The 227233-nt window shown below is 68.6% G+C and carries 208 protein-coding genes, 2 tRNA genes, 1 pseudogene and 1 riboswitch (2 of these 212 running past the window's edge); of the genes and pseudogenes, 114 read left to right on the plus strand and 97 right to left on the minus strand.

Translation table 11 applies throughout. The annotated features are described in order from the left end of the window. The 3 genes in view from ACQ260_RS11085 to ACQ260_RS11095 are tightly spaced (each overlapping or abutting the next) and all read left to right on the plus strand, a layout consistent with a single transcriptional unit that may run on beyond the window. Positions 1-737, plus strand: partial view of a hypothetical protein gene (locus tag ACQ260_RS11085; protein ID WP_432559492.1) — the 3' portion only. 487 nt of this gene lie to the left of the window's left edge; only the last 737 of its 1224 coding nucleotides appear in the window; its start codon lies beyond the left edge, outside the window; it ends in the stop codon at positions 735-737. Then, positions 734-1531: a serine/threonine-protein kinase gene (locus tag ACQ260_RS11090; protein WP_432559493.1), complete on the plus strand. Its 798-nt coding sequence runs from the start codon at positions 734-736 to the stop codon at positions 1529-1531. The genes ACQ260_RS11085 and ACQ260_RS11090 overlap by 4 nt, the downstream gene beginning before the upstream one ends. Further along, positions 1528-2628, plus strand: coding sequence for an FHA domain-containing protein (locus ACQ260_RS11095; RefSeq protein ID WP_432559494.1), 1101 nt, complete (start codon positions 1528-1530; stop codon positions 2626-2628). The genes ACQ260_RS11090 and ACQ260_RS11095 overlap by 4 nt, the downstream gene beginning before the upstream one ends. A 50-nt stretch (positions 2629-2678) precedes the next feature. On the opposite strand, the gene ACQ260_RS11100 is transcribed toward ACQ260_RS11095, so the two are convergent. The 7 genes from ACQ260_RS11100 to ACQ260_RS11130 all read right to left on the minus strand — a co-directional run bounded on the left by ACQ260_RS11100 (position 2679) and on the right by ACQ260_RS11130 (position 8721). Then, positions 2679-3617: a serine hydrolase gene (locus ACQ260_RS11100; RefSeq protein WP_432559495.1), complete on the minus strand. Its 939-nt coding sequence runs from the start codon at positions 3615-3617 to the stop codon at positions 2679-2681. 17 nt (positions 3618-3634) lie between these two features. Beyond that, complete coding sequence (locus ACQ260_RS11105) at positions 3635-4168, minus strand: hypothetical protein (protein WP_432559496.1); 534 nt, start codon at positions 4166-4168, stop codon at positions 3635-3637. An 85-nt stretch (positions 4169-4253) separates the two neighbouring features. Next, a complete protein-coding gene (locus ACQ260_RS11110; RefSeq protein ID WP_432559497.1) occupies positions 4254-5087 on the minus strand; it encodes an aldo/keto reductase in 834 nt (277 codons plus the stop codon). A 55-nt stretch (positions 5088-5142) separates the two neighbouring features. Further along, a complete protein-coding gene (gene ppgK, locus ACQ260_RS11115; RefSeq protein WP_432559498.1) occupies positions 5143-6015 on the minus strand; it encodes a polyphosphate--glucose phosphotransferase in 873 nt (290 codons plus the stop codon). After that, positions 6012-7538, minus strand: a complete 1527-nt coding sequence (locus tag ACQ260_RS11120) for a PH domain-containing protein (RefSeq protein WP_432559499.1) — start codon at positions 7536-7538, stop codon at positions 6012-6014. The genes ppgK and ACQ260_RS11120 overlap by 4 nt, the downstream gene beginning before the upstream one ends. Positions 7539-7594: 56 nt before the next feature. Further along, positions 7595-8086: a PH domain-containing protein gene (locus ACQ260_RS11125; protein ID WP_432559500.1), complete on the minus strand. Its 492-nt coding sequence runs from the start codon at positions 8084-8086 to the stop codon at positions 7595-7597. Beyond that, positions 8083-8721, minus strand: coding sequence for a DUF1707 SHOCT-like domain-containing protein (locus ACQ260_RS11130; protein WP_432559501.1), 639 nt, complete (start codon positions 8719-8721; stop codon positions 8083-8085). Before ACQ260_RS11130 ends, ACQ260_RS11125 begins: the two co-directional genes overlap by 4 nt. Before the next feature lie 129 nt (positions 8722-8850). On the opposite strand from ACQ260_RS11130, the gene ACQ260_RS11135 reads away from it, so the two are divergent. Then, positions 8851-8924: transfer RNA gene (locus ACQ260_RS11135), tRNA-Arg, on the plus strand. A 48-nt stretch (positions 8925-8972) separates the two neighbouring features. On the opposite strand, the gene ACQ260_RS11140 is transcribed toward ACQ260_RS11135, so the two are convergent. Continuing rightward, entirely contained in the window at positions 8973-9380 is a 408-nt protein-coding gene (locus tag ACQ260_RS11140; RefSeq protein ID WP_432559502.1) for a type II toxin-antitoxin system PemK/MazF family toxin, read from the minus strand. Between the two features lie 93 nt (positions 9381-9473). Between ACQ260_RS11140 and ACQ260_RS11145 the strand changes: the two genes are divergently transcribed. Then, positions 9474-9547: transfer RNA gene (locus tag ACQ260_RS11145), tRNA-Gly, on the plus strand. A 37-nt stretch (positions 9548-9584) separates the two neighbouring features. Here ACQ260_RS11145 and ACQ260_RS11150 read toward each other — a convergent pair. Further along, complete coding sequence (locus tag ACQ260_RS11150; protein WP_432559503.1) at positions 9585-10220, minus strand: hypothetical protein; 636 nt, start codon at positions 10218-10220, stop codon at positions 9585-9587. A gap of 122 nt (positions 10221-10342) precedes the next feature. Continuing rightward, positions 10343-11761: a glycosyltransferase gene (locus ACQ260_RS11155; RefSeq protein ID WP_432559504.1), complete on the minus strand. Its 1419-nt coding sequence runs from the start codon at positions 11759-11761 to the stop codon at positions 10343-10345. Positions 11762-11865: 104 nt separating this feature from the next. Between ACQ260_RS11155 and ACQ260_RS11160 the strand changes: the two genes are divergently transcribed. Beyond that, on the plus strand, positions 11866-12537 hold the full coding sequence (locus ACQ260_RS11160; protein ID WP_432559505.1) for an HAD family hydrolase: 672 nt from the start codon (positions 11866-11868) through the stop codon (positions 12535-12537). A gap of 24 nt (positions 12538-12561) precedes the next feature. Here the strand turns inward: ACQ260_RS11160 and ACQ260_RS11165 are convergent, their stop codons facing one another. Genes ACQ260_RS11165 through ACQ260_RS11175 form a run of 3 tightly spaced genes read right to left on the minus strand, consistent with a single transcriptional unit; the run spans position 12562 to position 15170 of the window. Next, positions 12562-13497 carry a ketopantoate reductase family protein gene (locus ACQ260_RS11165; RefSeq protein ID WP_432559506.1) on the minus strand — a complete coding sequence of 312 codons (936 nt, stop codon included), beginning with the start codon at positions 13495-13497 and terminating at the stop codon, positions 12562-12564. A 42-nt stretch (positions 13498-13539) separates the two neighbouring features. Continuing rightward, the gene (locus ACQ260_RS11170; RefSeq protein ID WP_432559507.1) at positions 13540-14712 is read right to left on the minus strand and encodes an MFS transporter; all 1173 of its coding nucleotides are present in this window, start codon (positions 14710-14712) and stop codon (positions 13540-13542) included. A gap of 35 nt (positions 14713-14747) precedes the next feature. Beyond that, the gene (locus ACQ260_RS11175; RefSeq protein WP_432559508.1) at positions 14748-15170 is read right to left on the minus strand and encodes a rhodanese-like domain-containing protein; all 423 of its coding nucleotides are present in this window, start codon (positions 15168-15170) and stop codon (positions 14748-14750) included. A 255-nt stretch (positions 15171-15425) separates the two neighbouring features. Here ACQ260_RS11175 and ACQ260_RS11180 point away from each other — a divergent pair, with 255 nt between their 5' ends. The 6 genes from ACQ260_RS11180 to ACQ260_RS11205 are packed head-to-tail and all read left to right on the plus strand — an operon-like array spanning position 15426 to position 21147. Further along, entirely contained in the window at positions 15426-16064 is a 639-nt protein-coding gene (locus ACQ260_RS11180; RefSeq protein WP_432559509.1) for an acyltransferase, read from the plus strand. After that, on the plus strand, positions 16061-17167 hold the full coding sequence (locus tag ACQ260_RS11185; RefSeq protein WP_432559510.1) for a DegT/DnrJ/EryC1/StrS family aminotransferase: 1107 nt from the start codon (positions 16061-16063) through the stop codon (positions 17165-17167). The genes ACQ260_RS11180 and ACQ260_RS11185 overlap by 4 nt, the downstream gene beginning before the upstream one ends. Further along, the gene (locus ACQ260_RS11190) at positions 17164-18123 is read left to right on the plus strand and encodes a Gfo/Idh/MocA family protein (RefSeq protein ID WP_432559511.1); all 960 of its coding nucleotides are present in this window, start codon (positions 17164-17166) and stop codon (positions 18121-18123) included. Before ACQ260_RS11185 ends, ACQ260_RS11190 begins: the two co-directional genes overlap by 4 nt. A gap of 8 nt (positions 18124-18131) precedes the next feature. Beyond that, positions 18132-19511: a nucleotide sugar dehydrogenase gene (locus tag ACQ260_RS11195; RefSeq protein WP_432559710.1), complete on the plus strand. Its 1380-nt coding sequence runs from the start codon at positions 18132-18134 to the stop codon at positions 19509-19511. Continuing rightward, positions 19508-20017 carry an acyltransferase gene (locus ACQ260_RS11200; RefSeq protein WP_432559512.1) on the plus strand — a complete coding sequence of 170 codons (510 nt, stop codon included), beginning with the start codon at positions 19508-19510 and terminating at the stop codon, positions 20015-20017. Before ACQ260_RS11195 ends, ACQ260_RS11200 begins: the two co-directional genes overlap by 4 nt. Continuing rightward, positions 20014-21147: a glycosyltransferase gene (locus ACQ260_RS11205; protein WP_432559513.1), complete on the plus strand. Its 1134-nt coding sequence runs from the start codon at positions 20014-20016 to the stop codon at positions 21145-21147. Before ACQ260_RS11200 ends, ACQ260_RS11205 begins: the two co-directional genes overlap by 4 nt. Positions 21148-21190: 43 nt before the next feature. Here the strand turns inward: ACQ260_RS11205 and ACQ260_RS11210 are convergent, their stop codons facing one another. Further along, positions 21191-23431 carry a transglycosylase domain-containing protein gene (locus tag ACQ260_RS11210; RefSeq protein ID WP_432559514.1) on the minus strand — a complete coding sequence of 747 codons (2241 nt, stop codon included), beginning with the start codon at positions 23429-23431 and terminating at the stop codon, positions 21191-21193. A 155-nt stretch (positions 23432-23586) separates the two neighbouring features. Between ACQ260_RS11210 and ACQ260_RS11215 the strand changes: the two genes are divergently transcribed. The 7 genes from ACQ260_RS11215 (at position 23587) to ACQ260_RS11245 (ending at position 30220) form a co-directional block, all read left to right on the plus strand. Beyond that, positions 23587-24639, plus strand: a complete 1053-nt coding sequence (locus ACQ260_RS11215) for a sulfate ABC transporter substrate-binding protein (RefSeq protein ID WP_432559515.1) — start codon at positions 23587-23589, stop codon at positions 24637-24639. Continuing rightward, a complete protein-coding gene (gene cysT / locus ACQ260_RS11220; RefSeq protein WP_432559516.1) occupies positions 24636-25571 on the plus strand; it encodes a sulfate ABC transporter permease subunit CysT in 936 nt (311 codons plus the stop codon). Before ACQ260_RS11215 ends, cysT begins: the two co-directional genes overlap by 4 nt. Continuing rightward, positions 25568-26374, plus strand: a complete 807-nt coding sequence (locus ACQ260_RS11225; RefSeq protein WP_432559517.1) for a sulfate ABC transporter permease — start codon at positions 25568-25570, stop codon at positions 26372-26374. Before cysT ends, ACQ260_RS11225 begins: the two co-directional genes overlap by 4 nt. Further along, a complete protein-coding gene (locus ACQ260_RS11230; protein ID WP_432559518.1) occupies positions 26371-27372 on the plus strand; it encodes a sulfate/molybdate ABC transporter ATP-binding protein in 1002 nt (333 codons plus the stop codon). The genes ACQ260_RS11225 and ACQ260_RS11230 overlap by 4 nt, the downstream gene beginning before the upstream one ends. A 121-nt stretch (positions 27373-27493) precedes the next feature. Then, the gene (locus ACQ260_RS11235) at positions 27494-29380 is read left to right on the plus strand and encodes a hypothetical protein (RefSeq protein ID WP_432559519.1); all 1887 of its coding nucleotides are present in this window, start codon (positions 27494-27496) and stop codon (positions 29378-29380) included. 53 nt (positions 29381-29433) lie between these two features. Then, a riboswitch (guanidine-III (ykkC-III) riboswitch) is annotated at positions 29434-29499 on the plus strand. A 15-nt stretch (positions 29500-29514) separates the two neighbouring features. Next, positions 29515-29829 carry a DMT family transporter gene (locus ACQ260_RS11240; RefSeq protein WP_432559520.1) on the plus strand — a complete coding sequence of 105 codons (315 nt, stop codon included), beginning with the start codon at positions 29515-29517 and terminating at the stop codon, positions 29827-29829. 1 nt (position 29830) lies between these two features. Then, positions 29831-30220, plus strand: coding sequence for a DMT family transporter (locus ACQ260_RS11245; RefSeq protein ID WP_432559521.1), 390 nt, complete (start codon positions 29831-29833; stop codon positions 30218-30220). Positions 30221-30384: 164 nt separating this feature from the next. Here ACQ260_RS11245 and lhgD read toward each other — a convergent pair whose 3' ends face one another. After that, complete coding sequence (gene lhgD, locus ACQ260_RS11250; RefSeq protein WP_432559522.1) at positions 30385-31578, minus strand: L-2-hydroxyglutarate dehydrogenase; 1194 nt, start codon at positions 31576-31578, stop codon at positions 30385-30387. Between the two features lie 35 nt (positions 31579-31613). Between lhgD and ACQ260_RS11255 the strand changes: the two genes are divergently transcribed. The 4 genes from ACQ260_RS11255 (at position 31614) to ACQ260_RS11270 (ending at position 35314) form a co-directional block, all read left to right on the plus strand. Further along, entirely contained in the window at positions 31614-32468 is an 855-nt protein-coding gene (locus ACQ260_RS11255; RefSeq protein WP_432559523.1) for a hydroxypyruvate isomerase family protein, read from the plus strand. 61 nt (positions 32469-32529) lie between these two features. Beyond that, positions 32530-33579, plus strand: coding sequence for an alpha/beta hydrolase (locus ACQ260_RS11260; RefSeq protein ID WP_432559524.1), 1050 nt, complete (start codon positions 32530-32532; stop codon positions 33577-33579). Further along, positions 33576-33986 (plus strand): DUF309 domain-containing protein, encoded by a 411-nt coding sequence (locus ACQ260_RS11265; protein ID WP_432559525.1) that lies wholly within the window; start codon positions 33576-33578, stop codon positions 33984-33986. The genes ACQ260_RS11260 and ACQ260_RS11265 overlap by 4 nt, the downstream gene beginning before the upstream one ends. A 62-nt stretch (positions 33987-34048) precedes the next feature. After that, a complete protein-coding gene (locus ACQ260_RS11270; RefSeq protein ID WP_432559526.1) occupies positions 34049-35314 on the plus strand; it encodes a hypothetical protein in 1266 nt (421 codons plus the stop codon). Positions 35315-35318: 4 nt separating this feature from the next. Here the strand turns inward: ACQ260_RS11270 and ACQ260_RS11275 are convergent, their stop codons facing one another. Further along, entirely contained in the window at positions 35319-35780 is a 462-nt protein-coding gene (locus tag ACQ260_RS11275) for a heme-binding beta-barrel domain-containing protein (RefSeq protein WP_432559527.1), read from the minus strand. An 18-nt stretch (positions 35781-35798) separates the two neighbouring features. Next, on the minus strand, positions 35799-36500 hold the full coding sequence (locus ACQ260_RS11280) for a MerR family transcriptional regulator (RefSeq protein WP_432559528.1): 702 nt from the start codon (positions 36498-36500) through the stop codon (positions 35799-35801). Positions 36501-36571: 71 nt separating this feature from the next. Here ACQ260_RS11280 and ACQ260_RS11285 point away from each other — a divergent pair, with 71 nt between their 5' ends. Continuing rightward, positions 36572-37078, plus strand: a complete 507-nt coding sequence (locus tag ACQ260_RS11285; RefSeq protein WP_432559529.1) for a DUF1707 domain-containing protein — start codon at positions 36572-36574, stop codon at positions 37076-37078. Here ACQ260_RS11285 and ACQ260_RS11290 read toward each other — a convergent pair. The 8 genes from ACQ260_RS11290 to ACQ260_RS11325 all read right to left on the minus strand — a co-directional run bounded on the left by ACQ260_RS11290 (position 37059) and on the right by ACQ260_RS11325 (position 45688). Next, positions 37059-38003 carry an EamA family transporter gene (locus ACQ260_RS11290; protein WP_432559530.1) on the minus strand — a complete coding sequence of 315 codons (945 nt, stop codon included), beginning with the start codon at positions 38001-38003 and terminating at the stop codon, positions 37059-37061. The genes ACQ260_RS11285 and ACQ260_RS11290 overlap by 20 nt on opposite strands. Positions 38004-38095: 92 nt before the next feature. Then, positions 38096-38500 carry a hypothetical protein gene (locus ACQ260_RS11295; RefSeq protein ID WP_432559531.1) on the minus strand — a complete coding sequence of 135 codons (405 nt, stop codon included), beginning with the start codon at positions 38498-38500 and terminating at the stop codon, positions 38096-38098. Positions 38501-38581: 81 nt separating this feature from the next. Continuing rightward, positions 38582-39826: a glucose-1-phosphate adenylyltransferase family protein gene (locus tag ACQ260_RS11300; RefSeq protein WP_432559532.1), complete on the minus strand. Its 1245-nt coding sequence runs from the start codon at positions 39824-39826 to the stop codon at positions 38582-38584. 59 nt (positions 39827-39885) lie between these two features. Continuing rightward, entirely contained in the window at positions 39886-41535 is a 1650-nt protein-coding gene (locus ACQ260_RS11305) for a dipeptide ABC transporter ATP-binding protein (RefSeq protein WP_432559533.1), read from the minus strand. Next, positions 41532-42398, minus strand: a complete 867-nt coding sequence (locus tag ACQ260_RS11310) for an ABC transporter permease (protein ID WP_432559534.1) — start codon at positions 42396-42398, stop codon at positions 41532-41534. Before ACQ260_RS11310 ends, ACQ260_RS11305 begins: the two co-directional genes overlap by 4 nt. Positions 42399-42405: 7 nt before the next feature. Continuing rightward, a complete protein-coding gene (locus ACQ260_RS11315) occupies positions 42406-43374 on the minus strand; it encodes an ABC transporter permease (RefSeq protein ID WP_432559535.1) in 969 nt (322 codons plus the stop codon). Next, positions 43374-44924, minus strand: coding sequence for an ABC transporter substrate-binding protein (locus tag ACQ260_RS11320; protein WP_432559536.1), 1551 nt, complete (start codon positions 44922-44924; stop codon positions 43374-43376). Before ACQ260_RS11320 ends, ACQ260_RS11315 begins: the two co-directional genes overlap by 1 nt. Before the next feature lie 278 nt (positions 44925-45202). After that, positions 45203-45688, minus strand: a complete 486-nt coding sequence (locus ACQ260_RS11325) for a MarR family winged helix-turn-helix transcriptional regulator (RefSeq protein ID WP_432559537.1) — start codon at positions 45686-45688, stop codon at positions 45203-45205. A 72-nt stretch (positions 45689-45760) separates the two neighbouring features. Here ACQ260_RS11325 and ACQ260_RS11330 point away from each other — a divergent pair, with 72 nt between their 5' ends. Genes ACQ260_RS11330 through ACQ260_RS11340 form a run of 3 tightly spaced genes read left to right on the plus strand, consistent with a single transcriptional unit; the run spans position 45761 to position 50210 of the window. After that, entirely contained in the window at positions 45761-46858 is a 1098-nt protein-coding gene (locus tag ACQ260_RS11330; RefSeq protein ID WP_432559538.1) for a polyprenyl synthetase family protein, read from the plus strand. After that, positions 46858-48345: a phytoene desaturase family protein gene (crtI, locus tag ACQ260_RS11335; RefSeq protein ID WP_432559539.1), complete on the plus strand. Its 1488-nt coding sequence runs from the start codon at positions 46858-46860 to the stop codon at positions 48343-48345. The genes ACQ260_RS11330 and crtI overlap by 1 nt, the downstream gene beginning before the upstream one ends. Then, positions 48342-50210: a DUF5914 domain-containing protein gene (locus ACQ260_RS11340; RefSeq protein ID WP_432559540.1), complete on the plus strand. Its 1869-nt coding sequence runs from the start codon at positions 48342-48344 to the stop codon at positions 50208-50210. Before crtI ends, ACQ260_RS11340 begins: the two co-directional genes overlap by 4 nt. Here the strand turns inward: ACQ260_RS11340 and ACQ260_RS11345 are convergent. From ACQ260_RS11345 to ACQ260_RS11355, 3 genes are read right to left on the minus strand one after another with little or no spacing between them, the layout of a single operon-like run. Then, positions 50201-51772 carry an FAD-dependent oxidoreductase gene (locus ACQ260_RS11345; protein WP_432559541.1) on the minus strand — a complete coding sequence of 524 codons (1572 nt, stop codon included), beginning with the start codon at positions 51770-51772 and terminating at the stop codon, positions 50201-50203. The two genes, ACQ260_RS11340 and ACQ260_RS11345, sit on opposite strands and share 10 nt — an antisense overlap. Continuing rightward, complete coding sequence (locus ACQ260_RS11350; RefSeq protein WP_432559542.1) at positions 51769-52119, minus strand: lycopene cyclase domain-containing protein; 351 nt, start codon at positions 52117-52119, stop codon at positions 51769-51771. The genes ACQ260_RS11345 and ACQ260_RS11350 overlap by 4 nt, the downstream gene beginning before the upstream one ends. Next, positions 52112-52450 (minus strand): lycopene cyclase domain-containing protein, encoded by a 339-nt coding sequence (locus ACQ260_RS11355; RefSeq protein ID WP_432559543.1) that lies wholly within the window; start codon positions 52448-52450, stop codon positions 52112-52114. Before ACQ260_RS11355 ends, ACQ260_RS11350 begins: the two co-directional genes overlap by 8 nt. Before the next feature lie 126 nt (positions 52451-52576). On the opposite strand from ACQ260_RS11355, the gene imuA' reads away from it, so the two are divergent. The 5 genes from imuA' (at position 52577) to ACQ260_RS11380 (ending at position 60507) form a co-directional block, all read left to right on the plus strand. Beyond that, positions 52577-53233, plus strand: coding sequence for a DnaE2-dependent mutagenesis accessory factor ImuA' (gene imuA', locus ACQ260_RS11360; RefSeq protein ID WP_432559544.1), 657 nt, complete (start codon positions 52577-52579; stop codon positions 53231-53233). A 60-nt stretch (positions 53234-53293) separates the two neighbouring features. Then, entirely contained in the window at positions 53294-54823 is a 1530-nt protein-coding gene (locus ACQ260_RS11365) for a DNA polymerase Y family protein (protein ID WP_432559545.1), read from the plus strand. A 197-nt stretch (positions 54824-55020) separates the two neighbouring features. Beyond that, positions 55021-58530 carry an error-prone DNA polymerase gene (locus ACQ260_RS11370; protein WP_432559546.1) on the plus strand — a complete coding sequence of 1170 codons (3510 nt, stop codon included), beginning with the start codon at positions 55021-55023 and terminating at the stop codon, positions 58528-58530. Positions 58531-58640: 110 nt separating this feature from the next. Next, entirely contained in the window at positions 58641-60005 is a 1365-nt protein-coding gene (locus ACQ260_RS11375) for an HNH endonuclease signature motif containing protein (RefSeq protein WP_432559547.1), read from the plus strand. A gap of 136 nt (positions 60006-60141) precedes the next feature. Further along, positions 60142-60507, plus strand: coding sequence for a bleomycin resistance protein (locus tag ACQ260_RS11380; RefSeq protein ID WP_432559548.1), 366 nt, complete (start codon positions 60142-60144; stop codon positions 60505-60507). Between the two features lie 39 nt (positions 60508-60546). Here the strand turns inward: ACQ260_RS11380 and ACQ260_RS11385 are convergent, their stop codons facing one another. After that, complete coding sequence (locus ACQ260_RS11385; RefSeq protein WP_432559549.1) at positions 60547-61209, minus strand: TetR/AcrR family transcriptional regulator; 663 nt, start codon at positions 61207-61209, stop codon at positions 60547-60549. A gap of 131 nt (positions 61210-61340) precedes the next feature. Here ACQ260_RS11385 and ACQ260_RS11390 point away from each other — a divergent pair, with 131 nt between their 5' ends. After that, positions 61341-61919 (plus strand): hypothetical protein, encoded by a 579-nt coding sequence (locus ACQ260_RS11390; RefSeq protein WP_432559550.1) that lies wholly within the window; start codon positions 61341-61343, stop codon positions 61917-61919. Between the two features lie 17 nt (positions 61920-61936). Here the strand turns inward: ACQ260_RS11390 and ACQ260_RS11395 are convergent, their stop codons facing one another. Next, a complete protein-coding gene (locus ACQ260_RS11395) occupies positions 61937-63142 on the minus strand; it encodes a DUF8462 domain-containing protein (protein ID WP_432559551.1) in 1206 nt (401 codons plus the stop codon). Between the two features lie 173 nt (positions 63143-63315). Between ACQ260_RS11395 and ACQ260_RS11400 the strand changes: the two genes are divergently transcribed. Beyond that, entirely contained in the window at positions 63316-63867 is a 552-nt protein-coding gene (locus tag ACQ260_RS11400; RefSeq protein WP_432559552.1) for an RNA polymerase sigma factor, read from the plus strand. Between the two features lie 27 nt (positions 63868-63894). Here ACQ260_RS11400 and ACQ260_RS11405 read toward each other — a convergent pair whose 3' ends face one another. The 5 genes from ACQ260_RS11405 to ACQ260_RS11425 form a co-directional block, all read right to left on the minus strand. Further along, complete coding sequence (locus ACQ260_RS11405) at positions 63895-64632, minus strand: hypothetical protein (RefSeq protein WP_432559553.1); 738 nt, start codon at positions 64630-64632, stop codon at positions 63895-63897. 113 nt (positions 64633-64745) lie between these two features. Beyond that, positions 64746-65144 carry a hypothetical protein gene (locus ACQ260_RS11410; protein WP_432559554.1) on the minus strand — a complete coding sequence of 133 codons (399 nt, stop codon included), beginning with the start codon at positions 65142-65144 and terminating at the stop codon, positions 64746-64748. Positions 65145-65187: 43 nt separating this feature from the next. Continuing rightward, complete coding sequence (locus ACQ260_RS11415; RefSeq protein ID WP_432559555.1) at positions 65188-66561, minus strand: dynamin family protein; 1374 nt, start codon at positions 66559-66561, stop codon at positions 65188-65190. Continuing rightward, a complete protein-coding gene (locus tag ACQ260_RS11420; RefSeq protein WP_432559556.1) occupies positions 66558-68402 on the minus strand; it encodes a dynamin family protein in 1845 nt (614 codons plus the stop codon). The genes ACQ260_RS11415 and ACQ260_RS11420 overlap by 4 nt, the downstream gene beginning before the upstream one ends. Before the next feature lie 10 nt (positions 68403-68412). After that, positions 68413-69765, minus strand: a complete 1353-nt coding sequence (locus ACQ260_RS11425; RefSeq protein WP_432559557.1) for a hypothetical protein — start codon at positions 69763-69765, stop codon at positions 68413-68415. Positions 69766-69863: 98 nt separating this feature from the next. Between ACQ260_RS11425 and ACQ260_RS11430 the strand changes: the two genes are divergently transcribed. Then, complete coding sequence (locus tag ACQ260_RS11430; protein WP_432559558.1) at positions 69864-70865, plus strand: bile acid:sodium symporter family protein; 1002 nt, start codon at positions 69864-69866, stop codon at positions 70863-70865. Here the strand turns inward: ACQ260_RS11430 and ACQ260_RS11435 are convergent, their stop codons facing one another. The 7 genes from ACQ260_RS11435 to ACQ260_RS11465 all read right to left on the minus strand — a co-directional run bounded on the left by ACQ260_RS11435 (position 70866) and on the right by ACQ260_RS11465 (position 78129). After that, positions 70866-72638: an Hsp70 family protein gene (locus ACQ260_RS11435; protein ID WP_432559559.1), complete on the minus strand. Its 1773-nt coding sequence runs from the start codon at positions 72636-72638 to the stop codon at positions 70866-70868. 110 nt (positions 72639-72748) lie between these two features. Continuing rightward, positions 72749-73432: a lysoplasmalogenase family protein gene (locus tag ACQ260_RS11440; protein ID WP_432559560.1), complete on the minus strand. Its 684-nt coding sequence runs from the start codon at positions 73430-73432 to the stop codon at positions 72749-72751. After that, positions 73429-74298: a D-hexose-6-phosphate mutarotase gene (locus ACQ260_RS11445; RefSeq protein WP_432559561.1), complete on the minus strand. Its 870-nt coding sequence runs from the start codon at positions 74296-74298 to the stop codon at positions 73429-73431. The genes ACQ260_RS11440 and ACQ260_RS11445 overlap by 4 nt, the downstream gene beginning before the upstream one ends. A gap of 41 nt (positions 74299-74339) precedes the next feature. After that, on the minus strand, positions 74340-75212 hold the full coding sequence (gene serB, locus ACQ260_RS11450) for a phosphoserine phosphatase SerB (protein WP_432559562.1): 873 nt from the start codon (positions 75210-75212) through the stop codon (positions 74340-74342). Positions 75213-75334: 122 nt separating this feature from the next. After that, positions 75335-76162: a YwiC-like family protein gene (locus ACQ260_RS11455; protein ID WP_432559563.1), complete on the minus strand. Its 828-nt coding sequence runs from the start codon at positions 76160-76162 to the stop codon at positions 75335-75337. Positions 76163-76193: 31 nt separating this feature from the next. Then, positions 76194-77102 (minus strand): hypothetical protein, encoded by a 909-nt coding sequence (locus ACQ260_RS11460; RefSeq protein WP_432559564.1) that lies wholly within the window; start codon positions 77100-77102, stop codon positions 76194-76196. 10 nt (positions 77103-77112) lie between these two features. Continuing rightward, positions 77113-78129: a class I SAM-dependent methyltransferase gene (locus ACQ260_RS11465; protein ID WP_432559565.1), complete on the minus strand. Its 1017-nt coding sequence runs from the start codon at positions 78127-78129 to the stop codon at positions 77113-77115. A gap of 253 nt (positions 78130-78382) precedes the next feature. Here ACQ260_RS11465 and ACQ260_RS11470 point away from each other — a divergent pair, with 253 nt between their 5' ends. Both ACQ260_RS11470 and ppdK read left to right on the plus strand, forming a co-directional pair. Next, a complete protein-coding gene (locus ACQ260_RS11470; protein WP_432559566.1) occupies positions 78383-79261 on the plus strand; it encodes a pyruvate, water dikinase regulatory protein in 879 nt (292 codons plus the stop codon). Between the two features lie 47 nt (positions 79262-79308). After that, positions 79309-81948 carry a pyruvate, phosphate dikinase gene (ppdK, locus tag ACQ260_RS11475; RefSeq protein WP_432559567.1) on the plus strand — a complete coding sequence of 880 codons (2640 nt, stop codon included), beginning with the start codon at positions 79309-79311 and terminating at the stop codon, positions 81946-81948. A 103-nt stretch (positions 81949-82051) separates the two neighbouring features. Here the strand turns inward: ppdK and ACQ260_RS11480 are convergent, their stop codons facing one another. Then, a complete protein-coding gene (locus tag ACQ260_RS11480) occupies positions 82052-84064 on the minus strand; it encodes an acyl CoA:acetate/3-ketoacid CoA transferase (protein WP_432559568.1) in 2013 nt (670 codons plus the stop codon). Positions 84065-84268: 204 nt separating this feature from the next. Here ACQ260_RS11480 and ACQ260_RS11485 point away from each other — a divergent pair, with 204 nt between their 5' ends. From ACQ260_RS11485 to ACQ260_RS11500, 4 genes are all read left to right on the plus strand, one after another. After that, on the plus strand, positions 84269-85261 hold the full coding sequence (locus tag ACQ260_RS11485) for a CPBP family intramembrane glutamic endopeptidase (RefSeq protein WP_432559569.1): 993 nt from the start codon (positions 84269-84271) through the stop codon (positions 85259-85261). Between the two features lie 70 nt (positions 85262-85331). Then, a complete protein-coding gene (locus tag ACQ260_RS11490; protein ID WP_432559570.1) occupies positions 85332-86225 on the plus strand; it encodes an alpha/beta hydrolase fold domain-containing protein in 894 nt (297 codons plus the stop codon). A 33-nt stretch (positions 86226-86258) separates the two neighbouring features. Further along, positions 86259-87104 (plus strand): tryptophan 2,3-dioxygenase, encoded by an 846-nt coding sequence (kynA, locus tag ACQ260_RS11495; RefSeq protein WP_432559571.1) that lies wholly within the window; start codon positions 86259-86261, stop codon positions 87102-87104. Continuing rightward, the gene (locus ACQ260_RS11500; RefSeq protein ID WP_432559572.1) at positions 87101-88354 is read left to right on the plus strand and encodes a kynureninase; all 1254 of its coding nucleotides are present in this window, start codon (positions 87101-87103) and stop codon (positions 88352-88354) included. The genes kynA and ACQ260_RS11500 overlap by 4 nt, the downstream gene beginning before the upstream one ends. Positions 88355-88368: 14 nt before the next feature. On the opposite strand, the gene ACQ260_RS11505 is transcribed toward ACQ260_RS11500, so the two are convergent. After that, positions 88369-89157, minus strand: a complete 789-nt coding sequence (locus ACQ260_RS11505) for an alpha/beta hydrolase family protein (protein WP_432559573.1) — start codon at positions 89155-89157, stop codon at positions 88369-88371. A 130-nt stretch (positions 89158-89287) separates the two neighbouring features. Here ACQ260_RS11505 and ACQ260_RS11510 point away from each other — a divergent pair, with 130 nt between their 5' ends. From ACQ260_RS11510 to ACQ260_RS11525, 4 genes are all read left to right on the plus strand, one after another. Then, complete coding sequence (locus tag ACQ260_RS11510) at positions 89288-90484, plus strand: thiolase family protein (protein WP_432559574.1); 1197 nt, start codon at positions 89288-89290, stop codon at positions 90482-90484. Further along, positions 90481-92610: a 3-hydroxyacyl-CoA dehydrogenase NAD-binding domain-containing protein gene (locus ACQ260_RS11515; RefSeq protein ID WP_432559575.1), complete on the plus strand. Its 2130-nt coding sequence runs from the start codon at positions 90481-90483 to the stop codon at positions 92608-92610. The genes ACQ260_RS11510 and ACQ260_RS11515 overlap by 4 nt, the downstream gene beginning before the upstream one ends. A 72-nt stretch (positions 92611-92682) precedes the next feature. Then, positions 92683-93726, plus strand: a complete 1044-nt coding sequence (locus ACQ260_RS11520; RefSeq protein WP_432559576.1) for an alcohol dehydrogenase catalytic domain-containing protein — start codon at positions 92683-92685, stop codon at positions 93724-93726. Positions 93727-93755: 29 nt separating this feature from the next. Continuing rightward, on the plus strand, positions 93756-94673 hold the full coding sequence (locus tag ACQ260_RS11525; protein WP_432559577.1) for an isoaspartyl peptidase/L-asparaginase family protein: 918 nt from the start codon (positions 93756-93758) through the stop codon (positions 94671-94673). 18 nt (positions 94674-94691) lie between these two features. Here the strand turns inward: ACQ260_RS11525 and ACQ260_RS11530 are convergent, their stop codons facing one another. Beyond that, positions 94692-96239 (minus strand): MFS transporter, encoded by a 1548-nt coding sequence (locus ACQ260_RS11530; protein WP_432559578.1) that lies wholly within the window; start codon positions 96237-96239, stop codon positions 94692-94694. A gap of 239 nt (positions 96240-96478) precedes the next feature. On the opposite strand from ACQ260_RS11530, the gene ACQ260_RS11535 reads away from it, so the two are divergent. Next, positions 96479-97249 (plus strand): 2-keto-4-pentenoate hydratase, encoded by a 771-nt coding sequence (locus ACQ260_RS11535; RefSeq protein ID WP_432559579.1) that lies wholly within the window; start codon positions 96479-96481, stop codon positions 97247-97249. A 254-nt stretch (positions 97250-97503) separates the two neighbouring features. Next, positions 97504-98253 (plus strand): ATP-binding cassette domain-containing protein, encoded by a 750-nt coding sequence (locus ACQ260_RS11540; RefSeq protein WP_432559580.1) that lies wholly within the window; start codon positions 97504-97506, stop codon positions 98251-98253. Between the two features lie 6 nt (positions 98254-98259). Here ACQ260_RS11540 and ACQ260_RS11545 read toward each other — a convergent pair whose 3' ends face one another. Continuing rightward, complete coding sequence (locus tag ACQ260_RS11545; protein ID WP_432559581.1) at positions 98260-99558, minus strand: YibE/F family protein; 1299 nt, start codon at positions 99556-99558, stop codon at positions 98260-98262. 150 nt (positions 99559-99708) lie between these two features. Here ACQ260_RS11545 and ACQ260_RS11550 point away from each other — a divergent pair, with 150 nt between their 5' ends. Both ACQ260_RS11550 and ACQ260_RS11555 read left to right on the plus strand, forming a co-directional pair. Continuing rightward, positions 99709-100485, plus strand: coding sequence for a DUF3152 domain-containing protein (locus ACQ260_RS11550; RefSeq protein ID WP_432559582.1), 777 nt, complete (start codon positions 99709-99711; stop codon positions 100483-100485). Positions 100486-100592: 107 nt separating this feature from the next. After that, the gene (locus tag ACQ260_RS11555) at positions 100593-101417 is read left to right on the plus strand and encodes a DNA-3-methyladenine glycosylase family protein (protein ID WP_432559583.1); all 825 of its coding nucleotides are present in this window, start codon (positions 100593-100595) and stop codon (positions 101415-101417) included. Here the strand turns inward: ACQ260_RS11555 and ACQ260_RS11560 are convergent. The 8 genes from ACQ260_RS11560 to cobO form a co-directional block, all read right to left on the minus strand. After that, a complete protein-coding gene (locus tag ACQ260_RS11560) occupies positions 101410-102612 on the minus strand; it encodes an arginine deiminase (protein WP_432559584.1) in 1203 nt (400 codons plus the stop codon). The two genes, ACQ260_RS11555 and ACQ260_RS11560, sit on opposite strands and share 8 nt — an antisense overlap. Before the next feature lie 113 nt (positions 102613-102725). Next, the gene (locus ACQ260_RS11565; protein ID WP_432559585.1) at positions 102726-104135 is read right to left on the minus strand and encodes a sensor histidine kinase; all 1410 of its coding nucleotides are present in this window, start codon (positions 104133-104135) and stop codon (positions 102726-102728) included. 4 nt (positions 104136-104139) lie between these two features. Then, complete coding sequence (locus ACQ260_RS11570; protein ID WP_432559586.1) at positions 104140-104838, minus strand: response regulator transcription factor; 699 nt, start codon at positions 104836-104838, stop codon at positions 104140-104142. Positions 104839-104871: 33 nt separating this feature from the next. Continuing rightward, entirely contained in the window at positions 104872-105825 is a 954-nt protein-coding gene (locus ACQ260_RS11575) for a cobalamin biosynthesis protein (RefSeq protein WP_432559587.1), read from the minus strand. Between the two features lie 71 nt (positions 105826-105896). Then, entirely contained in the window at positions 105897-106415 is a 519-nt protein-coding gene (locus tag ACQ260_RS11580; RefSeq protein ID WP_432559588.1) for a bifunctional adenosylcobinamide kinase/adenosylcobinamide-phosphate guanylyltransferase, read from the minus strand. A gap of 46 nt (positions 106416-106461) precedes the next feature. Beyond that, positions 106462-107223, minus strand: a complete 762-nt coding sequence (locus ACQ260_RS11585) for an adenosylcobinamide-GDP ribazoletransferase (RefSeq protein ID WP_432559589.1) — start codon at positions 107221-107223, stop codon at positions 106462-106464. Then, complete coding sequence (gene cobC, locus ACQ260_RS11590; RefSeq protein WP_432559590.1) at positions 107220-108302, minus strand: Rv2231c family histidinol phosphate aminotransferase CobC; 1083 nt, start codon at positions 108300-108302, stop codon at positions 107220-107222. Before cobC ends, ACQ260_RS11585 begins: the two co-directional genes overlap by 4 nt. Then, complete coding sequence (cobO, locus tag ACQ260_RS11595; protein ID WP_432559591.1) at positions 108296-108910, minus strand: cob(I)yrinic acid a,c-diamide adenosyltransferase; 615 nt, start codon at positions 108908-108910, stop codon at positions 108296-108298. Before cobO ends, cobC begins: the two co-directional genes overlap by 7 nt. Positions 108911-109066: 156 nt before the next feature. On the opposite strand from cobO, the gene ACQ260_RS11600 reads away from it, so the two are divergent. Beyond that, positions 109067-109963, plus strand: a complete 897-nt coding sequence (locus ACQ260_RS11600; protein WP_432559592.1) for an alpha/beta fold hydrolase — start codon at positions 109067-109069, stop codon at positions 109961-109963. Positions 109964-110061: 98 nt separating this feature from the next. Continuing rightward, positions 110062-110718: a response regulator transcription factor gene (locus ACQ260_RS11605; RefSeq protein WP_432559593.1), complete on the plus strand. Its 657-nt coding sequence runs from the start codon at positions 110062-110064 to the stop codon at positions 110716-110718. 10 nt (positions 110719-110728) lie between these two features. On the opposite strand, the gene ACQ260_RS11610 is transcribed toward ACQ260_RS11605, so the two are convergent. Together ACQ260_RS11610 and ACQ260_RS11615 are read right to left on the minus strand one after the other, a co-directional pair. Further along, the gene (locus ACQ260_RS11610; RefSeq protein WP_432559594.1) at positions 110729-112633 is read right to left on the minus strand and encodes a penicillin-binding transpeptidase domain-containing protein; all 1905 of its coding nucleotides are present in this window, start codon (positions 112631-112633) and stop codon (positions 110729-110731) included. Continuing rightward, the gene (locus tag ACQ260_RS11615) at positions 112634-114469 is read right to left on the minus strand and encodes a penicillin-binding transpeptidase domain-containing protein (protein WP_432559595.1); all 1836 of its coding nucleotides are present in this window, start codon (positions 114467-114469) and stop codon (positions 112634-112636) included. 222 nt (positions 114470-114691) lie between these two features. Between ACQ260_RS11615 and ACQ260_RS11620 the strand changes: the two genes are divergently transcribed. Continuing rightward, entirely contained in the window at positions 114692-115123 is a 432-nt protein-coding gene (locus tag ACQ260_RS11620) for a pyridoxamine 5'-phosphate oxidase family protein (RefSeq protein ID WP_432559596.1), read from the plus strand. 324 nt (positions 115124-115447) lie between these two features. Here the strand turns inward: ACQ260_RS11620 and fdhD are convergent, their stop codons facing one another. Further along, on the minus strand, positions 115448-116299 hold the full coding sequence (fdhD, locus tag ACQ260_RS11625; protein WP_432559597.1) for a formate dehydrogenase accessory sulfurtransferase FdhD: 852 nt from the start codon (positions 116297-116299) through the stop codon (positions 115448-115450). Between the two features lie 59 nt (positions 116300-116358). Here fdhD and ACQ260_RS11630 point away from each other — a divergent pair, with 59 nt between their 5' ends. From ACQ260_RS11630 to ACQ260_RS11650, 5 genes are all read left to right on the plus strand, one after another. Further along, positions 116359-116754: an MmcQ/YjbR family DNA-binding protein gene (locus ACQ260_RS11630; protein WP_432559598.1), complete on the plus strand. Its 396-nt coding sequence runs from the start codon at positions 116359-116361 to the stop codon at positions 116752-116754. Then, positions 116751-117968 carry a pyridoxal phosphate-dependent aminotransferase gene (locus tag ACQ260_RS11635; RefSeq protein WP_432559599.1) on the plus strand — a complete coding sequence of 406 codons (1218 nt, stop codon included), beginning with the start codon at positions 116751-116753 and terminating at the stop codon, positions 117966-117968. The genes ACQ260_RS11630 and ACQ260_RS11635 overlap by 4 nt, the downstream gene beginning before the upstream one ends. 141 nt (positions 117969-118109) lie before the next feature. Beyond that, complete coding sequence (locus ACQ260_RS11640) at positions 118110-119180, plus strand: ferredoxin reductase (RefSeq protein ID WP_432559600.1); 1071 nt, start codon at positions 118110-118112, stop codon at positions 119178-119180. A 32-nt stretch (positions 119181-119212) separates the two neighbouring features. Continuing rightward, positions 119213-120475 carry a fatty acid desaturase family protein gene (locus ACQ260_RS11645; RefSeq protein ID WP_432559601.1) on the plus strand — a complete coding sequence of 421 codons (1263 nt, stop codon included), beginning with the start codon at positions 119213-119215 and terminating at the stop codon, positions 120473-120475. Between the two features lie 16 nt (positions 120476-120491). Further along, positions 120492-121310, plus strand: a complete 819-nt coding sequence (locus ACQ260_RS11650) for a PhzF family phenazine biosynthesis protein (protein WP_432559602.1) — start codon at positions 120492-120494, stop codon at positions 121308-121310. Between the two features lie 21 nt (positions 121311-121331). Here the strand turns inward: ACQ260_RS11650 and ACQ260_RS11655 are convergent, their stop codons facing one another. After that, complete coding sequence (locus ACQ260_RS11655) at positions 121332-121841, minus strand: hypothetical protein (RefSeq protein ID WP_432559603.1); 510 nt, start codon at positions 121839-121841, stop codon at positions 121332-121334. A 151-nt stretch (positions 121842-121992) separates the two neighbouring features. On the opposite strand from ACQ260_RS11655, the gene aqpZ reads away from it, so the two are divergent. After that, on the plus strand, positions 121993-122784 hold the full coding sequence (gene aqpZ / locus ACQ260_RS11660) for an aquaporin Z (protein ID WP_432559604.1): 792 nt from the start codon (positions 121993-121995) through the stop codon (positions 122782-122784). A gap of 93 nt (positions 122785-122877) precedes the next feature. On the opposite strand, the gene ACQ260_RS11665 is transcribed toward aqpZ, so the two are convergent. Beyond that, positions 122878-123873: a Gfo/Idh/MocA family protein gene (locus ACQ260_RS11665; protein ID WP_432559605.1), complete on the minus strand. Its 996-nt coding sequence runs from the start codon at positions 123871-123873 to the stop codon at positions 122878-122880. A 125-nt stretch (positions 123874-123998) separates the two neighbouring features. Between ACQ260_RS11665 and ACQ260_RS11670 the strand changes: the two genes are divergently transcribed. Beyond that, on the plus strand, positions 123999-125333 hold the full coding sequence (locus tag ACQ260_RS11670) for an HNH endonuclease signature motif containing protein (protein WP_432559606.1): 1335 nt from the start codon (positions 123999-124001) through the stop codon (positions 125331-125333). 1 nt (position 125334) lies between these two features. On the opposite strand, the gene otsB is transcribed toward ACQ260_RS11670, so the two are convergent. Further along, on the minus strand, positions 125335-126171 hold the full coding sequence (gene otsB / locus ACQ260_RS11675; RefSeq protein ID WP_432559607.1) for a trehalose-phosphatase: 837 nt from the start codon (positions 126169-126171) through the stop codon (positions 125335-125337). Positions 126172-126228: 57 nt separating this feature from the next. Here otsB and ACQ260_RS11680 point away from each other — a divergent pair, with 57 nt between their 5' ends. Continuing rightward, entirely contained in the window at positions 126229-127656 is a 1428-nt protein-coding gene (locus tag ACQ260_RS11680; RefSeq protein WP_432559608.1) for an alpha,alpha-trehalose-phosphate synthase (UDP-forming), read from the plus strand. Between the two features lie 8 nt (positions 127657-127664). On the opposite strand, the gene ACQ260_RS11685 is transcribed toward ACQ260_RS11680, so the two are convergent. Continuing rightward, positions 127665-127970, minus strand: a complete 306-nt coding sequence (locus tag ACQ260_RS11685) for a monooxygenase (protein WP_432559609.1) — start codon at positions 127968-127970, stop codon at positions 127665-127667. On the opposite strand from ACQ260_RS11685, the gene ACQ260_RS11690 reads away from it, so the two are divergent. After that, positions 127969-128124 carry a hypothetical protein gene (locus ACQ260_RS11690; protein ID WP_432559610.1) on the plus strand — a complete coding sequence of 52 codons (156 nt, stop codon included), beginning with the start codon at positions 127969-127971 and terminating at the stop codon, positions 128122-128124. The two genes, ACQ260_RS11685 and ACQ260_RS11690, sit on opposite strands and share 2 nt — an antisense overlap. On the opposite strand, the gene ACQ260_RS11695 is transcribed toward ACQ260_RS11690, so the two are convergent. Continuing rightward, positions 128111-128656, minus strand: coding sequence for a YceI family protein (locus tag ACQ260_RS11695; RefSeq protein ID WP_432559611.1), 546 nt, complete (start codon positions 128654-128656; stop codon positions 128111-128113). The two genes, ACQ260_RS11690 and ACQ260_RS11695, sit on opposite strands and share 14 nt — an antisense overlap. A 196-nt stretch (positions 128657-128852) precedes the next feature. Here ACQ260_RS11695 and ACQ260_RS11700 point away from each other — a divergent pair, with 196 nt between their 5' ends. The 7 genes from ACQ260_RS11700 to amrS all read left to right on the plus strand — a co-directional run bounded on the left by ACQ260_RS11700 (position 128853) and on the right by amrS (position 137271). Next, positions 128853-129599: a PIG-L deacetylase family protein gene (locus ACQ260_RS11700; protein ID WP_432559612.1), complete on the plus strand. Its 747-nt coding sequence runs from the start codon at positions 128853-128855 to the stop codon at positions 129597-129599. A 75-nt stretch (positions 129600-129674) separates the two neighbouring features. Continuing rightward, complete coding sequence (locus ACQ260_RS11705) at positions 129675-132221, plus strand: PEP/pyruvate-binding domain-containing protein (protein WP_432559613.1); 2547 nt, start codon at positions 129675-129677, stop codon at positions 132219-132221. 523 nt (positions 132222-132744) lie between these two features. Beyond that, entirely contained in the window at positions 132745-134244 is a 1500-nt protein-coding gene (locus ACQ260_RS11710) for a CHAP domain-containing protein (RefSeq protein ID WP_432559614.1), read from the plus strand. Between the two features lie 19 nt (positions 134245-134263). Then, the gene (trxA, locus tag ACQ260_RS11715) at positions 134264-134689 is read left to right on the plus strand and encodes a thioredoxin (RefSeq protein WP_432559615.1); all 426 of its coding nucleotides are present in this window, start codon (positions 134264-134266) and stop codon (positions 134687-134689) included. Between the two features lie 146 nt (positions 134690-134835). Continuing rightward, entirely contained in the window at positions 134836-135630 is a 795-nt protein-coding gene (gene amrB / locus ACQ260_RS11720) for an AmmeMemoRadiSam system protein B (protein ID WP_432559616.1), read from the plus strand. Then, positions 135611-136210, plus strand: coding sequence for an AmmeMemoRadiSam system protein A (amrA, locus tag ACQ260_RS11725; protein ID WP_432559617.1), 600 nt, complete (start codon positions 135611-135613; stop codon positions 136208-136210). The genes amrB and amrA overlap by 20 nt, the downstream gene beginning before the upstream one ends. Further along, positions 136207-137271 carry an AmmeMemoRadiSam system radical SAM enzyme gene (gene amrS, locus ACQ260_RS11730; protein ID WP_432559618.1) on the plus strand — a complete coding sequence of 355 codons (1065 nt, stop codon included), beginning with the start codon at positions 136207-136209 and terminating at the stop codon, positions 137269-137271. Before amrA ends, amrS begins: the two co-directional genes overlap by 4 nt. 10 nt (positions 137272-137281) lie before the next feature. On the opposite strand, the gene ACQ260_RS11735 is transcribed toward amrS, so the two are convergent. Next, positions 137282-137926, minus strand: a complete 645-nt coding sequence (locus ACQ260_RS11735; RefSeq protein ID WP_432559619.1) for a hypothetical protein — start codon at positions 137924-137926, stop codon at positions 137282-137284. A gap of 27 nt (positions 137927-137953) precedes the next feature. On the opposite strand from ACQ260_RS11735, the gene ACQ260_RS11740 reads away from it, so the two are divergent. Continuing rightward, positions 137954-138181 carry a hypothetical protein gene (locus ACQ260_RS11740; RefSeq protein WP_432559620.1) on the plus strand — a complete coding sequence of 76 codons (228 nt, stop codon included), beginning with the start codon at positions 137954-137956 and terminating at the stop codon, positions 138179-138181. A gap of 54 nt (positions 138182-138235) precedes the next feature. Here ACQ260_RS11740 and pdxH read toward each other — a convergent pair whose 3' ends face one another. From pdxH to ACQ260_RS11755, 3 genes are read right to left on the minus strand one after another with little or no spacing between them, the layout of a single operon-like run. Continuing rightward, on the minus strand, positions 138236-138868 hold the full coding sequence (pdxH, locus tag ACQ260_RS11745; RefSeq protein WP_432559621.1) for a pyridoxamine 5'-phosphate oxidase: 633 nt from the start codon (positions 138866-138868) through the stop codon (positions 138236-138238). 48 nt (positions 138869-138916) lie between these two features. After that, positions 138917-139408 (minus strand): YbaK/EbsC family protein, encoded by a 492-nt coding sequence (locus ACQ260_RS11750; RefSeq protein ID WP_432559622.1) that lies wholly within the window; start codon positions 139406-139408, stop codon positions 138917-138919. Continuing rightward, positions 139405-140448: an NAD(P)-dependent alcohol dehydrogenase gene (locus ACQ260_RS11755; RefSeq protein ID WP_432559623.1), complete on the minus strand. Its 1044-nt coding sequence runs from the start codon at positions 140446-140448 to the stop codon at positions 139405-139407. The genes ACQ260_RS11750 and ACQ260_RS11755 overlap by 4 nt, the downstream gene beginning before the upstream one ends. Before the next feature lie 55 nt (positions 140449-140503). Here ACQ260_RS11755 and ACQ260_RS11760 point away from each other — a divergent pair, with 55 nt between their 5' ends. After that, the gene (locus tag ACQ260_RS11760; protein WP_432559624.1) at positions 140504-141910 is read left to right on the plus strand and encodes an FAD-binding oxidoreductase; all 1407 of its coding nucleotides are present in this window, start codon (positions 140504-140506) and stop codon (positions 141908-141910) included. Between the two features lie 130 nt (positions 141911-142040). On the opposite strand, the gene ACQ260_RS11765 is transcribed toward ACQ260_RS11760, so the two are convergent. Next, the gene (locus tag ACQ260_RS11765) at positions 142041-142973 is read right to left on the minus strand and encodes a DUF4352 domain-containing protein (protein ID WP_432559625.1); all 933 of its coding nucleotides are present in this window, start codon (positions 142971-142973) and stop codon (positions 142041-142043) included. 159 nt (positions 142974-143132) lie between these two features. Between ACQ260_RS11765 and ACQ260_RS11770 the strand changes: the two genes are divergently transcribed. Then, positions 143133-144398, plus strand: a complete 1266-nt coding sequence (locus tag ACQ260_RS11770) for a sensor histidine kinase (RefSeq protein ID WP_432559626.1) — start codon at positions 143133-143135, stop codon at positions 144396-144398. 35 nt (positions 144399-144433) lie between these two features. Then, positions 144434-145096 (plus strand): response regulator, encoded by a 663-nt coding sequence (locus ACQ260_RS11775; RefSeq protein ID WP_432559627.1) that lies wholly within the window; start codon positions 144434-144436, stop codon positions 145094-145096. 5 nt (positions 145097-145101) lie between these two features. Here the strand turns inward: ACQ260_RS11775 and hrpB are convergent, their stop codons facing one another. Both hrpB and ACQ260_RS11785 read right to left on the minus strand, forming a co-directional pair. Then, positions 145102-147663, minus strand: coding sequence for an ATP-dependent helicase HrpB (gene hrpB / locus ACQ260_RS11780; RefSeq protein WP_432559628.1), 2562 nt, complete (start codon positions 147661-147663; stop codon positions 145102-145104). Then, complete coding sequence (locus tag ACQ260_RS11785) at positions 147660-148655, minus strand: isopenicillin N synthase family dioxygenase (protein WP_432559629.1); 996 nt, start codon at positions 148653-148655, stop codon at positions 147660-147662. The genes hrpB and ACQ260_RS11785 overlap by 4 nt, the downstream gene beginning before the upstream one ends. A 25-nt stretch (positions 148656-148680) precedes the next feature. On the opposite strand from ACQ260_RS11785, the gene ACQ260_RS11790 reads away from it, so the two are divergent. Next, positions 148681-149418 carry a DsbA family oxidoreductase gene (locus tag ACQ260_RS11790; protein WP_432559630.1) on the plus strand — a complete coding sequence of 246 codons (738 nt, stop codon included), beginning with the start codon at positions 148681-148683 and terminating at the stop codon, positions 149416-149418. A gap of 63 nt (positions 149419-149481) precedes the next feature. Continuing rightward, the gene (locus ACQ260_RS11795; RefSeq protein WP_432559631.1) at positions 149482-150060 is read left to right on the plus strand and encodes a PadR family transcriptional regulator; all 579 of its coding nucleotides are present in this window, start codon (positions 149482-149484) and stop codon (positions 150058-150060) included. A 22-nt stretch (positions 150061-150082) separates the two neighbouring features. Here ACQ260_RS11795 and ACQ260_RS11800 read toward each other — a convergent pair whose 3' ends face one another. The 3 genes from ACQ260_RS11800 to epsC are packed head-to-tail and all read right to left on the minus strand — an operon-like array spanning position 150083 to position 152746. Continuing rightward, positions 150083-150382: a GNAT family N-acetyltransferase gene (locus ACQ260_RS11800; protein ID WP_432559632.1), complete on the minus strand. Its 300-nt coding sequence runs from the start codon at positions 150380-150382 to the stop codon at positions 150083-150085. After that, the gene (locus tag ACQ260_RS11805; RefSeq protein ID WP_432559633.1) at positions 150379-151851 is read right to left on the minus strand and encodes an AI-2E family transporter; all 1473 of its coding nucleotides are present in this window, start codon (positions 151849-151851) and stop codon (positions 150379-150381) included. The genes ACQ260_RS11800 and ACQ260_RS11805 overlap by 4 nt, the downstream gene beginning before the upstream one ends. A 58-nt stretch (positions 151852-151909) precedes the next feature. Continuing rightward, on the minus strand, positions 151910-152746 hold the full coding sequence (gene epsC, locus ACQ260_RS11810) for a serine O-acetyltransferase EpsC (RefSeq protein ID WP_432559634.1): 837 nt from the start codon (positions 152744-152746) through the stop codon (positions 151910-151912). A gap of 139 nt (positions 152747-152885) precedes the next feature. Between epsC and ACQ260_RS11815 the strand changes: the two genes are divergently transcribed. Beyond that, positions 152886-153365 (plus strand): hypothetical protein, encoded by a 480-nt coding sequence (locus ACQ260_RS11815; protein WP_432559635.1) that lies wholly within the window; start codon positions 152886-152888, stop codon positions 153363-153365. Between the two features lie 18 nt (positions 153366-153383). Here the strand turns inward: ACQ260_RS11815 and ACQ260_RS11820 are convergent, their stop codons facing one another. Further along, on the minus strand, positions 153384-153878 hold the full coding sequence (locus tag ACQ260_RS11820) for a pyridoxamine 5'-phosphate oxidase family protein (RefSeq protein ID WP_432559636.1): 495 nt from the start codon (positions 153876-153878) through the stop codon (positions 153384-153386). Between the two features lie 86 nt (positions 153879-153964). Here ACQ260_RS11820 and ACQ260_RS11825 point away from each other — a divergent pair, with 86 nt between their 5' ends. Next, the gene (locus ACQ260_RS11825; RefSeq protein WP_432559637.1) at positions 153965-154534 is read left to right on the plus strand and encodes a peptidase; all 570 of its coding nucleotides are present in this window, start codon (positions 153965-153967) and stop codon (positions 154532-154534) included. Between the two features lie 6 nt (positions 154535-154540). Here the strand turns inward: ACQ260_RS11825 and ACQ260_RS11830 are convergent, their stop codons facing one another. From ACQ260_RS11830 to ACQ260_RS11875, 10 genes are all read right to left on the minus strand, one after another. Beyond that, a complete protein-coding gene (locus ACQ260_RS11830; protein ID WP_432559638.1) occupies positions 154541-155431 on the minus strand; it encodes a 5-oxoprolinase subunit C family protein in 891 nt (296 codons plus the stop codon). After that, a complete protein-coding gene (locus tag ACQ260_RS11835; RefSeq protein WP_432559639.1) occupies positions 155428-156063 on the minus strand; it encodes a 5-oxoprolinase subunit B family protein in 636 nt (211 codons plus the stop codon). The genes ACQ260_RS11830 and ACQ260_RS11835 overlap by 4 nt, the downstream gene beginning before the upstream one ends. 4 nt (positions 156064-156067) lie before the next feature. Next, positions 156068-156826 (minus strand): LamB/YcsF family protein, encoded by a 759-nt coding sequence (locus ACQ260_RS11840; RefSeq protein ID WP_432559640.1) that lies wholly within the window; start codon positions 156824-156826, stop codon positions 156068-156070. A 41-nt stretch (positions 156827-156867) separates the two neighbouring features. Continuing rightward, positions 156868-157056, minus strand: coding sequence for a methionine/alanine import family NSS transporter small subunit (locus tag ACQ260_RS11845; protein WP_432559641.1), 189 nt, complete (start codon positions 157054-157056; stop codon positions 156868-156870). Beyond that, on the minus strand, positions 157053-158681 hold the full coding sequence (locus tag ACQ260_RS11850) for a sodium-dependent transporter (RefSeq protein WP_432559642.1): 1629 nt from the start codon (positions 158679-158681) through the stop codon (positions 157053-157055). Before ACQ260_RS11850 ends, ACQ260_RS11845 begins: the two co-directional genes overlap by 4 nt. Positions 158682-158795: 114 nt before the next feature. Then, on the minus strand, positions 158796-159929 hold the full coding sequence (locus tag ACQ260_RS11855) for a DNA glycosylase AlkZ-like family protein (RefSeq protein ID WP_432559643.1): 1134 nt from the start codon (positions 159927-159929) through the stop codon (positions 158796-158798). Positions 159930-160391: 462 nt separating this feature from the next. Continuing rightward, the gene (gene yaaA / locus ACQ260_RS11860; RefSeq protein WP_432559644.1) at positions 160392-161273 is read right to left on the minus strand and encodes a peroxide stress protein YaaA; all 882 of its coding nucleotides are present in this window, start codon (positions 161271-161273) and stop codon (positions 160392-160394) included. 118 nt (positions 161274-161391) lie between these two features. Continuing rightward, positions 161392-161925: a CarD family transcriptional regulator gene (locus ACQ260_RS11865; RefSeq protein ID WP_432559645.1), complete on the minus strand. Its 534-nt coding sequence runs from the start codon at positions 161923-161925 to the stop codon at positions 161392-161394. A 285-nt stretch (positions 161926-162210) separates the two neighbouring features. Further along, positions 162211-163611 (minus strand): amino-acid N-acetyltransferase, encoded by a 1401-nt coding sequence (gene argA, locus ACQ260_RS11870; RefSeq protein ID WP_432559646.1) that lies wholly within the window; start codon positions 163609-163611, stop codon positions 162211-162213. 43 nt (positions 163612-163654) lie between these two features. Then, entirely contained in the window at positions 163655-165478 is a 1824-nt protein-coding gene (locus ACQ260_RS11875) for a PhoX family protein (protein WP_432559647.1), read from the minus strand. A gap of 121 nt (positions 165479-165599) precedes the next feature. Here ACQ260_RS11875 and ACQ260_RS11880 point away from each other — a divergent pair, with 121 nt between their 5' ends. Both ACQ260_RS11880 and ACQ260_RS11885 read left to right on the plus strand, forming a co-directional pair. After that, complete coding sequence (locus tag ACQ260_RS11880) at positions 165600-167081, plus strand: amidohydrolase (RefSeq protein ID WP_432559648.1); 1482 nt, start codon at positions 165600-165602, stop codon at positions 167079-167081. 108 nt (positions 167082-167189) lie between these two features. Further along, positions 167190-167435: a DUF6458 family protein gene (locus tag ACQ260_RS11885; RefSeq protein ID WP_432559649.1), complete on the plus strand. Its 246-nt coding sequence runs from the start codon at positions 167190-167192 to the stop codon at positions 167433-167435. 24 nt (positions 167436-167459) lie between these two features. On the opposite strand, the gene ACQ260_RS11890 is transcribed toward ACQ260_RS11885, so the two are convergent. Further along, on the minus strand, positions 167460-169280 hold the full coding sequence (locus ACQ260_RS11890) for a DUF2207 domain-containing protein (protein ID WP_432559650.1): 1821 nt from the start codon (positions 169278-169280) through the stop codon (positions 167460-167462). A 76-nt stretch (positions 169281-169356) separates the two neighbouring features. On the opposite strand from ACQ260_RS11890, the gene ACQ260_RS11895 reads away from it, so the two are divergent. The 3 genes from ACQ260_RS11895 to ACQ260_RS11905 are packed head-to-tail and all read left to right on the plus strand — an operon-like array spanning position 169357 to position 171301. After that, positions 169357-169983 carry a biotin transporter BioY gene (locus ACQ260_RS11895; protein ID WP_432559651.1) on the plus strand — a complete coding sequence of 209 codons (627 nt, stop codon included), beginning with the start codon at positions 169357-169359 and terminating at the stop codon, positions 169981-169983. Then, positions 169980-170684 (plus strand): energy-coupling factor ABC transporter ATP-binding protein, encoded by a 705-nt coding sequence (locus ACQ260_RS11900; RefSeq protein ID WP_432559652.1) that lies wholly within the window; start codon positions 169980-169982, stop codon positions 170682-170684. The genes ACQ260_RS11895 and ACQ260_RS11900 overlap by 4 nt, the downstream gene beginning before the upstream one ends. Further along, the gene (locus ACQ260_RS11905) at positions 170681-171301 is read left to right on the plus strand and encodes an energy-coupling factor transporter transmembrane component T family protein (RefSeq protein WP_432559653.1); all 621 of its coding nucleotides are present in this window, start codon (positions 170681-170683) and stop codon (positions 171299-171301) included. The genes ACQ260_RS11900 and ACQ260_RS11905 overlap by 4 nt, the downstream gene beginning before the upstream one ends. 13 nt (positions 171302-171314) lie before the next feature. Here the strand turns inward: ACQ260_RS11905 and ACQ260_RS11910 are convergent, their stop codons facing one another. The 3 genes from ACQ260_RS11910 to ACQ260_RS11920 are packed head-to-tail and all read right to left on the minus strand — an operon-like array spanning position 171315 to position 175217. Continuing rightward, positions 171315-173582: a VIT and vWA domain-containing protein gene (locus ACQ260_RS11910; protein WP_432559654.1), complete on the minus strand. Its 2268-nt coding sequence runs from the start codon at positions 173580-173582 to the stop codon at positions 171315-171317. Positions 173583-173586: 4 nt separating this feature from the next. Then, positions 173587-174147: a MerR family transcriptional regulator gene (locus ACQ260_RS11915; RefSeq protein ID WP_432559655.1), complete on the minus strand. Its 561-nt coding sequence runs from the start codon at positions 174145-174147 to the stop codon at positions 173587-173589. Positions 174148-174191: 44 nt separating this feature from the next. Then, the gene (locus tag ACQ260_RS11920) at positions 174192-175217 is read right to left on the minus strand and encodes a hypothetical protein (protein ID WP_432559656.1); all 1026 of its coding nucleotides are present in this window, start codon (positions 175215-175217) and stop codon (positions 174192-174194) included. A gap of 170 nt (positions 175218-175387) precedes the next feature. Here ACQ260_RS11920 and ACQ260_RS11925 point away from each other — a divergent pair, with 170 nt between their 5' ends. Beyond that, complete coding sequence (locus tag ACQ260_RS11925; RefSeq protein WP_432559657.1) at positions 175388-175906, plus strand: NfeD C-terminal domain-containing protein; 519 nt, start codon at positions 175388-175390, stop codon at positions 175904-175906. Positions 175907-175989: 83 nt separating this feature from the next. Then, positions 175990-177492, plus strand: coding sequence for a flotillin family protein (locus ACQ260_RS11930; protein ID WP_432559658.1), 1503 nt, complete (start codon positions 175990-175992; stop codon positions 177490-177492). On the opposite strand, the gene ACQ260_RS11935 is transcribed toward ACQ260_RS11930, so the two are convergent. Next, complete coding sequence (locus ACQ260_RS11935) at positions 177489-177749, minus strand: PLD nuclease N-terminal domain-containing protein (RefSeq protein ID WP_432559659.1); 261 nt, start codon at positions 177747-177749, stop codon at positions 177489-177491. The two genes, ACQ260_RS11930 and ACQ260_RS11935, sit on opposite strands and share 4 nt — an antisense overlap. 115 nt (positions 177750-177864) lie before the next feature. Between ACQ260_RS11935 and ACQ260_RS11940 the strand changes: the two genes are divergently transcribed. Further along, the gene (locus tag ACQ260_RS11940; RefSeq protein ID WP_432559660.1) at positions 177865-179082 is read left to right on the plus strand and encodes an RtcB family protein; all 1218 of its coding nucleotides are present in this window, start codon (positions 177865-177867) and stop codon (positions 179080-179082) included. A 19-nt stretch (positions 179083-179101) separates the two neighbouring features. On the opposite strand, the gene ACQ260_RS11945 is transcribed toward ACQ260_RS11940, so the two are convergent. Both ACQ260_RS11945 and ACQ260_RS11950 read right to left on the minus strand, forming a co-directional pair. Continuing rightward, complete coding sequence (locus ACQ260_RS11945; RefSeq protein ID WP_432559661.1) at positions 179102-180010, minus strand: 1,4-dihydroxy-2-naphthoate polyprenyltransferase; 909 nt, start codon at positions 180008-180010, stop codon at positions 179102-179104. Continuing rightward, positions 180007-181176 carry an AMP-binding protein gene (locus ACQ260_RS11950; protein WP_432559662.1) on the minus strand — a complete coding sequence of 390 codons (1170 nt, stop codon included), beginning with the start codon at positions 181174-181176 and terminating at the stop codon, positions 180007-180009. The genes ACQ260_RS11945 and ACQ260_RS11950 overlap by 4 nt, the downstream gene beginning before the upstream one ends. 38 nt (positions 181177-181214) lie before the next feature. On the opposite strand from ACQ260_RS11950, the gene ACQ260_RS11955 reads away from it, so the two are divergent. The 3 genes from ACQ260_RS11955 (at position 181215) to ACQ260_RS11965 (ending at position 184780) form a co-directional block, all read left to right on the plus strand. Continuing rightward, positions 181215-182165, plus strand: coding sequence for an o-succinylbenzoate synthase (locus ACQ260_RS11955; RefSeq protein WP_432559663.1), 951 nt, complete (start codon positions 181215-181217; stop codon positions 182163-182165). Then, on the plus strand, positions 182162-183904 hold the full coding sequence (menD, locus tag ACQ260_RS11960) for a 2-succinyl-5-enolpyruvyl-6-hydroxy-3-cyclohexene-1-carboxylic-acid synthase (RefSeq protein ID WP_432559664.1): 1743 nt from the start codon (positions 182162-182164) through the stop codon (positions 183902-183904). The genes ACQ260_RS11955 and menD overlap by 4 nt, the downstream gene beginning before the upstream one ends. A 69-nt stretch (positions 183905-183973) precedes the next feature. Further along, a complete protein-coding gene (locus ACQ260_RS11965) occupies positions 183974-184780 on the plus strand; it encodes a glycine betaine ABC transporter substrate-binding protein (RefSeq protein WP_432559665.1) in 807 nt (268 codons plus the stop codon). A 30-nt stretch (positions 184781-184810) separates the two neighbouring features. On the opposite strand, the gene ACQ260_RS11970 is transcribed toward ACQ260_RS11965, so the two are convergent. From ACQ260_RS11970 to ACQ260_RS11985, 4 genes are all read right to left on the minus strand, one after another. Then, positions 184811-185608, minus strand: coding sequence for a hypothetical protein (locus ACQ260_RS11970; RefSeq protein ID WP_432559666.1), 798 nt, complete (start codon positions 185606-185608; stop codon positions 184811-184813). Beyond that, entirely contained in the window at positions 185605-186213 is a 609-nt protein-coding gene (locus tag ACQ260_RS11975) for an RNA polymerase sigma factor (protein ID WP_432559667.1), read from the minus strand. The genes ACQ260_RS11970 and ACQ260_RS11975 overlap by 4 nt, the downstream gene beginning before the upstream one ends. Positions 186214-186618: 405 nt before the next feature. Then, positions 186619-188355: a TM0106 family RecB-like putative nuclease gene (locus tag ACQ260_RS11980; protein WP_432559668.1), complete on the minus strand. Its 1737-nt coding sequence runs from the start codon at positions 188353-188355 to the stop codon at positions 186619-186621. A 2-nt stretch (positions 188356-188357) separates the two neighbouring features. Beyond that, entirely contained in the window at positions 188358-189059 is a 702-nt protein-coding gene (locus ACQ260_RS11985) for a demethylmenaquinone methyltransferase (RefSeq protein ID WP_432559669.1), read from the minus strand. Positions 189060-189192: 133 nt separating this feature from the next. Between ACQ260_RS11985 and ACQ260_RS11990 the strand changes: the two are divergent. From ACQ260_RS11990 to ACQ260_RS12005, 4 genes and pseudogenes are all read left to right on the plus strand, one after another. Continuing rightward, positions 189193-189846 (plus strand): annotated as a pseudogene (locus tag ACQ260_RS11990) (ABC transporter ATP-binding protein); the annotation flags it as partial. Between the two features lie 185 nt (positions 189847-190031). Continuing rightward, positions 190032-191609: a DUF6297 family protein gene (locus ACQ260_RS11995; RefSeq protein WP_432559670.1), complete on the plus strand. Its 1578-nt coding sequence runs from the start codon at positions 190032-190034 to the stop codon at positions 191607-191609. A 49-nt stretch (positions 191610-191658) separates the two neighbouring features. Continuing rightward, entirely contained in the window at positions 191659-192597 is a 939-nt protein-coding gene (locus tag ACQ260_RS12000; protein WP_432559671.1) for a LysR family transcriptional regulator, read from the plus strand. A gap of 501 nt (positions 192598-193098) precedes the next feature. Next, complete coding sequence (locus ACQ260_RS12005; RefSeq protein WP_432559672.1) at positions 193099-193977, plus strand: type IV toxin-antitoxin system AbiEi family antitoxin domain-containing protein; 879 nt, start codon at positions 193099-193101, stop codon at positions 193975-193977. Between the two features lie 599 nt (positions 193978-194576). Here ACQ260_RS12005 and ACQ260_RS12010 read toward each other — a convergent pair. Further along, positions 194577-195830 carry an isochorismate synthase gene (locus ACQ260_RS12010; protein WP_432559673.1) on the minus strand — a complete coding sequence of 418 codons (1254 nt, stop codon included), beginning with the start codon at positions 195828-195830 and terminating at the stop codon, positions 194577-194579. Positions 195831-196161: 331 nt separating this feature from the next. Between ACQ260_RS12010 and ACQ260_RS12015 the strand changes: the two genes are divergently transcribed. The 15 genes from ACQ260_RS12015 (at position 196162) to ACQ260_RS12085 (ending at position 213035) form a co-directional block, all read left to right on the plus strand. Further along, entirely contained in the window at positions 196162-196527 is a 366-nt protein-coding gene (locus ACQ260_RS12015) for an NADH-quinone oxidoreductase subunit A (RefSeq protein ID WP_432559674.1), read from the plus strand. Between the two features lie 54 nt (positions 196528-196581). Further along, positions 196582-197145 carry a NuoB/complex I 20 kDa subunit family protein gene (locus tag ACQ260_RS12020; RefSeq protein ID WP_432559675.1) on the plus strand — a complete coding sequence of 188 codons (564 nt, stop codon included), beginning with the start codon at positions 196582-196584 and terminating at the stop codon, positions 197143-197145. Next, positions 197142-197885, plus strand: a complete 744-nt coding sequence (locus ACQ260_RS12025; RefSeq protein WP_432559676.1) for an NADH-quinone oxidoreductase subunit C — start codon at positions 197142-197144, stop codon at positions 197883-197885. The genes ACQ260_RS12020 and ACQ260_RS12025 overlap by 4 nt, the downstream gene beginning before the upstream one ends. Before the next feature lies 1 nt (position 197886). Beyond that, a complete protein-coding gene (locus tag ACQ260_RS12030) occupies positions 197887-199254 on the plus strand; it encodes an NADH-quinone oxidoreductase subunit D (RefSeq protein ID WP_432559677.1) in 1368 nt (455 codons plus the stop codon). Beyond that, positions 199251-199985 carry an NADH-quinone oxidoreductase subunit NuoE gene (nuoE, locus tag ACQ260_RS12035; RefSeq protein ID WP_432559678.1) on the plus strand — a complete coding sequence of 245 codons (735 nt, stop codon included), beginning with the start codon at positions 199251-199253 and terminating at the stop codon, positions 199983-199985. The genes ACQ260_RS12030 and nuoE overlap by 4 nt, the downstream gene beginning before the upstream one ends. Continuing rightward, positions 199982-201325 carry an NADH-quinone oxidoreductase subunit NuoF gene (gene nuoF, locus ACQ260_RS12040; protein ID WP_432559679.1) on the plus strand — a complete coding sequence of 448 codons (1344 nt, stop codon included), beginning with the start codon at positions 199982-199984 and terminating at the stop codon, positions 201323-201325. Before nuoE ends, nuoF begins: the two co-directional genes overlap by 4 nt. 5 nt (positions 201326-201330) lie before the next feature. Continuing rightward, positions 201331-203817 carry an NADH-quinone oxidoreductase subunit G gene (locus ACQ260_RS12045; protein ID WP_432559711.1) on the plus strand — a complete coding sequence of 829 codons (2487 nt, stop codon included), beginning with the start codon at positions 201331-201333 and terminating at the stop codon, positions 203815-203817. Next, a complete protein-coding gene (gene nuoH, locus ACQ260_RS12050; protein ID WP_432559680.1) occupies positions 203814-205157 on the plus strand; it encodes an NADH-quinone oxidoreductase subunit NuoH in 1344 nt (447 codons plus the stop codon). Before ACQ260_RS12045 ends, nuoH begins: the two co-directional genes overlap by 4 nt. Continuing rightward, entirely contained in the window at positions 205157-205702 is a 546-nt protein-coding gene (gene nuoI, locus ACQ260_RS12055; protein WP_432559681.1) for an NADH-quinone oxidoreductase subunit NuoI, read from the plus strand. Before nuoH ends, nuoI begins: the two co-directional genes overlap by 1 nt. Next, on the plus strand, positions 205699-206607 hold the full coding sequence (locus ACQ260_RS12060) for an NADH-quinone oxidoreductase subunit J (RefSeq protein ID WP_432559682.1): 909 nt from the start codon (positions 205699-205701) through the stop codon (positions 206605-206607). Before nuoI ends, ACQ260_RS12060 begins: the two co-directional genes overlap by 4 nt. Further along, a complete protein-coding gene (gene nuoK / locus ACQ260_RS12065; protein WP_432559683.1) occupies positions 206604-206903 on the plus strand; it encodes an NADH-quinone oxidoreductase subunit NuoK in 300 nt (99 codons plus the stop codon). The genes ACQ260_RS12060 and nuoK overlap by 4 nt, the downstream gene beginning before the upstream one ends. Positions 206904-206952: 49 nt before the next feature. After that, positions 206953-208890, plus strand: a complete 1938-nt coding sequence (gene nuoL, locus ACQ260_RS12070; RefSeq protein ID WP_432559712.1) for an NADH-quinone oxidoreductase subunit L — start codon at positions 206953-206955, stop codon at positions 208888-208890. A gap of 16 nt (positions 208891-208906) precedes the next feature. After that, on the plus strand, positions 208907-210436 hold the full coding sequence (locus ACQ260_RS12075; protein ID WP_432559684.1) for an NADH-quinone oxidoreductase subunit M: 1530 nt from the start codon (positions 208907-208909) through the stop codon (positions 210434-210436). Beyond that, positions 210436-212013 carry an NADH-quinone oxidoreductase subunit NuoN gene (gene nuoN / locus ACQ260_RS12080; RefSeq protein ID WP_432559685.1) on the plus strand — a complete coding sequence of 526 codons (1578 nt, stop codon included), beginning with the start codon at positions 210436-210438 and terminating at the stop codon, positions 212011-212013. The genes ACQ260_RS12075 and nuoN overlap by 1 nt, the downstream gene beginning before the upstream one ends. Positions 212014-212096: 83 nt before the next feature. Further along, entirely contained in the window at positions 212097-213035 is a 939-nt protein-coding gene (locus ACQ260_RS12085) for a polyprenyl synthetase family protein (RefSeq protein WP_432559713.1), read from the plus strand. Here ACQ260_RS12085 and ACQ260_RS12090 read toward each other — a convergent pair. Continuing rightward, complete coding sequence (locus tag ACQ260_RS12090; protein WP_432559686.1) at positions 213011-213640, minus strand: PadR family transcriptional regulator; 630 nt, start codon at positions 213638-213640, stop codon at positions 213011-213013. The two genes, ACQ260_RS12085 and ACQ260_RS12090, sit on opposite strands and share 25 nt — an antisense overlap. A 112-nt stretch (positions 213641-213752) precedes the next feature. On the opposite strand from ACQ260_RS12090, the gene ACQ260_RS12095 reads away from it, so the two are divergent. The 4 genes from ACQ260_RS12095 (at position 213753) to ACQ260_RS12110 (ending at position 218700) form a co-directional block, all read left to right on the plus strand. Next, positions 213753-214883 carry an aromatic ring-hydroxylating dioxygenase subunit alpha gene (locus tag ACQ260_RS12095; RefSeq protein ID WP_432559687.1) on the plus strand — a complete coding sequence of 377 codons (1131 nt, stop codon included), beginning with the start codon at positions 213753-213755 and terminating at the stop codon, positions 214881-214883. A 1-nt stretch (position 214884) separates the two neighbouring features. After that, complete coding sequence (locus tag ACQ260_RS12100) at positions 214885-215934, plus strand: PDR/VanB family oxidoreductase (protein WP_432559688.1); 1050 nt, start codon at positions 214885-214887, stop codon at positions 215932-215934. Between the two features lie 66 nt (positions 215935-216000). Continuing rightward, on the plus strand, positions 216001-217359 hold the full coding sequence (locus ACQ260_RS12105; protein WP_432559689.1) for an MFS transporter: 1359 nt from the start codon (positions 216001-216003) through the stop codon (positions 217357-217359). A 145-nt stretch (positions 217360-217504) separates the two neighbouring features. Next, positions 217505-218700 (plus strand): IS3 family transposase gene (locus ACQ260_RS12110; protein WP_432559690.1). Its coding sequence is split into 2 segments (ribosomal slippage): positions 217505-217757 and positions 217757-218700, totalling 1197 coding nucleotides; the frame shifts between segments, so codons are not numbered across the junction. 904 nt (positions 218701-219604) lie between these two features. Here ACQ260_RS12110 and ACQ260_RS12115 read toward each other — a convergent pair. Then, on the minus strand, positions 219605-220855 hold the full coding sequence (locus ACQ260_RS12115; protein WP_432559714.1) for an IS256 family transposase: 1251 nt from the start codon (positions 220853-220855) through the stop codon (positions 219605-219607). 365 nt (positions 220856-221220) lie between these two features. On the opposite strand from ACQ260_RS12115, the gene cas7g reads away from it, so the two are divergent. The 4 genes in view from cas7g to ACQ260_RS12135 are tightly spaced (at most 1 nt apart) and all read left to right on the plus strand, a layout consistent with a single transcriptional unit that may run on beyond the window. Beyond that, positions 221221-222429 (plus strand): type I-G CRISPR-associated RAMP protein Csb1/Cas7g, encoded by a 1209-nt coding sequence (gene cas7g / locus ACQ260_RS12120; protein WP_432559691.1) that lies wholly within the window; start codon positions 221221-221223, stop codon positions 222427-222429. A gap of 1 nt (position 222430) precedes the next feature. Further along, a complete protein-coding gene (gene csb2, locus ACQ260_RS12125) occupies positions 222431-223981 on the plus strand; it encodes a type I-G CRISPR-associated protein Csb2 (protein WP_432559692.1) in 1551 nt (516 codons plus the stop codon). Next, the gene (gene cas3g / locus ACQ260_RS12130) at positions 223969-226656 is read left to right on the plus strand and encodes a type I-G CRISPR-associated helicase/endonuclease Cas3g (RefSeq protein WP_432559693.1); all 2688 of its coding nucleotides are present in this window, start codon (positions 223969-223971) and stop codon (positions 226654-226656) included. The genes csb2 and cas3g overlap by 13 nt, the downstream gene beginning before the upstream one ends. Continuing rightward, a protein-coding gene (locus ACQ260_RS12135) for a hypothetical protein (protein WP_432559694.1) crosses the window boundary here: on the plus strand, positions 226653-227233 show its 5' portion. 412 nt of this gene lie beyond the right edge of the window; only the first 581 of its 993 coding nucleotides appear in the window; its start codon is at positions 226653-226655; the stop codon falls past the right edge of the window. The genes cas3g and ACQ260_RS12135 overlap by 4 nt, the downstream gene beginning before the upstream one ends.

Raw genomic sequence — 227233 nt, forward strand, 5'->3', positions numbered from 1 at the left:
TGTTGGTGATGACGACCGCGACCATCGTGTTCCTGGGCTCGCGGGTTCCGGTGCGGGAGGTACGCAGCCGCATCCGCCCCGCGGGTCCCCGTCAGGGTGCGCTCGTGGTCGCGGCCACGTTCATCGGTGGAGTCGCCTCGTCCCAGCTCGGATCCGGCGCGGACGTGTTCTTCTTTCTGGTCGCTGCGGTGCTGCTGGGTCTGGAACCGCGGGTGTGCGTGCCCACCTCGGTCGTGATCATGGCTCACGTCTCGCTCGCTGGGTTTTTGTATCTCGGGGTGTTCCACGGGATGCTCAACGTGACCGTGGCGGGCGACCAAGTGGTGGCGGTCGGCGGGCAACTGCTCGCGGCGCCACTGGATGCCGGGCGCAACGACCTGCTGGGGCTGTGGCTCGCCGGCACGATCGCGGCCTGCTGGACCGCTCCGCTCGGGGCCGCGTTTGCCGCCGCGGTCTCGACCCGGGTGCTGGTCGGGTTCGTCGCGATACTGGCGCTTCTCGAGGTCATCACCACGGTCCTCTTTCTGCCCCAGCTGCTGCACGATCCGGCTCTGATCACGTTCGCACTGGTTTCGACGGTGGTCATGATGGTCGCGCTGTGGCTGGGCGACCGCTATCGACACCGAATCGCCGGCACCGTCCTCGACGGACGGGCATCCTTGCAGCGGGATGCGGTGGACGCCGTGGAGCAATATGCGGAGCGGGCCGACCGCACAGCACGAGAGGAGCGCCGGTGAGACGCATCGCCGACTATGAGTTCGTCCGGGAGCTCGGCTCCGGCAACTACGGCACCTATTGGGTCGCTCGCACGCCCCCGCGGCTCGCCGTCGCCGACGAGTTCTGCGCGGTGAAGGTCCTGGCCGCGCAGGCCAGCGGGGATGCGTTCAAGCGGATGGTCAACGAGCTCAAGCTGTTCGCCTCGGCGCAGTCGGACTGCTTGGTCAAACTCTTCGACGCCGGGCACGAGGACGGACAGCTGTTCTATGCCGCGCAATATCACCCACGCGGTTCCTTGGCCGAAGCGCGCGGGCTGACGGACGAGGAGGTTGTCCGGGCCGTGGCTGACGCCGCGCGGGGCGCCCACGCCCTGCATGAGCTCGGCGTCGCGCACCGCGACATCAAGCCGGCCAACATCCTGTTGACGGGCAGCACGCCGGTCGCCGTCCTGTCCGATCTCGGACTCGCACAGCGGCTTTCCCCCGGTCAAACGGTCACGGGCCTGGGTCCGATCGGTACGCTCGCCTTCATGGAACCCGGCGTCGCCCGCGGCCTTCCCGCCGGCCGGGCATCGGACATCTGGGGGTTGGCTGCGACGTTGCAGTCGGCTCTCACCGGGGTGGATCCTTTCCCGGCACTCCCCGGAACCAGCCTGGTCCACGCGCTCCAGCATCTGCTGAACACTCCGCCCACGGTGACGATCCGCGACTCGCGGCTGGCCGAGATCGCCCGGCGTGGGATGGCCGAGGACAGGGGCGATCGCTGGCCGACGGCGGGGGAGTTCGCGGAGGCGCTCGAGGGAACGCTGCGATGAGTGCACCTGCCGTCCGCATCGGCGCCGGCGAGGGCGTCGCGGTGCGCACCAAGGACATCATCGCCTGGTTCGTTCCCCTGCCAGGAGTCGAACCGGCGACCGTCGTCCGGGCGCTGGTGCTCGCCGCGGGCGCGGCCCCCGGGCTGCCGGTCGAGCGCCTGGGGGAGCTGAAGGAAAGTACGCCCGGGCTGGCGCTCGCCGTGGTCTCGCTCGGGCAGGAGTTCGGTCGGGCGTGGACCTGTGGCGACGCGGTCGTGACCATTGATGGGCCTGACGACCGGCGTGAGGTCAAGGCGGCGCCCGGCCGGATCGAGTTGCAGATGTTCCCGCTGCCCCGATATGCCGTGCGGTTGGGCGACACGGGCGTCAGCGACACCTGGAGCCACCTGATCGAGGGCGCGGTCCCAGCCGGCGGCATCGCGATCGTCTGGGATCCGAGCATCCATCCACAGATGCCGGTGCGGCCCGTGGCCACGGCACATGGTTCCGGTGTTCCAGTCGCGGAACGCGCCGACCGTGGCGCCCCCCGCTTCGAGACCGTCCCGCTCCTGTCCGAATCACCGGACGGCCACGAGCAGCGTCCCGCGCCGCTGCCGCTGGCCGGTGACGAACAGGCGGACGCTGGGGACGAGGTCGAGGTCGCGGGCCTCCGCTGCGCCCGCGGTCACTTCAACCATCCACATGCGGCGAACTGCGCCTGGTGCGGGCTCGGGATGATTCAGGTGTCGCACGTCCTGGTGAAGAGGCCGCGCCCCTCCCTGGGGGTGCTGGTCGTCGACGGGCTCGCCACGTTCACGCTGGACGCGGATTATGTGCTGGGCCGCCAACCGCACGTGGCGCCGGGGGTCGACGGCAAACGGGTGCGCGAGATCGTCCTGTCCGCAGATCGTGCGATCAGCCGAGCGCACGCGGCGATTCGGCTCGTCGACTGGGACGTGATGGTCGAGGACCTGGGGTCAGGCATCGGCACGTGGGTGCAACAACCGGCACAGCTGCCCTTCCAGCTGCCGCCCGGCCAGCGAGTGCCGCTCGCGCCCGGTGCGATCGTGCACTTGGGTCCGCATCGGCTGACCTTCCATTCGCACTTCCTCCGCTGAGCGGAGCGGTCACCAGCTTCGGCCAGCGGGCACGGACGTCCGGTGGCTCGTCAGCAGGATCCGGCCGGCAGTTCCTCGAGGTGCTGGGCCAACCACTGCGCTGCGCGGCTGAGAGTCACGGTGCCTTGGTCGAAGCTCGGCGCCTCCACCGCGACGGCCACAGCCACCTGTCCGCGCCGGGTTTCCAGCACCCCGAACTGACGGACGAGATAGCCGGTGGCGGAGGGCCCCCAGCCACCCTTGAAATGAGATTGCGGCACCCGCCCCAGACCCCACTGTTGGCTCGGAATCACCGCGCCCATAGCGGCGTAAACCTCGGCCGCCTCCGCACGGCACGGCAGTTGGCCGGCAAAGCGGGTTTGGTCGGCGAGCCCCCACTGCGTCTGCCCGAACGCTGTGTAGGGCGGGCGAACCTGTTGCGCCTGCGTCCGAGTCGCACCATCGCCGAAGTCCCGGAGGACCCGGTCGGTGGCGGCAGCGGCAGCGGCGGGTTGCCCCAGCGACTGCCACAGCCGGCTCGCCGCGTCGTTGTCCGATGCGGTGATCGCTTGACGCATCGTGGGCCGCAGCCCGGGCCCCTGCGGCGTACGCTCCACCGCGATCGCCAACGGAACCTTCGATGTCGACCAAGCCACCGGTCGACCAAGATCGCCGAACACGGTCGGGTCAGCGTCCGTGCCGACGGGACCGACGGCGATCGAGACGCGTCCGCGTTCTGCCGCGGCGAACCGGGCGAACGAGGCCTGCAGGCCATCATCCGTCGTGGTCACGACGAGCGGGCTGTGCTGCGGTGTGGGGGAGGGAGTGGGCGGGGTGACGGGTGGGAGAGAGACGCTCGGGGTCGGTGGCACCGTTGCCGGCGGCCCGGTGGGATCGGCAGTGATGACTGTCGGAGTGGACTGCGGTGCAGGCGACTCGGCGGGGCGGGCGCCGATGCCGCAGCCGGTGAGCACCAGGGCGACGATCCCGGCACAGACGATGGTCCGCATGGCACCTCCGTCGACAGTCAGATCAGATAGACGACGGCGTTGTTGCCGCCGGTGCAGGTGATGAGTCGTTCACCGCTGCAGGTCATTTCGTATTGCGTGTTGGTGACCGGGCTGTACGCAGGAATGATCACCGTGGCGTTGCGCACCGGGTTGGCGCCATAGGACTTGCGGACTTCTTCCGCGAAGGGGCAGGACGTCACCGAGTTGCCGGCCGCTGCCCGCGTGATTCCCCCGACGGGACCACTGGTGGTGCCACAGGGGCGTGACCCGGGCGGGAAGTTCGGCGGCGGCGGTTCGGGCGGTGGTTCAGTCGTGGGGGGAGGCTCCGGGGTGGGCGGGGGTTCGGTCGTGGGCGGAGGTTCCGTGCTCGGGGGTGGCTCGGTGGTCGGCGGCGGGTCGGTCGTCGGCGGAGGGGTCGGGACCACCGGTTGATTGACGCCTCCGCCGGGGCCTGCCGCGAGGTTGGGCACCGGGGAGATAACGAAGTTCCAGAACCCGATGCCCAGCGTCGCCAGCACGGCAATCACGGCAGCCGCCACCGAGACGGTCATCCCTGTGGTGGTCTTCTTCGGTCCGGGCCCCGCGGGTGGTCCGGAATAAGGGAATGACATGGGCGTCTCGATCCGGCTGTGGCGGTCAGTGACCGAAGGAGTCGGAATCCATCATCGGGTCGGCCTTCGGGCCGGCCTGGAGACCGGCGAGGGCCTCGACCTCGGCGGCGGAGAGCTGGAAATCGAAGATGTCCAGGTTCTCGGCCTGGCGCTGCGGGTTGGCGGACTTCGGCGCGGTCGCCGCGCCGACATCGATGCTCCACCGCAACAGGATCTGGCCGGGGGTCTTGCCGTGCTGAGCGGCGAGCTCCTGGACCAGCGGCTCCTCGCGCAGCCCGTTGTCACGACCCAGGGGGCTCCAGGCCTCGGTGACAATGCCCTTGTCGGCGTGATAAGCGCGCTCGGCCGCGCGGTCGTAATAGGGGTGCATCTCGATCTGGTTCACTTCAGGGACCACGCCGGTCTCGGCGATGAGGCGGTCGATGTGGGTGGCCTTGAAGTTGGACGTGCCAATCGCTTTGGCCAGCCCTTGGCGCTGCAACTCGATAAGGCCTTCCCAGGCCTTCACATAGAGGTCCTGGTCGGGGTTCGGCCAATGGATCAGAGCAAGGTCGACGTAGTCGAGGCCGAGGCGATCGAGGTTGCCCTGCAGACCGCCGGCGGCGTCCCCATGCCACTTGCGGTTGAACTTTGTGGTGACGAACACCTCGGCCCGGTCCAGACCGGACTCGCGCACGGCCTTGCCGACCGGCTCCTCGTTCAGATAGTTCTCTGCGGTGTCGATGTGGCGATAGCCCACCTCCAAGGCGCTGCGCACGGCGCGCTCGCACTCATCGCCCTCCATCGGCCAGGTGCCGAACGCGACTTGCGGCATGGCGCCGCCAGAGCGCAAGGGCAGGGTCGGGGCAAGGTTGGTCATGCGGGTTCCTCTCGAGTTTCGGTTCACAAGTGTGTGTCAGCACAGGGCCGGTTGATCAGGGAGTTTGGGCGGTGCCACTGCCGCGGTCGCTCGTCGCGGGGCCCGGCGTGGGTTCGGCGGCCCGATCCTCGCCGGGTCCCGGGGAGGTGGTCGCGTCCAGCGGGTCGGGATGGACCAGACGATCATGGGCAAGCCGGGCGGCGCCGATGATGCCGGCGCGGTTGCGGAAGGCCGCCGGCACGATCGGGGTGTTCAACCGGAGCTTCGGCAAGAACTGGTCGTGCTCGCGGGAGATGCCACCGCCGACGACGATGAGGTCGGGCCACAGCAGTCGCTCGAGGGTCTGGTAGTAACGCTCGATCCGCGGAATCCACTCCGCCATCGACCAACCTTTGCGGTCCTTCACTCCGGCACTCGCGCGTGTCTCGGCGTCGTGCCCATCGATCTCGATGTGCCCGAGTTCTGCGTTGGGGATCAGGACGCCGTTGTGGAGGATCGCGCTCCCGATCCCGGTGCCGAGCGTGGTCACCAGCACGAGGCCGGGGTGATCCTTCGCGGCTCCGTATTTCACCTCGCACACTCCGGCCGCGTCCGCATCGTTGACGACCGCGACCTCCCTGCCCAGCGTGTCGGCGAACAACTGTTCGACGGGGAAACCGATCCAGGCCTTGTCGATGTTGGCCGCGGACCGAGTGACGCCGTGCATCACCACCGCGGGCACGGTGACGCCGATCGGGCCGTCGCCGATCTGGTCGGCGAAGTGGTCCACGATCTGGCGGACCACCTTGGCGACGTTCTTGGGAGTGGACTTGGCCGGGGTGTCGATCCGCAGGCGCTCAGTGGCCCAATCGCCCACGGCGAGGTCCACGGGCGCGCCCTTGATCCCGGAGCCGCCGATGTCAATGCCGAGAACCGGTCGTTCGCTCATGGGCCGAGCCTATCCGTCGTTGGATCCGGCGTCTGCGAAGGGCGACCCACTTGGCGCAGAGCAGCGGCTGTGCCGGTGAGGCCGGTGATGCGGGCATGGGCCGCGGCCGGCAACTGGTTCTCGAACACGGTGCGCGCGGCGTCCGCGGCGAGATGGGGTATCGCGAGATCCACGGGACCCGGTGTTGTGTCGACATGCACGGTCGCGAGGCCGAGCCGGCGCTGCAGGGGGCCCTGGCTGATCCGCACCGACTGAGTCTTCGCGTGGGGGACCGTGTCCCGCACGAAAACCAGCAAACCGCCCTCGCTCACGATCACGCGGTCATTCGCGCCCCAGCGCAGGGTTCGGAACGAGAGCGGCCGGAGCCAGCGCGCCCGCCGGTCGACAGGTTGCAGCGGGATGAACTCGTCCTGAGCCTGGGGCAGCAGATAGGCCATCGCGATGCGCACCTGTGCTGTCGTGGCCACCGGGAACAGCATGGACGAACTGTGCCGCTGGTTGTCCTCACCGGACGCGCCATAGCCGAGGACCTCGATGTCGACCCGGTGAAACTTGAGCATTCGCCAGAGCCAGGACTGCCGGATGCGGACCGCCTGGATGCGGTCGAGCGGGACGGATTGGCTCGTCAGGTTCGTCAGCCCCCGGGTGATGCGCAGTCCGGTCGGTTCACCGGCTCGGACCCCGCCGGTCTCGGCCAGCGTGTAGTTGAACTGCGTCAGCACCCTCCGCGACACCAATCCGACCACGCCCAGGGCGAACGGGATCAGGCCCGCCATGGCGGCCAGCCCATAGCCGAGTCGCCAGACCATGACGAGCGCGACGATCAGGACGGCAACCGAGATCAGGAACTCCATGGAGGTCAACAACCCGATGATCAACTGTTGCGGTGAGAGGCGGACAAGGATGCGGTCGGCCGCGGACAGATCCTCGAACGCGGTGGCCTGCGGTCGGGCGTCGGACTCGGCCACCGTCGTCGCATGGCCATGGGCCCGGCTCAGGAGATAGTCCCGGAGCCGATAGGACTTGTCGCGGGTGAGATAGCGCAGCGTGATGCCCGAATCGCCGGCCCCGGCCTCGATCCGAAGTTCACACAGGCCGAAGATCCGCGCCGCCAGGGGCTGAATGACGTCGACCGACTGGATCCGCGAAAAACCGATGCGTTTGGACGAGCGGTTGAGGAACCCGGTCTCCACCCGGAGCTCTTCGTCGTCGATCACGAAGCGCGTGAACCACCAGGTGAGGATCGAGGTCAGGCCCGCCAGCACGGCGACTGCGCCGATCAGGACCAGAGCCCACCACCAGGGGACCGGAGGTGCCCCTTCCGGGCGCCGGCCGGGCAACAGCTCCTGGCCGAACGCCAGCACGCCCGCGACGAGCAGGACCCAACCCCGCACGAGTGGAGTGAGCGGGTGCGGGCGCTCGGTGGCCTTCACCGCGGGCCCGTCCTGGGTTGCCTCGACGACGACCTGATCCGGCGCGGGCTCGGTGGGCCCGTTCGACAAAGGCGCTGGGGATTCGGTCACAGTTCCACGCTAGCGCTGGGCTGGGGTGGGGCCGCGGGACGCAGTCGCATGATGCCTCAGAGCCCCGATGTGCGTGTTTCCCCGAGCTCGGTCAACCGGTCCCGCAGGCGGGCCGCCTCCTCGGGTGGCAGGCCCGGAATGGTGGCGTCGGTCGACGCAGAGGCGGTGACGAGCTTGACGGTCGACAGCCCGAGCGCGCGCTCGATCGGGCCGGCTTCGATCTCGACGACCTGCATGCGTCCATAGGGCACGGCCGTCAGCCGTCTGAACCAGAGCCCGCGCGTGATGTAGAGGTCGTCGGCCAACTCCGCGTACCCCCACGAACGCACCAAAGGCGCCATCCGCCACCATCGCCACGCGATCCAGGCGACCGCGACGACGATGAGCGCGATCCCCAACCAGCGGTCGATCAGCCACCAGCCGAGGATGACGGGGGGGATGAAGAGCCAGGGCCAGCCAAGGAGTACGCCGGCTCGGCGCAGCGTGCGATAGCGCGGATGCAGTCGTTTCCAGTCCGCGGCGGGCGGGGCGAACAGGGAGTCGGTCACGTGCGCCTGGTCTTCGGGCCCTTGACGCTGACGCCGCCGAACAGGGCTATGCCTTTCAGCACGATCTTGGGGCCGCCAGGGACGGGGCGGGTGTTCTTGACGTCCGAGCCGCCGAAGATGCCGACGACCTCATCGTCGACCTCGACGCCTTCGGGGATCTTGATGTCGAGGCCTCCGAACATCCAGAAACCGGTGATTTCGATGACGTCGTGTTCGAAGATCGCCTCGGTGAAGTCGAGGTCGCTGCCGCCGAACATGGCGAACGAGTTGATCTTCCGTCGCACGCGCCACACGCCCTTGCGCGACGAGCCACCGAAGACGGCGATCAGGTTCATGCTGTCACCGGTGCTGTGTCGATCTATCTGCGGGACATTGACGCCCGGCGGCTGATGGGCCGGCACATTCGTCCGGATCGGTGCATGCAGGGGCACGAGATCCCGCGTCAGCGGCACGAGGTCGTCGAAGGTCCGGGCCGAAGTCGCTGCGGCGAGCCGCTCGTCGTGCTCGTCCTTCGTGAGGCGGCCTTCGGCATAGGCAGACGACAGCACGGTCATCACCTGATCGCGATCCGAATCGCTGACCCGCATATCGCCGCCGAACTTGGGCCCCACGTCACTGGGCTCGGGGGTGCTCATGACCCCACAGTAATCGGGCGGCAGGCGCAGCGCCCGCGGCGTCCGGACGAATTCAGGGGTTTCCCGGTGCTGTCTCGCGGCACGGCGTCTCGATGAACCAGAGGTGAACGGCTAATGTTTGAGTTTCTTGCGGGCGTAGTTCAGTGGCAGAACGGCACTCTTCCTGAGTGATGACGTTGGTTCGATTCCGGCCGCCCGCTCCAAGTTCTGCGCTCGCCCCGTCGGGCAGGCCTCGGTGCTCAGGTCCTTCGTCAGTGATGCTGACGGATCGCCTTGGTAACGCGCTTGAAGCGCTTTTCGTCGAGGCGCACGCTGCCCTCCTCCACAGAATCCGGGTCGATGCGCACGATCCGGTTGACCCGCGCTTCGCTCACCCGGCCCTTCGGGTCCCAGGCACCGGGGCCGATCTCCACCCAATAGCGCCCTGCCCGCGCCTCCTGCTTCTGGTCGAGGTCGTGATCCTTCGACGTGAGCGGGGAGCCGAGCAGCCAGTCGCCGTCTCGGCCGATGATCAGCACCGGCCGGACCTTGCCCCGGCGGTGGTCCTCCTCGTACGGCACCCATGCCCACACGATCTCACCGGGATCCGCGAGATGGCCGGGATGCGGTGCGTACTCGATCCGCGGCATCCGCGTGAAATCTCCGGGATATTCCTTCATGCTCGCACCCTAGCGACGGCGCCGGAGACGGCTTGGCCCGGCAACTGGCTCGCACGGACTCACAGCGTCAGCTATGATGGCTGGGCATCACACGCGAATGTAGTTCAATGGCAGAACATCAGCTTCCCAAGCTGAGAATGCGGGTTCGATTCCCGTCATTCGCTCCACTTCTCCACGATCCACGTGTGTGCCCGTGCTGACCGTTCACCCGCGCCGCGGGTCACGCCCCTCCCGATCGTCGAACGACGAGTTGTCCGCCCGGGTGGCGCCACGCTGCGGACCGGTCGCGTCGTCACTTCGGTTCGCATCCCGTGCAACGTTCCGGTCGTCCCGATCGAAGTCGTCGCGCCGGCCGTAGTCGTCGCGGCCGTAGTCACCGCTTCGGCCATAGTCGTCCCGGCCGTAGTCACCGCTCTTGCCGTAATCGTCGCGGCCGTAGTCACCGCTTCGGCCATAGTCGTCCCGGCCGTAGTCACCGCTCTTGCCGTAATCGTCCCGGCCGTAATCAGCACTTTGGCCGTAAGCGTCCCGACCGGCATCACGAGGACCGTCCGGGTCGAGGCGGGAGGCTTCGGTCAGGTTCTCCCGCGCCGTCCGCTGGGCACGTTCGGCCTCGGTCGTGCGCTCAGCGGCCTCGCGGTCGAGACGCTCGGCCTCCATGCGGGCGCGATGGGCGTCCGCCTCCTGCTGAGCTGCCGTGGCAGAGGCCTCCTTGGCGCGGAGTTCCTCCTCCTGGCCACGGGTGCGCAACTCGTCCGCCTGCTCCCGACGCTGGGCCAGCGCGCGCTCCTTGCGTTGTTTGCCCGTCAGCGCAACAACCGCGATCACAATCAGGATCACGACCAGAATCGCAATAACAATTCAGACCCACGTATCCATGTCCACCCTTTCCCACCACTGCACGATTAGTCGATAAAAGGCATTGTCCCCTGTCGTGTGGACAGGGGACAGAGCGGCCCCTGCTATCGATCGGACAGCATGTTCTGCATGAGTTGCGCGTAGGCGTACATGCTTCCGTCGCCGAGGAAGCGCCGGAGCACCTTCTCTCTTGCCGCCAGCCCGAGTCGATGGGCGACACCCTCGTCCGCGAGCAGGACGTTGATCTCCGCGCCCAGCGAGTTGAGGTCGGTGGGGTCGGGCAGCAGCCAGCCGTCGATGCCGTGGGCGATCTGGTTCTGGATGCCCCCCACGGCGCTCGCGATGACGGGACGCGATTTCCACATCGCTTCAGTCACCGTCAGCCCGAACCCCTCGAACAGGCTCTTCTGGACCACCGCGTACGCGTGCCGCTGGAGGGCATTGATGATGTAGGCGTTCTCGTCCGTGTCGTCCATGGGGATCGAGAACAGGTGCACGCGGGCCTTGGCCGCGTCGTCCAGTGCGTTGAAGATCGCACGGCACTCGGCGAGGACCTCGGCGCCCTCGGGATCGTCGCTGACCCCGTCCACCGCCGGCCCGCACAGGACCAGGTGAGCGTCGGGGTCGGTCACGTTGTCCAGGAACCCCTTCATCACGCCGGCCATGTCCTTCAACCGGTCCCAGCGGCTGACCTGGACGATCGCGCGGGCGTCGCGGGGGAGAGGGCCGCCTTCGGAGACGGCGTTGTCGAGGGCGCGGACCTTCCCCGTGCTGCCGTCGCGGCGCGGGAACTCGACGTCGGTGTTGCGCTCCCCCTCGAGCAGCCCCGCCTGCACGAGGACCTTCTCGACGACGTCGGCGGGAATGTCCATGTTCTTGGCGGTGAAGGGGTCGATGCACGGGGTGATGACAGCGAGTTTGTCGAGCGGGACCGACGGGGGTGCGTACAACAAGCGGCTGACCACGACACGATCGGCGTGCTCGAGGTAGGGCGCGAGGAACGCCCACCCTTTCTCCGTGTGGCGGTTCGCGTCGTCGCGCCCGATGTGGCTGCGCCAGATGACGTGTGCGCCCAGCGCCTTGACGCCTTCGATGAGACCTGCTGTCTGCGGGTCGTGCAGCACCACGAGGTCCCCGGGCTGCACGAGCGTGCGCAGGTGGTCGAGGTTGCCGGCGAGGACCTGCTCATAGTTCTCGCGCTCGGCCTCGCCCATTTCCCCGCCGTCCCCGGGTGACCCGTGCAGGAGGTTGTGCAGCCGCTTGGTCGTGCCGAAGAATGTCGGCTCGCCGTGGAGGACCAACCACCGGGTCTCGATCCCGGTCGTGCGCCACAGCGGCAACAGTGCCAGGAGCATCTCGGCGACGCCGCCGCCGGTGGCGGTCGCGTTGACGTGCCAGATGGTCTGCCCGCTCAGTTTGTCCCTGGCTGCGTTCCAGAACTGTTGGACGTGGGACCAGCGGTCCGCACCCACGAGTTCGGCCAGCGGTGTGATGTCTCGGTGTGCAAGTTCCACTTCTTCCATCGAGCAAGCTTGCCGGACCGAACGGCGGCGCGGAGCAGTTCTGGCCGATTGGCATCGAGTGGTCCGCGGACGCTCACGCAGGGACGTCGTGAGACGGTTGGGCCATGGCCACTTTCGAAGCGTTCGTTTTCGACATGGACGGTGTCCTGACCGACACCGAATCGCTGTGGGACGAGGTCCGGCGGGGCCTCGCCGCGGACGCGGGTCTGGCCTGGCCCGAGGAAGCCACCGACGCGATGATGGGGATGAGCACGCCCGAGTGGTCGGCGTACCTCGTCGACACCGTCGGTCTGCCCGGCCCGCCCGAACGTGCCGCGACTGAGGTGATTGACGCCATGGCCGCCCGCTATCACGAGCAGCTCCCGACCCTGCCGGGCGCGGTGGCGGCGGTACGCCGCATCGCGGGCATCATGCCGATCGGGTTGGCGTCCTCCTCGCCCCGGCGCCTGATCGACGCGGTGTTGGCAGAGCTTGAGCTGGTCGACCTCTTCACCGCAACGGTGTCCACCGAGGAAGTCGAGCGCGGGAAGCCGGCCCCGGACGGCTATCTGCGGGCGTGTGCCCTGCTCGGCGTCGATCCAGCGAGGTGCGCTGCGGTGGAGGACTCGAGCAATGGCCTGCGCGCTGCGCACGCTGCGGGGATGACGGTCATCGCCGTCCCGCACCCGTGGCATCGACCGGCCGAGGACGCGTTGGCGCTCGCCGCCGCGGTGCTCGAGTCCTTGGACGAGCTGGACGAAAGCCTCCTCGTGCGGCTCGCCGAGGGGCGGGCTTGAGAGCGGTCGGAGCGCTGCAGCGGATCACTCGGCCCACGGGCTGCTGAGGATCCACTGAAGGGTCTGGTTGTGCGGCGTCGCGATGCCGTGCTTGGCGCCGAGTTCGACCACCCGCCCGGCGAAGATGTCGACCTCGGTCGGCCGCCCGGCGAGCACGTCCTGGTGCATCGACGTCATCCCCTGCGGTGGCTGACCCGCCAGGACGGTGTCCCACTTCGCCCGGTCCGCCTCACCGAGGTCGACGCCCTCGGCTCGCCCGACCGCGATGGCCTCGTCCATCAGCGCCCACATGAGGCTTCGCCCGGGACCGTCCTGCTGGAACTTCCCGTAGGGCGCATCCAACACGGCCGACGCCTGGTTGATCCCGACGTTGACCATGAACTTCCACCACATCGCGTGCTGCATGTCCGCCGGGGTGTCCCAGACCAGCCCGGCGTGATCGAGCGCCCGCTGCACGCGGCGCACCCGCTCGCTCGGTCCCGGGTCCGATCCGCCGACCGTTTCCGCGGGGTCCCCGAAGGTCAGTCGGCCCGCCTGGCGATAGCGGACCGCCGCACCGGATCGCTCGGCGTCCATGGCGAGCGCGATGCACGGCAGCACCCTGTCCGCGGCGCCGAAGCGCTCGGCGATGATGCGCTCGCTGTCCAGACCGTTGAGCACCGACAAGAACGTCGTGTCGGCGCCCACCAGGGGAGCGATGGTGTCGAGGGCCTCGGGCAACTGCTGATGCTTCACGGCGACCAGCACGAGATCCGCGGGTGCATGCTCCCCGACCGCGGTGTCGACGACCGCCGCCGTCAACGGTTCACCGTTCACCGTCAGACCGGCGTCGGCGAGGCGGGCCGCGCGATCGCCGCGGGCGACGAGGCGCACGGGAAAACCGGCTCTGGCGAAGTGCGCTGCATACATCGCTCCCATCGCGCCGGCACCGACCACTGCGACCGAAGAGATCTCGCTCATGTCCTCAGCCTCACACCGAGACCAGCCCTCGACACCGGAATCTCAGCGCAGGGTCTCTGCTGGTCGCGCCCCCCGCATCCGCCAGACGAGCAGCAGGATGAGGCCGCCCACGAACGCCGGGGCGCCACCGGTCAGCATGGCGAGCACATGGTTGACCTCATAGATGGGCATCCACAGGATCGGCGCGAGCGCTGCACCGCCGAACTGGCACGCCAGCATGACCGAGGTCGCACCCGAGCGGTTGGCCGGAGCGGAGGTCACCGCGAGCTGCTGCACAACGGCGCGGGTCGCGGTGGAAGCGCTGCCTGCAACGGCCAGCAACAGGCACGCGAGGCCAAGCCCCACGGCGCCACCGACCAACGCCGTCACACCCACCAGCGACGCGAACAGGCCGAACACGAGGTGGGCCAGGCCGCCGATCTTGAGTTGGCCATAACGGTCCATCATGCTGCCCGACCAGCGCCCGGTCAGCAGGCCGGTGATGCCGAAGATGGCGAGGATGAGCCCCGTCACCGTCGCGCCGGTGCCGAACTCGTCCCGCAGATAGAGGACGCCGATGACCGCAACGACCATCAGGGAGAAGAAGGACAGGGCCGCTGCGATCGACGCAATGGCCAACTGGCCGTTGGCCAACGCCTTCCAGCGCTCCTTCTGGCTGCCGGTGAACGGGCTCTTCGCATTGTCCGGTGGCAGCGCGGCCAGCACGAACGCCACCAACGCGATCGCATAGAACGCCAGCGACCAGTGCAGATCGGCTGCCACGCCACCGGCGAGCGGTGACATCGCCTGGCCCGTTGCCTGCATCGCGCCGAACATGCCGAGGGAACGACCGAGCTTCTCGCGGGGCACCAAGTCGGTGATCGCCGCGACCAGCACCGGAGTCGTGAACGCGTTCGACGCGCCCATGAGGATGCGGAACAGCGTGAACATCTCGAAGTTCGGTGCGAGGGCGCACCCGATGGAGGTCAATGCGTACGCCACATAACCCAACTGCACCGTCCGCTTGCGGCCCCACCGCTCGGCGAAGGTCCCCGACATCAGCATCAGCATCGCGAACGGGATCAGATAGGACGTGACGGACGTGCTCGCGAGCGCAACGGAGATGTCGTATTCCCGCGCCAACTCCGGCACCATCGTCGTCACGATGGGCGAACCGAACGGCCCGAGGAACCCGCCAAGATAGAGGGGCCACAGGCGCCCGGCAGACTTGCTCATTGCTGCAGTCTAGGCACAGCGGCAGACTCCGCCGTTCAGTCCCGTGCCCGGTGCTCCTCCACCGGCCATCCCGCCCGTTTCCACGCCGAGAAGCCCCCCTCGAGGTGCGCCACATCGGTGCGACCCATCTCCTTGAGGCTCCTTGCCGCGAGTGCGGATCGCCAACCGGATCCGCAATAGAGCACCAGCTTGCGCCCGTCGTCGAGAGCCGGCTTGTAGTAGGGGCTTTCCGGATCCACCCAGAACTCCAGCATGCCGCGCGGTGCCCGGAACGCGCCCGGGATCACGCCCTCCCGTTCCAGCTCGCGGGGGTCGCGGATGTCGACCAGGAGAATGCGGGGGTTGTCCAGCAGGGCTGACGACTCGGACTGCGAAATCGTCTCGATGACTGCGTTTGCTTCGGCGACCAGTGCGGCGGCGCTCTTGACGAGCGGGCTGCCGGGCTCACGTGCGGTCATGCTGCCTCCTCGGTCGGCGTCGATGCCGTGATCCGATGGTATGCCGCGGGCCTCCGAGGTGGTGGGAGGCGGGGGTACGCAGGAGACCGCGTCCCACCGGGCGGCCGATGGCTATCACTTTGTCGACTGGTCGCCCACAACTGTCACACGCCGCCCCTAGACTGACGCGTGAACCACCCCCAGGGCAGCAGGCGGCAGACAACAGGCTGAGACCGGCAGACCCTGAGGTGTCCAGCACTGTTGCAGGAGGCACACATGCCGGCTGAATCCACCGTGCATGCGAGCGCCGACGTGGATCCACGCGCCATCATCGGCGCCGGCACCACGGTCTGGCACCTTGCCCAGGTGCGGGAGAACGCGACGATCGGTCCCGGCTGCATCATCGGCCGCGGGGCCTATATCGACGAGGGCGTCGCGCTCGGTGCCAACTGCAAGATTCAGAACCATGCGTTGGTTTATGCACCGGCCCGCCTCGCCGATGGCGTTTTCATCGGCCCTGCCGCCTGCCTCACCAATGACCCCCATCCGCGCGCGATCCATGTCGACGGTGAGCGCATCGGCGCCGGCGAGTGGGCACAGGTCGGGGTGACGATCGGCAAGGGTGCCGCCGTTGGTGCCCGCGCCGTGGTGCTCGGTGGGGTCACGGTCGGGCCGTGGGCCCTCATCGCCGCAGGCGCGGTGGTGACCCGGGACGTGCCCGCCCACGCGCTGGTCGCGGGGGTCCCCGCGCGGCACATCGGCTGGGTCGATCACAGCGGCAAACGCCTGACCGAGATCGGGCAGGGCCGTTGGCGCGCCGCCAACGGCACAACGTTCGTCGAGACCGAGGACGGCCTGGCGGAAGCCGACGGTCGGCCTGTCGAGGCAGCACGAGCCCAAGAGGAGTCGCGATGATCACTGACGTCGGGATCACCCCCATCCCCGTCGTCCGACCGATCCTGGGCGCTGCCGAGCAAGAGGCGGTCGCCGCAGTCATGACCAGCGGACAGCTCGTGCAGGGCGCACAGGTCGCGGCCTTCGAGGCCGAGTTCGCCGAGTTGGTCGACGGGCGGCACTGCGTCGCCGTGAGCTCGGGCACCTCGGCTCTGCACCTCGCCCTGATGGCGGCCGGGATCGGCCGTGGTGATGAGGTGATCGTCCCGTCGTTCACCTTCGCGGCCACGGCCAACGCCGTGCGGTTGGCAGGCGCCGATCCGGTGTTCGCCGACATCGATCCCGGCAGTTTCTGTCTGGACCCCGAGGCCGTGTCCGATGCGATCGGACCGCGCACAGCGGCGATCATGCCCGTGCATCTCTTCGGGCACGCCGCCGAGATGGCGAGCCTGACCCGGCTGGCCGAGCGCTATGACCTGCTGCTGGTGGAAGACGCCGCACAGGCCCATGCGGGCGCTTTCGACGGCCAGCCGGTGGGCGCGCTCGGCGACCTTGCCGGCTTTTCCTTCTATGCGACCAAGAACATGACGACCGGCGAGGGCGGGATGGTCGTCACCAAGGATGGCGACACCGCCCGCCGGGTCCGCCTCCTGCGCAACCAGGGAATGGAGGAACGCTATCTCCACGAGGCGGTCGGGCTCAACCAGCGCATGACCGACGTCGCGGCGGCGATCGGGCGGGAGCAGTTGCGCCGGCTCGCCGACTGGACGACCGCCCGGCGCCGCAACGCAGCCTTCCTCGACAGGAAGCTGCGTGGCGTCACCATCCCCCGGGTGGTGGGACCGGTCCGTCACGTCTATCACCAATACACGGTTCGGCACCCCGAACGGGACGTGCTGATCGACGAGCTCGCCCGCCTCCAGATCGGGGCCGCGGTGCACTATCCGCGTCCCACGCATCTCATGCCGGCGTACGCCGGTGATCGCCGCTGGTCCGGCCTGCGATTGGAGCACACCGAGCGCGCGTGCGCGGAGGTCGTCTCCTTGCCGGTCCGCCCAGACCTCACCGAATCCGAGCTGCAGCGCATCGTTGCGGCCGTGAATTCTTTCGGGTCGGGCTCATGAGCGACCTGCGGGCAGGAGTGATCGGAGCCGGCTACATGGGCCGGCATCACCTGCGTGTCCTGGGCGAACTCGCCGGGATCGTGCCCGCTGTCGTTGTGGATCCCCGTCCGCCGACTGAGCTCGCCGTCCCGATTGTCACCGATCTCGCTGCAGCGGCCGCGGAGATCGATCTGGCGATTCTCGCCGCCCCGAGCAAGTTCCACGAGCAGCTCGGGCTGCGGCTGGCGCAACTCCGCGTCCCCACCTTGATCGAAAAGCCCGTCGCCACGACGAGCGCCGCTGCCGCTCGGCTCGTGCGCGCGTTCGCGGAGCAGGGGGTCGCGGCGGCCGCCGGCCATATCGAGCGGTTCAACCCGGTCATCGCGGCGGTCCGCGCGGCACTCGCCGAGGACCTCATCGGGCCCCTGACCCACATCGGGACCACCAGGGCGGGCCCGTTCCCCGATCGGGATATGCCCGTCGGGGTGGTCGCCGACCTCCTCGTGCACGACATCGATCTGGTGTGCTCGCTCTCGGAGGGAGACTATGCCTGGGTCAGCGCGCAGGCGGAGACGGCGCGGGACCGACCCTGTGAGGATGAAGTACGCCTCAGAGGCGAGGTCCGCCTCCCCGATGGGCGCACGCTCTCGGTCAGCCAGCGCGCCGATCGGGTGAGCCCGGAACGGGTGCGACTGCTCCAGGTGATCGGCGAACGCGGGGGGCTCCGCGCCGATCTCATCGAACAGCGCCTCATCCACTGGTGGGAGAACGACAGCGGGCACCACTCCCGCGAGCTTCCCGTCGACACAGGTCAGCCGCTCACCGCCGAGCTCGCTGCCTGGCGTGACGTCGTGCGCACAGGCACGCCCGACCCGGTGCTCGCCACCCTCGCCGATGGCACCCGCGCCATCCGCATCGCCGAAGCCGTGCTCGCCTCCGCCGCACAGGGTGCGACCGTCCCCGTGGCGGCAGCATGAGTGACCAGATGACTCCGGCCGCGCCGTCAGCGCCGCCGACCAGACACGAAGCCGCGGACACCGTCACCGTGGTCGGGCTCGGCAAGATCGGGCTGCCGCTGGCGGTGCAGTTCGCGACCGCCGGCTTCCGGGTCCTCGGCGCCGACATCAACCCGACCGTGGTGGACCAGGTCAACGACGGCATCGAACCCTTCCCGGGAGAGACGGACCTCGCCCGTCGACTCGGGGAGGTCGTGCGGACGGGTCGGCTCACGGCCACCACCGACACAGCGGGCGCCGTCGCTCGGTCCGGCACCGTGGTCATCGTCGTTCCTCTCGTGGTCGACGAGACCGCCGAGCCCGACTTCGCCATCGTCGATGCGGCCACCGCCCAGGTCGCCGTGGGTCTCCAGCCCGGCACGCTCGTGAGTTATGAGACGACCCTTCCCGTGGGGACCACGCGCACGCGCCTCGTGCCGGCGCTCGTCACTGCCTCCGGACTGATCCCGGGCGAGGATCTGTTCGTGGTGATGAGCCCGGAGCGGGTCTATTCGGGACGGATCTTCGCGGACCTGTCGAAATATCCCAAGCTCGTGGGCGGCCTCGACCCCGAGAGCACGCGACGCGGGGTCGCGTTCTATGAGCGGGCCCTGACGTTCGACGACCGCTCCGATCTGCCGCGTCCCAACGGAGTCTGGGCGATTGGCTCCACCGAGGCCGCCGAACTGGTGAAACTCGCCGAGACCACCTATCGGGACGTCAACATCGCGCTCGCCAACACGTTCGCGGTGTATGCCGATTCGTTGGGCATCGACTTCTCGCTCATCGCCGAGGCCGCCAACTCCCAGCCGTTCAGCCACCTGCACAGTCCCGGTGTCAACGTGGGCGGGCACTGCATCCCCGTCTATCCGCGGCTCTATCTCAGCGGCGATCCCGCTGCGCGGCTCGTGGCGACCGCGCGCGAGGTCAACGACGCCATGCCCGAGCACGTGGTCGAGCTGCTCGCCGAGCGCCTCATTCGCGTCGGCGTCCCGATTCGCGACGCCCGGGTGGTCATCCTCGGCGCAGCCTATCGCGGCGGGGTGAAGGAGACCTTCTATTCCGGGGCGTTCGCGTTGGCGCGCCACCTCGCGGACCGCGGCGCCGTCCCGCTCGTCCACGATCCGCTGTTCACCGATGCCGAATTGCGCGCGAAGGGCCTCGAGCCCTATCACCTGGGCGACCGCTGCGACGCCGCGATCGTGCAGGCGGACCACGCCGACTATCGGGAGATCGGACCGGCGGACCTGCCGGGCGTACGCACGATTGTCGACGGCCGGGCCACCACGGATCCCGAGCGTTGGCAGGATGTTGACCACACGGTCCTCGGGCGCACGCGCGCCACCGGACAAGGAGGAAACCCGTCATGACGATGACCACCGACAGCTCGAAACGCGTGATCCCGTTCCGCCCCAACGATGCCAAGAAGGTGGGCGAGGACTGCTTCTATCTGGACCGGATCACCTGGCTCAACGGCTGGAACATCGAGCTCGGCGCTCGGGTGAAGTTCAACTGCGACTGCTGGATCAACGGCTATGGCGGGCTTGTGTTCGAGGATGACGCCAACATCGGGCCGAACACGATGATCCACACCGCCAACCACATCACCGACGATCCCAACCGCCCGATCGTCGACCAGGGCTGGGTTTCCCGGCCGGTGCGCATCGGCAAGGACGCGTGGATCGGCATGGGGTGCATCATTCTGCCCGGCGTCACGATCGGCGAGGGGGCGATCGTCGGTGCCGGTTCGGTCGTGGCGAAGGACGTCCCGCCGTTCGCCGTGGCGGTGGGCAATCCGGCGAAGGTGATCAAATATCGCTTCCCGGACCGTGTCGAGGACACCGACCGCCCGGCCGACGTGGAGATCGCCGAATGACGCGGGTCCTGTTCGTGCAGCGCCAGCCGTGCATCAAAACGTGGAAGTACGCAGTCGGTCTGCGCGCCACGATTCCCGATCTCGTGCTGGGGTTCGCCTATCAGGGCAAGACGCTCACGGAGCTTTACGGTGGCGGCGATGAGTTGTTCGACGAGTGGCACCTGCTGCCGGTCGAGCCCGATGCCCGGCTCGCGGAGGTGATCAAGGACTTCGAACCGGACCTCGTGCACAACCACAACCTGCCGGACGTGCTCACGATGGCCTGCCAGCGGGTGCTCGGACCGCTCGGTGAGCGGCCCGTGCCGATCATCCACGATGTCCACGATTTCCAGGCGCTGCGCAAGACCCCTTATGAGGACGGGTTCCCCGATCCGGAGGACCCGGCTGCTGCCGAACGGGCCGCGGTCGAGCAGAGCGATGCCCTCGTCACGGTCTCGGACCGGTTGCTCGAGGAGATCCAGGCGCGTTATGCCGTGCCGGAACTCCACGCCGTCTTCCCGAACTATGCCCTCGCTCAGCATCTGCCGGCGCTCGGCGACCTGCCCGAGGTGCCGGACCGGCTTGTGCACAGCACCGAGCGGCCGCTGCGGGTGGTCTATCAGGGCACGCTCTCAGTGGCCCACGGGCACTATGACCTGCGCGGCATCTTCGCCGCGATCGCCGGCAGCGGCGCCGAACTGCACGTCTTTCCCGGCCGGGGTCCCATGCCGGAATATTTCGAGCTCGCGGAGCGATTCCCGACGATCACGATCCACCCGACGCTGCCGTCGACCGAGTTGCTGGCGACGCTGCCGCAGTTCGACGTCGGCTGGGCTGGGTTCAACGACACTCTGAACGATGCCCATCTCGCGACGGTGCTGCCGAACAAGGGCTTCGAATACGTGGGGTGCGGCCTGCCCATCCTCACCTTCGAGCACGATGCGCTGGCCCGGTGGGTCCGCGCCGACGGGATCGGGGTCGTCGTCGGCTCACCCGAGGAGCTGCCCAAGGTGCTCACCGAGACGGACTTCGCCCCCATGGCGCAGCGCACCCACGAGATCCGGGACAGCGTCACGATCGAGGGCGCGGTGGACACGGTGGTCGAGCGGATCTATCGTCCGCTCCTCGCAGCGCGGGTCACGGCCGGCTGACCTGCCGCATCGGTCGTGTCTCACAGGGCGACCGGGGCCGACCTCAGCCCCCGCGCTGGTTGGAACTCTGACTGGAGTTCTGATTGCTGCGGTTGCTGTTGGTGCTGTTCGTCCGGTTGTCGCGCGTGTTCTGACCGAAGCTGCCCTCGACGGAGTCCCGGCTGGGCGTCGATACTCTCGTGAACCCGGTTCGCGGCTTGCCCTGCAGTGCGGCCGTCATCGCCGGACGATAAATGTCCTGACCGACGTCACCTGAACCCGAGCCCTCCATCCAATAGCGGGAATAGGGCAACCGGATGTTCTTCAGCGTCGGGCGGCTGCGGTAATAGCTGCGGGACTTCCAATAGGGATGGGTCTTGTCGATGGCGATCATGCTCGAGGCAGCCACGGTCGGTGTGTAGCCCATGAACCACACCGCCTGGTTGGCGTCGATCGTGCCCGTCTTGCCGGCCTGCGGATAACCACCGGGCACGACTGCCCGCGAACCGGTGCCCGACATCACGTTCTGCATCAGGGCGTTCATCTGGTCGGCCACGCGGGGCTCGAGAACCTGGCGGCAGTTCGCATCCGGGACCGGCAGTTCGTTGCCCTCACGGTCCGTCATGCGCTCGAGGATCACCGGCTCGCACATCTTGCCGCGCGCCGCGAATGTCGCATAGGCCACCGCCATTGACAGCGGGCTGACTTCGGCGGCACCCAGCGTGTACGACGGATAGTGCGAATAGTCGTTGAAGCTGCCCGGCGAGGCGAGCTCGACACCGAGCTTCTCGGTCATCCGCGTGGTGTTGCAGATGCCTGCATCCCGCTCGAGCTGGATGAAATAGGTGTTCACCGAATAGGCCATCGCCCGCATCATGTTCATCGGGCCGTGGGTGTTCGTCGAGTTGGACACCGGATAGTCGGGTGACCTGAACGGGCCGGCGCACGACTGGAACGTCTGACCCTTGAAGTTCATCTTCTCCGCGGCGTTGTAGCTCTTGCCCAGACCGAGGCCCTTTTCGAGCGCCGCGGCCGCCGTGAAGGCCTTGAACGTGGAACCCGCCTGATAACCCTCGGCGCCGCCCATGTCGTTGTCGGAGGTGGGCCCGCCGACCGCATAGTTGTAGTAGGTCTCACCAGCCGCCGCGTTGTCGCCCATCACGGGGCGGTTCTGGGCCATCGCCAGGATCTGACCGGTGCCGGGCTCGATCATCGTCACGACCGAGATGACCGGGTCCCGGGGATCCAGCCGCGCGTCGATCGCGCGCTGGGCGGCATCCTGCGTCCGCTCGTCGATCTTGGTGTCGATGGTGAAGCCGCCGCGCTTCAGGTTGGTGAACCGCTCGGCCGGAGTGGCCCCGAATGCGGGCTGCTTCTCGACCGTCCGCTTCACATAGTCACAGAGGAACGGATAGCGGGTGCCGACGCAGCCGTTGACGAAGTTCCGAACCCGGGCCTGGTCCCAGCCGAACCCCTTGGCCCAGCGGGACTCCTCCTGCGTCGCCCAGCCCAGCTCGACCATGCGGTTGAGCACCACGTTGCGGCGCTCGAGAGCGATCGTCGGATAGCGCGTGGGGTTGGTGGCCACCGGATTCTGCACGAACCCCGCGAGCATCGCGGCCTGCTGGATGTCGAGGTCCTTGGCCGAGGTGTCGAAGAAGTGCTGGGCCGCGGCCTCGACGCCATAGGCGCCGTCGCCGTAATAGGCGATGTTGAGATAGCGCTCGAGGATCTGGTCCTTGGTCATCGACTTTTCCACCGCGATCGCATAGCGCAACTCCTGCACCTTGCGGGCGATCGTGCGTTCCTGGGCGGCGGCGACGCCCTCGCGGTCGTCGTTGGCGGCGGCGATCGCGACCTGGACCATCTTCACGTATTGCTGCGTGATCGACGAACCGCCCTGCGTGCCCGAGGAGTCCGCGGTGTTGCGGACCAGCGCGCGCAGGGTCGCGCGCACATCGAGCGCGCCGTGCTCATAGAAACGGTGATCCTCGATGGCCAGCTGAGCGCGCTTCATGTCCTCGCTGATCTCGTCAAGGGGGACATAGACGCGGTTCTCGTCAAAGAAGTACGCCAACGTCTCCCCGTTGGCGAGCCTCACCTCGGAGCGCACGGACTGCGGCGGGGCGAGGAAATCCATGGGGATCGTCTCCGACGCTCGGGTCGCGGCACTCACCGCGGACCCCGTGGCGCTCACCAACGGCAGGAACAATCCCGCGACGAGCAGCCCGGACAGCACGCACACCGCCAGGAACATGATGGCGCGCCACACCTGGTCGGCCGCACCCCTCAATTGTCTCGCCACGCGCCCCAGCTTAGGTCGGCTCGGCAAGAACTCCCGCATCGATCTTGCCCAGTGTGACCGGATTGTTCCCGCATCGTGAGAGGCATAGGTCAGGATTATCGAGCTATTGAAGAACGTGATAGAAAAACCAGCGGTCCACCAACCAAGGAGTCCGGATGCCCTCTCAGCGAGCCCTGTCCCGGCTGGGCCGCGTCGCGCTCGCGGTGCTCACCGTGCTGGCGCTGGTCGGGTGCGTGCCGGGCGCCGGGTCCAGTGACGTGCCCCGCCGTCTCGCGGCGGAGAGCGGTGCGGGACCGATTCACACGACCCTCAACCTGTACGCCTACGCCGTGCCCAAGGTCGCCTATGACGAGCTCGTCCCTGCCTTCCGCCGGACGCCGGCGGGTGCCGGTGTGGCCGTCCAGCAGTCCTTCGGTGCCTCCGGCGATCAGTCCCGCAAGGTCGTGTCCGGTGCTGCGGCGGACATCGTGAACTTTTCCGTGGAGCCGGATATCACCCGGCTGGTCGAAGCAGGTCTGGTGGAGCCCGACTGGCGCGCCGGGGCTCACGGCGGTGTGCCCTACGGTTCCGTCGTGACCCTCGTCGTCCGCGCCGGCAACCCCAAGAACATCCGGGACTGGGATGATCTGCTGCGGCCCGGGATCGAGGTCGTGATGCCCAACCCCTTCTCGTCGGGCTCAGCGAAATGGAACCTCTTGGCCCCCTACGCGGCGAAGTCCGACGGGGGGCGCAATCCGGCCGCCGGGCTCGCGTACGTCGAAGAGCTCGTCCACGACCACGTCGAACTCCAGCCCAAGTCCGGCCGGGAGGCGACCGAGGCGTTCCTGCAGGGCACGGGCGACGTGCTGCTCAGCTATGAGAACGAGGCGCTGTTCATCGAGCGCAAGGGTGAGCCGGTCGAGCACATCACGCCGGCGGTCACGATCCGGGTCGACAACCCGGCAGCCGTGCTCGCCGCCAGTCCCAATCGGGACGCCGCGCAGCGGTTCCTGGACTTCATGAACTCCGCCGACGGCCAGCGCATCCTGGCCGAGACCGGTTTCCGCCCCGCCGATCCCGACATCGCCCGGGAGTTCGCCGCCGAGTTCCCGGCGCCGGACCAGCTCTGGTCGATCGACGACCTCGGCGGCTGGGCGGCCGTCGAAGCGAATCTGTTCAAGGCCGGCACGGGCTCGATCGCCCAGATCTATGAGGGAGTGGCCCGATGAGTTCGACCACCACGCGCGGTGCGGCCGACCGGGCGGAGGCCCACGGTCCGGGCCCCGCTCCCGGTGCGGCCGAGACGCCCGTGCCGGCGACGACCGCACCCGCGAGGAGCGTCGCGACAGCGCCGACCCGGCGTACGCAGACCCGCAGCCTCGCCAAACCCCTCACGATCGGTGTGGTCACGCTCTGGCTCAGCATCATCGTGCTGCTGCCGCTCGCCGCGATCACCGTCGCCTCGCTCGCCGACGGCCCGGCGGGCTTCTGGGCCGCCATCACCGAACCGGCGGCGCTCGCGACCCTCGGCGTGACCACCGGGATCGCAGCAGCCGTCGCCCTGGCCAACGCGGTGATGGGCACGATCATCGCGTGGGTCCTCGTCCGCGACGACTTCCCCGGCAAGCGGATCGTCGACGGACTCATCGACCTGCCGTTCGCGTTGCCGACGATCGTCGCCTCGATCGTGCTCCTGTCGCTCTATGGCCCGAACTCGCCGATCGGGCTGCACCTCAATGCGACGCGCTGGGGCGTGGGGATTGCGCTGGCGTTCGTGACGCTGCCGTTCGTGGTGCGCGCGGTTCAGCCGGTGCTCATGGAGGTCGACAAGGAGGCCGAGCAGGCCGCGGCATCGCTCGGAGCGTCGAACTGGACGACCTTCCGGCGAGTGATCCTGCCCGCGCTCGCCCCGGCGATCCTGTCGGGGACGGGGTTGGCGTTCGCGCGCGCGATCGGGGAGTACGGCTCCGTCGTCCTCATCGGCGGCAACATCCCGCGTGAGACGCAGGTGGCGTCGCAATACATCCAGCAGCAGATCGAGATCGACCGACCACTCAACGCGGCGGCCGTCTCGGTGGTGCTGCTGTTGATCTCGTTCGCCGTGCTGATCCTGCTCCGCGTCGTCGCCGCCCGCACCCAGGGCCGGGAGGGGCACCAGTGATTCAGAGCCGCACCGCCAGGTGGAGCCTCCGGACGCTCGCGCTGGCGTACCTCTTCGCCCTCGTCGCCGTCCCCGTCGGCATGATCCTCTTCCGGACGTTCTCGCCCGGACTCCCCGTCTTCTGGGACTGGATCACCACCCCGGCCGCCATCGCGGCGCTCAACCTCTCGCTGCTGATCGTCGCGATCGTCGTGCCGCTCAACGTCGTCTTCGGGGTCGTCACCGCGATGCTGCTGGCGCGGGGGGACTTTCCCGGTCGGAAGGTGCTGCAGTCGCTGGTCGACCTGCCGTTCTCGGTGTCCCCGGTCGTGGTCGGCGTCGCACTGATCACGTTGTGGGGAGCCGGTGGCTGGTTCGTCGGCATCGAAGGGCTCGGCTTCAAGGTCATCTTCGCGCTGCCGGGCATGGTGCTGGCCACCATCTTCGTGACGATGCCGTTCGTGGTCCGGGAGGTCGAGCCGGTGTTGCACGAGATCGGCACCGAGGCGGAGGAGGCCGCAGCGACCCTCGGCGCCACCGGTTGGCAGACCTTCTGGCGCATCACGCTGCCCGCGATCCGCTGGGGCCTGACCTATGGCGTCATCCTCACGATCGCCCGTTCCCTGGGCGAGTTCGGGGCCGTGCTCATGGTGTCATCGGGCTTCCCGGGGGTGTCCCAGACCCTGACCCTGCTCGTCCACGGGCGCTATATCGACGACCACAACACCTATGGGGCGTATGCCGCCGCGACCCTCCTCATGGTGCTCGCCGTCCTCGCTCTCCTGCTCATGACCGTGCTCGACCGTCTCCGGAGGAACGCATGATCCGCGTCACTGGCGCCCACAAGAACTATGGGGACTATCGGGCTCTCAACGACGTCTCCATCGACATTCCCTCCGGCTCGCTGACCGCGCTGCTCGGTCCGTCCGGCTCGGGCAAGTCCACGCTGCTCCGCTCGATCGCCGGGCTGGAGCGGCTGGATCGTGGCTCGGTGCTGATCGAGGGCCGCGACGTGACCAACGAGTCGCCGCAGAAGCGCGGGATCGGGTTCGTGTTCCAGCACTATGCGGCGTTCAAACACATGACCGTGCGGGACAACGTCGCGTTCGGGCTGACGATCCGCAAGCGACCGAAGGCGGAGATCGACCGCAAGGTGGATTCGCTGCTGGAGATCGTGGGGCTGGGCGGTTATCACAAGCGTTATCCCGCCCAGCTGTCCGGCGGACAGCGGCAGCGCATGGCCCTCGCGCGAGCCCTCGCGGTCGATCCGGAGGTGCTGCTCCTGGACGAGCCGTTCGGTGCCCTGGATGCCAAGGTGCGCACCGATCTGCGGACCTGGCTGCGCCGGCTGCACGACGAGGTCCACGTGACCACCGTGCTCGTGACGCACGACCAGGCGGAGGCGCTCGATGTCGCCGACCGGATCGCCGTGCTCAACGAGGGCCGCATCGAGCAGGTCGGCGGGCCGGTCGAGCTCTATGAGGAGCCGGCGAACGACTTCGTCATGTCGTTTCTGGGCGAGGTGGCCGATCTCGGCGGGCGGCTTTATCGGCGGCACGATATTTCGTTGGTACGCAGCCGCGGCGAGGCCGAGGGCCGACGTGCCGAGGATGCGCCACCGGTGATCGCCGCCAAGGTGCTCCGGGTAGTGCCGCTGGGGTTCGAGGTGCGTGTCGATCTGACGAGCACGGACGGTGACTTCTCGGCCCAGCTCACCCGCGCCGACGCCGCCGAGCTGAAGCCGAAGACAGGCGACGAGGTGTTCGCGCTGGTGGGGCAGAAGGTGTCGGTGCTGGAGGAGTACCCCGCGCTGGGCATCTGATCCTCCGCCCTCCGCGTTTCGGTAGGGCCGGTGGTTCACCTGACCCACCCTCCTGCGACGATCGCTGCGCGCCGTCGTCGCCGTTCGGCACGACGCCTTCGAGTGCCCGAGGAGGTCGATCATGCCCCCGCGCAGGAGACACCGCACAGCCAAGAAGGCCAAGTCCTCCACGAGCACGAGCCTCCCCGTCCCTGTCCCCGCGGCCACGACGGCCGCACCCGGGGCCTCGCTCGGACCGGCCGGGCGGCCCGGCGTACACCACCTCCACGCCCCGGACGAAGGCGCCGCCCTGGGCGCCCACCTGCTCGCCGAACGGGACCGCCCGGTGGTGGTGATCACCATTCCGAGCGGAGCGAGCGAACCCTATGTGAACCCCGCCGACGTCGCCGACGAGGTCGGTGATCTCGCCGGGATCTATGTGCTCCCCACCGGGGTGGTGACCTGGGCCCTGTCGGAGACGTTGCCCGACGAGCGGGCGGGCGTCTATGGCGGCGCGGCCCGGGTCTATCCCGTGGATCGGGAGTGGATCCGGGATCCGTACCGCTCCGAGCTCCACTTCAGCACCGACCGTGCCCAGGGCCGGGACGTCGCGCAGCGGTTGGTGAGTGACGTTTTGCGGGAGGCGTACGCGGGCCAGAGCTGGGCCACGGCCCACGTCGGTGCGCGCGAGGTGGCCGGGGTGGTGGTCGGCGTCGTCGCCGGCCGCGGGGTCGTGCGTCTCGACTCGGGCGAGAACGCGACCGTGCGCCCCGAGCTGCTCGTCGCCGACCTCGATGGCGAACGGCTGCTCCGGCCGGGGCAGCACGTCCGGGGCATGCTGGATCCGGGGACGGGCCGATTGGATCTGCGGGGTTCGCTGCGGACACCGGCCGACGCGTTGGCAGGGACCGCCATCGGTGCGGTCGTCCTCGCACGGGTCCGGATGGTCGAGCGGGACCTGTGCGTGGTGGAGGTCTTTCCCGACTTTCAGATCGACGTGCCCGCCGAACGGATCGTCGGGACGATGCGAATCGACCTGCGCCGGATGATGTCCGAGGGTGACGTCCTGCCCTTCCGGGTGCTGGCACTCGGCGCGGCTGAGGAGGACTGGCTGCTCTCGGCGCTCGAGGCGGACGACGCACCTGCGCTGCCGGCGCCGGCCGTGCTGCCCGAGGGTCCGGCGTGGCTGCTGCCGCCGGTCTCCGAGGAGGACGAGCTCGACGAGGACGTCCCGCTGGAGCCGGCCCCGAGGCCGGCCGGTGGCTCCGGAGCGTCGGCGCCGGCGGGTCAGGCATCCGCGTCTCCAGGCCCCTCGGCGCCCTCTCCGCCGGCATCTCATTTGTCGGCCGCGTCACCGGCAGCGCCGACGTCGCGCCGGACTGCTCCGGCGTTCACCCCGGCCGAGACGGAGCACCTCGCCGCCGAACGCGACAGCGCGCTGAAGGAGGCTGCGCTCCTGCGCGAGCGCGTGCAAGAACTCGAACGCGACAACCGTGCGCTGGCCCACCAGCGCAAGGAGGCGCGAACCGCGCGGCTCAAGGCCCTCCAGCAGGTTGAGCAGGCCCGCGGTCGCGCCCGTGCCGGGACCGAGGCCCTCGCGCAGCTGGAGCGCGACCGGGAGCTGTTCGACGATCCGGCGGAGCAGCTGCGCTGGGAGGTGGAACTCGCCTGGTTGCGGCGCTTCCCCCCGGGTGAGCGACGGGAGCGGCGGCGGGCACCCTGGGAACTCGGGGACCAGTTCCTGAGCACCTGGGCCGAGGTCGAGGGCATCGACCGGCAGAAGGTCGTCGACGTGATCGTCGAGGTCATCGTCGGGCTGGCGGCCGACCTGCCGTCCCGCGAGTTGCATCAGCTGCGGACCGGGACAGGTGGCAATGACCGGCCCCGCACCCGCGACGACGGTGCGACGGCCTGGCGGGTGTCGCTCCAGGTCAAGACGCCGTCCGCGCGGCGGCTGCACTATTGGCAGCGTGCGGACGGGGTGATCGAGCTCGCGAGCATCCGCTTGCACGACGACTACCGCACGTGAGCCGGTCGGCCCGAGAGTGGTGGCCGCGCCCGACGAGTCGACTAAACTGCTCGGCGAGGCCCTGGCGTTGGGCCTGCGGACGAGGGAGCAGTACCCGCTGAGCGACAAGACTGACCATCAAGGAGTGTCGTGTCATGTCGTGGTTCGTGCTGATCGTGTCGGGCTGTTTCGAGGCCGTCTGGGCCATCGCCCTCGATGCCACTCAGGGGTTCAAGAAACTCAAGCCGACGTTGGTTTTCCTGGCGGGGCTCGTGGTGAGCATGCTGGGGCTGAGCTATGCGATGCGGGAGATCCCGACGGGGACGGCGTACGCGGTCTGGACCGGCGTGGGCGCAGCGCTGACGGTCATCTATTCGGTCGTCCGTGGGCTGGAGAAGGCCCACGCGGTCAAGCTCGCCCTCATCGCACTGCTGATCGGCTGCGTCGTCGGTCTCAAGGTGGTGAGCTGACATGGCGTGGGTCGTCCTCATCCTGTCCGCGGTCCTCGAAGCTGTCTGGGCCACCGCCCTCGGCCTGTCGGACGGGCTCACGAAGCCGGTGCCGTCCGTGGTCTTCTTCGTCGCCACCACGGTGAGCATGATCGGTCTGGCCTGGGCGATGAAACGGATCCCGTTGAGCGTCGCCTATTCGGTGTGGGTCGGCCTCGGTGCGGGTCTCACGGTTGCCTATGCGATGGCTACAGGAACCGAATCGGTGTCCGTGCTGAAGATCCTGTTCCTGATCGGCCTGATCGGCAGCGTCGTCGGTCTGAAGTTCGTGAAGACCGAGCCCGGTCGGCGGTCCCCGGTGCGCGAGGCGCACGAGGGGGCCGAGGAAGGAGACAACCGCCGCGGAGTGTGAGCGGGTTCTCTGGTCCGCCCGCGGATCGCATTGCCGCTCTCGGCAGCCCCACTTTGCACCCGGCCGTGGACTTTGCACCCGAAAGGGACGTGTGCAAAGTCAGCCACGGGGTGCATAGTGCGCCGGTCAGGGAACGGCGCTGGCCGGAGAGCTGCAGTCGACCCTTACGCGACCGGTTCGATCGCCAGCTCGTCCGCGATCCGCTGCCCGATCTCCAGGGCCGCGGTCGCCGCGGGGGAAGGCGCGTTGAGCACGTGGAGTTGATAGGGCCCCCGCACGAAATGGAAGTCCTCGACCAGCGTGCCGTCCTTGCGCAGCGCCTGCGCGCGTACGCCCGCTGCCGCCGGCCGCAGGGCATCGTCGGCCAGGGCCGGCACCAGCTTGCGCAGGGACGCCAGGAACTTGGTCCGCCACAGGGATCGGCTGACCTCGTTGACGCCGGACTTCCAGTGCTGTTGGCCAAGCTTCATGAGCCCCGGCCACCGCAGGGTCTCCGCGAGCTCGAGCGGGTTCACGTCACGCCACCTATAGCCCTCGCGAGCCAGCGCCAGCACCGCGTTGGGGCCGGCATGAACCCCGCCGTGGATCATGCGGGTCAGATGCACGCCCAGGAATGGCAGCGACGGGTCCGGAACGGGATAGATCAGCCCCTTCACGAGATGGACCTGGTGGGCGGCGAGCTCGAAATATTCCCCCCGGAACGGCACGATCTTCACCTCGGGATCCAAGCCGCCGAGGCGTGCCACCCGATCGGCCTGCAGGCCACAGCAGGCGACGAACTGGTGCGCGGGCACGAGTCCGTTGCTGGTGGTGATGCGCAGACCGTTGGCGAGGCGCCGGATGCCGCGCACCCGGACGCCCAGGTGCACTTCGCCGCCCAGTCGCTCAATCGCCCGGACAAGGGCGGCGGCGACGCCCGGAAAGTCGATGATCCCGGTCGATTCCACCCGCAGCGCCGCCACGCAGTCGACCTCGGGTTCGAACGTGCGGGCCTGTTCGGGGGTGAGCAGGCGGAGAGGGACGCCGTTGGCGAGACCCCGGCTCCGCAGGTCCTCGAGCGCCGGGACCTCCTCGGGTCGTGTGGCGACCACGAGCTTGCCGCAGACGTCGACGGCCACACCGTGCGACTGTGCGAACCGAACCATCGACGAGGCCCCGGCCAAACCGAGTTGGGCCTTGAGGCTGCCGGGCGCGTAATAGAGCCCCGAGTGGATCACGCCCGAGTTCCGTCCGCTCTGGTGGGCGGCCACCCGATCTTCCTTCTCCAGGACGGTGACCCGATGGCCCCGGCGGGCGACCTCATATGCTGTGGCCAGTCCGATGATGCCCGCGCCGGCTACAACGATGTGGCTACCCATAGGCCCATCATCGCCCATCGCAGCAGGAGGTCCGCATGGTCCCCGACGCCAACCTCGCCTGGCTGTTCACCGAGGTCGACTGGCCGGACCGGTTCGCGGCCGCCGCGGCCGCTGGGTTCACCGGAGTGGAGATGCCATGGCCGCCGGTGGCGCTCGATGACGTCGCGGCACGGCTGGAGGAACACGGGCTCAGCTCGGTTCTCGTCAACGTCCCGGTCGGCGAGCCCGGCAGTGAGTGGGCCTTCGGGTGGGCCTGCCGCCCGGACGCGGTCGACCGTTTCCGGGAGACGTTCACAACGGCCTTGGCGCACGCAGAATCGACCGGCACTCGCTTCATCCACGTGCTCGCCGGTCTGTGCCCGCCCGACCTGGACCACGATCTGGCCTATGCCACCTATCGAGAGAACCTCGTGTGGGCCCTCGACCAGTTGCATGCCGACGGCCCGACCTTGGTGGTGGAGGCGATCAATCGTCGCGACCAACCGCTGTTCCTGCTGTCGGGGCTGACCGAGGCGGCCCGGCTCGTCCGGTCGATCGCCAATCCGCGGCTGCGGTTGCTGTTCGACACCTTCCACTGCGGGGTCGAGCTGCTCGAGGCCGAGAAGGCCGGCTTGCGGCGTACTGCGATCGCCGAACCCTCTCTCGGCTGGTCGCCGACGGTCGCCACCGTCGCCAGCCGGTTCGCCGAGATGCGCGATATCGTCGGCCACATCCAGGTGGGCGACGCGCCCGACCGGACCGACCCGGGGACCGGACTCATCGACTTCACTGCGTTCTTCGCCGCGCTCCGGGATCTGGAATGGGTGGGATTCGTGGGTGGGGAATACCGGCCGACCGCGGGCACGCTCGCCGGCTTGGGCTGGCGGGAGGAGCTCACGCCGCACCCGTGAGTCTTTACGCGATCCGGGTGACCTGAAAGGATCCGCGATAGCGACCCCACAGGAGGAGCCCATGACCGAGTTCACCCGCAGCATCGTCTCCACCCCGCGCCTGGACATGAATGTCTGGACGTCGGGCCCGGAGGACGGCCTGCCCCTGCTGCTGGTGCACGGCAACCTGTCGTCGGGCGGGTTCTGGAAATATCTGGCTGCCGAACTGCCGGCGGACGTCCGTGTCATCGCGCCGGACATGCGGGCGTTCGGGCGCACGGAGGCCAAGACCGTGGACGCCACGCGTGGGCTCGGTGACATGAGCGACGACGTGCATGGTCTGCTCGAGGTTCTCGGGCTCGGTGGCCGGCCGGTCAACTCCGTCGGCTGGTCGATGGGGGCGGGCGTGCTCATGCAGCAGTTGCTCGAGAACCCCGGTGACCTGGCGTCGATGATTTTCATCGCGCCCCTGTCGCCGTTCGGGTTCGGCGGGACGACCGACGCCAAGGGCACGATGGCCTATTCGGACGGTGCGGGCACTGGTGCCGGTGGCGCGAACCCCGAGTTCGTCCGGCGGCTGCTGATCAAGGACGACACCGAGATGGTGCCGCTGACGAGCCCGCGGGTGATGCTCCGGACCTATTTCGGGCCCGAACGCAACGCGAAGAACGTCGATGAGGACTTCCTCGTGGAGGAACTCCTGCGGGTCAAGATCAGCGACCAGCTCTATCCGGGCAACAGCGTGCCGTCGATGAACTGGCCGCTGATCGCGCCCGGCGACAAGGGCGTGAACAACGCGATGTCGCCGAAATACTTCGACACCTCCGCCATCGTCGATCTCCCCACCAAACCGCCCGTGACCTGGATCTTCGGCAGCGACGACCAGATCTCGTCCAACCGGTCGATGTTCGACTTCGGCACCCTCGGGATGTTGGGGGCCGTGCCCGGCTGGCCCGGCCCCATGGTCTTCCCGCCGCAGCCGATGGAGGATCAGATGCGGTTCGTGCTGAAGGAGTACGCACAGCGCGGCGGTCAGGTCCGCGAAGTGCCCCTCGAGGGGGTCGGCCACGGCATTCCGCTGGCCGTGCCGGGGCGCCTGGCCGAGGAGGTCGTGGCGTCCCTCGTCCGATGAGCGATCGCGGCAGGGATGCCGACGGCCGCGCCCGGCAGCAACGGCCCCGGGACGCGCTGGGACGGCCCCTGCCGTTCGGGGCCCGGGGCGTCGAGCCGGTGCCGGAGGAGGCACTGCCGCCGCGCGAAGCCCTGGCGCTGGCGCGGTCGTTGCTGGATGCCGGGCGGGCGTTCGGGGCCCACGAGGTGCTGGAGGCGCGTTGGAAGGCCGGCCCGGCCGAGGAGCGCGACTTCTGGCAGGGATTGGCGCAACTGTGCGTCGCGCTCACCCATCACGCGCGCGGCAACGCGGTGGGTGCCGAGCGACTGTTGGAGCGCGGGAGCGAGCGATTGCGCGGCTATCGCGGCGAAACCCACGGGTGGGATGTGGCGGATTTCGTGGCCGAGGTGCGCGCCGTCGTTCGCTGATCGCCCAGCGAGTCGCAGAAGCAAGGGCGCGACACGCACCACCGGAGCGGGCACACTGAAGCATGGAGCGCAACAGCGACGGCAGGATCCGGCCACCCGGAGAGCGGTCTCTCCGCGCCGCCCTGGCCGGGGCCGGAGAGCCCGTCCCCTTTCGCAGTCCGGCTCGAGATGTCGCCGAGCAGCGCGACCGAGTGGACGATCTGCTGAGTCGCGGGGACCTGCCGGGTGCCGAACAGGCAGTGGAGCAGTGGCTGGTGCTCGCAGTTTTCCATCCGGACCCGAACGTCTGGACGGAGGCGGCACGGGCGCGAGCCGGCCTGCTCGCCCTGCACGGCGACCTGCCCTCCGCTCTTCTGTGGGCGGGCAGAGATCGGACCGCTCGGGCCGCGATCGAGCGGCTGTTCGGGCGCACGGTCGGAAACGCCCAGCAGTCCGATTCCCGCGCGGGTGACCGCGCCCACAGAGCCGTCGCCATCCGCGACCGCGCCGCGGCGCTGGAGCTGCGGCGTCAGCTCGGTCAGCGGCCGGCCGACCGGTGTCTCCTCACCGAGCGCGGTTTCGGCTGCGACCTCAGCGTCCCGACTCACCTGGCCCGGCTCGCGCTCGTCACCGGTGACGCCGACGCGGCGGTCGCCCATGCGCGGCACGCCGTCGAGCTCGCCCGGAGCATGGGGTCGCGGCCGCAACTCGCCTGGGCGGCGATGGCACTGTCGTTGGGGCTGCGGGGCCTGGGCGAGTACGCAGAGTCCGCGGCCGCCCGGGATATCGCCCTGGGTGCGGGTGACGCGGTCGGTGTGTTGCTGCCTCCGGACCTGCCCGTGACGAACGGCCCGCGCGCCGAGCTGGTGCGCGTCGGCTCGGCGTGGCGGGTGGAGTCGCCCCTGGGTGGGGGCGAGGTGCCGGCCTTGGTGGGCGTGCGCCAACTGGCCACCCTGCTCACCGCCCGACGGCCGGTGTCGGCGTACGAACTTGCGGGCAGCCAACCCGTGGCACCGCCCAGGCGGGGCATCCCCGGTCAGGAGTCCCGTCGGCTGTTCCGTGCGTGGCAGAGCGAATCCGTGGGGTCCTCGGGGATGGCTTCCGCGTGGGTCCGTTTGGTCGACAGTGCTCGCGGCGCGGCGGGGCTCGACGACCAAGATCCCCCCGGTGCGGTCCTCGTGCCGCAGTCGGTGGGGCACAACCTGCGCCGGGCGATGGAGGCGATCCACTCGGTCGCCCCGTCTTTGGCCGACCACCTGAGCGGCAGCGTGCAGACCCGGGCGTGGTGCCTCTATCGACCAGCCCCGGGCACCGAGCTCGCCTGGACGGTCCTCGGGCTCGCCTCCTGAGGCGTCATGAGACGCGCTGCAGCGTGGCCTTCAGGTGCAGGGTGAGGGGCTCGCCGACGGCGGCCATCTCCATGCCATAGGTCAGCGTGTCCCCGTCCACCTCGAACCGCCGCACGATCCGATCGACCTGCTTGGCGCTCTCGGTGTTGCCGACGGTCGCGTCCGTGGCAACGACCAGGCCGTCGCTGACATCGACGGAGCCGGTGCCGCACTCGGCCTGTCCGGTCGGGATGGCGGCCACGATTTCCACGACCCCCGGTGCCGGGCACCGGATATAACCCACCTCGGTGTGCCGAGGCTCGCCGCCGATCCAGGTCCGCTCCACGAACCGGAGGAACGGTTTGCCGTTCTCCGAGAACTCCCACTCGTCGACGTAGTCGAATGATTCGATCGTCGGATACGTCCCATGTCCTTCGCCCCGCCACGTCCCCAGGAGGGGCGCCAGATGGGCCACCGCATCATGCATGATCACCAGGCTAGGAGATCAGGCGCGGGCAGGGGGCAGGCGCCGGGGATCCGGGTCCGCCGGGAGTCCTTGCCAGCGCCGGCCGCTGTGATGCTGGTGGGCGAGCATGCGGAGGGCATTGAGGTACGCCCCACCCAGGACGGTCCCGACCACCGCCGACGCGACCGTCCCGGCCAGATCGGGTTGGTCCGCGATCGACGCGACATCGGCGCGGGCGACCGCATCCGCCTGTTCCGGATAGCCGGGCCAGTCGTGCAGGAGGTCCGCGCCGATCGTTCGACGGGCGGAGATGAAAAGCGCCCGCACCTGGTGGGCGGCCGCGCTGTCCGGCCACGCCGTCCATCCCATGCGGTCGACCAGCTCCTGATAGCGCAGCTCCGCCCACGCGGCCTCCTCAGGATCGGACTCGACGTCGGCGGCGGCTCCGACCATGGCGTGTTGTGCGGTGGCGAGTGCGGCCAGCGGCCCTTCGTCCATCGCGTCCAGCACGGCCCTGGTCTGCGCCACCGACAGGCCGCCCACGTCGATCAGAGCCCGCACGAGCCGAAGTCGGCGTACATGGTCCGGTGAATAGTCGGCCTGATTCGGGCTCGTCCGCTCGCCTGGGGGAAGCAGGCCCTCGCGCAGATAGAACTTGATCGTGGCGACGGGCAGTCCCGACGCCCTGCTCAATTCCGCCATGCGCATCCGGGCACCTCTTCGTTGGATCTTCTTGTCCACGGTGATGGATAAGCGTACTATCCATAAATGGAGAGTGGAGCTATCCATTGAGTGTCAAGAGGGAGGCCGTGATGAACGAGCAACTCCGCATCGGTGACCGCGAGCGCGACGCGACCACCGCGGCGCTCGCGGAGCACTATGCCGCCGGCCGGCTGACCCGGGAGGAGTTCGACCACCGGGCCGGGGTCGTGGTGCGGGCACGCACGGGTCTCGACCTGGGGGAGGTGCTGGCTGATCTGCCGCCGCTGGAACGTCGGGATCCGGAGTTCACCGGGGGGCCCTGGGCCCTGACTCCGGCCGGTGAGCGAGCCTCGGCCGGCTCCTCGACAGCGGTCGCCCGCAAGGCACGGCTGCTGTGGCGCACGGCCGGGCTGGCGCCGTGGGCTATGTTCGCCGTGGTCTTCGTGGTGATCTGGTTCCTGACCGGGGCCGGCTATTTCTGGCCGGTGTGGCCGATCATGGGCTGGGGCATCGGCGTCGCGGCCACAGGAGTGCTGGCCCACGTCCTTCCCGAGATCTATCTCGAACGACAGCGGGGAAGGGGCCGGCGCCTCGCCGCTACTGCGTGCGGCGAATGATCACGATCCCGGCGATCACCACGGCCGCCCCGACCCATTGGATCGGGGCCAGCGCCTGACCCAGGACGAGCGCCGCGGTGGCGGTCGCGACCAGCACCTCGACGAGTGCCAAGAACGCAGCCAGTCGGGGGCCGAGGCGGCGTACCGCCAGAATCCCCGTCGCATAAGCGAGCGCCCCGCTGATCCCGCCCAGCGCCAAGGCCGCGCCCCACCAGGGCACGGTCAGCCCGCCATAGTCGAGCGGCGTGGTGGTGACGGTCCAGGGCAGCACGCCGACGCCGCTCAGCACGAGCAGCCCCAGGGACCCGAGAGCGAGACCACCGGCGGCGAGCACCGGAGGAGGGACGGGCTCGCTCACTTGCTTGATCTCGCCGTTGGGATCGGCGCGGGGAGCGTCGGCGAGCACGAAATAGGCCGCCAGCCCCACCGCCGCGGCCAGACCCCAGCCGATGCCCCGGAGGTCGAGTTGGTCGAGCCGATCGAGTTGCAGCACGAGCACCATGCCGGTGAGGGCCACGACCGCGCCCGCCCAGGCCTGCCAGGCGACGGCCTGCTGCCGGCGGAGGCGCAACCAGACCAGGACGAGGATCAGCCCGAGATATTCGAGGAGGAGCGCGACGGTGACGGGGATGGTGCGGACTGCCTGGAAGTACGCAAACTGCACGCCCGCGACCGCCAGCGCACCATAGATCGCGACGGTGAGCAGCATGCGATGGCACTGTCGCCAACGGCCCCGGAGGCTGCTGAGGGCCCATGGTGCCAAGGCGATCGCACCGATCGAGAGCCGCACCGTGACCGCGGCGGCGGGGGACCAGCCCGCGCCGAGCATCGGGGTGACGATCGTCCCGGACAGGCCGAAGGCGCAGGCGGAGAGCAGGGCGAACACAACCCCGCCGGAGCGGGCAGGTGCGGAAGCGGATGGCACAAGCCCGAGCGTGGCGCTTCGCCGGGGCGGGGGCAAATCGGTGCGGTCACACTCGCGGCACGCGTAATCAGCGCCCTGACCGAAACCGTTGCTCAGTCGGTCTGCGCGGCCTGCTCGCCCGGCTCGGCCTGTTCGGCGTTCTCGTCCGGTGCCCAGCAGAGATCGAGCATGTCTACGATGTGCGGCAGGGCCTTGCAGAGTTGCGAGCGGGTCCAGATCTCGGTGTTGTCCGGTGCGTGATCGCCGTCGGTGTCGAAGCTGATCTCGTAGCCGTCGTCCAGCCGGCGGACCCAGACCTCGGCACGGCCGTCACCGTCGATGTCGAGCAGCGCCATGTCGAAGCGGCGATCCGGCTCACCGTCCAGATCGACCAAGCCGACCGTGCGGCCCTCGGTGAAGTCGACCAGCAGGGAATCGATCCGGTCCTCAGGTGGCAGCTCCGAGGCATAGGGATCCTCGTCCGGGGTGTCCGGCTGGATGGAATCCTGGTCGGTCATGCGCGCTCCTGCCCTCGGCCTTTGAGGTGAGGCTACCCTCTCCCTCCCGGCCGCAACAGGCACGGCGGTGCCGTCGGCACGTCAGGCGGACGTCCCGGGCTCCAACCGCGCACCGGACGCGAGGGAGGTCCCGGCGCCGATCACGCTGTCCCGACCGACCAGCACGATGGCGTGCGGTCCGAGCGGGCCCGCGGAATGCAGCGACCCGACGCGAGCCCCGCGACCGATCACGGTGCCCGCGTCGATCACGGAACTCCCCAGGCGCGCTCCGGCGCGCACGGTCACGTCCTCCAGCAGGACGCAGTCCTCGACGACGGCGCCCGACTCGACGACCACGCGCGGGCCGAGCACACTGTCGCGGACCGTCCCCCGAACGACCGACTGCGGCCCGATCATCGACCGCTGGACGCGGGCGTCCTCGCCGATCAGCGCAGGGGGGCCAGGTTCGATCCGGCTGAGGACCGGTCGCCCGGACTCGGAGAACACGTCCACGCGACCACGCAGCAGATCGCGGTGCGCCTGCAGATATGCCTCCGGTCTCCCCACGTCCTTCCAATAGCCGCTCAGCGGCACCGCATGGGTTCGGCCGCGGTCGATCATCCGGGGAAGCAGGTGGTCCCCGAAGTCCCCGAGGCAGGTGTCCGCATCGTCCTCGCAGACGTCGACCTCACGCCGCAGCTGCTCCAGTTCCGTCACCAGGACCCGGGCGTCATAACACGTGACCTCCGTGGCGACCTGATTGCAGGCCGGCTGGTCCGGTTTGGCCGCCAACGACGTCACGCGGCCGTCGGGCCCGGCCTCGACGACGATGTTGTGCCGGGCCTCCTGCGGACCAACCTCGGCGGTGAGGACCGTGCATTCCGCCGACCGCTCCCGATGCGCGGCGAGCAGGGCGTGCAGGTCGGGGGCCATCACGCTGTCGCAGCTCATCACCACAACCACCTCCGGTGCCAACTCGCAGATCGCGTCGCGCAGGCGATAGAGCCCGTCGGCATTGCCCCGGGCGAAGCCATCCTGGTCGGCCGATCCGGAGCCCTGCTCCGGCACCATCAGGCGCAGTCCGCCGTGGGTGCGGTCCAGGTCCCACGGGCGACCACCGGCCAAATATTTCGCGAGCGAACCCGCCTGGTATTGCACCGACACCCACACGTCATCAATCGCCGCATGGGCCACCGCCGACAGCGCGAAATCCACGAGCCGGAACGTGGCGCCGAACGGCAGGGCGGGTTTCGCGCGCTCGCGGGTCAGCACGTCGAGGCGGCTGCCCGCGCCACCGGCCTGCAGGATCGCGAGCACCCGCTCTCGGCTGTGCGCGGGAGGAGTCATGGGCTCACGGTACGCCGCGGCTCCCGCTCCCCGCGCGTCCACGTCTGCGTTCGGCGGCCTCACCATTCGGGGCGGACGGACTTGGGCTCGGCCGGCGGGACGGCGGCCAGGAGTTCGGTCGTGTACGCCGACGCCGGCGCCGCGAACAGCTCCGCACCCGCCCGGTATTCCTGGGTCCGCCCGTCGCGCAGCACCAGCACGTCATGGCACATCTGCTGCACCACCGCGAGGTCATGGGCGATGAACAGATAGGTCAGCCCGAGATCACGCTGCAGCTCCGCGAGCAGGTCCAGGACCCTCGCCTGGATGGACACATCGAGCGCCGAGGTGGACTCGTCCAGGATCAGCACGGCCGGATCGAGTGCCAGCGCCCGTGCGATGGAGACGCGCTGCCGTTGGCCGCCGGAGAGCTGGTGGGGGTGCCGCTCGGCGTACTCATCCCCAAGCCCAACCAGGTCGAGCAGCTCGCTGACGCGTCGGCGACGCCCGGCCGGGCCGTTGGCGAGTCCGTGCACCCGCAGGGGCTCGGCGATGATCTCGCTCACGCGGCTGCGCGGGTCCAGGGACGCGAACGGGTCCTGGAACACCATCGCCACGCGGCGCCGGGTCGTCCGCCGTTGCGACCACGGGACCCGGAGGAGATCCGCGTCGCGGTGCGTCCCCGCGTCGGCGTGCAGGGTCGCGGCCCCGGCCGACGGCTTGACCAGGCCGGTCAGCGCGTTGGCGATCGTCGACTTGCCGGAGCCGGACTGACCGACGAGCCCCAGCGTCTGTCCGCGGCGGACCGTGAACGACACGTCGTCCACCGCGGTGATCGTCCGCCCGCGCGGGGCGCGGAACGTGACCGAGAGGCCCTCGACCGTCAGCACTGGCGCACCGTCCCCGGCCGGTGCGGGCCGTTTCTTGCCGAGAGCCGGCCGGGCGCTGAGAAGTTCGCGGGTGTACGCCGACTCCGGCTCCGCATAGAGCTGCGCCGCGGGTGCCTGCTCCACGACCCGGCCCTCCCGCAGCACCGTGACATCGTCGGCGACGCGGCCGATCACGCCGAGGTCATGGCTGATCCACACCACAGCGGTGCCGGTGCGGTGCTGCAGGTCCTGGACGAGTTCGACCACCTGCTTCTGCGTGGTGACGTCGAGGGCGGTCGTCGGCTCGTCGGCGATGAGCAGTTGTGGGTCGCAGGCCAGCGCGATCGCGATCATCACGCGTTGGCGTTGGCCGCCGGAGAGTTGATGGGGATATGCCCGCAGTTTCGACGGCGGGTCCGGGAGCCCCACGGCCTCGATCAGCTCACGGGCGCGGTCGACGGCCGCGCGCCGTGTCAGCGAGCTGTGCGCCTCGAGGCTCTCGGTGATCTGGCGTTCCACCGTCAGCAGCGGGTTGAGAGAGGTCGATGGATCCTGGAAGACGAAACCGACCTGCGAACCGTGGACCCGACGCAGCCGCCCCGGACCGGCGCCGACGAGCTCGGCACCACCGAGGATGCTGGAACCCTGCACCCGCGCACCGGGCGCGTCGAGGAGACCCGTCGCCGCCAGCACGGTCATGGACTTCCCCGAACCGGACTCGCCGACCAGCCCGAGGGTCTTGCCGGGCTCGACGGTGAAGGAGACGTCCTGCACGATGTGGCGTCGGCCGATCCGGACGTTCAGGTTGCGCACGCTCAGGGCCGCGGTGGTCGTGGCTCCATCGGCCCGAGTCGCGCTCATCGGCGGATCCTCGTTTCCATCAGGCTGCGCTGGCGGGGATCGATGATGTCGCGGAGGCCGTCGCCGAGGAGGTTGAAGCCCAGGACGGTGACGAAGATGGCGGCGCCCGGGAAGACGCTCATCCACCACGACTGGAACAAATAGGCCTGGGCGTCGAAGATCATCCGGCCCCATGACGGTTGCGGCGGCTGGATGCCGAGGCCCAGGAACGACAGCGTCGCTTCGGACAGGATCGCGAACGCCAGGGACACCGAGGTCTGGACGACGATCGGGCCGGAGATGTTGGGCAGGATCCGGCGCAACAGGATGAACCCGTGGCCGGTGCCCATCGTCCGGGACACCTGCACGAACGGCTCGACGCCGACCGACAGGGTGCTGGCCCGGGAGACGCGGGCGAAAATGGGGGTATAGACGACGCCGACCGCCACGGTCGTCGTCCACAGCCCGGGGCCGAGGATGGCGATGATCGCCAGCGCGAGCAGGACCACCGGGAACGCGAACAACACGTCCACCAAGCGCATCAGGACCGTGTCGACCAGGCCGCCGACATAGCCCGCGACGACCCCGATCGTTACGCCCACCGTGAGGGAGAACGCGACCGAGAGGAGGGCTACCTGCATCGAGACGCGCGTGCCCGCGAGGACGCGGGAAAAGATGTCGCGGCCGATCTCGTCGGTGCCGAACCAGTGCTGGGCCGAGGGCGGCTGCAGGGCGCGGGAGACATCGGTGGCGTTGACCCCATAGGGTGCGAGCGCCGGTCCCGCGAGGGCCGCGATCAACACCAGGAGCAGGACGATCACGGCGGCGACCGTGACGGGATTGTGGGCCAGGATCCGCCACCAGGGCAGTCTGCGTTCGCTCATGGCAACCTCACCCGACCCGGATGCGGGGATCGACGAGAGCGCTGAGCAGGTCGACCAGGAAGTTGATCAGCAGGAACAAGCCGGCGATGAACAGGATCGCGCCCTGGATGACCGGATAGTCGCGCCCGTTCACCGCGTCCAGCACCAGCCGGCCGAGTCCCGGCCAGGCGAAGACCGCCTCCACCACGATCAGCCCCGACATGATCGTGGCCATCTGGATGCCGGTGATCGTGAGGATCGGCAGGGTGGCGTTGCGCAGGACGTGGCGGCGCAGCACGACCGGTGCCGCCAGACCCTTGCTGCGGGCGGTCCGGACGTGGCCCGTCGACACCACATCGAGCACGGCCGCCCGGACATAGCGGGTGAGGATCGCCGCCGCGACCAGGGCAGCGGTGGCCGCCGGGAGGATGACGCTGCGTACCCAACCCAACGGGTCATCGGCCAGCGAAACGTAACCCGACGACGGCAGGAGCCCGAGGTTCGCCGAGAACACCAGGATCAGCAGGACGCCCAGCCAGAAGTCCGGGATCGAGACGCCGAACTGACTGGTCACGCGCACGATCGCATCCGTCACCCGACCCTCGCGCATGGCCGCCCACGTGCCGGCGGGGATGGCGATCAGCAGGGCCACGACGACCGCGGTGATGCCGAGCGACAACGAGGCCGGCAGTCGGTCGAGCAACATGACGGTCACGGGCTGGCCACTGCGGAAGCTCACCCCCAGGTCGCCGGTGAGCGCGTTGCCGATATAGGAGAAGAACCGTTCCACCGGGGGCCGGTCGAGTCCCGATGCGGCCCGGAGGGCGTTGTAGGCCTCTTCGGTGTAACGGGTGCCGAGGGCAATCCGCACCGGATCCCCGGGCACCAGCTGGAGCATGAGGAACACCACGACCATGACACCGAGCAGCACGATCAGCGAATAGCCGATGCGCCGCAGCGTGAAGGCCGCCAGAGGGTGGCGGAGGAACGCCGGCATCAGGCCTGCAGGCCTGCCTTGCGGAACCGGATCGCGGCGTCCGTCCGGGTTTCATAGCCGGTGACGTCGTTGCGCCAGGCCTGCAGGACCGCGGGGTTGTAGAGATAGATGTAGCTGCACTCGTCCGCGATGATCTTCGCCGCATCGCCATAGATCTGCTTGCGCCGATCCTGGTCGGTCTCGGCTGCGCCCTCGTCGAGAAGTTGGTCGACGCGGGGGTTGGCGTACCCCTGATGATTGTTCGACCCGCCCGAGTGGTGCTGGTTGTAGTAGAAGTCGTTCGGGTCGATGTTGCCGAGCCAGCCCAGCATGAGCATGTCCCACTCGCCGGCGGACTGCCGATCGAGCCAGGTAGCGAAGTCGACGGTCTCGATGCGCAGCTCGAATCCGAGCGGCCGCAGGACGTCGGCGAGGATCTGGCCGACGGTGACGGTCTCCGGATATTCACTGGTGGCCAGGAACCGGACGGGCCCGCCTGGACCGTCCCCGAGCAGTTCCCGTGCCCGGTCGAGGTCGGTGCGGAAGGGGTTGTGCTCGACGTACCAGGTGCTCTCGCGGGGGATCGCGAGCTGGTTCTCCGCGGCGGTCCCGAAGCTGACGGCCTGGACGATCGCGGCGCGGTCGATGGCGTACGCCACCGCCTGCCGCGCCTCCACCCGGCCCCACGGCTCGCTCTGCTGGTTCATCGTGATGTACCAGTAGTCCGACGAGGGCACGTTGCCGACCGTCACGTTGTCGTTGGCCTCCAGCGGCTGGAGCTGCTGTGGCTCGAACGAGTCGGTCCAGTGGATCTCGCCGTTGGTGAGGGCGGTCTGGGCGGTGTTGCCCTCGCTGATGAAGCGGAACGTGACGCCGCCCAGGTCGGGTGCGCCGCCCCAGAAATCGGGGTTGGCCTCGAGCGTGATGTTCTGGCCCGCTGCATAGTTGCCGACCTTGAACGGACCGGTCCCGATCGGTTGGCGGGTGATGTCACCGCTGTCGACGTTGGCCTTCTGGACGATCGCCATGCCCTTGTAGCCCCCGAGGGCGGCCAGCAGGTTCGCGGCCGGCTGGGACACCGTGATCACGACCGTCGTCGGGTCCGGGGCCTCGATCGTCTCCACCGCGGCGAGGCGATAGGCATTGCCGAGTTCCTCGTCGATGATGCGGCGCAACGTATAGACGACGTCCTCGCTCGTGAACTCCGAACCGTCATGCCATCGCACGCCGTCACGGAGCTTGAAGGTCCACGTGAGCTGGTCGTCGCTGGTTTCCCAGGATTCGGCGAGAGCCGGCTGCATTTCCAGGTTGTCGTCGGGTTCGACGAGGGTGTCGAAGACGTTCTCGAGGACCTGGAACGAGAAGTACGCCGTCGTCTTGTGCGGGTCGAGTTGATCCGGTTCGCCCGCGATCGCGGCGGTCAGGACGGCTCCGCCGGCGCCACCGCCGCCTTCGCCGCCGCCGTCCAGGTCAACCCCCTCGCCGGTGGTGCAGGCGGCGGTGCCGAGGGTGAAACCTGCCGCACCCAGGGCGGCGACGGATTGGAGCAACGTGCGGCGGGACAACATCATCGGGTCCTGTCCATGGGGATCGCGGTCCGTTCACCCTAAGCGGAGCCCTGCCCGATTCCGGGCTTCCGGCGGTTCCTTTGCCGAACTGTGATCTTGTCGATACAGATCCCTGCCGCCTTGTCGATGTGGTGCGCGCAGGACCGCGTGACAGCGTCGAAACTGGGTATGGAGAAGAAAATGGAGCCACCCAGGCCCCACCCCGTGGAGGAGTAGTTGCTACCGTCTGACTATTCGACGATCGAAGGATTGACCTGGAGCGCCATGCGAAGACCGACCTGTCACGTGCTGTCGGCGCTGTCGCCGAGCCTCTCGATCGCCGCCACGGCGTCCCGCAACACCGCGGCGGCGGTGGCGAGATCCGCGTCGCTGTGCTGCGCCAGTGCCCCGCGCAGCGACTCCCGCAGCGGACCGAACGCCACGGCGGTCATCTCGCCGACGCTGTCGGTGACCTGCAGTTGCTGGCGGCGCCGATCGCGGTCGTGCGGGGTGCGCGACACATGGCCGACCCGCTCCAGTCGGTCCACGAGCGAGGTGACGGCGGAGGCGGAGAGGCGCAGCCGCTGGGCGAGCGCGCCCGGTGACAACGGCTCGCCCGCCCGGGTGCCTGCGGCGATCAGGGCGAGCGCCGTCATGTCGCTGGGAGCCATGTCGAGGCGGCGGCGGACCGTGTCGGCATATCGGTTGGCGGCCTCGGAGACCTGGCGGACCAACGCCGCGACCGCGAGCACCTGCTCCCGTTCCGCCGATGGCTCCAGTGCGTCCACGTTGACACCCCCGTGCCCATCGATGGGATCTCTTCGACACCGACTCGGCCGAGCAGCCAGGGTGGGCTGCCCATGACAGCGGCAATCGCGCGTTGGCACGACGATTTCGGCGTCGCCTGCACTCTAGACCCGGTTCAGGCGCTGTTGGCGACCGAGGCCGACCGGCTCGCGGAGATCTGGCAGCGCTGCGCGCCCGGCGGCGGGGTCGACGTGCTGGCCGAGGATCTGCCGGCCTGGTTGCGCAGCCTCGTGCTGGGTGGCGGCAAACGAGTCCGCCCGAGCATGTGCCACTGGGGTTTCGCGGCGGCGGGCGGGCGGCCCGGCACCAGCGGCCATGACGCGGTCGTGCGGGTCGGTGCGGCGCTGGAGATCCTGCACACCTTCGCCCTCATCCACGACGACGTCATGGACGACTCCGACACCCGCCGCGGACAACCGGCTGCCCACGTCGTCGCCGCCCGCGCCCACCGCGCAGCCGGCGCAGCCGGCGACTCGCACGAGTTCGGCGTCAACCTCGCCATCCTCCTCGGGGACCTGGCCCACGCACAGGCCGACCGGCTCGTCGGCGACCTCCCGGGGCCCCTGCGCGATCGCTGGTTCGACCTCAGCGTCGAGCTCATCGTCGGCCAGCGCGCCGACCTCACGGGCGCCGCCGCGCGGCGCCGGGACCTGCCGCATGCCGAGGCTGTCGCGCGGCTGAAGTCCGGTGCCTACACGGTTCAACGCCCCCTGCTCATGGGCGCGCTGGCCGCCGGTGCGGACGATGGGGCGTACGCAGCTCTCGCCGACTACGGCCGCGCGGTCGGACAGGTCTTCGCCCTGCGCGACGACCTGCTCGGGATCTGGGGCGACCCGGCGCGGACCGGCAAGCCGGCCGGTGACGATCTGCGGGACGGCAAGGCCACGGTGATCCTCGGCCTGGCGGCGGAGATGGTGAGCGGTGCTGCCGCCGAAGCGCTGGAGCGCGTGGGGACCCCGGCGGCGCGGGATACCGACGTCCCGCTGTTGCTGCGCCGCCTCGCCGAGGCCGGAGTCCGTGACCGGGTCGAGGCGATGATCCGCGAGGGAGTCGAGGACGCCGCTGCTGCGCTGACGGACGCACCGCTCACCGCGGCCGGGGTGACCGGCCTGATCGCGATGGCCGAGCGCATCGCCTGGCGGGACAGCTGATGGGCCAGGTGGTCGTCATCGGTGCGGGCCTCGCCGGTCTCGCCGCGTCCTGTCATCTGCTCGCCGCCGGCCACCGCGTCGTGGTCGTCGAGCGCGCCCCGATCCCGGGCGGCCGGGCCGGCCGGCTGGTGCGCGGGGAGTTCGTCTTCGACACCGGCCCGACCGTGTTCACGATGCCGGAGTTGCTCGCCGAACCGTTCGCGGCCGTCGGGGCCGACCTCGCCGACCGGCTCACGCTCAACCGGCTCGACCCGGCCTACCGCGCGCGTTTCGCCGACGGTTCCACCCTCCACGTCCGCCACGGTCACGAGGCCATGCGCGAGGAGATCGCGAGGGAGTGCTCGGCGGCCGACGCGGCGGCGTACGACGACTTCGTCACCTGGCTCGAACAGCTCTATCACCTGGAGATCCCGCACTTCATCGATCGCAACTTCGACTCCGCGGCCGGTCTCCTCGCCAACCCAGGAGCCGCGGCGCGGCTGGTCCGGATGGGGGGCTTCGGCCGGCTGGGGCCGCTGCTGCGCCGGCGGTTCCGCGACCCGCGGCTGCACAGGTTGTTCGGGTTCCAGGCGATGTACGCCGGCCTCGCCCCCGACGACGCCCTCGCGATCTACGCCGTGATCACCTACATGGACAGCGTCCGCGGGGTCTATTTCCCCGAGCCCGCGGCGGGCTCGTCGGGCATGCACGCGATTCCCGCGGCGCTCGCGGGCGCTGCCGCGGACGCGGGGGCGGAGGTGGTCCTCGACGCGGAGGTGCGCCGCGTCCTCACCCGCAGCGACGGCGCCGCCTGTGGCGTGGAACTTGCCGACGGCACCAAGATCAACGCCGATGCCGTGGTGTGCACCCTCGATCTCCCCACGGCCTATGCCACGCTGTTGCGGGACCTGCCGAGGCCGCGAGCGCTGCGGCGGCCGGCGTACTCACCCTCGGCAGTCGTCTGGCACGTCGGCGTCCGCGACACACCGACGCCCGGGATCGCGCACCACAACATCCACTTCGGTGCTGCCTGGTCCGATGCCTTCGACGATCTGCTGGACGGGGGGCGGCTGATGCGCGACCCGTCGCGCCTGGTCTGCGTGCCGTCGCTCGATGACCCGCACGCCGCGCCGGAGGGGAGCTCGACGCTCTATGTCCTGGAGCCGGTGCCGAATCTGGCGGTGGGCACCGTCGACTGGGCCCGGGAACGCCCCGCCCTGCGGGAGCGGCTGCACGCGTTCCTCGACGCCGAGGGCTATCCGAGCGACGTCGCGGTCGAGGAACTCGTCGGCCCCGAGGAGTGGGCTGCGCAGGGCATGGCGGCCGGCACGCCGTTCGCGCTCGCGCACACGTTCGCCCAGACCGGGCCGTTCCGGCCGGGCAATGTCACGCGGCACCTGCCGGGGCTCGTCTTCGCGGGCTCCGGCACCGTGCCGGGGGTCGGCGTGCCCATGGTCCTCATCTCCGGCAAACTCGCCGCCGCGCGCGTGAGGGAGTATCTGCGATGACCGCGCTGCTCGAACAGGGCTATCGGCGCTGTGCCGAGCTCACCCGCGCGCACGGGACCACCTATTTCTGGGGCGCTGCCATCCTGCCGCCGGCGCAGCGGCGGGATGTGCATGCGGTGTATGCGCTGTGCCGGCTCGCCGACGACATCGTGGACGAGCCGGAGAAGGTGGACCTGTCGGTGCCGATGGAGGGTACGCCGGGCGAGCGCCTGGCCCAGTTCGCCGCCTGGTTCGCCGAGGGACTGCAGCGGGGAACCAGCGCGGAGCCGGTGATGGCGGCGGTCATCGACACCGTCCTGCGGCGGCAGATCGATCCGGAGTGCTTCGACCGGTTCTTCGGCGCGATGGCGCTGGACCTGACCCGGACGAGTTGGGGCTCGTGGCCGGAACTGCGGGACGGCTACATGGAGGGCTCGGCGGCGGTCATCGGGGAGATGATGCTGCCGGTGCTCGAGCCGCGGACCGCCGACGCGTTGGAGCCGGCCCGTCAGCTGGGCCTGGCGTTCCAGCTCACGAACTTCATCCGGGATGTCGGCGAGGACCTGGATCGCGGCCGGGTGTATCTGCCCGGCGACGATCTCGCCCGGCACGGCGCGGACCCGTGGCTGCGGCGGGTCACCCCGCAGTGGCGGGCTTTCCTGGTCGAGCAGATCGCGCGGAACCGTGAGCTCTATCGGGCCGCGGAGCCCGGCATCGGGATGCTGCCGCCCGCGTCGGCCCGGTGCGTCGGCACGGCGCACCTGCTCTACGCCCGGATCCTCGAGCGCATCGAGGCGGCCGACTACGACGTGTTCAGCGAGCGGCGTCGCGTGCCCACCTGGCAGAAGGCCGCCACCGCCGGGCGCATCGTCGTGGGCGGGCCGCCGTTCGCGGCGAGCCGGATTCCGCTGGAGCGGCTGCCCCAGCCGGAGCCGCGCGTGCTCGAGTCGACGTGGCGGGAGGCGAGCCCGGCGCGGATCGCCCGATCGCTGGACAAGGCGCTGACGCGGAACGCCGGCGGGTGGTTCGTGGTCGGAGACCATCGATCCCTCATGCGCGGAGCGCGTCGTTCTCAGCCGGCAGCCGCGGCAGGCGCGACTGCGGTGGGCGTGGTCGTCGACGGCCGGGAGGTCGTGCTGTGGCGCACCGGGAGCGGGGAACTGCGCGCCGGACCCGGGGCCTGTCCGCACCTGGGCGCCGACCTGGGCGGCTCGATCGTCGACGGTGACCGCATCCTGTGCCGCTGGCACGGCATGGCGCTCCCGGACGAGGCGGGGGCGGCGTGGCGCTGCTGGCCCGCGTACGACGACGGCGTCCTGCTCTGGGTCCGCCTGCCGATGGACGGTGAGGAACCGACGGACGCGCCCGTCATCGGGCCCCGTCCCGAGGCGGCCGGCTCGATCGCGGCCGTGGTCGCGCAGGTGGGCGTCTGCGAGCCGCGCGACGTGATCGCCAACCGGCTCGACCCGTGGCACGGCGGCTGGTTCCATCCCTATGCGTTCTCCCATCTGACCGTCGACGAGGCGGCGAGCAGCGACGAGAAGCTCGTGCTGGACGTCGCCTATCGACTCAACCGGCGGTGGGGCGTCCCCGTCCGGGCCGAATTCACCTGCCCCGATGCCCGGACGATCTCGATGGAGATCGTGGCCGGCGAGGGCAGGGGATCAGTGGTCGAGACCCATGCGACGCCGCTCGGCACCGGGCCGGACGGTCGGCCGCGGACGATGGTGGTCGAGGCGACGATCGCGACGTCGGAGCGGGCGGGGTTCCGGGCGGTGCGCGGGGTTGCGCCCCTCGTGCGTCCCTTCATGCGGCGGGCGGCGCGGCAGCTGTGGGTCGATGATCTGGAGTACGCCGAGCGCACCTGGCAACTGCGTCAGCGCTGACGGGCACGCGGCCACGCGAACGGCCACAGACCGCGGAGGGGGACGGTCCAGACATCCTCGCCCGCGACGCCGTGCGCCGCCAGCAGCTGGTTGGCGGCCTGGACGCCGGTGACGGCGGCCCGCTCCATGAGCGCGACGGGATAGGCGCAGCGGATCGTGTCCCCGGCCAGGACCAGCCGGGGATCGGGGGTCTCCACCCCCGCCCGGTCCGCCCAGGGCTCCACGCCCATGAGCCCGCAGTCGGCGCGGACCAGGAACTCCTCGTGCCGCACCTCAGCGGCCGCCGTCTCGGGAAAGACCCTGGTGAGCTCGCGGCGCAGTTCGGCGCGGAGGACGGGTTCGTCGGGATCGGGGACCGCGTACGCATGCAACTCCAGCACCGAGCCCCCGTGCACACCGGTCCATGCCGCGGCGGTCGCCTCGAAGCGCTCCAGGACGGACACGTTGTCGAGAACGCCGAAGCCGGCCGTGCCGAGGAACGCCGGGCGGGACGGGTCCACGAGCCGGTCCAGCCACAGTCGCCACACCACGAACGGTGGAGCGCTCCGGATGGCGGCGACCCGGGCCTGCCAGTCGCGGAGCGCGGGGTCGGTGAACGTTGCCGCGAGGGCACGGGTGGGCCCGGGGTCGGTGGCCAGGACGATGGCGTCGCAGGTGATCGTCTCCGGGAGGCTCCCGAGGGCGGCGAGGGTGACCCGTGGCTGCGGGGCCAGCGAGAGCGCGGTCGCCTCGGTGCCGGTCCGGATGTCCACGCCGAGCCGGGTGAGGTAGCCGCCCAGCGGCGCCCACAGCACGGTGTCGTAGTCGTCCACCGGCACATCGAACAGCAGCCCCTCGGCGGAGCCCGTGAAGTAGGTGTGGAACATCGCGATGAGCTCGCCGGCCGAGAAGTCGTGGGGGTCGGCGAAGAACGACCGCGCGAACACCTCCAGCGCGAGGTGCCGGGCCTGGTGCGGAAACCGCAGGCGGTCGAGGAACGCCTGCGCGGACTCGCCGTCATGCTCGATGAACGTCTGCGGGAACCTGGTGCGAACCAACTCCAGCGCAGCCGGCACGTCCACGTCGGCCAGGGCGCGGATCGGGAAGGTCGGGCTGGTGCGGACGAAGTTGATGATGCTCCAGGGCGGTGTGCGCCCGATCGCCGCGAACGAGTCGGTCGGCCCGTCCGCCAGTTGCAGGGGATAGTCGCCGACGGGGCGCAGGGCGGACAGCTCCGGATCGGCTCGGCGGAGCAGGGCGCGGAGCGTGTAGTACTGCCGGAAGAACGCGTGGAAACCCCGACTCATGGTCCGGTCGGCGTTGTCGCCGACGGGCCACGAGCGCACGCGCCCGCCCAGCTGGGCCTCGCGCTCCAGCAGGGTGATGCGTACGCCGCGCTCGGCCAGCACGGTGGCGGCCGCCAGTCCTGCGATCCCGCCGCCGATCACGACCACGTGCAGGGGCGCCGCGGTGCGCGGTCGACCGGACGGACCCGGGTGCCGCACCGCCCGGCGGTCCCGGCCGGGGCGCCAACGCGTGTCACGCGCGAGGAGGCGCCGACGTGCGCCGGGAGGACGGCTCATGGGGCGCCGTCCCCGCGTACCCCGGCACGACCCGAACGCTCGCCCCGACCGTGCTTCAGCCGGACCCAGATCAACATGGTCAGGGTCAGCATCGCGAAACCGAACCCGAAATCCTCGATCGGGATGTCCCAGGGGAACCGCACGCCGAGGTGATGGTCGGGGTTGTAGAGCACGATCGGGTTGCTGAGCTTGGTCAACCAGCCGTCCACGAGGCACTGGAAGAAGAAGACGATGCCGAGGGCGATCCAGTACTGGGCCTGCCGGAACAGCCCCGTCCGCAGCCAGAGAAACTCGATGAGCAGGATGATCAGGATGCCGGCCAGGGTCAGCAGCGTGTACTCACCCATGCTCCGCCTCCCGCCGACCGCGGAGCCAGGTCAGGACGGTGCCGACCGCCTCGTAGGTGAGCAGCCCACAGACGGGGATGACGAGGAAGAAGACCAACTCCTCCAAGGGCATCGGGCCGAGATGGATCCCGGTGATGAAGCGCGGGTTGTAGGTCCAGTGATCGCGCACGATCCCCAGCAGGTCCCAGAGCGAGAACAGGGCCACCACCGGCAGCAGGCTCAGGAGCAGCAGGCGCCAACGGCGATAGACGCGCGCCTTGAACAGGAACTCGAGCGGGAGCGTGATCAGGACGCACCCCGCCATCAGCAGGAGGTACTGGTAGCGATCCACACGTCCCACCCTAGATGCTTCGACAATCGAAGGATTCGGCCGGGTCGTGCCGGCGAGGACCGCATCATGCGGGTCCGGGACAATTCGGCTTGACGATAATGGAACAAGAGTTCGATACTGAATTGCATGTCGAACTCACTGCTGGCCGAGCTGGCGGCGCGGGTGGAGAGCATGGAGGGCCGCACCTCCGGGCCGTCGCTGCCCCTGGCCCCGGTGCTCCGGCCGCTCCTGCCGCGGGGCCTGCAGGCGGGGTGCTGCTATGGGGTGAGCGGATCGCTGGGACTGGCCACGGCCCTGGTGGCGGAGGCCTCGGCCAGGGGGGAGTGGTGCGCGCTGGTGGGGGTGCCCGAGTTCGGCGCGGAGGCGGCGGCGCACCTCGGGTTCGACCTCACCCGGGTGGTGCTCGTGCCCGATCCGCGGGACGCATGGCTGACCGTGGTGGCGACGCTGATCGAAGTGCTGCCGATCGTGCTCGTCCGCCCACCGGCCCGGCTCGCGCCCAAGGAGCTCGCGCGGCTGGAGTCCCGTCTCCGCAGGCAGGGGACCGTGCTCGTGGCGGTGACCGAAGGGGCGCACCGCTGGCCGCGGGCGGCTGCCACTCTGGAGGCCGGCCCGTCCGCCTGGTCCGGCCTGGCCTCCGGTCGCGGGCACCTGAGCGAACGGGAGCTCAGCGTGCGGGTGACCGAGCGCCGGGGCCGGGAGACCGAGGTGCGCCTCATCCAGCGGCGGGGAGCGTTCGTCGACGCCACCGCCGTCGGCGCCCCCATCCGGGCGGTCAGCTGATGCCCGATTCTCAACCGAAGGCGCCCTGATGCGCACGATTCTCAACCCGAAGGCGCCCTGATGCGCGCCATGGCCCTCTGGTGCCCGGACTGGCCGGTGCACGCGATCCGGCAGACGGCGGTGGGGGAGGCCCTGCCGCCGGGCTCGCCGCTGGCGGTGGTGTCGGCGGGGGCGGTGTACGCCTGTTCGCCCGAGGCCCGCTCGTTCGGGGTGCGCCGGGGGCTGCGGCTGCGCGACGCGCAGGCCCGGTGCCCCGAGCTGGTCACCCTCGATCATGATCCGGGCCTCGATCGGCGGGCATTCGAACCGGTGCTGGCGATCGTGGAGGAGACGGTGCCGCAGGTGCAATCGGTGCGCCCGGGTCTGTGCGTGTTCCGTGTCCGCGGCGCGGCTCGCTATCTGGGTGGCGAGCCCGAGGTGGCTGCCGTGATTGCCGAGCAGCTCGCCCACTTCGGGGTGCCGGAGACCCGCTTCGGCGTGGCCGACGGGCTCTTCGCCGCCCAGCAGGCCGCGCGCCGGGCAGATCCAGGGGAGTGCACGGTGATCACCGAGGGCGGAGATGCCGCGTTCCTCGCGGGTCTGCCCGTGACCGTGCTCGAGCAACCGGCTCTCACCGATCTGTTGCGCCGGCTGGGTCTGCGTACCCTCGGCGACTTCGCCAGTCTCTCCGAACGCGACGTGGTCAACCGGTTCGGGCCCGAGGGCGCCGCCGCACATCGCCTGGCAAGAGGTGGGGATCGGCGCACCGTCACCGCCCGCATCCCACCGCGCGACTTCGAGCGGACCCAGTCGTTCGAGCCGGCGCTCACCCGGATCGACGAGGTGGCGTTCAGCCTGCGGGCCACCGCGGAGGCGTTCGTCGCCGACCTCGCCGACGCCCAGCTGGTGTGCAGCAGCCTGTGGGTGGCGATCCACGACGAGTCCGGGCACGTGGGCGAGCGGTTGTGGCGGCATCCGCGGTGGTTCCGGGCCGCCGACGTGATCGATCGGGTGCGCTGGCAGCTCGCCGCGGAGGGGACTCGGGCAGGGGTGAGCACGGTCCGGTTCGTTCCGGAGGACCTGGCTGCTGCGGGGAACTTCACGGAGACCCTCTGGGGTGGCGGCTCCGACGACCGCATCCAGCGCGCGGTGTCGAAGCTGCAGGGGAGTCTCGGTCGGGAAGCCGTCGTCTCGGTGGTTCTGCACGGCGGTCGCACGCCCGCCGACCGGCAGGCGACCGTGGCGTGGGGCGACCCCGTGACCGGTGGGCGCCCGGTGGCACGTCCCTGGCCGGGACAGCTGCCGGCGCCGGCGCCGGCGACGGTGTACGCGCCGCCGCTGCCCGCCACCGTGCTCGGCCCAACCGGCCGTTCCGTGACGATCACCGATCGCGGCCGGCTGTCGGGGACGCCGACTCGGTTCCGGGCCGGGACCATGCGCGAGAGCCAGCCGGTCCACGCGTGGGCCGGGCCATGGCCGGCGGATGAACGCTGGTGGGACGGCGATCGGGCCCATCGGGCGGCTCGGTGTCAGCTCGTCGCCGCTGACGGCAGCGCCTGGCTCGTCGCGGTGTCCGGGGACGAGTGGTGCACGGAGGCGCGTTATGACTGAGGCGGATCGGGTGACCGTTCTCGTGAGTGGAATTGCTGGGGGTATAGCCCCACTGGATTCACTCACGAGGTGCAGAGCAGGTGCGCCACCACCGGGGGTTCTCGGGGCAAGGGGTCCGCGTGCTTGCACTTTGACCCGCTGGGCGGGTCAAACGACAACGGCCTCCAGCCTCGTCCCGACCGGTAGGGACTCCTGAGATGGGGTGGCACAACCCGCCGATGAAGTGGTCCGAGCTTGAACGGACGCTGAGTGGCTCGAGACCCGGCCAAAGGGAACCAGGCAGGACGGGATCGGAGGCCGGGTCTGGACGACGGGATCCCGGCCACACGATCCCCGACGGCGGCGACGCGCCCGGCTGGTCGCGCAAGCGGCTGCCCTGCGCAGCGCCCAGGCTGTCCCGGCCGGACGACGCGGTGCCCTATGCAGAGCTCCACTGCCACTCCCACTTCAGCTTCCTCGACGGGGCGAGCAGCCCGGAGTCACTGGTGACGGAGGCGATCCGGCTCGGGCTGTCCGGGTTGGCCCTGACCGACCATGACGGCCTCTACGGTGCGGTGCGGCTGGCCGAGGCCGCTGAGGCGTACGACTTTCCGACGGTCTTCGGGGCGGAGCTGTCCCTCGACCTGCCCGCTCCGCAGAACGGCGAGGCCGACCCGCTCGGGGAGCACCTGCTCGTGCTGGCCCGGGGGCCGGAGGGCTATCACCGGCTGGCGGCCGCACTCACAGCGGCCCACTTGCGCGGTGGGGAGAAGGGCCGGCCGGTCTATCGGCGCGCTGAGCTTGCGGCGCAGCTCCGGGGGCACACCGTGGTGCTGACGGGGTGCCGCAAGTCAGCGGTGCGGCGAGCGCTGACCGGTCCCGACGGTCATGGGCTCGACGTCCAAGCCGCCGAGCGGGCGCTGCGAGAGCTCCGCGATGCCTATGCCGACGTGTTCGTCGAGGTATTCCACCGGGGTCTGCCGCTGGACGACGCGCACAATGACGCGCTGGCGGAGGTGGCCGCCCGGGTTGGCGTACCCATCGTCGCCACCGGCAACGTCCACGCCGCCACCCCGGCGGACGCCCGGTTGGCCGCGGCCATGGCGGCCGTCCGCGCGCGGCGCAGCCTCGACGAGCTCGACGGCTGGCTGCCGCCGGCCGGTCCGCCGATCCTGCGCTCCGGGGCGGAGATGACCGCGCTGTTCGGGCACCTGCCGGGGGCCATCGAGCGCACGGTCGAGATCGCGCAGGAACTCGCGTTCCCGCTCCGGAAGGCGTCGCCGCGGTTGCCGAAGCCCGAGGTGCCGGCCGGACACACGCCCATGACCTGGCTGCGCGAGCTGGTCCGGCGGGGCGCGGAAAGCCTCTATGCGGGTGCCCCCGATTCGACCTTCCAGCGGCTGGAGAAGGAGCTCGCGGTCATCGAGGACAAGGATTTCCCCGGCTATTTCCTGGTCGTCCACGACATCGTGGCGTACGCGCGGTCGCAGGGGATCCTCTGCCAGGGCCGCGGCTCCGCCGCGAACTCCGCGGTGTGTTATGCGCTGGGGATCACGGCGGTGGACTCGGTGAAATACGACCTGCCCTTCGAGCGCTTCCTCTCCGCCACGCGCGACGAGGCGCCCGACATCGATGTCGACTTCGACTCGGACCGCCGGGAGAAGGTGATCCAGTGGGTTTATGGGAAGTACGGCCGCCTCAATGCCGCCCAGGTCGCCAACGTGATCACCTATCGCCCGCGCTCGGCGATCCGGGACATGGCCAAGGCCCTCGGCTATTCCACCGGCCAACAGGACGCCTGGTCCAAGCAGATGCACGTCTGGGGGCGGGTCGTCGACAACCCGGACCACGACATCCCGCAGCCCGTGGTGGATCTGGCGGCGCGGTTGGAAAAGGCGCCCCGCCATCTCGGCATTCACTCCGGCGGCATGGTGCTCACCGAGCGACCGATCGGCGAGGTCTGCCCGATCGAACCGGCGCGCATGGCGAACCGCACGGTGCTGCAGTGGGACAAGGACGACTGCGCGTGGATGGGCCTGGTCAAGTTCGACCTGCTCGGGCTCGGCATGCTCGGCTGCCTGCAGCACACGTTCGACCTGGTCGATCGGCATCTGGGCGAGACCTGGACGCTCGCGAGCCTGCCCAAGGAGGAGCCCGGCGTCTATGACATGTTGTGCCGAGCCGACACCCTCGGCGTGTTCCAGGTGGAGAGTCGAGCCCAAATCGGCACCCTGCCGAGGTTGCGGCCGCGGTGCTTCTATGACCTCGTTATCGAGATCGCCCTGATCCGTCCGGGCCCGATTCAGGGCGGCGCGGTGCATCCCTATATCCGGCGCCGCACCGGCGACGAACCGGTCACCTATCTGCACCCGAAACTCGAACCCGTGCTGCGCCGGACGCTTGGCGTACCACTCTTTCAAGAACAACTCATGCAAATGGCGGTCGCGGTCGGCGAGTGCGACGCCGCTGAGGCCGACCTCTTGCGGCGGGCCATGGGATCCAAGCGCGGGGTGGAACGGATCGAGTCGTTGCGGGCGAAGTTGTTCGCGGGCATGGCCGCCAACGGCATCACCGGCACGCTCGCGGACGAGATCTATGCGCGCATCGAGGCGTTCGCGAACTTCGGGTTCGCGGAGAGCCATGCGATCAGTTTCGCCTTGTTGGTGTACGCGAGCTCGTGGCTCAAGCTGCACTATCCGGCGGCCTTCCTGGCCGGGCTGCTGCGCAATCAGCCGATGGGGTTCTATTCGCCGCGGAGCCTGGTCGAGGACGGAAAGCGGCATGGGGTGGAGGTGCGCAGGCCCGACATCAACCTTTCTGCTGCGCAGTCCGACCTGGAGCCGGTGAGCGTGGCCGACGAAGCGAGGGAAGCGGGCGAAGCGGGGGAGGCGGGCGAGGTGCGTCAGCAGCCGACGGGGATGGACTCCTGTGTGGCGACCGAGCAGCCGCCGGTGGGTGAGTTCGTGCGCCCACGGGATCCTGCGGCCGGTCTGGCGGCGACCCTGGCGCACCGTCGGGACGGGCTGCTGGCGGTCCGGTTGGGCCTCAGCGAGGTGACCGGCCTGGAGATGGCGCTGGCGGAGCGCATCGTCGCGGAACGGGCGGCGGGCGGGCAGTTTGCCAGCCTGACGGATCTCACGCGGCGCGTGCGGCTCACCGCCCCGCAGGTGGAGGCGCTTGCGACGGCCGGGGCGTTCGACGGGTTCGGGCTGACTCGTCGGCAGGCGCTGTGGGGTGCCGGGCAGGCAGCGATGTTCGCGCCCGGACAGTTGGAGCTGCCGCTCGGGGACGAGACGGCGCCCGAACTGCCGGAGATGACGCCGGAGGAGTCGACGGTTGCTGACCTGTGGGCGACCGGGATGTCGCCCGAGCGCCACCCGATGGAGCATGTCAGGGAGGAACTCGTGGCGCGCCGGATCCTCTCGGTGGCGGACGTGATGGCCGCCGAGGCCCGGGATCGGGTGCTGGTCGGCGGGTTGGTCACCCATCGGCAGCGCCCGGCCACGGCCAGTGGGGTCACCTTCCTGAACCTCGAGGACGAGACCGGGATGCTCAACGTCGTCTGCAGCGTCGGTGTGATGAGCCGCTATCCCAAGGTCGGCCGGAGCGCGACGGCGATGATCATTCGGGGGACGGTGGAGCGCCAGGACGGCGTGGTGAACCTGGTGGCAGATCGCTTGGAGGCTCTGCCGTTGCGCACACGGACGACGTCTCGCGATTTCCGCTGAGTGCATGCACGTGTTCGCGCTCACGCCGAACCGGCACACAGGCTTTCCTATTCCGGAAGTAATGAATCATGTGTTCTAATAATGTCAGACCTCTTTGGTGGACTTGAACCATGGACAACGCGACAACTGGCTTCGAGGTCATCCCGGCCCTCGGATCGGTGCTGTCCAATGCCATTGCCGCGCCGGAGGGGCCGGGGCTGAGCTTGTTCACCGACGAGGGCTTGGCGGAGTTGGCGACAGCGAGCGATCGGCTGGTGTCGATCGCGGAAGCGGCCCGGGCTGCGGTGGTTCGGGAACTCGAGGCGCGGCAGGCTACTGAGGAGGTGGCATCGTGCTCGGTTGCCGAATGGTTGCGTCGTGAGCACGGCCACACGGCTCAGCGAGCGCGGACCGTGGTGAAGGACTCGGTCCGGATCGGCGCCTTCCCGGAGTTGGTGAACGCCCATGCGTCCGGGGAGGTCTCCACGGCGCAGGCGGTGGCGATCGCCAGGACGCTCGAGGAATTGCCCGATGACCTCGCGATCGCTGAGCTCGAGGCTGCGACTGCCACGATGATCGGGCTTGCTGCCGAGCATGACCCGTCCGAGCTCGCTCGCCTCGGATGGCGGCTGCTGGAGAACGTGGCGCCCGACCGGGTGGAGGAGATCCTCGCCGAACAGTTGGAGCGGGAGGAGAAGCGAGCGGCTGCCCGGCGCGGGTTGAAGATCTTCTCCGATCACCAAGGATCCTGGATCCTCAAGGGCAGCTTCGATGCCGTCGAGGGCGAGGAACTGGCGGCGATTCTGAACGCCTATGCGGAGTCCGCCTGGAAGAAGGCGATCGACGAGCCTTATCCCGATAGCCCCAAGGACAGGAGCCGGCTGCTGGCTGACGCGCTGATGCAGATCGTCCGTGCGCACCAAGCCCGGGCTGATGGGCCCGTTCATGGCGGCGACCGACCCCGGGTCACCCTGATTCTCTCCCTCGGCGCGCTGGTCACCGGACTCGGCGAGATGGTCCTTGCCGGTGGGAGTTCCCTCACTGCAGCCGAAGCCCGGCGCTTGGCCTGCGACTGTGACCTGATCCCCGCGGTGCTCGACGGGCTCGGCGTCCCGCTCGATGTCGGGCGCGAAAAGCGGCTGGTCACCCCTGAGATCCGCGCCGCATTGGTCCTGCGCGATCGCGGCTGTGCGTTCCCCGGGTGCGATCGTCCGCCCAGCGTCTGCGAGGCTCATCACATCATGCCCTGGTGGGCCGGTGGGCCGACGAGCCTCGACAATCTCGTCCTCCTTTGCCCGCATCATCACCGCCGCGTCGAGCCCGGTCGCGGGCAGGCGTGGGACACGGACAATCCCCACCGGTGGGCCATCCGCCTCGGTGCCGACCGACTCCCCGAAGTCATCCCACCGACCGGCTGGGACCCCCAGCGGCGCCCACGGCGCCACACCCGCTACACGCTCAGCCGCAGCACCCGCTCCACCCCACTGCGGCGCTGATGGAGGCGGCCCGGAAGCTGCGTCCGGGCCTGCGCGGCAGGAATCCGCAGTGTGTGTTCGGTGTCGGCAAGAGTCAAGCAACACAGGTCCACGGGCGAGGTGGCCCGACGAGCCTGGCCGATGGAATGCTGAGCCCATGGCCGATATCGCGACCCCGAACCTGCCGTCGAGAAAGTTCGACCGAACTGTCGAGTTCTACGGCGGTCTGGGCTTCTCGCCGGTCTTTCGGGACGAGGGCTGGCTGATCCTGGCGCGCGGCGACATCCTGCTGGAGTTCTTTTCGTTCCCCGACCTGGAGCCAACCGAGAGTTCATTCGGATGCTGCCTCAGGCTCGACGACGTCGACGCCTTCCACCGCGAGTGCCTGAACGCCGGGATCGAGGAGAAGTCCCACGGATTCCCGCGCGTCCATGCGCCGCGGCGAGAGGCGTCGGGTCTCCGCATCGGCGCGCTCCTTGACCCGGACGGAACGCTCCTGCGACTCGTCCAGAATCCGACCTGAGCTGCTGCCTTGCTCGCGGCAGGTGAGCCGCCACGCTCCTCACCTCAGCAGTTGGCTGCGGAGGAGACCGCCGAGCCAGGCCGCGTACTCCCCATCGGACCATCCGCACCCCTTGCCCGCCGCGAGGTAGAGCTCAAGGCCGGTGAGCAGCCAAGCTCGGTCAACCGCGGCCTCGACCGTGAGGCCCGGAGCCAGTGCGCCTTGCTCCGCGATCCGCTCGACCACCCGGGTCACCCCGTCGCGCCGACGTCGGTCACCCTCCTCGCGCAGTGCCACCACGCTCGGGTCCGCGGCGGCTTCGTGCAGGAAGTCGAGTGCGCCCACGCTGGCGGCGAAGAACGCCGCGGTCCACTGCGCGAAGAATTCCAGCCGCCGCCCCGGATCGGGCTCCTCGTTCATCCGCTCCAGCCACTGGGCGGCTCCGGCGTCGGCCTCCATGCCGGCCACCAGCGCGCTGACGATGGCGCCCTTGCTGCCGAACCCCGTGTACACCGTCTGCGCCGTCACGCCCGCCCGCTCCGCGATTGCCGCCACGGTCGTGCCTGCGAACCCGTGCTGTCGAAACAGTTCGTGCGCGGCACTCGCGATCCTGGCGCGCGTCGCGGCGGCTCGTTCGGCGCGCAGGGTCGAGCGGTACGCACGCTTCGCGGCCGGGCGCGAATCCCTGCCGGAGTCCTCGCGCGCTGAGTCCTTCTCCACCATTCCTCCACTGTGCTGGATCTTCTCCCAGAATTTCACTTGACTCAACTAAGGTCAATATCTAGATTGAAGGCACCGGCGCCCCAGGCGCAACACCCACGCAACGTCAGTTGCCAATCCCCCCGGGAGCAGAAATGTCAGGACGCATGGTCGGATCTCTCGTCGCGGCGATCTTTGGAGCGATCTTCGTTGTGGTGAACTCCGGTGGGCTGCCGCCGGTTGCGCGCATCATCCTCTGCATCGCGGCGGTGGCCGTGCCGGCGATCGTCCTCGTGCGGGCCGTGCTGGAGTCACGGGAGTCGAGGGAGCCGCAGGGGCGCGAGGAGCGGGCGTACGCAGGCCCCACCCGCGAGCTCGGCCGCTGGTTCTGGCCCACCGTCGCCATCGAAGTGGTGGCCCTCTTCGGCGGTCTCATGCTGCTCAATAGCTTCACGTCGATCGGCTGGGCCGGCGTTGCCTGGGTCGCGCTGGTGGTCGGGCTCCACTTCATTCCGTTCGCGATCAACACCAAGCTGCGGCGGTTCTGGATGTTGACCGTCGTGCTCAGTGCGGCCGGCGCCGCGGGGCTGATCCTCGCCGCCCGGGGCTCGTCGCCCGACGTGGTCGGGATCGTCGCCGGCGTCATCTCCGGGATCGCCCTGCTCGGGGCGGCTCTCTATGGCGCGCTCCGGTCACCCTCGCACGAGGCAGCGCCTGCGCCGGTTGCTTCTTGACGCTCCGGGAACCTGCGTCAAGCTGTCTGTGCCCGCAGGTATCGCCCGAAGTGCGGCACCGTGAACGCGATCTGCCCCCGCTCGCCGGAATAGATCAGCCCCTTCTTCATCAACGCGTCCCGCGCGGGGGAGAGCGACTGGGGCTTGCGGTTGAGGTGCTTGGCGACGTCGGCGGTCGGGACGGCTTCGACTGGCTGGTCGCCTTCCCCCGATTCGTACGCCAGGTCCGCCATGGCCCTGAGATATTCCCGTTCGCCAGGGGTCGCTCGCTCGAAGCGGGATCCGAAGAAGCCGATCGCGAGTTCGGACTCGGCCTCCGGCGCAGCCACGCGGACATCCTCGGCGGTGATCGGGGAGCGCGGTGCGACGTCCCAGGTGACCTTGCCGTACGCCTGGATGAAATAGGGGTAGCCGCCGGTCGCGGCATACATCGCCTCGAGCGCCTCGGCATCCCACACCGCGCCCTCGTCCTCCGCCGGAGTTTGCAGGGCACGGGTCGCCTCGTCGGGCTCCAACCGGTCGATTCGCGAATAGCGGAACAGCCGCTCGGAATACGACTTGGACGCCGACAGCACCGTCGGCAGATGCGGCAGGCCGGCGCCGACCACGATCACCGGGAGCGCGTTCTGCGAGATCTCGTGGCACGCCGCGCACAGGGCCGAGATGTCCTCCGCCTGGAGATCCTGCATCTCGTCGATGAAGATCCCCACGCCCTTGCCGACGTCCTGCGCGAGGCCGCCGACATCGGTCAGCAACTCGACGAGGTCGATCTCGATGTCACCCGAATCCGCCCGCCCCGGCACGGCCGCCACGTCGATCCCCGGCTGCCACCGGTCACGGATCTTCGCGTTGGGGGCGGAATCGCGCAGGGCGAAGGACTTGATCACCCCGAGCACCTGCTCGACGTCCTCACGGGACGGGTGCCCGAGTTCGCGCACCGCGGTGTGCAGTGCCGCGGACACCGGCCGCCGCAGGCCCTGGTCCGGGCGGGCCTCGAACTTCCCGGAGCCCCAGCCCCGGCGTACTGCCGCCGACCGCAACGTGTTCAACAGCACCGTCTTGCCGACGCCACGCAGACCGGTGAGCACGATCGACCGCTCGGGGCGGCCCTTGGCGATGCGTTCGAGGACGACCTCGAATGTGCGCAACTGCTCGTCGCGGCCGGCGAGCTCGGGTGGGCGCTGGCCGGCGCCAGGGGCGTACGGGTTGTTGATCGGATCCACGCTCAGACTTTATGGGTCCGTCTAGCGGATTCCCCAGAGCCACGCAGAGTGCGTCAGAAGATCACCGGACCGGTTCGCCCGACACCCCCTTATGGATTCATTGCCGAGAACCTTGACGTTGGGTTGTTTTGAGGTGCACCGTTGACCCACGAACGCGAGGGTGGGGGGCCTGCATGAGCGGATCGTCCGGGGCACCGCCGATGTCTCGACACGAACTCCTGGTCCGTGCCAAGGGCGGCGACGGCCAGGCCTTTGCGGATTTGGTCCGGCCCCATCGTTCGATGCTCTGGGCGGTGTGTCTGCGGGTGACCAACCATCCACAGGATGCCGAGGACGCTCTGCAGGACTGTCTGGTCGCGGCGTGGCACAACCTCGCCAATTTCCGTGGCGAGAGCGCCATCTCCACCTGGCTTTATCGGATCGCCTCCAACGCGGCCGTGGCCATCGCCAAGAAGCGCAATCGTGTCGACCCGGTGGAGGAGATCATCCTGCCGGCCAGTGACGACTCGGGACAGGTCGAGGCGCGCATGGTGGTGGCCGAGGCCCTCGGCCAGTTGACTCCGGAACACCGCGAGATCCTGGTGCTGCGGGAACTGTGCGACATGACCTATGACCAGATCGCCGACCAACAGGGGGTCGGTGTGCAAACGGTGAAAAGCCGGCTGAATCGAGCACGATCCCGCATGCGCGAGGTGCTCGAATCAACCGGCTATCGGCATGACTAGAAAGGCTCAGCCAGCCGCGGGCACCGCTCAGACCCAGTCGGTGCCGTCGTCGACTTGGGCGACCTGGTCGAGGGTGCCATCCTCATCCACGTCGACGCCCACGATGTCGATCGACCCGTCGTCATCGGAGTCGACCAGGATCGTGTCCGGAGCCCCCGAGTCGTCGGTGTCGACGATTGCGGTCTCGAAGGTGCCGTTGCCGTCGGTGTCGATCAGTGCGGTTTCGAACGTGCCGTTGCCGTCGCTGTCGAGGCTGAGCACGTCCGCGTCACCGTCCCCGTCGAGGTCCTCGGCGATCGTGTCCACCTGACCGTCGCCGTCGCTGTCCTGGACAGCTGTTTCGAAGGTGCCATCGCCGTCGGTGTCGAGAAGGGCGCTCTCGAAGGTGCCGTTTCCGTCGGAGTCGATCAGGATCGTTTCGAACGTCCCGTCACGATCACCGTCAACGGCAATGGCGTCGATGTCCCCGTCGCCGTCGGTGTCCACCGCCACTTCGTCGACCCGTCCGTCGCCGTCGGTATCGACCATGAGCGTGTCGGCCCGTCCGTCGCCGTCGGTGTCGATGGCGACCGCGTCGGCCCGTCCGTCGTCGTCGAGGTCGACCGGGGTCTCGGTCGGTTCGGGGTCTGGCTGCTGGGTGGTCGGAGGATGACCGACCGGAGTCTGGCTCGGGTCGTTCTGGCCGGTCCCGGGCGGCGCGGGAGGCTGGGCCTGGGGCTGGTTCGGATCGGGGGTCAGGCTGGTGTCGGGAATGTTCGCGGTCATGTGGCTCTCCGGTGACGGAGGGATCGACTCTCGATCCCTTGTTCGTTGCCCCTGAGAGGCGTGGTCCGGTCGCTATGTTCCCGCCGCGGCCGACTTTTTTTCGGCCGAGGTTTTCACCACAGGTCGTCGAGGCCGTCGTCGTGAAGTCCGTCGTCGTGCACCTCGGGGTCCTCGAGCGGGCTCTGATCGTCCCCGTGGCCCGCCACCTGGCCGGCGGCACCCTCCGCGAGGTCGTCGTGCCCGTCGTCGTGATGGCCCGGAGCCGGACCGTCGTGGTCCGGATCCTCGTGCTCCGGATCCTCGTGCTCCGGATCGTCGGCCGGCAGCCCCCCGGCGGCGTCCTCGTCCGACGGGTCGGTCCCTGCGAGCCCGTCGTCCGCGGGCACGAGTTCCGGATCGGCGTCGGCGGGATCGGAAGCGACCGCGTCCGCGACGTGCTGGTCCCAGGTGGCGTCGTCCAGCGGCTCAACGCTCAACAGTTCGGACCACAGATAGTCGTTCACCTCGGGCATGTGTCCGCTCCCTTCGCGAGCAGTTCGATGATGGCAGATGAGTTCATGGGTGCCCCGCCAGATAGAGGAAGGACATCGACAGTGTTCGGGCGGCCTCGGTCTCGGCGCCGCTGCCGCCGAACCCCGCGAGCGCCTGATAACGGCTGGCCTGGGCCCGGCACCACCGGATCGGATCCGCGGGCCAGGCTCCTTCGGAGCCGGTCACGAGCGCGGTGAGCCGTTCGCGGGTGGTCGTGGCATTCATGAGGGTGCGCAGCACACCGACGAGTTCGTGGTCCGGCTGCTCGGCGGCAAGCAGGCGAAGGGCACGCAGTTCCCGCGCCGCGTGACCGGTGGCCCCGAGCATCTCGCGCTCCAGCAATGCCTGGGCTGGGCGCGGCACGCCGGGCGCCCGGAGCAGGGCGTTGAGATCCTGCAGTGCCCTCGACAACCGGATGCGGGACACGATCGGCTGAAGGCCGTCAAACGCCCGCATCAGGGCCTGATAGCCGCTGCGCTCGAGCATCCACTCGCTCAGGACATGGCTGCTGCCGCCGTGCACCCGGCCCCGGTTCACTGCATAACCGGTCAGCAGCGCCGTGAGGTCGGCAACGGCTGATGGGTCGCTCTCCGGTGCGCCTGCCCCGAACTGCAGCAGCAATGGATCGGCGTCCCGCAACGCGCGGAGCCGGCGGGCCACCCCCTCTGTCACCCGACCCGTCCGCACCGTCTCCGCCATCAGGGGACTCAGCGCGACGACCTGGTGGAAACGTCCGTTGGTCGCCGTGAGACGCGCGCGGCACGATGCCGCGGCCAACTCGATCGAGTCCTCCTCCGCCCACCCGCCGGGGCCGAAGTTGTCGGCGTGCGCGAGCACCCCGACGGTGGGCAGGGCACCTTCGGCCAGCGCGTGACTCGCAGCCGCGTGGTCCGCGATGACGCGCTCGTCGTCCGCTCGGAGTTGGCCGCGGAAGAGATAGAGGAGGATCTCGCACCCCTCGACCAGCTCCGTGGCGCGCGGGGTGTCGGGTGCATCGGGCGTCGCGGCCAGCCCGGGGAAATCCACGACCGTGATCCGGCGGAGCACCGCGGTCTGCAGCGTCACCTCCACCTTGACCGTGTCGGATGGTGGCTCCCCGAGAGAGAGGTCCAGGGGGAGGGGCGTACGCCGGCCGTCCACGCCCAGCGCGACGGCGTTTTCGGGTGCGCCATAGCTGTAGACGGTGGGATAACGCGTGCAATCCTCGGCCGCCGTGGCCGCCACCGGGCGCCCGAGCACCGCGTTGACCAGGGTTGACTTGCCCGTGCCGACCCGGCCGATCACACCGATCCGCACCGGCTGCTGATCGGTGCGGGCGATCGCGTCCACCCGGTCGCGCAGATCCCCGGCGGGCAGGGCGTCGTGCAGGAGGCCGCAGAGTCGGATGAGGTCGCTCATGGCAGCCTCGCGGCCCGGGCCAGCGCCCGGTCGACCGACTCGATGGTCGCCTGCACCCTGGCGAGCGCCGCCGCCTGGGCGGTGTGGAGCTCGGATTGCTCCGCGGCGGACCGATTCCGGGCCTGCTGTGCGGAGGCCAGCGCCTGCTGGGTTTCGCGCAATTGCCGGTTGATCAGTTGTCGATAGGCGACGACGACCTCGGGCTTGGCATCGCGGAACCATTCGGTGACCTGAGTCTGGGCACGGACCCGGAAGTCGTTGAGCAGCTTGGACAGTTCCTGCAACAGCTGGGTCCGCTCGGTCAGTCGTCGGCGATGCTTCATGTTCAACCCCAGCCAGGCGGCGCCCGCCACGACCGCCAGGGACAGCACGGGCAGGGCCAGCGTTCCTGCGCTGGCCGCAGCCCCGACGCCGAGTGCGGACTTGAGAAGTCCGCCCGTGAGGCTGGCGCCCATGATGCCGGTTGTCAGCAACATCGGATCGAATTGGTGCTGTGCTTCCCCGACGAGCCCCTGCAGGGGGTCCCGCAGTTGCCTGTCCGTCGGCGCGAAACCTTGCTCGGGGCCGAACATCTGGGAGAGCACCTCGGCATAGCGGGTCGTGGCGTCCTCCAGCACTTCTGTTTCCAACAGCTCGAGCGAGCTGACGAGTTCGAGATTCACCGCACGCACATAGTCCTGGCGCCCGGTCAGCGGCGTCCTGCCCAGGGCTGCCCGTGTGGCGCTCTCGATTGCCCGGATGCCCTCGGTGAGACGGGTCGTGGAGTCGCTGACGATGCGGGACACGGCGCGTTCGTAGTCCAGTTGCCAGCGATCGCGCGTCGTGCCCAGCTCGGCCTGGATCTCCGACAAGCGCCGTTCCTCGGCGGCGAGGTCACTGGCCGACGTGGTGCCGCTGCTCGCCCGCACCTGCCGGTCAAGTGACTGGGTGATCTCCTCCAGGCCGGTGCGGCAGATCCGCAGGGCTGTCCGGGTCCCCAGCAGCGTCCCGTCCGCGCGCACCGCGGCGATGTGCTCGATCAGGGGCTCGAGCCCGCTCAATTGCCACAGTTGGTCGCGCGGTTCTCCCTCGACCCGGAGTGCGGCGAGCGCTGCACGCGCCTGGACCGGCAGGACCTTTGCCCGGGCGAGTCGTGGCGAGGCCGCCCTCAGTTGGCCGGCCACGTGGGTCACGATCCGGTCGGCCGTGTGCGGATATTTGTCGATCATCGTCACCACCACCACGATCTCCTCGACGTGCCGCGCGCAGTCGGTGAGATAGTTCAGCTCCGGCTCGGCCATCGGTGACCCGGCGTCGAGGACGAACAGCAGGATTCCGCCGTCACGGGCCAGTCGCTGGTTGAGCTTGCCGCGCGCGCTGTCCAGCGCCCCTCCGACGCCCGGGGTATCGATCAGCGTGACGTCCCCGACCGGGCTGCCGGGCGCGCAGTGGACGTCGACCGCCAGCGGGGGTTCGGCGTCGCGCAGGGTGATTTGGGTGAGATCGGTGTACGCCGGCAGGTCCGCCAGCGGGATCCGTTGCGGCTCCGGGGCCGCGCCGATCACGACCGCATATTCTGCACCTTCCTCCGCGTCGGGGGCGATGCTGAGGAAGGTGGCGCTGGTCTCGTCGGCACCCACGGGGGAGAGATCGGCGCGGCCGATGAGCGCATTGGTCAGCGTGCTCTTGCCGCGTTTGGTTTCGCCGACGATCACCACGCGCGGGCGTTGCGTCCGGCGGCGGAGAGCGGACTGGGCGTGGTCGACGACCGGTTGGCGGTCGTGTTCCCGCAGCATCGCGAACGCCTGCTTGAGGGTGTCCACGATCTCCTCACGGATCTCCGGTGCGGCTTCCTGGGTCATGCCGGGCTCCTCACAGGAATCGGGCGCTGCGCACGGGGCCGTTCCCCGGACGGCGAAGGCGTCGGTCCGCGTCGGGCCAGGACTGCCGGGCCTCGCGGACGAAGCGGGCGAGCACGTCGGGGCCGTCCGGCACAGCGTCGGCGTCGCCGGCGAAGTCCTCGGGTGGGGTGGCACAGATGCGTGCGGCGAGGTCTTCGGCCGGTGAGTCATCGGCCGGCACCTCGTGCGCCACAGGAGTCGGCCCGTTGCCGAACGTCAACTGGGCGCCCCACGGGGCTGTCACGGCCTGGGCGAGGAACGTGACAACGTCCGGCACGACTCTCGCCGGCGTGACCCACTGCCCGACGTGTTCGAACAGGATCTCACCCGGGGCGCGTTTCACCAGCGCCTCCTGCAGCTCCGCGGCCAGAGTTTCCAGCCGATAGGCGACCACGAGACCACCCGGGTCCCCAGGGGTGTACGCCCGGCTGGGCAGGCCGAGGGATTGCGCCACGGCCAGCCCGAGGATCCGGCTGTCCCGGTCGGGGAGCAGGGCTACGTGGTGCGGCCGGACGCCGGCCGTGTCGAGAACAAGGCGGAGTCGCTCGAGCGCGACCGCGCACTGAGCGAAGGAATCCGAGGTGAAGCCGTGTCGGCCGTTCATCGTGTCGATGCCCCACGGGGACAGCGTCAGCAGCACGGTCGCGTCGAGCACGAACTGCCACCCGCGCAGGTCCTGCGGGTGCAGGGAGCTCGTCGCGGCACGGCGGTCCCACGCCCGGGCGAGTCGGGAGCGCAGGGCCCCAGGTGCGTCGCCGAGGCCCTGCACATCGGTCACGTCCACGCCCCGTCGCAGCGCCTCGTCGACAGCGCCGGACTGGAGCAGGTTGTGCACCAGCAGATATTGGGTGCCCCCAGGCGGCAGCTCCGCCTCGTGGGTCCGCAGGAGCCAAGCGGCATCGCCGTGGCGATCCAGCGACTCCAGGGCGGCGACCAGCTCGAAGACCACGCGTGCGTCGAATCCTTGCCGATAGGCGGTCGTCAGGGGGCGGACAGCCAGCTCCGGCAGGCCCACTTCAATCAGTTCATAGCCGAGTTGATAGAGCGCCTCGTGGTCCTGGGGTCGGGCCTCGGCGGTCTGCCCCGCGCGAGTCAGGTCCGAGAGCTCGACGGAGTGCCCGATGCGGGCGACCAACTCGGCGAACTCGGCGTCACTGACCGGTGCCTCCTGCAGTCGGGTGATGGCGCCCCGGAGGTCGCCTGCCTCCACCTGCCGACGGATCTCCGCGGCCGGCGATTCGGCCCGGCCGTCCGAGCGGTTCGGTGCCGGCGCCGGTGTTCCCGGGGACGTCGACTCCTTGCGGCGTCGTCCGAACAGACCCATGGCAACCCCTCACATTCGCGTCAGCCCATCAGAGCATCCGGCTGACAGAAATGTTCCACAGGACTTTTCGCAACGGTTCTGCCGGGTAGGGTCCGACCGTGAAGCGCGCCTGGGGGACAGTCAAGGAGTGGGTCGACGTCTATATCCTCCTCCTGTTCGGCATGGTCCTGCTCGCTGCAGTCATGCCCGCAACGGGCGTCGCGGTGCGGCCTGTCGAGATCGCGACCGACCTCGCGGTCGCGCTGCTCTTCTTCCTCTATGGCGCGCGTCTGTCGGCCGATCAGACGCTGCAGGGGATCCGGCACTGGCGACTGCATTCGCTGGTGCTTGCCTGCACCTATGTGATGTTCCCGCTCCTCGGGCTGTTGACCGCGTTTCTCAGTCGCCCGTTCCTCGGTCCCGAGCTGGCTGCCGGGATGCTGTTCCTGACGCTGTTGCCGTCCACCGTGCAATCGTCGGTCGCGTTCACCTCGATCGCGCACGGCAACGTCGCGGCATCCATCGTGGCTGCCTCGGTGTCGAATCTTCTGGGGGTGCTCCTCACGCCCCTGCTGGTCACCTTGGCCATGGGCGCCGCGGCCGGGGTGAACCTCGGCACGATCCGCAGCCTGTTCCTGCAACTCGTCCTGCCGTTCGTGCTGGGCCAGCTCGTCCATCGGTGGCTGGGCGGGTTTCTCGCCCGCCACAAGCAAGTGACCTCGAAGGTCGATCGGGGGGCCATCCTGTTGGTCGTCTATGCCGCCTTTTCGGCCGGCATGCGGGAAGACATGTTCAGCCGGCTCGGTGGGTGGCAACTGGTGGCGCTGCTCGTCGTGTGCTGTGTCCTGCTGGCGGTCGTGCTCGCCGCCACGATGGCGATCAGCAAGGCGCTGGGGTTCGCGTGGCCGGATCGGACGGCGATCATCTTTGCGGGTTCCAAGAAGTCGATGGCATCAGGCCTGCCGATGGCGCAGGTCATTTTTCCCGCGGCCGCAGTGGGGATCCTCGTCCTGCCGCTGATGCTCTTCCACCAGATTCAACTCATCGTGTGTGCACAGCTCGCGCGGCGGTGGTCGCGGCTGACCCCGGAGGCCGGGCCGACATCGTCGACTGCGGGCTGATCAGCGCCAGAACCACTGGGCCATCGTCGCGACCGGAACATCCGCGCTCACCGCGACCATGATCGCGCTGTGCTCCCGGTTGCTCCAGAACAGTCTGTGCACGCTCGACTCCGGGTCCCACAGCGAGCCGACCTCGCCGCTGCCATCGGTGTCGCTCAGCCAGGTATAGCGAGCGGGCGGCTTCGCCAGGTCGATGTTTCCGGGGCTCGGATCGACCTTGTTCGTCACATAGACGTTGTGGAACGACAGATCGAGTTGATCTTCGGGCACCCGCGTCGCGAACAGGCTGATCGATCCGCCGTCGAACGGAACACCTCGGGGGCTCGCGACGCAGTTGATCGAGAGCCAACCGTTCTCCAGTGTTACGGGTTGACACGAGCCCGCCATCGCCTCGGTGGGGATGACCTCCCGGAGCAGTGCGCAGTGGTCGGTGTCGAGGGCTCCGCAGGGTGGCGCGACGGTCGGGCGCGCGCTCCGCTCCGGCGTCGTCCCGGTGCCGGGCGAGGTCGCGCCGGTGGGTGGGGTGCCGGGGCTGGTCCCGGGGCTCGGGCTCGCGGTGACGGCGGTCCCCCCGCTGGTCTCCGCTGTGCCGGCGCGCGGCCACACCAGTGCACCGATCAGGACGGCGAGCACCACCACTGCCGCCAGCGCGGGCACGAGCCAGCGTCGAGGCGCCTTCACCAGCGCCGGGTCCGGCTGGGGCTCGGGTTCGGGTGCGGATTCCGGGGGAGTCAGCGCGCCGAGCGCGGTCACTTCCTTCGGGTCGCCCAGCGTGCCGACGCGGCCCTGTGCGAGGTTGACGAATGTCCGCTGCACGAGCGGGATTCCGCTCGAGCCACCGGTCAGGAATACCTGGGCGCTCTGACCGCCGAGCAACCGTTGGGTCACCTCCGCGGCCCGCTCGACCGCAGGCCGGATCATGTTCTCGAACTCGCCGACGGTGAGGGTCAGCACCAGCCCGGGCTCGCCCGGCACGACGATCTCGGCGGTCGAGTTCCGGGACAGCTGGTGCTTCGCCTGCCGCACCTCCTCGCGCATGGTGAGGCGATCACCGATCGCCCCGGGCGACCTGAGCCGGGCCAGCACCTGGGGGTGGTCGACCTGGAGTTGCTCGCCGACCCAGCGTTCGATGCGCTGGTCGAAGTCGTCGCCGCCCAGCGGGTCGATCCCGTCGGCGGCCAACACCTCGACCGTGCGACCGTCGGTGCCTATGCGGAGCAACGCCACGTCGAACGTGCCGCCGCCGAAATCCACGACCGCGATCAACTGGCCCGGCTGCGCGCGGACCTGAGCGGAGTTGTGCCACGCAGCCGCGATCGGCTCGGACACCAGATAGACCCGATCCGGGTCCATCCCCGCCTCTTTCGCAGCGCGCAGCAGTTGCGACTGCCGGTGGGCTCCCCACGCATGCGGGTGGGTGAGCACGATGTGCTGCGGCGTTTCACCGTGGGATTCGTGGACAGCCTGCTGATAGACCCTGTGCAACACCGTCGCGACCAGATGCTCCGGCGGCACCGTGCGCCCGGCGAGAAGCACGGCGGGTTCGCCGAGGCGGCGTTTCGGCGTACGTTCGAATGCCTCCGGCGCCAACCTTGCCGTGCGGATCGCCTCGTCACCGACCAGATAGCCGTCACCTCGCAGCAGGACGGCGGACGGCAGCAGGTTGCCGTCCGCGGACAGGCGGAGCGTGACCGGTTTGGTGCCCGACCGGCGGATGCTCGCAGACGTGTTGCTCGTGCCGAAGTCGATCGCGAGATCGTAACCCTGTGCCATCCCGCCCCCTTGCCGTCCCCGCCCCCACCCAGAGGCCGCCCGGGACGATTCTTGCGCACTATCGGGAAAGCGAAGAGCAGTTCTCGCCGGTGCTGCACCGGGCCAAGTCCTCAGTCGGGCTGATGCCAGCCGAGCGTCGGCGAATAGGCAAAACCCTCGCGGTGACCGGGCGACCGCGTGACCCCGTGGACCAACAGCCCGTGGGAGACGGCATAGGTGGCCATGACCGCCACGTCGTGGTGCGGGAACGTGAACGCCGTGAAATTCTGGGCCGCGATCAGCGAGTCGGAGGCGATGAACAACGCGCCACCCAGCACGCCGGGCCAGCCGAGTCCGCTCGCCAGCACGGCCGTCGTCAGCAGCGCCGCGGCATAGAGCACGACCCCCGGGGCCAGGAAGCCCGCGCCGGGCACGGTCCACGCCACGACCGCGACCGCCACCGCCAGATAGATGACCAGCAGCCACGGTCGGGGCGGCCGCACGCGCCAGAGCCCGATGATCCAGGCGATGTGTCCGGCCAGGAACGACGCGAGCAGCGCCACCAACTCGAGCGACTCCGGGACCAACCGCGGCACGGTGTCGCCGAGGAACGAGAACAGCAGAGCGATGAGCGTCCAGGTGCGCAGCCAGTGGGAGCGAGCCATCAGCGCGCCAAGCGCCAGCACGGGCATGAGCAGCGACTGCGCCGGGACGCTCACGCGGCGTTCCCCGAACCACAGTGCGGTGAGCTGAATGGTGACCACTGCGCAGTACGCAATCCAGCGGGCGGGCCCCAACTCGGCCCGAGGGGTCACAGGTCCGCCACGGTGAGGGTGAGCGAGAGCTCGTGGGACTGGCCCGGGTTGAGATGGACGGCACGGTCACGGACGTTCGCGGTTTCCACGCACACCATGGATTGCCACGCGTCGTCGGGCATGTCCGCGAACTCAGCGGTCTTGTCGACCCACGGGTTCCAGACGATCGTGTTGTCCGAACGGTGCGTGGTGAGGACAAGCCGACGGTTCAGGACGGGGTCGTGGACCTCGATCGGGTTCTTGACCCAATAGATCCGGTCGACCTCCCCGTCGAACCCCACCGGCCCGATCTGGGTGTTGTAGGCCTTGGTGAGCTTGTCGAGATATTCGGTGCCGGCCAGGCCGTGCACCGACACACGCCGGACATCCCCGACGGTCAGATAGGTGTGCAGGGCCTCCTCGACGACCAGCGGAACGTCGTCGGTGTTCCGCAGCGCGAGCCGCACCTGCAGGTCCGCCCCGAACACCTGCGTGACCTCGAGCTCGAACCGGTTGCGCTCGGGGTCGATCCCGTCGAGTTTCGGGATCATCGTCTCGTCCAGACGCCACCGCAGGGTGGTGCCGCCGTCACGTTCCACGCCCTCGAGCAGCTGCCACGTCGCCAGCCGGGCAAAGCCGTGCGCGGGAGACTTGTTGTCCTTGCGGCCGTTGGCGAACCAGGGAAAGCAGATCGGGATGCCACCACGGATCCCGACGTTGGGCGCGAAGCGCGCCGTCGGACTGGTCCACAGGACCGGCTCGGCTCCGGGCGTCGGGGTCCATTCGGTGATGTGCGCCCCGTGGTCATGGACCGTGAACCGGCCCCCGGTCGAGGTGATCCCCTGGCAACGGCCCCAGCCGTCGGGATCGATGGTTCGTTCGAACACGGTTGATCTCCTCCTGACGTTCAGGGTGGGGCCTGCTGGGGTCAGAGGCCGGCGAACACCCGCACGGCGTCCAGGCGCGGGAACGAAATTGCGGCTGCGGCTGCGGCGTGGGTGATGGGCTTGGCGCAATAGGCGACCCCCAGACCTGCCGCGGCCAGCATGTCGAGGTCATTGGCCCCGTCACCGATGGCGATGACCCGGTCGGTGCCGATGCCGAGAAGGTCTGCGTACTCGATCATATGGCGGCGCTTCGCAGAACGGTCGACGACCGGGCCCGACGTGCGCCCGCTGAGGTGCCCGTCGACGATCTCGAACCGATTCGCCCGAACCAGCTCGATCCCGAGCGAGGCCGCCAGTGGATCGACTACCTCGTGGAAGCCACCGGACACCAGGCCCACCCCGACACCCTGTTCGTGGGCGGCCGCGACGAGGTCGGCCGCTCCGTTCGAGAGGCGCACTTCGGCTGCGACCTCGGCGAGGGTGCTCGCCGGCAGACCCTTGAGTGTGGCCACCCGTGCAGCGAGGGAGGACGCGAAGTCGAGTTCGCCCTGCATGGCCCGTTCGGTGATGTCCGCGACCAGTTGTTCACTGCCCGCGTGGGCGGCGATCAGCTCGATCACCTCAGCGGTGATGAGGGTCGAATCGACATCCATGACGATCAGGCCCGGCCCGTGCTCGGCGAGCGGTCCCCAGGTGAGCGTCGCGTCGACGCCGACGGACTCGGCCAGTTCCCGGATCCGCGCCCGCAGACCCGGCCCGGCGCCCTCGTCGATCAGGCCCGTGAACGCCATCGCGTCGAAGCCCTGGCTCACCGGTGTGGTCGCGATGAACCTCGGCAACAACTCGTGCACCCGGTCCAGCAATTCGACGGGGATCGGATGGGCGCTGGCGAGTCCAGCGTGGGCGGCGATCATGGTGGGAAACCTACTAGAACCGGCGCCGGCTCCCGAGGCCGCAGGATCGCCCCAGCGGACGAGCGCGGCGACCCTCCACAGCGATCCCGCGGGTCCCGAACCAGCCGGTCAGCGGGTCGGGCTCACAGGGTGGACAACGCGATTGCGGCGAACAGCAGCGTCACGGCGACCTCGGCGAAGCCGGCATGCTTCGGCGACACCGTGCGCCCCGACATCGGCCCCAGCGTGGGGACGAGGAATGCCCGCAGCGTCGTCACGACGAAGAACAAAGTCCACCACCAGGACAGCAGCCCCGTCACCGCGGCCGCGGCGCTGAGTGCAGTGATGAGCAGGTGATAGGCGACCGAGCCGATGACCCACGATCGGTGGCCGCGCTCGCGGACGAGCGTCTTGACATAGGGCACGGTGCCGAAGAAATAGACGAACGCGAGCGCCGCGAGCCACCAGGCGCCGGCGGACTCCGGACGCAGCGCCGTGGCGGGGTCGGGGTGGGCGGCGGTGACGGCCATCACTGCGGCGGCAGCGATCGTGAGCAGGCCGGAGAGCGTCGAGCGCTCCCGTCGGTGGTCGACGAGCCACAGGGTGACAGCGGTCAGTGGCAGATAGATCACGCCCCACCACAGCAGGGCCGGTCCGGTGGCCAGCAGGGTGAGGACGCCAAGGCCACCGGCCAGCGCTGCGTACGTCACCATCGGGCGCAGGAACTTGCTCTTGTGCCGGGACTTCAGCCACAGCGACGTGGCCGCGAACGTGAAATAGCCGAACATCCAGGCGGCGAACAGCGGGACCAAATGCCAGGACCAGCCGCTGTCGCGCACATGCAGCCCGGCGCCGAGGACGAACGGTGTGATGAGCATGGCCCACGCGCCGTGTTGCTGCGGCACCCACCCCGACGCCTTGCCGGAACGTCGCCTCGTTCGGGTGCCGGGTCTGGGCAGTGTGGTGCTCATTCGCAAATAATACGATCCGTTCCGTGCAAAGTCAGAACGTGGGATAGATCCGCTCGGGCTGGCCGAGGATGGTTCCGTACGCCGCCCGCACCGGTTCGCCCGCCGGCGTGAGTTCGACCCTGATCACGCGCTTGTCGATCGATGGCTCTCCGGCGGTGTAGTCCTTGCCCTGATGGCCGCGGAGTCCGTCGGCCAGGCCCTGCGGATCCACTCCCTCTGCCGCCTCCACGCAATAGACCGCCGAGACCTCGTCGGCCGTGGGAAACGTCACGGCCACGCCGAATGCGACAACACCCTCCGCCAAGGGCTGGTCGAGCACCGTGATGGCCGCGGCATCCGCCGAGTCGAGGCAACCGGCCAGCTCGCGGACCCTGTTCCTCGCCGGTCCCGTCGGCCTCTCGTCGGTCGTCTCGGTGACCAGCGCATTGCCGTCCTTCCGCACGATCGCGGGCTGGCTCGCGGCCTGCAGGCGGTCGGTCGGCAGGCGCGTGGCGGTGGTGCCGTCGACCGCGTACGTCTCGCCCATCGCCGGCCGCATCTCGTCGAACAGGCTCGCTCCGCCGGCGGTGCGGGAGGCGTTGCTGTCGACGTGGGAGTACGCCATCACCGATGACGTCGCCTTGCGCAGATAGCTCTTGTCCGCCAGCAGGAACGCAGAAGGCGCTGTCGCATTGGCCAGCGCTCGAGGCGCCCCCACCAGGGCGATGCTGCGGCCTTCGCGGCCGGCGTCGCGGTAACTGGGCATCGGCGGCGGTGGGCCGAACGTCGTCCGCAACTTCTCCACGTCCGCGTACCCGAGGAGGACCCGCCCCTGCTCCGGGGCATCGATGGAGCCCAGTGCCCGTTCGAGCTTGGAGCCGGATCCGGGCAGTCCCGGGACGCAGGCGGTGACGGTGACCGAGGCGGCGAGGAGCGCTGCGGGAAGAGCGAGACGGCGCATGTCCCGCAGGTTAGGCCAACCGCGCGCCGCGCACGCTGCGCGAGACGATGAACTTGGGATTGCGCGCGACGATCTCCGTGCGGCCGATGCGTTGCCGCAGCCGCGGCAGATAGGGCAGGTGCGCGTTGAACACCAGCCACAGCTCCCCGCCGGGCCGCAAGACGCGCGCGGCGTCGTCGATCATCGCCAGCGCGGGCGTGGAGTCCTTGGCCGTGCCGACGTGGAAGGGCGGGTTGCAGACGATGAGGCCTGAGCTCCCGTCCGGTCGGCCCGTCAGGCCATCCGCACGCTCGACGTCGACCTCCACGCCGTTGAGGCGGGCCGACGCAGCGGTCGAGGCGCAGGCCGCCCGGGATTCGTCGAGGGCCAGGACGCGGTGGCCGGCCCGGGCCAGGAGCACGGAGAGCGTCCCGTTGCCGGACCCGAGGTCGACGGCGGGGGTGTGGGGATCCGAGGCCGGAAGCCGGTCGAGCACGGTGGTCAGCAGCCGAGTCCCGGGATCGATCCTGGTCCCGGCGAACGTCGCGCCGTGGGCGGCGAGCGTCAGATCGAGCTCGGGGTGCTGGGCCGTGCGCGGGAAGTCGAGTGGGCCCGGGATCGGGTCGGCGGCGTGGAGCACGCGGGACTTCTGTCGCCCGAGACTCGCGCGGACCGTGCCGAACCGGGTGGCGAGCGCCTCGTTCATCGCGTGGGTCATGTGCTTCACGCGACCGCCCGCGACCAGGCGAACGTCCCGTGGGAGCAGTGCGAACCGTTGTGCGTACTCCTCCAGCGCCGCCACCGCCTTCGGCAGCCGCAGCAGGATCAGCTCGATGTCCGCGTCGGGAGCCCCGCCGTCGGCGTCCCCGGGCCACCGGTCGATCATCGGGACGTCGAAGCGTTGCTCGAGGAGCAGGGAGTCTGCGTACCCCCACACCGCCCAGCCCCGCGCCGAAGCCGCCGTCGCGAGCTCGGGCGCATCGACCACCAACACCGGGCCGTCGGGCTCGGGGCTTTCGTCGAGAATGAGGCGGTCGACCGGATCCATGCCCGGGACGTTAGCCGAGGCACGGGAGTTGTCGGTGAAACACGGGGCCGCCGAAAACACGGGGTCGGCGAAAACACGGGGTCGGCGAAAGCGGGAGAATCTTGCCACGAATCCTTTCGGCCTGCTCGCGAACCCGGTGATTCCGGACGCCCGATGCCCCGGATCATTCACCCTGCGAGACAAAGCGGCCGGATAGTGTCTCTGGTTCGCTGGTACGCAAGCCTCGCGAGTCGAGACAGAGTAAGTTGTCGCTGTGTCCGACCAGGCCCTCGAGATCCACGTGATCGCCGACTCCACCGGCGAGACTGCGGCACGCCTGGCCAGGGCCGCCCAGGCGCAGTTTCCCAACCATCCCTTTCGGATCGTCCGGCATCCCCGGGTGACGACGGCCGAGGAACTGTTCCTGATCTTCGACACCGTGCGGGGTCATGTCGACCGGCCCGTCGTGGTGATGTCCACGCTGGTCAATCCCGTGCTGCGGGATCTCGTCGACGACGGCTGCGCAGAACTCGGGCTGGTCCACATCGACCTGCTCGGCCCGACGCTGCAGCAGCTGGAGTTCGCCACGGGTGTCGAGCCCGAGCGTGTCGCCATGCGTCCGGTCGGCGTGGAGAAGGACTATTTCACCCGGATCGCGGCGATGGAGTTCGCCGTGCGCCACGACGACGGCCAACAGCCGGAGGGGCTGAAGGACGCAGACATCGTCATCGTCGCCGCCTCGCGTTGTGGCAAGACCCCGCTGTCGATGTATCTGGGGTATCTCGGATACAAGACCGCCAATGTTCCACTGGTGCCTCGGATCAAGCCGCCGGCGGAGCTCTACGCCATCGATCGCTGGCGGATTGTCGGGTTGACCCTCGACCCCCAGTTGCTGGCGGAAATCAGGACCCGCCGGCTGAAGGGCATGGGCTCCCACCGGCGGTCCGACGGCTATGCCGAGCTCGCCAAGATCTATGACGAGTTCGACGAGATCAGGGCGATCCAGCGAGGGTTGGGCTGCCCGGTGCTGGACACCACCAAAATGGCGATGGAGGAGTCCGCTGCGCGGATCATCGACATCGTCGACGACCGTGCTCGCGCCAACGGCGGCGCGTTGCGCAGACTGCCCGCCGAAATCAAATTCGCCCCCTGAGTTTCGCGTCAACGCGACTTTCCATACCCGAGAAACAAGGAGATCCGATGCACACCGAGTACGTGTACGACCTCGCCGATGGCGACGCCACGATGCGGAATCTGCTGGGCGGCAAGGGCGCTGGTGTGGCCGAGATGGCCCGTCTGGGCGTGCCCGTCCCGGATGCGTTCACCGTCACCACCACCGCCTGTGTGGAGACCATGAACCGCGGCGGCGAATGGCCCGAGAACCTCTGGCCGGAGGTCGAGCAGGCCCTGCAGCGCCTCGAGGAGCGCACCGGTCTTGGCCTGGGTGACCCCGAGAAGCCGCTCCTGTTGGCCATCCGGTCCGGTGCCGTGCAGTCGATGCCCGGCATGATGGACACGGTGCTCAACCTGGGTGTCTCCGACGACACCGTGGCGGGTCTCGCCGCCGGTGGCGACGAGCGGTTCGCCTGGGACTCCTATCGCCGCTTCATCCAGATGTATGGCGAGGTCGTGGAGGGCATCGAGCCCCACGTCTATGAGGACGCGCTGACCAAGATCAAGGCCGACAAGAACGCCAAGGAAGACACCGACCTCACCACCGAGGACCTCAAGGAACTGGTCGCGACCTTCAAGAAGCTCTCGAACGAGGCGCTCGGTGGCGAGTGGACCTCCGACCCCAAGCAGCAGTTGAAGCGCGCCATCAACGCGGTCTTCGATTCCTGGCAGAACCCGCGCGCCGAGGTCTATCGCAAGGCCAACAACATCCCCGCCGATCTCGGCACCGCCGTGAACGTCATGCAGATGGTGTTCGGCAACCGCGGCGAGACCTCCGCCACCGGCGTGCTGTTCACCCGCAACCCGTCGACCGGCGTGAAGGAGCTCTATGGCGAGTTCCTCGTGAACGCCCAGGGCGAGGACGTGGTGGCCGGCATCCGGACGCCGCGCAACCTGGAGGAGATGGAGCAGGTTCTGCCGGAGGCGTACGCGCAGCTCATCGACACGATGAACGCGATGGAGCGTCACTACAAGGACATGCAGGACATGGAGTTCACGATTGAGAACGAGAAGCTCTATCTGCTCCAGACCCGCAACGGAAAGCGCACCGCCGCCGCCGCTCTGAAGGTCGCCAACGACATGGTCGAAGAGGGGATCATCACCAAGGAGGAGGCGCTCCAGCGCATCGAGCCGGCGCAGCTCGACCAGCTCCTGCACCCCGCGATCGACCCGGCCCACGGCCAGAGCCCGATCGCCAAGGGCCTGCCCGCCTCCCCGGGTGCCGCGGTCGGCAAGCTCTGCTTCGACGCCGACACCGCCGCTGTGCGCGGGGACGAGGAGCCCGTTGTGCTCGTCCGCTTCGAGACCACCCCGGACGACATCGCCGGCGTCATCAAGGCCCAGGGCGTCCTCACGGCCCACGGCGGCATGACGTCCCACGCCGCCGTTGTGGCCCGCGGCATGGGCAAGCCCTGCGTGGCCGGCGCCCACGAGATCCGGATCAACCCGGCCGAGAAGACCGTCACCATCGGTGACAAGACCTATGGCGAGGATGACGTCCTCACCCTCGACGGCTCCACCGGTGAGGTCTATGCGGGTTCGCTGCCGCTGGTGCCGCCGCAGATCAACGACGACTTCCAGCACATCGTGCAGTGGGCCGACGAGGTTCGCCGCCTCGGTGTCCGGGCCAACGCCGACAACAAGGTCGACGCCGAGAAGGCCCGTGAGCTGGGTGCCCAGGGCATCGGCCTGTGCCGCACCGAGCACATGTTCATGGCCGAGGACCGCCTGCCGGCCGTGCGCGAGATGATCCTCGCCGAGACCGACGAGCAGCGCGCCGCGGCGCTCGAGAAGATCCTGCCGATGCAGCAGCAGGACTTCGAGGGCATCTTCGAGGCCATGGCCGGGCTGCCCGTCACCGTCCGGCTCCTCGACCCGCCGCTGCACGAGTTCCTGCCGGACCTCGTCGAGCAGTCGCTCAAGGTCCAGCGGCTGGAGCTCACCGGGGCCAACGCCGACGAGATCGAGGCCGAGAAGCACATCCTCGAGCAGGTCAAGGGCTTGCACGAGCAGAACCCGATGCTCGGCACCCGTGGTTGCCGTCTCGGCATGCTCTATCCCGCGATCCCCGAGATGCAGACCCGCGCGATCATCCGGGCCGCGCTCGCGGTGCGTGAGCGCCAGGGCGAGACCGTGGACGTCGAGATCATGATCCCGCTCGTCGCCTATGCCGAGGAGCTCAAGCGTCAGCGCGCCATCGTGGTGGCGACCGCCGACGAGGAGATCGCGGACTCGGGTCAGGACCTGGACTACACGGTGGGCACCATGATCGAGCTGCCGCGTGCCGCGGTGACCGCGAATCAGATCGCCGAGCACGCCGACTTCTTCTCGTTCGGCACCAACGACCTCACCCAGACCGGCATCGGCATCTCCCGTGACGATGCGGAGGGTGGCTTCCTGGGGCAGTACGTCATCGACGAAGTCATGCCGCGCAACCCCTTCGAGTCCGTCGACCGGGATGGTGTCGGCGAGCTCGTCCGCATGGGCGTCGAGAAGGGTCGCTCGGTCAAGGACAAGCTCAAGACCGGTGTCTGCGGTGAGCACGGTGGCGATCCCGAGTCGATTGAGCTGTTCCACGAGATCGGCCTGGACTATGTCTCCTGCTCGCCGTTCCGTGTGCCGATCGCCCGCTTCGCCGCGGCGCAGGCGGTGCTGAAGAACAAGTGATCCGGTTCAGGGCCGCCGGTCGGCCCTGAACCCAGCACCATCGGAAAAAGCCCGGTCTGGTTCGCCAGACCGGGCTTTCTGCCTGCGGTGGCCGGTGCGGCGCTCAGCCGCGCACGCGCCGCACCGGCCCGGTGACAGTCGTGGCGAGCTTCTTCTCCGCCAGATATTGGTTCTCGAACAGATTCGGCACCATCTCGCCGCGTTGCATGGCTGCCCCGAGCTCCGCCCGCAGGAAGGCGTTCGAGGTATAGCGAGTCACCTCGGTATAGCGGGTGTCCATCAGGTGCTGGACCATCGCCACATAGGGATCCACCAGCTCGGGCATGATCGAGAACTGGTCATAGTTCACGATCGCCGGCACCCGCCGCCCCAGCGGCTCCAGCTTGTGGACGACGGCGGCGTAGATCTCCTCGATGTCCTCCGGGGTCCGCACTTGGAGCCCCTCGAAGTCGATGAAGAACGTCTCGCGTTCCGCGTCGAACCACAGCCGGTCGGGCACCGGGATGCTGAGGAGATCGGCGCGCAGGTCCATCGGTGCCTCGCCGAAGATCCGCGGATCCATCAGCACCGGGTCACCGTCGATGATCGGCTCGAACGCCATCTGCGCGAGGATGTCGCGCTCGAGGTCGACGCCCGGGGCGATCTCGGTCAGGTGCAGGCCGCCGTCGACGAGACGGAACACGCAGCGTTCGGTGCAATAGAGCACCTCCTGGCCGTTCGCGAGCGCCTGTGTGCCGCTGAACGTCCGGTGCTCAACCTCGGTGACGAACTTGGTGAGGCCCGCCTCTGCGGGCAGCACGAGGCGTCCGTCCGTGACGGTGGCCTTGGCGCGACCGGCGGTGAAGCTGCCCAGGAACACCACGGTGCCGGTGTTCTGGCTGATGTTGATGAATCCGCCGGCGCCGGCGACCCGGGCGCCGAACTTGGAGACGTTGACGTTGCCCTCCCGGTCGGCCTGCGCGAGGCCGAGGATCGCGATGTCGAGCCCGCCGCCGTCATAGAAGTCGAACTGCGCCGGTTGATCGATGATGGCCGCGGCATTGGTGGCCGCCCCGAAGTTCAGCCCGCCCGCCGGGATGCCGCCGATGACACCCGGCTCGGCGGTCAGCGTCAGCAGGTCGATGATCCGCTCCTCGGCCGCAACGCTCGCCACTGCCTCGGGCATGCCGATGCCCAGGTTCACGCAGTCGTTGGCCCGCAGTTCCATCGCGGCGCGGCGGGCGGCGACCTTGCGTACCCCCAGCTCCATGGGGGCGATCGACGACGCAGGGACGCGGATTTCGCTGGCGAAGGCGGGGTTGTACGCCTCCAGGAACGTCTGCTGATGGAGCTCGGGGCTCTCCGCCACGACCACGCAGTCGACCATGACCCCCGGGATCTTCACCTGCCGGGCGTTCAGGGAGCCGCGGTCGGCGATCCGCTCGACCTGGGCGATCACGATGCCACCGGAGTTGCGGGCCGCCATCGCGATGGCCTGGGCCTCCAGGGTGAGCGCCTCGCGCTCCATGGTGAGGTTCCCGTCCGGATCCGCCGTGGTCGCGCGGATGATGCCGACATTGATCGGGAAGGCCTTGTAGAACAGTTGCTCATCGCCGTCGATCTCGAGGATCCGGACCAGATCCGTCGTGGTGATGTCATTCAGCTTCCCACCACCGTGCCGGGGGTCGACGAACGTGCCGAGACCGACCCGGGTCAGGGTGCCCGCCTTGCCCGCCGCGATGTCGCGGTAGAGGTGGCAGATCACGCCCTGCGGTAGGTTCCAGGCCTCGATCTTGTTGGCCATCGCGAGGTCCGAGATCTTCGGCACCAGGCCCCAGTGACCGCCGACGACGCGGGCGATGAGGCCCTCATGGCCGAAGTGGTTCAAGCCTCGGTCCTTGCCGTCGCCCTGGCCGGCGGCATAGACCAGCGTGAGGTTCCGCGGGTGGCCGCCGGGTTCCTGTGCCGTGCCCAGGAATCGCCGCTCGACGGCCACGGCGATGTTCTCGGCGAAGCCGATGCCGACGAACCCGCTGGTGGCGACCGTGTCGCCATCCCGGATGAGACGGACCGCTGCATCGGCCGACACGATCTTGCCGCTGTCGCCGGGGTCGTTGAGTGGATGTTCGCGTCGCATGGTCCCCTACCTCGGTGCCGAACAGGGCGTCGTTGCTCTCGCACTAGCTTGTGGGACGAGGCGTCGGTCTGCCAAGGCGGACGTCAGGTCCGCACCCTGTCCCAGCCCTGAGTTGTCCCTGGCTGTCTTTCGTTCCGGGCCCGGGGGCGGCGCATTCTACTACGGTCTGTAGTAGATCGTTGGATCCGAGCAAAAGGAGGGGCAATGCTGATGGTGGCCAAGGGGTCAGCCCGGGAGGCGGTCCCGCGGGGGAGGGTGGTGCGACCCGCCCGGCTGCCGGGCTGGGGCATCCCCGCGCTGCGCCCGGACGGACTCGGGGTGGACGCACCGGAGGATCTGCGCGGGTGGGGTCACCCCTTGGTGAGACTGCTGGTCTTCTTCGTCGTGGGCGGAACGATCGGGGTGCTCGGGCTCGGCCTGGCGTACCTCGTCGACCCCACGGGTCCCGCGGAAGGCGCCGGCATGCTGGTGACCGCGCTCGGGCTCATCGTCGCGGCGTTGGTCGGCTATCTGGTGATGACCGTGGTGCTGGAGCGCCGGTATCCGGTGGAACTCGATCCCCGGCGGATCAGTGGTCTGGCCGGCGGACTCGGGGTCGGGGCCCTGCTGGTGGGCATCTGCGCGGCCATCGCGTGGGCGGCCGGCGGACTCACCGTCGCCGGTGTCCGGCCAATCGGCGACATCCCCTGGGTGACGGACTTCATCATGACCGGCCTGTTCGCGGCCGTGGTCGAGGAGATCCTGTTCCGCGGCATCGTCTATCGCTTCCTCGAGCAGTGGCTCGGATCGTGGCTGGCCGTTGGGGCCTCCGCGGTGATCTTCGGCTCCGTCCATGCGTTCGCCGCCCAGGCGACCCTGGTGAGCACGATCGCGACGATCATCGAGGCGGGACTTCTCTTCGCGGTCGTCTATCTGCTGACCCGTTCGCTGTGGTGGGTCATCGGCCTCCACGCGGCGTGGAACTCGGTGCTCAGCAATGTCGTCGGCGTCCCGGTCTCCGGCAACGTCAACGAGGGGCTGCTGATCACCGCTGCCGCCGGTCCCGATCTCATCTCCGGTGGCGCCTATGGGCTCGAGGCCAGCATCATCACCGTGCTCGTGCTCACGCCCGTCGCCCTGATGGCGCTCTTCGTCGCCCACAGGCGCGGCGTCATGGTCGCACCGAGCTGGGTGCGACGCCGTCGGGTGTCCGCCTGACGGGCGCGCACAGCCGGGCGCCCACTCCCCCTGGGGGCGGGTGCCCGGACGGGCAACTAGTGTCGGGGGTATGGCTTTCACCCTGCCCGAGCCGCTCCTTCGCCCCCTGATCCGCGCGACCGGGATCGGCAAGCCCTTCAAGGATGCCGACGAGGCGCGGAAGCATGTGCGGGCTTTTGCGCTGCGCCCGCAGCCGTACGCCCCACCCCGCCGCATCCGCCGAGACGTCGTCATCGACGTCGATCGCTGGCGCGGCTGGACCGTCTATCGCGTGAAGCCCCGGGACACGAAGCCGGCGGGTGCCGTCGTCTATGCCCACGGCGGCGGCTGGGTGAACGAGATGTCGTTCCTCCACTGGCATCTGGTCGCCGAGTTGGCCGCCGAGTCCGCCACGACGTTCATCGTCCCGATCTATCCACTCATCCCGTTCGGCACCGCAGCCGAGGTGATCGCCCGCTTCGTCGAGATCACCCGGGAGACGAAGGCGACCAACACCCGGACCGCGATCGCCGGCGATTCCGCGGGCGGCCAGATCGCCCTGTCGACGGCGCTCGAGCTGCGCGACCACCACGGGATCACGCTCGACGACACGATTCTCATCTCGCCGGCGCTGGACCTGCGGTTCGACAATCCCGAGATTCCGGAGGTCCAGCCGCGCGACCCGATCCTCGGCGTCCCCGGCGCTCAGTACTTCGCTGACATCTGGCGTGGCGACCTGCCCGTGACCGACCCCCGGGTCAGCCCGCTTCTCGGCGATCTCCGCGGCCTCGGTCGGCTGCTCGTCCTCTCGGGCACCGACGACATCCTCGCCCCGGACATCCGCGACCTCATCGAACGGTTGCGGGCGGCGGGCGTACCCTTCGATTTCTACGAGTCCACCGGCCAACTGCACGCCTACCCGCTCGTCCCGGTCCCGGCCGGCCGGGAGGCGCGGCAGGTGATCGCGCACCGGTTGCAGTCGTGATGCGCTGAAGGGCGCGGACGAGGGGGTCAGGTCATGAGCAACACACGCGACATCGAGGACGGCATCCACTCCGACTTCCGCGAGCGGATGAGCTATGGGTCCTATCTCCGCCTGGATCGGCTGTTGGCCGCGCAGGAACCCGTGAGCGAACCTCCGCACCACGACGAGATGCTGTTCATCATCCAGCACCAGACCTCCGAGCTCTGGTTGAAGCTGGTCCTGCACGAGATCCGCTCGGCGATGGCGTTGCTGGCGGCCGACGAGATGCGGGTGTCCCTCAAGCGCATCGCCCGCGTCAAGCACATCCAGCGCACGCTCACCGATCAGTGGTCGGTCCTGGCGACGCTCACGCCGGTGGAGTACGCGGAGTTCCGCGGGTTCCTGGGTCAGGCGTCGGGGTTCCAGTCGTGGCAATACCGGGCTGTCGAGTTCGCCCTCGGCAACAAGCACCCCGGCATGCTGAAGGTTCACGAGGCCGATCCCGAGGCGCACGCGGTCCTGGCGGAGTTGCTGGCGGCGCCGAGCCTCTATGACGAGTTCCTGCGCGGTCTGGCGCGGCGGGGGTACGCGATCCCGCGGCACGTCCTGGACCGGGACGTCACGCGCGCCCATTCGCTCGATCCCGAGCTCACCGCGGTGTTCGTCGACATCTATGAGCACGCCCACGACCACTGGGACGTCTATGAGGCCTGCGAGGAGCTCGTGGACCTGGAGGACAACTTCCAGCTCTGGCGGTTCCGCCATCTCAAGACCGTCCAGCGCACGATCGGCATGAAGACCGGCACCGGCGGCAGCTCCGGCGTGGGCTTCCTGCAGCGCGCGCTCGAGCTCACGTTCTTTCCCGAACTGTTCGCGGTGCGGACGGAGATCGGAAAATGAGCGACCCGAGCGGCCCGAGCGACCTGCTCGACCGCGCCGCGGCGCTGGACGCCGCGGATCCGCTCGCCGCGTGCCGGGATCTGTTCGTGCCCGCGGGGGCCGGCGCCGAGGAAGTGGTGGCGTACCTCGACGGGAACTCCCTCGGCCGCCCCCTGCGCGCCACGGCCGACCGGCTCGCGGACCTTGTCCGCCACGACTGGGGCACGCGGCTCATCCGGTCGTGGGACGAGCAGTGGATGGAGTTGCCGCTGCGGCTCGGTGACCGTCTGGGTGCCGTGTGTCTGGGGGCCGCGCCGGGACAGACGGTGGTCGCGGACTCGACGACGGTGCTGCTCTACAAACTTCTCCGCGCGGCCGTGGCGGCCTCGGGACCGGACCGGCCGGAGATCGTGCTCGACACCGAGAACTTCCCGACCGATCGCTATGTGGCGCAGGGCGTCGCCGCAGAGACCGGAGCGCGGCTCGTCTGGGTCGAGCCCGAACCGGAGGCGGGCGTGACACCGGAGCAGGTCGCGGCCGCGGTCGGTCCCCGCACGGGCGTCGTCCTGCTGTCGCACGTCGCGTACAAATCCGCCTGGCTCGCCGATCTCCCGGCCATCACGCGGATCGCCCACGAGGCCGGGGCGATGGTGCTGTGGGACCTGTGCCATTCGGCCGGCGCCGTGCCGGTCGGCCTCGATGAGCACGGAGTCGATCTGGCGGTCGGGTGTTCCTACAAGTTCCTGAACGGTGGGCCGGGGGCGCCGGCGTTCGCGTACGTCGCCGCCCGCCACCAGGACCGACTGCGACAGCCGATCACCGGCTGGATGGGCCACGCCGAGCCGTTCGTGATGGGGCCGGACTATCGCGCGGGCGGTGGGATGCGGGGGTGGATTTCGGGTACTCCGCCCGTGCTCGGGATGGTCGGCATCGAGGACACCGTCGACCTGATCGCCGAGGTCGGGCCGGCGGCGGTGCGGGCGAAGGGCAGCGCGCTGGGCAGGTTCGTGATCGAGGCCGTGGATGAGGTGCTCGCGGTGCACGGCGTACGCATCGCCTCACCGCGCGCCGACGACCGCCGCGGCGCCCATGTCACGCTCGCGCACCCGCGATCCCGGGACCTGTGCGCCCAGCTCTGGCGGGACGGAATCGTGCCGGACTACCGCGAACCGGACGGGATCCGGCTCGGCCTGTCACCGCTCAGCACGTCGTACGCCGAGGCCGCCCGAGCACTGCTGCGCATCGAGGAACTCCTGGCGTCCGAATCCTGAGGCCGGGTCGCCAGTCAGCCACCGGGTGCGTGGTCGGTGTGAGCCGACAGAGCGGCCAGGACCGTCCGGAAGTGGGGCGATTCGGGGTCGATCACGTCGAAGTGGTGCGCCCCTGACAGGATCGTCGCCCGCACCGGCAGGTCACGGGTGTGCTCGGCCGGCACCGTCCCGTCGTGCTCGCCGTGCAGGACCGTCAGCCGGTCGACGCGGCCGCCTCGATCGAGCAGTGCGCGGGGGTCGAGTCGCCGATAGGCCGCCACCTCACCGGGCAGGCCACCCATCCAGTCGACGACCGCCCCGTCGCCCAGCCGTTCCCGTGCTGCTCGGGCAAGGTCCGCGACCGGGGCGAGGGCCACGATCAGCGACTCAGCACGCCCTCCGGCGACACCACGTGGGTCCGGCGCGTCTCCATCGGCCAAGCCCTGCAGCAGCACGAGCGTGCCACCGGCGGAATGGCCGACCCAGGCCGCGGGCGCCTCGCCGCGGGCGCGCAGGTGGCGATCGAACCGCTCCAGATCGTCGACGCTCGCCGTGGGCTGCCCGGGGCGGCGCCGATATTCGAGCAGCGCCACGCGATGCCCGGCTGACGCCAGCGCCGCAGCCATCGGTCGGGCGTGCGTGCGATCGATGGTCGGACGGAAGTAGCCACCGTGCACCACGACCACAACCGGCGCGCCGGGCGGACCCCACCACTCGCACACCTGATCCGGATCGTCGCCGTAGCTCTCGTGCTCACCGACCCCCACGCCCGTGGTGAGCAGGCGGTCCAGGGCGGCGTCCTCCGAAGCCGTTCGATAGGTCATGGTGGTCAGTATCGCCCGCGTCCCTTTCCCGGCATTCGGCCACGTTCGACTCTGCGTTCGGCTGGCAGGAGCGGCCGACGCAAGTTACTCTTGAGTAGCCTGTGCTGGAGAGAGTCAAAGGAGACCTCGCGTGACACCAAGAGATGTGGTTTTCGTGGATGGGGTCCGCACCCCTTTCGGGAAGGCCGGTGACGACGGGCTCTATGCCCAGACCCGCGCGGACGACCTCGTCGTGGCGTGCCTCCGGGAACTCCTCCGCCGCAACCCGCAGCTCCCGCCGGAGCGGATCGATGACGTCGCGATTGCCGCGACCACCCAGACCGGTGATCAGGGCCTGACGCTCGGCCGGACGGCCGCACTGCTCGCCGGGCTGCCGAAGTCCGTGCCCGGCTATGCGATCGACCGGATGTGCGCTGGTGCGATGACCGCCGTGACGACGACGGCCGCAGCGATCGGGTTCGGCCAGACCGACATCGCACTCGCGGGCGGCGTCGAGCACATGGGTCGCCATCCGATCGGTGCCGGGATGGACCCGAACCCCAGGTTCCTGGCCGACCGCATCGTCGACCAGTCCGCCCTGGTCATGGGGAAGACCGCCGAGAACCTCCATGACCGCTATCCGCAGATCACCAAGGAGCGGTGTGATGTCTATGCGGTGAACTCGCAGGCGAAATACGAGGCCGCCCGCGCGGCCGGTCGCATCGCCGCAGACCTTGTGCCGGTCGCGGTGCGTTCGGTTGAGCTCGGCTGGGGACTGGCGTCCGCCGACGAACCACCGCGCCCGGGCACGACGCTGGAGAACCTGGCGACTTTGCGTACTCCCTTCCGGGCCCACGGCCACATCACCGCGGGCAACGCGGCCGGCCTCAACGATGGCGCGACCGCTTGCGTCGTGGCAGGTGCCGATGTCGCGGCCGAGCTCGGGCTGCCGGCCGCGATGAGGATGGTCGGCTTCGCGTTCGCCGGCGTCGAACCCGAGGTGATGGGTGTCGGTCCCGTGCCGTCGACCCGCAAGGCCCTCGAACGCGCTGGTCTCACGATCGATGACATCGGCCTCATCGAGATCAACGAGGCGTTCGCCGTGCAGGTCCTGGCGTTCTGCGAGGAGTTCGGCATCGCCGATGACGACCCGCGGCTCAACCCGTGGGGCGGCGCGATCGCGGTCGGCCATCCGCTGGCATCGTCCGGGGTGCGGCTCATGACCCAGCTGGCCCGCCAGTTCGCCGAACGGCCCGACGTCCGGTTCGGCATCACCACCATGTGCATCGGCCTGGGCATGGGCGGCACGGTCATCTGGGAAAACCCGGGATTCGAGGGGGAGAAGTGAGCACGCTCGACACGGTGAAAGCGCTCGCCGCCCAGTTGGCGGAGATGGAGCGGGCGACGGAATTCAGGGTGCGCAAGGTGGCGATCCCGGGCCCCGAGGCGCGGACTGCCGCGCTCATCACGATGGACAATGGGTTCGATCACACCAAGCCCACCACGCTCGGCTTCAACGGCCTGCTCAACATGGCCGCCGCCCTCGATGAGGTCGAGCAGCTGGCGCAGGCCGGTGAGATCTCGGCGGCGGCCATCACGGGCAAGCCGTTCATTTTCGCCGCCGGCGCCGACCTGTCCCTGATCACCATGGTCAGCGAACGGGCTCATGCGCGGGCGCTCGCCGAGTTCGGCCATGAGCAGATGGGCCGGCTGCACCGGCTCGGCGTGCCGTCCTTCGCGTTCGTCAACGGCCTCGCCCTCGGCGGTGGCCTGGAGGTCGCTCTCGGCTGTGACTATCGCACGATGCAGGACGGCATCTCGGTCGCGCTGCCCGAGACCATGCTGGGCCTCGTGCCGGGCTGGGGCGGGTGCTATCGCCTGCCGCGGCTGATCGGTGCCGCCAAGGCGATCGAGGTCATCGTCGCGAACCCACTGCAGCAGAACAAGATGCTCTCGGCGCGCGCCGCGCACGAGATGGGCATCGCGGACGCCGTGTTCGGCGGGGCCGGATTCCTCGTGGAGTCCCTCCGCTGGGCGGGACAGGTGCTCAGCGGTGAGGTGACTCCTGAGCGCGTCGACCACACCCAGGACCCGGCCTGGCAACCGACCGTCTCCGGTGCTCGCGCCTTGGTGGATGCTCGCACCGGCGGCATGGCGCCCGCACCGGATCGCGCGCTCGACCTGATCGCCGCGGCCCAGACCTCCGATGAGGCCGCGGGCTTCCGCGCCGAGGACAACGCGCTGACCGATCTGGTGATGGGCGACGAGTTCCGGGCGTCGATCTATGCGTTCAACCTGGTGCAGAAGCGTGGCAAGAAGCCGGCGAACGCACCGGACAAGGAACTGGCCCGCAAGGTGACGAAGGTCGGCATCGTCGGTGCCGGGCTCATGGCGTCCCAGCTCGCCCTCCTGTTCGCGCGTCGACTCGAGGTGCCGGTCGTCATGAGCGACGTGGATTCCGACCGGCTCGAGCGCGGGCTCGGCTATGTCCGCGCCGAGGTCGAGAAGCTCGTCAGCAGAGGCCGCCTCGGTCGGGACGGCGCGAACCGGATCCTCGGCCAGGTGACGGGCAGCGTGGCCAAGGAGGCGTACGCGGACGCCGAGTTCGTCATCGAAGCAGTCTTCGAGGACCTCGAGGTGAAACGCCAGGTGTTCCGCGAGCTGGAGGCCGTCGTCCCGCGTGAGTGCGTGCTGGCGACCAACACGTCCTCGCTGTCGGTGACCGCCATGGCCGACGGCCTCGATCACCCGGAGCGGGTCGTCGGGTTCCACTTCTTCAACCCCGTCGCCGTCATGCCGCTGGTCGAGATCGTCCGTGCCGAGCGGACCGACGAGGCGACCCGGGCCACCGCCTTCGCCGTGGCCCGTGGCCTCAAGAAGACGGTGATCGGGGTCGACGACGCACCGTCTTTCGTGGTCAACCGGCTGCTCGGGCGGTTCATGTCGGAGATCGGCCGGGTGGTGGACGAGGGCACGTCCATCGAAGCCGCCGATCGGGTTGTCGCCGATCTCGCCCCGATGCCGCCGTTCCAGCTGATGGGGCTGGTCGGTCCCGCGATCGCGCTGCACAACAACGAATCGCTGGCTGCCGCCTTCGGTGACCGATTCGCGGTCCCGCGCGTGCTGCGCCGGATCGTCGAGCTCGGCAAGCCCGGCTTCTATCTGCCCGCGAAACCCGGTGACAAGCCTCAGCTCGACACCGAACTGGTCCAGCAGCTCCAGGTCGGCGACGGCTTCTCGACGCCCGGTCGGGTGCGGGGACGGGTGCTCGACGCGCTCGCGGACGAGGCGCGGCGCATGATCGACGAAGGTGTGGTTGCGGACCCGAGCGACATCGACGTGGCGATGATCACGGGGGCCGGCTTCTCGTTCTGGAACGGTGGCCTGCTGCCGATGCTGGACCGGGAGGGCACGGCGGAGTTGGTCACCGGACGCCGCTTCCTCGAGCCGGGAGTTGCTTCCCTGCCGCGCTGACGGGGTCTGGCGGTAGCTTTGAAGATGCACCGGAGCCTCAGCGGAGTGGCTCCGGGGGACGAAGGAGACGCCGTGCGCGCTGTGGTGTTCGAGAAGTTCAAGACGTTCCCCGTGTTGAAGGAAGTGGATCAGCCGGTCCCCGGGCCCGGGGAGGTGCTCCTCAAGGTTGCCGGGGCCGGCGCCTGTCATTCCGATGTGGGCGTGTTCCACGAGTTCGAGTCCGACCCGACCGGCCTTCTCACCCCGCCGTTCATCCTGGGTCACGAGACCTCCGGCTGGGTCGAGGACGTCGGTCCGGGTGTGGTCGGATTCGACAAGGGGACGGCGTATTTGGTGTACGGGCCCATCGGCTGCGGCCACTGCCCGGCCTGCGCGCGCGGCCAGGACCCCTATTGCTGGCACGCCGACCAGGTCGGCTATCTCGGGCTCGGTCTCGGACGGAACGGCGGCATGGCGGAATATCTGACCGTGCCGGCCCGCAACCTCATTCCGCTCGGCGACGCGGACCCGATCGTCGCCGCGCCGCTGGCCGACGCCGGGCTCACGCCCTATCACGCGATCAAGCGGGTGCTGCCGCACCTCGCACAGGGCGGTTCCTCCGCCCTTGTGGTGGGCCTGGGCGGGCTCGGCCTGGTGGCCGTGCAGATGCTGAAGGTGCTCACCGGAGCTCTGGTGATCGGCACGGACCAGAAGCCGGAGGCAATGGCCGAGGCCGAAGAGCTCGGCGCCGTGTGCGTGCCGGGCGGCGACGACCAAGTGGCAGCGATCCGCGATCTCACCGGGGGCCGCGGGGTCGACGCTGTCTTCGACATGGTCGGCGTGGACGCGACGCTGGCGCTGTCGGGGGCAGCGGTTGCCCAAGGCGGTTCCGTGACCGTGATCGGCATCAGCGGGGGGACCTATCCCTGGAATTTCTATGGCATCCCCTATGAGGTCAACTTCTCCTCGACTTATTGGGGCACGGTCGACGACCTGCACGAGGTGGTGGCGATGTACAGAGCGGGTCACCTCAGCCCCGAGATCGAACGCTATTCCCTGGACGACGCCCTGGTTGCCTATGAGCGGTTGCGCGACGGAAAGCTCTCCCGGCGCGCTGTGGTGGTGCCCCACGGTTAGTCCTGCCAGAGGCGGGCTACGGTCTGTCCATGACTGTTCGCGTGATGGTGGCCGCGCCGGCCCGGCCCTGGTCCCTGGTGATCCACGGTGGCGCCGGTGGTCCGAAGACCGACGGGGCTGCGGACGAGTTGAGCGCTTATCACGTGGGGCTCCGGGCGGCGTACGAAGCCGGTGAAGCCGTGCTGGCCGAGGGAGGTGCGGCCCTCGATGCGGTGTGCGCTGCGGTCCGCACCCTGGAGGACGACCCGATTTTCAACGCGGGGCGTGGCGCGGTGCTGGCCGCCGATGGGACTGCGGAGCACGACGCCTCGGTGATGACCGGCGACGGCCGGGCGGGCGCTGTGACGGTGTCCCGCCGGGCCCGCAATCCGGTCGAGCTCGCCCGCGTCGTGCGCGACAGGTCGCCCCACGTCCTGCTGGCCGATCCGCCGCGTGAGGTCCTCGACCAGTGGAGCATCGAGGAGGTCGATCCGGCCTGGTTCGTCACCGAGTTCCGCATCGAGCAACTGCGCACGCTGCAAGCCGCGGCCACGACCGGGCCGCGCCACGGGACCGTCGGCGCGGTCGCGCTGGACCTCGGTGGCGCGCTCGCGGCGGCAACCTCGACCGGGGGGATGTCCAACAAGGCCAACGGCCGCGTCGGTGACAGCCCCGTCATCGGCGCCGGCACTTATGCCCGCGACGGGGTCGTCGCCGTGTCCACGACCGGCGAGGGCGAGGCCTTCCTGGAAGGGGTCGTGGCGCACGATGTGTACGCCCGCATGGCCTATGGCGGGGTGCCGCTCCCGGCTGCGGTCGAGGCGACTCTGGCCACCGAACTCGGGTCGCGCGACGCCATGGGCGCCCTGATCGCGGTCGGTGCCGACGGGCGGCTGGCGGTCGGCACCCGGAGCGACACGATGCTCGCCGCGTGGCGGGACGGGGACGAGATCGTCACCCGCACGTGAGCCCGCCAAGGCAATTCCTCAATCCAGCGCCTTCTGGTCCTTGGGAACCGTGACCACGATCGCGATCACCGCGACGGCCATCATCACCACATTGATGGCGAGCGCAACCATCGCGCCCTCGCGGTTGGCTACGTTGTCCTGGCGGCCCACGAACTGAATCAAGCCGGCGAGCCAGCCGACGCCATCGCCGCCGAGGGCGGACGAGCCGCGAATACCGAGATACACCGCGCTGGAGATCGCCAGACCGAAGGCCCCGCCGATCGTGGACGACATCTTGTAGAGACCGGCGCCCGCGCCACCCATGGAGTCGGGCAGGGTCGCCAACGCCGTGTCCGTGGAGGGCGTCGCATAGATGCCGACGCCGATGCCATAGAGGCTGTAGGCGATGGTGGCGAACCAGACGTACTGGGACTCCATGAGATTGGTCGGCAGCAGGAAAACGATCGCGGAGCCGGCGATGACACAGCCGATGATCATCGATTTGCGCGGCCCCATGATCTGCAGCAGCTTTTCCCCGAGCCGGATGAAGACGATGAGGCCGACGGCGTAACCGATCGTGAGGTTGCCGGCCTGCAGCGCGTTGAGGGTGCCACCGGTCTGCAGGAGCATCGCGGACACCAGCACCATCCCGGAGGCGGTCCCGTTGAGCAGCATGTTGGACAGCGTGCAGCCGGCGAACGTGCGGTTCTTGAACAGCCGGAAGTCGATGAACGGGTTCGTGTTCTTTGTGCTTGTTTCGACCTTGCAGAACCCGAACAGGAAGACGACGGCGGCGACGAGCAGGCCGATGGCAAGGACGCTGGCCCAGCCGAACGTCGACCCCTGCGTCATCCAGATCTGCAGAGCAACCATGCCGACCATGAAGAGGATCAGACCGATCACGTCGAACTTCTTGCGGTCGGTGCTGGCAGCCTTGGTTTCCGGCACCCCGCGGATCAGCAGGATCGAGATCACCGAGAAGATCGCTGACACGAAGAAGATGGCCCGCCAACCGAGCACGGGTGTCTGCTCCACGAAGCCGGCGAAGAACGACGCGATGGAGGCGCCGCCCCACGAACCGATCGACCAGAGCGAAACCGCCCGCTGCCGCCCGGCGCCGTGCCAATAGGCCTTCACGATGGCCAGGGTGGCAGGCATGATGCAGGCCGCCGAGAGACCTTGGATGGCGCGGGCCGCGAACAGCAGCGGCAGGGTCACGGCATTCGGGGAGAGCGGTTCGTTCAGATCCGTCAAGGGGCCGCCCGCACCGGTCGGGGCGAGCGCGAGCATGAGCGAACCGGCCAGTCCGAGGATGTTGCCGACGATGGCCATCCTGACGCGACCGAATCGGTCGGCCAAGCCGCCCATGACGACGATGAGGATCCCGCAGACCAGGGCTGTGATCGCGATCGCGATGCTCATGAGATTGGCCTGGAAGTGCAGGTCCTTCTGCATCGACGGGGCGACGTTGTAAGTCGTTTGTGCGAACAGCCAATAGGTCAGGACCCCACAGATGATGCCCACCAGCACCTTGTCGTTGCCCTTGTAGTCGACGGTCTGTGCGGACGCGGTCGCTGAACTGCTCATGTCGTGCTCGATTCAGGAAGGGCAGCCCACGGAGGCGGCCCACGGAACCCGGGGGGAGGTGGTGCGGTGACCACATGGCGAGATGAACGTGTCGTGAAAAGCTAGCCCGATTGCCCTTGACGCGCGCCGGTTTCGGGAATTCTTCCGGAAAAACCGGAGTTGTCCATAAACTCTCCCCGCTTGCCTGCCGACCGGGTGTCTCTCCCGCACAATGGACGCAGACGGCAAAGGAGTCACCCATGGACCCGATTGAGTTGACGCGCGTCCTCGACGCCCTGGACCGGGCCGAGAGCACGGCGATCGGCATCCCGACCCTGTCGAGTCGCCACTGCGGACTGAGCGATGCGGATGCCTGGGCCATCGCAGCGGCCCGGGACGAACGACGCTTGGCGAGGGGAGAGGTGCGGGTGGGCTACAAGCTCGGCTGGACCTCCGCCGCCATGCGTGAGGCGCTCGGGATCGACCAGCCCAACCACGGTTCGCTGTGGGGTCACATGGCAACCGCCGGGACGCTGTCGATGGCGAGCCGGATCCACCCGAAGGCCGAGCCCGAGTTCGCCTATCGCCCGCAGCGGGAACTCTCCGGTGCCGACATCACCGCGGCCGAGGTGGCCGAAGCGGGTGAATGGGCGGTGTCTTTGGAGGTCGTCGATCCGCGCTGGAACAGCTATGGCTTCACGTTCGCCGACAACACCGCCGACGGTTCCTCCGCGGCCGCGTTCGCTGTGGGTGAGTTCCGCACGGTCGACATCCCGCCGGAGCAACTGCGTCTGACCATGCGGATCGACGGCGACGAGGAGCGCTCGGCCACCGGGGCTGCGGTGTTCGGCTCGCCGGCGGAGAGCGTGGCGTTCCTGGTGCGGAGCCTCGCCGAATCCGGGAAGGCGCTGCAGAAGGACATGATCGTGCTCACGGGCGGCGCCACATCGCCGGTGGACCTGAAGGTCGGGATGCTGCTCGAAGTCGAGTCCCCCGAACTGGGTGGGTGCCGCCTGGAGGTGGTTCCGTAATCGCCGGGCCCTGCCATAGCCGATCCCTATGGGAAGAAAAGTTTCTCGAATAGTGAGAGGGGCCCTCCGCCCGCTTGCCCGGGCGTGGGCCGCTTGATTGAGTTCACGTCATGATCTCCTCGCTCGACGTTCGCCGCTCTGCACGCACTGCCATGCGCTGTGCGTGTATGTGCCGCTGAATCCTCGTCGAGCCCCTCGGGGCCGCCCGGGCGCTATCGCCCGTCCTGTCCAGCCCCTTTGTCCGGAGATTCTTCATGACTGCTCGTGCCCTGACCCTTGATCACGTCACCGTCGATGTCCAGCGCCGTTGCGTCGAGGGACGTCGCCTCGGCATGTTGCGGGTGCTCGAGAACTGCACCCTGCACGTGCCTGCGGGCGAGGCGCTCGCGTTGGTCGGACCGGCCGCGTGCGGGAAGAGCACGCTGATCGACCTGTTCGCAGGATTCGCAAAACCGATCAGCGGTCGGGTCGAGGTGGGTGGTGGGACGGTGACCGGTCCGGCGCCCGAGCGGGGTTTCGTCCAGCCGTCCTATGGCCTGTTCCCGTGGCGCACCGCCCGACAGAACGTGACGTTCGCGGCAGGGGCCGCAGGAGTACGCGGGGCTGAGGCGGTGCTCGACCTGGTCGGTCTGGCCCCGTTCGCCGACCGGCCCCTGGGCGAGCTCACGCCGGCACAGAAGCAGCGTGCTGCGCTCGCGAAGGCTTTGGTCCACGAGCCCGGCGTGCTGTTGCTGGACGATCCTTTCGCCCACCTCGACAGCGACGAACGGGGCCTGTTGCAGGAGGATCTGATCCGCATCCAGCGGCAGACCGGGCTGACTCTCGTCCTCGCCACCAGCAGCGTCGAGGAGGCCGTGCGAGTCGGCACCCGCGTGGCGGTGCTGTCACCCCGACCGGGACTGGTCACCGACCTGATTGAGGTCGAACCCGGGCAGCACAAGGCCGGGGCTCACGCCGTCTGGACTGCGCTGCACGGCCACGAACGGCTCGGCCGGGCGGCCTGAGCCGGGTCAGTGGTCATAACGGCTCTTGTCGATCAGCTCGTCGCCCGGGGCCGAGGTGGCTTGGCCGTCGGCCGCCATCGAAATCTCGCCACGGGACTTCTTCGACGCGCTGACGACTGCGACACCGATGGCGGTGGTCAACGGCACGGCGGCGACGAGACCCACCGACCCGATGAGCGTGCGCACGATCTCCTGCGAGAACTGCTCGGTCTGCAGGACCTCCAGCAGGGGCCGCTGATAGATGCTGAGCAGCACGAGCGTCCCGAGGGTGGCGCCGGCGATGGCGAAGGCGATCGTGTAGACCGTCGACGCGATGTGGTCGCGCCCGATCCGCATGGCCCGGCTGAAGATGTGTTTGCCGTCGGGATTGTCGGCGGCAAGTTCCCACACGGCCGACGCCTGGGTGATCGTGACATCGTTGAGCACGCCCAGGCCGGCGAGCATGATGCCGCAGATGACGATGGAGGTCATGTTGAGGTCCGGGGCCGCCGCGGCGAGGATCATGTCATCCTCCGACGCGACGCCGGTCAGGTGCGCCCACTTGGTGGCGATCCAGCCCAGGATCGCGGCCGTGATCAGGCCGAACAGCGTGCCCAACAGTGCAGTCGTGGTGCGAGCGCTGAACCCGTGGGCCGCATAGAGCACCACGAACATGATCGCCGACCCGCCCACGAGTCCGACCATCACAGGGTTGGCGCCGGTCACCAGGGCCGGGAACATGAAATAGACCATGACGAAGAACGCCCAGCCGAGCCCGACGATCGCCATGAGGCCACGCCAGCGGGCGACCGCCACGACCGCTCCGATGAACAGCAGCGTGAAGAGCAGCAGCGGCACGCCGCGCTCGAACTCGCTGAACTGATATTGCGGTTCCATCCCCTCCATCGGGATGCGGAACAGTTTCACTTGCTGTCCCTCGCTCACACCGGACTCGAAATCCGTTGCCTTGAGCGTGATGTCATCCACGGTCTGGCCGATCTCCGGGCCGTCGAGCAGTTCGACGGAGGCGCGGCCACAGGTGTCGTGCTCCGCGCCCGGGGCGTTGCTCGAGCCCGGGACGCCGTCACAGTTGATCGCGCCGACCTGGGTGATCCGACCGGTCTGGACCGTCAGCCCCGGCACCGAATATTGGCCGAGGTTCTCCGAGATGTGCGGTTTCACGTCGCCGGGCCACATGATGATGAGCGCGCCGAGAGTCCAGACAGCGATCGGGATCAGAGTGATGATCATCAACCGCAGTGCGCGCCGCTGCCGCGCCATGTCCTCCGGTGACGTGGGCGTGGGCGTGGTGTGGGAGTGTGACATCGAAACGTGACCTAGTCTGTGGGCGTGATTGAGTCCGGTTCTGGCGGCCAGGGTTCACCTGACTCTCCGCAAGATACTCCCTCCACCGATGAGGGCGGGCTCGTGGCGCCCCGAGATGGACGGATTGGGCTCCCGTGGGGACTCGGCACGGTGGCGCTGGCTGTTCTGCTCATCTCCGTCATGGTCCTGGGGTCCTATCAGGGCAATGTTGCCCAGCCCGCCCAGGCATCTCCGGCCGAGCGTGCCTCGGCGGCCGCCGAGGCAGCCGCCCCCGGTGACGGGGTGCCGGTCCCGTTGCCACCCTTCCCGGAGGGCCCGCCGGGCGAACCGGAGCCCGAACCGCACGGCCGGGCCCAGCCCGCAGGTCCAAGTGAACCCGTTCCCGATCCGGTCCCGCCGCCGGTCCCCAGAAGCGGCTCGGGGGCAGTGCGGGTGGCGCAGTTCACGCGCGCGGCGCCCGTCGAACAGACCGGTCGCACCGTCCGGGTGCGGGTGGAGGTCGAGAACGAGATGCCGACCGACCCGGAGGTCGCCGCCGCGCAGGCCGCCGACATCCTGCAGGACGCGCGGTCCTGGTCATCGAAGCAGCGCGTCCGGTTCGCCTTCGTCGGCGCCGGCGGTCATGACCTCGTCATCCGCATCCTCACCCCGACCACCACGGACACGCGCTGCCTTCCGCTGCGAACCCTGGGTGAGGTCAGTTGTTCCGTCGGGTCTGCGGTCAACGTCAACGGCATCCGGTGGGAGACCGGCGTCCCCGACTATGCCGGTGACCTCGACGGCTATCGCACCTATTTGATCAACCACGAGGTCGGTCACTATCTCGGCCGTGGCCATGTGGAGTGTCCGGGACCCGGCAAGCCCGCACCGGTGATGATGCAGCAGACCAAGGGCCTCGACGGCTGTGCCCGCAACCCCTGGCCATGACCTCGCCGGGATCGTCAGTCGTTCCGGAACGCCGGTTTCCGGGCCGCTCGCTCACTCCCTATCTCGGGCGGCTGCGGCGCGGGACAGGTGATCCGACGCATCGTCGGGTGGGCAACAGCTGGTTCCGTGCGCTGAGCACGCCGATCGGTCCCGCCCTCGTCCAACTCGATGAGGGCCGCGAGATCGTGGCACGCGCTTGGGGCGCGGGGACCGACTGGGCACTCGAGCAGCTCCCCACCCTCCTGGGCGATCATGACGATCCTGCCGCGTTCCGCCCCGACCATCCGGTGCTGCGGGAGGTGCAGCGGCGGGTGCCGGACATGCGGGTGGGCCGGACCGAAGCGGTCTGGGAGGCCCTGGCGCCCGCGATCATCGAACAGAAGGTGACGGGTCGAGAGGCCTTTGCGGGATTTCGGCGGCTGGTCCGTCGGCACGGGACGGCGGCGCCCGGACCGGCCCGCGAACCGGGTCACCCGGCCCATGGCATGTTCTGCCCGCCCGAGCCCACTGGTTGGGCCCGGATCCCATCCTGGGAGTGGCTCAAGGCAGGCGTGGAGCCGGCCCGCTCCCGCACGCTCGTGACCGCAGCCCGCCGGGCGGACGCCCTGGAGCGGACCCTGTGCGTACCCCTCGACGAAGCCGACCGCCGCCTTCGCTCGCTGCCCGGGATCGGGCCTTGGACGTCGGCCGAAGTGCGGCAGCGCGCGCACGGCGACCCAGACGCCTGGAGCGACGGTGACTATCACGTCCCCGGGATGATCACGCTGGCTCTGGTGGGGGAAGCCTTGGACAACGACGCCGCCCGGGAGGTCCTCGAGCCCTATCGCGGACACCGCTATCGGGTGCAGCAACTGGTCGAACTGGCTGGGATCAGGCCCGAGCGGCGGGGACCGCGGCGCACGCTACCGACCCACCTGCCCACCGTCATCTGACCGGGTCGCGCTCGATCGGGCAGGACATGCACCGGGGCCCGCCGCGGCCCGAGCCCAGTTCCGAGCCCGCGATCGGGATGACCTCGACGCCCGCCTGGGTGAGGCGTTCGTTGGTGACCGTGTTGCGTTCGTACGCGATCGCGACGCGCGGGGCCAGCGCGAGGGTGTTGTTGCCGTCGTCCCACTGCTCGCGTTCGGCGATGACCGGATCCGTGCCGGTCGCAATGACCTTGAGCCGGTCGATGCCCAGGGCCCCACCGGCGGCCACGGCGAACGGGGACGGTCCCGACACCGTGAGATCGCCCGTTCCATCCGGCGCGAAATTGTCGGCAGGCCGCACGGTCCAGGCCTGGAGACGGTCGGCGATATTCGGATACATCACCACCGTGTCCACATCGACCATCGTCATCACGGTGTCGAGGTGCATGGTCGCGCGGGTCTGGTCGACGGGCACCGCGAGGAGCGTGTGGGCCAGACCCTCGGCGAAGACCTGCCGGGCGAGGCGCTCCGCGCCCGCGGGGGTGGTTCGTTCGCCGACCCCCACCGCGACCACGCCGGGAGCCAGGAGCAGCACGTCGCCCCCCTCCACCGGTTCGGCGCTGGAGCCGAGGATTCGGCGGGTGTCGCGGAACCGCGGGTGGTGGCTCCAGATGAGCTCGGTGAGCTGGGTTTCCCGGGCACGTGCCGGCATCGCCAGGGACGTGATCGCGACCCGGTCGCCGAGCCACACGGAGGAGTCGCGGGTGAACACCAGGTTGGGCAGCGGGTCGACGAGGAAATCATGTGGTGCGAGGAGGGCGGTGACGAGCCCCTGACCACCGCGGACCTCGTCGTTGCGGATCCCGGCCACCACGTGATCGGTGAGTTCGGCCGGAGTCGCGGCGGCAAAGGCTTCGCTGAGATAGGCCCGCAGCGTGGTCCCGAGATGGAGGGAGCTGAGCGTGGCGTCGATCGCCAGGGCGCGGGCAGCGGGGTCGGTGAGGGTCTCGGTCAGCAGATCGGTGAGGTGGAGCACCCCCACACCGTGGGAACGCATGGCGGCCACGAATGCGTCGTGCTCCTCCTGGGCGCGGGCCACCCACGGGACGCCGTCGAACAGCAGCCGGTCGTTGTTCCGCGGCGTGAGCCGCTGCAGTTCCCGACCCGGCCGGTGGACCAGGACGGTCCGGAGCCGTCCGACTTCCGAATCAACCATCGAGTGCCTCCTGGGCGTGTCCTGAGCTCATCGAGCGACTCGTTCAGTCCACCACAGGGCGCGTCGGGACCGCGCTGCGGGGGCACTTGCCGCGCGCCGGCCGCAGCCTGACGTCAGTCTGCGGTCTCGCCGGGTGTTGCGGTCAGGGACTCCGGGGAGTCGGCGCCGGGCAGACGGACGGTGAATTCGGCACCGCCCGCCTTGGCATGCGTCGCCCGCACCCACCCGCGATGTCTCTCGACCGTCTGCGCAACGATCGAGAGGCCAAGGCCGGTGCCCGGCGTGTGCCGCGCCTTCTCGGAGCGATAAAAGCGGTCGAACACATGCGGCAGGTCCTCCTCCGCGATGCCCGGGCCCTCGTCGGAGATGTGGAGTTCTTCGCCGACCATGGCGACGCGGACGGTCCCCCCGGGAGGGGAGAACTTCACGGCGTTGTCGAGCAGGTTGGTGACCGCACGTTCGAGCTGATCGGGCTCGCCGATCAGATAGTGCGAGCTCAGGTCTGTCTCGAACTCGATGCCATGAGCGCGCCGGCGGACCCGCTCGAGAGCGGACGTGACGACATCGCGCAGGTTGACGGGCCGGAGCACGGTTTTGCCGGGGTCCCGGGTCAGCTGGACCAGGTCCCCGATGAGCGAGGTGAACTCGGCCAATTGAGCGGCCACGTCTCGGAGGATCTCCTGCCGGGCACGCGGCGGCAAGCGGCCGGCGTTCTCGTCGGCGACCAGCAGTTCGATGTTGGTGCGCAGGGAGGTCAGGGGCGTCCGCAACTCGTGGCTGGCATCAGCGATGAGCCGGTTCTGCCGGGCCCGTGAGGATGCGAGCGAATAGAGCATCGTGTTGAACGACCGGGTGAGCTGGGAGAGCTCGTCATCACCCTCGACGGGAATCGGGTCCAGAGAGTCGGTCTGCGTCACCTGCGTCACGGCGAGGGTGAGATCGCGGACCGGGCGCATGGCGGCCCGGGCAACCAGGGTCCCGATCGCCGCGCCCAGCGCCACGCCGCTGGAACCGACGAGGAGCAGCACCCAGCGCAGGTTGCGCAGGATCGCCAGCGTGGGTGCGAGCGGTCGTGCGATCACCACCGCATAGTTCACATCAGCTTGGGGCATGGGGACAGCCACGATGCGATAGGGGATCCCGGTGTCGTCCACGCCGTTGCGGGCGGACGAGCCCGACTGCAGCTTCGCGAGGGCCAGCTCATCGGGTCCGAGCACCAAGCTCGTGCGCCGCCCCGACGGCTGGATCGTGTAACCGTCGGACCTGATCAGGACCAGGGTGAGGGCCGACTGACGCATCGACTCGTCGCTGACCCCACCGACCGTGGAAACGTCCCGACCGATCGCGTCCGCCGTCAGAGTGGCGACCTGCACCATCTCCTGGTCGAGTTGGTCGAACAGTGAGCGCTCGGCGGTGACATAGCCCGCGATCCCGGTCAGCCCGACCGCGAGTGCAACAGCGACCCCGGTGAGGAATCCGATGCGCCGCTGCAGGAACGAGGTTCTCAGGAACCTGCGCAGCATAGGGTCAGGGCGCGTTCTCGCGGAGGACGTAGCCCACGCCCCGCACCGTGTGGATCAGTCGCGATTCGCCTTCTGCCTCGGTCTTGCGGCGGAGATAGCCGATATAGACCTCGAGCGAGTTGGCGGTGGTCGGGAAGTCGAAACCCCAGACTTCGTTCAACAGCCAGCCCCGCTCCAGGACCCGACGGGGGTTCTGCATGAACGTCTGCAGGAGCGCGAACTCGGTGCGGGTGAGGCTGATCTGCCGCTCCGCGCGAATGACCTCCCGGGTCTGTGGGTTGAGGCTCAGATCGCCGAAGACCAGTGCCTCGTTGGGCTGGGCGCCGCCGGGTTCGCTGACCGCACCCGCACGCCGGACCAGCGCCCGGATGCGAGCCAGCAACTCGTCGAGGGCGAACGGTTTGGCCATGTAGTCATCGCCACCCGCGTCCAATCCGTCCACCCGGTCGTCGACCGAATCGCGGGCCGTCAGGACGAGGATCGGCACGTCGTTGCCGTTCTGGCGCAGCATGCGGGTGGTCTCGAGGCCGTCGAGCCGCGGCATCATCACGTCCATGATGACCGCATCGGGCCGACCGGCGGCGAGCTTCGCGAGTGCTTCCACCCCGTCGGTGGCGGTCGTCACCTCATAGCCGTTGTATTCCAAGGACCGCGCCAGGGAATCCCTGACGGCCTGGTCATCGTCAACCACGAGGATGCGCATGCGGCCATTCTTTCATCATCGGTTGATATTCGGTCAGGAATGCCCGCTCCGTGTCCGGATCGTGGCGAAAGCGGCCGTGACAAGGCAGGAAAGCGCGGTCACGGTGGCCGCGAGTCGGTTGGCGCGCGGGATGTCGGCAGGGGTGACAGGGGGGCCGTCGCCCAGGGTGCCGCGGTCCTCGACCAGGCCTGCGTACTCATTCACCCCACCCAACCGAACCCCCAGCGCACCTGCGAACGCGGCCTCGACCGGGCCCGCATTCGGGGACGGGTGTCGGTGGGCGTCGGCACGGACCGTGCGGAGGGCGGTGGTCGCGGAGCCGCCGACGACGGGTGCGGCGACGGCCGTGAGGAGGGCCGCCAGGCGGGCGGGCAGCCAGTTCGCCGCGTCGTCGAGGCGGGCAGCGGCCCAGCCGAAGTGGCGATAGCGAGCGTTCCTGTGCCCGATCATCGCGTCCAGGGTGTTGACGGCGCGATAGGTCAGCAGGCCCGGGATGCCGGCGACCGCTCCCCAGAACAGGGGGGCCACCACGGCATCCGATGTGTTCTCGGCGACCGATTCGACGGTGGCACGGGCGAGTTCGTCGGCAGTCAGGTTGGTCGGGTCGCGCCCGACGAGGCTGCGGATGCGGGTGCGGGCGGCGGGCAGGTCATGGTTGTCGAGGTGCTCTCGGACCGCGTTGGCTTCGCGGCGGAGACTGCGCCCGCCCAGAACCGTCCAGGTCGCGGCGGCGGTGAGGGGGATGGTGAGAAGGGGGGTACGCCGGGTGGCGCGGTCGAGAAGTGCGCTCGCGGCAACGGTGGCGGTGAGCAGGACAGCGAGATGGCGCACGCCTGCGCTCCGCGTGTCCGCGTAGGTGCGTCGCTCGAGGGCTGTGGCGACCGTGCCGAACCCCGCGACCGGGTGGCGGCGGGCCGGATCGCCGAGGGCTTCGTCGGCGAGCCAGCCGAGGACCAGGCCTGCTGCGCGAGCGGTGAGCGGATGCACCGGGGCATGCTAACCGGGTGGCGGGCGGGGGCAGGACGGGTCCCTGCGCCGGGCTCGGGCTGACCAGAAGGTCACAGCCGCAAGCGGCGCCCGGCCACCACGAGGATCACCTCGTCGCACACGTCCGCGATCCGCTGGTTGAGCAAGCCCAGCCAGTCCGCGAACACCCGTCCGGAACGGTGTTCCGACACCAAGCCCAAGCCGACTTCGTTGGTGACGGCGACGAGCCGGTGGGGGGAGGCGTCCCAGGCTGCAACGGCCGCGTCGATCCGATCTCCGAGCTCGGCCTCCCAGCCGGTGGTGGCCCAGCCGTCGAGATCGTCGAGTTGGCCGGTCAGCCAGGTGTTGAGGCAATCGATCAGCGCAGGGCCGGTGACCCGGGTGAGGACGCCCGCGAGATCCCGATCCTCGATCGTCTGCCAGTGCGCCGGGCGCCGGATTCGATGGGCGGCGACCCGCGCGCGCCACTCGTGGTCGTCGGGCCAGTGGGGCCCGGGGGCAATGTAGGTCACCTCCGCCGACCCGGCCAGCAGTTCCTCCGCGCACCGTGATTTCCCCGACCGGATCCCTCCGGTCACCAGTGTCTTCATCGTTGGCTCCTTCCGGTCAGCGCGCGACCGGTGCGCCGGGGGTGCATCACCGGCATGCCAGCACCACCAGCCCCAGCGTCAGGCCCAGTTCGATCGCGGTGCCGAGCACGTCACCGTTGATGCCGTGAAACGTCCGCACCGCGTGGGCGCGCAGCGCAGTCGCGAGGCCGACGGCCGGGACCCAGGCGAGCGGTCCCCACCACCAGGCAGACCCGGTGCCGATGACGGCGGCGGTGACGACCCCGACGCCCGCCAGTGACCAGAGCACGGCGTGCCAGCCGGGCACGGCATTGGCGTACACCGCTCCCAACGACGACCCCGGCATCGCCGGGACCTGCACGCACACGGGCGCGATCAGCCACCGGCTCGCCGCGACGAGCGTGCCGACGAGCACCCAGCCCCACGGCGTCGCTGCCACCGCACCGATCGACGCAGCCTGGAGGCCCAGCACGATGAGCAGGGCGACCACCCCCATCGGCCCGATGTCACCCCGTTTCAACACCGCGCGCGCTCGTTCGGCGTCCCACCCGGCGGCGGTGCCGTCGGTGACGTCCGCGACGGCGTCCAGGTGCATTCCTCGGGTCATGAGGGCCAGCCACGCAACGACCAGCAGGCCCGTGACAAGCTGCGGTGCACCCAGCGTGGCGCCCGCTGCGCTCAGCGCCGAGGCGCCCAAGGCAAGCGGGAGCACGGCGACCGGCGCCAGCCCGACCATCCAGCGGGCGGCGGCCGGCGAAGGATCGACACTCCCGCTCGACAGGACCGTCAGGGTGCCCACGGCCAAGCGCCAGCCCGCGCGGGCGCTCATCGCGCGCCTTCGGAACGAGGCGGGGTCTCCGCCGGGGACTCCGCAGCACTTCGCTCGGCCACCGCTTCGGTGAGCGCAGCGAGGAACGCGTCGGTCACCTCCCGGTCCCGGACGGCGATGCGAATCCACTCGGGCCCGAGCCCCGGGAACGTGTCGCCACGACGGACTGCGAATCCCTTGGTCCGCAGGGCTTCGCGGGCGCCGGCCCAGGCACGGGTGAGGACGAAGGGAGTACGCGGCCTCCCCGCCGACAGCCCGAGTCGCGCCAAGCCCTCGACGAGCCTGGCGCGGTCCACGGCGTACCCCTCCGCGGCCGTCCGCGCCTCCGCCGACCCCCGACGGCTGCAGACGGCGACCATCGCTGCCAGGGCAGGGGTCGACACGGACCAGGGCGGCTGCTGGGCGCGGAGCCGAGCCACGAGCACGGGGTCGCCGATCACATAGCCGGCCCGCAAGCCGGCCAGGCCCCATGTCTTCGTCAGCGAGCGCAGCACCAGCACACCGGTCAGGTCCGGCCCGATGAGGGACTCCGGTTCGTCCGGGACCGCATCCATGAAGGCCTCGTCGACCACCAGCGTGCGACCGGGATGGATCACTTGTCTCAGGGAGTCCGCCGCATGCAGGACCCCGGTCGGGTTGGTGGGGTTGCCGACGACCACGAGGTCGGCGTCGTGCGGCACCGAGCGGGGATCGAGCGTGAACCCCGAGTCGGCGGACAGCACGAACCGATCCGGCCGCAGGCCGGCGGCCAGCAGGGCGGCTTCGGGTTCGGTGAACTGGGGGTGGACGACGAGAGGGCGCGCCCCGAGCCCGGCCCTGGCCACCAGGGTGAAGGCCTCCGCGCCCCCTGCGGTCGGCAGGACCATCGCTGGATCGATCCCATGCAGTGCGGCGATCGCCGCGGACGCCGCCGTGGGGTCCGGATAGGCCCCGAGGTTCGGGATCGTGGCCCGGATGGCGTCCGCCAGCCACGCCGGCGGGGTCCGGAGCCGGACGTTCACCGCGAGGTCGACCAGGTCGGCGGCAAGTTCCTGATCGCCGTGGAAGGTGAGGTCGACGGGTGGGTGGGGGCCTACCACTCGATCCCCTTCTGGCCCGGCCGGCCCTCGTCGAACGGATGCTTGACCTTGGTCATCTCGGTCACCAGGTCGGCGATCTCGATAATCCGCGGATCGCAGTCGCGGCCGGTGATGATCACGTGCTGATAGCCCGGACGCTCTGTGAGCGTGGCGACGACCTCGTCGACATCGACCCAGCCCCATTTCAAGGGATAGGTGAACTCGTCCAGCACATAAACGGTGTGGGTCTCGGCGGCGAGGCGACGGCGTACTTCTGCCCAGCCCTCCGCAGCCTGCGCCGCGTGATCCTCCTCGCTGCCCGCCTTGCGCGACCACGACCAACCGGCGCCCATCTTGTGCCATTCGACCGGGCCGCCGGCGCCCGTGTCCTCGTGAACCTTGCCGAGCGCTTCGAGGGCGGCCTGCTCCCCGATCCGCCATTTGGCCGACTTCACGAACTGGAAGATCCCGATCGACCAGCCCTGGTTCCAGCCCCGCAGCGCAAGCCCGAACGCCGCCGTCGACTTGCCCTTGCCGTTGCCCGTGTGGACCACGACCAAGGGCTGGTGACGACGCTGCTTGGTGGTGAGGCCATCCGCAGGGGTGACGGGCGTGACGCCGCGGGCCATAGTGTGCTCCTCAGGTCGATGTCGCTCGATCCTGCCAGAGTGCTGCGGCGCCTGCAGGCGGGATGTGGACCCTCCGGATCGAGGTCGCGGTCGGATCCTGAGCTCGTTCCGGCGTCATTTCGCCCGTAAATTTACGCTGGACCCGCCCCTCGGGGGATGGGCGAGTCCAGCGCGACCATTTCTATCAGATTTTCAGCATTTGCCAATCCGTGGACGGGCGGAAGTTGCCGATACTTTCCTGTTCTGCCAGCGGATAGCACGATTGCGCGGGGAGAGATGACAGCGAAGGAAGTGCGCCCCGGCCGGACAGGGCCCGTGGTCCTGTGCAGCGACGGCCTGGGCGGGACATGGCCCGACTGGCTGCCGCTCGCGGACGCGGTGCCCGCGGCACGGGTGGTGGCCGTGGTGCGGGATGAGGTGGATCTCGACGCTGCGGCCGGGCAGGTCGCTGCGGCCCTGGACGCGGTGGGCGGGGAGTCCGCGGTCCTGGTCGGCCACTCCATGGGCGGCTTCGTCGCGGAGGCTGCCGCCCGGCTGTTCCCGCACCGAGTCACGGGCCTGGTGTTGCTCGACAGCAGCGTGACTCACGTCGGCCCGGTCACGGCCGCCCTCGACATCGTGACCGGCGGTTTGCTGCGAAACACCTCCGCCAGGCTCCCGGCGTTCGCGGATTTCGCAGCACGGATAAAGCATCGGCTGGAACCGGCGGTGGTGCGCCACGACCCCGAACGACGTGCGGTGCTCGACCCTCTCGACGAGGGGATCACGCGGTGGCGTCTGATTGCGGACGAACTCCTGGCGTTCCGGGACTGGGCGCGACGGTTGGACGAGTTGCGGGACACCAACCCACTGGGACGGATCCGGGTGGAGGTGGTGACGGCGACCGGCACGAGGCCGGTTCGCTATTGGCAGCGACAGCAGGCCCACTTGGTCGACCTGCTGCGGCGCGAGCCGTTCGTGTCCGGTGTGCGGCACCACACGGTGCGATCGGGCCATTTCGTGCACCTGGAACAGGCCGGTGCGGCGGCAGCTGCAGTTCGCGCCCTGCTCTGAACGGTCTTGTCCTGATTGATCGTGGCGATTGCCTGGGAAGATTTGGTGTTTTTCAGTTTGGGGGGTTATTGCGCCTGCAGGAAGGCAGGATGGATCGCATGTCCGGACGGGTTCTCATCGTGGATGACGTCGTCACGGCCGGACCGGCGGTCCCGGCCGCGCTGCGGCGCCAGGGCTTCCTGGTGTCCATGTGCGCGGAATCGCGGGATCTCGTGCGGGTGCTGGGCGAGGTCGAGCCGCAGATCGTCATCGTGGGATCGGACGCCCGGGCCTGCGCGGAACGGGTGCGCACGATCAGGCGGCACAGTCGCGCGGCGATCCTTCTCGTGGTCGAACGCGGCGTGACCCAGGCCGAGGTGCGGGGTGCGGATGAATGCCTGCGCCGGCCGTTCGCGATGGTCGATCTCATCGCCCGCGTGCGCACCCTCGCACGCCGCAAGGGCCCGCGGAACGATCCGCGGGAGGTGGCCCTGGGGGACTACAACATCTCGGGCGAAGGCGAGGTGCGGGTCCGGGGCCGGGAAGTGTCACTCACCCGGACCGAACGCCGGGTGCTGGCCTTTCTCGCCGCCCACACGGGCACGACCGTCGGGAAACGCGAGCTGCTGGCCGCGGTCTGGGGGTCCGGGGCCGGCGATCCCAACGTCGTCGAGGTCAACATCTCCACGCTGCGCCGCAAGCTCGAACGCCACGGCCCGCGGATCGTCCACACAGTGCGCGGGCTGGGCTATCGCCTCGGCGAGGAAACCGGCTGAGCGACCACACTTACGATCCAGCCAGGAACGCCCGCAGGATGGGCGCCGCGGCGGCCGAGCCGGAAGTGCCGTCATGCACCCAGACCGCGACGGCCAGGTCATCGGCATAACCGATCAGCCACGCGTGCGTTGCGGGCGGTGAAGCGGTGCCGAACTCGGCCGTCCCTGTCTTGGCGCCTGCCAGCACCCCCGTCAACCCGGTCGCGGTTCCCGATGCCACCGCGGCGGACATCATCGAGCGCAACGCCGCCGCTTCGTCGGCGGACAGTGGCGCGGCGGGGTCGGGTGGGGCGTACCCCCTCACCAGCCACGGCACCACCGTCCGTCCCGCAGCGACTGACGCGGCAACGCCGGCCATCGCCAGTGGAGACGCCTCGACCGACCCTTGGCCGATCAGGGACTCGGCGAACGCAACCGTGTTGCGGGGGTCGGGGACCGCCCCGAAGAACGACGAGAACCCCGCCTCATAGTCCTGGCCCAGGCCCAGGCTCGCCGCGGCCCGCTGCAGGTCGGCCGGGCTGATCCGGGCGTGCTCGGCGATCAGCGCCGTGTTGCAGGATTGCGCGATCGCCTCGCGCAGCGTGATCCGGCCTAGTTTGTCTGCGGGATAGCCGGTGAAGTTCTTGAAGGTCCGGCCGTCGACCGTCACCGTGGCCGTGCACTCGACCGGCGAATCCGGGGTGAACCCGGCGCGCAGCAGCGCGAGCGCAGTGACGATCTTGAACGTCGATCCCGGTGGGAAGTGCCCGAACGTCGCGTGCGGGTCCGTGCCACTGCCCGGGGACACCGCCGCTGCGACAACGGCGCCGTCGGACGGCCGGACCGCCACCAGAGCGGCGGAGCCGGCCGTCGTGTCCATCACGCGTTCTGCCCGCAGCTGCAGGTCTGCGTCGAATGTCGTGTGCACATCCCGCCCGGCCAGCGGCTCGGCCTCGAAGAGCAGCGGGCGGGGGATCGGCGTGGGCGGTGCCGTCGGCGTCGCTGGCGTCAGCGCCCCGGTGGTCGAGGGCCGGGGCGCCAGCCGCACCACGGCACCCGCCCGGCCTCGCAGGGCGGGGTCCTGTCGGCGTTGGAGTCCGCTCAGACCGATCGGATCCCCGGTCAGCACCGGCGGCCCGGCCTGCTGTGCCTGCTCCGCCGTGGCCGCGCCGACGACGCCGATGATCTCAGGCGCGAAATCCCTGTCGACGGCGAGCGCGCGGCTGTCCTGAAGACCGATCGCGCCGGGCAGCTCACGCCAGCCCTCGGGCTGGTCTGCGTCGTGGCGGAGGGTGATGGCTTCGACGAAGGCGTCGGGACCGTACGCCTGCACGCGGGCCGCGAACCGATCTGCATTGACGCCGAGCCTGTCCGCCAGCGCGCGGGCGGCGGCATCCCACTCCGCCGGCGGCACGCGGGACTTGTCGAGCCCGATCCGCAGCACCGGCCGTTCCTCGGCCAGCGCGGCCTGAGCGCCATCGAGGATGCGTCCGCGCGGCGCCGGTCGGGACGTGTGCACGAGTCGGGTCTGGGAAGTCAGCTCGGGGTGGATCATGCCCGCGGTCCAGGCCACCCGCCACTCGGTGCCGGACCAGGTGAGGGTGCCGGTTGAGGTGTACTCCCACTTCGCTGCCGCGAACGGCCACACATAGGTCAGCGGGACCTCGGCGGCGCCAGCCGTCCGCCGCACCTCGCCGTGGGTCACCGTCGGGCGGACGCCGTCCATCCCGGCCATGATCTGGTCGAGCTCGGCCTGCAGGTCGGTGGTCGCGGGGATGCCGCGCACATCCCCGGCGGACAGCGCGGCGACCAGCCGGTCGGCCGCGACGGTCGGGTCAGTCGGGTCCGGCGGCGCTGGCGTACCCCCACCGCAACCGGCCAGCAGCACCGCGAGCGATGCCAGGCCTGCGGTCCCGCGTACGCCGACCCTGCCCACTCAGTCGGCTGCCGACGAAACGGTGCGCACGATCTGGGCGGGAGTCACCGTGGTCTTGGAGTCATCGGCCATCACGACCGCCACCGCATAGTTGTTCGAGGAGCCCACAGCCCAAACCCGCTGGTCAGAACGGCCTGTCGCAACCGTCGTCAAGGGCCGGTAAGAGCTCGCGCGGGACCGCATCATGTCCTGGAGAGCCTTCGCCTCGGTATCGCTCAGGGGCACAGCGCCGTCGAGCTTCGGTTCCCGCCCGGGCACCAGGAAGGGCGAGACGACCTGCTTGGCCTGCACCGAGGCCGCCATCGTCGCCAGCGCGAGTGCCGAGGCCTGCGCGCCACCTCGACCACCCTCACCGACGAGCGCCTCCGCCTTGGCCAACGGGTCACCCGGCGCGGGGAACGAGCCCATGTTGTTCGGCACGCCCAGGTCAAGGTCCTGCCCGAGGCCCAGCGATTTCGCCGCTTCCGGCAACTTCGCCGGGTCCAGTTGCTGGGACGCCGCTGCCACAGCGGTCACGCACTCGTCGCTGAACGCACGGGCCAGCGTAATTTTTCCGGTGCTGCCGCGGTAGGAGTCGTCGTTCTCGAACGTGCGACCGCCGATGGCGACCTCCTTGTCGCAGGTCACCTGCTCGCTCAGCTTGACGCCCGACCGCAGGAGCGCCAGCGCGCCAACCGGCGACGAGGCCAGCCCCGGACCGAACTTGCCGGTCGTCGAGTCGTTCGCCAGCCGGGCGCCAGGCGAGTCCGCGGCAGCCATGATCGCCCCGTTCTCCACCCGCAGGACCACGACGGAAACCGGGACCTTCACGTCCTGGAGCGCCCGCTCGGCCGCCGACTGGATCCCGTCGTCGATGGTGGTCGCCAATGACTTTCCGGGGACATCAGGGAAGTCCGCCAACAAGGTGGCGTTCGTCGGTCGTCCGGCACCGATCGGCTCGTCCCGCTGGGCGAGGAAGACCCTGTTGCCGGTGCTGCCTCGCAGGTCCTTGTCGTAGGTCAACTGGAGACCACTGACCCCCACGAGGTCTCCCTCCGCGATCTCCGAGCCGGGCTGCTGCGCTTGCTCGGCTGTCGCATAGCCCATGTTGCCGAGCAGCGCTTGGGCATAGCCCGCTGTCTGCGGCGCCGGCATCGTGACGGTGCGCATCGCGGCGCCGGGAATCGCCAGGAAGTCTGCCGGCAGGTCGTTCTGCCGGAAGGGTGCGGCGTCGACGAACGCCTCGGCTCCGGCCGCGTGGGCCTTCGCGACGAAGGGGCCGGGGTCGATCTTGGTCTTCTCGGCGATCCGTCGTGCCGAGGCCTCCACCTCGGCGCCGTCGAGGCCGGCCTTGTCCAGCCCCAACATCTGAAGCGGAATGTTCTCCACCAGGACCGCATCGCCGCGCCCGGTGATGTTGCCCCGCTCCGAGGCATCGCCGCGCTGACGTTCGAGCCGGGTCTCCTCGGTCAGCTTCGGGTGCAGAACCGTCGGCGCCCAGTTCAGCTTCCACCGGTCGCCATCCTTGACCAGGACGGCGTCCGCCTCATAGGTCCAGGGCGAGGACAGCGGCCAGCTGTAACCGAGTTTGATGGTCGCCACCTGCGCTGACGGCGACACGTGCGACACCTTGACCTCGGGAAGCATGCCGGACATGCCCTCCAGCAGGATCGGCAACTCCTCCTCGGGATCGCCCTGCCGGATTCCGATGTCCTCGAGCGAGCCCTTCGACAGTGCTTCTGCCAAGGCAGCGGCAGCATCCTGCGGGGTGGCTGACCGTTCCGTTTCGGCACCTCCGGCGCAACCTGCCAACAACACCAGGCCCAGGACCGCGGCCACCGAACGGCGTACTCGCACCAACATCTCCCTCCGACTTGACACGGCCGCGCCGTGCGAATCGGCTCCGATTCTAGTGTCGGCACGACCTGGCAACCGCAACGATCCGGCAACACGCCGACGCAGCCCGTCAGTGAAGCGGGTTAGGGTGCAGTGGTGTTCCGGCCACCGGTTCACAGGGCAGCCCCCGACGCCCATCGCCTTTACTCTTGAGTAGTGACTACAGGATTCGCAGGAGGGGCCATGACCGAGACGTCCACGGGACAGGGTGCCCTGTCCACCGAGGACTGTTGGGACGTGCTGCGCCATCGCGAATTCGGGCGACTCGCCTATGTGATCGACGGCGCCCCCACCATCGTGCCCATCAACTATGTGGTCGACGGCGCGCGCTTGGTCTTCCGGACCACCGACGGCACCAAACTCCACAACATCATGGCCGATCACCGCGTGGCCTTCGAGGTCGACGAGATCGACGATGGCAACGAGATCGGCACCAGCGTCGTCGTCCGGGGCGAGGCGCACCTGCTGCCCGCCGATGAAGAGTTCCGCATCGAGCAGGTCGGGCTCCGCGCCTGGCTCGGACCCGATCGTCCAATCCTCGTCGCCATCGAACCCAACGAAATCACCGGCCGCCGCTATCGGCTCCGGCGCCCGTGGCGACGGATGAGTCGCTGAACTTATTGCGGCGCAATCCGCGCCGCGAACGGTCGGGGTGTTTATTGCGGCGCGATCCGCGCCGCGAACGGTCGCGATATCTATTGCGGCGCAATCCGCGCCGCGAACGGTCGCTCCTCGTTCCTCACGTCGTCGCTCGCTGCGCTCGCTCCTTTGGTTCGTCCACTCGGCCCTAAGGGACGCTCCCCAGGATGCTGCCCCTTGAGTCTTGGCGATCAAGTTGCGTCCCTCGCTCCTGGGTTCGTCCACTCGGCCCTGAGGGGCGCTCCCCGGGATGCTGCCCCTTGAGTCGTGGCGCTCCCCAAATCTCTGCCCGCCGGGCGGTCAGGGCATGCTGAGCCGGTGGGCGCCGGCGTACACATTCATCTTCGGCGGTCGCGTGAAACCCGTCAGCGTCATGCCGGCCTCCAGCGCCATTTCGACGGCCAGCGAGGAGGGGGCGGAGACGGCGACGAGAGCGGGTACGCCGGCCATCAGTGCCTTCTGCGTCAACTCGAAACTGGCCCGGCCCGACACGGTCAGGGCGTGCCCGCGGGCCGGTACCTCGCCGGCCAGCAACGCCGCTCCGAGCACCTTGTCCACCGCGTTGTGCCGGCCTACATCCTCGGCGACGTGCACGAGTTCCCCGGCTGCGGTGAACAGCGCTGCCGCATGCAGGCCGCCCGTGCGGTCGAACGTCCGTTGATGCTCTCGCAGCCGGTCCGGAAGGGACACCAGCACCGCCGGGTCGAACACCACCGGGTCATCCGCGATCGGCCACCGCACCTGCTGCCGGATCGCATCGATGCTGGCCTTGCCGCACACGCCGCACGAGGAGGTCGTATAGAAGTTCCGGCTCGGATCGACCGCCGGTGGTGGGACGTTAGGGCCCAGTTGGATGTCGAGGACGTTGTAGGTGTTCTGCGGCTGACCGGACTCGTCGTCCACCACGGCGCCATCGCAATAGCGAGCGGTCCGGATGTCGTCGATGCCACTGATGACGCCCTCGGTGAGCAGGAACCCATGGGCGAGCTCGACGTCGGCGCCCGGCGTACGCATCGTCACCGCCAACGGCGACCCGTTCACGCGGATCTCCAACGGTTCCTCCGCGCTCACCGAATCCGGCCGGCGCGTCGCTGTCACCGTCTCACCCACGGTCACCCGGGTCACCGGGAATCGGGCGGTCACACGGCCCATGTCGCCTCCTCGTTCACTCCCGGACAGCGTAGGTGACCACCCCCCACTACCATCCACTCATGGCCCATCCGCCCCGTTTCAGCGATGACGACCCGCTGCTCGCTCAGGTCCGCCGGATCTGTCTCGCCCTCCCGGAGGCGGCGGAGAAAATCTCGCACGGTCACCCGAATTTCTTCACCAAGAAGGTCTTCGCGGTCTACGGCGGGATCGTGAAGGGCGATCATGCCGCTGATACCTATGCCCGCTCCATGCTGTTCCTCCCCGACGCCGAGGAACGCCCCGCGCTGCTGGAGGACGAGCGGTTCTTCGTGCCGGCCTACTACGGCCCCGGCGGCTGGCTGGGCATCAATCTCGTGGTCGGCAAGCCCGACTGGACCGAGGTTGCCGAACTTGCCGACATGTCCTATCGCAACACCGCCGCCGCCCGACTCGTGAAGGAGCTCGACGCCCGATGACTGCACCATTCGGCTCCCCGAAGGCCCTCAAGGTCGCCGCCCGCGCCCAGGTGCCACCGTTCGAGGTGATGACCGTGCTCCGGAAAGTTTCGGAGCTGCGCGCGACCGGCCGGGACGTGATCTCGCTGTGCGCGGGGGAGCCGGCGTCGGGGGCGCCGTCGGGGGTACGCCGCAGGGGTGCGGAGGTCGTCACCGACGGGACCCCGCTCGGCTATTCGAACGCGCTCGGGCTCACCGAATTGCGCGAGGCGCTGTCCGGGCATTATCAGCGGTGCTACGGCCTCGACGTCCCGGTGGACAACGTCGCGATCACCACCGGCTCGTCCGGGGCGTTCCTGCTGAGCTTCCTGTCCGCCTTCGAGGCCGGCGAACGGGTGGCGTTGGCGCGACCCGGCTATCCGGCGTACAAGAACATCCTCACCGCGCTCGATCTCCACGTGGTCGAGCTGGACTGCGGGCCCGCCGAGCGGTTCCAGCCGACGGTCGCGCAACTGGCCGAGGCCCACGCCGAAGCGCCGCTCGCGGGCCTGGTGGTGGCCTCACCGGCCAACCCCACGGGCACGATGTTCGCACCGGGGCAACTGGCCGAGATCGCGGCTTGGTGCGCCCGGGAGGGCGTGCGCCTGGTGAGTGACGAGATCTATCACGGCATCACGTTCGGGTCGGAGGCGGAGGAGTGGGGCGGCGACTGCGCTTGGACCACCGACCGCTCGGGCCTGGTGGTGTCGTCGTTCTCCAAGTTCTGGGGAATGACCGGCTGGCGCCTCGGCTGGGCCCTGGTGCCGGATGACCTCATCGATGCCTTCGAGGCACTCGCGGGCAACCTTGCGCTGTGCCCGCCCGTGCCCGCGCAGCACGCTGCTGTCGAGGCGTTCAGCGAGGAGTCGTACGCCGAGGGCCGCGCCGCCATGGCGGACTATGCCGAGGCCCGGGCGGTCGTGCTCGCCAGGCTCGACGACCTGGGCTGGGTCGACGTGGCGCCGGCGGACGGGGCGTTCTATGTGTACGCCCGGATCACGCCGGTGCTCGGGGAGTTCGCGGACTCGCGTGCGTGGGCCGACGCCCTGCTGGCTGCGGAAGGGGTCGCGGTGACCCCGGGGGTCGACTTCGATCACGTGCACGGCGATCAGACGATCCGGATTTCTCTGGCCGCGGGCCGTGCAGCGGTCGACCAGGCGCTGACCCGGATCCTCCGGTTCCAGAACGCACGGTGACGACAGGTGGCACACGGTTCCTGAGAATGTTGGCCTGTTGCGGCCCAAGGGCTGCGCACTCTCGCCGCCCAGCTGAGAATCATTGCCTATTTACACAACCTACGGTTTCGTAAGTTACGAAACCGTAGGTACTCTGGAAGAGTGACCGCTACAAGGACCACCGTCCGACACCGCGTCCATCGATTCCTCGACCTGGTGACCACGCCGTTGGTCCCCGCCGACTATCTGGACCTCATCAACCCGCTGAGGCCCGGAGCGGATCTGCGTGGGCGCATCGTGGCGGTGCGCCGCGAGACCGCTGATGCCGTGACGATCGAGATCCGGCCCGGCGCGGACTGGCGGGGGCACGTTCCCGGCCAGCACGTGCGGATCGGCGTCGACGTGGCCGGAGTCCGTCACCACCGCACCTATTCGCTGACCTCTGCGCCCGGCGAACCCACGATCAGCATCACCCCCAAGCGCATCAGCGGAGGGCTCGTGAGCAGCCACCTCGTCGAGCGCGCGCAGGTCGGGGATCTCGTCCATCTCGCCCAGGCAGCGGGCGACTTCCATGTCCCGGTGGAGGCTCCGGGCAAGGTTCTGCTCGTCACCGCCGGTTCCGGCATCACGCCCGTCCTCGGCATGCTGCGGGCCGGGCTGTCGGACGCAACCGACGTGGTGCACGTCCACTCGGATGCCGGCCCGGACGACATGATCGCCGGCGCCGAAATCCGCGCCCTGGCAGCCGGCGGCCGAGTGCGCCTCATCGAACGGCACACCGCGACCGCGGGCCGCCTCACGGCCGCCGACCTTTGTGTTCTCGTGGACGACTGGGCCGACCGAGAGACTTGGGCCTGCGGGCCTGCCGGTTTCCTGGACGCGCTGACGGACCACTGGGACGACCACGGTCTTGCCGACCGGCTGCATACCGAACGCTTCACTCCGGCGCCGCGCGCCATCGTGGGTGATGGCGGCTTGGTGAGCTTCACCGAGAGCGCGCTCGAGATCGACGTGCCTGCCGGCCGCACGCTGCTCGAGGCGGGCGAGGAGGCCGGTGTGCTGATGCCCTACGGCTGCCGGATGGGCATCTGCCATGGTTGCCTTACGCCGCTCAGTCACGGCACGGTCCGTGACGTGCGGACCGGAGCTCTTGTCATCGCACCCGAAGGGGAGTCCCTGCCCATCCAGACCTGCATCAGCGAAGCCGCGGGTCCGTGCCATCTCGATCGTTGACACCCCCACACGCGACCCGCGAACGGAGTCCCATGAGCCTCGCCCTGCGTACCACCTCTGCCGACAACACAACCGACATCGCGCCGGACGCCGTCGTTCCGGCCCACCGATCCGCCGACTCGCTCACGGTCGCCGAGATGGACGCGATCGGCGCGGAACTCGACGCCATGCGTGTCGAGGTGATGAACGACCTGGGTGCGGATGATGCTGCGTACATCCGCCGGGTGATCAAGGTCCAGCGCTCGCTGGAGCTGACGAGCCGGGCGATCCTGCTGTTCTCGGGTTTCCCGCCCGCCTGGATCGCCGGGACCGCTGGGCTCGCGATCGCCAAGATCCTCGAGAACATGGAGATCGGTCACAACGTCCTCCACGGCCAGTGGGACTGGATGCGCGACCCCAAGATCCACTCCACCACCTGGGAATGGGACCACGTCACGCCCGCCAAGCACTGGAAGCAGTCTCACAACGACTCGCACCACACCTGGACGAACGTGCTGGGGAAGGACGACGACCTGGGCTATGGGGTCCTGCGCGTCGATCCGGCCCAGCCTTGGACGCTCGGCACACTGGGGCAGCCGGCAGTCGCGGTGGGGAACGCGCTCGCGTTCGAATACGGCATCGGCGCCTATGACGCCAAACTCGGGCCCTATCTGCGCGGCGAGGTGGATCGTGAGACCTTCGAACCCCGGCTGAAGGCGTGGATGGACAAGGTGCGCAAGCAGGCGGCCAAGGACTATCTGGTGCATCCGTTGCTGTCGGGCCCGGCCTTTGTGCCGACGCTGGCGGCCAATGTGGTCGCGAACGTGATCCGCAACGTGTGGAGCAACGCGATCATCATGTGCGGCCACTTCCCGTCCGGGGTCCAGACCTTCAGCGAGGAGTCTCTGGAGGGAGAGACCCGCGGGCGTTGGTATGTCCGTCAGATGCTCGGCTCCGCCAACATCACCGGATCGAAGCTGATGCACATCATGTCCGGCAACCTCTCGCACCAGATCGAGCACCACATCTTCCCGGACATGCCGAGCAATCGATATGCCCAGGTGGCGCCGCGCGTGAAGGCGATCTTCGAGCGCTACGGCCTCCACTACGAGGCGGGCTCACTGCCCCGCCAGCTCGGGTCGGTGTGGGCCAAGTTCTTCCGGCTGTCGCTCCCGAACCCCGAGCCCGGCCGTTCGCGGGGACGCATCGTTCTCGATGCGGTCGCCGATGCCGCCGGAGGGTTGGGCGCGCGGATGCGCGAGAAGGTACGCGGGCTTCGTGCCCCGCAGGCCCGCGCCGCGCTCGCGATGGGCTGAGCTTGAGAATGGGGGCATGACCCACGATTTCGACCAGGTCGACGTGTTTTCCGCCGAACCTTTCGGCGGGAATCCGCTGGCCGTGGTGCACGCGGCCGACGATCTCGACGACCCCACGATGGCCGCGTTTGCGCGGTGGACCAATCTCTCCGAGACGACATTCCTGCTGACTCCGACCGATGCCGCCGCGGACTATCGGGTGCGCATCTTCACCACGGGCGGGGAATTGCCGTTCGCCGGTCACCCCACGTTGGGCAGTTGTCGCGCGTGGCTCGAACGCGGCGGTGTGCCGCGGGGCGCCGAGGTCGTGCAGCAGTGCGCGGCCGGGCTGATCCGGATCCGGCGAGTCGGTGACCTGCTCGCGTTCGAAGCGCCGCCGCTGGTGCGGTCGGGCCCGGTCGACGCTGCAGAGGCCTCGGCAGTGCTGGCGGGGCTTCGGCTCGGAGGTGCCGTGGACATGGCGTGGATCGACAACGGCCCCGGCTGGATCGGTGTCCGGCTCGAAAGCGCTGAACAGGTGCTGGCAGTGCAGCCGGACCCCGTTCGGTTGCGGCACAACGTCGCCCTGATCGGGCCCTGGGGTGGGCGGGGCCCTGCGGAGGTCGAGGTGCGGTGCTTCGTGTCGGAAGCCGGGATCGTGGAGGACCCGGTGACGGGCAGCGCCAACGCGGGGTTGGCGATGTGGCTGACGGCTTCCGGCGCCCTGCCGGCACGGTATGTCGCAGCGCAGGGCACTGTCATCGGGCGCGCCGGCCGAGTCTTCGTGGAGCGGGTCGGCGACACCATCTGGGTCGGCGGGCACGCGCGCAGTCTGATCCGTGGCATGTGGGGATAGCAGTGGCCGCCACTCGGCAGTTCAGTCGGCCTGATCGAAACCGACAACGACAGCGGTGAACTGACCGCCCTGATAGTCGAAGACCAACTCGGGGCCGTTCGGACCCAGCCGGCAGGACGTGAGGCAAACGGGATGACGGCTCGCCTGATAGGCCAGCAGTGCCAGCCGACCCTGCTGGCACCGGACGAGGATCCCCGTGCCATCCGCGAACCAGATCCGCGTGGCGCCTGGGATCGGCGCAGCGGCGATCCGGCGGACCGGTGAGCGTCGGCTGATCACGCGCTGCAGCCGCGACCTTAGGCGTGACTCGGCGTCGGCGGGGAGAGCCGCGTGGTGTTCGGCGACGATGGCCCGCAGGCTGGCCGACAGTTCGGACAGATCGTTGGGGTCGAATCGGTCGAGGGAATCGGCGGGGTCGTTCCGGTCGAATCCGGGCAGGCCAGCGCGGTGCCGTCGGGTCCGACGGCACCCCAGCCACACCATTGCCACGAGGCCTGCCATGACCAGCAGGAGCGTCAGCGAGAGCTCCATGGATCAAGTATGCGTCGATCGGTGGCGGTCCGTGGAGAGGGCATAACAGCCGATGCAGGAACCGGAATCCCACTGGGTCGGATGACCACCGGAGTGTCTGCCGGATCCCATAAGCTCGCCGGGTCCGACCCCTTCTGTGGAGAGTGAACAAATGACCAATCCCCCCATGCGTGCCCGCCTGTGGGCGGAGTTCCTGGGCACCTTCTGGCTCGTCCTCGGCGGCTGCGGCAGCGCCGTCCTGGCGGCGAAGGTGCTGAGTGATGATCCGACCCCCGTCAACATGGGCATCGGCTTCGTCGGTGTCGCGCTGGCCTTCGGTCTCACCGTGCTGACCGGCGCCTACGCCCTCGGTCACCTTTCCGGCGGCCACTTCAACCCCGCCGTCACCATTGGCGCCTTCGCCGCGAAGCGGATCGAGGCCGGCGCGGTGCTGCCTTATATCATCACCCAGGTCGTCGGCGGCATTGCTGCTGGTGGCGTGCTCTATCTGATCGCGTCCGGCAAGGACGGTTTCGCCATCGACGGGACGGCCGCGGGCTCGTTCGCCACGAACGGCTTCGGTGACCTGTCGCCGAACGGCTACAGCCTCATGGCGGCCCTGATTATCGAGATCGTGCTGACCGCGATCTTCCTGTTCGTGATCCTCGGCGCCACCGACAAGCGGGCTCCGGCCGGCTTCGCGCCGATCGCGATCGGTCTGGCGCTGACCCTGATCCACCTCATCTCGATCCCGGTCACCAATACCTCCGTCAACCCGGCCCGTTCGCTGGGTGTCGCGGTGTTCAACCCGGCTGCGCTCGCGCAGGTCTGGCTGTTCTGGGTGGCCCCGATCATCGGTGCGGTCATCGCAGGCCTGACCTACAAGTTCCTGCACGCCGAGGTCCCCGGTGAGGAGGAACTGGTCCGCAGCTCCGCGGTCGAGGACACGGCCGCACACGGCTGAGCTCCCGAGCTCGAACTGATCCGAGTACGCCCGTCCGGCCATGCGCTGGGCGGGCGTACTTTCTTTTTCTCGGGAGCCCGGCGAACTGCGGCGTCAGTCGAGTGGGGCAGTCTGCTCGGTGTGATGCACACCGATCTGACGTGCGCACTCGTCGAGGACGCGCATGACCTCGAGGGTGTCATCGAGGGGCATCGTGGCGGATTCGGTGTCGCCGGCCAGCACGCGTTCGCTGACCTCGATCAACTCGTGGCTGTATCCCAGACCCAACGGGGGCCGGCTGATGGTCTCCGGTTCGGCGTCGGGGCGGTGGAGCAGCACGGTCGTGGGGTGGTGGAAGCGCGGGAGGATCTCGACCCAGCCAGCCGTGCCATAGATCGCGAAGCGGCCCGGTCCGTGTGCGTCGAACCCGATCGAGAGAGCGGACAGGCCGCCATTGCCATGTCGGAGGTTGATCGTCGCTGCGGAGTCGGCGCCGTTTGCATAGTGGCGGGCTTGGCAGTCGATGGCGGAGACGTCTCCCAGGAAGTGTTGCGCGAGGCTGACGGGATAGCAGCCAAGGTCAAGCAGGGCGCCACCTGCGAGCTCCCGGGCGAACAGCCGATCGGTCTCGGCGAATTGGCGACGGGCCATCAGATCCGCCTGAATCGTCAGTGGCGTCCCGATGGCGCCGGCTCTGATCCGTTTCCGGAGTTCGACGATCGCCGGTTGGAAGCGCGTCCACATGCCCTCCATCGCGAACACCCGATTGCGGCGGGCCGCCTCGACGAGGGTCACTGCTCCGGTGTGGGTGGCCGTGAAGGCCTTCTCGACCAAGACGGCCTTGCCGTGCTCGATCGCGGCCAGAGCCAGGTCGCAGTGGAGCGAATGGGGGGTGGCTATGTGAATCGCGTCGATCGCGGGGTCCTCGAGGAGTGCCCGATAGGAACCAAGCGGTCGTGGGACCCCATGGCGGGCCGCGAACTCCTCGGCTTTGGGCAACGACCGGGAGGCCACGGCCACCAGTTCGGCGTTGGGCACGAGCGCAAGGTCCTGAGCGAGCAGGCTTGCCATCGCGCCCAGGCCGGCGATTCCCCATCGGATGCTCGTCATGCCTGGATCTTAGGTCCCACGACTTTGGCGGGGGTTGTCCACAGAGCGGGTTGGGGCCGGGAGAGTTGTCCACAGGCGGGTGGGGTGGGCGGCACGCGGGGGCCGGAAGCTCGCATTGTGCGTGCATGGAGACGGAGTGTGGGGCCGGTGTCTGTCCGCTGACGGGCGTCGACAGCGGCGGGGTGCTGGTGATGCTGGAGACGGCGATCGATCGTTTCGCGTGCCTCGAACGTGAGGACGTGACGGCCGAGGAACGCGTTTCGCTGGCCTCCGCTGCGGTGTTGCTGGCTCAGCGCGCGCGGGTGGTGGCGGCGGTGCTCGCCAGTGAGGCCGAATCCGCGGAGGCCGCTGTGGAGGCCAAAGGGACGCCGCTGGCAAGTCTGCTGGCCCAGGACCGCCGCGTCACGACGAAAGAAGTTGCGGGCTTGGTGTTCGCCGGTGGCGACGTCCTCGCTCACGAGCCGCTGCGGCAGGCGGTGTTGGCCGGAAACGTCGGGATCGGCCAGGCCCGTTCGATCGCCGGAGTGATGCGTCAGCTGCCGGGCGGCATGACCAGCGAGGAGATCGACTTGGTCCTGGCCGCACTCCTGGAGCGCGCCGAACTTGATAATGCCCACAAGTTGGCCCGGTCGCGAGACGCCGTGCTGAAGGAGGTGGTGCCGGAAGTCTATGAGGCCATCGACAAGGAAGCCGAAGCCGCGCAGCGGCGGCAGCGGGCAGTTCAGCGCCGTTCGCTGGCTTTTCATTCCACCGGGGATGGGACGACGATCATCAAGGGCCGTCTGCCCGACGCAGAGGCCGCGGCTTTCCAGAAGCACATCAAGGCGGAGGTCGAGGCCGACCGTCGAGCGGGCCGGGACTTGCCGGATGGCGACTACCGGACGTTCGGACAGCGCATGGCGGACGGACTGATGGCTTGGGTGCGCCGGGGTCGACGGGCCGGATCTCTGGCAGGCGACCGGCCCCGGGTGGTGGTGCTCATGAGCTTCGACAAGTTGCGTGAGCTCCTTGAGCAGAACGGCGTTCTGGACAGTGGCGAGGAGATCAGCCCCGGCGAGCTGCGCCGGATGTGCTGCGATGCCGACCTCATGCCGATCGTCTTGGGGGCAGATTCCGAACCGCTCGATGTCGGCATGACCCAGCGGCTTGTGCCGTCGGCAATCCGCAGGACACTCAGCGCACGGGACCGGGGCTGCATCTTTCCGGCGTGCGATGTCAGCGATGACCGCTGCGAAGCCCATCACATCGTGCCGTGGTGGGCTTCCGGACCGACGGCCCTGGAGAACCTTGTTTTGCTGTGTCCCCACCATCACGCCCTCGTGGAGCCGCAACGCTTCTGGGCCGAGCCGACCAGGAGCCGGTGGGAGGTTCGGCTTGGTGCCGACATGGTCCCGGAGGTGATCCCGCCCGATCGCGTCGATCCCAGCCGCACGCCGATGCGACACGAGCGGTTCGGCTGACTCAGCGTTCGAGCTCGGTCGCCAGCCGATCGAGAAGTTCCGCGACGCCAGGGGGGCCTGGCACCACGATGTCCGCGAGCGGTTGCAGCGCGTCCTGCTCGTCGGACCCGGAACAGATCAACAGGCCTTCGAGCGTGCCTGCCTCGCGGAGTTCCCGCACCGCTTCGAAGGCCGGGACATCGCCGAGATCGTCGCCCGCGAACACGATCGTGCGCGGGCGGACCTCGGCCACCAGACGGCGGACCGCGTCGCCCTTGTTGATCCCGGGCGCCCGGAGTTCGAACACGAACTTGCCAGGCTCGAGCCGCAGATCGTGGCGCGCGGCCAGCTCGATCAAGGGAGCCTCGAGAGCCGCATATGCAGCCTGAGGATCATCGAGCTCACGGGTGTGCACGCCGATCGACAGGCGCTTGTCTTCAACGCGCGCGGAGCCCAACCCGAGGCCTGCGAGCAACCGCGGGATCTCGGCCGCAGCGGCCGCGACGCCGTCGGGGGCCCTCGGCTCGTCGAATTCGCCCGTCGCGGCGTCCCAGCGCTCGAAGCCATAGAGCCCGAGGACGGACATCGTCTCCAGACCCTGGCGTTCGTCCAGGCGGCCGAGTTGGACGGCCTTGCGGGCCATGCGGCCGGTGACGACCGCGACCTTGCCGACGCGTTGTCCCAGGCGGGCGAGTGCGCCCACAGTCTCCTCCGAAGCCCACGCGGCATCCGGGTCCCGCACAATCGGTGAGAGCACGCCGTCGAAGTCGCTGCACAGCAGCGTCCCGGCTGGGTCCTCGACGATCGCTCGCCAAGCCCGCCGGCCGGCCTCCGTGCCCAGGTCGCTTTCCATCTCCATGTCCGCCTCACGTCCGCCGATTCCGGCCACAGGCTAGCGTGGAGGGTGGAGGTGCACATGACCAACAACCCCCGATCCGGCCAGGTCGCCCCGCACGCGAGCTTTGTGGTGGTGGCAAATCGCCTCGCAGTCGAGCGAACCACAGACGCCGACGGCCAGCCCGGCTGGCGCACGTCTCCCGGTGGACTGGTGACCGCGCTGGAGCCGATCATGAAGGCCAAGGAGGGCGCTTGGGTCGGTTGGCACGGATCGCCGGACGAGATCCTCGAGCCATTCGCGCACGACGGGATCGAGATGGTGCCGATCCCGTTGGCGGCCGATGAGGTCGCAGAGTTCTATGAGGGCATGTCGAATGCCACCTTGTGGCCGCTCTACCACGACTCCGTCGCGTTCCCCGAGTATCACCGTGAGTGGTGGGACGCCTATGTCAAGGTCAACCAGCGTTTCGCCGAGGCAGCAGCCGAGGTTGCGGAGAAGGACGGCACCGTCTGGGTGCAGGACTATCAACTGCAGTTGGTGCCCCAGATGCTGCGCGGGATGCGTCCGGACCTGAAGATCGGATTCTTCCTGCACATTCCGTTTCCTCCGCAGGAGTTGTTCAACCAACTCCCTTGGCGCAAGGAAATCCTCGAGGGCCTCACCGGCGCCGACATCGTCGGCTTCCAGGTGCCGGGCGCGGCGGCCAACTTTCTGAGGCTGATTCGCGATCGATTGGGCCTCGAGACGAAGCGAGGGGAATTCGTCCGCGCCGATGGCACCCGCGGCCGCGCGGCGGCGTACCCGATCTCCATCGACGCCAACGCCTTCCAGGATCTAGCCAGCCAGCCCGACACCCTCGCACGTGCCCAGCAGATCAGGGATGACCTCGACGCCGAGATTGTGTTCCTCGGTGTGGATCGGCTCGATTACACGAAGGGATTGAGGCAGCGCATCCGGGCGTTCGGTGAGCTGTTCCAGTCGGGACAACTCGATCCGGACAAAGCCGTCTTCCTGCAGATCGCAACGCCTTCGCGGGAGCGCGTGGACGAATATCGCAAGTTGCGCGACGACATCGAGTTGCTGGTCGGCCGCATCAATGGCGACATGGGCAGAATCGGGCGGTCACCGATCAACTATCTGCATTCGGGCTACCCGCGTCAGGAGATGGCCGCGCTCTATCGGGCGGCGGACGTCATGGTCGTCACCCCGTTGCGCGACGGGATGAACCTGGTCGCCAAGGAATATGTCGCCTGCCGCGGCACCGGCGACGGCGCTCTGGTGTTGAGCGAGTTTGCCGGCGCCGCGCGCGAGCTGAAGCAGGCGTGGCAGGTGAATCCCTATGACATCAACGGGATGAAGCAGACCATCCTCGATGCCGCCAATGCCTCGGTGACGGAGAAGCGCCGCCGGATGCGGACGCTTCGCCGGCAGGTTTTCACCAACGACATCAACCACTGGGCCGAGGCGTTCCTCAGCGATCTGGGCGTCGGGGTCGCGGACAAATAGTCCGGCCGTCAGCCCAGCGGCCCGCGGGTGGTGCCGCTCAGGGCCTCGTTGACGTCGAAGAACAGGGCGCGGATGTCGGTGATGCCGAAGCTTTGGAGCCTTGCGGTGTGCTTTTCGGCGTACGCCTTCGCGGACTCGGCATCATCGAACAGATAGATGCCGCCCGCCGTCTGCGTCTCGGCGTTCTCCGTCCAAATCTTCCAGCGGAGGCCCGGCTCGGCGGCGATGTCGTCGGCGAGGGGAGCGTACGCGGCCGACATCTCGGCGCCCCAGGGGCCGTTGGCGGGGAAGTCGAACTGAACGAGGGTGGCCATGGTGGTTCCTTTCCTCAAGCGGGACGCCGACACCGGCGCCCGGACCGTGCGCCAAGTCTGCCGGGTCCTCCCGGAGACGGCAGAACGCCCGCGCCGGGAATCCGACGTGGGCGTTCTGCGACCGGTCTATCAGGAGCTGATCAGGCAGCCTTGATGGCGGACACCTCGAAGACGAGGGTCACCTTCTCGGACACGAGGACGCCGCCGGTCTCGAGCGCGGCGTTCCAGGTCAGGCCCCAGTCCTTGCGGTTGACCTGGATCTGGCCCTCCAGGCCCACACGCTCGTTGCCGAACGGGTCGGTTGCCGCACCGTTGTACTCGAAGTCGATGGTCACCGGGCGGGTGACGTCTTTGATGGTCAGGTCGCCCGTCACGCGCAGCGTCTCGTCGTCGGCTGCGACGACCTCGGTGGACGCGAAGGTGATCGCCGGGAACTGCTCGACGTCGAAGAAGTCGGCCGAGCGCAGGTGGGCGTCCCGGTCCGCGTTCCGGGTGTCGACGGAGGCAACCTGGATGTTGACCTCGATCTTGGCGTTCTGGAGGCCGGCCTCGGTGCTGGCTGTGCCCGAGATGTCGTTGAACGAGCCGCGGACCTTGGTCACCATCGCGTGGCGGGTGACGAAGCCGATCTCGGTGTGCGACGGATCGATGGTGTAGGTGCCGGCGAGCTGGGTAAGAGCGGTCATGGTGAGTCCCTTCAGGAGCTTCTGCTGTGGAGCTGGATTCTTCGTGGTTGAACCTTCACTTAAAGTATGAAGTAAATCCATGGCCGACGCAACCCGACCGTTTCATTCTGCGAAACGCTGTTGGGCCGGGCCACGGGGAGTGGCTCCGCGAGGGCCCCGAGCCGCGCAGCATGGAGGCTCTCGCCACAATGGGTGCATGACAGAGACCCCCTCCACCCTGCCAGCGCTGCCCGATGCGGAGTGGTCGCGCATCCTCTGTGTGGTGGCGCATCCCGATGACCTGGAATATGGCACTTCGGCCGCGGTGGCGCAGTGGACGCGGCAAGGCAAGAAGGTCGCCTATCTCCTGCTCACCTCCGGCGAGGCCGGCATGCAACTCCCGCCGGAGGAGGTCGGCCCGCTGCGTGCGGAAGAGCAGCAGCGAGCTTGCGCCGAGGTCGGCGTCGATGCTCTCCGCATTCTCAACCACCCCGATGGCACCCTCGTCTATGGCCTCGACCTTCGTCGTGACATCGCCCGGATGGTCCGGGAGTTCCGCCCGGATGTCGTGCTCACTGCGAACTTCGACGTCGAGGCCTATGGCGGTCTGAACCAAGCCGACCACCGGGCTGCCGGCTTGTCGACCATCGACGGTGTGCGGGACGCCGACAACAACTGGATTTTCCGGGAACTCGTTGATGAAGGGCTGCCCAAGTGGCACGCCAAGGCACTGCTGGTCGCCGGTCACTCCCAGCCCACGCATGCGGTCGAGGTGGATGCCGAGGCCGTCGCTGCCGGCGTGAGGTCGCTCGAATGCCACGCGGCCTATCTGGCGGACCTCCCCAACCATCCGGTGCCCGCGGAGTTCATCCCGGAGATCCTGCGGGAGGGTGGGCGTGCGTCGGGAGTTGAGTACGCCGCAGTTTTCCGCGTGTTCGACCTCGGCGGGCTCGCGGGTTCCTGACGCCGTCGTCGCTAGGCTGACTGGATCGACAGGATCAGCGCCGACCTGTGCGGCGCGACAGGCCAAGGCAGGAACGTGGACACCTACAACGCCGTCTCCACCGGCTTTCCCGGGATCGACCGAGTGATCGACGGGCTGCGCCTCGGGGACAACGTGGTGTGGCAGGTCGACTCGGTGGAGGACTATCGCCGGGTCGTGGACCCCTATGTCGCCCGGGCGCTGGCAGACGGGCGCCGAGTCATCTACGTCCGGTTCGCGAACCACCCACCGGTGATCCTCGACACCACCGGGATCACCGTCATCGAGCTGGACCCCGCCGAGGGGTTCGAGCACTTCGCGACCACTGTCCATCATCTGGTGGCCCGTGAGGGGCACCGGGTGTTCTATGTGTTCGACTGCCTGTCGGATCTGCTGAGCCACTGGCATTCGGACCTCATGGTGATGAACTTCTTCAGCGTCACCTGTCCGTGGCTCTACGACCTGGACACGGTGGCGTACTTCGCGATCACCCGCAATCTCCACAGCTTCGCCACGATCGCTTCGATCCGTCACACCACCCAGGTCCTGTTCGATCTCTATCTGATCGACGACAAGGCCTACGTCCACCCACTGAAGGTGTGGGAGCGCTACTCGCCGACGATGTTCTTCCCGCATCGGATCGTCGGAGACGAAGCGGTCTCGATCACCTCCTCGGGCGCCTCCGCCCGCCTGTTCGCCTCGCTGAATCGTGGCGGTGAGCAGCCCGACCCCTGGCACGTGATGTTGGACCGGGCCCGGGATGCGCTGTTCGGCATGCCGGACGAGCAGGACGCGGCCAAGGATCTCCTGATGGCGATGCTGATCGGCCGGGATGGGCCGATGGTCGAGCTTTGCCGGCGCTATCTCAACCTCGCCGATCTGTTGTCGATCGCGGACCGGGAGATCGGCACCGGCGCGGTCGGTGGCAAGTCGGTGGGCATGTTGGTCGCGCGCGCGGTGCTCGAGAACCACCCGGTCGAACCGTTTTCCCACCGGTTCGAGCCCCACGATTCCTTCTTCCTCGGTGCCGACCTCTTCTACACCTACCTGGTGGCGAACAACTGGTGGCGCATCTGGTCGGCGCACAAGACCACTGAGGGCTATTTCTCGGCCGCGGCCGAGCTCCGCGCGGTGATCCGCACCGGCAAGTTCCCCACCACCATCCGCGAACAGTTCATGCGGATGCTCGAATACTTCGGTCAGTCCCCGATTATCGTCCGCTCGTCGTCGCTGCTGGAGGACAACTACGGCAACGCATTCGCGGGCAAATACGACTCCGTCTTCTGCGTGAACCACGGCACCCCCGAGGAGCGCCTCCAGGCGTTCGAGGAGGCAGTGTTGACCGTGTACGCCTCAGCGGTCTCGGAGGATGCGCTCGCGTACCGGATGAACCGCAACCTCGTCGAACGCGACGAGCAGATGGCCGTCCTGGTGCAGCGGGTCTCCGGTGAATACCACGACACGATGTTCTTCCCGCACGCGGCGGGTGTCGCGAATTCCTCGAACCTGTATGTCTGGGATCCGGACACCGACCCCAGCGCCGGCATGGCGCGCCTGGTGTTCGGCCTCGGGACCCGGGCGGTGGACCGGATCCATCAGGACTACGCGCGCATTGTGGCGCTCGATCACCCGACGCGAAAGGCGCTGGTCGACCCGGCGGACGAGGCGCGCTGGTCGCAGCACTACGTTGACGTGCTGCACCTCACCGAGGGGGACCACCGGACGGTGCCCCTCACCGATCTTCTCGATGCCGACATCGGCGCGTCCTGGTCGCTGTTCGCGACCCCCGATTATCAGATGATCCGCCGCCTGCGGGAGCGTGGTCGCCGCCCCCGGCAGCGGCCGACGGTCCTGGATTTCGCGGGTCTGCTGAATGGCGAGTTCCCCGCCTATCTGCGGTCTGCGCTGCGGGCGCTGGAGGAGGCGTACGCGTACCCCGTGGATATCGAGTTCACGCTCAACGTCACCGACACCGACAGTTGGCGGATCAATCTCGTTCAATGCCGACCACTCCAGACGCGCGGTCTCGGGAAGGCCGTCGCGGTGCCCGAGGCGTGTGATGACGCCAGTTGTCTCTTCACGACCCAGGGCAACTTCATGGGCGGCAACGTGCGCCTGCCGATCCGCTATGTCGTTGCGGTGCGCCCGGAGGCCTATCTGGCGATGGGCCAGCAGGACCGCTATGCGGTTGCCCGCGAGATCGGCCTGCTCAACCGCCTGCTGAAGGGTGAGGACTTCATGCTCATGGGCCCCGGCCGGTGGGGAACCACGACGCCCTCGCTGGGGGTGCCCGTGCGGTTCACGGAGGTCTGCAACGCATCGGTGCTGTGCGAGTTCACCTATGCGGACGGGAACTTCCTGCCCGAACTGTCCTACGGGAGTCACTTCTTCCAAGATCTCGTCGAGACCGGCATCTTCTATGTCGCCTTGTTCGAGGGGCAGGCAGGCACCCGGCTGAACGAGCAGCGCATTCTCGAGCGGCCGAACCTGCTGGCAGAGATCGACCCGGGGGGAGCGGACCTGTCCGACACGATCCACGTGGCCCACTATGACGGGCTGGAGCTCTATTCCGACATCGTGAGCCAACGGCTCGTCTGTCACTGACAGCCCTCCTGGGCCGATCTGGAGCCTCAACCTTCAACCGACGCTTCAGCCGAATCCGTCGCGATGCCGTCGTGCCGCCCGATCGGCCAGGACATCGCGCTGGCTAGGCGCTTCGCAAAACCACACGGCTGTCTTTCGGTGGCCGCGATTCTGTGTGACAGAAGGGATTAACGAGGTTAGTGGTAGCGCTGTGACGCATGAGACTCGAAGAATGCGTGGCGAACAGTGAGCCTGCAGGAGAGTCATGGGATTGCCACATCGGTCGTTGTTGTGGGGCCTCGCGTTGGTCCTCGTCGTTCTCCCTGTCCTGAGCGGACCGGCGTCAGCCGCGCCGTCGAGTCCTGCTCCAGGCGCAGCGGGTACGCCGACGACCTCCCCGTCGCCGAGCCCGACGCGTACCCCCACCCCGTCGGCGCACCCCTCCTCAACGACCTTTTCGGCGAGCTCCTCTTCAGCGACGCCTGCGTCAGCGATCCCCTCAGCGCACACGGCTACGAAGACGGCGACCCCGTCGCGCACGTCGGTGCCCACCCGAACCCCAACGCCCACACCGACCCCCACCACCACACCGACACCCACCCCGACTCCGACGCCCACCCCGACTCCCAGCAGCACCCCCACCCCGACGCCGGAGCCCGCGACACCGCTGGCCATCCAGGACGACGCGGTGCGGGCCCTCTGGTTGAGCCAGGGTGGTGAGCGTGGGTGGCTCGGGCCGGCGCTGATGCCGTTGTATTGCGGTCTGCCCGCCGGCGGTTGTTTCCAACAGTTCCGCGGCGGTTCGATCTATTGGCACCCGGCCACTGGCGCGCACTACATCCGCGGCATGATCCGCGACCGCTGGGGCGCGGCGGGCTGGGAGAGCGGGCGGCTTGGCTATCCGACCTCCAGTGAGTTCTGCGGACTGCGCGGCGGTGGCTGCGGGCAGCGGTTCCAGGGCGGTTTGATCCTGTGGCACCCCCACGTCGGAGCTCAGGCGGTGTGGGGCGCCGTGCACGGTGGGTACGCGGGCTTGGCCTTCGAAAGTGGTCGACTCGGCTATCCCACCTCGGCCGAGATGTGCGGCCTGCGGGACGGCGGCTGCAGCCAGCGGTTCCAGGGCGGGGTGCTGTTCTGGAGCGCCCGCACCGGAGCGCACCCGGTCTGGGGTGCGATGCTGGGACGCTACGCGGGCGAGCCGTTCGAAAACGGCCGCCTCGGTTATCCGACCTCCGGTGAGTTCTGCGGCCTCCGTGACGGTGGCTGCGGGCAGCGGTTCCAAGGCGGAAACATCTATTACCACCCGTCCGCGGGCACCCGCGTGGTGCTCGGGGCGATCATGACGGCGTACGCCGGTTCCAGCTGGGAGGCCGGGCCGCTCGGCTACCCGACGTCCGATGAGTTCTGCGGGCTGGTCCAGAGCGGTTGCGGTCAGCGGTTTCAGCGAGGCCTGATCCTCTGGTCACCTGGCACAGGGCCGCATCCGGTGCGCGGAGCGATTCTCGAGCAGTACGCACGCCAGGGATACGAACGCGGCGCCCTCGGCTATCCTCGGGCCGCCGAATCGACCGCCAACAGAGTCGCGACCCAGCAGTTCCAGAACGGGCAGCTGCGATATTCGTTCGTCACCGGACAGGTGTCCCTGCCGAACGGTGGCTACCCGGACCATGATGCAGTCCCGTGCGGCACGGTGTGGTGCAAGTTCGGCTACCAGTATTCCGCCCGCGGGTTCGCCTATCGCAACTGCACCGACTTCGTGGCTTGGCGCAAGGGCATGGTCTGGAGTCAGATCAACGGCCGTGGGGACGGGCACGCCCGAGGCTGGCGCCAGGGCTGGATCGATCGGGGCCGCCCAGTGAGCAACGTGCCCCAGATCGGGTCGATCGCTTGGTGGGGCACGAGCCGTGGCGGTGGCTATGGCCACGTCGGGATCGTGGTCGGCATCAACCCGGACGGCTCGGTCAACGTCGAGCATTACAACTTCAACATCCGGGGCGGCCACTCGATCACCAACAACCTGCGGGCGGAGGCCTATCTCCACTGACCCGAAGTACGGTTGACCCATGACGAGCAAAGTCACGCCCTGCCCCTCGTGCGGGACGAAGAACCGGGTGCCGGCGATCGCAGCCGGGACCCCGCGGTGCGCGAAGTGCCAGGCCGACCTCCCGTGGATCGCGGACGCCGGCGACCGCGACTACGACGAGGTGGCGGACAGTTCGCGGGTGCCGGTCCTGGTCGACCTCTGGGCCGTGTGGTGCGGTCCTTGTCGCCAGCTGTCGCCTCTGCTGGAGGGGTTGGCGACCGAACGTGCCGGCCGGCTCAAGCTGGTGAAGGTCAACGTGGACGATTCGCCGGAGACGCAGGCCCGCTTCGGTGTCCAGGCCATCCCCACGCTGCTGATGTTCGTCGACGGCAAGCAGGTTGGTGAACAGCGTGGTGCGCTCGCGATGCCTGCCCTGCGCGCATGGGTCGATTCCGTCGCCGGCTGAACCGGGGCCCCCTCCGGGAGCGACCTGAGGTGCCGGAGGCCTACCGCCCGGTCGGTCCGGGATAACCGGTTTCCGCGGTTGCGGCGCGCATCTTTCCCGGGGGACGTACGTTGGAGGTGAGAGCCAGTCACACAGGAGTGATGGACATGCGCAGAGTTCGCCGTCCCGCGGTGGCGGGACTGTTCTACCCCGGCGGCAAGACGGATCTCGCCGGCACCGTCGATGGCCTGCTGGCCGAGGGACGTGCCCAAGCGGGTCCTGATCCCCGCGTGCCCAAGGTCGTGATCGTTCCCCACGCGGGCTATATCTATTCCGGTTCGACCGCGGCGCAGGCCTACGCACGCGTCGAACCGGCTGCGGAGCGCATCACCCGGGTGGTGATGTTCGGCCCCAGCCACCGCGTCGCGCTGCGGGGGCTCGCGCTGCCGTCGAGCAGCAGCTTCAACACCCCCCTCGGTGACGTAGCCATCGGCACCGCCGACATCAGTGACCTGCCGAAGGTCCTGGTCACGGACGCCCCTCATGCCCAGGAGCACTCGCTGGAGGTCCAGTTGCCATTCCTGCAGCGGGTCCTCGGCGACTTTGAACTTGTTCCCTTTTCGGTCGGCGTGGCCGAACCGGATGAGGTCGCGCGCGTCATCGACCGCTGCTGGGGAGGTCCCGAGACCCTCCTTGTCTTCAGCACCGACCTGTCGCACTACTACCCCTATGACACGGCCCAGCGGCTCGATGCCGAGACCGTGCAGCAGATGGTGACGATGACGGGTCCGATCGATCCGGACCGGGCCTGTGGTGCTCGGCCCGTCAATGGGCTCCTGGAAACCGGCGCCAGGCGCGGCCTGACCACCGAGCTCTACGGGTGGTGCAACTCCGGTGACACGGCCGGCGACAAGGAAAGGGTTGTCGGTTATGCCGCGATCGGTGCCTTCGAACAGGACTGATGCCCAGCAGGCGGAGCCGCGAGCCGGTGTGCCGTGGCCCGATGATGCGGGCGCGGTGCTCCTGCCGCTCGCCCGCTTCGCCATCGCCGAGCGCCTGGGGATCCGCGCCGAGGAGCCGCTGCACGCCGGCTGGTTGGACGAACACGGCGCTTCGTTCGTCACCCTGCACACCCGCGGGCGGCTGCGGGGCTGCATCGGCACGATCTCTGCGTACCGCTCGATAGCCGACGATGTCCGCAGCAACGCCCGCCACGCGGCTTTTCTGGATCCGCGGTTCTCGGCCGTGACAGCGGGGGAGTACGCGGCGCTGGACCTCGAGGTCTCCCTGCTGTCCCCGCCGGAGCCCCTCGCCTGCCGCAGCGATGACGAGTTGCTCAGCCAACTCCGGCCCGGCATCGACGGAGTGCTCCTCGAGGCAGGCGATCGCCGCGGCACTTTTCTGCCGCAGGTCTGGGACCAGCTCCCCGACCCGCGTGACTTCCTGACCCACCTCAAAGCCAAGGCGCGCCTCGACCGGCAACCGTGGGGACCCGACTGGACGGTGTCGCGCTACACGGTCACGTCCTGGAGCGAGCGATGAACCACCCCGCCCGCTATTGGCGACCGCTCGACGACGGGCGAATCCAGTGCGACCTGTGCCCGCGCGAATGCCGCCTCCGGGACGGCCAGCGGGGTTTCTGCTTCGTGCGGCAGCGCATCGGTGACCGCATGGTCCTGACGACCTACGGCCGATCCTCCGGCTTCTGCATCGATCCCATCGAGAAGAAGCCGCTCAACCACTTCTATCCCGGGACGAGCGTCCTCTCGTTCGGCACCGCCGGCTGCAATCTCGGCTGCAAATTCTGTCAGAACCACGACATCTCGACCGCGGCCCAGATGGATGCGCTCGCCGACAGCGCCAGCCCCGACGACCTGGCCACGGTCGCTCAGGCCTGGAAGTGCCACAGCATCGCCTTCACGTACAACGACCCCGTGATTTTCGCTGAGTACGCCATCGACGTCGCCCGCGCCTGCCGTGCAGCCGGGATCAAGACCGTCGCCGTCACCGCCGGTTATCTCCAGGGCACGGCCCGCCGCGACTTCTTCGCCGACATGGACGCCGCCAACATCGACCTCAAGGGCTTCCGCGATGACTTCTACCGCAAGCTCACCGGCGCGAGGCTGGCGACCGTGCTCGACACCTTGACCTATCTCCGCAACGACACCGACGTCTGGTTCGAGATCACCACGCTTCTCATTCCCGGCCACAACGACGACCCCGGCGAACTCAGGGCACAGTGCGACTGGATCGTCCGCGAACTCGGCCCGGACACCCCCATCCACTTCTCGGCTTTCCATCCCGATCACCGGATGCTCGATGTCCCCCGCACCCCACCCGCCACCCTCACCAGGGCACGCGACATCGCGCTCGAAGCGGGTTTGCGGTACGCCTACACCGGCAACGTCCACGACCGTGCGGGAGACACCACCTTCTGCGCCGGCTGCGGGTCGGAACTGGTCGTGCGGGACTGGTACGAGATCCTTCGCTATGACCTCACCCCCGAGGGCGCCTGTCCGCAGTGCGGCTCGGCGCTGCCGGGTCGGTTCGGTGAAAGGGCGGGCACCTTCGGCGCGCACCGCATCCCGATCCGGCTCTCCTGACCTGCCTCGGTCAGACCTCTCCCGCGACCGCTATCTCGGCGCTCAACTGCCAGCCCTGCGCGAGCGGGAGTTGGTCACCGCTCCAGAACTTGCCCGGGTCGTACCAGTTCGCCGGGTATTCCTCCGGCAGGATGCCCATCTCCTCGAACGACAGCGCCACCACCTCCGCGCAATAGGCCACAGCCGGCCGCAGTGGATCGGGCTCGGAACGCTGTCCGATGAGGGCCTTGGGCCGGGTCGTGCGCCCCCGCAGCCAGCGCCAGGCGAGGCGGCTGGTCGACGGGAACGACACGCCGTTGAGCCGGGCGATCACCCGCAGCAGCGCGTCCTCCTCGGCGCGCCCGACCTCGGGCGTGAGCTGCCGCAACCAAGCCTGCTGGTGATAGCGCTCCTGCCAGCGCACCACGGCCGCGCGCAGATCGTGCAATTGCACCCCCGAGTGCTTCCCACCCGTCCACGCATCAGGCAGTGACCGGCCGAGCTCCGCGTGCCACATCAGCGGCGGCAGGTCGTCGATCGCGACCGTCATCCCGACGTGGTTGACCGGTGCGTTCGTGACCGCACGGATCGCCCGGTCGGCCCGTGTCCTGCCACGGAAGACCCAGATGTCCCCGGTCCGGGTGTGGGCGAGCGCTTCCTCCAGACTCAGCGGCATGTGGCCAGTCTTGCCTAGTCTTGTGCCATGAGTGCGCAACGCCCCAAGTCGAAACGGCCCAGGTCCGCGCGGCAGCGACCGAAGCGCTCCTGGGCCGGCCGGATCGCCAAGTGGCTCGGCATCGCGGGCCTCCTGGGCGTCGCCGCCGGTGGCGTGCTCATCGCGCGCGACGAACGGGTGCGGCGTGCGTACACTCCCGATGAAATCCGCGAACGTCTCCACCAACGCGCGGCAGAGGCTGGACACCAGGACTGACCGGTTCATTCCTCGGCGAGGAATTCCTCGCGCCGCGCCCGGGGCCCAGCGCGTTCAGGGAGCGAGCCGCTCGCGAACCCAGGCACCGCCTTCGCGTCGATAGCGCAACCGGTCGTGCAGGCGGGACTTCCGGCCCTGCCAGAACTCCCAGGTGTCGGGCACCAGGCGATAGCCGCCCCACCAGTCCGGGCGTGGTGGACGCAGGCCGTGCTCCGCGGCGGCCTTCGCCGCATTGGCCACCAGCACCCCGCGGTTCGCGATCACTTGCGACTGCGGAGACGCCCAGGCGCCAAGCCGCGAGTCGAGGGGCCGGACGGCGTAGTAGGCGTCGGATTCGGTCGCCGATATTTTCTCGACCCGTCCCTCGATGCGAACCTGCCGCTCAAGCTCCACCCAGTGGAACAGCAGGGCGGCCTGGTCGTTGGCGGCCAGCTCGGCTCCCTTGCGGGAGTGGTAGTTCGTGTACCACACCACCCCTCGCTCGTCGTATTCCTTGATCAACACGATCCGTGCCGACGGGCGACCTTCCGCGTCGGCGGTCGCCAAGGTCATTGCGTTGGGCTCCGGCAGCTTCGCTGCGACAGCGGCATCGAACCAGCGCCCGAACTGCTCCACTGGATTGAACGACGACGCCGACTCGTCCAGCTCGCCGGCCTGATAGCTCTTGCGCATGCCCCGGAGATCCATGCGCACATGCTAAGCCGCGGCCCTTGTCCGCCGCGCCGGAAGGGCGGCTCAGGCGACCCGCGTGACCACCCCATCGGTGAGCACGACCAACTGGTCGCACGTCAGCGGGAACACCGCATGTGGAATCCCGCCGGCGGCCCAGATCTCGCCGAACTCACCGAGGTCCTGGTCCACCAGTGTCCGGATCGGCGCCGGGTGTCCCACGGGCGCGACCCCGCCGATCGGTTGGCCTGTGTGCCGACGGACGAACTCCGCATCCGCCCGTCCGATCGCCTCGCCGATCACCGCTGCGACGACGTCGGGGTCCACACGATGCGCTCCTGAGGTCATGACCAGCAGGGGCTGATCAGACTCGGTCCGGAAGATCAACGAGTTGGCGATGGCACCCACCTCGATGCCGAGCTGGGCCGCCGCAATCTTGGCCGTCGGTGCCGGCTCCGGGAGAATCCGCACCCGCCCGGAGAAACCCGCGCGCGCGACGATCTCGTTGACCCGGGCACAGCTCGGATGCAACGCCGCATCGTCCAGTCCGGCGCTCACAGCGTCGCCGTGTCGATGACGAAGCGATAGCGGACATCGGAGTTGACGACGCGATCGTAGGCCTCGTTGATCTGCTCCGCGCCGATCACCTCGACCTCCGCGGCGATGCCGTGCTCGGCGCAGAAATCGAGCATCCGCTGGGTCTGGGCGATGCCCCCGATGTTCGATCCGGAGAGGGATCGGCGACGCCCGATCAACTGGGGCAGCACCACCGGCAGCGGCTCGGTCGGCATGCCCACGTTGACCATCACGCCGTTGCGGCGCAGCAGCCCGAGATAGTCACTGAGGTTGATGCCCGCGGACACCGTGTTGAGGATGAAGTCGAAGGATTCCCGCAGCTCGCGGAAGACCGCGCGGTCGGCGGTGGCGCGGTGGGCGACGGCGCCGAACCGTGCCGAATCGGACGCCTTCCGGTCGGTCTGGGACAGCACGGTGACCTCGGCGCCCAGGGCATGTGCGATCTGCACACCCATGTGCCCGAGTCCGCCGAGTCCGACGACGGCCACCTTCGTGCCGGGGCCGACTGCCCAGTGTTCCAGGGGCGAATAGGTCGTGATCCCCGCGCACAGGAGCGGGGCCGCGGTCTCGAACGGGATCGATGCCGGAATGTGCAGCGCGAAACGTTCCGTGACCACGATCTCCTGGCTGTAGCCACCCTGGGCGATTTCCCCGTCCGGATATTCCGAGGCATAGGTCCACACGAGAGCGCCCGTGCAGTACTGCTCCTCCCCGTCCGCGCATGCCTCGCACTGGCCGCACGAGTCGACCATGCAGCCGACCCCGGCCCGGTCACCCACGGCGAACTTCGTGACCGCCGAACCGACTTCGACGACCTCGCCGGCGATCTCGTGGCCGGGCGCGATCGGATACGTCTTGGCGCCCCATTCCCCGCGGACTGTGTGGATGTCGGAGTGGCAGATCCCCGCGGCCACGATTCGGATCCGGATGTCGTCCGGGCGCAGGTCGCGTCGGGTGATCGTGATCGGCTCGAGCGGCTCCCCGGCTCCGGGGGCGGCCCAGGCGCGAACGGTGGTGGGCATCGTTCCTCCTCGCGAATGACGTCGCTGCGTACGTTACGCCCGTACCCTGACAGTTATGACCGACACCGACCTGGTCAACGTCTCCACCGTCCTCGCCGAATTGACCGATGCCCTCCCGGCGGGCGTCCTCAACGTCGATCCGGATGTGCTCGCGACCTACAGCATCGACCGGGCGATGTTCGTCGAGCCCGGGCGGCCCATCGCCCTGGTCCGGGCCCGCGACACCGCGCAGGTCCAGACGGTGTTGCGGATCGCGACGAAATACCGTACGCCGGTGGTCCCGCAGGGCGCCCGCAGCGGCCTCTCCGGCGCGGCCATCGCCAGCGACGGATGCATCCTGCTGAACGTCGAGCGCATGAACCGGATCCTGGAGATCGACGTCGCGAACCGGCTGGTCGTGACGCAGCCGGGGGTTTTCAACGCGGATCTGTCACGCGCGGTGGCCGAACACGGGCTCTATTACCCACCCGATCCGGCCTCGTGGGAGTTCTGTTCGATCGGCGGCAACCTGTCCACCAACTCGGGCGGACTCTGTTGCGTGAAATACGGGGTGACCACCGACTACGTGCTCGGACTCGAACTGGTGCTCGCGGACGGGCGCATTCTGCGCACGGGCCGGCGTACCGTGAAGGGGGTCTGCGGCTATGACCTCACCAAGCTGATCGTCGGGTCCGAAGGCACGCTCGGCGTGATCACCGAGGCGACGCTGATGCTGCGGCCCAAGACCGAGCAGCCACTGACGATCGCTGGGCTCTACGAATCCACCGAGGCCGCCGCAGCGGCCGTTTCCGCAGTGATCGCTGCTGGCATGGTCCCGTCGCTGCTCGAGTTCATGGACCGCGCCAGCATCGACGCGGTCAACGATTCCTTCAACATGGGCTTCGAGGACCACGTGCAGGCAGTGCTCCTCGCCCAGTCCGATGCCGGCGGCGAACGAACCCGGGCCGACATCGAGCAACTAGCGGCGATCTTCGAGGCTGCCGGGGGCGAGGTGATGATCGCCGATGATCCGGTCGAGGGTGAGGCGCTGCTTGCCGCGCGACGTCAGGTGCTGACCGCGTTCGAGCGCTTCGGCACGACGATGATCGACGACGTCTGTGTGCCACGGGATCGGCTGGTCGCCCTGGTGCACGGGGTGCAGGAGCTGGCGAAGGAGCACGGGGTCATGGTCGGCGTCGTGGGCCACGCGGGGGACGGTAACTTCCATCCGACGGTGTGTTTCGACCCGACCGATCACGATCAGGCGCGGCGCGCCAAGGAGTTGTTCGACGCGATCATGGTGCTGAGCCTCGAGCTCGGCGGCACGATCACCGGGGAGCACGGCATCGGCACGATGAAGATCGACCTGCTGGAACGCGAGATCGGTGACGTGTCGGTGGAACTGCACCGCCGGGTCAAGGCCGCGTTCGATCCGCTCGGCATCCTCAACCCCGGCAAGGTGTTCAGACCCTCTCCGGCCTGACCGTCACTCTCCCGCCGTCCCGCTGGCTGAATCGGTGAACCCGGGCCGGCGCGTGGCCGGCCCGGGGTTCCGGAAGCCCCCCGAGCGCTGTCCGGAGACCCCAGGCCGGGATCAGGGGATGGCGACTGCGTCACCGCAGCGCCACGAACACGTCCTTGCCGAACATGCCCGGGCTCACGCGGAGGACTCCGGAGTCGTCCTTCGGGATGTGGAGCGCGACGTTGCCGGTGGCGCTGGCGCCGGTGTAGAGCTCGGCGTACCCGAGTTCGTCCGGCCCGACCACGCTCTTGTCGTACGTGCTGATGACGTTGCCGGCGCTCGTCACATATTTGACGTCGACCTCCGCCGGCGTCCCCGACTCGTCGCCCAGATAGGTGACGGTCAGGTTGACCAAGGCGAACGTGTAGCCGGCATCGGGTTCGTCGTTGAACGGGTTTTCCGCTGCGATCTTCGCGTTGGCGTCGAGATCCACCGAGTTCACGGTGACCTGCCATTCCTCGTTGGAGAGCGCGGTGCCGGTCGGATAGGGGTTGGCGCGTGTGCCGTGGGCACTCTGCTCGCCACCAGCGGGCTCGGCGGCGGGTTCACCGTCGCCTGCTCCGCCGCCGTCCGGTGCGACCGGTGCGACCGGTGCCACCGGCGCGGCCGTGACCTCGCCCCCACTGAAAGCATCGTCGAAGGCGCGCGCGGCGGAACTCATGAACGCGATCGCGCCCGCCACGGTGCCGACCACCGCGATGATCAGGGCCGCGACCGCCATCCTCTTCGGTTGCTCCCGCTGGAACAGCGCGACGAGCGCGAGGATGAAACCGATGGGCAGCAGCACCCAGCCGAGGATGTACGCCCCCTCCCACACCGCGAACACGAAGCCCGCGACCGCGACCACGAACGCGACGATGGCAATCACGTTGCGAGCACGGACAGGTGTGGGCGCGGCCTTGCCGGGATCGGTGGGCTCATCGGGGTCACGGTGGGGGGCGGGCCCGTCGGTGTCTTTGGGCTGGGGGCTGGCGTACGCCGCAGCGCCTTCGGGCTGAAACTGATCGGGGTTGTGCTGGGACATCGTTCCTCCTGTGGTCTGCTCCCAGCAAACCGTCCGGGACCCCCTCCCCACATCGCCCGAACGCAGGCGACGGACCCCGCCGAACGGCCTATTCCTGGGGCTGCCCGCTCAGCCGAACGGGCGAGGCACATTGTCGGAGGCGGCCCATACGATGCCCCTGTGAGGCAATTCGAGGCAGTCGGTGATGATCGGCGTCCCCCTGTGTGGCGGTCGATCCTCCTCGGGCTGATTGCCTGCTTCGGCACGACGCTCAGCACGGTCTATTCCCCGATGGGGTGGCAAGCCGGCCGGACACAGGACTCGGCCGCCGACGCTGCCCTATTGGTCGTTCTCGGCGCCCTGGTGTTCGCCTTCGGTGCGCCGGCCGCCCTGTTCTGGCGACACCGATTGCCGTTCGTGCTGGTGCTCGCCGCAGCGTTCATCCCCGTCCTGCTGCCCGTGGGCAACACAATGCTGTTCATCCTGCTGGCGAACCTCATCGGTCGTCGCCGCGGACCGGCGGTCTGGTGGACGACCGCCCTGGTGTGGCTCACTTCCACCTGGGTGGTCGTCGCCGATGCGCTGGCCCAGCCCCGCGGTGCCTCTTTGCTCAAGGGCACGTTCGGGCCGGAGGGCGCGGACCTGGCCGAGCGGGCTTCCGTTCACCCGACTGTTGTGGTGACGGTCGCCATCCTCGGGTTCGCGCTGTCGGTCGGCATTGGTCTGCTGCTGCGGGCCCGCCGCGAGGCGGCGTCGGCACAGGGCGCGGCAACGGAGCAGCGCGCCACCAGCGATCGGCTGGGTGACGAGGCCGCTCGTCGCCAGGAACGCGAGCGCATCGCGCGGGAGGTTCACGACGCGATGGGCCATCGGTTGTCGCTGCTCAACCTGCACGCGGGCGCGATGGAGGCCAACGCCCACGACGACCCGCGCATGGCGGAGTCCGCACGGCTGGTCCGGACCAGCGCGGCCGCCGCCATGGAGGACCTGCGCTCCCTCCTCGCCGTGCTGCGCGATCCGCTCGCCGCGGATACCGCGGATCTCCCGCTGGCCAAGCTCGCCGAGGTGGTGCGGGAGTCGTTCGGCGCGGGTCAGCCGCTGAATTCCTCGATCTTCATCTCCGACCCCGACCGAGCCGACCCCGCCCTCGCCCGGGCCGTCTATCGGATCGTCCAGGAGCTCCTCACCAATGCGCGTCGCCATGCCCAGGGGGAACAGCTCTTCCTGACCGTCGAGGGCGGCCCATCGAGCGGCGTGGTGATCGATGCCCGCAACCGCTATCGGGGCGGGTGGGGCAGGAACCGTGAGCCCGGCACCTCCCGCGGCCTGACCGGCATCACCGAGCGCGCCGAATTGCTCGGCGGATCGATGAGCTATGGCCTCGACGATCACGGCAAGACGTTCCGGGTGCGGGTCGAGCTGCCCTGGCGGGAGCGCGCGGTCTGAGACCGGGCGTCGGCCGGACGGCCTAGGATGCGTGGGTGCCCACCCGTGTCCTGCTCGTCGACGACGATCCGCTGGTCCGGTCGGGGCTGCGCTATCTCTTCGATGCTGCCGACGACCTGACCGTGGTGGGGGAAGCCGCCGATGGGGACGAGGCGATCACCGCCGTGCAGCGCCATCACCCCGACGTGGTCCTCATGGACCTGCGGCTGCCGCGCGTGGACGGGATCACGGCCACCGCCCGGGTCCGGGCCTTGCCGAACCCGCCGCGTGTGATCGCGTTGACGACCTGGGATGTGAACGATGCGGTCCTCCGGTCGCTGGAGGCCGGCGCGTCCGGCTTTCTGTTGAAGTCTGCCGACCCCAAGGACATCCTCCGGGCCGTCCGGTCGGTGATGGCGGGCGACGCGGTGCTGTCGCCGCGCAGCACGCGCCAACTCCTCGATCACTTGCGCGCCGACGACGCGGTCGGTCTCCGCCGCTCGGCGGAGTCCGCGCTGGGGGCGCTCACCGACCGGGAGCGCGAGGTGTCCACCGCCGTCGGCCTCGGCCTGTCGAACGCGGAGATCGCGGCCCGGCTGTTCATCGCGGAGGCAACGGTCAAGGCGCACCTCTCGGGGATCCAAGCGAAGCTCGGAGTTCGCAACCGTGTCGAGATCGCGGTGCTGGCCGAGCGGGCCGGGCTCCTTCGCCCCACCTGAGCCGTTCACCGGCCCGAGCGGGTCGTCCCCCTGCGCGGTGGTGCTGTCAACGGATCCTCTGGCCAGGGGTGTTTTGCGTACCGACCACGATTCTCCGCCCGCACTCCCGGATAGGCGTTCACCCAGAACGACGCCAGGTCGTCGGTGACCGCCAAGGGTCGTCCGGCGGGGGACAGCAGGTGGAACAGCACCGGCACGCCCGCCACAACCGGAGTATCGGTCAGCCCGAAGCACTCCTGCAGCTTCACGGCCAGCACCGGACGGTCAGCGGGGTCCTCCGGATAGGCCAACCGGATCCGCGAGCCGGTCGGCACGGCAAGTCGTTCCGGCACGAGCTCATCGAACGTTCCCGCCTGCGGCCACGGCAACAACCGCCGCAACGCAGCCACCAGGTCCAGTGACCGCACAGCCGCGCCTTCGGCGAGCTGGATGAGCTCCGGCCCGAGCCATTCGTCCAACCGCTCGATCAGCGCTGCATCCGTCACCGCCGGCCAGGGCGCGCCCAAGTGTTCGGCAGCGAACGCCATGCGACGCCGCAGTGCCATCGCGGCATCCGGCCACTGGAGCAGCCCGAGCCCGGACGACACCAATGCGGAACGCACCGCAGCTGCGCCGGCCTCTCGCGGCACGGGCACGGGGGTGACGGACACCTGGATCGCGCCGAGGCTGCGCACCCGCACCGCCCCCACCCGGCCCCCCACCCAGGTCACCTCGTCGCGCTCGCTCAGCAACCCGACGGTGAGCGCGGTCTCCTCGTCCAGCACGGCAGCCGCGCGGATGATCGCGCCGCTGCCCCGGTGGCCGCCCTGTCGGTCCACCTGGGCGACCGCCAACCATTCCGGGCGACCGAGTGTGCTGTCGGGCGGCAGATCGGCGGCGGTGCCGGAGGCGAGGAGGTACGCGCGCGAGTCTCCGCCACGCCGCCGCGCGATGCGGTCCGGATAGGCGGCGGCGACGACGAGCCCGATCTCCTGACCAGGCTGGGCCATATCCGCTGGCACGGCGGCGACCTCGGCGAGCCGGGCGAGGCGTTTCGATTCGGTACGCCACCCCGCTGCCCCCGGACTCCGCCCGGACCGCAGATCACGCAGCAGCGCAGCGAGATCCGCGCCGGGGGCACGCTGATCCGCCTCGAGCGCTGCCACGATCTCGGCGGCCCGGCGTGCGCCCGTCGGCCCGCCGAGCGATTCAGCTCCGACGAACAGCCCTCGCGCCAGCCGTGGATCGACGGGCACGCGCGCCAACCGGTGCCCCTCCGCGGTCGCCCGCCCGTCGGCTGCCACCGCGCCGAGGTCCCGCAGGGTCTCCTCGGCCCGCGCGAGAGCGGCGGGTGGCGGCCGATCGGGCAGGGTCAGGCCTTCGCCGCGTGGTGTGCCCCAACAGGCCAGATCCAGCGTCGCCCGCGTCAGATCCGCCGTGAGGATCTCCGGAGTCGGCGCGGCGGCCAGCCGGGACCAGGTCTCCGCGGCGAAGCAGCGCACCGCGACACCGGGCGCCTCCCGGGCGGCGCGGCCCGCCCGCTGCTCCGCCGATGCCCGCGATTCCGTCCGGGTCACCAGCCCGGTCATGCCGCGGATGCCGTCATAACGTGGTTCGCGGGCCAGGCCGGAGTCGATCACGATCCGCACCCCCGGCACGGTCAGGGACGACTCCGCCACCGACGTCGCGACCACGATCCGCCGCTGGGTGTCCGCCGTGAGCGCGGCCTGCTGCTGCGCCATGGCCAGCCGGCCGTGCAGAGGCAGCACCGCCACCTCCGGCACCGCGCCCGCCAACAGACCGACGACCCGCTCGACCTCGCGCACCCCCGGAACGAACACCAACCCATTCCCCGGCCAGGCCGCCAGCGCACCCCGCGCGGTCTCGGCCACGTGCGTCAGGAACGCATCGGTCACGCCGCGGGCGTCGAAGGGTGCCGCGCCGGACGGCGGGGCCCAGTCGACGTCGAGGGGGTGCAGCGTGCCGTCGATCCGGACCACCCGCGCCGGCGCGCCGGGGCCGGCCAGCAACTCGGCGAACCGCTCGGCCGCCAGGGTCGCGGACATCGCGATCACCGTCAGGTCGTCCCGCAGTTCCGCGATCTCACGGACCATCCCGAACACCAGGTCGGAGTCGAGCTGGCGTTCGTGGACCTCGTCGAGAACCACCGCGGCGACCCCGGGCAGGTCTGGTTCGGCGAGGAGGCGGCGCAGGAGGACACCGGTGGTGCAGAACTCGATCCGCGTTGCGGCGCTCACGCGGGTGTCGCCGCGCACGCGATAGCCGACCGGCCCGCCCGGTTCAGTGTCGCCGCCGGCCGGTCCGGCCAGGAAGGCGAGGCGGTGCGCAGCGGCCCGCGCGGCGACCCGCCGCGGCTGGGTCACGATGACGCGGCCGGTCCGCGCGTCACCGCCGGTCAGGAGGGCATTGGCGGCGAGCGCGGGCACATAGGTCGTCTTCCCCGCCCCCGGTGGCGCCTGCACGACGAGCCGCGCCCCCGGCACGAGCGCCCCGACGAGTCCGGAGCTCTCGGCCTGCTCGGCGACCGGCAGCCCGGCCCCGATCCGCGACAGATCGAACGAGGTCACACCAGGTCCGGGTGGTGCCGCGCGGCAACGTCGGGATGTGCTCGCAGGCGTGCCTTGAGCACGTTGTCCCCGAATACCCCGGAGATCACGTTGGCCGGGTCCTGTGTCACCCCCGGTGCGCGGGCTGCGAGCTCCGGCGGCAGGGGGACGAGCGGGACGGCGGAGTCGAGTCGAGGATTGAAGAAGTACGGCACCGACAACCGCTCCGCACCCACCGCCGGCGACACCACCCGGTGCATTGTCGCTTTCAGATAGCCGTTCGTGGCGACCTCGAGCAGCTCACCGATGTTCACCACGAACGCGCCGTCCACCGGCTCGACCGCGACCCACTCGCCGTCGATCTCCGCTTCCAGTCCACCCTTGCCGGGCTCGACCAGCAGCAACGTCAGCACTCCGGGATCCTTGTGGGCACCGACTCCCTGCCGGGCCTCGCCGGCTGACCGGCCCGGATAGCGCACCAGCTTGATCAGTGTGGATGGCGCCTCGGCGAAGGCCGCGTCGAAGAGATCCGGGGCACCGCCCAGCGCAACCGCCCATTCCCGCAGCAGCCGGTGGCCGAGCGCGGAGAGCCGCCGGTCCCAGTCGGCGATCACGGGTTTGAGTCCGGGCAGTTCGGTCGGCCACTGGTTGGGGCCTTCGAGGCGGAGGTACGCCGGCGCCCCCGGGTCGGACACCGCCGGGCGTTCCGCCGCGAGATCGATCTGCTCTCGCTGGTCCTGCTCGCCGCGCGTGTATTCGCCACCAGCCCGCGTGTAACCACGGAAATGCGGGCTGTTCGACATCTCCAGCGCGAGCTTGGCGTGCTCGGGGAGGGCGAAGAACTGCCGCGCCGTCGAGAACAACTCGGTCATGGACTCGACCGGGATGCCGTGTCCGATCAGGTGGAAGACACCCACCTCGTGGGTGGCTTCCCGGAGTCGCCGACGGAACGCGGCCGCCGCGTCGCCGCCGGCGTCGGCCTCCCGCAGGTCAAGCACAGGAACCTTGCTCATGCCACGGAAGACTAGGGTGGAATGCATGACGACGACCCTGCGCGTGGATATTTGGTCCGACATCGCCTGCCCCTGGTGCTATATCGGCCAGGCCCGGTTCGCGAAAGGCCTCGACGCCTTCGCGACGGCGAACGGCGTGGACAGGGCCGATGTGCACGTCACGTGGCACTCCTATCAGCTCGACCCGACGCTGCCGGCCCGATTCGACGGCAGCGAGGTGGACTATCTGGTCCAAACCAAGGGCATGACCCGCCAGCAGGTTGAGCAGATGACGGGCCAGGTCGCCGCCGCTGCAGCCGGCGAGGGGCTCCCGATTGACTTCGACGCGGTGGTGCCCGCCAACTCCCTGCGCGCCCACTATCTGCTCAAGACCATCGCCCGCCACGGCGGGGACGTGGACAAGGCGGAGCACGCGCTGTTCGCCGCCCACTTCGCGCAGGGCCAGGTGATCTCCGATGACGAGGTGCTGGTCCGGATCGGCACCGAGTGCGGCATCAGCGCCGAGCAGGCCCGCGCCGGTCTCGACGACGACACCATTCACGCGGAGGTCCAGGGCGATTTCGCAACCGCCAGGTCGATCGGTGTGTCGGGGGTGCCGTTCTTCGTGCTGGGGGAGAAGTACGCCGTGTCCGGCGCCCAGCCGCCCGAGCTGTTCACCCAGGCCCTCGAGCGGACTTGGAGCGAACTCCAGCCGGCCAAGCCGCAGTTGATCAATCTCGACTCCGCCCCGGGCGAGGCCTGCGGCCCGGAAGGGTGCGACTGACATCACGTGCCGCAGGCTGGTCCTGCTCAGGAAGTTCTCGGGAACGCCACGTATCGTCTTGGCATGAAAGCGATCGCCGAGGGAAATCAGTTGGTGTTGCCGTTCTTGGGCATGCTGCTCGAGCAGCCCCGGACGTCACGTGAGTTGCTGGGCCATCTCGGGCCGGGCTCTCGTTTCGAACACATCAGCCCCCACTCCGGCACGATCTATTCACTGATGCTGACCTTGGTCGATGCGGGCTGGATCACCTATGTCAACAAGGCACCGAATCACCTCGACCGCATCTGCGCCATCACTCCCGCCGGGCGCGAGGAACTGAAGCGTCGGCTCGGTGAAGCGCTGGTCAACACCTCATGGACCTCGGGTCACCAGTTCGTGACCGCTTTGCCCTATCTGCACCTCTTCGAGCGGGACGTCGCTGTCGCGTTGCTCGATCAGCGCGCCACCAGCCTCCGGGCTCGCTCCCTGGAGTTCATGGCGGCCGCCACCTCGAAGCAGCGGTCGCTGCCCGAGGTGGCCAAGGACGACTATCTCGACAGCCGCACCCAGTTCGAGATCACCTGGATCGAGGACTATCGCGACCAGGTCGCGGCCATGCCGTGGCCGCCGGTGGAATCGGTGGCGCCGGCGATGGTGCCCTGATCCGGAGTCACCGGGCGACGGCTCAGTCCGTGCTCGGCCGGTGGCGCAGGTCGGCGTACTCCTCGTGCTTCCCCAACCACCGCGCCAGGAACGGGCACGTCGGGATGGCGGTCAGTTCGCCGTTCGCCCGCAGGTCTTCAAAGACCCCGCGCGCCAGCGCGCTGCCGATGCCGCGTCCCTCGAAGGCCGGTTCCACGACCGTGTGCTGGAGATCGAGTGCGTCCGCGATGCGCTCATAGCTGATGTAGCCGGCGGTCTCGCCGTCCACGATCGCTTCATAGCGCTGCTTCTTCGGCTTGTGTTCGATGGTGGGTTCGCTCATGGTTCCTCCGTGTCGGGTTTCTTGTCGGGTTGTTTCTTGTCGGAGTGCGACTTGTCGGGTGCTGCCGGCTCCGGTCGCCGGAGGAGCCTTCTGAGCTGATTCAAACGTGGCCGCGGGATCATCGGCTGGAGGATAGGTGATTCCGCACGCGCGTCCGGCACCTCATCCTCGGCGGGTGCTGGACTGCGACGGAACAGCTTGGTCAGTTGCGCTGTGGCCGCGGCCGCCAGCGCCCCGTCGGGCGTGACCACCCGGATCGTGCTCGGGTCCCGTTCGCCCGAGACCACATCGATCTGTTCGCTCAGATAGCGCAACACCACGAGCGCCGTCGCCACCACCGGCACCGCGAGGAACGCGCCGATGAGCCCGAAGGTCGTGCCGCCGATCGCGACCGAGACGAGACTGATCGCCGGGTGGACGTTGATGCTCCGGCGCTGCAGCAGCGGGAACACCAGGTTGCTCTCGATCTGCTGAACCGCGATCACCAGCACGAGCACCCACATCGCAGTGGTGAAGCTGTTCGACACCAACGCGACCAGGACGGCAAGGGCGCCGGCCACGAACGCGCCGACGGTTGGGATGAACGAGAACAGGAACGTGATGATCGCGAGCGCGAATGCGAGTGGAACCTGCAGAAAGACCAAGCCCAGCCCGATGCCGATCGCGTCGATGGCGCCGACGACGGCCTGGGTGCGGATGAAGGCGCCGAGGGTCGACCAGATCCGGGCGAGAACCTCGCTGAGATGCTGCCCGGCGCGCCTGCCCGCCAGCAACCGGACGGCCGGGAGGAATCGGTCACCGTCCTTGAGGAAGAAGAAGGTGAGCATCAGCACGAGGATGATCGTGATCAGGACGCTGCCGACGGTGGAGACGCCGGTGAAGACCCCCGACGCGATGCTGGACGCCTGTCCCTGCAGCCAGTTGGTGGCCTGGGAGGTCATCTGCTGCAACTGCTCGTTGTCGATATTCAGTGGCGGACCGGCCAGCCAGCGTTCCAACTGCTGCAGGCCACGGCTCGCGGCGGAGACGACCGCGCTGATCTGCTGGACGATGCCCGGAGCGACCGAGGCGAACAGCCCGCCGACGATGGCGACGAACGCCAGCAGCACGACGGCGGAGGCCAGCCCGCTGGGGAACCTGATCCGCTCCAGGCCCTGCTTGAGGGGATAGAGCACGGTGCACACGATGATCGCAAGCATGATCGGGATGAGGCCGACCTGCAGCTTCGCGAGCAACCAGAAGATCGCCGCCGTGGCGAGCATGATGCCGATCAGGCTCCATGCCCAGCGACCCACCGAGCGCACGCCCGCACTGATGACCGTGCCGCGGTCGATGTCGTCGTCGCCCTGCTGTCCGCCGGAGTGCCCGAAGGCGGTCGAACCGCCCTTCGCGAGCGGATCCTCCGGCGGGGGCGGGGGGAGAGGCTGATCGAGCTGGCTCCGTCTCTCCTCAGCGCTGTCGTGCGTCATGTGTCGACTCTATGTGGAGCCACTGACAGCGCGGACGGGTGGCGCCCCGGGAGAACCCTCAGATGACGTACTCCGGCATCATGTCCTCGATCCGCGGGTCCATCGTCTCGCCCGGGCAGTCGCTCGGCCGGTTGGTGCGCACCACCTTGGCCGGCACGCCGACCACGGTCGAGTGCGGTGGGACATCCGCGAGCACGACGCTGCCCGCGCCCACGCGGGAATAGTCGCCCACCTGGACGTTGCCCAGCACGATCGCGCCCGCGGAGATCAGGCAGCCGCGTCCGACCTTCGGGTGGCGGTCGCCGCTCTCCTTGCCGGTGCCGCCCAGGGTCACGCCCTGCAGCAGCGACGTGTCGTCCCCGACGACGGCGGTCTCACCGATGACGATCCCCGTCGCGTGGTCGATGAAGACGCCGGTGCCGACCCGCGCGGCCGGATGGATGTCCATGGCGAAGACCTCGGAGATCCGGGACTGGATCATGAAGGCCTCGGTGGTGCGGCCCTCGTGATAGAGCGCGTGACCGACCCGGTGCATCTCCAGCCCCAGGAAGCCCTTGGCGAAGAGATAGGGAATCAGGAGATTGGGGTACGCAGGGTTGCGCTCGACGCTCGCCACGAGGTCGATGCGGGCTGCCCGACCGACCTCGGGGTGCTGCGTCAGCACGTCGAAGAACATGTCGTGGAGCGGAGCCTCATAGGTGTGTCCGTCCGAGGCGGCCTGGGCCATCGCGGTCGCAAGGCTGTCCTCGAAGCACGAACGGCTGGTGACGCGCAGGTTCATCAGCGAGCGGAGGCTCGGCGACCGCTCCTGGAGGCTGGCCTCGGCGACCAACTGGTCCCACACGCCGTCGATGTCGGCCGTGTCGATCGTTTCGCGTACTTCCGTCTGTGTCATGTCGCTCCGTCCCGAAAGACTGGGTCCGGTGGGGACCCGGCCCGGCCTCAGACTAGTCGCATATCGCGGATTTCAATAACCCTATAGGCAGGTCAACCAATTGAATTTTCATTTATTCCCGGCGGCGTAGGCTGATCCCGTGGAACTCGCCGACGTGCGCCAAGGCTTGTGGACGACCGCGACCGTCCGCTCGGCGGCGGCACTCGTGGCCACCAACGACGCCGTCGTCGAGGTGTCCGTTGCCCCTGGTGGGCGTTGGGTCGCCCGCAGCCACAACACCGAATGGGTCGGCGGCCCGGGCTCGGTCGAGTGCTGGCGAATTCATCCGGCGGGTGGGGCGCGGGAGGTCCGCCATGGCCGTGCGCCCGGATGGGTGCACCCCACGGTCGGTCTCCTGTGGCCCGAGATCCTCCCGCTGTGGGGCCGGCCCGCCGACACCCACCGGCCCGAACGGGTCATCGACGGGTCCTCCGGTCCCGGGCAGGTCCTCTTCAGCCCCGTCGACGGGCTGCCGGAACCGCCGACCGCCCTGGACATCGACCCGAAGCGGTGGCTGTGTTTGCGGCTGGAGATGCCGGGGCGCGAGTGGACGCTCCGGGACTATCAGGTGAGTGCCTGACGTTCCCGCGGGAACGCCTCAGCTCTTGGGGATCACCCGCTCGGCCGTGCCCGTTCTCGCCAGGACCACTTCGAAACGGCCTGCCCGGATCCGCGCGGCCGATCCGCCGCTGATGTCACAGCGGAAGCAATGTTGGAACGGCGTCTCCCCGCGCAGATCGAAACCGGTGCGGGCGAACATGTCCTCGGCGATGGCCCGGTGCACGTTCGCATCCAGGTCGTCCTCGACCACACCCCAGATCTTTGCGTCGTCGTCCTTCACCTCGGTGTCGACGGTCGCGGTGTGCACCGTGAATCGTGGATCGCGCGCGAGGTCGTCGAACTTGCGGGTGTTGGGCATCCCGATCAGGAACAGATCGTCGCCGAAAAACACCGGCTCGACCGGTGACACCCGTGGCCAGCCGTCCGCGCGGAGGGTGCCGAGAAAGCAGAGCTGGCCGGTGGCGGCGTGTCGGCGCCGGAACACCTCGCTCACGATCGGCGCGCCGGCTGCGAACTCAGCCCACCGTGCCATGGTCACTCCTTGGTCTCATGTCACAAGCCTGTCACTGCCATCCGTGTCCTCTTGAGCCCGACCGCCCGATGGCTGCATGCTGGATCATGGCCGAGCACATTGATCCCCCGCACAGCGACACCGGTCCTGACCCCGACCCGCGTGCCGTCGAGGTGGCGCCGCTGGAGTCCGAGGGCAACCTCGCCGGCTTCCTGCTCCTGCGCAACTGGCCGCGCGACACCGTGGACTGGGCCAAGCTGCTGGTGATGGCGGTCCGGCTGGCGGCCGTGCCCGGTTTCCTGCCCCGGAGCACCGTCTTCAGTGTCAACGACGAGCACCCGCACACGGTGCACCCGCGGGCGGTCGGCATCATCATCGCCGCAGGGCCCGTCATCGGCGCGGGCGCCCTCGCCCCCGGCGACCTCGCGCCTGCCCCGCAGCCACCGGGCCTGCTGGTCCTCCACCCGCCGAAGTGCACCGTGTCGCAGATCCCCGGTCACGACACCGCGTCCGGCTGCTTCTTCTTCCCCGGCCTGCCTCACCTCGGCCTGGACCACCGCGCCGCATGGGCCCAGGCGGACATGGGCGGCAACGTGACCCACCTCGTCAGCAAGGGTGATGTCGACCCGTTCGAGGACGCGGATACGGCTGCGCTCGCGAGTCTGCTCGTGGCGTGAGCCCGGTCATCCGCGGGTCACGAACCTGATCTCGTCGCCCGGACGCGCCTGCGCGATGCGGTCGGAGGCCGTCGGCGTCAGCACCCCGATCACCGGATAGCCTCCCGTCACCGGATGATCCGCCCCGAAGACCACCGGCCGGCCGTTGGGTGGCACCTGCACGCTGCCGCGCACCATGGGTTCACTCACCAGTTCGCCCAAGCCCGAGCGGCGTTCGAGAACCGGGCCACTGAGGCGTACGCCGACCCGATTGCTCTCCGCCGACACCACCCACCCCGACCCGACGAGTCGCGCGAGCCCGCCGACGAACCAGTCGTCGCGCGGACCGGGCACGATCGCGAGTTCGATCGGGCCGGGGCCCAGCGGCCAGGCGGTGGGCGCGAACTCCACCGGTTCGAACTCCCACCCAGCGCTCGCGGGACCGATCGCCAGCAGTTGCCCGGGCTTCAGGGGGTCCGGGCCGAGCCCGCTCAGCACGTCGCTCGACCGCGACCGCAGGACCGGGGGAACGGCGAAGCCACCGCGGACGGAGACGTACGTCCGCAACCCCCGCTCCGGCACCCCCAGCACCAGCTCTTGGTCGGCCTGCACCTCGAACGCGGCCCCGTGCCCCACCGCACGCCCGGCCAGGGTCGCCCTCGCGTCCGCGCCCGTCAACGCGACCCAGGCCCGCGTCCGGCATCGCAGCGCGAGCCCGCCGAAGGTCACCTCAAGTGCCGCGTGTTGATAGTTCTGGCCGACCAGTCGCTGGCCGAGCCTGTACGCGGCCCGGTCCGCCGCCCCCGAACCGCTCACCCCCAGCGCGGCGAACCCCGGGCGCCCGAGGTCGCACAGCAAGGTCAGGGCACCGGTGTCCAGCACCTCGAACGCCGCCCGGTCCGCCGGATCGCCGGTCATCGGATCGCCTCGAACACGACCTCCGTGCCGGGCGCCAACAGCGCAGGCTCGACCGCGGTCGCGTCCCACAGCACCGCGTCGGTCCGGCCGAGCAGCTGCCAGCCCCCTGGCGACGCGCGCGGATAGATCCCGCTGAAGCGTCCGGCGAGACCCACCGCGCCGGCCGGGACCTGGGTCCGCGGGGCGTCGCGCCGCGGGACTTGGAGGCGGGGGTCGCCGCCGACGAGGTACGCGAACCCCGGAGCGAACCCCCCGAATGCCACCCGCCAAGGTGTGCCCGTGTGCGCGGTCACCACTTCGTGCTCTTGGAGTCCGGTCAAGCGCGCGACCTCGCCGAGATCGGGCCCTGCGTACTCCACCTCGATCCGCACCCGCCGCCACGGTCGCGGCAGCGCCTCCGCGGTGACCTGCGCCGCCAACCGGACGATCGCGGCGCGCGCCTCCGCCAGCCGCTCGGCAGGGCACTGCGCGAGCAGCGTCCGGGCGGCGGGAACGAGGTCGGTCACCGGCAGGTCGGTGGTCCGGAGGGCGGCGTCGAGGGCCAGCACGCCGGCCAGCGCGTGGTCCGGATCCTCTTCCCGGATCTCGATGAGCACGGCGTCGACCCCGCACGGCAGCAGGCGGATGTCCATGGGCTCACCGGAAGCTGGCGACGTGCACGCCTGCGCCCGTGAGCACCTCGAGCACGCGGCGAGCAATGCGGATCGTGTTCGGGGTGTCGCTGTGGACGCAGAGTGTGTTGGCCTCGACCGGCACCCGCCCGGCACCGCCCGCCGCCTCGACCTCTCCGTCGACCACCAGGTGCAGCATGCGCGCGGCGATGGCCTCCGGGTCGTGGAGGACAGCGTCGGGCTGGCTGCGGGGGACGAGGGTGCCGTCGGGGCGATAGGCCCGGTCCGCGAACGCCTCCGCCACTGTGCCCAGGCCCCGCTCGGCGGCCCGTCGCAGCAGCACCGAGCCGGGCAGTCCCACGATCGGGAGCTCCGGATTGAACGCGGTGATCGCGTCCAGGACCGCGTCCACCTGCTCCTCGTGGTGGGACATGGCGGTGTACAGCGCACCGTGCGGTTTCACATACCGCACGTGCGTGCCCGCGATCCTGCACATTCCGTCGAGCGCACCGAGTTGATAGAGCACGTCGGCGGTGAGCTCGGCGGGAGCGACATCGAGGAAGCGACGGCCGAAGCCGGCCCGGTCCGGATAGCTCACGTGCGCCCCGATCGTCACTCCCCGCTCGGCCGCCGTGGCGACCGTGCGACGCATGACGACCGGGTCACCCGCATGGAATCCGCACGCGACGTTGGCGCTGGTCACGATGTTGAGCATCGCGTCGTCGTCGCCCATCCGCCACGCGCTGAAGGACTCCCCGAGGTCGGCGTTCAGATCGATCTGCATGGGGCAAAGTCTGCCCGACCGGCGTGGTCCGGAGCGCAGGCTCAGGTGTCGCGGCGCAGCGGGGCGTCGTGCTCGCGCTGCAGGTCGTCGGCGACCAGTTCCTCCGGCTCCGGGGGGAGCAGGTTCGGATCCACCTCCGGACGGAGCCGGATGTTCACGATCGCGGCCACGAGGCCGCCCCAGACGATGATCAACGCGACGACCATCATGATGAGCGCGATGGGACTCATCGGCCGACCTCCTTGTTCCCGGTGGTGTTGTTCCCCGTGGTTGCGGCAGTGTCCCGTCGCGCGTCGGATCGTCCGGCGTCCCTGATCGGCGGCCACGCATCGAAGAAGGCGTCCGAGTCGGCCTTGTGGCGCCACGGGATCGCGGTCATCACGAAGGCGACGACGATCAGGAAGACGATGGTGCCCCAGCCGAAGACGCCGAGATACCAACCCGGATAGCCTTCATAGCCCTCGCTCACCAGCGTGATGACGCGCTGGACCAGCATGAAGCCCAGCACGACGGGACCGAGCAGACCGACGAGCACCGTCCACCAGGGCCCGACGTGGAACGTCGAGACCGTGTTGAGGTGGATGCGGAGTTCCTTGCCCCTGCGCATGACCCAGATGACGAGGATGGACATGATGATCGCGGACAGCACGATGCCGAGGTTGTTCGACCACATGTCGACGGTGTCGAGGGCGATCAGCCCCGACGTGGTGCCGAACAGGCTCACTGAGATCAGGCCGCAGACGATCGTCACGATGATGCCGGCCGGCACCCGGCCCAGCCCGAACTTCTCCTGGATCGAGGCAGAGATGCCCTGCACGATGGAGATCAGCGAGGTGAAGCCCGCGATCACGAGCGACGCGAAGAACACCGCGCCGAAGATGTTGCCGCCGGGCATCTCCGAGATCACCTTCGGGAAGGTCACGAACGACAGGATCGGTCCGCTGAGGCCCTCGAGGTCGCTGATCTGCGTCGCCTGCTGATGGGCCATGAAGCCCAGGGTCGCGAAGACGCCGATGCCGGCGAGCAACTCGAAGGACGAGTTCGCGAACGCGACGACCAGCCCGGCGCTGGTCATGTTGGCCTTGCGGCGCTGATAGCTGGCGTACGTGATCATGATGCCGAACGCGATCGACAGCGAGAAGAAGATCTGGGCATAGGCCGCAATCCACACGTTCGGGTCTGCCAGCGCGCTCCAGTTCGGGGTGAAGAAGGCGTCCAGACCGTCCAGGGCACCCGGCAGGAACAGCGCGCGGATGACGAGGCCGATGAACGCGACGACCAGCAGCGGGATGAAGATCATGTTGAGCTTCTCCAGGCCCCGGGCGACGCCGAGCAGGAGAATGACGCCGATCGTCACCCACACGAGGATCATCGGGACCATCACGCCCCACACCGGCGTGAGGGAAACCACCGGATCGCCGACCTTCAGATAGTCGGAGACGAAGAACGTCGCGGTGTCGTCACCCCAGCGGAGGTTGAAGGAGAAGATGAAATAGCTCGCGGCCCAGGCGACGACCGCCGCGTAGTAGACCGAGATCACGAACAGCAGCGCCGTCTGGAACCAGCCCAGCGGCTCCGCCCACTTCGCCATTCGGCGGAAGGCCAGCGGCGGAGCGCCACGGAAGCGGTGGCCGATCGCATAGTCGAGGAAGAGGATCGGGACGCCGGCGGTGAGCAGGGCTACGAGATAGGGAATCAGGAAGGCGCCGGAGCCGGAGGAGTACGCAACCCCCGGGAAGCGCCAGATGTTGCCCAGGCCAACTGCGGAGCCAATGGCTGCCAGGATGAAGCCCGCGGAGTGATTCCACTGCTCACGGGTCTGGTTGGCGGGTAGGTTCGCCGAACGGGTCGCCACGGCCGCTCCTCTCGTCGGGTCTGAATGCTCCCGACCACGGTCCCGTCTTCTGTCCAGGTCGGCAAGTGTGAACCCTTCCCTGACCGGGGATCGTGACGATAAGGTGACCCGCCCTCAGGCGAGGCCCGCGTACTCCACTCCCGTCGCCACCATCACCTCTGCCGCATCGTCGACCGCGGATCGCTGTGCTTTGGTCGGTTCGGACCACCAGGAGACCTGGAGGTGGAACCGTTTTCCCTTCGTGCGGGGGCGCCAGGCGGCGAGGGGGAGGCCATCGGAGACGAGCACCCCGGGGCGGCCCAGCACCGGCCAGAGCTCCTTGTGGCGATCCTTGTTGCCGTCGGTCAGCAGGTGTCGGTCCTTCGCGGCCAGGAACAGATCGAAGCCGTTGAGGAGTTTGAGGCCCGGTTCGGTCTTGTCTGGTTCGGCGGCGCTTTCCAGAGCGCGCACGTCCTCGGGCAGCAGCCACGCCTTCTCACCCGCCCGGTCGACCTCGACCGCATCGTCCGGCCAGAGCTTCTTCGCCTCGGTCACGGTGGTTTCGAGGAAGGCGGCGAGGTCCTTGGGGGTGGCGGGGCCGAGGAAGTGGAGGTACGCGCGGCCGACGTGGTGGGCCGGCTTCGCCTCGCGCGGATCGACGGGCGTCTTGGCCGGTCGCGCGCCGGGGATGCGACGCAGGGTCGGAGGGTTCGTGCCCGGCTCGTGCTCGAGGCCGCCATGAAGTGCCGCGATCCGGAAGAGCTGCTCGTGGCAGTGGGTTGCCTTGCACGGACGGCAGTCGGTGAGCAGGTCCGGGGGCAACCGTGGGGTGAGGGCTGCGGAGGCCTCTCCTTTGGTCATGGGCTTGGTGAGGATGCCGTGGAGTTCCCGGCCGATCTCGCAGAGTGCCTGCAGGTGATCGATCGATGCCTTTGCCGCGCCGGCAGAGCGTTTGGCGGCGTCTGCCGCCGAGACCGGCCAGACCGCTCGCTCAATCTCCGCCAGATCGGCGCGGCGATAGAAATGCGGCGCGCCACGCAACGACCAGGTGAGGGCGAGATCGTCGGTGAACCCCGATGTCACGCGGTCCGCCTCAGCCCGAGTCACCCCTCGTGCCCGCAGTGCGACCCGGCCTGCATCACCTGCACCGGACTGGACGCCGAGGTCGAGGATGGCCACCTGGGTCGCGTCCTTGCGGGAATCGGTGGCACGGTCGAGCTCCTGCTGTCGCCAACGAAACCGAAGGACCTGCTCGCGGGTTGTGCGCATGTGACCAATCTAGGTTCAGCGGCTTGCTGAGGACACGGTCGCGGGACATGCCGCAGGGATTGCTCGTTGACGGCGGGTGAAACCCCCGAAGTGGTGCTTCGGATGGGGTGAAACCCCCGAAGCATCCGGGGACGGGGGCTGAAACCCCCGAAGTATCCGGCTGCGCGGCCTGAAACCCCCGAAGCATCCGGGGACGGGGCCTGAAACCCCCGAAGCTCACTTGAAACCCCAGTTGCAACGGGGGTTTGAAGGCACTATCGGGGGTTTCAAGGCGCTGCAAGGGGGTTGAGGCGGTGGAAGGTCAGCCCGTCATGGAAGTCGGCCCATCGTTCGAGTTGCTCGACGCCAGTTGTGGTCTCGCCAAACCGACAGCCCCATTTGCCCCCCGCTGTCGGCCGGCTCTCCTCACCCCGACAGGCCGTGCTCGTCCCGGCAGGCCGTGCTCGTCCCGGCAGGCCGTGCTCACCCCGCTGTCGGCCGGTCCTCGAAGCTGCGGACGAACACCGGCTGGGCAGCGGTCGAGGCTTTCTCGTCGAAGCGATAGCCCGCGCCGTCGAACTGGGCGAGATCCCGTTCTTTGCGGACGCGATTGAGCACGAGCCAGGCTGCCATTTCACCTCTGGCGCGTTTGGCGAAGAAGGAGACGATCGACCGTTTTCCGCGTGCGTCGGTGTCCTCGAAACGCGGCGACACGATGGTGGCGCCGAGGATGCGGGGTCGGACGACTTTGAAGTACTCATCCGACGCCAAGTTCACCACCACCGGCGCACCCGGCGAATCCTGCAGGTCGTCTCGGAGCAACTCGCTGACCCGATCGCCCCAGAACTCATAGAGGTTCTTGCCCCGATCAGTGACGAGCCGCGTGCCCATCTCCAGCCGATAGGGCTGCATCAGATCCAACGGTCGGAGCACGCCATAGAGCCCGGACAGGATGCGCACCGTCTTCTGGGCCTCGGTGAAGTCGCGCTCCCCGAAACGTTCGTCGGCGGCCATCCCGAGATAGACATCGCCGTGGAACGCCAAGACTGCGGCGCGCGCATTCTTCGGGGTGAACGGGGTGTGGAAATCCGCGTACCGCTGCACGTTCAGCGCGGCGAGCTCGTCCGAGATGTGCATGAGCCGGGCGACATCGGCGACGGACTTCTCCCGCATCACCTCGATCAGCTCGGTCGACTCCTCCTGGAGTCGCGGCTCGGAATGCTTGCGCGTGGCGAGCTTCGATTCATAGTCCAGCGACTTCGCGGGGGACAGAAGGATCAGCACCTTGGCCAGCCTAGTGGGCCCGCACAGCCCGAACACTTCCAGCGGCCCGCGCGAGCTCCACCACAGTGGCAGCAGTGCCACCACCTGTCCGTCGGCTGTACGCCGAGGACAACGAGAAAGCAGTGGCCGCGGCCCTGCTTGCGCGTTGGGCCGCGGCCACTGCCACGGGTTTGAATGTGCTCTGACTTTCCCGGGGGACTCAGGCGGCGACGGGCTCCATCTCGTCGATCCGGTCGAGCACCTCGGGGGACGCCTCGAGGACCAGGGCCTGCATCACAGCCCGTGCCTGATCGGCGGTCTTGGAAACCGCGAGGGCGATCTCGGCCACGAGCGGGGCCGAGGCCTCCTTGAGCAGTTCCTTTTCCGCCAAGGACAGGCCGCGCTCCTCGCGGCGACGGACAAGGTCGCGGACGACGCAGGCGATGCGCACCGGGTCACCGGTGGCGACCTCCATGCGCTGGGCCTTCATGCGACGCGACCACTGGCTCTCCTGCTCACGGCTCGGGCCGCACAACACGGACACGAGCTCCTCCAGCAGGGACTTGCCCGCCACGGTCCGCAGTCCGATCTCCTCGGCCTTGGCCACGGGCATGCAGACCGACATTCCGGTTTCGCTGATCTCGAGATCGAGATAGTCAACGGGAACCCCTCGCACCTTGCGCGACGTCGTTCCGGTGACGACGGCGGGCCCGTGGTGGGGGTGGATGACGGTCTGGCCTACGGTGAACTCCATGCAAATGCCTCGCTGAACTCGAACCACCACCGTCTCAGCGCATCACTGCGCGGTCCCGCGCCAGCCCCTCGTGTGGCAGGGTCTGGGAGGAAGATGCGGGATCACGGCGCCCATGGGCTCCATCCGTGAAGCCCCCGGCCTTCCGCGAGTCGGGACTCCATTTTATCACTTCCTCGCCGGAGGCCGAGACGGGCGTTCCATTAGGCGAATTGGGAGTTGCCCGCAGTGGCGTCGCGGGGATATCGCGAGGGCGACCTCAGGCCTGCGCCCGGCACGAAAAACCCGTCACAACGGGTGGGTCAGCACCAACGAGTTCCGCGCGGGGTTGTAGTCCGCCCGCTTCGGCGCAGGGAGGTCGGCGACGGTCCCGAGGGTGAAACCATGCTCCAGGAACCACCCCGGCGTCTGCGTGGTGAGGACGAACAGACGATCCATCCCTTTCTCCTTCGCCGCCCGCCGCGCGTGCCGCAGCATGACGGCCGCGAGTCCTCTGCCCTGATAGTCGGGATGCACGGCCACACAGGAGAACTCGGCGGCGAGATCCTCGGCGAACTCGATCAGCGCATAACACGCGATCACCATCCCGTCGCGCACCATGACCGCGAACTGGTCGATGTCGACCTCGATCTGCTCCCGGCTCCGTTGGCGGAGCAGCCCGGCTTCCTCGAGGGGGCGGATGAGCGTGAGGATTCCCTGCACGTCGTCGATCCGAGCGTCGCGCGTGGACTCGTAGTCGTCATCGGCGGACACCATCAGGCCGCAGCCATCACGCGTGTACAGCTCGCGCAACAACGGCGACGCCCCCTCCGTCCCGATGAAGTGGACGCGCCGCACGCCGTTGCGAGCAGCGGTCAGTCCGGCGGCAATGCAATTGCGGTCCTCCGGTGACAGGCCCGCCTGCCGGTCGTCCGCGGCCAAGGTCTCCTCGGCTGCGGAGAGCTGGACCTGGCCGGCGTCGCCGGCGCCCATGACGAGCCGCCAACCGCCCGGCTCTGATTCCATGACGAAGATCAGCTTGTCCGCGCCGAGCCCGGTCGCGACCGCTTGCGCAACCTCGGCATTGCGGACGTTGAAGGTCTCGCCGGTCGGTGAATAGCCGACGGGGGACAGCAGGACGATCCGGTCGCCCTGCAGGGCATGGCGGATCTCGGCGATGTCGACTTTGCGCACCCGTCCGGTGAGTTGGTGGTCGATCCCGTTGCGTACGCCGACCGGTTGCGCGGTCACCCAAGTGCCGCCGACGACCTTCAGCGGGACGCGGGTCATGGGCGAGCCGGTCTCGACGCTGGCGGCGAGGCGGGCCTCGATGTCCATGCGGAGTACGCCGATCGCCGCTCGCACCGCCTTCATCGTGGGTGCATCGGTGATGCGCAGATCATCGGCGAACCGGGGCTGGATCCCCCGGAGAGCGAGCTCGGCCTCGATCTGGGGGCGGGCGCCGTGCACGAGGACGATCTTCACCCCCAGCCGGACGAGCAGGGCGATGTCGCCGAGCAGCCGGTCGGAGTCGTCCCGGGCGCAGTTCTCGCCGGGGAGGGCGATCACGAACGTGCGGCCATGATGGCCGTGGATATAGGGACCGGCACTCCGGAGAGCGCTGACGAAGCCCTCTCCGGAGGTGGTGTCGCCGGTCCTGCCCCAGATCTCGGGGGCGTCTGCGATCTCGGGACTGCCGTCAGTGCTCACGCTCACCGACGATAGTCCTGAGATCCCCAGCCGGTTCAGTCGGTCAGGAACCGACGATCCCGCCGTTCTTGCGGACGATCACGATGGTGGCGTCGCGCGGCACGGGGCCGCTGGCTCCGGTGAACGGCTCCGGGAAGTTGCTGACCGAGGGGTCACCGTTGCCGGGGTGCTGGATGTTCGCCAGCATGACCCGCTGGTTGTCCGCCACGGTGATGCCGGTGACCTCGCCGCCCTTGACACCGGTCAGCAGACGCTTGAACTCAGCGGTGGCCTGGTCCGCAACCAGCAACTGGTCGTTCGCGCCGCCGGGCTGTGCGCCGTCGGTCTCGACGAACACGCGGCCTTTCTGGTCGGCCCAGATGCCATCGGGCGAGCCGAACATCTGGCCCCACTGGTCTTTGACTTCCTTGGCGATGGCGAAGAAGTCCCACTGGAACTTGGTGCCGGTGTGCTGCTCGGTGTCGACCCACTTGACGATGTGGCCGTCGGAGTTCGGGCCGGGCGGGTTGCCCGGACGGTTTTCCGCATAGGGCCGCGTGTTGTTGGTCAGCGTGCAGAACATCTCCTCGCGCTGGCCGACGGTGATCCACTCGGGCCGGTCCATCTTGGTGGCGCCGGCGACGTCGGCCGCCATGCGGGTGTGGACGAGGATGCGGTCCATGCTCCAGTTGGCCAGCTTCGGGTTCTTCGGGCTCAGCTCGAGCCACTCACCGGAGCCGTCCTCGTTGAACTTGGCGACATAGAGCACGCCCTCGTCCAGCGGATGGATGCCGCGGGCGAACATCGACTTCCAGTTGCCGGCCGAGACGAACTTGTAGATGTATTCGTTCCGCTCGTCATCGCCCGAATAGACCACGACGCGCTTGCCGCGACCCTCGACGACGGTGGCGCCTTCGTGCTTGAACCGGCCCAGCGAGGTGCGCTTGATCGGCTTCTGGTTCGGCTTCTGGGGATCGATCTCGACGACCCAGCCGAAGCGGTGCTCCTCGCCGGCGTTCTTCGACAGGTCGAAGCGCTCGTCGAACTTGTGCCAGTCCCAGCCCTGCCCGGCGGTGAGGCCGACGCGCTTCTGCTCCTCGGTCGGCTCCCAGCCGGCAGCGGTCGCGCCGAAGTACTGGTGGAAGTTCTCCTCACAGGTCACATAGGTGCCCCACGGTGTGTAACCCATCGAGCAGTTGTTGACAGTGCCCTTCGGGTTGTCGTTGTCGACGGCGACCTCGAGCAGCTGCGAGCCCTTGACCGGGCCCGAGAACTCCACCGGGGTGTTCACGTGGACACGGCGGTTCCGCTTGTCCCGCTTCATCTTGAAGGTGTCGCCCGTGCGCTGGAGCGCCACGACGGCCACGCCGTGGACGGCCTGGGAGATGCGGACCTCCTCCAGGCTCTCCAGGTTGTTGCGGCCGAAGATGTGATAGTTCGTGCCGTACTCCTGGTTGAGGCACAGCACCTCGTCGTCGAACAGCCACATGCCGTCGTGGCCCAGGCCGATCGACTGCTCCTGCTGCGCAGAGGTCAGGCCTTCGCGCTTGAAGGACTCGCCGCTGCCGTCGATCTTCTCCAGCCAGGGGAGGATGACCGACATCGAATACTCCGGCGCGATGGTCGGCATCGGGCCGGAGTCCAGCGGGATGGAGGTGAAGGAGATGAGGCCCTTGTCGGCGCCCTTGCCCTGGCCGTTGTTGTTGTTCGGGCCCTTGTTGGGGTTGTTCGGGGCGGCGTGGGCCGCCGCGGTGCCGCCGAAGAAGCTCAGGGCGGCAAGGCCGGCGCTGCCGGCGAGGAAGCTGCGCCGGGTGGCGCGGGCGTTGACGATGTCGGCGAAATGCGGGTTGTCGCTCGGATTGCTGATCTCGTCGTCGTGATCGTGCACGTTTGCTCCTTTGTCGGCAGGGGTGTTCCCTGCGTGATCCGGTGGGAACCTAGGAAGCAACGCTGAATCCGCCGCCAAGGCGGGATGAACCATCGCTGAGCAACTGGTGAATGCTTGTGAGGTGCCTGTGAATGATCTGCTGATTCGGCGAGCACGCCTGGTGTCGTTGACGGCATCGGCGCCCACGACGCCGGTCGATCTGCGCGTGGTGGCTGGGCGCGTTGCCGAGATCGCTCCGAGGCTGGCGCGATCGCCCGGCGAGGAGGTTGTCGACGTCGAGGGCCGCTGGGTGATGCCGGGCCTCTGGGACCATCACGTTCACATGCTCCAGTGGGCGCAGCTCTTGGTTCGCCTCGACACCTCCGGCACCTCCGGTCCGGCGGCGGTGCTCGATCTCGTCCGGTCCCGTCTCGCGACGGAGCCCGGGGACGCTCCCGTCGTAGGGTTCGGCCATCGCATCGCCACCTGGCCCGAGCAGCCGACCACGGCTGCGCTCGACGCCGTCGCCGGTGACCGTCCGGTCGTCCTGATCAGCGGCGATGCGCACCACGGCTGGCTCAGTTCCGCAGCCCTGCGCATGCTCGGCCTGACCCCGCGCGACGGCATCGTGCACGAGGCCGAGTGGTTCGAGGCGTACGCACGGCTCAGTGCCCGGCCCGACATCCTCGCGCAGGGCGAGAGTGCGATCGCGGGCGCTGTGCAGCGAGCGGCTGCGCTCGGCGTGGTCGGGGTGACGGATTTCGAGTTCGGTGGGGCGTACGCGGACTGGCCCGCGCGGCTGGCCCGTGGGATCGGTGACCTGCGCGTGCGTGCGGCCACGTATGCCGAGGGGCTCGACGAGGTCATCCGCGGCGGCCGGCGGACCGGCGACCCGCTGGAGGATTCCGGGCTCGTGCGGATGGGACCGCTGAAGATCATCTCGGACGGGTCGTTGAGCACGCGGACCGCGTACTGCTGCCAGCCCTATCTCGGACCCGGCGCGACCGACCATCCCTATGGCGTGTTGAACACCCCACCTGACGAGCTGCGAGCCCTGCTGACCCGGGCACATGCAGCCGGGCTCGAGATCGCCGTGCACGCGATCGGGGACGCCGCGGTCGCGTCTGCACTCGACGGGTTCGCCGCCACCGGCGCGCGCGGATCGATCGAGCACTCGCAGTTGATGGCGGCCGACGACATCCCACGGATGGCGCGGCTGGGTCTCGTGGCGAGCGTCCAACCCGCGCACCTCATCGACGACCGCGACGTGGCAGAGGTGTGCTGGGCCGACCGGACCGAGCGGTGCTTCCCTCTCCGCGCTATGACTGACGCCGGGATCCGACTGGTCTTTGGTTCCGATGCGCCGGTGTCACCGCTGGACCCGTGGCTGGAGATCGCGACGGCGGTGCGCCGCAGCGGCGACGAACGCGGACCCTGGCATCCGGAGCAGCGGCTGACCGTGACCGAGGCGCTGGCGGCGAGCACCGACGGGCAGGGCACGGTCGCGGTGGGCGCCCGCGCGGACCTCGTGGTGCTCGATGTGGACCCACGCCGAGCAGCCGAGGAACGGGTGCCCGTGGCCGCGACGCTGCTCGCCGGACGGTTCACCCACTGGGCGCTGTGACCCCTGCGAGGTGCACGAGCCGGGTGGAACGTCCGAATCGATATGAGCGCTTATCGCTAGGATTTCTGGGAAGCGGGCCCGCAGGGCCCGGACACGAAGGAGAAACCCATGCGTGCAATCCGGGTGGGCGGGCCGATTGTGCTCGCCGTCATCGGTCTGATTCTGGCCCTCGCTGTCTCTGACGCCATCCCGGGCGTCGACCTCACGATGGTCGGCTGGATCCTGTTCGGTGCCGCGCTCGTGTGGCTGGCCATCGAGGTCATCATGAACCGGCCGCGGACTCGCGTCACCGAGGTGCACGAGTCGCGCGGTGGCGGCGACGCCATGCGCCGTGAGGAGCAGCGCGACATTTGAGTCGCGAGTGGGCGGTCGGCTGGGTCACCAGCCGCCGCCCCCGCCGCCACCGAAGCCGCCGCCGCCACTGAAGCCCGAGCCACCACCGGTCGCCGCAGTGGCGGCGGAGCTGACTGCAGCCGCCATCGCGCTCGACATGGCCGATGTCATGCTGTCCATCATCGAGCCGAACGCCGCTCCATAGAAGAAGCCGGTGGAGTGGGGGGAGCCGTACCAATACATGTTCGGCTCATAGCGGCCCTCCCGGGCCAACTGCTCGAAGACCTTCGTCCAGCGCTCGGCGACGCCGAACACGATTGCGTACGGCAAATAGCGCGAGAACACGTCGACCCCCTCCTCGAAGCGGATCTGATCGGCCTCGGCCGTGCGCAGATAGAGCTCGAAGCCCTTGGTCTGGGCGAGCATCGCCGACCCCTCCGCGGTGCGGGCGGGCATCGATCCGGAGACCGCCATCAGGACGAGACCGGTGATGATCCCGGCCACGCCGACCAAGCCCCAGCCCGCGGTGACACCGAGCAGGAACCCGACGCCGACACCGGCGCCGGCGATCAGCACGCCCAGGCCCATCGCCGTCGCCTTCGCCAGGTCGGGCCGGCGCCGGAACCAGCCGCGCTCCTGGGCCACCTGGCGATAGAGGGCTGCGCGCGTGTTGGGCAGCAGACCGGCGTACGCCTTGTCCCGCATGTCGTTCGTCGTCACGCGCTGCCGACCGCGGAACAACCGCCGCATCAGGTCGCGCTCGAACGGGAGCAGCTGGTCGTTGCTCTGGCGCAGGGTGAACTGCCAGTTCTTGTTGCTCACCTGGTCGATGTGGATGTGGCCACGGACCGCCAGGCCGATGATGGCGCCGGTGATGTCCCGGTTGTCGGCGGACGCGTCGATGAGTGTGCCCAACTCGCCGGCCGTGGCATTCTTCGGCGGGCTGAACTGCACGGTCACGGGACGCTTGCGGGCGGTGCCGACCTGTGCTTCCTCTCCCGCCATGGGCGTGAGTCCCGGGGTCAGGCCCACATAGGCCTCGTCGCGGCCACGACGGCGCGCCTGGTGGATCACCGTGCCGACCCCCAGCAGGGACAGCACGGCCGTCAGGCCACCGGTGAGCGGGGTGACCGGGAACATGTTTCCGATGTGTGGGCGCTTCTCATAGCGGGGTTCGGCGCCGGTGAAGGTCCCGGCCGGGAAGCCGGCCACCACCTGCATGCCGCGGTTCGGGCCCAGGTTCGACGCGGCGAAGGTGCCCGCGCTGCCGTCCGACGCGCTCTGGCATTCAGTGGTGAAACCGGAACCGGTCCAGCAGGCGACGCGGTCGATGTTCGCCGGCCCCTCGACGCGCACGCTGGCGGCCCGGATCGGGACCTGCCAGCCCAGTCCGACCGCATTCCAGTTGAACTCGTCGAGACCGCTCTGGGCGTGGTTCGGAGCGATCAATCCGCGGATCGAATAGGTGATCCGATAGTTCTGCACGCCGGTGAAGCGCGTCCCCTGCCGACCCACCCGGACCAGCAGGTTGCCGTTCTCCTGCTGATAGGCAAGGTTCGTGTTCGCACCCGTTCCGCTCGTCACCGACTCGACGTCAACGTCCATCATCCGCCACACGTCTGGGTTGTCGAGGACCTCCTGGCGCAGCGGCAGCACGATGAACGGGCCGTGGCCGGGATCGCGGGCGAAATCGAAGTCGAAGTCGAGCGTCACCCGCGCCAGGCCGTCGGGCTGCAGTTGGGCGGTGACGTCATAGCGGGGAATGTTCCAGGACGATGGCTGATCGTCCGCGTACGCCCGTGGCGCGAACGACAGCGATGCCACGACCATCAGCAGAACGAGCAGCAGACGAGCGGAATGCCTCATGGTCCAACGGTATACACTCACTGGACTTGAACAGTGTTCAAGAAGCTCGCCCCCAACGTTCTCCGGAGGATCCCCCGTGACCAGCACCGTCACCACCGAGCGCGCCTCGCGCCGCGCGTTCGCCCCCGTTGACATCGCCCTCGTCGCGGTGTTCGCCGCCCTCGTCGCGATGCTCTCGCTCGTCCCGGCCATCCCGCTCGCCGGTGGTGTGCCCATCACCCTGCAGACGCTGGGCGTCGCCCTCGCCGGTCTCGCGCTCGGCCCGGTGCGCGGCTTCCTGGCCGTGGTCCTCTATCTGCTGGTCGGCTTCGCGGGACTGCCGGTGTTCGCCGGCGGCACGGCCGGCCTCGCGGCCCTGGGCAAGCCCTCGGCCGGTTATCTGTTGTCGTTCCCGATCGCGGCCCTTCTCGCCGGCCTGCTGTCACGGGCACTGCTGCGAACGAAGCTGCCGCGCTATGCGGCCTTGTTCATCGCGGGCATCGGCGCGAGCATCCTGATCATCCACCCGGCAGGGATCGCCGGCCTGATGGCCAACGCCAACATGGCGTTCGGCAAGGCGGCTCTGACCGACTTGGCCTTCTGGCCGGGCGATGTGGTGAAGAACCTGGTCGCGGCCGGCCTCGCGCTGGCGGTGTTCAAGGCGTTCCCGGATCTCTTCCTGCGTCGCCGCAAGCGCCCGGCTGGGGATAACGTCCTCAGGTGAGCACGATCCGGCTGGCAGGCGTCCGCGTCGACGTGCCGGTCCTCAGCGGCCGGGACGTGATCGACAAGACCCTGCTCGCCGACCTCGACCTCGAGCTCGCCGAACGCCGCATCGCGGTCATCGGCGCCAACGGCTCCGGCAAGTCGACCCTGCTGCGGCTGCTCAACGGGTTGATCGAGCCCACGAGCGGCACCGTGACCGTCGACGGGCTCGACACCGTCCGCGATGGCAAACAAGTGCGCGGGCGGGTCGGCTTCATCTTTACCGACCCGCTGTCCCAGCTGGTCATGTCCACGCCCATCGAGGACATCGAGCTCAGCCTGCGGCGCCGGGTGCGGGGGCGGCGCGAGCGGGAGGCGGCGGCGTACTCCCTCCTCGAAACCCGCGGCCTCGCTCACCTCGCCCGCCAGTCGATCTATGACCTCTCGGGCGGGGAACGCCAGCTCGTCGCCCTCACGGCCGTGCTGGCGGTCGAGCCCGCCATCCTTGTCGCCGACGAGCCGACCACCCTGCTCGACCTGCGCAATCGCGAGCAATTGCGTCGCGTGTTCGCGGAACTCGACCAGCAGTTGGTCGTCTCGTCCCACGACCTCGACTTCGTGGCCGACTTCGACCGGGCGCTGGTGGTGGACGCCGGCCGGATCGTCTTCGACGGTGCCCCCGCCGCGGCGGTCGCGCACTATCGGGGGTTGATGGTGTGAACGCGCATCATCAGTTGTTCGGGCTGTTCGTCCCCGGCACCTCCTGGCTCCACCGACTCCCCGTGGGCGCCAAGTTCGCGCTCATGCTCGTGGTCTCGATCGTGCCGTTGATCGTGCGCGAGCTGTGGCTGTCGGCCGCACTGCTCGCGGTGGCGGCCGTGCTGCTCACCACCACCCGAATCCACTGGCGGCGCTGTTTGGTGCTGGCACCGATGATCTGGGTGCTGGCCGCGTGCCTCGTCGCCTATCAACTGATCTGGGGGACGTGGCAGATCGGGCTGATGTTGGTGGCGAACTTGGTGTTGTGTGTGTACGCGGCGCGCATTCTCACTCTCACCACCCCCGCCACGGCGCTGCTCGACGCGCTGGTCGTCGCGGCTCGGCCGGTCCGGCTCGTGGGCGGCAGCCCCGAACGAGTGGGATTGGCCGCGGCCCTGATGATCCGGAGCATCCCTTTCCTGTTCGGTTCGTTCAGCGACGTGCGGGCCGCCGCCCGGGCTCGAGGGCTGGAGCGCAACCTGCTCGCGCAGTTGACGCCGGTGGTGGTGGGGGCCGTGGCGTACGCCCGCGCCACGGGCGAAGCGCTTGCCGCCCGCGGCCTCGGCGAGGACGACTAGTCGCCGCGCCGGTTCACCACAGAGGTCCCGCGTGGTGTTCCCACAACTCCTCGACCTCGTCGAGGTTCTCGGGCAGACCGGCCACCGCGTCGAGCAGGTCCTGCGGTGCCCCGACCGACTCCAGATCGGACACCAGCTCCGCCAACTCGCGCGCGAGTGCAGGATCGCCGCCCGCGCGGAAGCGGGCGAGGATCTTGCGGACCCGGTCGGCGAAGGGTGCCAGCGCCAAGGCCGGCATGGTGGTGTCCTCCATGGGCGACACCGAGGCCAACACGTCGGCTGCCGGTTCGGGCCGCGCGAGGCCCAGCCACGCGCCGGCATCCCGCAGTCGTCGTGCGCGGGTCGGCCGGACCATCGCCGCGGGCGGCTCGGGTTCGGAACGCAGAAAGTCGGGAACATCCAGGTCCGCCATCTCCATGGTCGGCACCACCATCGAGTGCATTGGCATCGCCGGGTGCTCAGCAACAGGCTGGACGACGGTCTGGAGCGGGCCGGTGACTCCGTCGGGTCCGATCGCCAGCCACGCCGTGAAGGGGCACAGCACCTGATGGGCGAGAGAGAATTCGACGATCATGTCCCGGGTCGTGCCGCGGCGCCGGGTCTCCAGCCCGTCCTGCAGCTTTTCCAGATGGGCCCGCGCCCAGGTGTTCCGCAGCGCGTCCAGGTCGTCCCGGACGAGGGTCGCGGTCGCGGTCCATTCCTCGACGCCGGCATCGCTTTCGGCGAACACCGACACCTCGGGCGCCGCGTCGAGCGTGCCCCGCCAGCGTCCGGTCACGATGGTGGGGCCGGCCGGGAAGAGGTCCGCGCACTCAGGCGTGGTGAACGCGCGGTCGATCCGCACGCCCTCGACCGCCACCGCGAGCCCGCGCGCGACCGGCCGCGCGATGCGGCGGTGCACCTCCTGCAGCACGCGATCGAGTTCGTCCTCCGACTCGACCAGGTCACAGCGACCTCCGCCGACTGCGGCGAGGCGTCGCAGGAACGTCGCGTTGACCGCGTGGTCCACGCCCAACGCATAGATCCGCGCCCCCTGGAGGCGTTCGGCCATGAGGCGCAGCAGTGCCGCTTCGTTGCCGACCTGCCCGTCGGTGAGCAGCACAAGGACGCGCTCCCCGTCGGCCGTCGCCAGGGCGTCGGCGGCACGATCCAGCGGCCCGGCCAGTTCGGTGCCGCCCCGGGCGGTGAGACCGCCGAGCCAGCGGATGGCGGCGAAGCGGTTGCGGTCGGTGGCCGGCACCGGTTCGTGCTGGTCCCGGGCGGTCTCGATGTTGTGGTCGAAGCCGAGCACGAGGAAAGAGTCGTCCGCGCCGAGGGAATCGATGATCCTCGCGGCGGCACGCCGGGCCGCGACGATCTTCCAGCCGTGCATGCTGCCCGACCGGTCCAGGGCCAGCACGACGGTGCGCGGCGTCGGGTGCGGCGCCTGGCCAGGACTGACGACGACCTGCCAGGTGCCCTGGGTCGGGTCGTCCTGATCGGCGGCGAAGGCGGCGGTTGCGGTGGTCGTGTCGGTACGCAGGCCGAACCGGGCGACCAGATCCCGATCGAGGTCGAGATCGGGGGCCTCGGCCAGCGACCAGCCGGACTTGCCCTCCGTGAGCTGCACACCGGGGCTGACGCGGGGCGTCCCGGCCAGCAGACCCGCCGGGTCGACCTTCACGTCCAGGTGGATCCCCACGCCGGTCGGACCGGGCTGTCGGGGCGGCGACACGCGCGAGGCGTCCGGCACCTGGTCAGTGTCCGGCCACCGGCCGGTGCCGCTGGGGTCGGTCGCCGTCGGCGTGCCCGGGTGATAGCGCTCGCCGACCACCAACGGGATGCGCAGGGTCGCCTCCCCGGAATCGACGCCCAGGCGACCGGCCAGCCGCAGGGTGATCGTCGCCTCCTCGCCGGGGGCCAGGTTGCCGAGTTGAGCGGTGAACACGTCGCCGCGTTCCTGCTCCAGCAGGGCGGCGCGACGGCCGCGACCCAGCGCGTCCTCGTAGTCCGTCCGGGCCCGCCCGCGCTCATCAATGCGTCCGGTGATCTCCCGGTCGCCCAGCACGGCGGTCAGCCCGGCGACCGCGAAATGGTCCGGCAGCGGGAACGTATAGACCGCTTCGATCGGCGTCGCCCGGTCGTTGCGGAACGTCTGAACCAGGGCGAGCGAGGCCGACAGGCCGGTGACCGTGCCGGACAGCGCGACGTTCCGCAGGGGGAGCGCGCCGTCGGCGGTGGCGAGCCCCCAGTTCGGCAGGGGCGGGCAGCAGGACGTCAATTCGTCGGGGCTGAGGTGCATGAGGTCACTCCTTGGTCGGACGGGGGTCGGCGGCGGAGGTGGGGTCGTGGTCAGGGGTCAGGCCGAGGGCAGAGATCCGGGTGAGCAGGCTGCCGGCGGCCCGGAGGATGGCGGCCGCCTCGGTGTCCGACACCGTCATAGCCAGGACGAGGTCGACCCCCGGCGCCAGCCGGAGCACCGACTGGGTGCGCAGCGTCGGCGGCTCGGCCGGCGCAGGGTCGGGCTGGGGGCGGGGTCCGCTGGCTGGGGGGCTGCCTGCGGCCAGCGCCATGAGCTCTTCGGTGGCCACCCCGGCGATCCGGGGGCCGATCGCGCCGAGGCGTACTCCTTCCGCCTGCAACCTCTTCAACGCCAGCAGTTGGGCGAGCTGGCGACGGCCGTAGCGGGCCTCGCGTCCAGCCATGGCCGGTCGGTCGACGACGCCGAGGGTCGCGTAATAGCGGACGGTGCGCCGATCCGGCGCCGTCGCCGCGATGCCGAGTCGCGTCAGACTCTCGGCGACCTCGTCGAGGAAGTCGTCGAGGCCCCAACCGTCGTCGGGGGTCGTGTCAGCAGCATCAGGCATAAGCTGACAGTAACACTGTCAGTGTCATTTGAAAAGGCGAGGGCTCAGCGATCGCGGACGCCCCATTCGCCGCTGCGCCATGCCTCGATCTCCAGCACGCTCAGTCCCTCCGTGAGCGTCGACTCGATCGTGGTCGACCCGATCTCGTTCGCGTGATGAGTCGTGTCGTCGATCCCGTGCTGGACCACGATGAAGTTCGCGTCACCGCGATAATCGAGTTGCACGTCCTTCGCCGGGCCGTCATGGATGAGCAGGGCCATCCCCGTCCCGCTCGCCGCCTCCCCGAGCACTGGGGCGCTCGAGATGGGCCGGACCGCCAGCTCCCAGGATGCATCGGTGGTCTCCACCAGCAGGCGGACCGGGCGCGGCGCACGGCTCCGCAGCCCGAAGCCGACCGTTCCCTGCGCCGCCTCGCCGCTATAGAACAGGGGCGACTGCAGGCCGTTCTCCGGCACCGACTGCACGCTGAACCAGTCGGCTCCATCGGTCTTCGCCCACAGCAGGCCTCGGCGGGCCTCGGGCGGGAGCTCGATCACGGCCGGGCCGGTGCCGCTGCGGACGATCGGCTCGAAGCTGCCGAACTGTTGGTCCAGTCGTTCCTTGAGTGCCCCCTCGGCCGGGCGGCCCGGGGGCGCGGGCAGGATCTCCCCCGTCGGCTGGGACCGCGGTTCGGCAGGGGCGCTGGTCGGTGGGTCGCTCGGCGAGGGATCGCCGGAGGTGTTGCGCAGGAAGAGGACTCCGCCGATCCCTGCAATGGCGATCAACCCGAGGACTGCCAGCGTCGCGATCAGGGCGATGACCGGGCCCTTTGACTGACGTGGGGGCGGGGGGTACGCCGGCCCCTGCGGATAGGACGCCGGCGCTGCCTTGAGCGACGGTTGGGCCGCGGCATGCGGTGGTGCCGGAGCCGCCGGCCGGTGCCCCGAGCCCGCCTGGGCCCCGGGCGGCGAGCCCTGCGGTCGTTGGCCGCCGGGGGCCAAGAAATCCGGGCCCGCAGGATAGGTCGGCCAGATCGGGTTGCCGTCGTCGCCGGGTGGCGCCCCGTGGGGACCGTGGTGGCCTTCGGTCATCGATGGTCCTCTCCTCCGTCGAACTGCGCCCCAGTATGTCCCCCGAGCGGCCCATCGCTCACGGCGACCGCAGTGGCTGGGCGTGCGTTGGAGTCGGGGAAGTGGCCTGCTCGCAGGGTAGAATCGAACCCGTCACGAGTTGAGCGTGCGAGCTGAGAACGGCGGCGTGGATGGTTTCGGTTTTTCTGATCCTCGGCGCCGTCGGAGTTGGCTTGCTGCTGGTGTCGATCCTGATCGGAGACCTGCTCGACGGCGTCCTCGACTTCGGCGATGTCGGCGGCGACTTCTTCTCCCTTGCTGGCCTTGCCGGCTTCCTCGGGGCGCTGGGTTTCACCGGCGCGATCATGCTCAGCCTCGTCGAGAACCTGCTGCTCGCGATCGTCGTCGGCGTGATCGTCGGCCTCGGTGTCGGGGCGTTGGCGGCTTGGTTGACCATGCGGCTCAAGGATCCGACGCGCGACAGTGACAGCACGGTGCGGTCGCAGCACCTGATCGGAGCTGTCGGCCGGGTCGTCCACCCGATCCCAGTGAGCGGCTTCGGCCAGGTCCGGGTGTCGGTGCACGGTCATCCGACGATGCTCAACGCCAAGGCCGATGAGCCCATCGCGGCCGGCCGGCTGATCCAGGTCACGGCCGTGCTGTCGCCGACCTCGGTCAGGGTCCGCGCCGGGGAACCGATCGAGCCCTGACACCCGGCGCCCGCTCGGTCGCCTGCCAACGCACGTCCACTCAAGTTTCCGAAATCCGCCCGCACCACACCGAAGGGATGCGCATGTTCGTGCTCACTCCGCTGGTCATCGGGATCGTCGGCATCATCGCCGTCATCCTGCTGGTCGGCCTGCTGATCATCAACCGTTACAAGGTTGCAGGGCCCAACGAGGCCTACATCGTGACCGGCCGCAAGGGAAAGGAGGTGCGCAACCCCGAGACCGGTGAGATCTCGACCGACCTGTCGGGCCAGAAGGTCGTGATGGGCGGTGGCGTGTTCGTCATGCCCTTCGTCCAGCGGCTGCACATCCTCGATCTGTCCTCGCGACGCATCATGGTGCAGATCCGGGGTGCGGTCTCCGGTCAGGGCGTCAAGCTCAATCTCGACGGCGTGGCGATCGTCAAGGTCGGCGGCAACGAGGACTCCATCCGCGCTGCGGCCCAGCGCTTCCTCACCCAGCAGGACGAGATCGAGACGTTCACCCAGGAGACCCTCGCCGGCTCGCTCCGCTCCATCGTCGGCAGCCTCTCGGTCGAGCAGATCATCCGGGACCGCGCGGCGTTCGCCCAGAGCGTCGCCGACGAATCGGAGTCCTCACTCACCGGCCAGGGCTTGGTCCTCGACACCTTCCAGATCCAGGACATCACCGACGACGGCTCCTATCTGTCCGACCTCGGCCGACCCGAGTCCGCCAAGGTCGGGCGCCTCGCCGCCATCGCCGAGGCCAACGCCCGACAGGAGGCCGAACAGGCACGCATCGCCGCGGAGCAGGAGATCGCGATCGCCGAACGGGCGCTCGCGCTGAAGAACTCGGAGATCAAGGCGGAAACCGATGCCGCGCAGGCCCAGGCCGCAGCGGCCGGTCCGCTGGCCCAGGCTGATCGGGACCAAGCGATCCTCGCCGAGCAGGAAAAGGTCGCCGTGCGCCAGGCAGCACTGAAGGACCGGCAGCTCGACACCGAGGTCCGCAAGCCCGCGGATGCCGAGCGCTATCGGGTCGAGACCGAAGCGGAAGCCCGGCGCACCGCCGCGATCCGTCAGGCCGATGCTCAGCGTGCAGCAGCCATCGCCGCCGCCGAGGCCGACGCCGAGACGGCCCGCCTGACCGGTGAGGGCGACAAGTCCCGCCGCTCCGCGCTCGCGGAAGCAGAGGCCATCGAGGGCGCCCGCCGCGGTGAGGCCGAGCGTGCCCGCCGTGTTGCCGAGGCCGAAGCTCTCCGTGCGGAGGGCGACGCGGAAGCCGCCGCGATCCTTGCTCGCGGTGAGGCGGAGGCCGAGGCGATGAACAAGCGTGCGGATGCGTTCGCGCGCTACAACGAAGCAGCCGTGCTGCAGATGCTCGTCGACATCCTGCCCCAGGTCGCGGAGAAGGTCGCTGCGCCGATGGCCGGCATCGACAAGCTCACTGTGGTCTCCACGGACGGCGCCGGCGCGGTGCCCAAGCAGGTGACCAACAACGTCGTCCAGACCATGGAACTCATCAAGAACACCACGGGTGTGGACCTGTCGAGGCTGCTGGAGAAATATTCCGAGGACGCGACGAACGGCGCGACCACGGAACGCTAACGCAGGTTGTTCAGGAAGTCCTGGTCATCGTCCGGCGCGATCGGAAAGCGTTCATCGACCGCGTCGGCGATCGACTGGGCATTGGGCCGGCCGAGGAGCAGCCAGGCGACAGAGCCCACGAGAGGCAGCCCGATGACCGCCGCGGCCCACAACCAGCGTGGGGCCCGGCGAACTTCGTCAGGCCGTGACTGCGCCACTTCGATCACGCAATAGATCATCAGCAGCACGATCACCACGACAGGAAGGAACCGCAACATACGGTCCATGGTACGCGCTGCACGACCGAAAATTGGATTCCCCCAACGAGGAACAAGCTCTAGCCTGGCTGACTCATAACGATGACCCAGCACACAGCAAGAGAGGACGTTTCCGATGTTTCCCGTCGCACTCAGCGGCGCACCCAACGTGCAGTTGTGGGCCCACGAGCAGGAGATCGAACCGCAGGCAATCGAGCAGCTGCGGAACATCGCCGCGCTTCCATGGACCCACGGCGTCCGGGTGATGCCGGACGTCCACCTGGGCCGAGGTGCGACCGTCGGGTCGGTCATCGCGATGCAGGAAGCCGTCGCGCCCGCGGCGGTCGGCGTGGACATCGGCTGCGGCATGGAGGGTGTTCTCACGTCCCTCACCGCTGCCGACTTGCCCGATGATCTCGGTCGACTTCGTCGGTCGATCGAGGACGCGATCCCGGTGGGCTTCCGCAGCCACAATCGGGCGGTCGACCTGCGGCCGCTGGAGGGGCTGCTGCCCCGCGTGCTCACCGACCGCCACGGCAAGCCGGAGCTGCGCCCGTTCTTCGCCCGGTTCGAGCAACTGACCGACCACGTGCAGAAGCTGCACGAGCGGTCTCACCTCCAACTCGGCACGCTCGGTGGCGGCAACCATTTCATCGAGATCTGCCTCGACACCGAGGACCGGGTCTGGCTGATGCTGCACTCCGGCTCGCGCAACATCGGCAATGAGCTCGCCAAGGTGCACATGGAGACCGCTCGGGCACTGCCGCACAACCAAGGTCTCCCGGACCGGGATCTCGCGGTGTTCCTCGCGGGCACCCCGGAGATGGCGGCCTATCGGCACGACCTGATGTGGGCGCAGGAATATGCGGCCCGCAATCGCGCAGTCATGCTCGCGCTGCTCATGAGCATCTTCGCCGAGAAGTTCGCGGCCGCGGGTGTCCGGTTCGACGAACCGATCTCCTGCCACCACAACTATGTGGCGGAGGAACTCGTCGACGGCGTGCCGATGTTGATCACCCGCAAGGGCGCGATCCGTGCGGGTGCCGGTGACATGGGGCTGATCCCGGGCTCGATGGGAACCCGGTCCTATGTCGTGCGGGGGCTCGGCAACGACGACTCCTATCAGTCGGCGTCCCACGGCGCCGGCCGTGTGATGTCGCGGGCCAAGGCCAAGAAGACCTTTACGATCGCGGATCTGGTGGCGCAGACCGAGGGGGTCGAGTCCCGCAAGGACGCCGGAGTGCTGGATGAGATCCCCGGTGCCTACAAGGACATCGACAAGGTCATCGAGGCACAGCGCGACCTCGTCGAGGTCGTCGCCACCCTGCGGCAGGTTGTCTGCGTGAAGGGTTGAGGTCCGCGCGGGGGATGCCTCAGCCGATCACGAACCCCGCGAACAGACCGGCCGCGCAGATCAACTCCGCGATCCCGGTGGCCTTGAGCACCGCGATCAACGAACGGCCGGTCGCGCCCCGCATCACCCGGAGCAGGGCGGGCACCAGCACCGGCACGAACACCAGGCCCAGCAACGCCCAGCTGGTCGTCGTCAGCGCCGCGCCCACCACAGCGACGGCGGTGACGATGACCAGTCCGGCATAGAACGCCCGGGTGCCGGCATCACCGAGGCGGGTGGCCAGCGTGCGTTTCCCGACCGCCTCGTCACCCGCCAGATCCCGCAGGTTGTTGGCCACGAGGATCGCGCACGCCAGGAACCCGATCGCGCACGCGACCCACAGCGAGGCCACGGTCCACACGCCGAGCTGCACGAACGCCGTGCCCGCCACCGCGACGAGCCCGAAGAACACGAAGACGAACACCTCGCCAAGCCCGAGATAGCCATAGGGGCGCTTTCCGCCTGTATAGAACCACGCCGCCACGATGCAGGCCGCGCCCACGGCGAGGAACCACCAGTGCCCCGACCAGATGGTGAGCGCGAGTCCCGCGGCCGCGGCAACCGCGAAGCAGGCGAACGCCGCAGCTTTCACGACCTTCGGCGACGCCGCCCCGGAACCCACGAGCCGCATCGGCCCGATCCGGTCGGCGTCGGTGCCGCGGATGCCGTCGGAATAGTCGTTGGCGTAGTTCACGCCCACCTGCAGCGCGAACGCCACCACCAGGCACAGCAGTGCCATGCCGAGGTTGAATCCCCCGAAGAACCACGCCACGCCCGACCCGGCGAGCACGGGTGAGAGCGCGGCTGGCCACGTGCGTGGGCGCGCGCCCTCGAGCCAGTCGGCGAACGTGGCACCCCTCGGCCTGAGCAAGGGCGTTGAATCGCTCACAGCACTTCCTTCTCCGCGGGCCCGGCAGTCCACCAGGCAATCAACTCCTGCCGGTCGATCTTGCCGCTGGAGGTGTGGGGGAGGCGGGGGTGTCTCAGCAGGCCGAGCGGTTTTGCGGCGGGCTCGAGAGTGTGCAGGCGAGCGCGCAACTCGGGCAGTGTGGTCGGGATCGTCACCGCGGCGATGATGCGGGTGCCCCATTCCGGGTCGCGTACGCCAACCACTGCGCCCTGCGGGTCGAGCTCCTTCAGCACCTTCTCCACGGCGGCCAGATCCACGTTCACCCCGCCGGAGACCACGACATCGTCAATGCGGCCGAGGATCTCCAGCCGCGACGGGCCGGATTCGGATCCATCCCAGCGGGCCCGGTCGCGCGTGTGGAGTGTTGCACCGTCGAGCACTTTCGCCGTCAGATCCGGGCGCAGGCGATAGCCCGAGAACACCACCGGCCCGGTGATCGAGACGCGCCCGCCGCCGGCCTCGGGATCGCCGCGGCCGTGGAGATCGATGGTCACACCATCGAGCGGGACACCGTCATAGACGCACCCGCCAGAGGTTTCCGACATGCCATAGGTCGTGATGATCGTGAGACCTGCGGCTCGCGCGTGCGCCAGGACCCCGGGGTCTGCGGCGGCACCGCCGAGGAGGATTGCGTCATAGCGAGCCAGCCGGCTGAGGACGTCGGGCCGGTCCAACGCCCGCACGAGCTGGGTTGGGACGAGCGACAGATAGTTGCGCTCACTCGAACCCGTGTCCAGGCCCGACTGATCGGGCAGATCGTGCAGATCGGCGTCGACCGCGAACAGGCTGGTGCCGGCGGCCACCGCCCGCGCGACGACAAGGATGCCCGCCACATAGTGCGCGGGCACGGCGAGCGTCCAGTTGCCGGTGCCGCCGAGCCGTGCGTGCGTCGCCGCCACGCCTGCACGGATCGCGGCGCGGGAGAGCACCACACCCTTCGGCTCGCCGGTCGACCCCGAGGTCCCGACGACCAGGCCGGCGTCGGTCTCGACCAGCGGCTCGTCGGGGCGCAGCATCGCGAGGGTCGCCGTGGCCGCCCCCGGGTCCGCCGGCAGCGGCGCGATCGCCGGGCCACCGTCCAGCATCCGCGCGACCGCGGCGGCGAGGCCGGGATCGTCGGCGGGCAGGGTACGCAGGCGGCTCATGGAGAACACCCTAGGATCGGGCCACACAGGAGAAGGGGATGAACCAGGACGTGTACGTCTTTGACATCGGCCTCCGCACCCGCTTCCGCGGCATCACCCGCCGGCAGGGCATGGTGTGGCGGGGCCCGGCCGGCTGGGCCGAGTGGAGCCCGTTCCTCGACTATCACGGCGACGAGCTGCGGCCGTGGCTGGCGGCCGCGGAGGAGGCCGCAGGTCTCGGCTTCCCACCGCCGGTCCGGGATCGGATCCCGGTGAACTGCACGATCCCCGCGCTCGACCCCGAGGCGTCCCGCGCACTCGCGGCAGAGTCCGGCTGTGCCACCGCGAAGATCAAGGTCGCCGAACCGGGGCAGACTCTCGCTGACGACCTGGCGAGGGTCGAGGCGGTCCGCGACGCCCTGGGCCCCGACGGTGCCGTCCGCGTCGACGCCAACGGCGGCTGGTCGCCCGACGAGGCGATCGTCGCGCTGCGGGAGCTGGGCCGGTTCGACATCGAGTACGCCGAGCAGCCCGTCGCCGACGTCGAGGACCTCGCACGCCTCCGGCGGGAGCTCGTCCGTCGCGGCATCTCCGTGCCCATCGCGGCCGACGAGTCCATCCGCCGCAGCGGCGACCCCGAGCGGGTCGCGGAGCTCGCGGCTGCCGATGTCGCGGTGTTGAAGGTCCAGCCCCTCGGTGGCGTGCGGCGCTGCCTCGAGCTCGCCGATGTGCTCGGGCTCCCCGTGGTCGTGTCCAGTGCCCTCGAGACCTCGATCGGTCTCGCCGCGGGCGTGGCCCTTGCCGCGGCCCTCCCCGAGCTGCCCTATGCCTGCGGCCTCAACACCCGGGCGCTGCTCACCGACGACTTGGTCACGGACTCCCTCCGCGCGGTCGACGGGGCGATCGACGTGCGGACCGTCGAGGCCGACGCCACTGCCTTGGACCGGTGCGCGGCGTCCGCGGAGGACACCGGCCGCTGGCTGCGCCGGCATGCGGAGACCCGGGCATGACCGCCACCGCGTGCGCGCGAGCCGTCGCGGCTGCCCTGGTCGAGCTCGGTGTCCGCCACGTCGTGCTGAGTCCGGGGTCCCGCTCCGCGCCGCTCGCGTTCGCCTGGGAGGCCCTCGCCCGGCAGAGCAAGGTCGAGCTCCATGTCCGCATCGACGAGCGCGGGGCGGCGTACCTCGCTCTCGGTCTCGCCAAGGCCACCCGCACCGTCGTCCCCGTCGTGACCACCTCCGGAACGGCGGTCGGCAACCTCCTGCCGGCGGTGATGGAGGCCTCGCACGCGGGGGTGCCGATCATGATCCTCTCGTGTGACCGGCCCGTGTCGGCGTTGCACACCGGCGCCAATCAGGTCACCGATCAGGGCGGGCTGTTCGACCGCTTCGTCCGCGCGTCCGCACAGCTCTCGGGTGCGGAGGGCAGCGTGGCCACCTGGGTCCATCAGGTGGGGCGGCTGGTGGCGGGGGCGGTGGGCGTACGCAGCGCGGACCCCGGTCCCGTCCACCTCAACCTCGCGTTCGCCGAGCCGTTGACACCGGACGATGAGCACTGGCCCGAAGTGCGCCCCACGGTCGTGGAACCGCACCGGGCTCCGCCGAGCGCGGACGACCCCGCACCGGTGCTGGAGTGGGGCGTGCCGGCCGCCCCCTGGAGCAACCTGCCCGAGGGGTACGCGGCCGACGCGGCCCCGGAGCCCCGCACGGTCGTCCTCGTCGGCGACTGCCCGCCCGAGACCGGTCGGCTCGCGTGGCAGACCGCCGTCGATGCCGGTCTGCCGCTGTTGTCCGAACCCTCCGGCAATGCCCGTCGGACGCCGGCCATCCGCGGCTATCGGCTGCTGCTCGGCACCGAACTGGGCGAGCGGATCGAGCGGGTGCTGCTGTTCGGGCATCCCACCCTGTCCCGTCCCGTCAGCCGGCTCCTCGCCCGCGACGACGTCGAGATCATTGCGGTCACCGATGGGGCGCGCTGGATCGATCCCGGTTGCCGTGTCACCCGGGTCGTCGACCGGATCGACCCGCCCCCGGGCGATCCCGCCTGGCTGCGGGCCTGGCGCGACGCCGACGATCGGCTCCTGCCGGCCCTGGACGCGGAGTCGGGCAGGGCGGCGCCGAGCGAGCCCACACCTCTCAACGGACTCGCCGTTGCGGGCGCCGTCTGGCATGCCGCGACGCGCACCCGCCAATCCCAGGAGTCCGGCCGTGGCCACAACCTCGTGATCGGTTCTTCCCATCCCGTTCGCGACCTGGACCTGGCGCCGGTGCTGGGGACCGCCCCGCCCGCGTACGCGAACAGAGGCCTCGCCGGAATCGACGGCACCATCGCGACCGCGGCGGGAATCGCGCTGGCAACGGGACCGACCACGCTGCTGCTGGGAGACCTGACGTTCCTGCACGACGCCGGCTCGCTGCTGATCGGGCCGCTCGAGCGTCGCCCGGACCTGCGGGTCGTGGTCGTCAACGACGACGGCGGCTCGATCTTCCACATTCTCGAGCAGGGCGCTGCGGACCATGCCGCGGCGTTCGAGAGGATTTTCGGTACGCCGACGGGGGCGCGGCTCGGGCCGCTGGCGGCGGGGTACGGCTGGGCGCATCGCGAGCTCACGACCCTGACCGACCTGCGGGCCGCGCTCGCCGAGCCGATCCGCGGGACGGAGCTCGTCGAGATGCGGATCACCCGCGAGGACCGGCGGGGCCAGGCCGCGCGGCTGGCCCGCGCAGGGGAGGCGGCCGTGCGCGCGTGAGCGCTTGGCACAATCGGTGACGCACGCACAGCCGCGCACGCGCGGCCCGCACGACACGAGGGAGTGGGCATGAGCACGAAACCGATTGTCCTGGGACGGATCGACGAATCCTTCCACCAGGTGGCCGCCGCGGTCGTGGAGGAGGTGTTGATCCGCCTCGGGCACGAGGTGGAGGTGATCGAGGGCGCGCACCCGGACATGTATCCCCAGCTCGCCGCCGGCCAGCAGGACCTCTTCGCGGACGCCTGGCTGCCGCACGGGCACGAGGTCTATTGGGCACAGATCAAGGACGTGGTGACCGAGGTCGCCCCGCTCTATGACGGCGGCCTGTTCTTCTGGGCGGTGCCGGGCTATGTGCCGCAGGACGTCGTGGCATCGCTGGCGGACCTGGCCAAGCCGGAGGTGGCCGAGCGGTTCACGACGCGGCTGGTGCAGGGCACCAAGGCCGGCGCGGGGCTCAGCATGCGGTCCAATCGGCTGGTGACCGAATATGGGCTCGACAAGCTCGGCTGGAGCCACGAGATCGGCGACATCTGGGCCGTCATCGACACGGTCAACACGCGGATGGCCGCCGGGGACTGGTTCGCCACGCCCATGTGGCAGCCGATGTTCCTCAACGACGTCCATGAACTGCGGCCCCTGCAGGATCCGCTGGGGGTGTTCCCGCCGCCGGACCGGGCGTCACTGCTGGCGTACAGCGACTTCTGGAACCGGATGGCCGAGCGCGACCGGACCGTGCTGGGGCGGATTCGCTACACGGTCGAGGACGTCAACGAGATGGACCGCTGGATGCAGCTGGACGACCTCGATGCCCTCGCCGCCGCGAAGCGCTGGATGGACGAGAACGCCGATCAGGTGGCGGGCTGGTTCGCCTGACCGACGCTGACGTCCGTTGATCCCGGCGGGTCAGCGGATGATTGCGTCCCCGGAGACCATGCCGTCGTTGACGGCCTCGGGAGTGCCCGCCGCATATTCCAACTGCACCCGGATCGCCACGTCCGTGGGCACACCGGCCGGCACCTCGACCTCGACGGTCATGCTGATGCAGGTGTCGCGGTTGACCAACGTGCCACCCGGACTCAGCAGCCCTTCACCGGAGACCACGCGCGGGCCGTCCACCCACGGACCCCAGATCCGTGCGCCCCGGCTGCCGGGGCACGCCACGGAGGTGACCACCGCGATGTCATAGCCCTCCCGGTCCGACCTGACCCGCTGCGCGCTGTTGACGATGACCCGCGGGGGATCGATCGTCGGCGCGACCGGCGACGGGGTCCGGGTCGGTGTCGGGGTGGGCGTCGCGGACGGAGTGGGCGACGGGGTCGGTGCCGGCGTCGGGGTGGTTCTCGTGGGCGGGGGCGTGGTGCGGGGCGCCGGCTCGGCTGCCCGCGTCGGCTCCGGGGTCGGCTCCGGGGTGGGGGTCACCGTCTGGGAAGGAGTCGGGGTCGGCAGGACCGGCGCACCCGGTTCGGGCTCCACCTCCCTCAGCTGCGGGCGAGTCACACCCCAACCGAGGCCCGCGATCACTGCCACCGCTGCAGCAGCCGCCACCACCTGGAGCCACCGCCGCGGCCGCCGGCCGGGCGCGTCCAAGCTGTCCAGATCCTCGACGGTGGCGTCGGCGTCGGCGCCGCTCAGGATGCTGGAGAGCATGGCCTCCGCGTTCGGGAGATCCCGCTCCCGCAACGGATCGACGGGTCCGTTCACGACGCCTCACCCCCCAACAGATGGGCCACCTCGGTGGTGGCGAGCTTCTTCTTCGCCCGGCTCAACCGGGACTTGACCGTGCCGACCGGAATCTTCAGGATCTCGGCACCCTCCGCGAGCTCCAGCCCGCTCCACACGACCAACTCGATGACCGCACGCTGGTTTTCGGGCAGCCGGTTCAGGACCATGTGCACCTGCGCCATGCCGGCCTCCTGCTCCACCCACTCGGACACGTTGTTGTCATAGCCGGGCCCCTGATCCTCGATCTTGTGGACCAATCGCAGCCGACGCTGGTTGCCCCGCGTGGTGTTCATCACCTCGTGCCGGGCCATCGACAACAGGATCGGCACGGCGGAATCGCGGCGCAGCGGATCCACGGTCCGCTCCCGCGCCCTGCGCCACAAGGTGGCGAACGTGGCTTGAGTGATGTCCTCCGCGAGGCTCCACGACGCGGTCGAGCGGAACGCGAAGTTGTAGACGACCTTGTTGTGTCGCCGAAAGAGGGTCGCAAAATCCGCCTCGATGCCCGCACAGATGCCAGCCCACAGTTCCTCATCCCCAGTCTCTGTGGCAGGCCGCCCTGCGTCGCCCTCCTCGAGCCGCACTGTCCCTCCTTGGTCCGACCCCGAAGCCGATTGTGGTCGTCCTGCCATCAAAGAGGAGTCCGGGTCCATTGGGGAAAGTTCCCGTTGTTTGGGTTTTTCGGCCCAGGGGGCCGAGCCGGGGGACGACCCCCGGACCCCCGCGCTCGCTCTGGGCTTCCTCGCGTCGGAGTTTTCCGCTGCGCTCCGAACTCCTTGGGCTCGTCACCCCAGGCCTGAGGCACGCTCGCCAGGCCGAGCCGGGGGACGACCCCCGGACCCCCGCGCTCGCTCTGGGCTTCCTCGCGTCGGAGTTTTCCGCTGCGCTCCGAACTCCTTGGGCTCGTCACCCCAGGCCTGAGGCACGCTCGCCAGGCCGAGCCGGGGGACGACCCCCGGACCCCCGCGCTCGCTCTGGGCATAGCCCGACTACAGCCTCCGCAGCCACGCCCGCAGTTCGTGCGTGGCACGAACGTCGTCCTCGTTGTACGCCAGCACACGCTCCCGGGCCGCCGCTCGAACGGCCGGTTCCGCGGCGTGGCAGGCCTCGTCGAACCATGCCTGGGAGTTCAGTCCCCCGGCATCCACGTCGCGCCACGCGAAACCGGCACCGACAGACGCGACGACCTTGAGCCCGAGCCCGCGTACCCCGAAGAAATGATCCCGCACCACTTCGAACAGGTCGCAGAACTCGCGCTCCGCATAGTCGATCGCCCACTCCAGGGTGGGATCATCGGCGGCGCTGGCCAGGTTGGCGAGCCGCACGACCTCGTACGTCGAATAGTGATAAACCCGCACGCTCGCCGGGCCGGCCACCAGCGCCCGCAGCCAGGTCATCGCGCGGCGGGCCAGTTCGATCTCGGCCTCCTTGGAGAGGTCGGACCAGGCGGAGAACTCCACATAGGCCGGCGGGTCCGCGCGCCGCCGGTCGTGGACGAGGAAACCCCACAGATAGACGCGCTCGTCGGCGGAGGACTCGATGTCGAAGTCGATCTCCAGGTCCGCGGTCGGCACGTCGATCGCACAGGCCGTCAACCGCTCCAGCTCCACCTCCGACACCATCAGCCGGGCCCGCCGGGCCGCGAGCTCGAGGCGTTGCTCCGCGCCCTGGCGATGGCGCACTTCCGGGAGATAACGCTCCTTCAACGCCGCCAGATCCACCTCGGCGAGGTCGGTCACCGTCCGCACACCCAGCACCCGCAGGGCCTGGATCTCCCGCACGTCCAGCGGTGTCTTGTCGATCCGGACCGACAGGTCGTCGGCGCCCAGCTGCGGCGCGCACACCTCCCACCAGTGACAGGCGTCGCACTCCCGGTTGCGGATCGGTGTCACCATCGGCGGCTCACCGGCCCGGGCAGCCGTCGCGACTCGGACGCGGAAACCGTGCTCGTGGTCATACCGCTCCAGGACGCTGCGCAGGCGCCAGCCTTCGGGAGCGCTGCGCGAGAAGGTCCGCACCAGCGGATCCGTCAGATTCACCCACGTGATCGCCGCCCCATCGAGCTCCGGATAGGCGTCGGTGCCGAGCACACCCGCGGTGGCCGGTCCCGGTGCGCTGTGCCCGGTCGCGTCGAGCTGGCGCCAGTAGTGCGCCGACTGCAGCAGGGCCGCGTCATTCTGGGTGCGCAGGGAGCGATCGCGGACGGTGGTGGCTTGACGGTACGCAGGCGTCGCCAGCGCGCTGGCTCGCACCGTGTGTGCGGTTCGTGTGGAGGGACGTTTCTCCGCCGTCTGCCGGCGGGCGATCACGACCGGGTGATAGCCGGTGCGCCCGTCCGGGCGATCGTCGCCGCGCACGAGCAGGTCCGGCCGACCGCTGCGGGCGCCGGGGACATCGAGGGGGAGGAGGCCCCCGATGATGACGGGCACGCCGTGGCGCACGGCCTGGGCACACGCGTACTCCTGCTCGTCCCACGGTGCATCCGCCAACGGGCGCAGGTCGGCGACCGGACCGGGAAAGCGGTGCAGGAGCTCGGTCAGGACGTGGTCGGTGAAGCCGATGCCGCCGGCGAAGCTCTCCCGCAGGCCCTCATCGGGAGCAGGCGGCTCGACGTCAGGGGCGAACTTGTTCCAGGTCTTGATGACGCACGTGCGTGCGGCGTACGCGTCGAGGACGATCGGCTTCGGCTCGCCCGGCGGGACGGGAGTGTGGGGTGGGGGCGGCACGCTCAGGCGGTCCCGCGGTGGATCGCGACCATGCCGCCGAGAAGATTGCGCCACTCGACGTTGCGCCAGCCGGCCTCGGCGATCATGTCGGCGAGAGCCTGCTGATCGGGCCAGGTCTGCATGGACTCGGCGAGATAGGCATAGGCGGACGGGTTGCTCGAGGCGACCTTGCCGAGGAGCGGCAGGACGCCGAGCAGGCGGTCCTTGTAGAGCGTGGCGAACAGGGTGTTCGTCGGTGTGGAGACCTCCGCGATCACCAGCCTGCCGCCGGGTCGGGTGACGCGCCGCATCTCCACGAGCGCGTCGAGAGTCCGTTCCACGTTGCGGAGGCCGTAAGAGATCGTGACCGCATCGAAAGCGTCATCGGTGAACGGCAGTGCCAGGGCATCGCCCGCCACGAAGTGGAGGTCCGGCTGGCGTTGCGTGCCGACCCGGAGCATGCCGAGCGACAGATCGGTGGCCACGACCGTGGCGCCCGCGTCGGCGAACGGTCGCGAGGAGGTGCCGGTGCCGGCCGCGAGGTCGAGGATCCGCTGCCCGGGACGCGGGTCGACCGCGGCGATCGTCGCCGCGCGCCAGCGGCGCATCTGGCCCGCGGTCATGACGTCGTTCATCAGGTCATAGCGGTCGGCCACGCCATCGAACATGGCCGCCACGTCGGAACGGCGCTTGGCGAGGGTGGCTCGGTAATCGGATCTCGGCACGGCCACACCCTAACCGTTTCCCCCGACACTCCTTCCGGAGCAGGCGAGCGCCCAGAGATGTCGACCCATTGCTGGGGGTGGCCGGTGTCCACGCGGCGGGCGTACGCCCTCCTCTCTTGCGCGGCACGGGACAATCGGATCCATGGCCAAATCCGCCGAGTCCATCCTGAGAGTGTCCGGTCTGACCCGGTCCTATGGGTCGACCAAGATCATCGACAACTTCAACCTCCAGGTGCGTTCGGGAGAAGCCATTGCTCTGACCGGCCGCAACGGCGCCGGCAAGTCCACCCTCCTGCGGTGCCTGGTGGGTGCCGACAAGCCGACCGAGGGCGAGATCACGATCTGCGGTGAGAAGCTCGCCGAGACCTCCCGCACGATTCGCAAGAACCTCGCCACGGTCATCGATGACATCGACTTCTTCCCCGACCTCAGCGTCGTCGAGCACCTCGATCTGCTCGCCCGCGCCCATGGGCTCGCCGATCCCGAGACGGTCGTCGACGACATCCTTCATGAGGTTCAGCTGGTGCCGCAGGCGGGCCAGCTCCCGGGCACGCTGTCCTCGGGCCAGCGCCGTCGCCTCGCGCTCGCGACCGCGTTCGTGCGGCCCCGCAAGCTGCTGGTGCTCGACGAACCGGAGCAACGTCTGGACACCGAGGGTGTGCGGTGGCTCGCCGACCGTCTGAACTCCGAGTTGGCCGACGGGTTGGCGTTGGTCTTCGCATCGCACGAGCCCTATCTGGTGGAGCAGGTCGCCACGCGCGTCGTCCGGCTCGGGCCCGAGCGGTCGCCCGAGGACGACGACGCCGAGGCCGCCACCGACGCCACACCGGTCAGCGGACCCGCGGACTGGGAGAGCTATCAGCCCAAGGTGCCCACGCAGAGCCAGGCCCCGGCGCAGCCCAAGAAGCAACCGCAGCCGCAGCAGTCGCAGCAGCGCAAGCGGCCGAAGCCCTCGCACGGGAAGAAGCGCCGATGAGCGGGCCGCGGGTCGATCACGACCCGAGCGAACGCGAACTCAAACTTCTCGTCAAGGACTGGCGCACCGGGCGAGCGACCAAGACGTTGTTCGAGGCGATCCAGGACGCCTATGTCGCGGTCCTCGCGGTCGCCGTCATCGGCGCCATGGTGGTGCAGCTCATCGTCACCGTGCAGAGCACGGCCTCCACGTGCGAGGGCGTTGCCTGTGTGACCGCCCGCAGCCTGCTTCCGTTCGCGGTGCTCGGCGCAGTCGTGGCGCTGGCGGTCGGGGCGGCCCGGCTGTTCGGACCCGTATTGGCCTCGGCGGCCGAAGGGTTCTGGATGCTCGACGCCCCGATCAACCGGGCGAGCCTTCTGCGCTCCCGGCTGGCTGCGGCGATCCTGCTGGCCTTCGTGGCCGGGGCGGGCGCGGGCGCCCTCGTGTCCGCGCTGACCGGTTCGGCGACGACGCTCGTCGTGATGTGGGCGGTCGCGACCGGCTTGTCGTCGGCGGGCATCGTGGCGTTCGCGGCCGCGGAGCAGGGTGCCGACCGGACCCTGTTCACCAAGATCGCGGTCTATCTGTTCAGCGGCGTGTCGGTCGCGGCACTCGTCATCGTGGTCGGCATCGCCGCCGGCTGGTGGAGCCTCGACATCGGCGTCGCGCGCGAAGAGGCGATCACGCTCGTCATCGCCGGACTGGGCCTGTTCGTGCTGGTGTTGGCCGGCGTGTTCGCGGTGGTCCGGTTGAACGGGATCCGCCGTGCCCGACTGACCTCCGGCGGCTCGCTCGCCGCCGGCATGGCCGGTGCCATGTATGCCCTCGACCTCGGCCTTGTCCGCGACATCGTCGTCGAACGCAACGCGGTCGAGCGGGGCCAAGTGAGGCCCCGCAAGGGCAGAGGCATCGGCATGGATGCGCTGATCCGGCGCGACTTGGCCCGCGTCCTGCGGACGCCGTCGGTGTTCCTGCCGGTGGTGGTGTCGTTGGTGGTGCCGTACGCGACAGTCGCGCTCGGGGCCGGCGCCTTCTCCCCGCTCCTGTCGGCGCTGGCCCTGTTCGGCGCGCTGATCCCTCTCCAGGGGATGCTGCGCGTGCTGACTCGCACCGCCGGCCTCGCGCGCTGTTTCCCGTTCACCGGGCCCGAACTGCGCAAGGCTGCGATCGTCGTCTCCGTGGGCGTCTCGGTCGCCTGGGGCTTCCTCGCCACGCCGGCGTTCACGTCGCTGCGCGAGTCGCCGGTCGACGCGATCCCGATCGCGATGGTCACGGCCGCCGCCGGTCTCTTCGGCGCCGTCCGGTGGATCACCGCCAAGCCGATCGACTTCGGTGCGCCGATGGTCGCGACGCAGGCCGGTGCAATGCCCACCGGCATGTTCACCAACGCGGTGAAGGGCTTCGAGGTCGTCATCATCATCACCGCACCGATGGTGTTCGGCCTGACCTGGATCATCTCCGCAGTCCTCGCGGCGATCGTCTATTGGTTTGTCATGGGCAACTTCGACATGGATGCCCTGCGCGAACAGCAGGAGGAGCAGCGCAAGGAACTCGAGAAGGCACGCGCCGAGAAGGCCAGGCAGCGGGGCCGCTGAGGCGTACTCACCTGACCACCCATTTGTCGGTTCTGGAACAATCGCGGGCATGGATACGAAGCTGCTCGAAGTGTTTCTGGCGGTTGTGCACACCGGAAGCATTTCCGCCGCAGCCCGGCGACTGAACTTCAGTCAGCCGACCGTGAGCCAGCAGATGAAGGCTCTCGAACGCATCATGGACGTCCAACTGTTCACGCGCGAGGGCGGCCGGATCGAGCTGACGGCGGCGGGGCGGGCGTTGCAGGGGTACGCGGAGACGACCCTCTCGTCCTGGCGCTTCGTGTGCGAGCAGGTCCGCGAGGCCGGCGGTCGTGACGACCTGGTCGAGTTGTCGCTGGCATCCTTCCCGAGCGCGAGCGCAGCGCTCGTGCCCGAAGCGATTGCCGCGCTGCTCGCCGCCGATGACCGGCTGCGGGTCAAGGTCCTCGATGCCGAGCCACCGGCGAGCTATGACCTCCTGCGCTCCGGTCAGGTCAACGCGATCATGAACTTCTCCTATCCGGAGGACGAACCCACCCGGGGGCAGGTCGAGTTGCCGATCCTCGACGAAGAATTCGTGCTGCTCGTGTCCGAGAACCATCCGCTGGCCGGTGAAGGCGTAGTGGACCTCGAGGACGCCGCGGAGTCCAACTGGGTCGGCGGCTGCCCAAAGTGCCGGCAGGAACTCATCACCGTCTGCCGGGAGCGCGGGTTCGTGCCCGAGATCCTGTGTTCCACCGACGACCCGACGCTGACCCGAGTGATGGTGACCAAGGGCATCGGCGTCGCGATGCGGCCGGCGCTGTCCGTGGTGGGCCAGCCAGTGCCGGGTTTGGTCCCCCTGAGCATCGCGCACGGAACGCGACGGCAGGTGTCCGTGGTCGTCTCCGACGCGGACGCGGAGAAGCCGGAGATCGTCGCTCTGCACGATGCGCTGCGAAGTGCGGCGCGCGAGCTGGTCGCGCAGTCCTCGCCCGATCAGCAGAAGCGCATCCACGTGGCTGATTAGGCCCGCGGGGGTTGCACTGGGCCCGCCGGGGGGTCTAGGCCCGCCGGGGTCGCACTGGGCCCGCGCCGGGGTCGCACTCGGCCCGCCGGGGGTTGCACTCGGCCCGCCGGGGCCGCACTAGGCCCGCCGGGGTCGCATCAAGCATGCGTTACACACCGTGCTCGATGCAGGGCTCGCGGGCGCAATGCTGCGCCGCCGGGCCTAATGCCAGTCGGGCGGGCTCAATGGGTGTCTTCGGGTGCTCTCGGCGGACCTTGTGGGAGTTCTGCGGGCTCACGGGGTGCTTCCGGGGTGCGCTCGGGCGGGCCTAGTGCGAGTGCGGCGGGCTCAAATCAGGGACCGAGTACGCGCCGATGCGCCACGATGCTCAGCCACTGCAGACGTGAACGACGGTGCGTCGATGTCCGCGGCCGGCGTACCCCACAAGAAAACCCACCACCAACTAGCCGCAGCCTGTGGATAACCTCCCCACGGCGCGGGGGGATTGGGTTGGCTGGGTACATGACACGCACCACAAGCGACTTCGCCGAAGAAGGCTTCGACCACCGCGAGTTGGCGCGGCTTGTTCGGGCGAAGCGTTTGGAGCGGGTGCGGCGCGGGGCATACCGGGTGCCGTCCTCAAGCAGGCTCACTCCGGAACAAACCCACCGGGACCTCGTCGCCGCCACCTGGCCACTGTTCCGGCAACCCTCGGTCCTTTCGCACGCATCGGCGGCGGTGCTCTATGGCCTTCCGGTGTCGGCGGCCCAACTCACGCGGGTGCACGTGATCAAACCGGGGATCTCGAGCTCGGGAATGCGGAAGAGCGCCCACTCCGTCGTCCATCGCATCCCCCTCGCCGACGAAGACATCATCGATTTCGACGGATACTTGGTCACCAGCCTGCGTCGCACCGTGACCGATCTCGTCTGCGCGCTCGCGCCGGCCGACGGTGTCGCCGTGGTCGATTCGGCGCTCCGGCTGGGCTTGGATCGAGCCGAACTCCTCGCTGGTCTGGGGCGCCGACCGGGCGTACGCGGGGCACGGCGCGTGGTCAGGTTCGCGGATCCCCGTGCGGAGAGTCGGGGCGAATCGGTGTCGCGCTGGTATATGGCCGAATGCGGCATCCCCGCGCCCGAACTGCAGGTTCCCTTGTGCGGCGGGCGTTATCACGCCGACTTCGGTTGGCGAGGAAAGCGGGTGGTGGGGGAGTTCGATGGTGCGGTGAAGTATGACCGTCTTCTGAAACCCGGCAAAACCGCAGGGCAAGCGGTGATGGACGAGAAGCGCCGGGACAGCGAGATCATGCGCGATGGTTGGTGGCCGGTGCATTGGGGCTGGAAACAGCTCACGCCGCTCTCGAGTTTCAGGGACTTCTTGACCCATGCGCTGTCGCGGTGAGGGGGTACGCAGGCATGCTCGTCCACGCTGAGACGCAGCGCCCCGATGCCTGCATATGGATTCGGTCCTGTCTTCGGCGCGCCGCATCCCTGGACTCTCGCCGGCCCAGGCGAGCTGCTTGAGGCGCAATCCGGCGTACGAGTCGCAACGAGCCTGGTCTGCGGGATCGCATTAGGTCCGCTGGGGTCCCAATGAGCCCGCTGGGGTTCCGATGAGCCCGCGGGAGCTGCATCGAGCCCGCTGGAGTTCCAATGAGCCCGCTGGAGTTCCAATGAGCCCGCAGGAGTTCCAATGAGCCCGCAGGAGTTCCAATGAGCCCGCAGGAGCTGCATCGAGCATGCGCTACACACCGTGCTCGATGACAGGCTGGCGGGCTTGATGGGACTCGGGCGGGCTTGATGGGACTCGGGCGGGCTCAAAGGCAACCCCGGCGGGCCCCAAGGCAACCCCGGCGGGCTCAAAGGCAACCCCGGCGGGCCCCAAGGCAACCCCGGGCGAGTCAAAGGCAACCCCGGCGGGTCAAAGGCAACGTCGGCGGGCGCGAGACGACCCGGGCTGTCCAGGAACAACCCGGTGACACAAGAGGCCAATGCGTCAGCTCAGCCAGCTTCCAGCGCATCCCGCATGGGCACGAGCTTCGCCATCGACTCCATGAGTTCCGCCTCGGGGTTGGAGTCGGCGACGACGCCACACCCTGCATACAGCTGCGCTGTGTTTCCCTCGATCCGGCCACATCGCAGCGCGATCGCCCATTCCCCGTCGCCCTGTGCGTCGACCCAGCCCACCGGGCCCGAATAGCGGCCGCGATCGAGGCCCTCGAGTTCCCGGATCAACTCCCGGGCGGAGTCGGTGGGCGTGCCGCAGACGGCCGCACTCGGATGCAGTGCGGTCGCCAGGGTCAGCGACGAGACGTTCGGCTTCGCCGCGGCCGCGACATCGGTGGCGAGATGAAAGACGTTCGGCAGTTCCAGCACATAGGGCGCATCCGGCACGTTCATCCCGGAGCACAGCGGCGCGAGCGCGTCGGCCACGGATTGCACCGCATAGTCGTGCTCACCGAGATCCTTGCTCGACCTGGACAGGTGCGCCGCCAGCGCGCGATCGGACTCCTCGTCGGCCGTGCGTTGGATCGTGCCGGCGAGCACGCGAGAGGTCACCAGGCCGTTCTCCCGCCGGACGAGCATCTCCGGTGAGGCCCCGACGAGCCCGTCGACGTGATAGGTCCAGCAGAGTCGGTACGCCGCCACCAATTGCGCGACCAGCCACCGATAGTCGATGTCCTCCGGGGTTCTGGCGAGGAGATCGCGGGCGAGGACGACCTTCGCGAGGTCCCCGGCCTTGATCCGCCGCACGGCGTCGTCGACGACGGATTCCCAGGCGGGACCGCTCATCGAGCCGTCGGCGTACGACACCTGACCCGGCCGCGCCGGCTCCGACTCGGGAGCGGGCACCCGCGTGACAACATCGTCTCCCGCCCGGTCAGACACGCCGACGCGCGTCAGCCAATGCTGACCTCCGCGGCGTCCGAGGATCCACTCGGGCACGACGAGGACCGAGCGCTGCCGGGTGTTGCCGGGGTCGAAGGTGAAGGAGCCGAACGCCAGGGGCCCTGTCCCGAAGACCCCGGGCAGCGCGTTGTCGGCGGTGACAGCTGCGGCGTACTCCTCCCACCAGGCGTCCGCCTCCGCAATCGAATCGAACTCCTGCCGGACCACTTCGCCGCCGGCGACGAGGCCTTCGCCACGCCGCAGCCACGCGAGACCCTGTCGGCGCGGCAGCAGGGCTACCAGCTCGCCCGGGTTGTCGATGGCCACCGTCCGCGCGCGCACGGGACCAGAGGTGTCCACAGTCACAGCAGACGACCTTAGCGCCAAAGTGCGGGTGGTCCGGCGCTCGATCACCAGCAATTACGCAAGCCTTCATTTGCGTTATTGCGTTGTGACAATTCCTGCCTGACTAGGGATTCCGCGCTTCGCTCGCTTTTCGTTCGCGGTGAGACGCACGGGGCCGCCTGCCCTAGACTGACCCTGTTCGTGAGATTTTTCACGAGCCCCGCCGACCCGCGTGCCGACGGGCCCAAGCCCCGCCAACTTGACCCATCGCCGAGATGGCGATCCGATGGGACCTGTTGGATCAACTCGCTGTCGAGGATCGCGTTCGCGCGATCAGGAGAGAGGACGAACGGTGAGCAACGTCTATCTGCCGCTGGTGGTCATGTTGATCCTGGCGGCGGCCTTCGTGGCCGGTGGTCTGCTCGTGACGATGCAGATCGGTCCGAGGCGTTACAACCGATCGAAATACGACAGCTACGAGTGCGGCATTCAGCCGACTCCGCAGCCGATCGGTGGCGGTCGGTTCCCGGTGAAGTACTACATCACCGCGATGCTCTTCATCATCTTCGACATCGAGATCGTCTTTTTGTACCCCTGGGCGGTCTCCTACGACGGCATGGGCCCGTGGGGCCTGGTGATCATGATCCTGTTCATCGATGCCGTGCTGGTGGCGTTCTGGTATGTCATTCGCCGCGGCGGTCTTGAATGGGACCAGTGAGTCCGGTGCCGATGAAGAGTCGAAATCGCAACCACTACGCAAGGAGCAACTGAGATGGCAGGTGGTCTGGAGGACAAGCTCCCCGCCGGCGTCATGCTGACCACGGTCGAGGGGCTGGTCGGGTGGATGCGCCAGGCGTCGTTCTGGCCGGTGACGTTCGGCTTGGCCTGTTGCGCGATCGAAATGATGACTTATGGGGCGCCGCGCTACGACGCGTCGCGTTGGGGCCAGGAAGTGTTCCGGCCCTCGCCGCGGCAGGCGGACCTCATGATCGTCGCCGGCCGGGTGAGCCAGAAGATGGCCCCGATCGTGCGCGAGATCTATGACCAGATGCCGAACCCGAAGTGGGTGCTCTCCATGGGCGTCTGCGCGTCCTCGGGCGGCATGTTCAACAACTATGCGATCGTCCAGGGCGTCGACCACATCGTGCCCGTCGACATCTATGTGCCCGGCTGCCCGCCGCGCCCGGAGATGCTCATCGACGCGATGTTCAAGCTCAAGAAGCTGAAGGTCGCCAAGACCAAGATCGGCCCGCACGAGCTCGCCGAGATCGAGGAGCAGGAGCGGGCCGCCCTCGAGGCGCCCGCGACCCACGAGATGAGGGGGCTGCTGCGATGAGCCAGAACCGTCCCGAGGGCGCTCAGCCCGAGCCGCACGGCCATCCGGGCCAGGAGCGCGGGGATGTCGAGCCTAGCGGTGAGCTGGGCCAATATTCGACGGCCGCCCACGTGGTCGAGACCAGGCACGGCATGTGGGGAGCGGCCGGCTCGGGTGACACGTCGGGTTATGGCGGTTTGGTACGCCAGGTCCTGCGCCCCCAGGCTTCGGTGCCGCCTTACGGCGGTTGGTTCGACGGTGTCGTCGCCCGCATCGAGGAACTCGTCCCCGGCGCCATCGAGGCCGTGGTCGTCGACCGCGGCGAGCTGACGATCCATGTGCACGGTGAGCGGCTGCTCGACCTCGCGCAGCCGTTGCGCGACGATGCCCGGTTGCGGTTCGAGATGTGCGTGTCGGTCTCCGGCGTGCACTATCCGGGGGACAAGGGCTCCGAGCTGCACAGCGTCTATCACTTCTTGTCGATGACCCACGTGCGACGACTGCGGATCGAGGCTGCGTGCAGCGACGACGACCCGCACCTGCCGTCGATCGTCCCGGTCTATCCGATGGCCGACTGGCACGAGCGCGAGACCTACGACCTCTTCGGAATCATCTATGACGGTCACCCCGCGCTGACGCGGATCATGATGCCGGACGACTGGCCCGGCCATCCGCAGCGCAAGGACTACCCCCTCGGTGGCATCCCGGTCGAATACAAGGGCGCCACCATTCCCCCGCCCGACCAGCGCAGGAGCTACTGAGATGAGCACTCTTCCGCCGCCCCATGAGGTGGATGCGGACTCCGACATCTACGCGGGTTCCGCGGACGAGGCCGAGGGCCGCGTCTATACCGCGTCCGGTCAGGACTGGGACCAGATCGTCTCGGCCCAGGCCGAGCGCGGTGACGAACTGCTCGTGGTCAACATGGGCCCCCAGCACCCGTCGACGCACGGCGTGCTCCGGCTCATCCTCGAGATGGAGGGCGAGTCCGTCCGGCGCGCCCGGGCCGGCATCGGCTATCTCCACACCGGCATCGAGAAGAACATGGAATATCGCACCTGGACCCAGGGCACCACGTTCTGCACCCGGATGGACTATCTGACCCCGTTCTTCCAGGAGGCGACCTATGTCGCCGGCGTCGAGCGGCTGCTCGGCATCGAGGACCAGATCTCGGAGAAGACCAAGGTCGTCCGCGTCATGTTGCTCGAGCTGAACCGCATCGCCTCGCACCTGGTGTGCATCGGCACGGGCGGCATGGAGATCGGCGCGCTGACGGTCATGACGATCGGCTTCCGCGACCGCGAGATGATCCTGGACGCGTTCGAGGAGATCACCGGCCTGCGCATGAACCATGCGTACTTCCGGCCCGGCGGCCTCGCCAACGACGTCGGCCCGAAGGAACTGGAGAAGGTCAAGGAGACCGTCCGCTGGCTGCACAAGCACCTGCCGGAATACAAGGAACTCTGCAACGCCAACCCGATCTTCCTCGGGCGCATGGTGGGAGTCGGCTATCTCGACGCCTCGGCGTGCATGGCCCTGGGCATCACCGGCCCGATGCTGCGCTCGACCGGCATCGACTACGACATCCGCAAGACCGAGCCGGTCTGGGACTACGAGACCTATGACTTCGACGTGCCGCTGCAGGACACCTGCGACGCGATGGGCAAGTTCCTCGTCCGCCAGGCGGAGATGTGGGAGAGCCTGAAGATCGTCGAGCAGTGCATCGAGCGGCTCGAGAAGATGGACGGCGCGCCGATCATGGTCGACGACAAGAAGATCGCCTGGCCGGCGCAATTGTCGGTGGGCTCTGATGGCATGGGCAACAGCAACGAGCACATCAAGCACATCATGGGAGAGTCCATGGAGGCGCTGATCCACCACTTCAAGATCGTGACCGAGGGATTCCCGGTGCCGGTCGGCCAGGCCTATGTGCCCTTCGAGTCCCCCAAGGGCGAGATCGGCGCGCATCTGGTGTCGGACGGCGGCACGCGCCCGTGGCGCGCGCATTTCCGTGATCCCAGCTTCAACAACCTGCAGGCCGTGCCCGCGCTGTGCGAGGGCTCCCTGATGTCGGACGTGGTCGTGGCCGTGGCGTCGATCGACCCGGTGATGGGCGGAGTGGACCGGTGAGCTTCAAGTCGCATTTTGAGAACTCGGGCGGTGTGGATCACTCCAACACCGACACCAACATCACCGAGGCGACCCTCGATGAGATCCGAGAGATCGCCGCGCGCTATCCCGAGTCGCGGTCCGCGCTGCTGCCGGCGCTGCACCTCGTCCAGTCGATCGACGGGCGGGTGTCCCCGGCCGGCATCGAGGCATGCGCCGAGGCCCTCGGCATCACTGCGGCCGAGGTGTCCGGCGTGGCGACCTTCTATACGCAATACAAGCGCAAGCCGGTCGGCAAACACCACGTCGGCGTCTGCACGACCGCGCTGTGCGCGGTGATGGGCGGCGACCACATCCTCAACACGCTGCAGGAGCATCTGGGTGTCGGCAACGACGAGACGACGGCCGACGGCGCCATCACGCTCGAGCATGTCGAGTGCAACGCGGCCTGCGACTATGCGCCGGTCATGATGGTCAACTGGGAGTTCTTCGACAACATGACCCCGCAGCGGGCCGTGCAGCTCGTCGATGACCTGATCGCGGGCAACGAGGTCGTCTCCGACCGCGGCGCGACCATCACCTCGTGGCGGGAAGCGGAGCGGGTGCTCGCGGGCTTCCCCGACGGCCGCGCCGACGAGGGCCCCTCCGGCGGCCCGGCGTCGCTGCTCGGCGTGCGCATCGCCAACGACAACAACTGGACCGCGCCCGAAGCCGGCGCGACCGGGCTCAACAAGGCGGGAGAGGCGAAGTGACGGACGTGCTGACCCCCGTGCTCAGCGCAGGCTGGGCGGACGAGGGCTCCTGGCGGATCGCCAGCTATGAGCGTCGCGGTGGTTATCGCGCCCTGCGCAAGGCGCTCAGGATGGAACCGGACGAGATCATCACCGCGGTCAAGGACTCCGGTCTGCGCGGCCGTGGCGGCGCGGGCTTCCCCACGGGCATGAAGTGGTCCTTCATCCCCAAGGACAACCCGAAGCCGAAATATCTCGTGGTCAACGCCGACGAGTCCGAGCCCGGCACGTGCAAGGACATCCCGCTGATGATGGCCTCGCCCCACACCTTGGTCGAGGGCGTGATCATCTCCTCGCTCGCCATCAACGCGGAGAAGGCCTTCATCTATGTCCGCGGCGAGGTCCTCCATGTGATCCGCCGCCTGCAGCAGGCGGTCCGGGAGGCGTACGCAGCGGGCTACCTCGGCAAGAACATCCTGAACTCCGGTGCCGACCTCGACTTGGTCGTGCACGCGGGCGCTGGGGCGTACATCTGTGGCGAGGAAACCGCCCTTCTCGACTCGCTCGAGGGACGCCGCGGGCAGCCTCGGCTGCGTCCGCCGTTCCCCGCGGTGTCCGGTGTTTATGGCTGCCCGACCGTGATCAACAACGTCGAATCGATCGCCTCGGTGCCGGCCATCATCGAGAACGGCCCGGACTGGTTCGCGTCGATGGGCACGGAGAAGTCGAAGGGCTTCACGCTCTATTCGCTGTCCGGCCACGTGAAGTCGCCGGGCCAGTTCGAGGCGCCGATGGGCATCACCCTCAAGCAGCTCATCGAGCTCGGGGGCGGCATGCGCGACGGCAGCACGTTGAAGTTCTGGACCCCCGGGGGATCCTCGGTCCCGATTTTGACGGGCTCCGAAGAGCACATCAATGCCCCGCTCGACTATGAGGGCATGGGCGAGCACGGCACGATGCTCGGCACCAAGGCGCTGCAGTGCTTCGACCAGACCACCTCCGTGGTCCGCACCACCCTGCGCTGGGTCGAGTTCTACAAGCACGAGTCGTGCGGCAAGTGCACCCCGTGCCGCGAAGGCACGTGGTGGCTAGTGCAGATCCTCATGCGCCTCGAGGCCGGTCAGGGCGTCGAGGGCGACATCGAAAAGCTCCTCGATCTGTCCGACAACATCGGGGGCCGTTCGTTCTGCGCACTGGCCGACGGTGCCGTCGCAACGGTGACCTCCGCGATCAAGCACTTCCGTGAGGAGTTCGAGCAGGGCATGCACACGCCCGCGTGGGAACTCTTCCCCTATGAGAAGAGCTGCCTGTTCGAGGCCAAGCCGATCAACCGCACCGCAGAGAACGTGGGAGCGCACTGATGACCGTGAGCGAGAACACCAAGGCCGGGGTCGAAAAGGTCGACCAGGTCACCCTGACCATCGATGGGGTCGAGGTCTCGGTGCCCAAGGGCACCTTGGTGATCCGAGCCGCAGAAGAGGTCGGGATCGCGATCCCGCGGTTCTGTGACCACCCGCTGCTCGACCCCGTCGGGGCCTGCCGTCAGTGCCTCGTCGAGGTGCCCGACGCCGGCAACGGCCGCGGGATGCCCAAGCCCCAGGCCTCCTGCACCCTCGAGGCCGCGCCGGGCATGCAGATCAAGACCCAGTTGACCTCCCCGGTGGCCGAGAAGGCCCAGGAGGGGATGCTCGAGTTCCTGCTGATCAACCACCCGCTGGACTGCCCGGTCTGTGACAAGGGCGGCGAGTGCCCGCTGCAGAACCAGTCGCTGTCCCACGGCTATGGCGAATCGCGCTATCTCGGCGCCAAGCGGACGTTCCCCAAGCCGATCAACATCTCGGCACAGGTGCTCCTCGACCGCGAGCGTTGCGTGCTCTGTGCGCGTTGCACCCGGTTCTCGGCGCAGATCGCCGGCGACCCGTTCATCGCGCTCGTCGAACGCGGTGCGCTGCAGCAGGTCGGCATCTATGAGTCCGAACCGTTCGAGAGCTATTTCTCCGGCAACACGATCCAGATCTGTCCGGTGGGCGCGCTGACGTCGGCCGCCTATCGATTCCGCGCCCGTCCGTTCGACCTCGTCTCCACCCCGACCAGCTGCGAGCACTGTGCCTCGGGCTGCGAACTGCGGGCCGACCACCGGCGCGGTGCAGTGATGCGCCGCCTCGCCGGAAACGACCCCGAGGTCAACGAGGAGTGGAACTGCGACAAGGGCCGGTTCGCCTTCGTGTCCGGCCGCGGTGACGACCGCGTCACCCGGCCGCTGGTGCGGGACGGCAATGTGCTGCGCCCGGCGTCCTGGCCCGAGGCGATCGACGCCGCGGTCCGTGGCCTGCGCGCGGCCGCCGAGCCGCGCGAGATCGAGGGCGAGGAGTTCGCCGGCCTTCCCGAGATCAGCCCGTTCGCGGTGCTGCCGGGCGGGCGGCTGACGATGGAGGACGCTTACGGGTACGCAAAGTTCGCCCGCACCGTCCTCGGCACCAACAACATCGACCATCGCTCCCGGCCCCACACGCTGGAGGAGGCCGGCTTCCTCGCGCATGCGGTGGCGGGCACCGGCCTCGGCACGACCTATGCCGACCTCGAGAACGCCAGCGCCGTCCTGCTTGTGGGCTTCGAGCCCGAGGACGAGTCGCCCATCGTGTTCCTGCGCCTGCGCAAGGCCGTTCGCAAGCAAGGCCTGAAGGTCTTCACCGTCGCGGCCCAGCAGTCCTATGGGTCCGAAAAGCTCTCGGCCACGCTCGTTCCCGCCGTTCCTGGCACTGAGGCGTCGGTCCTGCAGAACCTGCCCCGCGAGGTCGAGCTCGACGAGCGCTCGGTGGTCCTGGTGGGGGAGCGGGCCGGTCTGGCCCACGGCACCCTCACCGCCGCGTTGGATCTGGTGCACCGCACCGGCGCCAAACTCGGATGGGTTCCGCGTCGCGCCGGCGAGCGCGGAGCGGTTGAGGCCGGCACGCTGCCGAACCTCCTGCCGGGTGGCCGTCTGGTCACGGAGCCGACCGCTCGCGTGGACGTCCAGGCCGCTTGGGGTGTCGCGAATCTGCCGGCTGAGCCCGGGCTCGACGCGGATGCGGCCTTCGCAGCCGCGGCCGAGGGCCGGGTTCGCGCACTGGTCGTCGGCGGCGTGGAGCCGGCCGACTTCCGCCATCCCGAAGCCGTGATCCGCGGGCTGGAGGCCGCTGAGTTCGTCGTGAGCCTCGAGACCCGGCTGAGCCAGGTGACCGAGCGCGCCGACGTCGTCTTCCCGGTCTCGCTGATCGAGGAGCGCTCGGGCACCTTCCTCAACTGGGAGGGCCGTGAGCGCGGGATGACGCAATATCTCGGCGCCCAGCACGTGATGTCCGACCTGCGGGTCCTCGCTGCCCTCGCCGACGCCATGGGCGCGCCCCTCGGGATCCGCACCGCCGAGCAGGCCAAGGCCGAGCTCGAGGAGATCGGTCCCTGGGACGGCTCTCGCGCGGAGATGCCCGACCAGGCACCGGCGGATCTCGCCGAGCCCGGTCCGGGCCAGGCGGTGCTCGCCACGTGGCGCGAGTTGATCGACGACTCCCGCGGCGCCGACGGTGAGGAAGCGCTCCTCGCCACCGCTCGGCAGCCGGTCGTCCGCATGAACGCGGCCATGGCCAACGGTCTGCCCGACGGCACCTTGGTCCGCGTCGCCACCGACCGTGGCGAGCTCGTGCTGCCGCTCGCGGTGACCGAGGAGATGATCGACCGGGTCGTCTGGGTTCCGACCGCCATTCGGGGCGCACGGGTGAGCACGGTGCTGGGCGCCGTCGCCGGTGACGTCGTGGATGTGGCCTTGGCCGATTCCGAGCACCGTTTCACCGCTGAGTCCGAAGGAGCAGAGGCATGAGCCCGTTGTTCGGCACCGACCCCTGGTGGATCATCCTGATCAAGGCCGCGGGTGTGCTGGTCTATCTGCTGCTGTTCACGCTGTTCAACATCGTGTTCGAGCGCAAGGTCGTGGCCAAGATGCAGCACCGCGTCGGCCCGATCATGAACGGCCCCTGGGGAACGCTCCAGTCGCTCGCCGACGGCGTCAAGCTCATGGTGAAGGAGGACTTCCGGCCCAAGAACGCCGAGAAGTTCGTCTACAACCTCGCGCCCTATCTCGTCGCGATTCCCGCCTTCTCGATCCTCTCGATGATCCCGCTCGGCGGCGAGGTCACGATGTTCGGGGTCGAGACGAGGCTGCAGCTCACCGACATGCCGGTCGCCGTGCTGATGCTCCTGGCGCTGGCTTCGGTCGGCATCTATGGCATCGTGCTCGCGGGCTGGTCCTCCGGTTCGACCTATTCGCTGCTGGGAGGTCTGCGCTCCAGCGCCCAGATGATCTCTTATGAGATCGCGATGGGCCTGAGCTTCGTCTCGGTGTTCATGTACGCCGGCTCGATGTCCACCTCCCAGATCGTCGAGGCACAGCAGCAGCCGCTGAACTTCCTGGGCCTCGAGATCCCGATCCCGGGCTGGTACGCCCTGCTCCTCATCCCGGCCTTCATCGTCTATGTGATCTCGATGGTCGGCGAGACGAACCGCGCCCCGTTCGACCTCCCCGAGGCGGAGTCCGAGCTGGTCGGCGGCTTCCACACCGAATATTCCGGTTTCCGGTTCGCGATGTTCTTCCTCGCCGAATACATCAACATGGTCAACGTCTCCGCGATCGCGACCACGCTGTTTCTCGGTGGCTATCACGCGCCGTGGCCGCTCAACGGCACCTTCCTCGATCAGGGCTATTGGGGCCTCCTGTGGTTCACCCTCAAGGTCCTCCTGTTCATGTTCCTGTTCGTCTGGCTGCGCGGCACCCTGCCCCGCTTCCGCTACGACCAGTTCATGGGCTTCGGCTGGAAGATCCTGATCCCGATCGCCCTAGGCTGGATCCTCGCGGTGGCCACCATCCGCAACATCGTCACCAACGGCTTCGGGGCCGTCGCCCTGGTGAGCGTGGTGCTCTTCATCGCCGCAATGGTCGCCTATCTGTGGATCCTCGACCGGCCCGGTGTGGACGAGGAACTGCCGGACGAGACCGAGGACGCGACCGACGAATTCGATCCGTTCGCGGGCGGCTATCCCGTGCCGCCGAAGCCCGGCCAGCGACTGCCGGAGTTCGCCGATGTCGTGGAGGGCGAGACCGTCCACGAGACGGAGACGACCGGCTCGACCACACGATCCGACGACAAGGGAGCTGATTCCTGATGGGCTTCTTCGACCCGGTAGCCGGGTTCGGGGTCACGTTCCGGACCATGTTCCGCAAGACTTTCACCCAGGACTATCCACTCAAGCCGAAGGTCACCGCGCCGCGGTTCCACGGCCGGCACCAGCTCAACCGCTGGCCGGACGGGCTGGAGAAGTGCGTCGGCTGCGAGCTGTGTGCGTGGGCGTGCCCTGCCGACGCGATCTATGTCGAGGGCGCCAGCAACGTGGACGGCGAGAACTATTCGCCCGGCGAACGCTATGGCCGCGTCTATCAGATCAACTATCTGCGCTGCATCCTCTGCGGGCTCTGCATCGAGGCCTGCCCCACCCGGGCGCTCACGATGACGAACGAGTTCGAGCTCGCCGATTTCACGCGCGAAAAGATGATCTACGAGAAGCAGGACCTGCTGGCGCCGCTCCTTCCCGGCATGGAGGAGCCGCCGCATCCGCGTCACCTCGGTGACAACGAAAAGGCCTATTTCCTCGGGCTGCCCGCCACCGGGCAGCCGGACAACCGAGGCGCGGAGACGGGAGAAACCCGATGATTGTGATGGCCACCGCGGCCGCGGTCGCGTTCTGGCTGCTGGCGCCGGTGATGGTGCTGGCCGCACTGGGCATGGTGCTGGCGCGCAAGCCGGTCCACTCGGCCCTGTGCCTGGCCACGGTGATGGTCTCGCTGGCGGTGCAATATGCGGCGCAGGACGCGCCGTTCCTGTTCGCCGTGCAGATCATCGTCTACACCGGCGCGGTCCTGATGTTGTTCCTGTTCGTCCTGATGATGATCGGCGTTGACACCGCCGACTCGCTGGTCGAGACCCTGAAGGGTCAGCGGTTCGCCGCGCTCCTGGCTGCGCTCGGCCTGGTGATCCTGTTGGTCCTCGCGGTCGGCAACGCGGTTGTCGACGAGCGAGTGGTGGGCCTTGGCCCGAACAACCCGAACGTCGCGGACAGCAACGTGCGGGGCCTTGCGCAGCTGATCTTCTCGGATTACGTCCTCGTCTTCGAGGCGACTTCGGCACTGCTCATCACCGCTGCCCTCGGCGCGATGGTCCTGGCCCACCGGGAGCGCATCGGCGGCAAGATCACCCAGCGCAAGCTGATGGCGGAGCGCATGCGGCGGTACGCAGAGACCGGCGAACACCCCGGTCCGCTGCCGACCCCGGGTGTGTACGCGCGCCACAACGCCGTCGACATCCCCGCGCTGCTGCCGGACGGCACGGTCGCCGAGGAGTCGGTCCCCAAGCCCATGCGCGCTCGCGGCACCGTCGTGGACGGCCCCCGGCTCGCCGAGGCCACCCGCAGCACGGTGGCAGCCCTCGGCGGGGACGCCGATGCTGTCAACGGGCAATCCCGGCAGAGGGGACTCGAGCTCGGACGTCGGGGCGTCGAGCCCCAGCACGCTGCGGACGACGTGGCTGACCGGACTGACCGGAAGGATGATGAGGCGTGAGTCCCGACAACTATCTGATCCTGTCGGCGATCCTGTTCACGATCGGCACGGTCGGCTTCATGGTGCGTCGCAACGCGCTCGTGGCCTTCATGTCGGTCGAATTGATGCTCAACGCCTGCAACCTGGCCCTGGTCACGTTCTCGCGGGTGCACGGCAACCTCCATGGCCAGGTCGGATCGTTCTTCGTGATGGTCGTGGCCGCCGCGGAGGTGGTGGTCGGTCTCGCGATCATCGTCGCCATCTTCCGGACCCGCCGCTCGGCCTCGGTCGACGACGCCAACCTGCTGAAGTTCTGAGGGGATAGCGGTGAACCTTCTCGAAACCACCTCGATTGCTCCGGTGGGGATGTTCAATCTTGCCTGGACCATGATCGCCGTGCCGCTCGTGTCGGCCGCGATCCTGCTCTTGGTCGGCAGGGCCGGCGACAAGTGGGGCCACTTCCTCGGCACCGCGGCATCGCTCTGGTCCTTCGCCATCGGCACCTGCCTCATGGCACACATGCTGCTCAACCCCGAGCAGCGGTCGGTCAACGCGGGCCTCTATGAGTGGATCGGCGTCGGCCCTTGGGATGTCCAGGTCGGCCTGCTGGTCGACCAGTTGTCGATCCTGTTCGTCATGCTGATCACCGGTGTGGGCACGCTGATCCACATCTACTCGATCGGCTATATGGCGCACGACGAGCGACGCCGCCGGTTCTTCGCCTATCTGAACCTGTTCATCGCCGCCATGCTCCTGCTGGTGCTCGCCGATAACTACCTCGTGCTGTTCATCGGCTGGGAGGGCGTCGGTCTCGCGTCCTATCTGCTGATCGGCTTCTGGCAGCACAAGCCCAGTGCGGCAGCCGCCGCCAAGAAGGCCTTCGTGGTCAACCGCGTCGGTGACATCGGCATGGCCCTGGCCATGGCGACGATGTTCGCCACCTTCGGGTCGGTCGCCTTCGCCGATGTGAACGCGGCGGCTTCCGGCCTCGGCGGCGCCCAGAACACGCTGTTCGGGGCCGGCACCACGACCGCGACGATGATCGGCCTGTTCCTGCTGCTGGCCGCTTGTGGCAAGTCCGCTCAGGTCCCGCTGCAGTCCTGGTTGCTGGATGCGATGGAGGGCCCGACCCCGGTGTCCGCGCTCATCCACGCCGCGACCATGGTCACCGCCGGCGTCTATCTCGTCACCCGCTCGCATGCCATCTATGCCGAGACGTCGATCGCCTCGACCGCAGTGGTCGTGGTCGGCACGGTGACCTTGCTGGCGGGCGCGTGGATCGGTACTTCGAAGGACGACATCAAGAAGGCCCTCGCCGGTTCGACCATGTCGCAGATCGGCTACATGCTGATGGCGGCGGGCATCGGCCCGGCGGCGTACGCCTTCGCAATCTTCCACCTCATCACCCACGGCTTCTTCAAGGCCAACATGTTCCTCGGCGCCGGTTCGGTGATGCACGGAATGAACGACGACGTGAACATGCGGAACTACGGCGGCCTGTCGAAGTTCATGAAGATCACCTATCTGACCTTCGCCATGGGCTATCTCGCGATCATCGGCGTGCCGGGCTTCTCCGGTGCGTTCTCGAAGGACCACATCATCACCGTGGCGTTCGAGCACAGCCCGCTGGTCGGCGTCCTCGCGATCATCGGTGCGCTGGTGACGGCGTACTACATGACCCGCATGATGATGATGACCTTCTGGGGCGAGAATCGCTGGGTGAAGCCGGCCGAGCACAACCCCAACGGGTTCGTCGAGCGGCAGCCGCACGAATCTCCGCTCGTCATGACGGTCCCGCTGATCGTCCTGGCGGTTCTGTCGGTCGTCGGTGGCTTCCTGATGAACGGCTGGATCGTGGGCTGGCTGGACCCAGCCGTCGGTGGCCACCACGTCGCGCACGAGCCGACCTCCTGGTGGGAGGGCTTCGTGTCGCCGATCGGTCTCGTCACGCTGGCGGCGGTCGCCATTGGTGTGTTCCTCGGCTGGTGGGTGTTCCGCAAGGACATCCCGACCTATGTGCCGTCCGGCAACGCACTCGAGCAGGCTGCGCGAGCCGACCTCTACGGCGATGCGTTCAACGATGTGGTGTTCGTCAAGCCCCTCATGGGCTCGGCCAACGCCATCGCGACCACGATCGACGACAAGGGTGTCGACGGCTTCGTGAACGGCACGGCCCACACCTTCGGGGGCCTGTCCACTCAGCTCCGTCGTCTGCAGACGGGTTATGTCCGTTCGTACGCGCTCACGATGGTGGCCGGCGCCGCCCTCGTCGGGGTCGTCCTGATCCTCGGCCAGCTGGCCTGAGCAAGGAGTCGAAGAAATGAGTTTCCCCTGGCTCACCCTGCTGGGCGTCCTGCCCATGCTCGGGGCTGCCGTGCTGATGATGGTCAAGGGCGAACGGGCCAAGCCGATCGGCTTCCTGTTCTCCGCGGCCACCTTGGTCCTCGGCGTGGTCATCGCGATTCTGTACGCGGGCGGCACCGAGTTCGCCGAGCGCCTGCCCTGGATCCGGACCTTTGGTGCCTGGTATGCACTCGGTCCGCTCGACGGCATCAGCGTCACCATGATGCTGTTGACCGTGGTCCTGACACCGTTCGTGTTGCTGGCGTCCTGGGACACCGTGGACGCCGACGACCGTTGGAACGCGCACGTGTTCTTCGCGCTCGTGCTGGCGCTCGAGTCGCTGTCGATCTTCGTGTTCCTCACGACCGACGTCCTGCTGTTCTATCTGTTCTTCGAGGCGACCCTCATCCCGATGTATTTCCTCCTCGGCGGCTTCGGCCACGCCCGACGGGGATACGCCGCGCTCAAGTTCCTGCTGTTCGGCCTGGCCGGCGGCTTGGTCATGCTCGCTGCGGTCATCGGGCTCTATGTCGTGTCGCTCCGCGAACTCGGCTATCCGAGCTATCTGCTCTCCGACCTCGCCGCGCTGAACCTGGACGACGGGCTGGCCCGCTGGCTCTTCGTCGGCTTCTTCTTCGCCTTCGCGCTGAAGGCCCCGATGGTGCCGTTCCACACGTGGCTGCCGGATGCGGCCGAGGAGGGCACACCGGGCGGCTCGACCCTGATGGTCGGCATCCTCGACAAGATCGGCACGTTCGGCATGATCCGGTTCTGCCTCGAGCTGTTCCCCGAGGCCAGCCGCTGGGCATCGCCCGTCATCGTCGTCCTGGCGTTGATCTCGATCGTGTACGGCGCGCTCGCCGCCATTGGGCAGAAGGACATCATGCGCCTGATCGCGTTCACCTCGATCAGCCACTTCGGCTTCATCGTGCTCGGCATCTTCGCCTTCACGAGCGTGTCGATGACCGGCGCGACGTTCTATATGTTCAACCACGCGTTCTCGACCGCCGTGCTGTTCCTGGTGGCCGGATTCATGATCCAGCGCCGCGGATCCCAGCAGATCGCGGCGTTCGGCGGAGTCCAAAAGGTGGCGCCCGTGCTTGCGGGCCTGTTCCTGATGGGCGGCCTGTCGTCGCTGGCGCTGCCCGGCATGTCGAGCTTCGTGTCGGAGTTCATGGTGATCGCGGGTTCGTACGCCCGGATGCCGCTGGTCGCGGGCATCTCCACGATCGCGATGGTGCTGGCCGCGCTCTATATCCTGCTCACCTATCAGCGGACCATGACCGGTCCGGTGACGCCCGCGGTGGCGAAGACCTTCGCCGCTGACGGCTCGAGCGACCTCAACGGTCGGGAGAAGCTGGCGATCGCGCCGCTGCTCATCATCATCCTGGCCTTCGGCGTGTTCCCGAAGCCGATGCTCGACATCATCGAACCGGCGGTCCAGACCACCCTGCAGCAGGTCGGCATCGCCGAACCGGCCGCGCCGCTCGCGAAGGGATCCAACTGATGTTCACATTCGAAACACCGGGCATCACCGCGGAGGGCTATCTGCAGATGGCACCGCTGATCGCGGTGTTCCTCGGTGCGTGCTTCTCAGTGGGCATCGAGACCTTCTCCAAGCGCGGCCGCCGCGCTCGCTATCAGGTCCCGTTCACGGCGTTCGTGATCTTGGTCGCGCTGGTGTTCACGATCATGAACTGGCTGAACGGCCTGATCGGCATCGGCGGTGTCGCGACCCTCGCCGTCGATGGCCCGACCTATTTCATGTGGACGATCCTGCTGGTCCTGTCGCTGCTCAGCCTGTTGATCTTCGCTGAGCGCCGACTGGGGGGCGGCTCGACCGCCTTCACCCCGCAGGCGGCTTCGGTTCCGGGCACCCCGGCAGAAGAGGAGGCGATCAAGGCACGCCTCGAGCACACCGAGATCTATCCGCTGCTGCTGTTCGCCCTGACCGGCATGCTGTTGTTCCCTGCGGCGAACGACCTCATCACGATGTTCGTCGCGCTGGAAGTGCTGTCGCTGCCGCTCTATCTCATGTGCGGCATGGCGCGGCGCCGCCGCCTGCTGTCGCAGGAGGCCGCGTTGAAATACTTCCTGCTCGGCTCCCTGTCCTCCGCGTTCTTCCTGTTCGGTGCCGCCCTGCTCTACGGCTATTCCGGCTCGATGATCTTCCGGGAGATCGCCATCGCCGCCGCCAGCCACGCCGGCTCCGATGCGCTGCTCTATGGCGGCATCGGGCTGCTCGCCATCGGCCTGCTGTTCAAGGTCGGCGCGGTGCCGTTCCACTCGTGGACCCCGGACGTCTATCAGGGCGCACCCACTCCGGTCACCGCCTTTATGGCGGCCTGCACCAAGATCGCGGCCGTCGGCGCACTGCTTCGGGTGTTCTATGTGGCTCTCGGCGCGCGTCTGTGGGACTGGCAGCCGCTGTTCGCGGCGATCGCTGTCGTCACCATGATCGTGGGTACGCTGTTCGCGATCACCCAGACCGATATCAAGCGCCTGCTGGCTTATTCCTCGATCGCCCACGCGGGCTTCCTGCTCGTGGCGGTCGTCGGTGCTGCGCAGGCCGAAACCGGTGCGGGACCCGGCCAGCTCACCTCGGTGGGCGCGGTGCTGTTCTATCTCGCCGTCTATGGTCTGGCCACGGTCGGCGCCTTCGCGATCGTCACGATGGTGCGCGACGACGGTGGAGAGGTGAACTCCCTGGCCGGATGGGCAGGCCTGGGGCGCAAGTCACCTGGCTTGGCGGCTGCGTTCGCGCTCTTCCTCCTGTCGTTCGCCGGCATCCCCCTCACATCCGGCTTCATCGGCAAGTGGGCCGTCTTCGCCGCCGCCTGGAGCGGTGGTTATGGCTGGCTCGTCGTGGTGGCAGTCATCGTGTCGCTTGTGGCTGCGTACTTCTATCTCCGCGTCATCGTGACCATGTTCTTCACCGCTCCGGTCGACGGCACCCGCGTCGTCTCCCCGAGCTGGCTGACGGGTGCGGTCGTGATCGTCGGATGCATCGGCACGCTGATTCTCGGTATTCTGCCGGGGCCGCTGCTGGACGTCGCCACGATGGCGGGCGAATTCCTGCGCTGAGACGGTTCGTTCAACCCGCATGACGAGGAGGATGTGTGCTGGCAGACAGTGAAGCTGTGACCGAAGACCGGTTTGCCGAGAAGATGAAGCAGCGGCTGGCGGTCATCGAGGAACGGCTGCTGGAGCGCGCCGGCGGACAGACCGAACTCGTCACGCAGGCGGCCCAGCACATCATCAACGCCGGCGGGAAGCGGTTCCGGCCGGTGTTGGTGCTGCTGGCTTCGCACTTCGGTGGCTCGGTCGAGGAGGAAGACCTCATCCGGGCCGCGCTCGTCGTCGAATTGACGCACGTCGCGAGTCTTTATCACGACGACGTCATGGACGATGCGGACCTCCGTCGCGGTGCGCCGTCGGCCAACCGGCAATGGCAGAACTCGGTCGCGATCCTCGTGGGCGATTTCCTGTTCGCGCGGGCATCGACGACGGTCGCCGAGCTGGGGGTCGACTACGTCATGCTCCAGGCGGAGACGTTCGCACGTCTCGTGCAGGGACAGATCGCCGAAACGATCGGCCCGGCCGATGATGCGGATGCCCTGGCGCACTATCTCCAGGTCGTCGCGGACAAGACCGGATCGTTGATCGCGACCTCGGCGGTGTTCGGCGGCATGGTGTCGGGTGCGCCGGGGGGCGTGCTCGAGGCGCTGCGCGCCTACGGCGAGGAGATCGGCATCGTCTTCCAGTTGTCCGACGACATCATCGACATCACCTCCGACGTGACCGGCAAGACTCCTGGCACCGATCTTCGCGAGGGTGTGCCGACGCTGCCGACGCTCCTGGCGCTCCGCTCCGAGGATCCCGCCGATGCCCGCCTGCAGGAGCTGATCCGGTCGGACCTCTCGGACGACGCGGCGCTCGCCGAGACCATCACGCTCCTGCGCGGCCATCGCGCGATCGACGAGGCCAAGGCATTCGTCGCCGAGCGCGCGGAGAACGCCCGCCGGATGCTCGACCCGTTGCCGGATGGACCTGCCAAGGACGCGCTGGCGGAGCTCTGCGATCAGGTGGTCACGCGAGCCGTCTGAGTGGCAGGGGCGTCGGCCGGGCGCGCCGGAGTCCGTTCCAGGCGGGCCAACAACTCCAGTCCCCGCTCAGCCCAGGCAATCTTCTGCCGGGCTTCTTCGGCCATGCCTTCAAAGGCGAACACTTTGAACGCCGTTGCAGCCTCGTGCTGATCGGTGGGCAGTGTGCGCAAACGTTCGCGCAGGATTGGGTGCGTTCCGTTGAGCAAGCTGTCCCTGACGGCTTCCACTATGTGAAGGCGTTGGGTGAAAGCAGCCAGCCAAAGCTGAAGCTGTGCCTGGGCTGCCTCCGGGTCGGCCCAGTCCAGATAGGCCGCTTTCAGGAAATGGTTTTCCCTGGTCGGCTCTGGCGTGCTAGGTGAATTCATCCATTCCCGGAGCGACTCACGGCCGGCAGCGGTGACGCTGTAGATCTTCTTGCGTCGCCCTTCGGGCACTTCCTCGACGTTCAGCAGCCCTGCGTTCGCCAGCCGGCGGAGCTCTGGATAGATCTGGCTGCCAGGCGCGTTCCACACGTGGCCCACAGACGCATCGAAGCTCTTCCCGATTTCATAGCCCGTCATGGGTGAGCCCGTCAGCAGGGCGAGCAGCGCGAACTTGAGACTCATACCGCCGAGCCTAGCCGGTTGACTCACACCTATTGTCATGCCTATCATCATCCCTATGCCGATACCTATTAAGATAGGTATTGAGATCACTGTCAGGACAAAGGAGTGTGACATGACGACGTCCACCGAACGCTCGACGGGAGCCGGTCGCGCCAAGTCGACCGCGAAGCTGCTGAACTTCCCGCTCAACTGTTGGTATGTGGCTGCCTGGGACCATGAAGTCACGGCCCAGAAGCCGCTGGCCCGCCGTTTGTGCGACATTCCGGTGGTTCTCTACCGGACCAAGGATGACGGGCGAGCCGTGGCACTCGCCGACGCCTGCTGGCACCGCTTGGCTCCGCTGAGCCAAGGGAAGCTGGTCGGTGATAACGAGATCGCTTGCCCCTACCACGGGCTGCGTTTCAACCCGGCCGGGCGCTGCACGCACATGCCCGCTCAGGAGACGATCAATCCCTCGGCAACGGTGCCCAGTTATCCGATCGTCGAGCGGTATCGGTTCGTCTGGATCTGGCTCGGTGATCCGGACAAGGCGGATCCGGCACTGATCCCGGACATGCACCAGATGGACTCGCCGGACTGGGCCGGTGACGGAAAGACGATTCACGCCGAAGCGAACTATCAGCTGATCGTTGACAACCTGATGGACTTGACGCACGAGGAGTTCGTGCACGGCTCGTCCATCGGCCAGGAGGAGTTGAGTGAGTCCGACTTCGACACCGAACACGACGACAGAACGGTGACCGTCACCCGTTGGATGCACGACATTTATCCGCCGCCCTTCTGGCGGAAGAACCTCCGGGACAAGTTCCCCGGATATGACGGGAAGGTGGACCGGTGGCAGATCGTTGAGTTTCAGGCGCCGTCAACGGTTCGAATCGACGTTGGGGTTGCCAAGGCCGGCAGCGGCGCCGAGCTCGGCGAACGTGCCGAGGGAGTGAATGGCTTCGTGATGAACACCATCACGCCGGAGACCGGGCGGACGGCTCACTATTTCTGGGCCTTTATGCGCAACTATTGCCTGGACAAGCAACTGCTCACGACACAGACGCGTGACGGAGTGTCCAACGTGTTCGGTGAAGACGAGGCGATGCTCAAGGCGCAGCAGGAAGCGATCGAAGCCAACCCTGACCACGAGTTCTACAGCCTGAACATCGACATGGGCGGGATGTGGGTGCGCCGCCTGGTTGAGCGCATGCTCGACGCCGAGGGCCGGCCGACCGACCTTTCGAAGGCGAGGGGCTGACATGGCGGTCTCAATCCAGCCTGAATGGCGAACTGTCCGCGTCGTCGACACTGAGGATGTCGCGGAGGGAGTGCGACGGGTTACGTTCGAATATCCCGAAAGCCACAAGGGCGCTCCCGGCAGCCACGTCGACCTGCGTCTGCCCTGGGGCGACAGTCTGATCGAGCGCTCCTATTCTCTCGTTGACTCCATCGAAGACGACCCCCTCCTGACCATCACCGTGATGCTCTCGCCGACATCGCGTGGTGGTTCAGCGGCAGTGCACGCTCTCCGGCCGGGCGATCAGCTCGAGGCAACGCAACCCCTGCAGAACTTCCCGTTGAGCGTGGGGGCTAAGCAATACCTCTTGATCGCCGGCGGAATCGGCGTCACTGCTGTCCATGCAATGGCCCAAGTGCTCAAGGCGCGGGGAGCGGACTATCGCTTCGTCTATGTCGGACGCAGCCGTGCGATCATGGCCTATCTGGACGACTTGATCGAGACCCATGGCTCGCGGATCGAGATCCATATCGACGATGAGGGATCTCCACTGATTGTGGACGACCTCTTGGACAGCGTGTGCGCTGAGCCGGCCGCAAATTCGACTGAGTTGTACCTCTGTGGACCCATCCGACTGATGGATCACGTGCGACGTGGTTGGGAACAGCGTCACCTCCCGCAGACCAACCTTCGTTTCGAAACCTTCGGCAACTCCGGTTCCTGGGCGCCTCAGGACTTCCTCGTCCGGATTCCGAGGCTGGAGAAGGAGATCGCCGTGCAGGCGGACGAGACCATGCTGGAAGCTTTCGAACGCTCCGGTCTCGACGTCATGTTCGAGTGCAGGAAGGGTGAGTGCGGCCTCTGCCAGGTCTCGATCCTTCACGTCGACGGTCATGTGGATCACCGCGACGTCTTCTTCAGCCCGAAGGAAAAGGCCGTCAACAAATCGGCCTGTGCGTGTGTCTCGCGCGCTGTTGCATCTGGGACACCTGCGTTGTTGGAGTCCGACTCGGTCGCTCAGCCGGAGGTTCATCCCGGTTCGCGTGCCGTTCTCACAGTGGACCTCACCTGACCGGCAAGCCGGTCGGCGACCTCTAGGACAATCATGGAACTTCTCAAGCGCATCAACAATGCGCCTATGTCGCGCTTTCAATGGGTGATCGTCGCGACGTGCGTCTGGCTGAACATGCTGGACGGCTTCGACGTGATGGCGATGGCCTTCACCGCCAAACGAGTCACCGCCTATTTCTCGATCACGGCGACAGAGCTCGGTCTCCTCATCAGTGCCGGTCTGGTCGGCATGGCACTTGGCTCGATGTTCCTCGCTCCGTTGGCCGATCGTCTCGGCAGAAGGCCCATGCTCATCGCAGGAGTGGCCACAACGGCCGTTGGCATGGTCCTCGCCAGCTTCGCGTCAACCGCGTTGCTGCTCGGGGCGTTCCGCATTCTCACGGGTTTGGGCATTGGCATCATCCTGGCCTGCGTCAACGTCCTGCTCAGCGAATACTCGTCCCACAAGCATCGAGGCTTGGCCATCGGCCTTTACACCGCCGGTTACGGGATTGGTGCCGGCCTCGGTGGGTTCGCAGCCGTCGCACTGATGGGAGACGACCCGGCGGGGTGGCGAGTCGTCTTCCTTGTCGGAGGAATCGTCACGCTCCTGTCGACCGCGGTTGTCTTCTTCGTTCTTCCGGAATCTGTTGACTTCCTGGTGCAGAACCGTCCTCGCAACGTGCTGGCCAAGTTGAACCGGATTGCAGACAAGATCAAGCAACCGCGCTTGGAGTCCGAGAAGGAGATCCCCGACCCCGTCCCCGTGACCAGCAGTCGGATCGGCGAACTGTTCAAGCCCCGATTCCGCCGGTCGACGCTGTTGATCTGGGCTGTCTTCTTCCTCATCATGCTCGGCTTCTATTTCGTCAACAGCTGGACGCCGGCGCTGCTCACACAAGCCGGCATGACAGAGAACCAGGGAATCATCGCTGGTCTGCTGATGAGCCTCGGTGGCGCAACCGGAGCGGTCTTCTATGGCTTGATCGTCTCTCGCTTCTCAAGTCGGAAGGTGCTCATCGGGTTCGCAATTCTGACCGCGGGCGCCATGGTTGTGTTCATCCTCAGCTCGAGCCTGATCTTCTTGGCGATGGTGCTTGCCGGCGGCGTCGGCTTCCTTGTGAACGGGTGCATGGCCGGGGCCTACACGACCGCGCCGCCACGGTTCCCAGCCCTTGCCCGCAGCACGGGGATGGGCTGGACCATCGGCATCGGTCGGGTCGGCGCGATCCTGGCTCCGACGATGGCGGGCGCGTTGTTGGACGCAGGAGCGACGCCCGTTCTTCTGTATGTCGGCGCGGCCGGTGTGATGCTGTTGGCTGCTTTGGCCGTGATCCTGCTCCGCGACGTCGACAAGGGTGTCGATCCTGCTGACACCGAGCCTGCTGCTCCCGAAATGCCCAACTATCTGGACCAGCGGCAGATGCATGGTGAATCAGCCAGTTGAGCCGCGTCCGGTGGCCCGACAATCGAACGAACTGCGGTGCGGCGTCCCTAGACAAAAGCACTTAACAAGGTACGAAAGGTGAGGTTGACCCCGTTGGGTGGACATCCTGACCGGCCAGGTGAGCCTGGCAGGAGAGGATGCCCTCATGGGTGCGAAGAGGAAGCGGTACACCCCGGCGTACCGTCGTGATGCTGCTCATCTGGTGATCGATACCGGTCGCACGATCGTGGAGGTCGCTCGAGAGATCGGGGTGGGTGAGGCGCTGTTGGGCCGGTGGGTCGCGGCCGAGCGGGCCCGGATGGAGGACCCGCCCGGGGCCTTGGACATTGATGAGCGGGCTGAGCTGGAGCGGCTGCGGGCGGAGAACGCCCAGCTGCGGATGGACCGGGAGTTTTTGAAAAAAGCGGCGGCCTTCTTCGTGACGGAGAACGCTTCGAACAGCCAGAACGGGCGTTCGAGCTGATCCACGCGGAGAGGGCCAACCACACGATCGTGCGGATGTGTGAGCTGCTCGAGGTCTCCCGGTCGGGGTACTACCAGTGGGTCGACCGGCAGGCTGCCGGCCCTTCCGCCCGGGCGCGACGCCACGAGGACCTGCTGGGCAAGATCCGGCAGTTCCACACCGACTCCGACGGCGTGAACGGCGCGCCGCGGATCACCGCAGACCTGCGCGAGGACGGCGAGGTCGTGTCGAAAAAGACGGTCGCCAAGCTGATGCGGCACCACCAGATCCGCGGGATCAGCCCGCGGCCGTGGCGGCCGGTCACCACGGTGCCGGACCAGGTGCCGCACACCATCCCCGACCGGGTCGGGCGGGTCTTCGACCGCGGCGCGCTGAACGTGGTGTGGACCAGCGACATCACTTACCTGGCCACAGGGCAGGGCTGGCTCTACCTGTGCGCCTTCCGCGACGGACACTCCCGCCGCGTCATCGGCTACGCCTTCTCCGACTCCCTGCACACCGACGTCGTAGAGACCGCGCTACGTCGCGCGGTGACCTTCCGCGACAGCCAGGTCACCGGCGTGATCTTCCACGCCGACCGAGGCTGTCAGTACACCTCCACCCAGCTCGCTGATGCGGCGCAGGAGCTGGGCGTGCTGCTCTCGGTCGGGCGGACTGGTGTGTGCTGGGACAATGCCCAGATCGAAAGCTTCTGGTCGACCCTGAAGACCGAGTTCTACGACCGCTACTCCTTCGCCACCCGGGCCGAGGCGATCCACGCCGTCAGTTCCTGGATCGAAACCATCTACAACCGCCGCCGGCGCCACAGCGCCCTCGGCCAAATCCCTCCGGTAACCTTCGAGCACCGGACCACCACCGCGGCCTCACAAGCCGCTTAACCGATGTCCACCAGACGGGGTCAACCCCACATGGCGATGGGTGCATCTGCACAGCCGCAAGCTGCGGCTGGGAAAGTGGGATTGCGAAGTTTCTCTTCGCTGTTTGGCGATGGGTGCAACTGCACGCGGGGGCTTCTTACGAGCAGGCCACGAGAGCATACGAGCTGTTTCTATTCGCTGTTTGGCGATGGGTGCTGCACGGAGAATGCAGTGATGGCGTGGATGATCGAGCGCTACGGGTTTCTATTCGCTGTTTGGCGATGGGTGCGTCTGCACTGTGGCTGGGAACCTCTCTCCTCTGCATGATCAGTTTCTATTCGCTGTTTGGCGATGGGTGCGTCTGCACGAGGTGTACGGTGGCTGGCTTCCGCTCTACGGGTGCGGGTTTCTATTCGCTGTTTGGCGATGGGTGCGTCTGCACGCAGAGTGAGTCCGGAGACTACGGGGGGCGTACGAGGGTTTCTATTCGCTGTTTGGCGATGGGTGCGTCTGCACCGGTGACCGGCATCATCCTGGCCATCTATCCGTCGGAGTTTCTATTCGCTGTTTGGCGATGGGTGCGTCTGCACCCTAGTCCGGGCGAGGGCCGTCTGACAAGCCTCGACGCCATGGGTCTGCACACTTGTCTCGGGGGCGACTCGCCGAGGGGCCACCGCGGACGTTCCTTTTGTGCGTTTCGGCTTGTCAGAGCAGGCACACACATGTCCACACTCAAGCGCGCTCGCCCGCCGGTCATTTCCCTCATTTCACGATCCAGAGTTTTGGTTCGTTGCGGTGGCTTGGTTTGCCCTGCAACGATTGCGGCACGTCCCCGAGGTCATACTGACGCCAGAATCATGGCCAGGGCGGCGGGGGCGTCATGCGGGTCTGTCTGTTTAACGGTGTGTGGGGTCCGGCGATTTCATCAGTGAGTGGTTCTCTCGAACCGTCCGGCGAAGGTGATCGCGAACGCGTTCAACGCGGGCTTCCACCTCATCACCCAGCGTGCCCGCCCGCCGCCGGTCGGGTCAAGCGACCGCGTCACCAGATACAAGCACTTCAATGCCGCTTGCTCGTTCGGGAAGTGCCCGCGCGCCCGGACGGCCCTGCGGTAGCGGGCGTTGATCGACTCGATCGCGTTCGTCGTGCAGATCACCTTCCGGATCTCGACGTCGTATTCGAGGAACGGCACGAACTCCGCCCAAGAGTTCCGCCACAGTTGCACGATCGCCGGATATCGTCCGCCCCACTCGGCGGCGAACTCCTCGAACCGGTCCTTCGCCGCCTGCTCGGACGGAGCCGTATAGACCGGCTTCAGTGAACGGACGATCGCGTCGCGGTGCTGCCGTCCTGCATAGCGGAAGCTGTTGCGGATCAGGTGGACGATGCACTGCTGCACGACCGTCTGCTCCCACGTCGTGTTGATCGCCTCAGGGAGACCTTTCAGCCCGTCGCAGACCGCGATGAGGACGTCTTCGACGCCGCGGTTCTTCAGCTCGGTGAACACCTGCAGCCAGAACCGTGCGCCCTCACCGCCGTCACCTGACCAGATCCCGAGGATATCCCGCTCACCGTTCACCGTGACTCCCATCACGACATAGAACGGGGTGTTGCGGACCTGCCCGTCACGGACCTTCACCACGATCGCGTCGACGAAGATCACCGGATAGAGCGCATCCAACGGGCGCGAGGACCACTCGGCGAGCTCCCCGGCGACCTTCTCGGTGATCCGGCTGATCGTGTCTTTGGAGACCTTCGCCCCATAGACCTCGTCGAAGTGGGCAGCGATCTCCCCGGTCGTCAACCCACGGGCGGTCAGCGACAGCACGATCTGGTCGATCCCGTCGAGGCGGCGCTTCCGTTTCGGGACGATCACCGGCTCGAATGACCCGTCACGATCACGAGGCACCTCGATCTCGACCGGGCCGATCTCGGTGAGCACCGTCTTCACACGAGTCCCGTTACGCATGTTCTCGCCGATCGGGGTCCCGCCGTGCTCGTGACCGAGGTGCTCGGTCAACTCGGCATTCAAAGCCGTCTCGAGCACGTTCTTCGTGAGCTGGCTGAGCAGGCCACCGGGCCCAGTCAGGCTCACGCCCTGTTCCTTCGCCTGCGTCAGCAGGCGTTCTGCGAGTTCTTTCTGATCGATGATCTCCCCGGTCACGGGATCAATCATCTCGTCATCAACAACAACAGTGGTCGTGTCAGCCACGGCCATCTCCTTACGGATCAGGCCGGACCCTCACACACCGTTTTTCTTACAGTCCCAAGATCGGGGCTAGGATCATCAAGGGATCCATCGGGGGAGGGGTCATGGCGGCGATAAGGACGCGGTTGTCCGACACGGTGGCGCAACGTCGCGCTCATTGGTTGGTGACGGACCCGGTGGTGCCTGTTGGGATCCAGTTGAAGTTGCCGCATCTTATTGCGTTGATTGTGGAGCGCTGTTCGACGCCGTTGCGGCTCACCTGATGCGTGCTCGTGAGCCGCTGGTGCGCATGCATCCTTATCTGCTGTTGTTCTATCTGCCTTGGAGGCCTTGTGTCTGAACATCTGTCATTCGAAGATCTGGTTGCCGCGTGTTCTCCAGGTGGTGCGAGTGTCCTCACGGTTGTTACCGATTTGGCCCCTGCGGCCGGTGCGCACGGTGCGATCGCTCCGGCGAAATATGTGCGCGGCTCGCAGGCGGTTTATGCGTACGGTCGACGCTTCATCGATGGCGAGCCTCAGCATGTCGTCACGATTGACTCCAAGAGTTCATCGCTCAACCGCGTGGAGAGTGCCCTTGCGGACGCCATCTTGGACGGTGAAGAACCGCTTTCGCGGATGCCGCGGATCCAGGTCACCTACGAGGCCGGACCGTCCCTGGCGGATTATCAACTGCCACACCGCGGTTTCGATGGGCACATCCGGGCGGCCACGATCGAGGGAGTGGCCGTCACGAAGGAGGCGCGTTATCGAGCTGCGCGGGACGCCAAAGCCGCCAACGTGCGGGCCCTGATGGAGCTCAGTCCAGTCAGCCTCCTTTTCGGCTCTTGGGACGCGACGCGGAAATCCAACCAATCGCGATTTCGCTCTGCGATGACAGGTGAGATCATCGGCGTGTTGGCCGTGCAGGCGGAGGGCGGGCCGGAGACGCCGATGATGGGTGGAGCCCGCGTCGATCCGGTGGCGGCGAGTGTCCAACTTCCCGGCCCTGTGCTCGATGGTCTCGCGAAGGCGCAATCAGATGAACTGAGCGGCAAGCTGCTCGAGCAGATCGCGAAAGACGTCAAGAAGTCCGCGAAGGGCGTCGCCTCGGCGTCCCGACTCGGTCTGGGCGCGATCCCGCCAGCGCTGGAGTCGCTCGGTCTGGTCGCTTGTCGTCGCATTATTCGTTCGACTGTGCTGAGCTTCAGTGCCCTGCGGCAATTGCGTTTCGGGTCTCCAGGGGAAGGTGACGTTGCCGGCCGCGCAGTTCTCGCCGGTCTTGGCCTCGCATCTCTCGCGCGCGCGAATCGTGAACTTCTGATCCGGGCCAACTGCGATTTGGTGGAAGCGTCGGCGCCAGTTATGACACTGGACGGTCGAAATGGCAACAGTCGGCAGATCGCGCCGCTCTCGGTAGAGGAAGCTGATGCGTTGTTGTCTGCGGCACTCGACATGGCGCAGCGCACCTTGGACTTGACGTGGGAGGGGCAGACCTTCTCTGTGGTGGGCAATCCAGCCATTGTTGCGGGCGCTACTTCAGACGAGGAAGACGCGCAGTGACATGGTGGAGTTGACAATTACTGCACGCTTCCCACTCGGCTTCTTCCAGGGGCACGGTCACGACGGAGACACCCCCGACAGCTATCCGCAAACAGCCAGGCTCTTTGATGCCTTGGTTCATGCGGCCGGCAAGGGGTCAACCGCGGTTGTCCAAGGCGCAGATCTTCGTCCGAGCGAGACCTCGATGGCGGCGTTGAAGTGGCTTGAGGCCCGGCCGCCAGATCAGATTCAGATGGCTCGCAGCGAGGCGAATGCTGCGTCTGCTCTGTCCTATCGAGACCAAGGTGTTTTCGAGAAGGCCAAGGGAGGCGGGGTGGTGACGCGAAAGACCGGTCAGCGGATCAACCAGGTTGTCGCAGTGGACGGTGCCTTTGGATGGCACTGGCGAGACGTTCCCGAGAAGATCGCAGCGACCATCGTCAACCTGTGTCCGGACGTGTCCTGTTTGGGAGAAGCGGACAGTCCCGTTGTTCTCGACACCACTGTTGCTCTTGAGCAGCCGTTGGATCGGCTCGTTGACGCAGGCCAGTTGTCCAATCGAGGCATCTCCATGGCGACACCGACCGTCGGCCGGATCGAGGAACTGGAGACTGCCTATCTGGAGGCGAACCCCGCCAAAGCCCCGACCGCCGCTGAAGATATCCACCGCGTTGCCAAACTTCCGTCGAGTCGCAAGCCAGCGCATCGCACCATCGGAAAGTCCTACTACGGGCTTGCAGCTGACCCGACCCCGTCCACAGTTCCGTGGCCGCGGGCATTGCTGTTCAAATCCTCTCGGTGTGTCCCTGCCGACGAACGCGTTCGTTGGTGTGTCGCTTTCCACCGGCTCTTGGCGCACCGTCTCGGTGATGATGCCCCAGCTGTTGTGACGGGGATCTATCAACAAGGCGTGAGGAAGCCGGCCAATAGGGTCGCGATTCACTATGTGCCGACAGGGCTCCCGACGCGAGTTCTTTCCGGCACCCCGATGTTCTTGGTCATGCTCCCCGCCGGCATCCAGCCGGCAGAAGAGTCGATCCTTCGGCGCAGCCTGGAACGTGCCAAACTCCGTCTCTATCGAGCAGGACAGGAACTGCACCTCGAGCCCGCTGGCACCTCGGACCTGGCGTCGTGGTGGGCGCCCTCTGCTGATGGCATGCAGCGATGGTGGGCGCCCGTTCCAGCGCTTGTACCAGATACGCGCAGGCAACCTGCCCGGAACGGTTCATGGACACTGGCGCACGCGGCAAAGTTGGCCGTTGGCTTTGCGTTCCGGGAGCGCTTTGGTCCTGTGCCCTCGGGGGAACGTGGCTATCGCGCCTTGGTGAAGCAGGTGGAGTCCTTGGGGGTGGAGGCCACACAACTGACGCTCGTCCCCGATTCTCGTGTTGAAGTCTTTGCCCACAAACTGCCAGAGGGAGTGACCTGCCAGCCATATCGGGGTCTGTTGCGGCTCGGTGGGCTTTCTGATGACTCGACACTCATCGCGCTCGGGCAATCCAGACATGTTGGTGGCGGTCTGATGATGCCTGTCGACGTCCCGGATGAACTGAGTGCGTTGTGGACAGCTTGAGCCTCAGTCCCGCAGATTTCCCAGCCTTTTTCGCGGCCGTCAACGGGGAGTCAGTTTCATCTTCATCGGCAAGCAAGAGTGAGTACGCGCCGTTTGCCTGGCAGTTGCGATTGCTCGATCACCTCTTGGAGCATGCACGCTGGCCTGACCAGATCTCGGCACCGACGGGATCCGGCAAGTCGAATGTCGTCGATGTTCACGTTTTCGCGTCGGCCTTGAGCGCGGTCGGCGCCGGGCCAAGGATCCCGCGCCGTTTGGGCGTCGTCGTGGACCGACGAGCACTGGTCGACTCGCACGCGGAACGCGCAGAGAGGATCAGCCAGGACCTCACGGATGCCACTGACGGGGTAGTGAAGCAAGTGGCCGACGCGCTGTTGGCCCTTCGTGGCGGGGATGGTGAGCCGTTGGTGGTGGCGCAACTGCGAGGTGGTCTCAGCCCACAATCCCATTGGCTTGATGACCCCAGAGCTTGTGAAATCATTTGTGCCACGCCGGCCATGTGGGGAAGTCGTGTCCTGTTTCGTGGCTATGGCGCCAGCAGGTTCGCGCGTCCCCGCGAGGCCGGTCTGATGGCGATGGACTCCGTCATGGTCCTTGACGAGGCCCACCTGAACCGGCAATTGTTGGCGACGGCCCGCCGGGTTCGACAACTTCAGGAACGGCACGAGGCCGACCTCGGGGTTCCCCGGCTCCAGGTTGTCGAGACAACGGCGACTCCGCATAGTGAAGACGATTCCTTCACGCGCGTCGGTGTCACAGGCGACGATATTGCGGTCAACGGCCCCGATCCCGCACTCGCTGCTCGACTGCTCAGGCCCAAGTCTGTAGTGCTTGTGCCTTCCCGGGATGCGCTCGCGCGGGTTGCTCCTGCGCGCTATATCTCGCAGATCGCCGACGAAGCCGCGGGCCTGCGCCTGCGGGTCCCCGGGGCCGTGGGCTGCATCGTGAATCGTGTGGATACGGCGGTTCGCGTGACGGAGGAATTGAACAAACGCGGACTCAAGGTTGCCTGTTGGGTCGGGCGGATGCGCCCCATGGATTTAAAGGCTTTGCGAGCGGAACACCCAGAGCTATGGAACTCCCGCGACCGACCGAAATTGGATGTGCTGGTCGCAACGCAGACGGTCGAAGTCGGGGTTGATTTGGACCTGGATGGTTTAGTCACGGAGCTTGCGCCGGGCAGTGCGATTGCCCAGCGCGCTGGTCGCGTCAATCGCCGTGGAGCATTGGCTGCGAGCGAAGTCCGCGTTTTGGTGCCGGAGTCGGGCGCGCTGGTCGACTATCCGCCGTACGCCGCTGATGAACTCACCAATGGCTTGGAATGGTTGACGCGCAGAGCCGAGATGGATTTGGGTTTGGCGCCTTGGGCACTCGTGTCTGATCCACCGCCTCCGGCCCAACCGCGCCGCGCAGTGGAGATGCGTGCGGAATGGGCTGATGTTCAGCGATGGGCGGCGACGTCGGAACAACTGTTCGCGGAGGAGACGTTGGAACTCTGGTTGGACGACGACTTGGAGGAAGAACGTGCAGAAGCGAGCCTGATTCTGCGGGCAAAGTTGCCGAACGATGACATCGAAGCTCTTGCGCTTCTCATGGCCACACCGCCCGAGGTGGCTGAGGCATTCCCTGTGTTGCTGCCCACATTGCGCGGTGTCCTTGAGCGGGTTCTTGACGACCGGAGTCGCGGTCGCCACCCCAGGGCTTTCGTCTGGCGTGACGACAACTGGGAATTGCTTGCGCCCGAAGATGTGAAAGCGGTCAAGCCCGGTGATGTTGTGTGCTTGGACAGCGATCACCCAGTCACTGTGGCCGGGGTTGTGGTTCCTGAAGAGCCGTCGATGCCCGAAACTCTCATAACCGCATGGGGAGATCCCGATGCTGTCAGCGTCCTCTTCCGAGACGACGACCCGACAGGACTCACGACCGCTCTGGCTGGGCTCACTGCTGAAGAAGCGCTACAGACAATTCGTGAGATGGGGTTCGACGGCTGGACGGTGCGACTGCCCCGTGCAATCGGGGACGAACTGTTGCCCTGGGTCGTGCTCGTGAGAGGTTCAACGCTGCGCGAGAACGAGGAAGTGCGTCAGGAATGGACACCGAAACCTGGCACCGTGAAGCTGACCGACCATTCAGCGTCAGTGGCTGCACGTGCGCTTCAGTTGGCTGAGGATGTCGGTCTGTCCATGGAGTTCGTGGACATCACGAAGGCTGCTGGCTTCTGGCATGACGCAGGCAAAGGACATCCAGGATTCCAGATGGTGCTGGGGAACAGGGCTGGCGAGCTGCTGGCGAAGGGCCGCCAGCGCTCTCCGCAGCAGGTGCGCCGAGATCAGTCCGCTTCGGGTCTTCCTAGAGGATGGCGGCACGAAATGCGATCCGCAGTGTTGGCGTACGCCCACTTACTCAACGATGAGAAAGAGCGCTCGGATCTGATCGTTCGTCTGGTTGGCGCCAGCCATGGACGGGGACGTGGCCTCTCGCCCAATCCGAGCAGCGCTCTCTTGGCGGAGGGGGACACCCCCGCCACCGCGGCAGCGGCCAAGGAACTATTCGACGAGGGAGTTTGGGAAGACTTGGTTGAGCAAACGGATGCTGAGGTGGGGGCATGGGCATGTGCCTATCTCGAAGCGTTGGTGCGGTCAGCGGATTGTCAGGTCTCCAAGGAGGGCAAGTGATCCGAATCGCAGGCCAGCTTGAGGGGGCCGCAACGCACTTTGCCCAATATGGACTCGCGGCCATCATGCAGGAGGCTGGCGTTCGCGACGTACGCCTGCAGTGGCATGAAGCCGCCGAAGCCTATGCATCCGTTACGTGGACCGGTGATGCCAATCCGGGCGAGTTGGTGGTCCAACATGCACAAGTCCGCACAGCAGAGGACTCTTGGGTCCAACAGGTGCGAGCTCATTCCGGGACTGGGATGGGCCTGTTCAGCCCTCGGATCAAGGCGATGAACTCGGAACACCTGTTGAAGTGGGTTCAGTGGAGACGCGACGAGCTCGACCAAACTCACCTAACTCGCTTGGACCGCCACATGATCGCCGCACTGGGAGAACCCGCTTTCTGGCGCTGGCAAGTCAAGGACTTTGAGCCAGACCAAGGTGCTAGCCGTTGGGAGATGAAGACCCGGAACAGAGGAGAAGAATTCGTCCAACACCGCTTGGCGCCCTTGGCAAAAGCGGTAGCCAAATTTGATTTCGAGGATGCCAACAAGGGTTTGACGGGCGATCGGCTGCATGATGAGACTGGGTGGAA

The organism is Ammonicoccus luteus (genome assembly GCF_050880385.1).
Classification (GTDB): Bacteria; Actinomycetota; Actinomycetes; order Propionibacteriales; family Propionibacteriaceae; genus Enemella.

Excerpts from the sequence above, each read along its gene's own strand:
- ACQ260_RS11095 (WP_432559494.1), top strand. The coding sequence starts at position 1,528 with ATGAGTGCACCTGCCGTCCGCATCGGCGCCGGCGAGGGCGTCGCGGTG.
- ACQ260_RS11100 (WP_432559495.1), bottom strand. The coding sequence starts at position 3,617 with ATGCGGACCATCGTCTGTGCCGGGATCGTCGCCCTGGTGCTCACCGGC.
- ACQ260_RS11105 (WP_432559496.1), bottom strand. The coding sequence starts at position 4,168 with ATGACCGTCTCGGTGGCGGCTGCCGTGATTGCCGTGCTGGCGACGCTG.
- ACQ260_RS11110 (WP_432559497.1), bottom strand. The coding sequence starts at position 5,087 with ATGACCAACCTTGCCCCGACCCTGCCCTTGCGCTCTGGCGGCGCCATG.
- ppgK (WP_432559498.1), bottom strand. The coding sequence starts at position 6,015 with ATGAGCGAACGACCGGTTCTCGGCATTGACATCGGCGGCTCCGGGATC.
- ACQ260_RS11130 (WP_432559501.1), bottom strand. The coding sequence starts at position 8,721 with ATGAGCACCCCCGAGCCCAGTGACGTGGGGCCCAAGTTCGGCGGCGAT.
- ACQ260_RS11140 (WP_432559502.1), bottom strand. The coding sequence starts at position 9,380 with ATGAAGGAATATCCCGGAGATTTCACGCGGATGCCGCGGATCGAGTAC.
- ACQ260_RS11155 (WP_432559504.1), bottom strand. The coding sequence starts at position 11,761 with ATGGAAGAAGTGGAACTTGCACACCGAGACATCACACCGCTGGCCGAA.
- ACQ260_RS11160 (WP_432559505.1), top strand. The coding sequence starts at position 11,866 with ATGGCCACTTTCGAAGCGTTCGTTTTCGACATGGACGGTGTCCTGACC.
- ACQ260_RS11165 (WP_432559506.1), bottom strand. The coding sequence starts at position 13,497 with ATGAGCGAGATCTCTTCGGTCGCAGTGGTCGGTGCCGGCGCGATGGGA.
- ACQ260_RS11170 (WP_432559507.1), bottom strand. The coding sequence starts at position 14,712 with ATGAGCAAGTCTGCCGGGCGCCTGTGGCCCCTCTATCTTGGCGGGTTC.
- ACQ260_RS11175 (WP_432559508.1), bottom strand. The coding sequence starts at position 15,170 with ATGACCGCACGTGAGCCCGGCAGCCCGCTCGTCAAGAGCGCCGCCGCA.
- ACQ260_RS11180 (WP_432559509.1), top strand. The coding sequence starts at position 15,426 with ATGCCGGCTGAATCCACCGTGCATGCGAGCGCCGACGTGGATCCACGC.
- ACQ260_RS11185 (WP_432559510.1), top strand. The coding sequence starts at position 16,061 with ATGATCACTGACGTCGGGATCACCCCCATCCCCGTCGTCCGACCGATC.
- ACQ260_RS11190 (WP_432559511.1), top strand. The coding sequence starts at position 17,164 with ATGAGCGACCTGCGGGCAGGAGTGATCGGAGCCGGCTACATGGGCCGG.
- ACQ260_RS11195 (WP_432559710.1), top strand. The coding sequence starts at position 18,132 with ATGACTCCGGCCGCGCCGTCAGCGCCGCCGACCAGACACGAAGCCGCG.
- ACQ260_RS11200 (WP_432559512.1), top strand. The coding sequence starts at position 19,508 with ATGACGATGACCACCGACAGCTCGAAACGCGTGATCCCGTTCCGCCCC.
- ACQ260_RS11205 (WP_432559513.1), top strand. The coding sequence starts at position 20,014 with ATGACGCGGGTCCTGTTCGTGCAGCGCCAGCCGTGCATCAAAACGTGG.
- ACQ260_RS11215 (WP_432559515.1), top strand. The coding sequence starts at position 23,587 with ATGCCCTCTCAGCGAGCCCTGTCCCGGCTGGGCCGCGTCGCGCTCGCG.
- cysT (WP_432559516.1), top strand. The coding sequence starts at position 24,636 with ATGAGTTCGACCACCACGCGCGGTGCGGCCGACCGGGCGGAGGCCCAC.
- ACQ260_RS11230 (WP_432559518.1), top strand. The coding sequence starts at position 26,371 with ATGATCCGCGTCACTGGCGCCCACAAGAACTATGGGGACTATCGGGCT.
- ACQ260_RS11235 (WP_432559519.1), top strand. The coding sequence starts at position 27,494 with ATGCCCCCGCGCAGGAGACACCGCACAGCCAAGAAGGCCAAGTCCTCC.
- ACQ260_RS11240 (WP_432559520.1), top strand. The coding sequence starts at position 29,515 with ATGTCGTGGTTCGTGCTGATCGTGTCGGGCTGTTTCGAGGCCGTCTGG.
- ACQ260_RS11245 (WP_432559521.1), top strand. The coding sequence starts at position 29,831 with ATGGCGTGGGTCGTCCTCATCCTGTCCGCGGTCCTCGAAGCTGTCTGG.
- lhgD (WP_432559522.1), bottom strand. The coding sequence starts at position 31,578 with ATGGGTAGCCACATCGTTGTAGCCGGCGCGGGCATCATCGGACTGGCC.
- ACQ260_RS11255 (WP_432559523.1), top strand. The coding sequence starts at position 31,614 with ATGGTCCCCGACGCCAACCTCGCCTGGCTGTTCACCGAGGTCGACTGG.
- ACQ260_RS11260 (WP_432559524.1), top strand. The coding sequence starts at position 32,530 with ATGACCGAGTTCACCCGCAGCATCGTCTCCACCCCGCGCCTGGACATG.
- ACQ260_RS11265 (WP_432559525.1), top strand. The coding sequence starts at position 33,576 with ATGAGCGATCGCGGCAGGGATGCCGACGGCCGCGCCCGGCAGCAACGG.
- ACQ260_RS11270 (WP_432559526.1), top strand. The coding sequence starts at position 34,049 with ATGGAGCGCAACAGCGACGGCAGGATCCGGCCACCCGGAGAGCGGTCT.
- ACQ260_RS11275 (WP_432559527.1), bottom strand. The coding sequence starts at position 35,780 with ATGCATGATGCGGTGGCCCATCTGGCGCCCCTCCTGGGGACGTGGCGG.
- ACQ260_RS11285 (WP_432559529.1), top strand. The coding sequence starts at position 36,572 with ATGAACGAGCAACTCCGCATCGGTGACCGCGAGCGCGACGCGACCACC.
- ACQ260_RS11295 (WP_432559531.1), bottom strand. The coding sequence starts at position 38,500 with ATGACCGACCAGGATTCCATCCAGCCGGACACCCCGGACGAGGATCCC.
- ACQ260_RS11300 (WP_432559532.1), bottom strand. The coding sequence starts at position 39,826 with ATGACTCCTCCCGCGCACAGCCGAGAGCGGGTGCTCGCGATCCTGCAG.
- ACQ260_RS11305 (WP_432559533.1), bottom strand. The coding sequence starts at position 41,535 with ATGAGCGCGACTCGGGCCGATGGAGCCACGACCACCGCGGCCCTGAGC.
- ACQ260_RS11310 (WP_432559534.1), bottom strand. The coding sequence starts at position 42,398 with ATGAGCGAACGCAGACTGCCCTGGTGGCGGATCCTGGCCCACAATCCC.
- ACQ260_RS11315 (WP_432559535.1), bottom strand. The coding sequence starts at position 43,374 with ATGCCGGCGTTCCTCCGCCACCCTCTGGCGGCCTTCACGCTGCGGCGC.
- ACQ260_RS11320 (WP_432559536.1), bottom strand. The coding sequence starts at position 44,924 with ATGATGTTGTCCCGCCGCACGTTGCTCCAATCCGTCGCCGCCCTGGGT.
- ACQ260_RS11330 (WP_432559538.1), top strand. The coding sequence starts at position 45,761 with ATGACAGCGGCAATCGCGCGTTGGCACGACGATTTCGGCGTCGCCTGC.
- crtI (WP_432559539.1), top strand. The coding sequence starts at position 46,858 with ATGGGCCAGGTGGTCGTCATCGGTGCGGGCCTCGCCGGTCTCGCCGCG.
- ACQ260_RS11340 (WP_432559540.1), top strand. The coding sequence starts at position 48,342 with ATGACCGCGCTGCTCGAACAGGGCTATCGGCGCTGTGCCGAGCTCACC.
- ACQ260_RS11345 (WP_432559541.1), bottom strand. The coding sequence starts at position 51,772 with ATGAGCCGTCCTCCCGGCGCACGTCGGCGCCTCCTCGCGCGTGACACG.
- ACQ260_RS11350 (WP_432559542.1), bottom strand. The coding sequence starts at position 52,119 with ATGGGTGAGTACACGCTGCTGACCCTGGCCGGCATCCTGATCATCCTG.
- imuA' (WP_432559544.1), top strand. The coding sequence starts at position 52,577 with ATGTCGAACTCACTGCTGGCCGAGCTGGCGGCGCGGGTGGAGAGCATG.
- ACQ260_RS11365 (WP_432559545.1), top strand. The coding sequence starts at position 53,294 with ATGCGCGCCATGGCCCTCTGGTGCCCGGACTGGCCGGTGCACGCGATC.
- ACQ260_RS11370 (WP_432559546.1), top strand. The coding sequence starts at position 55,021 with ATGGGGTGGCACAACCCGCCGATGAAGTGGTCCGAGCTTGAACGGACG.
- ACQ260_RS11375 (WP_432559547.1), top strand. The coding sequence starts at position 58,641 with ATGGACAACGCGACAACTGGCTTCGAGGTCATCCCGGCCCTCGGATCG.
- ACQ260_RS11380 (WP_432559548.1), top strand. The coding sequence starts at position 60,142 with ATGGCCGATATCGCGACCCCGAACCTGCCGTCGAGAAAGTTCGACCGA.
- ACQ260_RS11385 (WP_432559549.1), bottom strand. The coding sequence starts at position 61,209 with ATGGTGGAGAAGGACTCAGCGCGCGAGGACTCCGGCAGGGATTCGCGC.
- ACQ260_RS11390 (WP_432559550.1), top strand. The coding sequence starts at position 61,341 with ATGTCAGGACGCATGGTCGGATCTCTCGTCGCGGCGATCTTTGGAGCG.
- ACQ260_RS11400 (WP_432559552.1), top strand. The coding sequence starts at position 63,316 with ATGAGCGGATCGTCCGGGGCACCGCCGATGTCTCGACACGAACTCCTG.
- ACQ260_RS11405 (WP_432559553.1), bottom strand. The coding sequence starts at position 64,632 with ATGACCGCGAACATTCCCGACACCAGCCTGACCCCCGATCCGAACCAG.
- ACQ260_RS11410 (WP_432559554.1), bottom strand. The coding sequence starts at position 65,144 with ATGCCCGAGGTGAACGACTATCTGTGGTCCGAACTGTTGAGCGTTGAG.
- ACQ260_RS11415 (WP_432559555.1), bottom strand. The coding sequence starts at position 66,561 with ATGAGCGACCTCATCCGACTCTGCGGCCTCCTGCACGACGCCCTGCCC.
- ACQ260_RS11420 (WP_432559556.1), bottom strand. The coding sequence starts at position 68,402 with ATGACCCAGGAAGCCGCACCGGAGATCCGTGAGGAGATCGTGGACACC.
- ACQ260_RS11425 (WP_432559557.1), bottom strand. The coding sequence starts at position 69,765 with ATGGGTCTGTTCGGACGACGCCGCAAGGAGTCGACGTCCCCGGGAACA.
- ACQ260_RS11435 (WP_432559559.1), bottom strand. The coding sequence starts at position 72,638 with ATGGCACAGGGTTACGATCTCGCGATCGACTTCGGCACGAGCAACACG.
- serB (WP_432559562.1), bottom strand. The coding sequence starts at position 75,212 with ATGATCGCCGCCCACGCTGGACTCGCCAGCGCCCATCCGATCCCCGTC.
- ACQ260_RS11455 (WP_432559563.1), bottom strand. The coding sequence starts at position 76,162 with ATGAGCACCACACTGCCCAGACCCGGCACCCGAACGAGGCGACGTTCC.
- ACQ260_RS11460 (WP_432559564.1), bottom strand. The coding sequence starts at position 77,102 with ATGCGCCGTCTCGCTCTTCCCGCAGCGCTCCTCGCCGCCTCGGTCACC.
- ACQ260_RS11465 (WP_432559565.1), bottom strand. The coding sequence starts at position 78,129 with ATGGATCCGGTCGACCGCCTCATTCTCGACGAAAGCCCCGAGCCCGAC.
- ppdK (WP_432559567.1), top strand. The coding sequence starts at position 79,309 with ATGCACACCGAGTACGTGTACGACCTCGCCGATGGCGACGCCACGATG.
- ACQ260_RS11480 (WP_432559568.1), bottom strand. The coding sequence starts at position 84,064 with ATGCGACGCGAACATCCACTCAACGACCCCGGCGACAGCGGCAAGATC.
- ACQ260_RS11485 (WP_432559569.1), top strand. The coding sequence starts at position 84,269 with ATGCTGATGGTGGCCAAGGGGTCAGCCCGGGAGGCGGTCCCGCGGGGG.
- ACQ260_RS11490 (WP_432559570.1), top strand. The coding sequence starts at position 85,332 with ATGGCTTTCACCCTGCCCGAGCCGCTCCTTCGCCCCCTGATCCGCGCG.
- kynA (WP_432559571.1), top strand. The coding sequence starts at position 86,259 with ATGAGCAACACACGCGACATCGAGGACGGCATCCACTCCGACTTCCGC.
- ACQ260_RS11500 (WP_432559572.1), top strand. The coding sequence starts at position 87,101 with ATGAGCGACCCGAGCGGCCCGAGCGACCTGCTCGACCGCGCCGCGGCG.
- ACQ260_RS11505 (WP_432559573.1), bottom strand. The coding sequence starts at position 89,157 with ATGACCTATCGAACGGCTTCGGAGGACGCCGCCCTGGACCGCCTGCTC.
- ACQ260_RS11525 (WP_432559577.1), top strand. The coding sequence starts at position 93,756 with ATGACTGTTCGCGTGATGGTGGCCGCGCCGGCCCGGCCCTGGTCCCTG.
- ACQ260_RS11530 (WP_432559578.1), bottom strand. The coding sequence starts at position 96,239 with ATGAGCAGTTCAGCGACCGCGTCCGCACAGACCGTCGACTACAAGGGC.
- ACQ260_RS11535 (WP_432559579.1), top strand. The coding sequence starts at position 96,479 with ATGGACCCGATTGAGTTGACGCGCGTCCTCGACGCCCTGGACCGGGCC.
- ACQ260_RS11540 (WP_432559580.1), top strand. The coding sequence starts at position 97,504 with ATGACTGCTCGTGCCCTGACCCTTGATCACGTCACCGTCGATGTCCAG.
- ACQ260_RS11545 (WP_432559581.1), bottom strand. The coding sequence starts at position 99,558 with ATGTCACACTCCCACACCACGCCCACGCCCACGTCACCGGAGGACATG.
- ACQ260_RS11560 (WP_432559584.1), bottom strand. The coding sequence starts at position 102,612 with ATGGTTGATTCGGAAGTCGGACGGCTCCGGACCGTCCTGGTCCACCGG.
- ACQ260_RS11565 (WP_432559585.1), bottom strand. The coding sequence starts at position 104,135 with ATGCTGCGCAGGTTCCTGAGAACCTCGTTCCTGCAGCGGCGCATCGGA.
- ACQ260_RS11570 (WP_432559586.1), bottom strand. The coding sequence starts at position 104,838 with ATGCGCATCCTCGTGGTTGACGATGACCAGGCCGTCAGGGATTCCCTG.
- ACQ260_RS11580 (WP_432559588.1), bottom strand. The coding sequence starts at position 106,415 with ATGAAGACACTGGTGACCGGAGGGATCCGGTCGGGGAAATCACGGTGC.
- ACQ260_RS11585 (WP_432559589.1), bottom strand. The coding sequence starts at position 107,223 with ATGAGCGCCCGCGCGGGCTGGCGCTTGGCCGTGGGCACCCTGACGGTC.
- cobO (WP_432559591.1), bottom strand. The coding sequence starts at position 108,910 with ATGGCCCGCGGCGTCACGCCCGTCACCCCTGCGGATGGCCTCACCACC.
- ACQ260_RS11600 (WP_432559592.1), top strand. The coding sequence starts at position 109,067 with ATGGGCGAGTCCAGCGCGACCATTTCTATCAGATTTTCAGCATTTGCC.
- ACQ260_RS11605 (WP_432559593.1), top strand. The coding sequence starts at position 110,062 with ATGTCCGGACGGGTTCTCATCGTGGATGACGTCGTCACGGCCGGACCG.
- ACQ260_RS11620 (WP_432559596.1), top strand. The coding sequence starts at position 114,692 with ATGACCGAGACGTCCACGGGACAGGGTGCCCTGTCCACCGAGGACTGT.
- fdhD (WP_432559597.1), bottom strand. The coding sequence starts at position 116,299 with ATGGGCCGTGTGACCGCCCGATTCCCGGTGACCCGGGTGACCGTGGGT.
- ACQ260_RS11630 (WP_432559598.1), top strand. The coding sequence starts at position 116,359 with ATGGCCCATCCGCCCCGTTTCAGCGATGACGACCCGCTGCTCGCTCAG.
- ACQ260_RS11635 (WP_432559599.1), top strand. The coding sequence starts at position 116,751 with ATGACTGCACCATTCGGCTCCCCGAAGGCCCTCAAGGTCGCCGCCCGC.
- ACQ260_RS11645 (WP_432559601.1), top strand. The coding sequence starts at position 119,213 with ATGAGCCTCGCCCTGCGTACCACCTCTGCCGACAACACAACCGACATC.
- ACQ260_RS11650 (WP_432559602.1), top strand. The coding sequence starts at position 120,492 with ATGACCCACGATTTCGACCAGGTCGACGTGTTTTCCGCCGAACCTTTC.
- ACQ260_RS11655 (WP_432559603.1), bottom strand. The coding sequence starts at position 121,841 with ATGGAGCTCTCGCTGACGCTCCTGCTGGTCATGGCAGGCCTCGTGGCA.
- aqpZ (WP_432559604.1), top strand. The coding sequence starts at position 121,993 with ATGACCAATCCCCCCATGCGTGCCCGCCTGTGGGCGGAGTTCCTGGGC.
- ACQ260_RS11665 (WP_432559605.1), bottom strand. The coding sequence starts at position 123,873 with ATGACGAGCATCCGATGGGGAATCGCCGGCCTGGGCGCGATGGCAAGC.
- ACQ260_RS11670 (WP_432559606.1), top strand. The coding sequence starts at position 123,999 with ATGGAGACGGAGTGTGGGGCCGGTGTCTGTCCGCTGACGGGCGTCGAC.
- otsB (WP_432559607.1), bottom strand. The coding sequence starts at position 126,171 with ATGGAGATGGAAAGCGACCTGGGCACGGAGGCCGGCCGGCGGGCTTGG.
- ACQ260_RS11680 (WP_432559608.1), top strand. The coding sequence starts at position 126,229 with ATGACCAACAACCCCCGATCCGGCCAGGTCGCCCCGCACGCGAGCTTT.
- ACQ260_RS11690 (WP_432559610.1), top strand. The coding sequence starts at position 127,969 with ATGGTGGTTCCTTTCCTCAAGCGGGACGCCGACACCGGCGCCCGGACC.
- ACQ260_RS11685 (WP_432559609.1), bottom strand. The coding sequence starts at position 127,970 with ATGGCCACCCTCGTTCAGTTCGACTTCCCCGCCAACGGCCCCTGGGGC.
- ACQ260_RS11695 (WP_432559611.1), bottom strand. The coding sequence starts at position 128,656 with ATGACCGCTCTTACCCAGCTCGCCGGCACCTACACCATCGATCCGTCG.
- ACQ260_RS11700 (WP_432559612.1), top strand. The coding sequence starts at position 128,853 with ATGACAGAGACCCCCTCCACCCTGCCAGCGCTGCCCGATGCGGAGTGG.
- trxA (WP_432559615.1), top strand. The coding sequence starts at position 134,264 with ATGACGAGCAAAGTCACGCCCTGCCCCTCGTGCGGGACGAAGAACCGG.
- amrB (WP_432559616.1), top strand. The coding sequence starts at position 134,836 with ATGCGCAGAGTTCGCCGTCCCGCGGTGGCGGGACTGTTCTACCCCGGC.
- amrS (WP_432559618.1), top strand. The coding sequence starts at position 136,207 with ATGAACCACCCCGCCCGCTATTGGCGACCGCTCGACGACGGGCGAATC.
- ACQ260_RS11735 (WP_432559619.1), bottom strand. The coding sequence starts at position 137,926 with ATGCCGCTGAGTCTGGAGGAAGCGCTCGCCCACACCCGGACCGGGGAC.
- ACQ260_RS11740 (WP_432559620.1), top strand. The coding sequence starts at position 137,954 with ATGAGTGCGCAACGCCCCAAGTCGAAACGGCCCAGGTCCGCGCGGCAG.
- pdxH (WP_432559621.1), bottom strand. The coding sequence starts at position 138,868 with ATGGATCTCCGGGGCATGCGCAAGAGCTATCAGGCCGGCGAGCTGGAC.
- ACQ260_RS11755 (WP_432559623.1), bottom strand. The coding sequence starts at position 140,448 with ATGCCCACCACCGTTCGCGCCTGGGCCGCCCCCGGAGCCGGGGAGCCG.
- ACQ260_RS11760 (WP_432559624.1), top strand. The coding sequence starts at position 140,504 with ATGACCGACACCGACCTGGTCAACGTCTCCACCGTCCTCGCCGAATTG.
- ACQ260_RS11765 (WP_432559625.1), bottom strand. The coding sequence starts at position 142,973 with ATGTCCCAGCACAACCCCGATCAGTTTCAGCCCGAAGGCGCTGCGGCG.
- ACQ260_RS11785 (WP_432559629.1), bottom strand. The coding sequence starts at position 148,655 with ATGAGCAAGGTTCCTGTGCTTGACCTGCGGGAGGCCGACGCCGGCGGC.
- ACQ260_RS11790 (WP_432559630.1), top strand. The coding sequence starts at position 148,681 with ATGACGACGACCCTGCGCGTGGATATTTGGTCCGACATCGCCTGCCCC.
- ACQ260_RS11795 (WP_432559631.1), top strand. The coding sequence starts at position 149,482 with ATGAAAGCGATCGCCGAGGGAAATCAGTTGGTGTTGCCGTTCTTGGGC.
- ACQ260_RS11800 (WP_432559632.1), bottom strand. The coding sequence starts at position 150,382 with ATGAGCGAACCCACCATCGAACACAAGCCGAAGAAGCAGCGCTATGAA.
- ACQ260_RS11805 (WP_432559633.1), bottom strand. The coding sequence starts at position 151,851 with ATGACGCACGACAGCGCTGAGGAGAGACGGAGCCAGCTCGATCAGCCT.
- epsC (WP_432559634.1), bottom strand. The coding sequence starts at position 152,746 with ATGACACAGACGGAAGTACGCGAAACGATCGACACGGCCGACATCGAC.
- ACQ260_RS11820 (WP_432559636.1), bottom strand. The coding sequence starts at position 153,878 with ATGGCACGGTGGGCTGAGTTCGCAGCCGGCGCGCCGATCGTGAGCGAG.
- ACQ260_RS11825 (WP_432559637.1), top strand. The coding sequence starts at position 153,965 with ATGGCCGAGCACATTGATCCCCCGCACAGCGACACCGGTCCTGACCCC.
- ACQ260_RS11830 (WP_432559638.1), bottom strand. The coding sequence starts at position 155,431 with ATGACCGGCGATCCGGCGGACCGGGCGGCGTTCGAGGTGCTGGACACC.
- ACQ260_RS11835 (WP_432559639.1), bottom strand. The coding sequence starts at position 156,063 with ATGGACATCCGCCTGCTGCCGTGCGGGGTCGACGCCGTGCTCATCGAG.
- ACQ260_RS11840 (WP_432559640.1), bottom strand. The coding sequence starts at position 156,826 with ATGCAGATCGATCTGAACGCCGACCTCGGGGAGTCCTTCAGCGCGTGG.
- ACQ260_RS11845 (WP_432559641.1), bottom strand. The coding sequence starts at position 157,056 with ATGAGTCCCATCGCGCTCATCATGATGGTCGTCGCGTTGATCATCGTC.
- ACQ260_RS11855 (WP_432559643.1), bottom strand. The coding sequence starts at position 159,929 with ATGCGCACAACCCGCGAGCAGGTCCTTCGGTTTCGTTGGCGACAGCAG.
- ACQ260_RS11865 (WP_432559645.1), bottom strand. The coding sequence starts at position 161,925 with ATGGAGTTCACCGTAGGCCAGACCGTCATCCACCCCCACCACGGGCCC.
- ACQ260_RS11885 (WP_432559649.1), top strand. The coding sequence starts at position 167,190 with ATGCGTGCAATCCGGGTGGGCGGGCCGATTGTGCTCGCCGTCATCGGT.
- ACQ260_RS11890 (WP_432559650.1), bottom strand. The coding sequence starts at position 169,280 with ATGAGGCATTCCGCTCGTCTGCTGCTCGTTCTGCTGATGGTCGTGGCA.
- ACQ260_RS11910 (WP_432559654.1), bottom strand. The coding sequence starts at position 173,582 with ATGCACCTCAGCCCCGACGAATTGACGTCCTGCTGCCCGCCCCTGCCG.
- ACQ260_RS11915 (WP_432559655.1), bottom strand. The coding sequence starts at position 174,147 with ATGCCTGATGCTGCTGACACGACCCCCGACGACGGTTGGGGCCTCGAC.
- ACQ260_RS11920 (WP_432559656.1), bottom strand. The coding sequence starts at position 175,217 with ATGACCGAAGGCCACCACGGTCCCCACGGGGCGCCACCCGGCGACGAC.
- ACQ260_RS11925 (WP_432559657.1), top strand. The coding sequence starts at position 175,388 with ATGGTTTCGGTTTTTCTGATCCTCGGCGCCGTCGGAGTTGGCTTGCTG.
- ACQ260_RS11930 (WP_432559658.1), top strand. The coding sequence starts at position 175,990 with ATGTTCGTGCTCACTCCGCTGGTCATCGGGATCGTCGGCATCATCGCC.
- ACQ260_RS11935 (WP_432559659.1), bottom strand. The coding sequence starts at position 177,749 with ATGTTGCGGTTCCTTCCTGTCGTGGTGATCGTGCTGCTGATGATCTAT.
- ACQ260_RS11940 (WP_432559660.1), top strand. The coding sequence starts at position 177,865 with ATGTTTCCCGTCGCACTCAGCGGCGCACCCAACGTGCAGTTGTGGGCC.
- ACQ260_RS11950 (WP_432559662.1), bottom strand. The coding sequence starts at position 181,176 with ATGAGCCGCCTGCGTACCCTGCCCGCCGACGATCCCGGCCTCGCCGCC.
- ACQ260_RS11955 (WP_432559663.1), top strand. The coding sequence starts at position 181,215 with ATGAACCAGGACGTGTACGTCTTTGACATCGGCCTCCGCACCCGCTTC.
- menD (WP_432559664.1), top strand. The coding sequence starts at position 182,162 with ATGACCGCCACCGCGTGCGCGCGAGCCGTCGCGGCTGCCCTGGTCGAG.
- ACQ260_RS11965 (WP_432559665.1), top strand. The coding sequence starts at position 183,974 with ATGAGCACGAAACCGATTGTCCTGGGACGGATCGACGAATCCTTCCAC.
- ACQ260_RS11995 (WP_432559670.1), top strand. The coding sequence starts at position 190,032 with ATGAGCGGGCCGCGGGTCGATCACGACCCGAGCGAACGCGAACTCAAA.
- ACQ260_RS12000 (WP_432559671.1), top strand. The coding sequence starts at position 191,659 with ATGGATACGAAGCTGCTCGAAGTGTTTCTGGCGGTTGTGCACACCGGA.
- ACQ260_RS12005 (WP_432559672.1), top strand. The coding sequence starts at position 193,099 with ATGACACGCACCACAAGCGACTTCGCCGAAGAAGGCTTCGACCACCGC.
- ACQ260_RS12020 (WP_432559675.1), top strand. The coding sequence starts at position 196,582 with ATGGCAGGTGGTCTGGAGGACAAGCTCCCCGCCGGCGTCATGCTGACC.
- ACQ260_RS12025 (WP_432559676.1), top strand. The coding sequence starts at position 197,142 with ATGAGCCAGAACCGTCCCGAGGGCGCTCAGCCCGAGCCGCACGGCCAT.
- ACQ260_RS12030 (WP_432559677.1), top strand. The coding sequence starts at position 197,887 with ATGAGCACTCTTCCGCCGCCCCATGAGGTGGATGCGGACTCCGACATC.
- nuoH (WP_432559680.1), top strand. The coding sequence starts at position 203,814 with ATGAGCCCGTTGTTCGGCACCGACCCCTGGTGGATCATCCTGATCAAG.
- nuoI (WP_432559681.1), top strand. The coding sequence starts at position 205,157 with ATGGGCTTCTTCGACCCGGTAGCCGGGTTCGGGGTCACGTTCCGGACC.
- ACQ260_RS12060 (WP_432559682.1), top strand. The coding sequence starts at position 205,699 with ATGATTGTGATGGCCACCGCGGCCGCGGTCGCGTTCTGGCTGCTGGCG.
- nuoL (WP_432559712.1), top strand. The coding sequence starts at position 206,953 with ATGTTCAATCTTGCCTGGACCATGATCGCCGTGCCGCTCGTGTCGGCC.
- ACQ260_RS12075 (WP_432559684.1), top strand. The coding sequence starts at position 208,907 with ATGAGTTTCCCCTGGCTCACCCTGCTGGGCGTCCTGCCCATGCTCGGG.
- nuoN (WP_432559685.1), top strand. The coding sequence starts at position 210,436 with ATGTTCACATTCGAAACACCGGGCATCACCGCGGAGGGCTATCTGCAG.
- ACQ260_RS12085 (WP_432559713.1), top strand. The coding sequence starts at position 212,097 with ATGAAGCAGCGGCTGGCGGTCATCGAGGAACGGCTGCTGGAGCGCGCC.
- ACQ260_RS12090 (WP_432559686.1), bottom strand. The coding sequence starts at position 213,640 with ATGAGTCTCAAGTTCGCGCTGCTCGCCCTGCTGACGGGCTCACCCATG.
- ACQ260_RS12095 (WP_432559687.1), top strand. The coding sequence starts at position 213,753 with ATGACGACGTCCACCGAACGCTCGACGGGAGCCGGTCGCGCCAAGTCG.
- ACQ260_RS12100 (WP_432559688.1), top strand. The coding sequence starts at position 214,885 with ATGGCGGTCTCAATCCAGCCTGAATGGCGAACTGTCCGCGTCGTCGAC.
- ACQ260_RS12105 (WP_432559689.1), top strand. The coding sequence starts at position 216,001 with ATGTCGCGCTTTCAATGGGTGATCGTCGCGACGTGCGTCTGGCTGAAC.
- ACQ260_RS12115 (WP_432559714.1), bottom strand. The coding sequence starts at position 220,855 with ATGATTGATCCCGTGACCGGGGAGATCATCGATCAGAAAGAACTCGCA.
- csb2 (WP_432559692.1), top strand. The coding sequence starts at position 222,431 with ATGGTGGAGTTGACAATTACTGCACGCTTCCCACTCGGCTTCTTCCAG.